General features: G+C 61.8%; 217 protein-coding genes, 2 tRNA genes and 3 riboswitches (2 of these 222 only partly in view). Of the genes, 84 read left to right on the top strand and 135 right to left on the bottom strand.

All coding sequences use genetic code 11. From position 1 onward, the window contains the following. Window positions 1–1,203 carry the 3' portion of a TIGR02302 family protein gene (locus SPHINGO391_RS24770; RefSeq protein WP_152011353.1) on the top strand. The gene continues 1,389 nt to the left of window position 1, outside the view, so 1,203 of the gene's 2,592 nt are visible here — the last part of the coding sequence; its start codon lies off the left edge, out of view; the stop codon is at window positions 1,201–1,203. 26 nt (window positions 1,204–1,229) lie between these two features. Here the strand turns inward: SPHINGO391_RS24770 and SPHINGO391_RS24765 are convergent, their stop codons facing one another. The 3 genes from SPHINGO391_RS24765 to SPHINGO391_RS24755 form a co-directional block, all read right to left on the bottom strand. Then, window positions 1,230–1,598, bottom strand: a complete 369-nt coding sequence (locus SPHINGO391_RS24765) for a response regulator (protein ID WP_152011352.1) — start codon at window positions 1,596–1,598, stop codon at window positions 1,230–1,232. 108 nt (window positions 1,599–1,706) lie between these two features. Further along, window positions 1,707–2,249 carry a hypoxanthine phosphoribosyltransferase gene (gene hpt, locus SPHINGO391_RS24760; protein ID WP_152011351.1) on the bottom strand — a complete coding sequence of 181 codons (543 nt, stop codon included), beginning with the start codon at window positions 2,247–2,249 and terminating at the stop codon, window positions 1,707–1,709. A gap of 179 nt (window positions 2,250–2,428) precedes the next feature. Continuing rightward, a complete protein-coding gene (locus SPHINGO391_RS24755; RefSeq protein WP_152011350.1) occupies window positions 2,429–3,052 on the bottom strand; it encodes a hypothetical protein in 624 nt (207 codons plus the stop codon). A 203-nt stretch (window positions 3,053–3,255) separates the two neighbouring features. Here SPHINGO391_RS24755 and ftsE point away from each other — a divergent pair, with 203 nt between their 5' ends. The 4 genes from ftsE (at window position 3,256) to SPHINGO391_RS24735 (ending at window position 6,600) form a co-directional block, all read left to right on the top strand. Continuing rightward, a complete protein-coding gene (ftsE, locus tag SPHINGO391_RS24750; RefSeq protein ID WP_152011349.1) occupies window positions 3,256–3,915 on the top strand; it encodes a cell division ATP-binding protein FtsE in 660 nt (219 codons plus the stop codon). After that, a complete protein-coding gene (locus SPHINGO391_RS24745; protein ID WP_152011348.1) occupies window positions 3,908–4,897 on the top strand; it encodes an ABC transporter permease in 990 nt (329 codons plus the stop codon). Before ftsE ends, SPHINGO391_RS24745 begins: the two co-directional genes overlap by 8 nt. A 63-nt stretch (window positions 4,898–4,960) precedes the next feature. Then, window positions 4,961–5,692, top strand: a complete 732-nt coding sequence (locus tag SPHINGO391_RS24740; protein ID WP_152011347.1) for a YdcF family protein — start codon at window positions 4,961–4,963, stop codon at window positions 5,690–5,692. Window positions 5,693–5,796: 104 nt separating this feature from the next. Further along, window positions 5,797–6,600, top strand: a complete 804-nt coding sequence (locus SPHINGO391_RS24735; protein WP_152011346.1) for a lysophospholipid acyltransferase family protein — start codon at window positions 5,797–5,799, stop codon at window positions 6,598–6,600. Between the two features lie 6 nt (window positions 6,601–6,606). Here SPHINGO391_RS24735 and SPHINGO391_RS24730 read toward each other — a convergent pair whose 3' ends face one another. Then, window positions 6,607–7,146 (bottom strand): gamma-glutamylcyclotransferase, encoded by a 540-nt coding sequence (locus tag SPHINGO391_RS24730; RefSeq protein ID WP_152011345.1) that lies wholly within the window; start codon window positions 7,144–7,146, stop codon window positions 6,607–6,609. Window positions 7,147–7,245: 99 nt separating this feature from the next. Between SPHINGO391_RS24730 and SPHINGO391_RS24725 the strand changes: the two genes are divergently transcribed. Next, window positions 7,246–8,244: a DUF2125 domain-containing protein gene (locus SPHINGO391_RS24725; RefSeq protein ID WP_193217402.1), complete on the top strand. Its 999-nt coding sequence runs from the start codon at window positions 7,246–7,248 to the stop codon at window positions 8,242–8,244. A 2-nt stretch (window positions 8,245–8,246) separates the two neighbouring features. On the opposite strand, the gene SPHINGO391_RS24720 is transcribed toward SPHINGO391_RS24725, so the two are convergent. The 3 genes from SPHINGO391_RS24720 to SPHINGO391_RS24710 all read right to left on the bottom strand — a co-directional run bounded on the left by SPHINGO391_RS24720 (window position 8,247) and on the right by SPHINGO391_RS24710 (window position 11,134). Then, a complete protein-coding gene (locus tag SPHINGO391_RS24720) occupies window positions 8,247–9,182 on the bottom strand; it encodes a prephenate/arogenate dehydrogenase family protein (protein WP_152011343.1) in 936 nt (311 codons plus the stop codon). Window positions 9,183–9,187: 5 nt separating this feature from the next. After that, entirely contained in the window at window positions 9,188–10,288 is a 1,101-nt protein-coding gene (gene hisC / locus SPHINGO391_RS24715; RefSeq protein ID WP_152011342.1) for a histidinol-phosphate transaminase, read from the bottom strand. A gap of 81 nt (window positions 10,289–10,369) precedes the next feature. Then, complete coding sequence (locus SPHINGO391_RS24710; RefSeq protein ID WP_152011341.1) at window positions 10,370–11,134, bottom strand: class I SAM-dependent methyltransferase; 765 nt, start codon at window positions 11,132–11,134, stop codon at window positions 10,370–10,372. Window positions 11,135–11,324: 190 nt separating this feature from the next. Here SPHINGO391_RS24710 and gloB point away from each other — a divergent pair, with 190 nt between their 5' ends. Both gloB and SPHINGO391_RS24700 read left to right on the top strand, forming a co-directional pair. Beyond that, on the top strand, window positions 11,325–12,095 hold the full coding sequence (gloB, locus tag SPHINGO391_RS24705) for a hydroxyacylglutathione hydrolase (protein WP_152011340.1): 771 nt from the start codon (window positions 11,325–11,327) through the stop codon (window positions 12,093–12,095). 2 nt (window positions 12,096–12,097) lie between these two features. Continuing rightward, window positions 12,098–12,568: a cupin domain-containing protein gene (locus SPHINGO391_RS24700; RefSeq protein WP_152011339.1), complete on the top strand. Its 471-nt coding sequence runs from the start codon at window positions 12,098–12,100 to the stop codon at window positions 12,566–12,568. Here SPHINGO391_RS24700 and SPHINGO391_RS24695 read toward each other — a convergent pair. From SPHINGO391_RS24695 to SPHINGO391_RS24685, 3 genes are all read right to left on the bottom strand, one after another. Continuing rightward, entirely contained in the window at window positions 12,546–13,193 is a 648-nt protein-coding gene (locus tag SPHINGO391_RS24695; protein ID WP_152011338.1) for a lysoplasmalogenase, read from the bottom strand. The genes SPHINGO391_RS24700 and SPHINGO391_RS24695 overlap by 23 nt on opposite strands. Then, window positions 13,190–14,083: a DMT family transporter gene (locus SPHINGO391_RS24690; protein WP_152011337.1), complete on the bottom strand. Its 894-nt coding sequence runs from the start codon at window positions 14,081–14,083 to the stop codon at window positions 13,190–13,192. Before SPHINGO391_RS24690 ends, SPHINGO391_RS24695 begins: the two co-directional genes overlap by 4 nt. Window positions 14,084–14,201: 118 nt before the next feature. Further along, the gene (locus tag SPHINGO391_RS24685; protein ID WP_152011336.1) at window positions 14,202–14,981 is read right to left on the bottom strand and encodes a DUF3108 domain-containing protein; all 780 of its coding nucleotides are present in this window, start codon (window positions 14,979–14,981) and stop codon (window positions 14,202–14,204) included. Between the two features lie 271 nt (window positions 14,982–15,252). On the opposite strand from SPHINGO391_RS24685, the gene rpmB reads away from it, so the two are divergent. Together rpmB and SPHINGO391_RS24675 are read left to right on the top strand one after the other, a co-directional pair. Then, entirely contained in the window at window positions 15,253–15,549 is a 297-nt protein-coding gene (rpmB, locus tag SPHINGO391_RS24680) for a 50S ribosomal protein L28 (protein ID WP_152011335.1), read from the top strand. Window positions 15,550–15,634: 85 nt separating this feature from the next. After that, entirely contained in the window at window positions 15,635–16,261 is a 627-nt protein-coding gene (locus tag SPHINGO391_RS24675) for a queuosine precursor transporter (RefSeq protein WP_152011334.1), read from the top strand. 51 nt (window positions 16,262–16,312) lie between these two features. Here SPHINGO391_RS24675 and SPHINGO391_RS24670 read toward each other — a convergent pair whose 3' ends face one another. From SPHINGO391_RS24670 to SPHINGO391_RS24655, 4 genes are all read right to left on the bottom strand, one after another. After that, complete coding sequence (locus SPHINGO391_RS24670) at window positions 16,313–17,308, bottom strand: esterase-like activity of phytase family protein (RefSeq protein WP_152011333.1); 996 nt, start codon at window positions 17,306–17,308, stop codon at window positions 16,313–16,315. A 26-nt stretch (window positions 17,309–17,334) separates the two neighbouring features. Then, window positions 17,335–19,236: a cobaltochelatase subunit CobT gene (gene cobT / locus SPHINGO391_RS24665; protein ID WP_152011332.1), complete on the bottom strand. Its 1,902-nt coding sequence runs from the start codon at window positions 19,234–19,236 to the stop codon at window positions 17,335–17,337. An 11-nt stretch (window positions 19,237–19,247) separates the two neighbouring features. Beyond that, complete coding sequence (gene cobS / locus SPHINGO391_RS24660; protein WP_152011331.1) at window positions 19,248–20,243, bottom strand: cobaltochelatase subunit CobS; 996 nt, start codon at window positions 20,241–20,243, stop codon at window positions 19,248–19,250. Between the two features lie 74 nt (window positions 20,244–20,317). Next, the gene (locus SPHINGO391_RS24655) at window positions 20,318–20,944 is read right to left on the bottom strand and encodes a J domain-containing protein (RefSeq protein ID WP_152011330.1); all 627 of its coding nucleotides are present in this window, start codon (window positions 20,942–20,944) and stop codon (window positions 20,318–20,320) included. Between the two features lie 138 nt (window positions 20,945–21,082). Here SPHINGO391_RS24655 and SPHINGO391_RS24650 point away from each other — a divergent pair, with 138 nt between their 5' ends. Next, window positions 21,083–21,385 carry a BolA family protein gene (locus SPHINGO391_RS24650; RefSeq protein ID WP_152011329.1) on the top strand — a complete coding sequence of 101 codons (303 nt, stop codon included), beginning with the start codon at window positions 21,083–21,085 and terminating at the stop codon, window positions 21,383–21,385. Window positions 21,386–21,437: 52 nt separating this feature from the next. Here SPHINGO391_RS24650 and SPHINGO391_RS24645 read toward each other — a convergent pair whose 3' ends face one another. The 3 genes from SPHINGO391_RS24645 to SPHINGO391_RS24635 are packed head-to-tail and all read right to left on the bottom strand — an operon-like array spanning window position 21,438 to window position 24,450. Then, entirely contained in the window at window positions 21,438–22,730 is a 1,293-nt protein-coding gene (locus SPHINGO391_RS24645; protein WP_193217451.1) for an HlyC/CorC family transporter, read from the bottom strand. Then, the gene (gene aroB, locus SPHINGO391_RS24640; RefSeq protein ID WP_152011327.1) at window positions 22,730–23,854 is read right to left on the bottom strand and encodes a 3-dehydroquinate synthase; all 1,125 of its coding nucleotides are present in this window, start codon (window positions 23,852–23,854) and stop codon (window positions 22,730–22,732) included. Before aroB ends, SPHINGO391_RS24645 begins: the two co-directional genes overlap by 1 nt. Continuing rightward, complete coding sequence (locus SPHINGO391_RS24635) at window positions 23,851–24,450, bottom strand: shikimate kinase (protein WP_244615355.1); 600 nt, start codon at window positions 24,448–24,450, stop codon at window positions 23,851–23,853. The genes aroB and SPHINGO391_RS24635 overlap by 4 nt, the downstream gene beginning before the upstream one ends. 147 nt (window positions 24,451–24,597) lie before the next feature. Here SPHINGO391_RS24635 and SPHINGO391_RS24630 point away from each other — a divergent pair, with 147 nt between their 5' ends. The 5 genes from SPHINGO391_RS24630 to SPHINGO391_RS24610 all read left to right on the top strand — a co-directional run bounded on the left by SPHINGO391_RS24630 (window position 24,598) and on the right by SPHINGO391_RS24610 (window position 28,536). After that, window positions 24,598–24,741 carry a histidine kinase gene (locus SPHINGO391_RS24630; protein WP_152011325.1) on the top strand — a complete coding sequence of 48 codons (144 nt, stop codon included), beginning with the start codon at window positions 24,598–24,600 and terminating at the stop codon, window positions 24,739–24,741. A 17-nt stretch (window positions 24,742–24,758) separates the two neighbouring features. Next, a complete protein-coding gene (locus SPHINGO391_RS24625) occupies window positions 24,759–25,700 on the top strand; it encodes a site-specific tyrosine recombinase XerD (protein WP_152011324.1) in 942 nt (313 codons plus the stop codon). Between the two features lie 99 nt (window positions 25,701–25,799). Next, a complete protein-coding gene (locus tag SPHINGO391_RS24620) occupies window positions 25,800–26,756 on the top strand; it encodes an acetyl-CoA carboxylase carboxyltransferase subunit alpha (protein ID WP_152011323.1) in 957 nt (318 codons plus the stop codon). A 290-nt stretch (window positions 26,757–27,046) separates the two neighbouring features. After that, the gene (locus tag SPHINGO391_RS24615; RefSeq protein WP_152011322.1) at window positions 27,047–28,288 is read left to right on the top strand and encodes a murein L,D-transpeptidase family protein; all 1,242 of its coding nucleotides are present in this window, start codon (window positions 27,047–27,049) and stop codon (window positions 28,286–28,288) included. Next, a complete protein-coding gene (locus SPHINGO391_RS24610; protein WP_152011321.1) occupies window positions 28,285–28,536 on the top strand; it encodes a sulfurtransferase TusA family protein in 252 nt (83 codons plus the stop codon). Before SPHINGO391_RS24615 ends, SPHINGO391_RS24610 begins: the two co-directional genes overlap by 4 nt. 15 nt (window positions 28,537–28,551) lie before the next feature. On the opposite strand, the gene SPHINGO391_RS24605 is transcribed toward SPHINGO391_RS24610, so the two are convergent. After that, on the bottom strand, window positions 28,552–29,700 hold the full coding sequence (locus tag SPHINGO391_RS24605) for a GTP-binding protein (RefSeq protein ID WP_152011320.1): 1,149 nt from the start codon (window positions 29,698–29,700) through the stop codon (window positions 28,552–28,554). A 19-nt stretch (window positions 29,701–29,719) separates the two neighbouring features. Next, window positions 29,720–30,913 carry a D-alanyl-D-alanine carboxypeptidase family protein gene (locus SPHINGO391_RS24600; RefSeq protein ID WP_152011319.1) on the bottom strand — a complete coding sequence of 398 codons (1,194 nt, stop codon included), beginning with the start codon at window positions 30,911–30,913 and terminating at the stop codon, window positions 29,720–29,722. A gap of 201 nt (window positions 30,914–31,114) precedes the next feature. On the opposite strand from SPHINGO391_RS24600, the gene SPHINGO391_RS24595 reads away from it, so the two are divergent. The 3 genes from SPHINGO391_RS24595 (at window position 31,115) to SPHINGO391_RS24585 (ending at window position 34,076) form a co-directional block, all read left to right on the top strand. Continuing rightward, window positions 31,115–32,281, top strand: coding sequence for a M20 aminoacylase family protein (locus SPHINGO391_RS24595; RefSeq protein ID WP_152011318.1), 1,167 nt, complete (start codon window positions 31,115–31,117; stop codon window positions 32,279–32,281). Window positions 32,282–32,398: 117 nt separating this feature from the next. Next, a tRNA-Arg gene (locus SPHINGO391_RS24590) sits at window positions 32,399–32,474 on the top strand. A 279-nt stretch (window positions 32,475–32,753) separates the two neighbouring features. Further along, window positions 32,754–34,076: an AarF/ABC1/UbiB kinase family protein gene (locus SPHINGO391_RS24585; RefSeq protein ID WP_152011317.1), complete on the top strand. Its 1,323-nt coding sequence runs from the start codon at window positions 32,754–32,756 to the stop codon at window positions 34,074–34,076. Between the two features lie 122 nt (window positions 34,077–34,198). Here the strand turns inward: SPHINGO391_RS24585 and SPHINGO391_RS24580 are convergent, their stop codons facing one another. After that, complete coding sequence (locus SPHINGO391_RS24580; protein ID WP_152011316.1) at window positions 34,199–35,419, bottom strand: MFS transporter; 1,221 nt, start codon at window positions 35,417–35,419, stop codon at window positions 34,199–34,201. 170 nt (window positions 35,420–35,589) lie between these two features. Here SPHINGO391_RS24580 and SPHINGO391_RS24575 point away from each other — a divergent pair, with 170 nt between their 5' ends. The 3 genes from SPHINGO391_RS24575 to dxr all read left to right on the top strand — a co-directional run bounded on the left by SPHINGO391_RS24575 (window position 35,590) and on the right by dxr (window position 38,630). Further along, window positions 35,590–36,351 (top strand): SapC family protein, encoded by a 762-nt coding sequence (locus SPHINGO391_RS24575; RefSeq protein ID WP_152011315.1) that lies wholly within the window; start codon window positions 35,590–35,592, stop codon window positions 36,349–36,351. A 167-nt stretch (window positions 36,352–36,518) separates the two neighbouring features. Beyond that, window positions 36,519–37,412 (top strand): NAD(P)-dependent oxidoreductase, encoded by an 894-nt coding sequence (locus SPHINGO391_RS24570; protein ID WP_152011314.1) that lies wholly within the window; start codon window positions 36,519–36,521, stop codon window positions 37,410–37,412. 30 nt (window positions 37,413–37,442) lie between these two features. After that, a complete protein-coding gene (dxr, locus tag SPHINGO391_RS24565; protein WP_152011313.1) occupies window positions 37,443–38,630 on the top strand; it encodes a 1-deoxy-D-xylulose-5-phosphate reductoisomerase in 1,188 nt (395 codons plus the stop codon). 70 nt (window positions 38,631–38,700) lie between these two features. On the opposite strand, the gene SPHINGO391_RS24560 is transcribed toward dxr, so the two are convergent. The 3 genes from SPHINGO391_RS24560 to SPHINGO391_RS24550 all read right to left on the bottom strand — a co-directional run bounded on the left by SPHINGO391_RS24560 (window position 38,701) and on the right by SPHINGO391_RS24550 (window position 42,554). Then, window positions 38,701–39,501, bottom strand: coding sequence for a xanthine dehydrogenase family protein subunit M (locus SPHINGO391_RS24560; RefSeq protein WP_152011312.1), 801 nt, complete (start codon window positions 39,499–39,501; stop codon window positions 38,701–38,703). Between the two features lie 18 nt (window positions 39,502–39,519). After that, window positions 39,520–41,868: a xanthine dehydrogenase family protein molybdopterin-binding subunit gene (locus SPHINGO391_RS24555; RefSeq protein ID WP_152011311.1), complete on the bottom strand. Its 2,349-nt coding sequence runs from the start codon at window positions 41,866–41,868 to the stop codon at window positions 39,520–39,522. A 194-nt stretch (window positions 41,869–42,062) separates the two neighbouring features. After that, on the bottom strand, window positions 42,063–42,554 hold the full coding sequence (locus SPHINGO391_RS24550; protein ID WP_152011310.1) for a (2Fe-2S)-binding protein: 492 nt from the start codon (window positions 42,552–42,554) through the stop codon (window positions 42,063–42,065). Window positions 42,555–43,076: 522 nt separating this feature from the next. On the opposite strand from SPHINGO391_RS24550, the gene SPHINGO391_RS24545 reads away from it, so the two are divergent. The 3 genes from SPHINGO391_RS24545 to SPHINGO391_RS24535 all read left to right on the top strand — a co-directional run bounded on the left by SPHINGO391_RS24545 (window position 43,077) and on the right by SPHINGO391_RS24535 (window position 46,264). After that, a complete protein-coding gene (locus tag SPHINGO391_RS24545) occupies window positions 43,077–44,126 on the top strand; it encodes a TRAP transporter substrate-binding protein (protein WP_152011309.1) in 1,050 nt (349 codons plus the stop codon). Between the two features lie 288 nt (window positions 44,127–44,414). Then, on the top strand, window positions 44,415–44,945 hold the full coding sequence (locus SPHINGO391_RS24540) for a TRAP transporter small permease (protein ID WP_152011308.1): 531 nt from the start codon (window positions 44,415–44,417) through the stop codon (window positions 44,943–44,945). Further along, window positions 44,942–46,264, top strand: coding sequence for a TRAP transporter large permease (locus tag SPHINGO391_RS24535; protein WP_152011307.1), 1,323 nt, complete (start codon window positions 44,942–44,944; stop codon window positions 46,262–46,264). Before SPHINGO391_RS24540 ends, SPHINGO391_RS24535 begins: the two co-directional genes overlap by 4 nt. A gap of 43 nt (window positions 46,265–46,307) precedes the next feature. Here the strand turns inward: SPHINGO391_RS24535 and SPHINGO391_RS24530 are convergent, their stop codons facing one another. The 4 genes from SPHINGO391_RS24530 to SPHINGO391_RS24515 are packed head-to-tail and all read right to left on the bottom strand — an operon-like array spanning window position 46,308 to window position 49,747. Further along, on the bottom strand, window positions 46,308–47,312 hold the full coding sequence (locus tag SPHINGO391_RS24530; RefSeq protein WP_152011306.1) for an Ldh family oxidoreductase: 1,005 nt from the start codon (window positions 47,310–47,312) through the stop codon (window positions 46,308–46,310). Next, the gene (locus tag SPHINGO391_RS24525) at window positions 47,309–48,241 is read right to left on the bottom strand and encodes a hydroxyacid dehydrogenase (protein WP_152011305.1); all 933 of its coding nucleotides are present in this window, start codon (window positions 48,239–48,241) and stop codon (window positions 47,309–47,311) included. The genes SPHINGO391_RS24530 and SPHINGO391_RS24525 overlap by 4 nt, the downstream gene beginning before the upstream one ends. A gap of 25 nt (window positions 48,242–48,266) precedes the next feature. After that, complete coding sequence (locus tag SPHINGO391_RS24520; RefSeq protein WP_152011304.1) at window positions 48,267–49,448, bottom strand: UxaA family hydrolase; 1,182 nt, start codon at window positions 49,446–49,448, stop codon at window positions 48,267–48,269. A gap of 11 nt (window positions 49,449–49,459) precedes the next feature. Next, window positions 49,460–49,747 carry a UxaA family hydrolase gene (locus SPHINGO391_RS24515; RefSeq protein WP_152011303.1) on the bottom strand — a complete coding sequence of 96 codons (288 nt, stop codon included), beginning with the start codon at window positions 49,745–49,747 and terminating at the stop codon, window positions 49,460–49,462. Window positions 49,748–49,852: 105 nt separating this feature from the next. Here SPHINGO391_RS24515 and SPHINGO391_RS24510 point away from each other — a divergent pair, with 105 nt between their 5' ends. After that, the gene (locus SPHINGO391_RS24510) at window positions 49,853–50,614 is read left to right on the top strand and encodes a GntR family transcriptional regulator (protein ID WP_152011302.1); all 762 of its coding nucleotides are present in this window, start codon (window positions 49,853–49,855) and stop codon (window positions 50,612–50,614) included. Window positions 50,615–50,617: 3 nt separating this feature from the next. On the opposite strand, the gene SPHINGO391_RS24505 is transcribed toward SPHINGO391_RS24510, so the two are convergent. Continuing rightward, window positions 50,618–51,703, bottom strand: coding sequence for a Gfo/Idh/MocA family oxidoreductase (locus tag SPHINGO391_RS24505; protein WP_152011301.1), 1,086 nt, complete (start codon window positions 51,701–51,703; stop codon window positions 50,618–50,620). Window positions 51,704–51,730: 27 nt separating this feature from the next. Continuing rightward, entirely contained in the window at window positions 51,731–53,119 is a 1,389-nt protein-coding gene (locus tag SPHINGO391_RS24500; protein ID WP_152011300.1) for a hypothetical protein, read from the bottom strand. Between the two features lie 46 nt (window positions 53,120–53,165). On the opposite strand from SPHINGO391_RS24500, the gene SPHINGO391_RS24495 reads away from it, so the two are divergent. After that, window positions 53,166–53,753: a histidine phosphatase family protein gene (locus SPHINGO391_RS24495; RefSeq protein WP_152011299.1), complete on the top strand. Its 588-nt coding sequence runs from the start codon at window positions 53,166–53,168 to the stop codon at window positions 53,751–53,753. 14 nt (window positions 53,754–53,767) lie between these two features. Here the strand turns inward: SPHINGO391_RS24495 and SPHINGO391_RS24490 are convergent, their stop codons facing one another. From SPHINGO391_RS24490 to SPHINGO391_RS24480, 3 genes are all read right to left on the bottom strand, one after another. Beyond that, complete coding sequence (locus SPHINGO391_RS24490) at window positions 53,768–54,802, bottom strand: tagatose 1,6-diphosphate aldolase (protein WP_152011298.1); 1,035 nt, start codon at window positions 54,800–54,802, stop codon at window positions 53,768–53,770. Beyond that, window positions 54,793–55,698, bottom strand: coding sequence for a PfkB family carbohydrate kinase (locus tag SPHINGO391_RS24485; protein WP_152011297.1), 906 nt, complete (start codon window positions 55,696–55,698; stop codon window positions 54,793–54,795). Before SPHINGO391_RS24485 ends, SPHINGO391_RS24490 begins: the two co-directional genes overlap by 10 nt. Window positions 55,699–55,833: 135 nt before the next feature. After that, window positions 55,834–57,183, bottom strand: coding sequence for a cytochrome c peroxidase (locus SPHINGO391_RS24480; protein ID WP_244615353.1), 1,350 nt, complete (start codon window positions 57,181–57,183; stop codon window positions 55,834–55,836). Window positions 57,184–57,312: 129 nt separating this feature from the next. On the opposite strand from SPHINGO391_RS24480, the gene SPHINGO391_RS24475 reads away from it, so the two are divergent. Then, on the top strand, window positions 57,313–57,810 hold the full coding sequence (locus SPHINGO391_RS24475; RefSeq protein WP_152011295.1) for a tetratricopeptide repeat protein: 498 nt from the start codon (window positions 57,313–57,315) through the stop codon (window positions 57,808–57,810). 71 nt (window positions 57,811–57,881) lie between these two features. Here the strand turns inward: SPHINGO391_RS24475 and dctP are convergent, their stop codons facing one another. The 10 genes from dctP to SPHINGO391_RS24425 all read right to left on the bottom strand — a co-directional run bounded on the left by dctP (window position 57,882) and on the right by SPHINGO391_RS24425 (window position 67,767). Then, the gene (gene dctP / locus SPHINGO391_RS24470) at window positions 57,882–58,958 is read right to left on the bottom strand and encodes a TRAP transporter substrate-binding protein DctP (RefSeq protein ID WP_152011726.1); all 1,077 of its coding nucleotides are present in this window, start codon (window positions 58,956–58,958) and stop codon (window positions 57,882–57,884) included. A 130-nt stretch (window positions 58,959–59,088) separates the two neighbouring features. Continuing rightward, window positions 59,089–60,378: a TRAP transporter large permease gene (locus SPHINGO391_RS24465; protein ID WP_152011294.1), complete on the bottom strand. Its 1,290-nt coding sequence runs from the start codon at window positions 60,376–60,378 to the stop codon at window positions 59,089–59,091. 3 nt (window positions 60,379–60,381) lie between these two features. Then, window positions 60,382–60,969 carry a TRAP transporter small permease subunit gene (locus SPHINGO391_RS24460; protein WP_244615351.1) on the bottom strand — a complete coding sequence of 196 codons (588 nt, stop codon included), beginning with the start codon at window positions 60,967–60,969 and terminating at the stop codon, window positions 60,382–60,384. A gap of 120 nt (window positions 60,970–61,089) precedes the next feature. Next, a complete protein-coding gene (locus SPHINGO391_RS24455; protein WP_152011293.1) occupies window positions 61,090–62,100 on the bottom strand; it encodes an aldose epimerase family protein in 1,011 nt (336 codons plus the stop codon). 78 nt (window positions 62,101–62,178) lie between these two features. Continuing rightward, window positions 62,179–63,363 carry a VWA domain-containing protein gene (locus SPHINGO391_RS24450; RefSeq protein WP_152011292.1) on the bottom strand — a complete coding sequence of 395 codons (1,185 nt, stop codon included), beginning with the start codon at window positions 63,361–63,363 and terminating at the stop codon, window positions 62,179–62,181. 58 nt (window positions 63,364–63,421) lie between these two features. After that, the gene (locus tag SPHINGO391_RS24445) at window positions 63,422–63,925 is read right to left on the bottom strand and encodes a hypothetical protein (protein WP_152011291.1); all 504 of its coding nucleotides are present in this window, start codon (window positions 63,923–63,925) and stop codon (window positions 63,422–63,424) included. Window positions 63,926–64,065: 140 nt separating this feature from the next. Beyond that, window positions 64,066–64,530: a GNAT family N-acetyltransferase gene (locus tag SPHINGO391_RS24440; protein WP_152011290.1), complete on the bottom strand. Its 465-nt coding sequence runs from the start codon at window positions 64,528–64,530 to the stop codon at window positions 64,066–64,068. Continuing rightward, entirely contained in the window at window positions 64,527–65,474 is a 948-nt protein-coding gene (metA, locus tag SPHINGO391_RS24435) for a homoserine O-succinyltransferase (protein ID WP_152011289.1), read from the bottom strand. Before metA ends, SPHINGO391_RS24440 begins: the two co-directional genes overlap by 4 nt. Window positions 65,475–65,532: 58 nt before the next feature. After that, window positions 65,533–65,610: riboswitch (SAM riboswitch) on the bottom strand. Between the two features lie 56 nt (window positions 65,611–65,666). After that, entirely contained in the window at window positions 65,667–66,848 is a 1,182-nt protein-coding gene (locus tag SPHINGO391_RS24430; protein ID WP_152011288.1) for a GGDEF domain-containing protein, read from the bottom strand. Between the two features lie 76 nt (window positions 66,849–66,924). Continuing rightward, window positions 66,925–67,767, bottom strand: coding sequence for a MoxR family ATPase (locus tag SPHINGO391_RS24425; protein ID WP_152011287.1), 843 nt, complete (start codon window positions 67,765–67,767; stop codon window positions 66,925–66,927). Window positions 67,768–67,960: 193 nt separating this feature from the next. Between SPHINGO391_RS24425 and SPHINGO391_RS24420 the strand changes: the two genes are divergently transcribed. Continuing rightward, window positions 67,961–68,335: a hypothetical protein gene (locus SPHINGO391_RS24420; protein WP_152011286.1), complete on the top strand. Its 375-nt coding sequence runs from the start codon at window positions 67,961–67,963 to the stop codon at window positions 68,333–68,335. Between the two features lie 69 nt (window positions 68,336–68,404). Here SPHINGO391_RS24420 and SPHINGO391_RS24415 read toward each other — a convergent pair whose 3' ends face one another. Further along, the gene (locus tag SPHINGO391_RS24415) at window positions 68,405–70,237 is read right to left on the bottom strand and encodes an ABC-F family ATP-binding cassette domain-containing protein (RefSeq protein WP_152011285.1); all 1,833 of its coding nucleotides are present in this window, start codon (window positions 70,235–70,237) and stop codon (window positions 68,405–68,407) included. A gap of 2 nt (window positions 70,238–70,239) precedes the next feature. After that, on the bottom strand, window positions 70,240–70,893 hold the full coding sequence (locus SPHINGO391_RS24410) for a thiamine diphosphokinase (RefSeq protein WP_152011284.1): 654 nt from the start codon (window positions 70,891–70,893) through the stop codon (window positions 70,240–70,242). Between the two features lie 63 nt (window positions 70,894–70,956). Further along, window positions 70,957–71,063: riboswitch (TPP riboswitch) on the top strand. A 37-nt stretch (window positions 71,064–71,100) separates the two neighbouring features. On the opposite strand from SPHINGO391_RS24410, the gene thiB reads away from it, so the two are divergent. The 4 genes from thiB (at window position 71,101) to SPHINGO391_RS24390 (ending at window position 76,123) form a co-directional block, all read left to right on the top strand. Then, window positions 71,101–72,114 (top strand): thiamine ABC transporter substrate binding subunit, encoded by a 1,014-nt coding sequence (thiB, locus tag SPHINGO391_RS24405; protein ID WP_152011283.1) that lies wholly within the window; start codon window positions 71,101–71,103, stop codon window positions 72,112–72,114. A 10-nt stretch (window positions 72,115–72,124) separates the two neighbouring features. Continuing rightward, a complete protein-coding gene (gene thiP / locus SPHINGO391_RS24400; protein WP_152011282.1) occupies window positions 72,125–73,747 on the top strand; it encodes a thiamine/thiamine pyrophosphate ABC transporter permease in 1,623 nt (540 codons plus the stop codon). Then, window positions 73,744–74,487: an ATP-binding cassette domain-containing protein gene (locus SPHINGO391_RS24395; RefSeq protein ID WP_152011281.1), complete on the top strand. Its 744-nt coding sequence runs from the start codon at window positions 73,744–73,746 to the stop codon at window positions 74,485–74,487. Before thiP ends, SPHINGO391_RS24395 begins: the two co-directional genes overlap by 4 nt. A 121-nt stretch (window positions 74,488–74,608) precedes the next feature. Continuing rightward, window positions 74,609–76,123: a M48 family metalloprotease gene (locus tag SPHINGO391_RS24390; RefSeq protein ID WP_152011280.1), complete on the top strand. Its 1,515-nt coding sequence runs from the start codon at window positions 74,609–74,611 to the stop codon at window positions 76,121–76,123. A 183-nt stretch (window positions 76,124–76,306) separates the two neighbouring features. On the opposite strand, the gene SPHINGO391_RS24385 is transcribed toward SPHINGO391_RS24390, so the two are convergent. The 8 genes from SPHINGO391_RS24385 to SPHINGO391_RS24350 form a co-directional block, all read right to left on the bottom strand. Further along, complete coding sequence (locus SPHINGO391_RS24385; protein WP_152011279.1) at window positions 76,307–77,170, bottom strand: RNA polymerase factor sigma-32; 864 nt, start codon at window positions 77,168–77,170, stop codon at window positions 76,307–76,309. A 484-nt stretch (window positions 77,171–77,654) separates the two neighbouring features. After that, the gene (locus tag SPHINGO391_RS24380) at window positions 77,655–78,224 is read right to left on the bottom strand and encodes a CarD family transcriptional regulator (protein ID WP_152011278.1); all 570 of its coding nucleotides are present in this window, start codon (window positions 78,222–78,224) and stop codon (window positions 77,655–77,657) included. Window positions 78,225–78,641: 417 nt separating this feature from the next. Beyond that, the gene (gene fdxA, locus SPHINGO391_RS24375) at window positions 78,642–78,980 is read right to left on the bottom strand and encodes a ferredoxin FdxA (RefSeq protein ID WP_152011277.1); all 339 of its coding nucleotides are present in this window, start codon (window positions 78,978–78,980) and stop codon (window positions 78,642–78,644) included. 335 nt (window positions 78,981–79,315) lie between these two features. Next, entirely contained in the window at window positions 79,316–79,705 is a 390-nt protein-coding gene (locus tag SPHINGO391_RS24370; protein WP_152011276.1) for an RNA-binding S4 domain-containing protein, read from the bottom strand. Between the two features lie 11 nt (window positions 79,706–79,716). Next, on the bottom strand, window positions 79,717–82,887 hold the full coding sequence (locus SPHINGO391_RS24365; RefSeq protein WP_152011275.1) for a helicase-related protein: 3,171 nt from the start codon (window positions 82,885–82,887) through the stop codon (window positions 79,717–79,719). An 833-nt stretch (window positions 82,888–83,720) separates the two neighbouring features. Further along, window positions 83,721–84,434, bottom strand: a complete 714-nt coding sequence (locus tag SPHINGO391_RS24360) for a glutathione S-transferase (RefSeq protein ID WP_152011274.1) — start codon at window positions 84,432–84,434, stop codon at window positions 83,721–83,723. Between the two features lie 139 nt (window positions 84,435–84,573). Continuing rightward, the gene (phbB, locus tag SPHINGO391_RS24355; protein WP_152011273.1) at window positions 84,574–85,299 is read right to left on the bottom strand and encodes an acetoacetyl-CoA reductase; all 726 of its coding nucleotides are present in this window, start codon (window positions 85,297–85,299) and stop codon (window positions 84,574–84,576) included. A 112-nt stretch (window positions 85,300–85,411) separates the two neighbouring features. Then, complete coding sequence (locus SPHINGO391_RS24350; protein WP_152011272.1) at window positions 85,412–86,587, bottom strand: acetyl-CoA C-acetyltransferase; 1,176 nt, start codon at window positions 86,585–86,587, stop codon at window positions 85,412–85,414. 245 nt (window positions 86,588–86,832) lie between these two features. Here SPHINGO391_RS24350 and phaR point away from each other — a divergent pair, with 245 nt between their 5' ends. Together phaR and SPHINGO391_RS24340 are read left to right on the top strand one after the other, a co-directional pair. After that, window positions 86,833–87,426 carry a polyhydroxyalkanoate synthesis repressor PhaR gene (gene phaR / locus SPHINGO391_RS24345; RefSeq protein WP_152011271.1) on the top strand — a complete coding sequence of 198 codons (594 nt, stop codon included), beginning with the start codon at window positions 86,833–86,835 and terminating at the stop codon, window positions 87,424–87,426. A gap of 168 nt (window positions 87,427–87,594) precedes the next feature. After that, entirely contained in the window at window positions 87,595–88,026 is a 432-nt protein-coding gene (locus SPHINGO391_RS24340; protein WP_152011270.1) for a heme-binding protein, read from the top strand. Window positions 88,027–88,086: 60 nt separating this feature from the next. Here SPHINGO391_RS24340 and SPHINGO391_RS24335 read toward each other — a convergent pair whose 3' ends face one another. The 10 genes from SPHINGO391_RS24335 to SPHINGO391_RS24290 form a co-directional block, all read right to left on the bottom strand. After that, on the bottom strand, window positions 88,087–88,491 hold the full coding sequence (locus SPHINGO391_RS24335; protein WP_152011724.1) for a hypothetical protein: 405 nt from the start codon (window positions 88,489–88,491) through the stop codon (window positions 88,087–88,089). 216 nt (window positions 88,492–88,707) lie between these two features. Next, complete coding sequence (gene pyc, locus SPHINGO391_RS24330; protein ID WP_152011269.1) at window positions 88,708–92,166, bottom strand: pyruvate carboxylase; 3,459 nt, start codon at window positions 92,164–92,166, stop codon at window positions 88,708–88,710. Between the two features lie 247 nt (window positions 92,167–92,413). Then, window positions 92,414–93,151, bottom strand: a complete 738-nt coding sequence (locus SPHINGO391_RS24325; RefSeq protein ID WP_244615349.1) for an autoinducer binding domain-containing protein — start codon at window positions 93,149–93,151, stop codon at window positions 92,414–92,416. Window positions 93,152–93,380: 229 nt separating this feature from the next. Next, window positions 93,381–94,526, bottom strand: a complete 1,146-nt coding sequence (locus SPHINGO391_RS24320) for an iron-containing alcohol dehydrogenase (protein WP_152011267.1) — start codon at window positions 94,524–94,526, stop codon at window positions 93,381–93,383. Then, window positions 94,523–95,911, bottom strand: coding sequence for an aldehyde dehydrogenase family protein (locus tag SPHINGO391_RS24315; protein ID WP_152011266.1), 1,389 nt, complete (start codon window positions 95,909–95,911; stop codon window positions 94,523–94,525). The genes SPHINGO391_RS24320 and SPHINGO391_RS24315 overlap by 4 nt, the downstream gene beginning before the upstream one ends. Before the next feature lie 75 nt (window positions 95,912–95,986). Beyond that, on the bottom strand, window positions 95,987–97,351 hold the full coding sequence (locus SPHINGO391_RS24310; RefSeq protein ID WP_152011265.1) for a glutamine synthetase family protein: 1,365 nt from the start codon (window positions 97,349–97,351) through the stop codon (window positions 95,987–95,989). Between the two features lie 112 nt (window positions 97,352–97,463). Then, window positions 97,464–98,516 carry a TRAP transporter substrate-binding protein gene (locus tag SPHINGO391_RS24305; RefSeq protein WP_193217401.1) on the bottom strand — a complete coding sequence of 351 codons (1,053 nt, stop codon included), beginning with the start codon at window positions 98,514–98,516 and terminating at the stop codon, window positions 97,464–97,466. A 43-nt stretch (window positions 98,517–98,559) separates the two neighbouring features. Continuing rightward, window positions 98,560–99,894, bottom strand: a complete 1,335-nt coding sequence (locus SPHINGO391_RS24300; RefSeq protein WP_152011264.1) for a TRAP transporter large permease subunit — start codon at window positions 99,892–99,894, stop codon at window positions 98,560–98,562. Next, the gene (locus SPHINGO391_RS24295; RefSeq protein WP_152011263.1) at window positions 99,891–100,418 is read right to left on the bottom strand and encodes a TRAP transporter small permease subunit; all 528 of its coding nucleotides are present in this window, start codon (window positions 100,416–100,418) and stop codon (window positions 99,891–99,893) included. Before SPHINGO391_RS24295 ends, SPHINGO391_RS24300 begins: the two co-directional genes overlap by 4 nt. Before the next feature lie 48 nt (window positions 100,419–100,466). Next, complete coding sequence (locus SPHINGO391_RS24290) at window positions 100,467–101,261, bottom strand: N-formylglutamate amidohydrolase (RefSeq protein ID WP_152011262.1); 795 nt, start codon at window positions 101,259–101,261, stop codon at window positions 100,467–100,469. A 127-nt stretch (window positions 101,262–101,388) separates the two neighbouring features. On the opposite strand from SPHINGO391_RS24290, the gene SPHINGO391_RS24285 reads away from it, so the two are divergent. Continuing rightward, window positions 101,389–102,234 (top strand): MurR/RpiR family transcriptional regulator, encoded by an 846-nt coding sequence (locus tag SPHINGO391_RS24285; RefSeq protein WP_152011261.1) that lies wholly within the window; start codon window positions 101,389–101,391, stop codon window positions 102,232–102,234. Between the two features lie 109 nt (window positions 102,235–102,343). After that, a complete protein-coding gene (locus SPHINGO391_RS24280) occupies window positions 102,344–102,673 on the top strand; it encodes a metalloregulator ArsR/SmtB family transcription factor (RefSeq protein WP_152011722.1) in 330 nt (109 codons plus the stop codon). A gap of 8 nt (window positions 102,674–102,681) precedes the next feature. Here SPHINGO391_RS24280 and SPHINGO391_RS24275 read toward each other — a convergent pair whose 3' ends face one another. Continuing rightward, window positions 102,682–103,479 (bottom strand): DUF2189 domain-containing protein, encoded by a 798-nt coding sequence (locus SPHINGO391_RS24275; protein WP_152011260.1) that lies wholly within the window; start codon window positions 103,477–103,479, stop codon window positions 102,682–102,684. Between the two features lie 267 nt (window positions 103,480–103,746). Between SPHINGO391_RS24275 and SPHINGO391_RS24270 the strand changes: the two genes are divergently transcribed. Together SPHINGO391_RS24270 and ispG are read left to right on the top strand one after the other, a co-directional pair. Further along, window positions 103,747–104,202 carry a TspO/MBR family protein gene (locus tag SPHINGO391_RS24270; protein WP_152011259.1) on the top strand — a complete coding sequence of 152 codons (456 nt, stop codon included), beginning with the start codon at window positions 103,747–103,749 and terminating at the stop codon, window positions 104,200–104,202. Window positions 104,203–104,352: 150 nt separating this feature from the next. Next, window positions 104,353–105,594: a flavodoxin-dependent (E)-4-hydroxy-3-methylbut-2-enyl-diphosphate synthase gene (gene ispG, locus SPHINGO391_RS24265; RefSeq protein ID WP_152011258.1), complete on the top strand. Its 1,242-nt coding sequence runs from the start codon at window positions 104,353–104,355 to the stop codon at window positions 105,592–105,594. 41 nt (window positions 105,595–105,635) lie between these two features. Here the strand turns inward: ispG and SPHINGO391_RS24260 are convergent, their stop codons facing one another. Together SPHINGO391_RS24260 and SPHINGO391_RS24255 are read right to left on the bottom strand one after the other, a co-directional pair. Beyond that, the gene (locus SPHINGO391_RS24260; RefSeq protein ID WP_152011257.1) at window positions 105,636–108,125 is read right to left on the bottom strand and encodes a response regulator; all 2,490 of its coding nucleotides are present in this window, start codon (window positions 108,123–108,125) and stop codon (window positions 105,636–105,638) included. A 112-nt stretch (window positions 108,126–108,237) separates the two neighbouring features. Then, window positions 108,238–109,155: a polyprenyl synthetase family protein gene (locus SPHINGO391_RS24255; RefSeq protein WP_152011721.1), complete on the bottom strand. Its 918-nt coding sequence runs from the start codon at window positions 109,153–109,155 to the stop codon at window positions 108,238–108,240. A 249-nt stretch (window positions 109,156–109,404) separates the two neighbouring features. Between SPHINGO391_RS24255 and mtgA the strand changes: the two genes are divergently transcribed. The 3 genes from mtgA to rpmF all read left to right on the top strand — a co-directional run bounded on the left by mtgA (window position 109,405) and on the right by rpmF (window position 111,171). Next, the gene (gene mtgA, locus SPHINGO391_RS24250) at window positions 109,405–110,082 is read left to right on the top strand and encodes a monofunctional biosynthetic peptidoglycan transglycosylase (protein ID WP_244615493.1); all 678 of its coding nucleotides are present in this window, start codon (window positions 109,405–109,407) and stop codon (window positions 110,080–110,082) included. Between the two features lie 75 nt (window positions 110,083–110,157). Then, a complete protein-coding gene (locus SPHINGO391_RS24245; protein ID WP_152011255.1) occupies window positions 110,158–110,805 on the top strand; it encodes a glutathione S-transferase family protein in 648 nt (215 codons plus the stop codon). 180 nt (window positions 110,806–110,985) lie between these two features. Next, window positions 110,986–111,171, top strand: coding sequence for a 50S ribosomal protein L32 (gene rpmF / locus SPHINGO391_RS24240; RefSeq protein WP_097106820.1), 186 nt, complete (start codon window positions 110,986–110,988; stop codon window positions 111,169–111,171). Between the two features lie 202 nt (window positions 111,172–111,373). Here the strand turns inward: rpmF and SPHINGO391_RS24235 are convergent, their stop codons facing one another. Beyond that, on the bottom strand, window positions 111,374–111,583 hold the full coding sequence (locus tag SPHINGO391_RS24235) for a cold-shock protein (RefSeq protein ID WP_152011254.1): 210 nt from the start codon (window positions 111,581–111,583) through the stop codon (window positions 111,374–111,376). A 267-nt stretch (window positions 111,584–111,850) separates the two neighbouring features. Further along, on the bottom strand, window positions 111,851–112,873 hold the full coding sequence (locus SPHINGO391_RS24230) for a fatty acid desaturase (protein ID WP_152011253.1): 1,023 nt from the start codon (window positions 112,871–112,873) through the stop codon (window positions 111,851–111,853). A 224-nt stretch (window positions 112,874–113,097) separates the two neighbouring features. Between SPHINGO391_RS24230 and SPHINGO391_RS24225 the strand changes: the two genes are divergently transcribed. After that, window positions 113,098–114,297: an MFS transporter gene (locus SPHINGO391_RS24225; RefSeq protein WP_152011252.1), complete on the top strand. Its 1,200-nt coding sequence runs from the start codon at window positions 113,098–113,100 to the stop codon at window positions 114,295–114,297. Here SPHINGO391_RS24225 and otnI read toward each other — a convergent pair. The 4 genes from otnI to SPHINGO391_RS24205 all read right to left on the bottom strand — a co-directional run bounded on the left by otnI (window position 114,294) and on the right by SPHINGO391_RS24205 (window position 119,315). Beyond that, window positions 114,294–115,070 carry a 2-oxo-tetronate isomerase gene (gene otnI, locus SPHINGO391_RS24220; RefSeq protein ID WP_152011251.1) on the bottom strand — a complete coding sequence of 259 codons (777 nt, stop codon included), beginning with the start codon at window positions 115,068–115,070 and terminating at the stop codon, window positions 114,294–114,296. The two genes, SPHINGO391_RS24225 and otnI, sit on opposite strands and share 4 nt — an antisense overlap. Window positions 115,071–115,256: 186 nt before the next feature. After that, window positions 115,257–116,189: a dihydrodipicolinate synthase family protein gene (locus SPHINGO391_RS24215; protein ID WP_152011250.1), complete on the bottom strand. Its 933-nt coding sequence runs from the start codon at window positions 116,187–116,189 to the stop codon at window positions 115,257–115,259. 218 nt (window positions 116,190–116,407) lie between these two features. After that, window positions 116,408–117,130, bottom strand: a complete 723-nt coding sequence (locus tag SPHINGO391_RS24210) for a GntR family transcriptional regulator (protein ID WP_152011249.1) — start codon at window positions 117,128–117,130, stop codon at window positions 116,408–116,410. 334 nt (window positions 117,131–117,464) lie between these two features. Beyond that, on the bottom strand, window positions 117,465–119,315 hold the full coding sequence (locus SPHINGO391_RS24205) for an EAL domain-containing protein (protein ID WP_152011248.1): 1,851 nt from the start codon (window positions 119,313–119,315) through the stop codon (window positions 117,465–117,467). 218 nt (window positions 119,316–119,533) lie between these two features. Between SPHINGO391_RS24205 and SPHINGO391_RS24200 the strand changes: the two genes are divergently transcribed. After that, window positions 119,534–120,139: a DUF938 domain-containing protein gene (locus tag SPHINGO391_RS24200; protein ID WP_152011247.1), complete on the top strand. Its 606-nt coding sequence runs from the start codon at window positions 119,534–119,536 to the stop codon at window positions 120,137–120,139. A gap of 142 nt (window positions 120,140–120,281) precedes the next feature. Here the strand turns inward: SPHINGO391_RS24200 and SPHINGO391_RS24195 are convergent, their stop codons facing one another. The 8 genes from SPHINGO391_RS24195 to SPHINGO391_RS24160 all read right to left on the bottom strand — a co-directional run bounded on the left by SPHINGO391_RS24195 (window position 120,282) and on the right by SPHINGO391_RS24160 (window position 127,152). Beyond that, on the bottom strand, window positions 120,282–120,884 hold the full coding sequence (locus SPHINGO391_RS24195) for a rhodanese-like domain-containing protein (protein WP_152011246.1): 603 nt from the start codon (window positions 120,882–120,884) through the stop codon (window positions 120,282–120,284). A 409-nt stretch (window positions 120,885–121,293) separates the two neighbouring features. Next, entirely contained in the window at window positions 121,294–121,938 is a 645-nt protein-coding gene (gene otnC, locus SPHINGO391_RS24190) for a 3-oxo-tetronate 4-phosphate decarboxylase (protein ID WP_152011245.1), read from the bottom strand. After that, window positions 121,935–123,164 carry a 3-oxo-tetronate kinase gene (otnK, locus tag SPHINGO391_RS24185; protein WP_152011244.1) on the bottom strand — a complete coding sequence of 410 codons (1,230 nt, stop codon included), beginning with the start codon at window positions 123,162–123,164 and terminating at the stop codon, window positions 121,935–121,937. The genes otnC and otnK overlap by 4 nt, the downstream gene beginning before the upstream one ends. Continuing rightward, window positions 123,161–123,955, bottom strand: a complete 795-nt coding sequence (locus tag SPHINGO391_RS24180; RefSeq protein ID WP_152011243.1) for an N-acyl homoserine lactonase family protein — start codon at window positions 123,953–123,955, stop codon at window positions 123,161–123,163. Before SPHINGO391_RS24180 ends, otnK begins: the two co-directional genes overlap by 4 nt. Beyond that, a complete protein-coding gene (locus tag SPHINGO391_RS24175; protein ID WP_152011242.1) occupies window positions 123,952–124,242 on the bottom strand; it encodes a putative quinol monooxygenase in 291 nt (96 codons plus the stop codon). Before SPHINGO391_RS24175 ends, SPHINGO391_RS24180 begins: the two co-directional genes overlap by 4 nt. A gap of 11 nt (window positions 124,243–124,253) precedes the next feature. After that, entirely contained in the window at window positions 124,254–125,537 is a 1,284-nt protein-coding gene (locus SPHINGO391_RS24170; protein WP_152011241.1) for a TRAP transporter large permease, read from the bottom strand. After that, window positions 125,534–126,082, bottom strand: coding sequence for a TRAP transporter small permease subunit (locus SPHINGO391_RS24165; RefSeq protein ID WP_152011240.1), 549 nt, complete (start codon window positions 126,080–126,082; stop codon window positions 125,534–125,536). Before SPHINGO391_RS24165 ends, SPHINGO391_RS24170 begins: the two co-directional genes overlap by 4 nt. A gap of 65 nt (window positions 126,083–126,147) precedes the next feature. Further along, window positions 126,148–127,152: a TRAP transporter substrate-binding protein gene (locus tag SPHINGO391_RS24160; protein ID WP_152011239.1), complete on the bottom strand. Its 1,005-nt coding sequence runs from the start codon at window positions 127,150–127,152 to the stop codon at window positions 126,148–126,150. Between the two features lie 126 nt (window positions 127,153–127,278). On the opposite strand from SPHINGO391_RS24160, the gene SPHINGO391_RS24155 reads away from it, so the two are divergent. The 6 genes from SPHINGO391_RS24155 to SPHINGO391_RS24130 all read left to right on the top strand — a co-directional run bounded on the left by SPHINGO391_RS24155 (window position 127,279) and on the right by SPHINGO391_RS24130 (window position 135,916). After that, window positions 127,279–128,373 (top strand): isocitrate/isopropylmalate dehydrogenase family protein, encoded by a 1,095-nt coding sequence (locus SPHINGO391_RS24155; protein WP_152011238.1) that lies wholly within the window; start codon window positions 127,279–127,281, stop codon window positions 128,371–128,373. A 2-nt stretch (window positions 128,374–128,375) separates the two neighbouring features. Beyond that, a complete protein-coding gene (locus tag SPHINGO391_RS24150) occupies window positions 128,376–129,392 on the top strand; it encodes a Gfo/Idh/MocA family oxidoreductase (RefSeq protein WP_152011237.1) in 1,017 nt (338 codons plus the stop codon). A 1-nt stretch (window position 129,393) separates the two neighbouring features. Further along, a complete protein-coding gene (locus tag SPHINGO391_RS24145) occupies window positions 129,394–130,068 on the top strand; it encodes a GntR family transcriptional regulator (RefSeq protein WP_152011236.1) in 675 nt (224 codons plus the stop codon). 758 nt (window positions 130,069–130,826) lie between these two features. Next, the gene (locus SPHINGO391_RS24140; protein ID WP_152011235.1) at window positions 130,827–131,843 is read left to right on the top strand and encodes an AIPR family protein; all 1,017 of its coding nucleotides are present in this window, start codon (window positions 130,827–130,829) and stop codon (window positions 131,841–131,843) included. 139 nt (window positions 131,844–131,982) lie between these two features. Further along, complete coding sequence (locus SPHINGO391_RS24135; protein WP_152011234.1) at window positions 131,983–134,091, top strand: DEAD/DEAH box helicase; 2,109 nt, start codon at window positions 131,983–131,985, stop codon at window positions 134,089–134,091. Window positions 134,092–134,755: 664 nt separating this feature from the next. After that, complete coding sequence (locus tag SPHINGO391_RS24130) at window positions 134,756–135,916, top strand: DUF3102 domain-containing protein (protein WP_152011233.1); 1,161 nt, start codon at window positions 134,756–134,758, stop codon at window positions 135,914–135,916. A 107-nt stretch (window positions 135,917–136,023) separates the two neighbouring features. Here the strand turns inward: SPHINGO391_RS24130 and SPHINGO391_RS24125 are convergent, their stop codons facing one another. Beyond that, window positions 136,024–137,880, bottom strand: a complete 1,857-nt coding sequence (locus tag SPHINGO391_RS24125) for a hypothetical protein (protein WP_152011232.1) — start codon at window positions 137,878–137,880, stop codon at window positions 136,024–136,026. 90 nt (window positions 137,881–137,970) lie between these two features. Then, a tRNA-Ser gene (locus tag SPHINGO391_RS24120) sits at window positions 137,971–138,060 on the bottom strand. 328 nt (window positions 138,061–138,388) lie between these two features. On the opposite strand from SPHINGO391_RS24120, the gene SPHINGO391_RS24115 reads away from it, so the two are divergent. The 16 genes from SPHINGO391_RS24115 to SPHINGO391_RS24040 all read left to right on the top strand — a co-directional run bounded on the left by SPHINGO391_RS24115 (window position 138,389) and on the right by SPHINGO391_RS24040 (window position 152,233). Continuing rightward, window positions 138,389–139,012 (top strand): 50S ribosomal protein L21, encoded by a 624-nt coding sequence (locus tag SPHINGO391_RS24115; protein WP_152011231.1) that lies wholly within the window; start codon window positions 138,389–138,391, stop codon window positions 139,010–139,012. A 78-nt stretch (window positions 139,013–139,090) separates the two neighbouring features. Continuing rightward, the gene (rpmA, locus tag SPHINGO391_RS24110; RefSeq protein ID WP_152011230.1) at window positions 139,091–139,360 is read left to right on the top strand and encodes a 50S ribosomal protein L27; all 270 of its coding nucleotides are present in this window, start codon (window positions 139,091–139,093) and stop codon (window positions 139,358–139,360) included. A 130-nt stretch (window positions 139,361–139,490) separates the two neighbouring features. Beyond that, window positions 139,491–140,180 carry a GNAT family protein gene (locus SPHINGO391_RS24105; protein WP_152011229.1) on the top strand — a complete coding sequence of 230 codons (690 nt, stop codon included), beginning with the start codon at window positions 139,491–139,493 and terminating at the stop codon, window positions 140,178–140,180. 78 nt (window positions 140,181–140,258) lie between these two features. Next, entirely contained in the window at window positions 140,259–140,786 is a 528-nt protein-coding gene (locus SPHINGO391_RS24100) for a DUF3833 family protein (protein ID WP_152011228.1), read from the top strand. 139 nt (window positions 140,787–140,925) lie between these two features. After that, window positions 140,926–141,975: a GTPase ObgE gene (gene obgE, locus SPHINGO391_RS24095; RefSeq protein WP_152011227.1), complete on the top strand. Its 1,050-nt coding sequence runs from the start codon at window positions 140,926–140,928 to the stop codon at window positions 141,973–141,975. Window positions 141,976–141,977: 2 nt separating this feature from the next. Then, on the top strand, window positions 141,978–143,099 hold the full coding sequence (gene proB / locus SPHINGO391_RS24090; protein ID WP_152011226.1) for a glutamate 5-kinase: 1,122 nt from the start codon (window positions 141,978–141,980) through the stop codon (window positions 143,097–143,099). An 83-nt stretch (window positions 143,100–143,182) separates the two neighbouring features. After that, window positions 143,183–144,466: a glutamate-5-semialdehyde dehydrogenase gene (locus SPHINGO391_RS24085; RefSeq protein ID WP_152011225.1), complete on the top strand. Its 1,284-nt coding sequence runs from the start codon at window positions 143,183–143,185 to the stop codon at window positions 144,464–144,466. A gap of 35 nt (window positions 144,467–144,501) precedes the next feature. Further along, window positions 144,502–145,107 carry a nicotinate-nucleotide adenylyltransferase gene (locus SPHINGO391_RS24080; protein WP_152011720.1) on the top strand — a complete coding sequence of 202 codons (606 nt, stop codon included), beginning with the start codon at window positions 144,502–144,504 and terminating at the stop codon, window positions 145,105–145,107. A 97-nt stretch (window positions 145,108–145,204) separates the two neighbouring features. Further along, entirely contained in the window at window positions 145,205–145,618 is a 414-nt protein-coding gene (gene rsfS / locus SPHINGO391_RS24075) for a ribosome silencing factor (protein ID WP_244615492.1), read from the top strand. 135 nt (window positions 145,619–145,753) lie between these two features. Then, a complete protein-coding gene (rlmH, locus tag SPHINGO391_RS24070; RefSeq protein WP_152011223.1) occupies window positions 145,754–146,236 on the top strand; it encodes a 23S rRNA (pseudouridine(1915)-N(3))-methyltransferase RlmH in 483 nt (160 codons plus the stop codon). 169 nt (window positions 146,237–146,405) lie between these two features. Beyond that, a complete protein-coding gene (locus SPHINGO391_RS24065; protein ID WP_193217400.1) occupies window positions 146,406–147,803 on the top strand; it encodes a peptidoglycan DD-metalloendopeptidase family protein in 1,398 nt (465 codons plus the stop codon). Next, on the top strand, window positions 147,793–149,115 hold the full coding sequence (locus tag SPHINGO391_RS24060; protein ID WP_152011221.1) for a S41 family peptidase: 1,323 nt from the start codon (window positions 147,793–147,795) through the stop codon (window positions 149,113–149,115). The genes SPHINGO391_RS24065 and SPHINGO391_RS24060 overlap by 11 nt, the downstream gene beginning before the upstream one ends. A 99-nt stretch (window positions 149,116–149,214) precedes the next feature. Then, window positions 149,215–150,462 carry a divergent polysaccharide deacetylase family protein gene (locus tag SPHINGO391_RS24055; protein ID WP_152011220.1) on the top strand — a complete coding sequence of 416 codons (1,248 nt, stop codon included), beginning with the start codon at window positions 149,215–149,217 and terminating at the stop codon, window positions 150,460–150,462. A gap of 7 nt (window positions 150,463–150,469) precedes the next feature. Beyond that, the gene (locus tag SPHINGO391_RS24050) at window positions 150,470–151,006 is read left to right on the top strand and encodes an RNA pyrophosphohydrolase (protein ID WP_152011219.1); all 537 of its coding nucleotides are present in this window, start codon (window positions 150,470–150,472) and stop codon (window positions 151,004–151,006) included. Next, window positions 151,003–151,707: an amino acid racemase gene (locus tag SPHINGO391_RS24045; protein WP_152011218.1), complete on the top strand. Its 705-nt coding sequence runs from the start codon at window positions 151,003–151,005 to the stop codon at window positions 151,705–151,707. The genes SPHINGO391_RS24050 and SPHINGO391_RS24045 overlap by 4 nt, the downstream gene beginning before the upstream one ends. After that, on the top strand, window positions 151,700–152,233 hold the full coding sequence (locus SPHINGO391_RS24040) for an N-acetyltransferase (RefSeq protein WP_193217399.1): 534 nt from the start codon (window positions 151,700–151,702) through the stop codon (window positions 152,231–152,233). Before SPHINGO391_RS24045 ends, SPHINGO391_RS24040 begins: the two co-directional genes overlap by 8 nt. 98 nt (window positions 152,234–152,331) lie before the next feature. Here the strand turns inward: SPHINGO391_RS24040 and SPHINGO391_RS24035 are convergent, their stop codons facing one another. The 8 genes from SPHINGO391_RS24035 to SPHINGO391_RS24000 all read right to left on the bottom strand — a co-directional run bounded on the left by SPHINGO391_RS24035 (window position 152,332) and on the right by SPHINGO391_RS24000 (window position 160,185). Then, window positions 152,332–152,730, bottom strand: a complete 399-nt coding sequence (locus SPHINGO391_RS24035) for a F0F1 ATP synthase subunit epsilon (protein ID WP_152011216.1) — start codon at window positions 152,728–152,730, stop codon at window positions 152,332–152,334. Between the two features lie 78 nt (window positions 152,731–152,808). Continuing rightward, window positions 152,809–154,347, bottom strand: a complete 1,539-nt coding sequence (atpD, locus tag SPHINGO391_RS24030) for a F0F1 ATP synthase subunit beta (RefSeq protein ID WP_152011215.1) — start codon at window positions 154,345–154,347, stop codon at window positions 152,809–152,811. Between the two features lie 24 nt (window positions 154,348–154,371). Beyond that, window positions 154,372–155,250: a F0F1 ATP synthase subunit gamma gene (locus SPHINGO391_RS24025; RefSeq protein ID WP_152011214.1), complete on the bottom strand. Its 879-nt coding sequence runs from the start codon at window positions 155,248–155,250 to the stop codon at window positions 154,372–154,374. 27 nt (window positions 155,251–155,277) lie between these two features. Continuing rightward, a complete protein-coding gene (atpA, locus tag SPHINGO391_RS24020) occupies window positions 155,278–156,807 on the bottom strand; it encodes a F0F1 ATP synthase subunit alpha (RefSeq protein ID WP_152011213.1) in 1,530 nt (509 codons plus the stop codon). Then, window positions 156,807–157,367, bottom strand: a complete 561-nt coding sequence (locus tag SPHINGO391_RS24015; RefSeq protein ID WP_152011212.1) for a F0F1 ATP synthase subunit delta — start codon at window positions 157,365–157,367, stop codon at window positions 156,807–156,809. The genes atpA and SPHINGO391_RS24015 overlap by 1 nt, the downstream gene beginning before the upstream one ends. 249 nt (window positions 157,368–157,616) lie before the next feature. Next, the gene (locus SPHINGO391_RS24010) at window positions 157,617–158,003 is read right to left on the bottom strand and encodes a DUF4345 family protein (protein ID WP_193217449.1); all 387 of its coding nucleotides are present in this window, start codon (window positions 158,001–158,003) and stop codon (window positions 157,617–157,619) included. A gap of 194 nt (window positions 158,004–158,197) precedes the next feature. Further along, window positions 158,198–159,136: a DMT family transporter gene (locus SPHINGO391_RS24005; protein WP_244615348.1), complete on the bottom strand. Its 939-nt coding sequence runs from the start codon at window positions 159,134–159,136 to the stop codon at window positions 158,198–158,200. A gap of 197 nt (window positions 159,137–159,333) precedes the next feature. Further along, the gene (locus SPHINGO391_RS24000; protein WP_152011210.1) at window positions 159,334–160,185 is read right to left on the bottom strand and encodes a helix-turn-helix transcriptional regulator; all 852 of its coding nucleotides are present in this window, start codon (window positions 160,183–160,185) and stop codon (window positions 159,334–159,336) included. Window positions 160,186–160,321: 136 nt separating this feature from the next. Between SPHINGO391_RS24000 and SPHINGO391_RS23995 the strand changes: the two genes are divergently transcribed. Next, on the top strand, window positions 160,322–160,525 hold the full coding sequence (locus tag SPHINGO391_RS23995; RefSeq protein WP_152011209.1) for a DUF2061 domain-containing protein: 204 nt from the start codon (window positions 160,322–160,324) through the stop codon (window positions 160,523–160,525). Between the two features lie 55 nt (window positions 160,526–160,580). Here the strand turns inward: SPHINGO391_RS23995 and SPHINGO391_RS23990 are convergent, their stop codons facing one another. Both SPHINGO391_RS23990 and SPHINGO391_RS23985 read right to left on the bottom strand, forming a co-directional pair. Continuing rightward, the gene (locus SPHINGO391_RS23990; RefSeq protein WP_152011208.1) at window positions 160,581–163,439 is read right to left on the bottom strand and encodes a hypothetical protein; all 2,859 of its coding nucleotides are present in this window, start codon (window positions 163,437–163,439) and stop codon (window positions 160,581–160,583) included. 205 nt (window positions 163,440–163,644) lie between these two features. Continuing rightward, the gene (locus SPHINGO391_RS23985) at window positions 163,645–165,849 is read right to left on the bottom strand and encodes a primosomal protein N' (protein WP_152011207.1); all 2,205 of its coding nucleotides are present in this window, start codon (window positions 165,847–165,849) and stop codon (window positions 163,645–163,647) included. 95 nt (window positions 165,850–165,944) lie between these two features. Here SPHINGO391_RS23985 and fsa point away from each other — a divergent pair, with 95 nt between their 5' ends. Further along, the gene (fsa, locus tag SPHINGO391_RS23980; protein WP_152011206.1) at window positions 165,945–166,598 is read left to right on the top strand and encodes a fructose-6-phosphate aldolase; all 654 of its coding nucleotides are present in this window, start codon (window positions 165,945–165,947) and stop codon (window positions 166,596–166,598) included. A gap of 152 nt (window positions 166,599–166,750) precedes the next feature. Here the strand turns inward: fsa and SPHINGO391_RS23975 are convergent, their stop codons facing one another. Next, on the bottom strand, window positions 166,751–167,659 hold the full coding sequence (locus SPHINGO391_RS23975) for a 1-acyl-sn-glycerol-3-phosphate acyltransferase (RefSeq protein WP_152011205.1): 909 nt from the start codon (window positions 167,657–167,659) through the stop codon (window positions 166,751–166,753). Window positions 167,660–167,856: 197 nt separating this feature from the next. Between SPHINGO391_RS23975 and SPHINGO391_RS23970 the strand changes: the two genes are divergently transcribed. The 3 genes from SPHINGO391_RS23970 (at window position 167,857) to SPHINGO391_RS23960 (ending at window position 171,195) form a co-directional block, all read left to right on the top strand. Further along, window positions 167,857–168,792: a tyrosine recombinase XerC gene (locus SPHINGO391_RS23970; protein ID WP_152011204.1), complete on the top strand. Its 936-nt coding sequence runs from the start codon at window positions 167,857–167,859 to the stop codon at window positions 168,790–168,792. A 140-nt stretch (window positions 168,793–168,932) separates the two neighbouring features. After that, complete coding sequence (locus SPHINGO391_RS23965; protein ID WP_193217398.1) at window positions 168,933–169,952, top strand: alpha/beta fold hydrolase; 1,020 nt, start codon at window positions 168,933–168,935, stop codon at window positions 169,950–169,952. A gap of 100 nt (window positions 169,953–170,052) precedes the next feature. Continuing rightward, window positions 170,053–171,195, top strand: coding sequence for a TraB/GumN family protein (locus SPHINGO391_RS23960; RefSeq protein WP_244615345.1), 1,143 nt, complete (start codon window positions 170,053–170,055; stop codon window positions 171,193–171,195). Window positions 171,196–171,225: 30 nt separating this feature from the next. Here the strand turns inward: SPHINGO391_RS23960 and SPHINGO391_RS23955 are convergent, their stop codons facing one another. After that, the gene (locus SPHINGO391_RS23955; RefSeq protein WP_152011202.1) at window positions 171,226–171,924 is read right to left on the bottom strand and encodes a helix-turn-helix transcriptional regulator; all 699 of its coding nucleotides are present in this window, start codon (window positions 171,922–171,924) and stop codon (window positions 171,226–171,228) included. A 101-nt stretch (window positions 171,925–172,025) separates the two neighbouring features. Here SPHINGO391_RS23955 and SPHINGO391_RS23950 point away from each other — a divergent pair, with 101 nt between their 5' ends. The 3 genes from SPHINGO391_RS23950 to SPHINGO391_RS23940 all read left to right on the top strand — a co-directional run bounded on the left by SPHINGO391_RS23950 (window position 172,026) and on the right by SPHINGO391_RS23940 (window position 174,372). After that, window positions 172,026–173,645, top strand: a complete 1,620-nt coding sequence (locus tag SPHINGO391_RS23950) for an FAD-dependent monooxygenase (RefSeq protein ID WP_152011201.1) — start codon at window positions 172,026–172,028, stop codon at window positions 173,643–173,645. A gap of 4 nt (window positions 173,646–173,649) precedes the next feature. Continuing rightward, window positions 173,650–173,859, top strand: a complete 210-nt coding sequence (locus SPHINGO391_RS23945; protein WP_193217397.1) for a DUF2783 domain-containing protein — start codon at window positions 173,650–173,652, stop codon at window positions 173,857–173,859. Between the two features lie 159 nt (window positions 173,860–174,018). Continuing rightward, the gene (locus SPHINGO391_RS23940) at window positions 174,019–174,372 is read left to right on the top strand and encodes a hypothetical protein (protein WP_152011200.1); all 354 of its coding nucleotides are present in this window, start codon (window positions 174,019–174,021) and stop codon (window positions 174,370–174,372) included. 133 nt (window positions 174,373–174,505) lie between these two features. Here the strand turns inward: SPHINGO391_RS23940 and SPHINGO391_RS23935 are convergent, their stop codons facing one another. The 17 genes from SPHINGO391_RS23935 to SPHINGO391_RS23855 all read right to left on the bottom strand — a co-directional run bounded on the left by SPHINGO391_RS23935 (window position 174,506) and on the right by SPHINGO391_RS23855 (window position 192,409). Continuing rightward, the gene (locus SPHINGO391_RS23935; RefSeq protein ID WP_193217396.1) at window positions 174,506–174,979 is read right to left on the bottom strand and encodes a DUF2867 domain-containing protein; all 474 of its coding nucleotides are present in this window, start codon (window positions 174,977–174,979) and stop codon (window positions 174,506–174,508) included. Between the two features lie 31 nt (window positions 174,980–175,010). After that, the gene (lpdA, locus tag SPHINGO391_RS23930) at window positions 175,011–176,417 is read right to left on the bottom strand and encodes a dihydrolipoyl dehydrogenase (protein ID WP_152011198.1); all 1,407 of its coding nucleotides are present in this window, start codon (window positions 176,415–176,417) and stop codon (window positions 175,011–175,013) included. A 22-nt stretch (window positions 176,418–176,439) separates the two neighbouring features. After that, window positions 176,440–176,955 (bottom strand): hypothetical protein, encoded by a 516-nt coding sequence (locus SPHINGO391_RS23925; protein WP_152011197.1) that lies wholly within the window; start codon window positions 176,953–176,955, stop codon window positions 176,440–176,442. 11 nt (window positions 176,956–176,966) lie between these two features. Further along, window positions 176,967–178,190, bottom strand: coding sequence for a 2-oxoglutarate dehydrogenase complex dihydrolipoyllysine-residue succinyltransferase (gene odhB, locus SPHINGO391_RS23920; protein WP_152011196.1), 1,224 nt, complete (start codon window positions 178,188–178,190; stop codon window positions 176,967–176,969). 59 nt (window positions 178,191–178,249) lie between these two features. Beyond that, the gene (locus tag SPHINGO391_RS23915; protein ID WP_152011195.1) at window positions 178,250–181,240 is read right to left on the bottom strand and encodes a 2-oxoglutarate dehydrogenase E1 component; all 2,991 of its coding nucleotides are present in this window, start codon (window positions 181,238–181,240) and stop codon (window positions 178,250–178,252) included. A gap of 64 nt (window positions 181,241–181,304) precedes the next feature. Further along, complete coding sequence (locus tag SPHINGO391_RS23910; protein ID WP_152011194.1) at window positions 181,305–181,718, bottom strand: nuclear transport factor 2 family protein; 414 nt, start codon at window positions 181,716–181,718, stop codon at window positions 181,305–181,307. A gap of 27 nt (window positions 181,719–181,745) precedes the next feature. Beyond that, the gene (gene sucD / locus SPHINGO391_RS23905; RefSeq protein ID WP_152011193.1) at window positions 181,746–182,648 is read right to left on the bottom strand and encodes a succinate--CoA ligase subunit alpha; all 903 of its coding nucleotides are present in this window, start codon (window positions 182,646–182,648) and stop codon (window positions 181,746–181,748) included. Window positions 182,649–182,652: 4 nt separating this feature from the next. After that, entirely contained in the window at window positions 182,653–183,849 is a 1,197-nt protein-coding gene (gene sucC, locus SPHINGO391_RS23900; protein WP_152011192.1) for an ADP-forming succinate--CoA ligase subunit beta, read from the bottom strand. Window positions 183,850–183,986: 137 nt separating this feature from the next. Beyond that, window positions 183,987–184,949 (bottom strand): malate dehydrogenase, encoded by a 963-nt coding sequence (mdh, locus tag SPHINGO391_RS23895; protein ID WP_152011191.1) that lies wholly within the window; start codon window positions 184,947–184,949, stop codon window positions 183,987–183,989. A gap of 164 nt (window positions 184,950–185,113) precedes the next feature. Next, the gene (zapE, locus tag SPHINGO391_RS23890) at window positions 185,114–186,292 is read right to left on the bottom strand and encodes a cell division protein ZapE (protein WP_152011190.1); all 1,179 of its coding nucleotides are present in this window, start codon (window positions 186,290–186,292) and stop codon (window positions 185,114–185,116) included. Window positions 186,293–186,329: 37 nt separating this feature from the next. Continuing rightward, entirely contained in the window at window positions 186,330–186,851 is a 522-nt protein-coding gene (locus SPHINGO391_RS23885; RefSeq protein ID WP_193217395.1) for a protease inhibitor Inh/omp19 family protein, read from the bottom strand. A 164-nt stretch (window positions 186,852–187,015) separates the two neighbouring features. Continuing rightward, the gene (locus tag SPHINGO391_RS23880) at window positions 187,016–187,459 is read right to left on the bottom strand and encodes a hypothetical protein (RefSeq protein ID WP_152011188.1); all 444 of its coding nucleotides are present in this window, start codon (window positions 187,457–187,459) and stop codon (window positions 187,016–187,018) included. A gap of 102 nt (window positions 187,460–187,561) precedes the next feature. Then, window positions 187,562–188,164: a peptide-methionine (S)-S-oxide reductase MsrA gene (msrA, locus tag SPHINGO391_RS23875; RefSeq protein ID WP_152011187.1), complete on the bottom strand. Its 603-nt coding sequence runs from the start codon at window positions 188,162–188,164 to the stop codon at window positions 187,562–187,564. Between the two features lie 117 nt (window positions 188,165–188,281). Then, entirely contained in the window at window positions 188,282–188,632 is a 351-nt protein-coding gene (locus SPHINGO391_RS23870) for a carboxymuconolactone decarboxylase family protein (RefSeq protein ID WP_152011186.1), read from the bottom strand. A 131-nt stretch (window positions 188,633–188,763) separates the two neighbouring features. After that, entirely contained in the window at window positions 188,764–190,101 is a 1,338-nt protein-coding gene (locus tag SPHINGO391_RS23865) for an MFS transporter (protein WP_152011185.1), read from the bottom strand. 92 nt (window positions 190,102–190,193) lie between these two features. Then, window positions 190,194–191,264: an aldehyde reductase gene (locus SPHINGO391_RS23860; RefSeq protein ID WP_152011184.1), complete on the bottom strand. Its 1,071-nt coding sequence runs from the start codon at window positions 191,262–191,264 to the stop codon at window positions 190,194–190,196. A gap of 245 nt (window positions 191,265–191,509) precedes the next feature. Next, on the bottom strand, window positions 191,510–192,409 hold the full coding sequence (locus SPHINGO391_RS23855; RefSeq protein ID WP_152011183.1) for a LysR family transcriptional regulator: 900 nt from the start codon (window positions 192,407–192,409) through the stop codon (window positions 191,510–191,512). A gap of 90 nt (window positions 192,410–192,499) precedes the next feature. Here SPHINGO391_RS23855 and SPHINGO391_RS23850 point away from each other — a divergent pair, with 90 nt between their 5' ends. After that, window positions 192,500–193,480, top strand: coding sequence for an NAD(P)-dependent alcohol dehydrogenase (locus SPHINGO391_RS23850; RefSeq protein ID WP_152011182.1), 981 nt, complete (start codon window positions 192,500–192,502; stop codon window positions 193,478–193,480). A 154-nt stretch (window positions 193,481–193,634) separates the two neighbouring features. Next, window positions 193,635–194,780: an aminotransferase class I/II-fold pyridoxal phosphate-dependent enzyme gene (locus SPHINGO391_RS23845; protein ID WP_152011181.1), complete on the top strand. Its 1,146-nt coding sequence runs from the start codon at window positions 193,635–193,637 to the stop codon at window positions 194,778–194,780. A 241-nt stretch (window positions 194,781–195,021) separates the two neighbouring features. Here SPHINGO391_RS23845 and SPHINGO391_RS23840 read toward each other — a convergent pair whose 3' ends face one another. From SPHINGO391_RS23840 to SPHINGO391_RS23820, 5 genes are all read right to left on the bottom strand, one after another. Continuing rightward, a complete protein-coding gene (locus SPHINGO391_RS23840; RefSeq protein WP_152011180.1) occupies window positions 195,022–195,801 on the bottom strand; it encodes a succinate dehydrogenase iron-sulfur subunit in 780 nt (259 codons plus the stop codon). 15 nt (window positions 195,802–195,816) lie between these two features. Further along, complete coding sequence (gene sdhA / locus SPHINGO391_RS23835) at window positions 195,817–197,652, bottom strand: succinate dehydrogenase flavoprotein subunit (protein ID WP_193217448.1); 1,836 nt, start codon at window positions 197,650–197,652, stop codon at window positions 195,817–195,819. 12 nt (window positions 197,653–197,664) lie between these two features. Beyond that, complete coding sequence (gene sdhD / locus SPHINGO391_RS23830) at window positions 197,665–198,054, bottom strand: succinate dehydrogenase, hydrophobic membrane anchor protein (protein WP_152011178.1); 390 nt, start codon at window positions 198,052–198,054, stop codon at window positions 197,665–197,667. Between the two features lie 13 nt (window positions 198,055–198,067). Then, on the bottom strand, window positions 198,068–198,463 hold the full coding sequence (sdhC, locus tag SPHINGO391_RS23825) for a succinate dehydrogenase, cytochrome b556 subunit (RefSeq protein WP_152011177.1): 396 nt from the start codon (window positions 198,461–198,463) through the stop codon (window positions 198,068–198,070). A 263-nt stretch (window positions 198,464–198,726) separates the two neighbouring features. Next, window positions 198,727–199,191, bottom strand: coding sequence for a GNAT family N-acetyltransferase (locus SPHINGO391_RS23820; RefSeq protein ID WP_152011176.1), 465 nt, complete (start codon window positions 199,189–199,191; stop codon window positions 198,727–198,729). 237 nt (window positions 199,192–199,428) lie between these two features. On the opposite strand from SPHINGO391_RS23820, the gene SPHINGO391_RS23815 reads away from it, so the two are divergent. After that, a complete protein-coding gene (locus SPHINGO391_RS23815; RefSeq protein WP_152011175.1) occupies window positions 199,429–199,869 on the top strand; it encodes a hypothetical protein in 441 nt (146 codons plus the stop codon). Window positions 199,870–200,116: 247 nt separating this feature from the next. Next, window positions 200,117–200,362, top strand: coding sequence for a DUF982 domain-containing protein (locus SPHINGO391_RS23810; RefSeq protein ID WP_152011174.1), 246 nt, complete (start codon window positions 200,117–200,119; stop codon window positions 200,360–200,362). Between the two features lie 132 nt (window positions 200,363–200,494). Here the strand turns inward: SPHINGO391_RS23810 and leuC are convergent, their stop codons facing one another. Further along, window positions 200,495–201,904 carry a 3-isopropylmalate dehydratase large subunit gene (gene leuC, locus SPHINGO391_RS23805; RefSeq protein ID WP_152011173.1) on the bottom strand — a complete coding sequence of 470 codons (1,410 nt, stop codon included), beginning with the start codon at window positions 201,902–201,904 and terminating at the stop codon, window positions 200,495–200,497. A 275-nt stretch (window positions 201,905–202,179) separates the two neighbouring features. Continuing rightward, the gene (locus SPHINGO391_RS23800; RefSeq protein ID WP_152011171.1) at window positions 202,180–202,716 is read right to left on the bottom strand and encodes an MgtC/SapB family protein; all 537 of its coding nucleotides are present in this window, start codon (window positions 202,714–202,716) and stop codon (window positions 202,180–202,182) included. Window positions 202,717–203,141: 425 nt separating this feature from the next. Here SPHINGO391_RS23800 and SPHINGO391_RS23795 point away from each other — a divergent pair, with 425 nt between their 5' ends. Next, window positions 203,142–204,065 (top strand): LysR substrate-binding domain-containing protein, encoded by a 924-nt coding sequence (locus tag SPHINGO391_RS23795; RefSeq protein ID WP_152011170.1) that lies wholly within the window; start codon window positions 203,142–203,144, stop codon window positions 204,063–204,065. Window positions 204,066–204,071: 6 nt separating this feature from the next. Here the strand turns inward: SPHINGO391_RS23795 and SPHINGO391_RS23790 are convergent, their stop codons facing one another. The 7 genes from SPHINGO391_RS23790 to rplS form a co-directional block, all read right to left on the bottom strand. After that, on the bottom strand, window positions 204,072–204,707 hold the full coding sequence (locus SPHINGO391_RS23790; RefSeq protein WP_152011169.1) for a class I SAM-dependent methyltransferase: 636 nt from the start codon (window positions 204,705–204,707) through the stop codon (window positions 204,072–204,074). Between the two features lie 53 nt (window positions 204,708–204,760). After that, on the bottom strand, window positions 204,761–205,621 hold the full coding sequence (locus SPHINGO391_RS23785; protein WP_152011168.1) for a hypothetical protein: 861 nt from the start codon (window positions 205,619–205,621) through the stop codon (window positions 204,761–204,763). A 180-nt stretch (window positions 205,622–205,801) separates the two neighbouring features. Further along, the gene (locus SPHINGO391_RS23780; protein ID WP_244615343.1) at window positions 205,802–206,635 is read right to left on the bottom strand and encodes an amino acid ABC transporter permease; all 834 of its coding nucleotides are present in this window, start codon (window positions 206,633–206,635) and stop codon (window positions 205,802–205,804) included. Then, a complete protein-coding gene (locus tag SPHINGO391_RS23775) occupies window positions 206,632–207,150 on the bottom strand; it encodes a GNAT family N-acetyltransferase (protein ID WP_244615342.1) in 519 nt (172 codons plus the stop codon). The genes SPHINGO391_RS23780 and SPHINGO391_RS23775 overlap by 4 nt, the downstream gene beginning before the upstream one ends. An 8-nt stretch (window positions 207,151–207,158) precedes the next feature. Continuing rightward, complete coding sequence (locus SPHINGO391_RS23770) at window positions 207,159–207,959, bottom strand: transporter substrate-binding domain-containing protein (protein WP_152011167.1); 801 nt, start codon at window positions 207,957–207,959, stop codon at window positions 207,159–207,161. Between the two features lie 976 nt (window positions 207,960–208,935). Beyond that, on the bottom strand, window positions 208,936–209,196 hold the full coding sequence (locus tag SPHINGO391_RS23765; RefSeq protein ID WP_152011166.1) for a flagellar basal body protein: 261 nt from the start codon (window positions 209,194–209,196) through the stop codon (window positions 208,936–208,938). 238 nt (window positions 209,197–209,434) lie between these two features. Next, complete coding sequence (gene rplS, locus SPHINGO391_RS23760) at window positions 209,435–210,001, bottom strand: 50S ribosomal protein L19 (protein ID WP_152011165.1); 567 nt, start codon at window positions 209,999–210,001, stop codon at window positions 209,435–209,437. Window positions 210,002–210,402: 401 nt separating this feature from the next. On the opposite strand from rplS, the gene SPHINGO391_RS23755 reads away from it, so the two are divergent. Next, on the top strand, window positions 210,403–211,146 hold the full coding sequence (locus tag SPHINGO391_RS23755; protein WP_152011164.1) for a sulfite exporter TauE/SafE family protein: 744 nt from the start codon (window positions 210,403–210,405) through the stop codon (window positions 211,144–211,146). Here SPHINGO391_RS23755 and trmD read toward each other — a convergent pair. The 5 genes from trmD to ffh all read right to left on the bottom strand — a co-directional run bounded on the left by trmD (window position 211,131) and on the right by ffh (window position 214,928). Further along, the gene (trmD, locus tag SPHINGO391_RS23750) at window positions 211,131–211,835 is read right to left on the bottom strand and encodes a tRNA (guanosine(37)-N1)-methyltransferase TrmD (RefSeq protein ID WP_152011163.1); all 705 of its coding nucleotides are present in this window, start codon (window positions 211,833–211,835) and stop codon (window positions 211,131–211,133) included. The two genes, SPHINGO391_RS23755 and trmD, sit on opposite strands and share 16 nt — an antisense overlap. After that, window positions 211,832–212,425, bottom strand: coding sequence for a ribosome maturation factor RimM (rimM, locus tag SPHINGO391_RS23745; protein WP_152011162.1), 594 nt, complete (start codon window positions 212,423–212,425; stop codon window positions 211,832–211,834). The genes trmD and rimM overlap by 4 nt, the downstream gene beginning before the upstream one ends. 100 nt (window positions 212,426–212,525) lie before the next feature. Further along, window positions 212,526–212,936 (bottom strand): 30S ribosomal protein S16, encoded by a 411-nt coding sequence (gene rpsP, locus SPHINGO391_RS23740; protein WP_152011161.1) that lies wholly within the window; start codon window positions 212,934–212,936, stop codon window positions 212,526–212,528. 81 nt (window positions 212,937–213,017) lie between these two features. Beyond that, the gene (locus tag SPHINGO391_RS23735) at window positions 213,018–213,314 is read right to left on the bottom strand and encodes a chorismate mutase (RefSeq protein ID WP_152011160.1); all 297 of its coding nucleotides are present in this window, start codon (window positions 213,312–213,314) and stop codon (window positions 213,018–213,020) included. A gap of 9 nt (window positions 213,315–213,323) precedes the next feature. Continuing rightward, window positions 213,324–214,928, bottom strand: coding sequence for a signal recognition particle protein (gene ffh, locus SPHINGO391_RS23730; protein ID WP_152011159.1), 1,605 nt, complete (start codon window positions 214,926–214,928; stop codon window positions 213,324–213,326). A gap of 446 nt (window positions 214,929–215,374) precedes the next feature. Between ffh and SPHINGO391_RS23725 the strand changes: the two genes are divergently transcribed. Next, window positions 215,375–216,010: a hemolysin III family protein gene (locus SPHINGO391_RS23725; protein ID WP_152011158.1), complete on the top strand. Its 636-nt coding sequence runs from the start codon at window positions 215,375–215,377 to the stop codon at window positions 216,008–216,010. A gap of 143 nt (window positions 216,011–216,153) precedes the next feature. On the opposite strand, the gene SPHINGO391_RS23720 is transcribed toward SPHINGO391_RS23725, so the two are convergent. From SPHINGO391_RS23720 to SPHINGO391_RS23695, 6 genes are all read right to left on the bottom strand, one after another. Next, window positions 216,154–217,920, bottom strand: a complete 1,767-nt coding sequence (locus tag SPHINGO391_RS23720) for an SLC13 family permease (protein ID WP_152011157.1) — start codon at window positions 217,918–217,920, stop codon at window positions 216,154–216,156. A 149-nt stretch (window positions 217,921–218,069) separates the two neighbouring features. Continuing rightward, entirely contained in the window at window positions 218,070–219,053 is a 984-nt protein-coding gene (locus SPHINGO391_RS23715) for an ABC transporter substrate-binding protein (RefSeq protein WP_152011156.1), read from the bottom strand. A gap of 2 nt (window positions 219,054–219,055) precedes the next feature. After that, window positions 219,056–219,805 (bottom strand): ABC transporter ATP-binding protein, encoded by a 750-nt coding sequence (locus SPHINGO391_RS23710; protein ID WP_152011155.1) that lies wholly within the window; start codon window positions 219,803–219,805, stop codon window positions 219,056–219,058. Then, window positions 219,802–220,587 (bottom strand): ABC transporter permease, encoded by a 786-nt coding sequence (locus tag SPHINGO391_RS23705; protein WP_152011715.1) that lies wholly within the window; start codon window positions 220,585–220,587, stop codon window positions 219,802–219,804. Before SPHINGO391_RS23705 ends, SPHINGO391_RS23710 begins: the two co-directional genes overlap by 4 nt. Before the next feature lie 52 nt (window positions 220,588–220,639). Further along, complete coding sequence (locus SPHINGO391_RS23700; protein WP_152011154.1) at window positions 220,640–221,248, bottom strand: YkoF family thiamine/hydroxymethylpyrimidine-binding protein; 609 nt, start codon at window positions 221,246–221,248, stop codon at window positions 220,640–220,642. Next, a riboswitch (TPP riboswitch) is annotated at window positions 221,243–221,356 on the bottom strand. Its footprint overlaps the gene before it by 6 nt. A 198-nt stretch (window positions 221,357–221,554) precedes the next feature. Next, window positions 221,555–223,207: a diguanylate cyclase gene (locus SPHINGO391_RS23695; RefSeq protein WP_152011153.1), complete on the bottom strand. Its 1,653-nt coding sequence runs from the start codon at window positions 223,205–223,207 to the stop codon at window positions 221,555–221,557. A gap of 278 nt (window positions 223,208–223,485) precedes the next feature. On the opposite strand from SPHINGO391_RS23695, the gene SPHINGO391_RS23690 reads away from it, so the two are divergent. The 3 genes from SPHINGO391_RS23690 to dapF form a co-directional block, all read left to right on the top strand. Next, window positions 223,486–224,565, top strand: a complete 1,080-nt coding sequence (locus SPHINGO391_RS23690) for an MBL fold metallo-hydrolase (RefSeq protein WP_152011152.1) — start codon at window positions 223,486–223,488, stop codon at window positions 224,563–224,565. Between the two features lie 136 nt (window positions 224,566–224,701). Next, window positions 224,702–225,121, top strand: a complete 420-nt coding sequence (locus SPHINGO391_RS23685) for a DUF4345 domain-containing protein (RefSeq protein WP_152011151.1) — start codon at window positions 224,702–224,704, stop codon at window positions 225,119–225,121. Window positions 225,122–225,187: 66 nt separating this feature from the next. After that, on the top strand, window positions 225,188–225,807 hold the 5' portion of the coding sequence (gene dapF, locus SPHINGO391_RS23680) for a diaminopimelate epimerase (RefSeq protein ID WP_152011150.1). The gene runs 259 nt beyond the window's last position; 620 of the gene's 879 nt are visible here — the first part of the coding sequence; it begins with the start codon at window positions 225,188–225,190; its stop codon lies beyond the right edge, outside the window.

The following is a 225,807-nucleotide window of genomic DNA, read 5'->3' as shown; positions in this document are numbered from 1 at the left end:
ACCATAGCTCCGGATGAAACCATCCCGAACCTCAGCCATTACCTTTTGCTGGAATCGGTCCGGGGCCGGCTCGCCTATGCCCGCTCTGATGATGAGCTGCGCGAGGCCATCGACTACATGTGGGGCGTTGCACTGCAGATCGAGGACGGCAACCTGTCGCTCGCCGAGCGCCGCTTGCGTGATGCCCAGAACGCGCTCGCCGAAGCGCTCGAAAACGGTGCCAGCGACGAAGAGATCGCCCAGCTGATGGATGAGTTGCGCGAAGCCATGCAGGAATATCTCAGTGAGCTGGCGCGCCAGAACATGAACAACCAAAATACCGAGACCCAGCAGGCGATGCCGGAAAACATGCTGCGTCAGCGTGATCTCGACAACATGCTCGACCAGATCGAGAATCTTGCCCGCTCCGGCGCCCGCGACCAGGCCCAGCAGATGCTGCAGGAACTGCAGCGGATGATGAACAATCTCCAGGCCGGCAGGCAGCAACGCCAGCAGCAGCAGGGCGGTCCGATGCGCCAGCAGATGGACAAGCTTGGCGAACTGATGCGCCAGCAGCAACAACTGATGGATGAGACCATGCGCGCCGACAGGGAGCGCCAGAGCCAGCCAGGCGAAGGCCGTGACCGCCAGCAGCAGGGACAGCAGCAACCCGGCCAGGGACAGGATCAGGGGCAAGAGGGCCAGGGCCAGCAATCGCTCGAGGACATGCTCGGCGCGCTGGGCCGCAGCCAGCAGCAGCTCCGCGACGCGCTCGGGCAGTTGCAGAGCGATCTGGAGGGCATGGGCATGCAGCCCTCAGAAGGATTTGGCGAAGCCGGCGAAGCCATGGGCGACGCCACCGGAAACCTCCAGGGTGGTGAAACAGGTCAGGCCCTCAGCGATCAGGGAAGGGCTCTGCAGGCGCTCAGGCAGGGCGCCGAGGACATGATGAACCAGATGATGCAGGCCATGGGCAACCAGCAGGGCGAAGCGGAAGGTGAGGGACCCGATCAGAACGGCAACCGCGCCGCCGATGATCGCGACCCGCTCGGCCGGCCACGTGCCACCACCGGCCCGGACTTCGGCAGCCGGGTCGAGGTACCCGACGAAATCGATATCCAGCGCGCAAGGGAAATCCTTGATGCGATCCGCAAGCGGCTGGGTGACCAGCTGTCGCCGGAACTGGAGAAGCGCTACCTGGAGCGCCTGCTCGATCTTCAATAGACCGGCAGAGGCAGTACAGCTCGGCCTCAGGCGGCCTGCGCGGTCAACGCGTCCGCCACCGCCTGGCGGATGTCCGGCAGCGAGAACGGCTTCGGAACCACATCCACGACGATCTGCATCAGCGGCTCGGCGCGCTCGCGCTGTTCGGCATAGCCCGTCATCAGCAGGATCGGCATACCGGGGCTGTGTTCGGCGGACGCAGTCGCAAGCGCGATGCCGTCCATGACCGGCATCCGGATATCGGACAACAGCAGATCAAAACTGCTCTCCATCACATGGTCCAGCGCCTCGGCTCCGTCTCCGGCTTCGACGATCTCGTGACCATCCATGACGAGCGCCCGCGCAACAAAGCGCCTGAGAGAATCTTCGTCTTCGGCGATGAGAATTCTGGCCATCATTTGCTCCCTGCTTGTCCGCGGAACCTAGGGTGCAAAACTTGCCGCAAGGTGAACGACCGGATCATTCTCCGTGTGCCGCGTCGATTCGGCGCGGAGGTCGCAGACTCAGGCGTCGCCCTTGACCACCCCGACAAAGGGCAGTTCGCGGAAGGCATAGGCCACGTCCATGCCGTAGCCGACCACAAAATAGTCCGGGCACTCGAAGCCGACATAATCGGCATCGAGGCTGCCTTCGCGGCGGGAGCGCTTGTCGAGCAGCACGGCGATATCGACATTGTTGGCGCCGCGCTCGTACATCAGGTCACGCGCAAAGCGCAGCGTCCGGCCCGATTCCAGAATGTCGTCGATCAACAGCACATCGCGCCCGCGCACATCGCTGTCGATGTCCTTGATGATCTTCACGCCCTGGCTGGTGGTGCCGCGACCGTAGCTCGACAGGGTGATGAACTCCACTTCCGGCGCGAGACCGGCATCATGCAGTGCGCGGATCAGGTCCGCGGCGAAAATGAACGAGCCCTTCAGGATCGAAATCACCAGCAGGTCCTTCTTCGGACTTTCAGCGATCTCCGCCGCCATCGCACGATTGCGCGCAGCAATCATGTCCGGAGTAAAAAGGGGTTCGATGTTTTTTCCGCGCACAACCGGCATTCGCGCTCTCCAGGAAGGGTTGGTCTGCTATCAGCGCCCACTCCTAGAGGTCTTCGCGGTCAATTGAAAGCCGTTTGAGCCCACGTTTTCGCGGCAATGCTCACCCGTCGGCGTCATCTGCCATGACAATCAGGGCGCGGGCCGCGAGCCTCCCAGACTTTGGTTGTTACTTGTCGGCCTCAACCGCCCGCCGGCCTGATCATCAGGATGGAACCTGCCCGTTCGATTCGGGCGGGCCGCGGCAAAGGGGCAGAATAGCCCTGGGCGGCAGGCTTCGACTGGTTGGCTGGTGTGGAGGACGTTACCACCGGGTCGGGCGACAGCACCACGGGCTCCCGCAACGGGGCGGGTCCCGCGTCGGTTCTTGCCGGTGGCTCTCCGGCACCGGGCTCACCGACCAGTGCGTGACCACCGGCCATCCAGAACACGGCCATCGCCATGACCGCACACACCATCACGGCAAGTGTCATCAGCGGAGACATCAGCCGGCTCGTCTTGCTGGTGCCCGGATTGCCGGCAAACACACCGAGCCGCTCGCCCGCTGCGGAGGAGCGGCCTGCGAAGTCGCGCGGAATGGGGCCATCTTCGGCCGCTGGCATTGTCATCCGGGATTTGAACACCCCGCCGTCAGTCCTTGCCGCCGGTCGCGTTGCAAACACATCGCGCGGTGCGGAAACGGTTTCGAAGCAGGCATCCTCCGCATCACGTCTGCGTACGGGGTTCAGGCCGGATCGTCGCTCCGGCATCAGCAGATCACCGGCTTCCGGTCTGAGCGGATGTGTGGCACGGTTTGAAACGCCCATGAGGCACCCCTTTTCCACCCCTGCAATGCAGAAGGCATTGAAACATCTCTTACCGATCCGTAAATGGAAATGATTAACGCTTGGCGAACGAGCCGCGTATACCAGCCGGTTCGGGGCACGGATTTAACGCCGCATTAACCATACCCGGCGACTGTGCGGCCCGGTTGCCGCTCACAAAGTCCTGCCGGGACAGGAAGGGACCTTTGATCCATTTCGAAAATGTCGGTTTGCGTTACGGTATGGGACCTGAGGTCCTGCGTGACCTGACCTTCGACATCCCCAAGAGATCCTTCCAGTTCCTGACCGGCCCGTCGGGTGCGGGAAAAACCACGTTGATGCGCCTGCTTTTCATGTCGCTCAAACCGACACGCGGACTGATTCGCATGTTCGATCGCGATATCTCCGTGATTCCCGGAGAGGAACTGCCGCTGCTGCGGCGGCGGATCGGCATCGTCTTCCAAGATTTCCGTCTACTCGATCACATGACCACCTATGAGAATGTCTCCCTGCCGCTACGGGTGCGCGGCAAGGAGGAAGCCAGCTATCGGTCCGATGTAATCGAACTGCTCAAATGGGTCGGGCTTGGGGAGCGCATCAACGTACTGCCGCCGGTTCTGTCCGGCGGCGAAAAACAGCGCGTGGCGATTGCCCGCGCCCTGATCGACCAGCCCGAGGTGCTGCTCGCAGACGAACCCACCGGCAATGTCGATCCGCCGATGGCGCAGCGGCTGCTCAACCTGTTCACCGAGCTCAACCGGCTCGGCACGGCCGTCATCATCGCCACCCATGACCTGAGCCTGATGGATCGGGTCGACGCCCGGCGCATGATCCTGTCGGAAGGACGGCTCGATATCTATGACTGAGCGCGCCGATCCCAGCGATACCCGGAAGAGAGAGAGGCTGGTCACGCTCCGGCCGATGGCGCCGATCGTGCCGCCGGTCAATGTGTCCGGCCACGCACTGATGGTGGTGATCGCCATCATGTCATTTCTCTGCGCCATGACGCTGGGAGCTGTGACCATGATCCAGGAAAAGGCTGAAGCCTGGCAGGGGGATGTCTCCCGCGAGATAACGGTGCAGATCAAGCCGGAAGATGATCTCGACATGGAAGCCGCGTTGACCGAGGTGCGGACCATCGCACTGTCCTTTCCCGGCACCTTGAGCGCGGAAATAGTCGACCGCGCCTCGACCGCGAGATTGCTCGAACCATGGCTTGGCGAAGGTTTCGACATGGACGAGCTTCCCGTACCCAGGCTGGTCATCGTCACCATTGATGAGACCGCACCACCGGATTTTGCAGCGATCCGGCAGAACCTTGCCGAGGCTGTTCCCGCCGCAACGCTGGATGATCATCGAGCCTGGGCCGATCGCCTGATTTCCATGGCGCGCATCACAGTGCTGATCGGCATCGGCATTCTGACGCTGATGTTCGCCACCACCATGCTGACCGTCATCTTCGCCACCCGTGGCGCGATGGCCGGCAACAGACACATCGTCGAAGTGCTGCATTTCGTCGGCGCCGAGACCAGTTTCATCGCCTCCGAATTCCAGAAGCGTTTCCTATTGATCGGCCTCAAGGGGGCAGCCTTTGGCGGCGGCATTGCGGCTTTGGGATTTCTGCTGCTCGGAGCCTGGCAATCCAATTCGATGGCGACGGCCCTCAATGATCAGGTGACGGCCCTTTTCGGCCGCTTCACCCTCAGCAGTGCCGGCTACTTCGGCATTATCGGCATTGTCGTGCTGATCTCGGCAATGACGGCAGTAACGACACGACTGACAGTCACACGCACGATCCGCGAAATCGATCGCCAGCGGGCTGATCCTTCGCTTGCGGAAATCGGTTAACTTGCCCGGGTTTTGCCGCAAATCCGACTGGTCCTTGCCGGAATCTCGGAGTATTCATGGGTTATGAGCGTGGAAACCGCACAACCTGATCCGGACTCGCCCGGAGCCGCCAAGACTGATGCGTTCCATCGTCTCCGGCGGGTGGGTCACCATGGCCTGCGCTTGTTCACGATCACCGCCATCGTTGGTGCCGCATTGATTGCAATGGGCTTTTTCCGCTTCACCGACTCCATAGCAGAGTTGAAGGCCACCGATACAGCCAGTGAAGTTGATGCGATCGTGGCGCTGACCGGCGGTTATCAGCGAATCGATCAGGCACTGGCATTGCTGGAGAGCGGTGTCGGCGCACGTCTGCTGATTTCGGGCGTCAATCCATCCACCAGCGGCGCGGCACTCCGCCGGGCCACCGGAACCAAGACGGCGACCTTCGCCTGCTGCGTCGATATCGGCTACGAGGCTCTCGACACCATCGGCAATGCCAATGAAACAGCCGAGTGGATCCGGCAGCGCGGCTACAGCCGTGTTCTGGTGGTCACCAACAATTACCACATGCCACGCAGCCTGCTCGAACTCTCCCAGGCAAGCCCTGACGTGACCTTCCTGGCCTATCCGGTGACCCATGCCGATCTGAAGACCGAGACATGGCTCGCCGATCCGGTCGCGCTGCGGACACTTTTCGTGGAATACGCCAAATACTCCCTGGCGCAGCTGCGCTACTGGAGCGGGGCGAAAACCTCGAGTGGCCTGCGCGCCGATGTCTATGGGCAGGCACCGGTGACCTCCAGCCTGCAGTGATTTTTCCCGCCGCGCCGGTTTTCCGCTGCCCATCAATGGTGTAACCCGGATTACAGGTTCTGCTGGCGTTTCCGGCAGCGCCCCACGCCAACCCGGAATCCATGATGATTGCCCTACGCTCCGTTCTTTTCAATATTGCGTTCTACATCAACCTGATCGCACGCATGATCCTGCTATCGCCGTACTACTTCTTGGCTGAACGCAAGAAGGCCTGGTCCGTCCCGAAGAACTGGGTTCGCGCCAATCATTGGCTGCAGGCAAGGATTGTTGGAACGACGTTCGAGATCGAAGGTCTCGAGAACATCCCCGACACCGGCTACATTTTTGCTCCCAAGCACCAGTCCTTCTGGGATGCCTACGCCTTGCTGCCTTGGCTCGACGATCCGTTCTACATCCTCAAGCGCGAGCTCATGTGGATCCCGCTGTTCGGCCAGTATGTCTCGAAGATGAAGATGATCCCGGTCAATCGCGGCGCCCGTGGCAAGGTCATGGCCGAAGTGCTGGAGCGCACGAAAGAAGAAATCCGCAACGGCCGCCAGCTCATCATTTATCCCGAAGGCACGCGCCGCGCCGCCGGCGCGCCGCCGGACTACAAATACGGCATCGCCCGGCTCTACCGTGACCTCGATGTGCCGGTGGTGCCGGTCGTCATGCATCCGGGCCTGTTCTGGCCGCGCCGCAAGTTCCTGCGCTATCCCGGCCATTTCAAGGTGCAGATCCTGCCGCCGATTCCGGCGGGCATGGATCCCGATCGATTCATGGACAGGCTGATCGAGGTCATGGAGACCGCCAGCGACAAGCTGCTGGTCGAAACCGTGGCGGCCAATCCGCAGCTACCTCTGCGTGCGGATGCACGGCGCAGGCTCAAGGAGCTCGGAGCCCTGCCCTCGGATCCCCGGCTTCAATGACAGGTTTCATTGACCCGTAAGTCGCACCGGAACCCGCAGTGCATCCGCAACCGCTTCCAGATGCTGATCGCGGATACGCAACGTCCTGAGATGATCAACCGTGTTGATAACGTAGTCCTCGTTGGGACCCGATTGTCCCACGGCGCCGGAAACCTGTGAAAGCGCATCCTTGACCGACAACGCACCTCCATATTGCGTGTGGCCGCGGTCGACAACATAGGTCAGTGCCCGAACATCCCGCCCATCATCCAGACGCACCTTGCGCGTGGTCTCAAGATACACATTGGTGACCAGTTCACGTGCCCGCAGGTAGTCTGTCACTGCGTCCCGGTCGGCGGGCCGCACCCGAAAGGCGACACCATGACAGGAGCCGCCACGATCCAGCCCCAGAACCAGTCCCGGCCGTTCCGGCGTACCGCGGTGGACAAAGGAGCGCACGCAAAGCGCCCGGTGATAGCCGAACAGCCGTGCCTGCCTTGCTTCCTCATGCGCGAAACCCGGCCGCCACATCAGCGATCCATAGCCAAACACCCAAAAATCGTCCATATCCCAGCCTAGGTTGACGGCGAAAAGCCGCTGCTACACTTCAATTCCCGCTATAACCGCCTTGTCGGTCCTTATTGCAGGCCACGCATGGAGAACGCAATGCCATCATCTGCCAACGGTCAGTCTCCGGTGTCGCGCAAGTTCGCCTGGCTGGTCGGCGCCATGGTCACCGCGGGCCTGCTCTGGACATTCGGCTGGTTCTTCTTCGCCTCCCGTATCGAGGATCAACTGCCCGCCACACTGGCGCGGATTGTCGGCCCAGGCGCCAGCGCCGACTGTGCCGAGGCCGAGGTCCGCGGCTATCCCTTCCGCGTCGGACTGTTCTGCGAAACCGTATCCTATGCAAACCCGGCGCAGAGAATAGTCGCGACCTCGGGCGCCTTTCGCTCCGCCGCCCAGTTTTACCGGCCGCAGCATGTTGTCGGCGAAATCGACGGACCGTTCATGCTGGATACGTCGGGCCTGATCCTGCGCGCTGACTGGCAATTGATGCAGGCCAGTGTCAGGGCGGTATCGAACGGACTTGACCGCGGCTCGATTGACGCCAGGAACACCAGCGTCAACATCGACGGCGCAGGGCTCACCCAGCGCTTCGCCCTTGAGGCAGACCGCGTGACAGCCCATGCACGTCAAAATGGACCCGATCTGGATATCGCTGTCTACGGCGAGAACCTGCGCAACACGCTGATCACCGGACTGGGCGCCAGGTCCGTCACATTCGAGGCAACCCTCTCGGACCAGTCGTCCCTGTTGCAGGTCCCCTTTGCTCCGCTCCGCGGCCCCTTTGAGGGGGAGCTGCATCGCGTCGCCATCGAGTTTGATGAAACATCGACGCTCGACATGGCTGGCCCGGTTCAGGTCAGTGCTGATGGACGCCTGACCGCAAATCTCGAACTGACGGTCAGCAATCTCGAGCAACTCTCGGAACTGGTAGCGAGCCTCAACCCGGAGAGTGCTCAGCTGATCAGCCGCTTCGGCCCTATGATCTCGGCGCTGGATGTCAGGCCCGGCGACGATGCCACCACCCTGCCCTTGACGATCAGGAACAACCAGGTCTCGCTCGGAATCATTCCGCTCGGCGAACTGCCTGCATTCTGAACCTATTCCGCGGCGTCGGTCTTGGGAGCGTTGCGGCCGAAGTTGGGCGCATCCGTGTCCTGCCCGGCCTCGACGATCGAACGGCGGATGCCGCGGGTTCGTGTAAACAGCTCAAACAGCTTGTCGCCGTCCCCCCACCGGATTGCCCGCTGCAGCGAAGACAGATCCTCGGAAAATCGAGCCAGCATTTCAAGGATTGCATCCTTGTTGTGCAGGCACACATCGCGCCACATCACCGGATCGGATGCGGCCAGGCGGGTAAAGTCGCGGAAGCCGGAGGCCGAGTACTTGATCACCTCGGACTTGGTCACCGCTTCCAGATCGTCCGCGGTTCCGACGATGTTGTAGGCAATGATATGCGGAAGGTGCGACACGATCGCCAGCACAAGGTCATGATGATCCGGATCCATCTCCTCGACCGTCGAGCCGCATGCTTCCCAGAACTCTGCCAGTCTTGCGATTGCCCCGGCATCGGTGCCCGCCGGCGGCGTCAGAATGCACCAGCGTCCTTCGAACAACTCGGCGAAACCCGCCTGCGGGCCGCTTTGCTCGGTACCGGCGATCGGGTGGCCGGGCACGAAATGGGCCGTGTCCGGAATGTGCGGCTGCATCTGCCGGACGACCGACGCCTTGGTCGAGCCGACGTCGGTGACGATTGCGCCTGGCTTCAGATGTGGCCCGATCTCCCGAGCCACCGCTTCCGATGCACCCACTGGAACCGAGACGATCACCAGATCGGCCTTGGCGACAGCTTCTGCATTGGAGCCGAAGTAGCTGTCACCCAGACCGAGCGCACGCGCCGCTTCAAGCGTCTCGGCACTTCGTGTGGCGATGGCGACCTCGCCGGCGAGCCCCTTGGCGCGGATCACCCGCGCCAGCGACGAGCCGATAAGCCCGATGCCGATCAGGGCGACAGTCTCGAACAGCGGTTTGGTCATGTCACTCAGGCCATAAAGCTCTTCAGCGCGTCGATCACACCGAGATTGGCTTCCTCACTTCCGATTGTCATTCTCAGCGCGTCCGGCAGGCCATAGCCCGCCACGCGCCGCAGCACATAGCCGCGCGCACCCAGATACTCGTCCGCATCCGCCGCGGTCTTGCCCGGGGTGTCGGGGAAGTGAATCAGCACGAAATTGCCGACCGAAGGTGTCACCGACAGCCCCATCGCCTCGACTGCCTCGACAACGCGGCCGAGCCAGATTTCATTGTGCTCGACGGCCCGGTCGATATGCGCCCGGTCACCGATTGCCGCCGCGCCGGCGGTGATTGCCAGGGCGTTGACATTGAACGGCCCGCGCACGCGGTTGCAGGCATCGATGATCGCTTCATGCGCATACATCCAGCCAATCCGCAAACCGGCAAGACCGTGGATTTTCGAGAACGTCCGGGTCATCACCACATTGGCGTTCGCCGAAACCAGCTCGACGCCCGCCTCGTAGTCGTTGCGCCGCACATATTCGGCATAGGCCGCATCGAGCACCAGGATCACGTGACCGGGCAGTCCGGCATGCAGGCGCCGGACTTCGCTGACCGGAAGATAGGTGCCGGTGGGATTGTTCGGGTTGGCGAGAAAGACGAGCTTGGTCCGTTCGGTCACCGCGCCGAGGATATTGTCGACATTGGCTGTCAGGTCATCGGTGTCGGGAACCGACACAGGCACCGCGCCGGCTGCCATGATCTGGATCTTGTAGACCAGGAAACCATGCTGGGTGAAAACACCCTCGTCACCCGGCGCCAGGTAGGTCTGGCACAACAGCCCGAGCAGTTCGTCCGAGCCGTTGCCGCACATGATGTTGCCAGGATTGAGACCGTAGGCACGGCTGATCGCATCGCGCAGCAGATGTGCCGAGCCGTCCGGATACAGCGCCAGGTTCGCATTCCTGGCTGCCAAGGCCTCGGCAACCTTGGGGCTCGGCCCCAGCGGCGATTCATTGGAAGACAGCTTGTAAACCTTGGCGGCGCCATGCGCGGTCTCGCGCCCCGGCACATAGGCCGCGATATCCATAACACCCGGTTTCGGGCGGGGCATGTCGGTGCTGTTCATAAAGAAGCTTCCTTGCAAGCTGAAAACCAAGGCCGAGACGGCGGAAATAGCCTCTTGCAGCGGTCTTGTCGAGAGTGTCGCTCAGACCTGAGACTTGGGCAGCTTGGCCTGTCGGTGCGAGGTACGCGAGGTTTGCGGAGAAAGTACCGGAACGAACACACGGCGCGAGGCGCGCGCCGCCACGGGCAGCCCCTGGTAGAGCCGTTTCTGTGCCTCGACGATGATCACTCCGGAGAACACCGGCCACAGTTTCCGGCCAAGGCGCTCGAAAACCCGCTGCATGCGCAGAATCACGCCCCGCCGCGAGGGCGGAAAGAACAGCGCCTCGGCGAAGGCCCCGGGCGTGAAATTGCTTTCGCGCAGAATGGTGACAAGCTGTCCGCGCGAATACGGCCGTCCGGCGCCAAATGGCGTATGCTCGAACCTTGCCCACATGCCGCGCCGGTTGGGCGCCACGATTACCAGCCGACCGCCGGGCGCCAGCACCCGCCACAGCTCCTTCAGTGTTTCGCGCGGGTTTTCGGCGAACTCGAGTGAATGCACCATCAGCACGCGGTCCATCGAGGCATCGGGCAATGGCAGCTCTTCATCGAACACAAGCACCGTCGCCGAGGGGCCGCCCGCAGGCCAGTTCACGGCACCCTGGCCTGCCGGCATGAAGGCGAAGGTGCGTTCCGCATCGGGCCGGAACCGGTCCAGGTAAGGCGCCGCATAGCCCAGGCCCATCAACCGCTCTCCCGGCATGTTGGCCCAGATCGATGAAAGCGCCATGGCCACCGAATGTTCGGCAACCATGCCGAGCCGGGAGTGATAGAACTGTCTCAGATCGACGATATCTGCGTGCATGAACCTAAACTGGGGCAGAAACGCATTGCGGGCAAGTGCCTGGAGATGGGATCGGCACCGGACATGCTCGAAACACTCTTCGGAAGAAGTTTGGCAGCGATCAAGGTCAAATGCCTGTCTGCCGGGTGACGAAGCCGATGCCGCCGGTTATGCTCCCATGGCTGATTCAACACATGCACTAGGAAAACCCATGACCAGCCTCTTGATCGAGCAATTTACCTGCAGGCAGGACAATTTCGGTGTCATCCTGCATGATCCGCTCACGGGGGAGACCGCAAGCATTGATGCACCGGACGCGTCAAGGATCACGGATCGCCTCGGCGACGGAGGCTGGAAACTCAGCCACCTCCTCATCACTCACCACCACCCCGATCATGTCGAGGGCATCCCGGCCCTTGTTGAATCCTATTCGCCCAAGGTCATCGGGCCCGAGGCGGAGGCGGGAAAGATTTCCGGGCTCACCCAGACGGTTGGCGATGGAGACTCGTTCGAATTCGCCGGCAGAACCGTCAAGGTGATTTCTACACCTGGCCATACCGCCGGCCATATCTGCTTTTACATTCCGGATGAATCGCTGCTGTTTGCCGGCGACACGCTGTTTGCACTCGGATGCGGCCGTCTGTTTGAAGGCTCACCCGAAGACATGTACGGCTCGCTTGCCCGGCTTGCCGAGCTTCCCGACGAAACCCGCGTCTATTGCGGTCATGAATACACCCAGTCGAATGCGCGCTTTGCCGTTTCGGTCGATCCTGACAACCAAACCCTTGCCAAGCGCAGCAAGGAGATCGACGAACTCCGGTCGAAAAGGCTGCCGACGCTTCCGACCACGATCGGGTTCGAAAAGCGCACCAATCCGTTCATGCGTACCGGCGATCCTGCAATCCGCAAACAGCTCGGCATGGAAAGCGCCAGTGATGTCGAGGTCTTTTCCGAACTGCGCCGGCGCAAGGACAGTTTCTGATCATGGACCCTTCACTGTCGGCCCGCGAAATCATCTCTCTTCTCGACATGCGGGAGCACCCGGAGGGGGGTTGGTATCGCGAGACGTTCCGGGACAGCGCCGGCGGCGAGCGCGGCCATTCGACGGCCATCTACTACCTGCTTGAAGGCGGCGACTGTTCGCACTGGCATCGCGTAACCGACGCGGTGGAGATCTGGCACTGGTATGGCGGCGGACCGCTCGCCCTCACCCTCTCTTCGGATGGATGCAACGCCCAATCCCACCGGCTCGGCATGAACCTGGCTTCCGGCGAGCGGCCGCAGATCGTCGTGCCGGCCAATTGCTGGCAATCCGCCGCCTCGCTTGGCGCCTGGACCCTGGTCGGCTGCACCGTGGCCCCGGGGTTTGAGTTCTCGAGCTTCGAGATGGCGCCACCCGACTGGCGGCCCTCGCCTTTCGACGGCGCGCCGCTCAGCCCAAAAGGCCGAGCGTGATCAAAAGCTGCCCTGCATAGTAGAGCACCCAGACCGCCGGGCTGGTGAACCGCCGCAACAAACTGGTATCGGCCATCAGGAATTTTTCCGATCCAAGAATAGCGTCCGACGCCATGAACAGCACCGCCCCCAGCAGCACCAGTCCGCCAAGTGTCAAGCCGCCAAGTCCCATTACGCTTATCGCCAGCACATAGGCGGCCACCGGCAAGGCAAGGGCGCCCGCCTTGCGAACCATCAGCGTTCCCATGCCGACGCCAAAGACTACCATTGCCAACAGGCCGGGCACGGACGCATCGGCAAAGCCCGGTCCGGAAACGATGAACAGCACCGCATATGCGATGTGCGCGGCCAGAAAGCTTCCCAGACCGCCCAGGAAGGCCACTTCACCCTCATGCGCAAGGAAGGCATCGCCAAGCGCCGACAGGGCCAATGCCACGATCAGCAGTGCCGGACCACCGGCATGAAATGCCAGGCCGGACAGCGCTCCCACGGCCATTGTCTTGGCGACGGTGCGCCCGAGCGCCGGGGCCTTGTTGAGCAGCAGCAGATAGACTGCGAAGCCCGCCGCCGAAAAGACCAGGAAAAGCGCGCCGCTTCCCGAAATGATTTCAGACAATCCGTTCATGCCGACAGCTTGCCCTTCATCGGTTTCCGTCCGCGCAGAAGGTCCTTTGCCGCCAGAAAGGCTCCTCCGGTGATCAGCAGGCACGCCACCGCTATACCAATGCTCGCCTTGCCATGCCCGAACAGGATCAGGATCAGCGTTGACAGCAGCGGTGCGGTGTAGCTGCCCACGCCCAGCACCTGGATATCACCCTTCTTGACGCCGTAGTCCCATGCGTAGAACGCCAGTCCGACCGGTCCGAGGCCCAACCCGATAACCGCCAGCCATTGGCTCATTGTCTCCGGCCAGACCGTGGTCTCGAGAAACAGATGACAAACCAGCGACAAAACCGCGGAAATGATGCAGAAACCGGCGATGACGTCGGTCGGAGTCGCGCCGAACCGCCGTGACATCAGCGAGTAGCCCGACCAGGTCAGGGCGCAAAGACCCGCGGCCACGTAACCGATCAGGCTGCCCCCGCCGAAACCGCCTTCTGCGCCCCTGACCAGGATCAGCGCGGTTCCCGCCAGCCCCATCAATGCCCCCACCACATGGTGCCAGCCCAACCGTTCACCCGGCAGCAGCGCCGACCCGACAACGATCAGCAGCGGCCAGAGATAGGCAATCAGGCCCGCCTCCACGGCCGGGGCATTTCTCAGCGCGGTAAAATAGAGAAAATGATAGCCGAACAGGCCGAACAGGCCGAGCGCCCAGACCTTCGCCGGTTGCCGGAAAGCCGAAAACCGTCTCGGATCCCTGAGCATGGCACCTAGCCCGATCATCGAGCCGACCAGAAAGCAGATGGCCGAAAGCTGGAAAGGCGGCATCGTGCCTGAGGCAGCGGTCAGCAATGCGAGCGCCGACCACATCAGGATCGCGGAAAAACCAACCAGCGTGGGAAGATTCTGCACTGTATGATTGTCCCGCTTCTGCCTGCCGTATCGGTCCCGAACCCCTTATCAGCGTCCCGCGCAAGGCCAATCAAGCGATCCGCCTTGCGCATGCACATCATGTCCGGTGCAAGGTGTACTAGCCGCCAAATTTCGTGGCTGCAACAATGACCTTGCCGATCTTCGTCGGCACCTTGGCGTAAACCGGCGCATAAAGGCCGACCGCATCGTTCTTGGCGAACCAGACTTCCGCGCCCTTGAGTTCTCGCAGGTATCGAATCCCTGACGAGTTCTTGCGGTAGCCGGAATTGGGTTCAAACCGCACCGAGCAGACAATGGCGTCACCCTTGAACCCCCTTGTACTGAACGGGCGTATGCTCTTTGGTGTCAGATGCAATGTCGCCCTGGCTTCGCCGTCAAAAATGGGCAAGCTGCGCGGACACACCGCCGAACCGGCCGGAAAGACGAGGCCAGAGAGCGGATCCAGAACCTTGCGCAGATCGCCTTCCAGAAGCGGCACCCAGTCGGACCCTCTGTCTTTCGGCTCGGGCTCATTGACCGTCGAGTGAACGTCGCCATTCCTGAAGGTGATCTCGGTACGGTGTTTTTTCTTGTCGCTGGTGTAGTCTACGAGAAATTTCGAGGCTTCCAGCTTGTCGCCGGTCACCTTGCCCGAGACGTTGGCGTTGCCGCGGACCTTCGAAAAAAGATCCGAAAAGGCTGAAGAGCGAAGGTCGCCCGTTATTCTGTAGGAAGTACCATCCACCTGGGTTATGAAGTTGGCGGAGGCGACCGGAAAGCCGACCAGTGAGACCTTGTAATCCGTACGAACTTGAACCGGTTCGGCCATTGCATGCTGTGGCCCGGCCATCGCAGCAGCCAGCACCAGACCCGACAGAAACATCTTAACACGTGCCATGGGGTTTCCTTTCCCTTCATCTCATGTCCGACGTTTATCGATTCCTCACCCTGAACCCAGACTGAACAGGGTATCATTTCTTCTGTGCAAAGGAAAAAACACCTTTGGCGGGGTCTGTGGGCCATGAATACCGGTTTCCGGTCATTGGCGGCTTGACGCGGCTTGCTGGTCTGACTATAGACACGCGACTTCCGATAAAGGCCTGCGGTCCTTTGGGTGAGCCTTGTTTCTGGCTCGGCCCGTCCGCTGGCGAAGAGATAATAGGTGCAAAATGTCACGCAGCTGTGAATTGACCGGCAAGGCTGTACAGTCCGGTAACAATGTCAGCCACGCCAACAACCGGACCCGTCGCCGGTTTCTGCCGAACCTGTGCAATGTTACGCTGATCTCCGATGCTCTCGGCCAGCGCTACCGTCTGCGCATTTCCGCCAACGCCCTGCGCACTGTGGAGCATCGCGGTGGCCTCGACGCATTCCTGGCTAAGGCCAAGGACGCCGAGCTTTCGATGCGCGCACGCCTGCTCAAGCGCCAGATCGCCAAGAAGCTCGAAGAAAAAGCTGCAGCCTGAATCAAGACGTAGCCTTACAGCGTGATGGCGGGCTTCTGGCCCGCCTTCGTTTTTTCCACTGGTGGCATCAACCCAGGATAAAAAAATGCGAATGATCCCTTCTGTCTTGCCGTTCATGGCCTTCATGGCCGCCATCGTCGTGGCATCGAACTTCCTGGTTCAGTTCCCGGTCGACTACAGCATCGGTGCTCTCAATCTCGCCGATCTTCTGACCTGGGGTGCCTTCACCTATCCGGTCGCGTTCCTGATCACCGACCTTGCCAATCGCCGCTTCGGCCCGGCCACGGCGCGTCTCGTGGTATTCTGCGGCTTCGTCATCGCCGTCGCCCTGTCGATCTGGCTTGCGACGCCGCGCATCGCCATCGCCTCGGGATCGGCTTTCCTGGTGGCGCAGCTTCTCGACGTTTCGGTTTTCGACCGTCTGCGCAACCGGGTCTGGTGGCTGCCTCCGCTGGTCTCGACAGTCATCGGCTCCAGCCTCGACACGCTTGTCTTCTTCGGTCTCGCTTTCTCGCAGACAGCCAACATCATCGGCGCCGGCGACGCGTTCGCCAGTGAAGCGGCTCCGCTGCTGGGTCTGTTTGCCATGGAAGCGCCGCGCTGGATCTCGTGGGCACTGGGTGACCTCGCCGTCAAGCTGATCGTCGGACTGTCGATGCTGCTGCCCTACGGCATGCTGATGCCGGTGCTGGCCCCACAGGGCCGTGCCTGACAGGCAGCAGGCCGGCTTGGCGCCTCAGGCTGGGGCGCCATACCCTGGCGGCTAGCCGTCGTCCCCGACATAGCGGAATTCAAGAACCAGGTTCCGCTGCAGGATGGAATGATTGTCATCCGAGACAAGGGTAACGAACACACCTCCATCCTCGTCCTCGCTAACATCCAGGCCTTCCATGTTGTCGATCTGGTCGCCGAAATCCGCTTCCAGAACGACCGGCCCGTCAACCAGGTTTCCCGCCCCAAGCCGGCTGGCGTCAATCCTGCGGATGCGCATGCCGATGCCTCCGGCGATCGAGAACCGCCGTTCCAGCAGCAAGAGGTCGCCATTGGGCAGGAAGTCGCCGTCCGTCACATCGTAGGGCGGGTGCCGCTTGACGAAGAACACGCCCTTCTTCGGCCCGGTCAGCACAGCGGCATAGATATCGCCATTGGCATCGAGACTTCTCTCGGAGACGACAACCACCTCTCCCGCCAGCGGCGAGGTTGCCGGCGCCACCATGATGGCCTCCAGGCCACGATTGTTGCGGAGTTCCCTCAACGGGATCTGCAGGGGCACCGTCCCGGTAGGCCTGGACCTGCCTGGCGCATCAGCTGGATAGACATCGACCCGGCTCCGCCGTTCGAAGCTGACCAGCACCTCGTCACCGCGCACCGCCAGGCCTTCGGCATCGACGCGCCACTTCTCTTCCGAAGACTCGCCGTCGGCATCCAGCATCGAAGCGACCGAGAAATCCGCAATCCCGGTCAATTCACCATTCGGCCCCCGCTCGAAGCGCCCGGCATACCAAAAGCCGGTGTCCATGACGCCCAGAAAACGCTGCCGGTCAGCCGACAACCGGATCGCCGACATCGCGCCAAGCATCGAACTCGGAGAACTCAGCTCAAGCCCGCCGATGAACTCGAAGGCTCCGAACCGGGTCTGGTCCGAACCAACCTTGAAATTGGAAATCAAACGCGAGTTTATCGGAAGGGTCTGGTCTTGCGCGGCGGACGGCAGAGCCGTCGAGATTGTCAACGCGGCAAGCACGCTTGCGACCAGCATCAGCCGCGACCTGTTTCGCAGACGGATCACGCCCGCTTGCGCCCGCGTCGGGATTGCGATCCGCCCGCTTCGTCGGCAAACAGCGCCGCCAGCTGCTCGGTCATCGCGCCGGCCAGCTCCTCCGCATCGACAATCGTCACAGCGCGCCGGTAATAGCGGGTGACATCGTGCCCGATGCCGATGGCAAGCAGTTCCACTGCGGACCGGGTCTCGATCTCCTCGATCACCGCGCGCAGGTGCCGCTCAAGATAATTGCCAGGATTGACCGACAGCGTCGAATCGTCGACCGGCGCACCGTCGGAGATCATCATCAGGATCTTGCGCTGCTCGGGCCGCCGGGCCAGCCGTGAATGGGCCCATATCAGCGCTTCACCGTCGATGTTTTCCTTGAGCAGCCCTTCGCGCATCATCAGGCCCAGATTGCGCCGCGCCCGGCGCCATGGCGCATCCGCGGACTTGTAGACGATGTGTCGCAGATCGTTGAGCCGGCCCGGTGTCGCCGGCTTGCCGCCGCTCAACCACTTCTCGCGACTCTGACCGCCCTTCCAGGCCTTGGTGGTAAAGCCGAGCAGCTCCACCTTGACACCGCACCGCTCGAGTGTGCGCGCCAGGATGTCGGCGCAGGTTGCAGCAACGGTGATCGGCCGGCCGCGCATCGAGCCGGAATTGTCGATCAGCAGCGTCACCACCGTGTCGCGGAAATTGGTGTCGCGCTCCATCTTGAATGACAGCGGCTGCATCGGATCAATGATCATCCGGGTCAGCCGGGCGCTGTCGAGATAGCCTTCCTCAAGATCGAAGTCCCAGGCCCGGTTCTGCTGCGCCATCAACCGGCGTTGAAGCCGGTTGGCGAGCCGTCCCACAACGCCCTGCAGATGCGCCAGCTGCTTGTCGAGAAACGCCCGCAGCCGGTCGAGCTCCGCCTCGTCGCAAAGTTCCTCGGCAGAGATCTCCTCGTCGAACTCCGTGGTGAAGACGTGATAGTCGATCTTCTCGTTGAGTTCGCCGAAGGGATCGCTCGACTTGCGCGTCTCGCCCGGAGTTTCGGCATCCTCGTCGCTGTCGTCGATGGTATCGTCTTCGCCGGTTTCCGCGCCGTCCATCTCGCCGGAATCCATCTGCTCGTCGGAGGTCTCGCTTTCCTCCGCCGGAGCAGCGTCCGAGCCGGCCTCTTCCTGCGAGGACTGGTCGTTGTCCTCCTCGCTGCGCGGTTGATCCTCGTCGGAAACCTCGTCCTGCTCGTCCTGCTCGCTGTCGTCGTCGCCGTAATCCTCAGCCATCTCCATGGCCGAGAGCATTTCGCGGACAACACGGGCAAAGGCCTGCTGGTCTTCGACCGATCCTTCAAGCGTCTCAAGCGCACTGCCGGCTTTGTCTTCGATGAAGTCACGCCACAGCTCGACCACCTGTCCCGCCGACTCCGGCGGTTTGCGGCCAGTCAGCTTTTCGCGGACCATCAGCGCCAGTGCTTCCTCGAGCGGCGCATCCTCGCGGCTGGAAATGCCGCTGTAATTCGCCCGCTGATACTTGTCCTCGAGCATCGAGGTGAGATTGTCGCCCACTCCCGTCATCCGCCGTGCGCCGATGGCCTCGACCCGGGCCTGTTCGACGGCATCGTAGACTGCGCGGGCATCCGGGCCCTGCGGCGCCATCCGGGCATGGACGGAATCATCGTGGCAGGCCTTGCGCAGCGCCATGGAATCGCCGAGCCCGCGGGTCACCGAGAAATCGTTCCGCGACGGCCGTTTCGGCAGATCCGGCAGCCGCGCCCGTTCCCCGGAAATTCCCGGCCGGTCGGTGCCGAAGGAAACCTCGAGCTCGTGATCGCCGGCAATGGCGCGCACGCAACCCGTCAGCGCCCGCCGGAACGGCTCGGCGTCAATGGTGCCACTTGGCTTTGCTCGGGAATTGTCGCCGCGTCCGGCCATTGCTCTACCCGTCAGGCGGTTGCGCTCAGAACGATGTTGGCAGCACTTTCCTTCAACTCGACGCCAAACGCCCGTTGATAGTGTTCAGCCACCAGCGCCCGTTCCAGCTCGTCGCATTTGTTAAGGAAGGTCAGGCGGAATGCCATCGCCACATCGCCGAAGATTTCCGCGTTTTCCGCCCAGGTGATCACTGTACGCGGGCTCATCACGGTTGAAAGATCGCCATTGATGAACGACGAACGGGTCATGTCGGCAACCCGGACCATCCGTGAAATCGTTTCGCGGCCATCGCCCTTGGCGAAACCCTTGACCTTGGAGGCTACGATATCGACCTCCTGGTCGTGCGGCAGGTAGTTCAGCGTGGTGACGATGGACCAGCGGTCCATCTGCGCCTGGTTGATCTGCTGGGTACCATGGTAGAGCCCAGTTGTATCGCCAAGGCCGACCGTGTTGGCGGTCGCAAACAGGCGGAACGCCGGGTGCGGCCGGATGACGCGGCTCTGGTCGAGCAGAGTCAGGCGGCCTGAGGATTCAAGCACCCGCTGGATCACGAACATCACGTCAGGACGGCCGGCGTCATACTCGTCGAACACCAGCGCGACATTGTGCTGATAGGCCCATGGCAGGATGCCGTCCTTGAATTCGGTGACCTGCATGCCCTCGCGAACAACGATCGCGTCCTTGCCAACCAGATCGATACGGCTGACATGGCTGTCGAGGTTGACGCGCACGCAAGGCCAGTTCAGCCGCGCCGCAACCTGCTCGATATGGGTCGATTTGCCGGTGCCGTGGTAGCCCGACACCATCACGCGGCGGTTGTGGGCAAACCCGGCCAGAATGGCGAGCGTCGTGTCACGATCGAACAGGTAATCCGGATCCAGGTCGGGCACATAGGCGTCCCGTTCCTTGTAGGCCGGAACGGTGATGTCCGAATCGATGCCAAACACTTCGCGCACATTGACGGTTGTGTCCGGCAGGTTGGTGATATCGAGGTCGATCTTGCTCATCATGTCTCCAAGGCCTGGCTCAAAAAGAGCCCGTGGGCCGTCTCTCCTGTCCGATCCTGCTTTAGACTGTTCGCTTAGCAGAAACCAGACTGCTTTAACAATTGGTAGGCCTGGATGACGGCACGAAAACGGTCTTCCGAACCGCGGTCGCCGCCATTGGCGTCGGGATGGTGTTGCTTGACCAGTTCCTTGTAGCGGGTCTTGATCTCGCTCGAAGTCGCATTCGCTGTCAGGCCCAGTGTATCGAACGCCTTTGATTCAAGCGTCTTCACCTTGCGCGCGCGAACCGGCCTGTTGGGACGGGTCTGGTTGAAAAAACCGTGTGGATCGCGCATCCGCGCCTGGGCGCCCGCCGACCCCGATTTCGCGGTCGACTGGGTCGGGCCGCTGGCCGCCGACCGGTCGACACCCATTTTCCAGGTTGGCCGGTGACCGGTCAGTGCTTCCTTCTGGTAGCGCGCGATCTCGCCGTCCGAAAGCCCCGAGAAATAGTTGTAGCCCTTGTTGTACTCGCGCGCGTGATCAACGCAGAACATGAAGTACTGCCCTTCGGCATCACGACCCACAGGGGCACGGTGCGTACCCGGCTTGCTGCATCCGTCCCACTGGCATTCAGGCGTCGTGGGCTCGGCCGGACGAGCACCCTTTCGGCGGACCCTGATGCGGTCAAAATATTTGGAATCCAGTTTCATATCGACGATTATGGTGCTCTACAGGTTTGCGAACAAGGATTGACAGGGATGATTCAAGCTGCGTACCCCGTCTCGACGTCGAATGCCACCATGCAAATCGCGACAACCGAAATTTGTGACCGCACAAGATACCCCAGGAGCAAACGCATGTCTCGCCGGAGCCGCATAGAAACCGCGCTGACCGACCGTTTTCAGCCCGAACGGCTCAAGGTGATCAATGAAAGCCATCTCCACGCCGGTCATAACCATTCCGGCAGCGATCACCACGAGGCATTTGACGGAACCGGCGAAACCCATTTCCGGATCCGCATCGTCTCCGAGGCGTTTTCCGGCATGAGCCGCATCGAGCGCCACCGGGCGGTCAACGCCTTGCTTAAGGACGAACTCGACGGCGGATTGCACGCCATGGCCGTCGAGGCCTCAGCCCCGGGCGAACCCACCCGCTGGTAGCATTGCGGGTCTTGGCCGCGCCAAATACCGAAAGACTGAAATCAGCCCCGCTCTAAGTCTTGTCCATCGGACGGATCCTCAACCGGGTGATCCGGTTGCGATCCCGTTTCATCACGATGAAGCGCTTGCCGTGGAAGGTGAAGGCCTGCTTTTCCTCGGGGATTGTCTGGGATTCGTGAATCACCAGGCCTGCCACGGTCGTCGCCTCGTCATCGGGCAATGACCAGTCAAGCGCCCGGTTGAGATCGCGAATGGGCACAGAGCCGTCAACCACGATCGAGCCGTCGGCCTCCTGGCGGACGCCCTGCACCTCGGTGTCATGCTCGTCCGCGATATCTCCGACGATTTCCTCGAGAATGTCCTCGAGCGTCACCAGCCCTTCCACTTCGCCATACTCGTCCACGACGATGGCAATATGGGCCTTGCGCCGCAGGAATGCGTTGAGCTGGTCGGGCACGCTGGTTGTGTCGGGCACGAACCACGGCTTCTGGGCAATCTTGACCACGTCCAGCCGGTTCGTTTCGCTTGGCGCGTCGGCCAGCACCCGCAACACGTCCTTGGCATGCACGATGCCGATGATGTTGTCGGTCGAGCCCCGCCAGATCGGCATTCTCGTATAGGGGCTTTCGAGCACCGCGCGGACATTGGTCTCGGGCGTCTCGTCAGCATTGAGCATTCGCATCGAGGTGCGGTGAATCATCACATCCGAGACTTCCAGCTCGCCCAGATCGAGCACGCCGCCCAGACGGTCACGGTCGGCCTTGACGACCGATCCCTCGCGATGCAGCAGGTCGACAGCGCCGCGGATCTCTTCATGCGCCGACAGCATCGATGTTTCCGACGCGAAGGTGACGCCGAACACCGCCATGATCTTGCGCACGATCCAGTTGATGAAGCTCGACAACGGACCGACCACGACAACGAAGGCCTTGACCACCGGCGCCACGAACATGGCAAAGCGGTCTGGTGTCGAGATCGCCCAGCTCTTGGGCAGCACTTCAGCGAAGATCACCAGAAGCAGCGTCATCGTCAGCGTGGCCACCGCCACACCGGAATCGCCGAATATCGATAACAGCACGCTGGTTGCCAGCGCCGAGGCCAGAATGTTGACGAGGTTGTTGCCGATCAGCAGCGCGCCGATCAGCCTGTCCTTGCGTTCGATCAGCGTGTTGACCGTGCCCGCACGTGCATCGCCACTGGTTTGCAGCGAGTGCATGCGTGCCCGCGACGCTGCCGTCAGCGCCGTTTCCGAACCGGAAAAGAAACCCGACAGTGCAATCAGGGCGAGGATCGCCATGATGGTCAGGCCATGCTCGGCCAGCGTTGAAACGATGTTATCCAGGATCATGATCCCCGTTTTTCCTCCAGGAAGCGAAACACTTCATCCGCCGGCACATCGTCGGCAACGAAAGCCTCGCCGATTCCGCGCGTCAGGATGAAGGTCAATGCACCGCGCCGGACCTTCTTGTCCTGCCCGATGTGTTTCATCAGTATATCGGTCGCCGGCAGCTCACCTTCAATATCCGCCATGTGGGTTGGCAGGCCAACCTCGCTCAAATGGCGCTGAACTCTCGCGGCATCATCCGGGCTCGCCAGGTTCATCCGCGCCGAAAACTCGTGCGCCAGCACCATGCCGATCGCCACACCCTCGCCATGCACCAGCCGCCGGCCGTCGTAATCCGTCGCCGCTTCCAGCGCGTGGCCGAAGGTGTGACCAAGATTGAGCAGCGCCCGCGCACCCGATTCCCGTTCATCCGCCGCCACCACGTCGGCCTTCGCCTGGCAACCCGTGGCGATCGCCCGGATCCGTGCCGCACCACCCGCAAACACGTCCCGCCAGTTCTGTTCCAGCCAGCCAAAAAACTCCGGCCGGTCGATCAGCCCGTATTTCGCCACCTCCGCATAGCCCGCCCTGAACTCGCGGATCGGCAAGGTATCCAGCACATCCGTGTCGGCCAGCACCAGATCCGGCTGGTGAAACACCCCGATCAGGTTCTTGCCATGCGACGCATTGATCCCGGTCTTGCCGCCAACGGAGGAATCCACCTGTGCCAGCAGGCTGGTCGGCACCTGGATGAAACTCATGCCGCGCCGGACGATCCCCGCGGCAAAACCGGAAAGGTCGCCGATCACACCGCCACCCAGCGCCACTACCGCATCGCCACGCTCGAGCCGCGCTCCGAGCACATGGTCACAAACCTTCACCAGCTCGTCGAACCGCTTGGTTTTCTCACCCGGTTCCAGCACCAGCGGCACAGCCTCGATTCCGCCCGTGGCAAGGCTTTCCATCAGGCTGTCGAGATGAGCTGCGGCGACATTGCGATCGGTGATGACGGCGCACCGGATCCCGGGTTTGCGCGCCGCGATCTCGGCACCGGCCCGCGCGATCAGCCCGGGGCCAATGACAATATCGTAGCTGCGCTCACCGAGATTGACGCGCACTGTTTCATGTGAGGTGGTCTGGGTCATTGATCGGATACCGTTTCCTGCCTGCTGTCCAGCCGTGCCAGCGCCATGACCGTTTCAGCGGCAATTATGTCCTTGTCATCATCGCGGGACTGAACCGTCACATCGGCCTTGGCATAGACCGGATAGCGCTGATCAAGCAGATCGGACAGTGTCTGCTTCGGGTTTGCAGTCTTGAGCAGCGGACGTGAATCGCGCTTCGAAACCCGTGTCCACAGCACTTCGAGATCGGCTTTCAGCCAGACCGAAAGACCGTTGGCCAGAACCATGGCGCGGGTGGTGTCGTTCATGAAAGCTCCACCCCCGGTCGACAGAACACGCGGTCCGGTCTTCAACAACCGCTTGATAACCCGCGCCTCAAGCGCCCTGAACTCCGGTTCGCCATAGGCCTCGAACAGTTCCGGGATCGTCATCCGAGACACCCGCTCGATCTCGTGGTCGGAATCGACAAAGGGAATTCCGAGCATCTGCGCCACCAACCTGCCGATGGCAGATTTGCCCGCGCCCATCAGGCCAACGAAAACCAGATTGCGGTGGCCAAGCACTCGCCGCGCCTTCTCGATATCCTGTTCCGGCGCGATAGCCTGCGGTTGCGTCAACTGTCTCCCCCGCCCTCGGGCCATTGGTATGGCCCTCTATTGGACAAGTCCGGCGGCGCGTCAAGCACAGCCGGACTTGTCGTTCAAGCTTGAAACGCCGCGCTCGCTGCCGCATAACACCTCCATCACCTGTTCGCCGGAGTGCTCATGCCTTCCCTGTTTCGGTTTCTTTTTCTCTGTGCCGTGCTCGTGGGCCTGGTCTATGGCGCCATGTTCGCCTTGATCGTCTATGTCGAACCGGTCGACCGGGAAGTCACTGTGCGCGTGCCGACCGAGAAACTCAACAACTGACAGGAACCGGTCTGCTCATGCGCGATCTCAGCGCCGCCAATGCCGAAGCATTCCTTGAAATGATGAGTGCCGAACGCGGCGCGGCCGAAAACACGCTGGAAGCCTATCGCCGCGATCTCGATGACGCCTCTGCCGTGCTCAGCTCGCTTGGAACCACGCTGGCCAGGGCACAGCCCGAAGACATCCGCGGGGTCATCGGAGATCTGGCAAGCCGGGGATTTTCGCCGGCCTCCCAGGCCCGCCGGCTTTCCGCACTGCGACAGTTCTACAAGTTTCTCCATGCCGAAGGTCTTCGCGATGACGATCCTACCGGCGTGATCGATTCCCCGCGCAAGAGCCGCGCCCTCCCGAAAATCCTCAGCATCGACGATGTCTCGAAACTGCTGGCCCAGGCGGAAACCGACATCTCCATGGCCCGCGATCCCGGGGAAGCCTTGCGGCGCATCCGCTTTCGTGCCCTGCTCGAGCTTCTCTATGCCACCGGCATGCGGGTCAGCGAACTCGTCAGCCTGCCTTTCAGGGTGCTTGCTGATGACGGGCGGTTTCTGATCATCCGCGGCAAGGGCGCCAAGGAACGCATGGTGCCGATGTCGCGGCCCGCCCGCGCGGCTCTCGACGCCTGGCTCGCGGCAATCGGCGACACCGCCGAGGATGCTGGCTTCCTGTTTCCGGCGAACTCTTCGGAAGGCTATCTCTCCCGCCAGGTCTTTGCCCGAGAGCTCAAGGAAGTTGCCGCCCGCGCCGGCATTCCTGTGGCAAAGGTCTCACCGCATGTGCTGCGCCACGCCTTTGCCAGCCATCTGCTGGCAGGTGGCGCCGATCTGCGTGCTGTCCAGGAATTGCTCGGCCATGCCGACATTTCCACCACTCAAATCTACACACACGTGCTCGATGAAAGGCTGCGGCAATTGGTCAATGAGCACCACCCCCTTGCAAAAGCCACAAAAAGTCGCGATTAAGCCCGCTCGCAGCACGCCAAAGAATGCGTGACAGACATGCCGGACTGGGCTTGACTGGTCACGGCGACGATAAATGCGATGGCCCGCGTGGAAAAATCAATGCACAACTATCTTGATTTCGAAAAACCGATCTCCGACCTGGAAGGCAAGATCCTCGAACTGAGGAAGCTTGCAAACGAGGACGAGAGCATCGACACCGGCGATGAAATCGCCCGCCTCGAAACCAGAGCCCGCGACGCCATGGCCGAGATCTACGGCAAGCTCAATCCGTGGCAGAAAACCCAGGTCGCAAGACATCCGGACAGGCCGCATTTCAAGGACTATGCCGAAGCTTTGTTCGACGAGTTCACGCCGCTGGCCGGTGACCGCAAATTTGCCGAGGATGCCGCCATCCAGGCCGGATTTGCCCGCTTCCGCGGCCAGCCTGTGGTGGTGATCGGCCAGGAGAAGGGCCACGACACCAAGACCCGCATCCGCCACAATTTCGGCTCCGCCCGCCCGGAGGGCTATCGCAAGGCGATTCGCATCATGGAGATGGCCGACCGGTTCGAGCTTCCGGTGATTACGCTTGTCGACACAGCCGGAGCCTATCCGGGCGTCGGCGCGGAAGAACGCGGTCAGGCCGAAGCCATTGCCCGTTCGACCGAGACCTGCCTCAATCTCCGCGCACCGCTTATCTCGATCATCATCGGCGAAGGCGGATCCGGGGGCGCCATTGCCATTGCCACCGGCAACCGGGTCTTCATGCTCGAACACGCGATCTACTCCGTCATCTCTCCGGAAGGAGCGGCTTCGATCCTGTGGCGCGATGCAACACGCGCCCGCGATGCGGCCACCTCGATGAAGATCACCGCTCAGGATCTGCTCGGTCTGGGCGTGATCGACAGCATCATCCCCGAGCCCGTGGGCGGCGCCCACCGCGATCCCGAAAGCGTGATCTCGCGTGCCGGTGACAAGATCTCCGCCGCCCTGGAAGAAATGGCTGGGCGTTCGGGCGATGAGCTGCGCTCGGACCGCCGCAAGAAATTCCTCGAGATCGGTCGTCATCTGGGCTAGCCGTCGCCCCATTCGGGCCACATTTACGACGCCAGTAAAGCAGACGCGTTCGAATACCGGCCTGATCTCCGGAATAAGAACGGGTGCTGGGGCGGCGTTGCTTCCGGGCACTGTGGAAAACTGGCCACTGCGGACCTGAAACAAAGGCTTGCCTGCCTGGCCGGACATGCAGCGGTAATGCTTCATGAACCATGTTGGTGATAGTATTGCGTTGGAATACCCGGGCTGGGAGAACCTTCAAGGCGACCCGAATGAACCGGAACTGGCAATTGCAAGATGCAAGAGACCCGATGAGACCTATCCGTACACTGCGCTTCCTGCCCGTCCTGCTCCTCGGCCTGTCCGGGTGCCAGGACGCGCTTGATTCTGTCGCCAACAAGGTTGAACACCCGCTGCCCGCCAAGCTCGTCAACAAGATGAAGGCGAACGACATGAGCACGCGGTCGCCGATCATGATGCGGATCTTCAAGGAAGAAGGTGTTCTCGAGGTCTGGAAACAGAAGGGCAATGGCCGCTACGACATCATTGCCTCCTATGAGATCTGCAAATGGTCGGGCAAGCTGGGACCGAAATTCAAGGAAGGCGACCGCCAGGCGCCCGAAGGCTACTACCGGATCTATCCGTACCAGATGAACCCGAATTCGAGCTATTATCTCTCGTTCAACATGGGGTTCCCGAACAGCTACGACCGCTCCCACAACCGAACCGGCTCCAACCTGATGGTGCATGGTGCGTGCTCTTCGGCCGGCTGCTACTCGATGACCGACGAGCAGGTTCTCGAGATTTACGGTTTTGCCCGCGATGCCTTCAAGGGCGGGCAGGAATACTTCATCGTCGAAGCCCTGCCATTCCGTATGACAGCGGAAAACATGGCGCGCCACCGCGACAATGAGCACTTCGAGTTCTGGAAGATGCTCAAGACCGGCTACGACAACTTCGAACTGACCAGGCGCCCGCCAAAGGTCGATGTCTGTGAACGCAGATATGTGTTCAACCAGATCCCGCAGGTCGAGAATGCCAGCTTCCAGGCGAACGCCGCCTGCCCGCCGGCAAGCATGCCGGCCACCCTGGCATCGGCTTACTACGCCTATCAGAAGACCTGGAACCAGGACTTCATCAAGGCCGTCGCCAAGTTCGACCGTGAGGAAGCCACTCAGATAGCCGCCAACGAGGCTCGTGCCGAGGCCGAAGCACGGCGCGCAGAACGCGAGGCCGAAAAGGCCGCACGCCTGGCCTCCACCGGCGGGCAGGCTCCCGCCGTTCCGGTTCTCGGCCTGTTTTCGACCGGCAATCCGCTCAAGGCGCTCGTGCCTGGTTCGGAACCCGCTGCTGCGAACGCCAATGCACAACAGGCGGCTGCGCAGGCTGCCCAGACTGAAGCCGGTGCCGGCCAGGTCGCGCCGACCGCCGCAAACGCTGATGTCCCGGTGCCCACGCCGAATCCCGAGGTCGCTCCACAGGTCGCAAATGCAGGGTCTGCTCCGGCAGCCCAGTCCGACAAGCCGTTCTGGAAAATCTGGAGCAGCAATTGAGCGGTGGCGACCATCTGGAGTTGGACCTTCGCGGACTGAAATGCCCGCTGCCCGTGCTCAAGACCCGCAGGCAGATGCGTGATCTGGCTTCCGGCGCCCGCATCCGGGTCGAAACCACGGACCCGCTGGCAGTGATCGACATCCCGCATTACTGCCGCGAGGACGGCCACCGGCTGCTCGACAGCGCCTCCGTCGATGGCGGCCACGTCTTTATCATCGAAAAGGGTGGACCTTCGCCGGCACAGTGATTGCCGGAACCGGCGTCAGCGCCGCGACGGCATGCCAGGAATGGCCAGCGGATTGTCCGTCAGCGCGTCGCGGTCCGCCCTGCCAATGCCGGGTTCGTTGGCAAAGCCCGCAAACAGTTCTTCGACAAACCCCTTCGGCATGTCCCGGGTGATCACCACCAGCCTGGTTTCCTGCGCAGCTCCCTGCGGCCAGGCGGACAGACGCACCGGCTCCGACATCAGGCTTTGCACCGCGTGCAGCACCAGCGGTCGCGACGGGTCGTCCGAGAGCTTGACGATACCCTTCATGCGCAGAAGCTTCGGTCCGTGGGCCGAACGCAGCAGATCAATGAACAGTGCCAGGGCCTCCGGGGCGATTGGCCGCTCAAATACCATCGAATCCGCCCGGATATCCCGGTCGTGCCGGTTCACGTCATGCGTATGCCCGTGATGATGGCCGCTATGGTCATGGCCGTGAGCATGATCGTCCTGGTCTGAGCTTAGCCACCGCGCCACATCGAGGCTGCGTTCGGTGGGATCGTAGGCGCCGGCATCAAACAGATCCTGCGCGGCAAGGTCGGGTTGTCCCGCGCTGACCACCCGAGCCATCGGATTGAGCGCGTCGAGCTGCGACCTGAGCTCGTCATGATTTCCAGCCAGCGCTGTTTTCGACAGCACAATCGTATCCGCCACCGCCACCTGGCGCCGCGCTTCCTCATGCTCGGCGAGCGTCGAAAGACCATTGACGGCATCCACCACCGTTACCAGCCCTTCGAGCCGGTAGGACTGGCCAAGTGCCGGATGGCCGATCACCGATTGCATCACAGGCACCGGATCGGCCAGCCCCGTGGTTTCGATCACAACCCGGGAAAACGGCCGGATCCGGCCAGTTTGCATCCGGTCCATCAGGTCGGCAAGCGTATCCACCAGCTCGCCGCGCACGGTGCAGCACAGGCATCCGTCCGACAGTTCGATAATCCCGTCGCTCGAGCTTTCCACCAGCAGATGGTCGATACCGACATCGCCGAACTCGTTGATGATCAGGGCCGCATCGGACAACCAGGGATCACCGATCAACCGGTTGAGCAGGGTCGTCTTGCCGGCTCCGAGAAAGCCGGTCAGGATCGATACGGGCACGCCCTGAGGAGCGCTCCACGCAGCTGGTGCGGATTTGTCGCCGGTCATTGGCACGGGCCCCTCGGGATCAGATTTGAGGCCGTGGAACCGGTATCGGCACGGTTGGCCTGAGCGGCGCCACGTCTGCCGGCCTGGCAGGCGCACTGAAGGCTGAGGCGGCAAACGGCTCGGCCTGGCCCGCCAGTGTGCGGCCCGGTCGCGGCACCGGAATCGGAACCCGGGAAAGCGCAACCTCGACCCCGGCGCGCGGTAGCCCGGCGGGTGCCTGCACCAGCCGCGCCTCCCGCTCCATCGGGATCAGATAGGGCGAATTGAGCACCATCTTGCCTTCGACATCCCGGCCTTCGTAGCGCGCGGCTCTTGCTTCCGCAGTGCAGATGCTGCCGGAGATATCGGCCACACGGTCCCGGCCTTCGCCATAGGGGGGCAGGTTTGCAAGGGTGGAGCTGCCCCAGGCCGTGGTCGTCAGCGCCTTGTGGAGAAGCCGGGCGGATTCCTCGGCCCGCTCTTCCTGCGACGCTGCGCCAAAGACCACGCTGACGACTGTCTTGCCATTGCGGGTCGCCGACGAGGTCTGGTTGAACCCCGATGCGCAGATGAAGCCGGTTTTCATACCGTCCGCATCCGGAAACCGGCCAACCAGAAGATTGTAATTGGTGTAGGCCTTGCCGCCATAGGAGAAGCCTTCATAGCCGAAATAATGCGCGTATTCGGGAAACTCCCGGCGCAGGGCAACCGCCAGAACCGCCATGTCGCGGACGGTCGAGTACTGACCTTCACCAGGCAATCCGTTCGGATTGATGAACCGCGACGATGTCATGCCAAGCTGACGGGCCGCCGCATTCATGTCCCGGACGAAGGCTTCCTCGGTTCCCGAAACCGCTTCGGCGATCGCAACGGCAACGTCGTTGGCGGATTTGACCATGAGGTACTTGAGCGCGGAATCCATCGTGAACCGCTCTCCCGGCTTGAAATACATCTTGCTCGCCGGTTCCTTGGCAGCAGTCACCGACATCGTCACCGGCGTTTCCATCGTCAGCTGACCGGATCTGACCGCCTTGAACACCACATAAATCGTCATCAGCTTGGTCAGCGAAGCCGGATACCAGCGCTGGAAGGCCTGGTCATGCTCGATCACCCGCCCGGACGCCACGTCGACTGCAATTTTCGGGTTGGCGAGTGCGTCACCGGAAGAAACAACGGCAACGGAAAGCACCGCCAAGACTGCGGTCAACCGGCGCGACTGTGACAATAGGCTCATTCCGGGGTTCCGATTTTGCAGTGTTTCAATTGGCTTCTCGATGCAAGTCTTCAAGTCAACGAAGCTTCTGCGACTGCTCGCGCAGCGCTTTTCACTCGTCATGATCTCCTACTTAGCCTATATGGCAGACAGATGGCAAAAGGCGACGACAGGTTTTCCCCTTTGCCCGACATCATGATCACGAAGCTATAGAGGTGAGAAATGCAGTTGGTCGACGAGGTTGTTTCAATGAAAGACGAAGTCGCCACATGGCGCCGGACGCTCCATGCCGATCCGGAACTCCTTTTCGACGTGCACAACACGGCCGCTTTCGTGGCCGACAAGCTCCGCTCGTTCGGCTGTGACGAGGTCGTCACCGGCATCGGCCAGACCGGCGTTGTCGGCATCATCCACGGCCGCCCCGGTGGCAATGGCCCGGCCATCGGTCTGCGCGCCGATATGGACGCGCTACCCATCAAAGAAATCACCGGCCTGCCCTGGGCGTCCCGCACGCCTGGAAAGATGCATGCCTGCGGTCATGATGGTCACACCGCGATGCTGCTGGGCGCTGCCCGGCACCTTGCCGCAACCCGCAATTTCACCGGCTCCGTGGCCGTGATTTTCCAGCCTGCCGAAGAAGGCGGTGGCGGTGGCCGCGAGATGGTCAACGACGGCATGATGGAGCGCTTCGGCATCACCAAGGTCTTCGGCATGCACAACCTGCCGGGCCTTCCCGTCGGCCAGTTCGCCATCCGCAAGGGGCCCATCATGGCGGCAACCGACATCTTCGACGTCACCATCAAGGGTCGCGGCGGTCATGCCGCGATGCCGCATCAGACCATCGATCCGATTGTTGCCGCATCGGCCATTGTCTCCTCGCTGCAGTCGATCGCCTCGCGCAACGCCAACCCGCTGGAATCACTGGTCGTCTCGGTGACCAAGTTCATCGGCGGCTCGGCCTACAACATCATTCCGGAAACCGTTGAACTGGCCGGCACTGTGCGCACCCTTTCACCGGAAATGCGCGACCTGGCCGAAACCCGTATAAGCGAGATCGTCCGTGGCGTCGCCGCGGCCCACGGCTGCGAAGGCTCGGTGAACTACATCCGCAACTACCCGGTCACCTTCAACCATTCCGACGAGACCGACTTTGCCGCCGATATCGCCGAGAGCATTGCCGGCGACGGAATGGTCGAACGCGAGCAGCCGCCGACCATGGGCGGCGAGGACTTCTCCTTCATGCTGGAAGCGCGTCCGGGCGCTTTCATCTTCATGGGCAATGGCGACACCGCGGGCCTGCATCACCCGGCCTATGACTTCAACGACGACGCCATCCCGGTCGGCGTGTCCTACTGGGTCCGGCTCGCAGAAAAGGCGCTTGCCGCCTGAGACTGCGCCCGGTGGACGGCCGAAAACAGCCGCCCGCCGGGCCTTTTAAAACCTCACGCCGGCGCCAGCATCCGTTGTTGATGTCGGGCCGCTGTTTCTGTATGCAGTTTACCGCGTGGTCCCGTAGCTCAGGGGATAGAGCACAGGATTCCTAATCCTGGGGTCGAAGGTTCGAATCCTTCCGGGATCACCATTTTCATCTCGTTTTCGTGGGCAACAAGCCCCTCTCCACAATCCCCTTGGACATCAAGGCGGGTTGCGCGTTGCGAACGCCTGCGCTCGCCAACCAGATTCGCAAGCCAGATTCGCAAGCTTGACCATCGCCATTGTACGGAGCTCCCCTACTTCATTCATCGTGGTTGGAAGAAAGGGACTTCGGATTCATGCAAACAGGCTGGGTATCTTCCCTTGGGTCAACCGGAACCTCTCGCGCGTGAGTGACGGGCGAGGAGGTCGAGGTCGGCCATCCCCGGTGCCGTCGCATCGTCTGGCCCGCCTTGCCGGGCTCGGCGCGCTGACCGCCGGTATCGCAACCCGGACCATGCTCGAAGGCGCGCGAAGGCTTAGCCGCGGCGAACTCCCCAAACCGTCGGATCTCCTGCTCACACCGGGCAATATCCTGCGCGTCTCCGATGAGCTCTCGCGGATGCGGGGAGCAGCGCTGAAACTCGGGCAGTTGCTCTCCATGGATGCCGGTGATTTCCTGCCAGGCGAACTTGCCGGGTTGCTGGAGCGGTTGCGTGCGGATGCGGATTTCATGCCGCCCCGGCAACTCAACTCTGTTCTCGTCAGCAATTGGGGACCGGACTGGAGAAAAAGGTTCTCGCGTTTCGAAACACGGCCCCTGGCTGCTGCGTCCATTGGTCAGGTACACCGGGCCACAACCCTTGATGGCCGCGATCTGGCCATCAAGGTGCAGTATCCCGGCGTTGCGAAAAGCATCGACAGCGATATCGCCAACGTCATCTCGCTGTTCCGGCTGAGCGGGTTCGCACCACCCGCCCCGGTGCTTGCAAGACTGGGCGCAGAAGCCCGCAAACAATTGCACGAAGAGGCGGATTATCTCCGCGAGGCTGACAACATCCGGCGCTACACTGAACAACTCGGCGGCATCGAGGGGTTCATCGTTCCTGTCGTACAGGAAGATCTGAGCACCGACAGGGTTCTGGCCATGTCATTCGTTCCCGGCCTGCCGATTGATGTCGCCACCGGGCAAAGCCAGGAGGTCCGCAACAGCATCCTCACAAGATTGGCCCGCCTCGCTCTTAATGAACTGTTTGCCTTCGGCTTCGTGCAGACCGATCCGAATTTCGCAAACTACAGTTACGACCCGGACGGCAGGACCATCGGTCTGCTCGATTTTGGCGCGGCGAAGGGGGTTTCGCCCGACATGGCAGACCTTCTCAGACAACTGCTCGCTGCCGGACTGGAAGAAAATCACGAAAGGCTCAGCGAACTGTCGGTCAGGCTGGGGCTTTACAGCGAACAGACCAGCCTCCGGCACCGGGAGCTCATTGACCAGACCATCAGGCTGGTCTTCGAGGCAGTCCTGGCCAGCCCGTCCTTTGACTTCGCAAACGACCAACTGCTGCACCGTCTTCGCGCCATGGGAACGGAGCTCGCTCTCGATCCGGGTTTTAACCAGATCCCGCCGATCGACGTGCTTTATCTGCAACGCAAGGCAGCCGGGCTCTACCTGCTGGGACGGCGATTGCGGGCGCAACTGCCGCTGCGCGATATCCTTGAGGAATATGTTCACGAACCCGTGCCGGAGCGCAGCGTTCGAAAGGACTGACAGCACGTCGCCGCGGTTCGGTTACCAGCTTCTCCACGGCCGCCACCCCCTTTGCCGCCACCCGTTTGCCGCCACACCGGGACATGAAGCAATTGCCGAGCATGGAACGGGATGGAACGCCCTCACGCCGGCACTGCATCTCCGCGTCTCGACCGCGATTTCACCAGAAGCAGCGTCATGATCGCGATGTTGAGGAAGTTCCAGGCGATCCCGTTGAGGAACGCGGCCTGGTAGGATCCGGTGAGATCGTAGATCCAGCCCGACATCCAGCCACCGAGCGCCATGCCGACAATGGTCGCCATGATGACGAAACCCACCCTCGCCCCGGCCTCTCTCGCAGGCAGATACTCCCGCACGATCAGCGCGTAGCTCGGCACGATCCCGCCCTGCGACAGGCCGAAGATCAGGCTGACGACATAGAGCGGCACAAGGGCGTCGAATGGCAGGTACAAGAACAGCGCGATGCATTGCAGCGTCGAGCCGATGAGCAGCGTCATCACCCCCCCGAGCCGGTCGGCGATCAGGCCTGACACCAGCCGCGAAACCACCCCGCCCATCAGCATCAGCGACAGCATCTCGGCACCCACCGCCGGACCGTAGCCGAGATCGGTGCAGTAGGACACGATATGCACCTGCGGCATCGACATCGCGATGCAGCATCCGATACCGGCGATCCCAAGCATCCATTGCAACGCTCTCGGCGAGAAGCGGACCGACCGCGCATTGGCAAACGACATCCTGTTGGCGTGCTCTGTCGCTGCCTCCGGAATCCGGGGCCTGAGCAGCAGCGATATCGGGATGATCAGCACCACCGGCACAATCGCCAGCACGGTATAGGCGGCACGCCATCCGTAATCGCTCAGAACGCCCGCCAAAAGCAGCGGCCATATCGCCCCTGACAGGTAATTGCCGCTCGCAGCTATCGCCACCGCAATACCGCGCCTCCGGTAGAACCAGTGCGAGATATCCGCAATCAGCGGACCGAACCCCACCGCGGTTCCGAAGCCGACGATGAACTGCATTGCCGACAGCATCAGGATCGATTGACTTACCGCGGCGAGACCGAATCCGGCGGCCATGATCACCGCAGATCCGATCAGCGCAAGTGTCACCCCGAACCGGTCGACGGCCCGCCCGATCACCAGGTTGCCCAGTGCAAAGCCGATCATGGTCAATGTATAGGGAAGCGAGGCATCAGCCCGCGCCACCCCGAACTCCGCCTGCACCGCCGGCATGATCACGATGATCGACCACATCCCGACATTGCCGAGAACGGCAATCGCCAGGGTGATGCCCAGCCTTGTCCAGGAGTAGCGGCTGTCGAGAATATCGGTCTCAGTCATGCGGGTACGTTATTGTTGAGACCGGCACTTGTATAGGCGAATTCGCGGGTTGGTTGCCGCAATGAAGGTTGCTTCCGCCATTAACGACAACGGGAGATTGTCCTTGAATCTCCGTGGCGACCGCGCAACAAATCAGGCAGCGGCGCAAGCCGGGGAACAGGAGGAAACCGATGGCCGACAGCAAAACAACCGAACAGACCGCATTGCCGATGTTCTATAATCAGCCCGAAGCCGTCAGCCTCGAGCGGCACAGCAAGAAAGGCCTGGCACAGGCCGCGGGTTTCGGCTTTGCCGCAGGTGCTATGGTCATTCCGCTGATGGCGCCTGAAATGCCTGCCGCGATGCGGTCCTATCCGATCGTGTTTTCTGGTCCCGATTTCATGCCGATGATGATCACCGGCATCAGGGACGGCGAGAACCTGTTCGTCGGAGCCAGGGGCAACTGGGCGGAGCCGCATTACGTGCCGGCCTATGTCAGGCGCTATCCCTTCATTCTCGCCGGCGACGAGACCGCCGAACGCCTTGCGCTTTGCGTCGAAAACGATCCGGAGCGCCTGGTGACGCTCAACACCAGGACCAGGAAAACCGCCAGGCCCCTGTTCGAGGATGGCGAACAAGCCGAAGCTGTGAAGAATGCCCTGTCCTTCTGCGAGCAGTACCAGGGCATGTTCATCAAGACCCGGCAGATCATGAAGCTGATCGCGGACAGCGGGCTTTTGGCAGAGCGCACAAGCAAGATCACGCTGTCGGAAGGCGAAACATTCAATCTCACCGGCTTCCACCTGATCGATGAGGCAAGGCTCCAGGCGATGAGCGATACCGACTTCATCAAGCTCCGCAAGGCCGATGCTCTCACGGTGATCTACAGCCATCTGGCGTCCATGAACAGCTGGAATTCGCTTCTGTACCAGGCCCGGCAACGGGCCGCCTGAAGGCATCTTGAGGCTGCAGTGCCCAGCACTGATCTGCGCGGCTACGAAGATCGCGGCTGATCCTTTGCCGGATTCGGGTGTTTGCCCGCATCGATTGGAAATTGCCACGCCGCTTCCGCTTCTGTACTGCTTCCTTCAACAATAGACTGTGGGTGGAGGAAGCGGACATGACGACATCGGTTGCATTGCTCGGAACCGGGCTGATGGGGTTTCCGATGGCCAGGCGCCTGCTCGCCGCGGGACATCAGCTCACCGTCTGGAACCGGGATCTGTCGAAGGCCCAACCGCTAGCCGAAGAAGGCGCTCGGTTGGCCGACAGCGCTGCCGCGGCCGTCAGCGACGCAACCCACATCATCACCATGCTGACCGACGGCATGGTGGTCGATCACGTCCTGTTCGAAACCGGTGTGGCCGAAGCGATCACATCCGGCGCCACCGTCATCGACATGAGTTCGATCCAGCCCGGCCAGGCGCGTCAACACGCCGGGCGTCTCGCCAAGCTCGGCATTTCGCACCTTGATGCCCCGGTCAGCGGCGGTACCGGTGGCGCGGAGGCCGGAACGCTGGCGATCATGGTGGGTGGAGAAACCGCGACATTCGACAAGGCGGCAGGCCTGTTCAGCGCGATGGGACGGGCCACAAGGGTCGGGCCCAGCGGCGCCGGGCAGCTCGCCAAGCTGGCCAATCAGGCCATCGTCGGCATCGCCATCGGCGCCGTTGCGGAAGCCACACTGCTGGTCTCCGAAGGCGGTGGAGATCTTGATGCATTCCGTGCGGCGCTCGCCGGCGGGTTTGCCGATTCCACCATCCTGCAGGTGCACGGACAACGGATGCAGGCAAATGACTTTGCACCCCGCGGCCGTGCATCCGTGCAGCTCAAGGACCTCAACAACGTGCTTCTCGAGGCACGTGAACTCGGCATTAAGCTGCCGTTGGTCGAGGCGATCCGCGATCGTTTTGTCCGCCTGGCCAATGATCTTGATGGCGGCAATCTCGACCATTCCGCCCTGTTCATCGAACTGCTCGATTTGAATGGCCGTCCCCCCGCACCGCGCGTTTGACCGCAAGACCCAAGCTCTCCATGGTATAGCATGATCACCAGTCCCCCGAACCCCAGGCGCCGCATCTCCATCTTTGGCGCGACAGGCTCCATAGGCCGCAACACGCTCGATATCATGAACCATCTTGGGGGGCGGGAGGCGTTTGAGGTCCCTGCCATCACCGGAATGGGCAACATCGAGCTGCTGGCCGCACAGGCACGACAGACGGGTGCCGGATTTGCAGTGACTGCTGACCCGGATCGCTATGACGATCTGAAATCCGCCCTTGCGGGATCGGGCATCGAGGCAGGCGCCGGCCCTTCCGCATTGATCGAAGCTGGCGCAAGGGACACGGACCTTTTGATCGCCGGCATCGTCGGCATCGCGGGCCTCGCCCCGACGCTGGCAGCAGCGGCCAACGGCGCCGACATCGCTCTTGCCAACAAGGAATGCCTGGTCTCCGCCGGCGATCTGTTTACTGCGGCCATCGCCCGTGGCGGCGGCAAGCTGCTGCCGGTCGACAGCGAGCACAATGCCATATTTCAGGTGCTGGAGGAGCACCAGCGCCACGCCGTCGAGCGTATCATCCTGACCGCATCTGGCGGCCCCTTCCGTGATTTCACCCGCGAACAGATGGCTGCTGTCACTCCCGAAATCGCGGCTGCCCATCCAAACTGGTCGATGGGCATCAAGATCTCCATCGACAGCGCCTCGATGTTCAACAAGGCACTCGAAATGATCGAGGCTCGGCATCTCTTCGGCATGCGGCCCGAGCAGATAGAGGTGATCGTGCATCCGCAATCGATCATCCACTCGATGGTCGGCTACAGCGACGGATCAGTGCTGGCCCAGCTCGGGGCACCCGATATGCGTCACGCCATCGGCTATGCCATTGCCCATCCGAGGCGTGCCAGTCTCCCGGTCGAAAGGCTTGATTTTGCCAAGCTGGCCCGGCTTGATTTTATCGCCCCGGACGAGGTCCGCTTTCCGGCACTCGCCCTTGCACGCACTGCCATGCAGCGCGGCGGCCTTCAGGGCGCGGTGCTGAATGGCGCCAAGGAGGCTGCGCTTGAGGCATTCATTGCCGGCCGCACCGGTTTTCTCGACATTGCCGAAATCGTGGCGTCCGTCATGGACCGGCTCGATGACGGACGCCACGCCCTGTCCATCGACGATGTCTACGCTGCGGACCAGGATGCTCGAAGGGCTGCTACTGAGTTGATGCGCAAATCAGCCTGAATACTCAGCTCATGAAAAAGGCGGGTCCGAAGACCCGCCCTGTACGCTTTTCTCACACCTCGGCACTGCCTTATCCGGCTGCCGCAACCGCCCGCTTGGCCATCACCTTGACCAGGTTGGCTCGGTAGGCCGATGAGGCGTGGATGTCCGACATCAGCTCCGAATCGTCGACGGTGACACCGTCAATCGCGCCAGCGGAAAAATCGGAGGCCAGGGCCTGCTCCATGTCGGCCTGCCGGAACACGCCGTCCGAACCCGCTCCGGTCACCGCCACCCGCACCGATCCGTCACCATGCTTGGCCACGAACACGCCGGTCATCGCGTAACGCGAGGCCGGGTTTGGGAACTTGGAATAGCCGGATTTGGAAGGAGCCTTGATCTCGACCGCCACGATCAGTTCGCCGTCTTCCAGCGCCGTGTCGAACATGCCGGTGAAGAAATCATCAGCGCCGATGGAGCGCTTGTTGGTGACGATCGTGGCATTGAGTGCCACCAGCCCCGCCGGATAGTCCGCCGCCGGGTCATTGTTGGCGATCGAGCCGCCGATCGTCCCCATGTGCCGCACATGCGGATCACCGATATGGGCGGCGAGATGGGCGAGGCCGGGGCAGGCCGATGCGATCTCCGACGATTTCGCGACTTCCGCATGGGTTGTTGCAGCCCCGATGCGGATCGAGCCGCCACTGACAGAAATGCCCTTCATGTCGGAGACGTGGCGAAGATCGACCAGGTCTGAAGGAGCGGCAAGCCGCTGTTTCATGGTTGGCAGCAGGGTCTGTCCGCCGGAGAGATACTTGGCCTCGTCATTTGACGAAGCCAGCTTGACGGCGTCCTCGACCGAGGAGGCACGGTGATAGTTGGTTGCATACATGGTGTCTGCCTCCCTTTCCTACTTTGCCGATCCGAGCGCCGCCCAGACCCGTTGCGGGGTCGCAGGCATCGTCAGGTCATTGTTGCCGATTGCATCGGTGATGGCGTTGATCAGTGCCGGTGGAGAGCCGATCGCACCGGCCTCTCCGCAGCCCTTGATGCCGAGCGGATTGGACGGGCACGCTGTTTCCGTGGTCGAGATCTGGAACGACGGCAGGTCGTCGGCACGCGGCATGGTGTAGTCCATGTAGCTCGCCGTCAGCAGCTGACCGGTTTCCGCATCGTAATGCGTGCCTTCCAGCAACGCTTGCCCGATGCCCTGCGCCACGCCACCATGGACCTGGCCTTCGACAATCATCGGATTGATGATCTTGCCGAAGTCGTCGGCCGCAACGAACTGGATGATTTCGGTCTTGCCGGTTTCCGGATCGACCTCCACTTCGCAGATGTAGCAGCCGGCCGGGAAGGTGAAGTTGGACGGATCGTAGAACGCGCCTTCCTTGAGCCCCGGCTCCATACCTTCCGGCATGTTGTGTGCGGTATAGGCGGCGAGCGCCATCTGGAACCACGGCACGCTCTTGTCGGTGCCGGCGACCTTGAGCTCGCCATTCTCGATGACGATGTCGCTTTCATCGGCTTCCAGCAGGTGCGCAGCGAGTTTCTTGGCCTTGATTTCGACCTTGTCGAGCGCCTTGACCACCGCCGACATGCCGACCGCACCGGAGCGCGAGCCGTAGGTACCCATGCCCATCTGCACCTTGTCGGTGTCACCATGGACAATGGAGACGGTGTCGATGCCAACGCCGAAGCGGTCGGCAACGAGCTGGGCAAAGGTGGTTTCATGACCCTGGCCATGGCTGTGTGATCCGGTCAGAACCTCGACCGTGCCCACCGCGTTGACCCGCACTTCCGCCGATTCCCAGAGGCCGACGCCGGCGCCGAGCGATCCCACCGCGGCTGACGGCGCGATGCCGCAGGCCTCGATGTAGCAGCTCATGCCGATGCCCCTGAGCTTGCCGCGGCTCTTAGCTTCCTCCTTGCGGGCGGCGAAACCTGCATAGTCGGAAGCGTCCATGGCCGCATTGAGCGAAGCCTCGAAATCACCCGCATCGTAGCACATGATCACCGGCGTCTGATGCGGGAACTCGCGGACGAAGTTTGTCTTGCGAAGTTCCGCCGGCGACACCCCGAGCTCACGTGCTGCAGTCTCCATTGTCCGCTCGACCAGATAGGTGGCCTCCGGGCGTCCCGCGCCGCGATAGGCGTCCACCGGAACGGTGTTGGTGTAGACCGTGCGCACATTGGCGTGAATGTTGGGGATATTGTACTGGCCCGACAGCAGCGTGGCGTAGAGATAGGTCGGAACCGAACTCGAAAACAGCGACATGTAGGCGCCGAGATTGGCGATCGTGTCGACCTTGAACCCGGTGATCCGGTTGTCGGCGTCAAATGCCATCTTCACCGTCGAGACATGGTCACGGCCATGCGCATCGGTGAGGAAGGCTTCGGTCCGGTCCGAATTCCACTTGACCGGGACACCGGTGCGCTTGGAAGCCCAGAGGCAGACGATCTCTTCGGGATAGATGTAGATCTTCGAGCCGAAACCGCCGCCGACGTCGGGCGCGATCACCCGCAGCTTGTTCTCGGGCGCCACGTTGTAGAACGCACTGAGCACCAGCCGTGCGACATGCGGGTTCTGCGAGGTGGTCCACAGCGTGTAGTGATCCTCGCCCTCGTCGTAGACACCGAGTGCCGCACGCGGCTCCATCGGGTTGGGAACCAGACGGTTGTTGATGACCTTCATTTCGGTGACATGCGCCGCCGATGCAATCGCTGCATCGGTTGCCGCACTGTCGCCAATCTCCCAGTCGAAGATCAGGTTGTTCTTTGCCTCGGGATGGAGTTGCGGGGCACCATCCTTGAGCGCCTCGATCGCGGACGTGACCACCGGCAGGGTTTCATAGTCGACAACCACAGCCTCTGCCGCATCACGTGCCTGGGCCTTGCTGTCGGCAACCACGATGGCGACTGCGTCTCCGACATAGCGGACCGTGTCCTGGGCAAGGGGACGCCATGCACCCATGTTCATCGGCGTCCCGTCCTTGGAATGTATCATCCAGCCGCAGATGATGTTTCCGATCGCGTCTTCGGCCAGCTGCGCGCCATTGAGAATACCGATCACGCCCGGCATCTTTTCAGCGGCCGAAGTGTCGATGCTCTTGATCTTGGCATGCGCGTGCGGCGAGCGGATGAAATGGGCATGCTTCATGCCCGGCACCACCATGTCGTCCGTGTACCGGCCCTTGCCGGTTATGAACCGCTTGTCTTCCTTGCGCGCCACCCGGGCGCCGATGCCTTCCATTCCCATATTCCAAACTCCTCCGGTTGGGTGATGGAGAAGAGCCGGTGCGGAACTCGTTTTCGCGTCTGGAGATCGGGATCTCAATCCGGCAACGGCAACGGAACTCTCCCTGCCGGTGCAACTTCGATCCTCAAACCCGTGACCACCTCCTGGTCATCCGCGCTGTCCGCAGCTCTTCGCCATTGCCTGTTCAGGCATCTTTATTCGGCTGCGACCTTCGTGCCGTCGCCCATCTTGGACGCGGCGTCGAGCACTGCCTTGACGATGTTGTGATAGCCGGTGCAACGGCAGATATTGCCTTCAAGCTCCTGCCGCACGGTCTTCTCGTCCAGCCGGCCGCCGTGCCGCTGGATCATGTCGACCGCCGACATGATCATTCCGGGCGTGCAGAACCCGCACTGCAGGCCGTGATGCTCACGAAATGCAGCCTGTACCGGATGCAGTTCCCCACCGGAGGCCAGGCCTTCGATCGTTACGACCTCCGAACCGTCCGCCTGGGCAGCCAGCATCGTGCAGGATTTGACCGCCTTGCCATCCACGTGCACCACGCATGCACCGCACTGAGACGTGTCGCATCCGACATGGGTACCGGTCAGCCCGAGATTTTCACGGATGAACTGGACCAGAAGAGTCCTGTCCTCACATTGGCCGGAAACGGAGCGTCCGTTCACGGTCATAGATACATTCGCCATAAAATTCCTCCCTGGGGTGTACAGTCCTCACTCACCCTGCTGGCATCATTTTCCTTTTTTGAAAAAGGATCAACAGCTAAACTGGGAATTATGTTCACCAAGGCAACAGCCAATCGTTGGGGCGAGCCGACATGATGTCCGCTTGCTACCGCCGGATTCTCCGACAATGGCGCGGATAGTGCCCGATCACGGCCTTGAAACGCTCAAATCCGGGCAAGGCGTGGGTATTTTGGTCAGGTTGCGCGTCCGATTGCCGCAAGAAAGCGGTTGCCGCAAGACAGGTTTCCATCTACAAACTGACCGGACGGTCGGTTAATTTCCGGATCGATCCCTGGGAGGCTTGTTCGAAAGACTAACACCCGCCTGTTCGGCCATGCTTCCGCAGTTGCCCGCGAAATGGCATAACTCTTTCGGAAGCACCCGGGCGGAGACCCGCTACAGGCTCTAGGCAGTTACAAAAAATGCCCCTAGTTTCCGGGGCAGCCGCGGTCCTCAATCCGCAAACCTATCTGGGAGGATAGAATGAAGAAACGCAATTTCCTGAAATCCGCTGCAGTTGCGGCACTTGCCCTTTCCGCAATGGGTGCATCGTCGATCGGTGCGGCCGCGCAGGAAGTCACCCTGCGCATGCACCAGTTCCTGCCGGCGCAGGCGAATGTTCCTGCCGGCATCCTCATCCCCTGGGCGGAAAAGATCGGCACTGAATCAGGCGGCCGCATCAAGGTCGAGGTGTTTTCAGCCATGTCGCTCGGCGGCACGCCGCCGCAGCTGATGGACCAGGCCCGTGACGGCGTTGTCGACATCGTCTGGACTCTCCCCGGCTACACCCCCGGCCGCTTCCCGAGCGTCGAGGTGTTTGAACTTCCCTTCACCATGACCAACGCCGAAGCAACGTCGCGGGCCTATTGGGACCTGTTCAAGTCGGACATGGAAGCCAGTGAGTTCAAGGGCGTCAAGATTCTCGCCACCTGGGTCCACGGCCCCGGCGTGATTCACTCCAAGGGCGATGGCGTCCGCAAGCTTGAGGACATGGAAGGCAAGAAGATGCGCGGCCCGACCCGCGTCATCAACGGTCTGCTTGCTGAACTCGGCGCCGAGCCGGTCGGCATGCCGGTCCCGGCCATTCCGGAAGCCCTGTCGAAGGGCGTGATCGACGGCACAGTGATTCCGTGGGAAGTGACGCCTGCACTTAAGGTCGCCGAACTTGTCGACACCCATACTGAGTTTGCCGGCGACACCGCGCTTTACACCGCGGCCTTCGTACTGGCCATGAACCAGGCCAAATACGACAGCATGCCCGACGATCTCAAGAAGATCCTCGACGACAACACTGGCGCTGAGTTCTCTGCCTATGCCGGCAAGACCATGGCGGGCTACGATGCCGCAGGCCGCGGCATTGCCGAAGCCACAGACAACGAGATTGTCGTGCTGGATGAAGCCGAGGTCGAACGCTGGAAGGCCATCGCCGAAACCGTGCGTGACAACTGGTTCGACGAGATGGACGCAAAGGGCATGGACGGCGAAGCTCTTTACGCCAAGGCGCAGGAACTGATTGCCAAGTACACCAAGTAAAACGCTGGGTTTTGCAATGCCGGCGGGGCCAGTCTGCGAGGACCGACCCCGCCGGAATCACATCAGGACCCTGAAAGAGGGCCATGGGGGCCAATTCCGCGGGAAGTTGCCGGATCGAATCGGACGCCGATTGGTCACCACAACAGCGCATCCAGGGTAGCCTGCGTGGACGGCCCGGCAACATCCGGTCTTTACAAGACCCGGCCGGTCCTGCACAGGCTTCTAATGGTACCCGTCAGGATATGGTCCTAGGGGCGCGTGGCCGCGGCCACGCCGGGGAGGTTTGAAATGTTTGACCGGATAGACCGGCTGATGCGGTCACTTGCTGCTTTCCTGGCCATCCTGGGCGGGTTGGTCCTGGTAATCGTCATTCTTACCACAGTCACATCGGTGGCCGGCAGAGCCCTGCTGTGGGTCGGGCTTGGGCCCATTCGCGGCGATTTCGAACTTGTCGAGCTCGGCACCGGCTTCGCCGTCTTTTCCTTCCTGCCGTGGGTTCAGATCAACCGCCAGCATGCATCGGTGGAGATCCTCACCATGCATATGGGCGATAGCGCCAACCGGCTGATCGACCTCATCGCGGATCTGCTGATGCTTGCCATCGCCGTTCTCCTCACCTGGAAGCACTGGGACGGCACGCTTGACAAGTTCGCTTATGGCGAAACCACGTTCATCATCCAGTACCCGATCTGGTGGGCCTATGCCTCGGGTCTGGTCGGCGCCTTCGGTTTTGTTCTGATAAGTTTCTGGTGTGTGATCCTCAGTGCCCGTGCGCTGTTGACCGGTCGTGGCCAGATGCATGGAGAGACGGTACATTGACCAATATCGACATTGCACTGCTCTCCTTTCCCGTTCTTCTGCTGCTGATCTTCCTGCGAATTCCGATCGGGCTTGCCATGCTGATCACGGGTATCGGTGGCAGCTATTTCATCAATGGCTCGTTCCTGATGATTTTCGCCCAGCTCAAGAACCTGACCTGGGGCACGTTTTCGAGCTATTCGCTCTCGATCATCCCGCTGTTCCTGCTGATGGGCCAGTTCGCCACCCTGGGCGGCATGTCCCAGGCGCTCTTCAAGGCGGCTGAAACCTGGATGGGACACAAGAAAGGCGGCGTCGCCATGGCTGCTGTCGGCGCCTGCGCCGGCTTCGGCGCCATCTGCGGTTCCTCGCTGGCGACGGCGGCGACGATGGGTCAGGTCGCCCTGCCCGAACTCAAGCGCTATGGCTATTCCGGCGAACTGGCGACCGGCGCACTGGCCGCCGGCGGAACGCTCGGAATCCTGATCCCGCCTTCCGTCATCCTCGTCATCTACGCCATCCTGACCGAGCAGAACATTGCAAAACTGTTTGTCGCGGCCTTCATACCCGGCATTCTCGCCGCGATCGGCTACATGATTGCCATTGCCATCTATGTCAGGCTCAAGCCCGGCTCCGCCGGTCAGCGCGAGCGCGCACCCTATTCCGAGCGCTTCCGCAGCCTGATTGCTGTCTGGCCAGTGCTTCTGGTTTTCATCGCCGTGGTCGGCGGCATCTATGGCGGCATCTTCACGCCCACCGAGGCAGCGGCGATCGGCGCCTTCGGCACCGGCCTGATCGCGCTCTTCAATGGCGGGCTGACAAGATCCTCGCTGATGAGCTCCATTCTGACGACCGCCAGCGCCACCGGCATGATCTTTCTCATCGTCTTTGGCGCCGGCGTCTACAACGCCTTCCTGGCGCTCAGCCAGTTACCGCAGACGGCTGCCGCCTATGTTGGCGACCAGGGCTTCAACCCCTGGCTTGTGATGGTTGTCGTGCTGCTCCTCTACCTGGTTTTCGGCTGCGTCATGGACTCTCTGTCGATGATCCTGCTGACCGTTCCGATTTTCTTCCCGATCATGGCGGCGCTCGATTTCGGCCTTACACCCGAGGAGTTCGCACTCTGGTTCGGCATCATCGTGCTGATTGTGGTGGAGGTTGGATTGATAACACCGCCGGTTGGCATGAACCTGTTCGTCATCAATTCGATGGCGAAGGACACGCCACTGTCGGCAACCTATCGCGGGGTGTTCCCCTTCGTCCTGACCGACATCATCCGTGTCGCCATCCTGACCATGTTCCCGGCCATAACGCTCGTCGCCGTCAGGATGCTTTACTGATCGAGGCGCATGAAGGTTCGCCGATAGTTGGCCCAGGCTCGGCTCAGACCCCGATAGCGCGGATGGCAGCCGCAAGCTCGGCATCGACCGGTATTCCGTTCTCGAGCAGATCGGCGCGGATCTGCTGCCGTCGGCGCCCGGGGAGACGTGCACCTTGCGTGCCGGCAACCATGTCGGCCATCAGCGCCATGCGTTCGGCGCCACCGGGGCCGAACGCATCCGGGTCTATCGCGATGATCGCCTGCCCGGTTCCGGGCGGATCACCCTTGTCATCAAAGAACGAGCTCGCCTGCCAGGCATAATTCGCTCCGGTCAGCCCGGCGCAGAGAAGTTCCACCATCAGCGCCAGTGCCGTGCCCTTGGCGTCCCCGAGCGGAATCATTGTTCCCGCCATTGCGGCCTTGGCGTCGGTCGTGGGCCGACCGTCCGGATCGAGCGCCCAGCCTTCCGGGATGGGCTCGCCCTTCTGCGCTGCCGCCATGATCTTGCCACGCGCCACTTTGGACAGGGAGATATCCACCACCACCGGCGCGCCATCGCTTAACGGAGCGGCAAAGGCAATCGGATCGGTGCCGAACAGCGGTCGGCGTCCACCCCAGGGCGCCATGGCCGCCGGCGCATTGGCAACCATCAGCGCCGCAACGCCGCGCTCGGCCAGCGCCTCGACGATCACGCCCGCAACACCGCAATGGTGCGAACGGCGGATTCCGGCGATGGCTATCCCCTGGCTCTTCGCAGCCTGTGGCAACCATTCGAGCGCAAGGTCCATCGCCGGATAGGCAAAACCGTTGGCGGCATCGATCGCCAGCGCACCCGGCCTTGTTTCCGTCGCGGTCGGAACGGCAAAGCCGTCAACCTTGCCCGCCTTTGCCTGGGCCGAATAGGCCTCGACGCGCCGCAGGCCATGGCCGCTCTGTCCCGCCAGTTCGGCAGCCAGCAGCGCCCGCGCCACCGACAGAGCGTTTTCCGCAGACGTCCGGCTGCGCGTCAATGCTCCACTTATCAACTCGGCGACCGCCTCCGGCGTCATCGTCAGCGTATCGCTCATGCCTTGCTCCCCAGCGCTTCAAGCACCTTGTCGGCGATCAGATGACTGACCCGCTCGTTGGATTCTCCCGTCACCCCGGCGATATGCGGGGTCAGGACCAGATTCTCCAATCCCTTGAACGTCGCCCCTGCTTCCGCGGTCAGCGGTTCGGTCTCGAAAACGTCAAGCGCGGCACCGCCGAGACGGCCGGCCTTGAGCGCTTCCGCAAGCGCGGCCTCGTCAACAATCCCGCCGCGCGCCGCATTGATCAGGATCGCATCCGGCTTCATCCGCGACAACGCTTCGTCGTTGATGATGTTGCGCGTCGCATCGGTCAACGGGGTATGCAGCGAGACCACGTCCGAGAGTTCAAGCACCGCATCAAGCGACACGTTGCGGGCAATCTGCCAACCCGGATGGTCCGCCATCAGATAGGGATCATAGGCAACGATCTGCATCCCCATCATATGCGCCCGCCAGGCCACTTCGCGGGCAATCGAGCCATAGCCGATAAGACCGATGGTCTTGCCTGCCAGTTCCCGGCCCATCATCGATTGCCTCGGCCATTCTCCCGCGACAACATCGGCGGTACGCAAAAAAGCGCTGCGCAGCAGCATCAGCGCGGATGTGATCACATATTCCGCCACCGAGAGATCATTGGCCCCGGTTGCCGGAATGACCGAAATCGAGCGCGCCTTGCAGGCCACCACGTCGATATTGTCGAGCCCGACACCCAGTCGCCCCACCACACGCAGTTTGGGACCCATACTCAAAAGCGTCTCGCGCACCTGGGTACGATTGCGCACGATCAGCGCGCGCGCCGAGGTCAGGTGATCGTGCAATGCCGCCGGATCATCCACCAGTTTCGGATCATAAAGTGTATCGTGCACACGAACGAGGCGGCCAACAGCCGCCTCGTCCATGAATTCGGTTATGACGATATCTGCCATTTCAACTCCACCTGTTTCCTCAGGTTTAAGCGGAACGGTAGAGCTTTGTCATGGAGAATTCGCGGTGACCGAGTGCCTCCGCCGCGGTGGCGCGACCGTTCGATGTGCGGATGATCATCTCGATCAGCGAATCGCCGGCCTCGTCGATGGTCATCTCGCGGGTCAGCACGCCGGTCACATCGACATCGATATGCTCGCTCATGGTCCTGAGCGTGCGCGGATTGCCCGAGATCTTGATCACCGGCACGATCGGGTTGCCGATCACGTTGCCCTGACCGGTCGGGAAGGTGTGGATCACCGCACCGCCTGCCGCCATCAGCGTCACGCATTCCGCAGCCGCCGAGGACGAATCCATGAAATAGAGCCCCTTGCCCGATGCCGGCTGCTCGGCCGGGTCGAGGATGTCGATGAATTTCGATGTCCGGCCGATCTTTTCCAGGTTGCCGAGCGCCTTCTCCTCGATGGTGGTCAGGCCACCCTCGATATTGCCCTTGGTCGGCTGGCTGTCCGACAAATCATCGGTCTGGTGGGCGAAGATGACGTCGTCCTGATAGGCCTTCCACATCTTGTACCAGCGCTCGCCAACCTCCTCGTTGATGGCGCGGGTCTTGCAGATGTGCTCGGCGCCGGTGATCTCCGAGGTCTCCCCGAAGAAGCCGTAGATGCCCTCGGGCAGCAGCTTGTCATACATGTTGCCAACCGTCGGGCAGGAACTCAGGCCTGTCGTCGTGTCGCTCTCGCCGCACTTGGTCGAGACCCAGAGTTCCGAGATCGAGCACTCCTCGCGCTGCAGCTCGGAGGCAAAATGCACATATTCCTTGGCCACCTTCGAGGCTTCCATAATCGTCTTCAGGTCGCCATTCTGCTCGATCGACAGACCGGTCACCGGCTTGCCGGTGGCAGCGATCCCGTCGACGATCTTCTTGGTCCAGCCCGGCTCGATGCCGATCACGACCACCGCCGCCACGTTTGGGTTTGCCCCGGTGCCGATGATGGTGCGGAAATGCAGATCGAGATCCTCGCCGAACTGCAGCCGGCCATAGGCATGCGGAATCGCGAGTGTGCCCTTGATATTGTTGGCCACGGCCTCGCAGGCCGCATTGGAGATGTCGTCGACCGGCAGGATGAGGACGTGGTTGCGCACGCCGACCCGGCCGTTCTCACGCCGGTAGCCTTGAAACGTCATGTTTGAGTATTTCGATGCCATGATCAGGGCTCCTACCAGCGCTTGGTTTTCAGGTTGTTGGTGTGGACGTGAGCGCCCTTCTCGACATCGGCGACGAACTTTCCGATGTCCTCGCCGTACTTGATCGCCGTATCGCCCGACTTGATGTCCTTGAGCGCGACCTTGTGGCCGATCGGCACATCGGCATTCGAGACCAGCTCGAAGCTGGAATTGTCATGCGTGACGACACACAGCATCTTGGTCCCGGCCTTCAGGCCCTCGACAACGACGACACCGACATTGTCCGCGTGGTCATGAACTAGCAAATGGGGGGTGGTCACGTTTGTCCTCCAATGTGGATAAGGTGTATTCTGGTGGCATACGACATTCAAGTCTTATATAAGACATAAGATATGGTATGAATGAAAAGTCAACCGGGGCAGAGCATGGAAAACAAAAAACAGGTGCCGGAAGCAGCAGAATCCGGAAGCGGAGAGCCAATCGGCTTCAAGCCGCTCTATGCCCAGGTTCGTGAACGACTGATGCGCCGTCTGGTCGATGGCGCCTGGCTGCCGGGCATGCTACTGCCCAGCGAAATGGAGCTGGCGCGCCAGCTCAATGTCAGCCAGGGCACTGTGCGCAAGGCGCTCGATTCGATGACGGCCGACAATCTTCTGCTGCGCCGCCAGGGCCGCGGCACCTACGTCGCCGAGCCTGAGGAAAGCCGGATCATGTTCCAGTTCTTCCGGCTTTCGCCGGACGAGGGCAGCCCGAACTTTCCGGATTCGAAAGTGCTCAGCACCGGATCCGCCAGCCCGACCAAAACCGAAAAAGAAGCGCTCGGCCTCGGTGATGCAGATGAGGTCATCCGCATCGAACGCATTCGCTCACTGTCCGGTCAGCCGATCCTGATCGAAACCATCACACTGCCGTCAAATCGTTTCCCCGACTTCGATCACCTGACAATCATCCCGAACAATGTCTACAGGCTCTATTCCGAACGCTGGGGCATCACCATCGGCAGCGCCGAGGAGCGCCTCAAGGCCATCGCCGCCAGCGCCCGTGACGCCGCAAAACTGGGCTGCGAAAATGGAGAGCCCTTGCTCCTGATCAGCCGCCTGGCCCGCGATCTGGAAAACCGTCCGGTCGAATTGCGCTGGTCGCGGTGCATCACCCGCGAAATCCATTACGCGGTCAATTTGCGCTGAATTTCAGAGGCTGATTGCCGTGCCGGTCTTGGCCGATTTTTCCGCCGCCAAGCCGATCCGCACCGCCTTCAGCCCATCCTCGAGAGAGACCTCGGGCATGCCACCGTTTCGGATCATCTCCAGGAATTTCTGATGCTGGAAGAAGGTCGATCCATGGTGATCGCCAACCGCCAGGATCGCGGCATCGACATCGACGATCTCGCGCTGTTCGCGCTTGGTCGCGCGCGGCGACAGCACGAATTCCGAATGCCGTTCCTTGCCGTCGGGCGCAAACCGGGATGGTCCCGGCACGAACGCCTCGGCCTTGGCGATGTCGCCTGTCACCGCGATCGCTTCCTGCCAGTTCGAACCTTCCGCGAACATGCAGAGATCCAGCATGGCGCGCAGGCCATTGTCGAAATCAACCACCACGAAGGCGTTGTCGAGGATGTCCGGGCGTACGCCATCATAGTCCTCGTCGCGGAAATTGACGTCCCCACTGCCTGACGCATAGACGCGGACCGGTTCGGCCTTGGCGATGAGCCGCATCAGATCGAAGAAGTGGCAGCATTTTTCCACCAGCGTGCCGCCCGTCTTGGCCTCGAAGCGGTTCCAGTCACCGACCTTCTTCAGGAACGGAAACCGGTGTTCGCGGATCGATATCATCCGCGGCACGCCGGTTTCTCCCGCGTGTACCGCCTCGATCAGCCGCGCCACCGGCGGGATGTAGCGATACTCCATCGCCACCCAGACCTGCGCCGTCCGCACCCCGGCAAGCTTCAGGATGTCCTCGCAATCCGCCAGCGTCGTGCACAAGGGCTTTTCCACCAGGATCGGAAGATCCGCGGGCAGCACATCTTTGAGAATCCGGTGATGCAGATGATTCGGAGCCGCGATCACCAGCGCGTCGCAGAGCCCCGAGCGCAGGAGGTCGGCATGATCAGTGAATTCGGCGCAATCCTTGCCCGCCATATGCGCGGCACTTGAGCGCATGCCCTCATCCGGATCGCTCACAGCGGTCACCTGCGCGCCCTCCAGCAATCCGATCGTGCGGATATGTTCCTGCCCCATCATGCCGGAGCCGATGATGCCGTATCTGATGTCTGCCATGGCAAAGCCCTGATGTTCGGAGAAACTCTAGAGGTGGATGACCGGCAGGCCGGCAGCAGCGGCAAAGCTTTCCAGCGCCCCCAGATGGTCGCCATAGGCGAGCGCCATGTGGTGCTCGAGCCCACTGTCGATGATCCGCGTGAGCACCTCCTCAGCCGGCCGATCGAACCTGACCACGCCGGAGGTGCCGGTGAAAGCCATGTCGCGCTTCAGCATCTCGCCCCGGGCGATGATCAGGCTTTGCTGCCCGCGCGCCTGGCTCAACCGGACAAAGGTGACAGGCCCCGGCTTGAGCGGAAATTCGAACAGGAGCGGCATCTTGCGGTTGGTGTGGATCGTTGCGCGGGCAACCGCGTCCGGATCCGCCATCGACATCGGCGCCTGGCCGCAATGCCAGACTACGCCGGTGTCATCGCTCGGATCCAGATCGACCAGGTCGACCAGGAATACCGGCTGGTCGCTTGCGGCCTGCAGCAGGAGCTGCGTCGCCGCGCCATAGACATCGGCCTCACAGGCGCACGGCACCCGGCCCTCGCCCAACATCGAGGCCGGACCGCAGACGGCGCCGCCATATTCGGTGAAGGTCTCCGGCCAGCAGCGGATGGCAAACGCGTCGAAACCGCCCTCGGCCTTCATTCCGTCGAGCGCCAGTTTCAGCCGCAGCGACCGGTCGAGCTCCGTCTGGTCAACCTGATCAAGGCCGGCTAGATTTGCCGATAGCTCGGTCTTGAGCCCGGTGGCCGCGGCTTCCGGCGCCGCCCGAGCCCGGTCAAACAGGTCCGCAAGCTCGAACCCGGTCACGGTCATTCCGGTCAGGTCTGCGAGACGGCCGCTGTCATAGGCACAGGTGTCAAACCCGTCCGGATGCGCGCCGATCCGGGCAATGGTCCTGCCGCGCAGACCGTCCAGCAAGGCGCCGCCATACTCTGGGTCTGCATCAGTTATCTGCGAAATCAAAGGGCAAACCATCGGCTCTTCTGTCAGCAATGCCTCGATACCTGAAGTATGGGGAGCCGCGTACCGCCACGAAAACAGCCGGTTACGCAGCCCCAGGGCATGCGAGGCAAGATTGAGCCCGCAGAACGCGTTGAGCCGCAGCCGCCCGCCCAGACGCGGCTCGGGCACCGCCCAGATCGCCAACGGTTGCGGGAACGTGTCCGCGATGCGGCATGTCAGCGCGGCATCGGTGAAGGTGACCTGCAGGATGAGGATGCGGTCCGGCTTCTCGGCCTTGATGTCCGTCATCGCCGCTTGCGTGGCATCGGCGTCCATCAGCAGTTTTTCCGGCCCGATCAGCCGGTGGCCGCTTGCCCTGAGATCGGCCATCATGCCCGCGAGCATCTCCTCGGCGAATGCCACGTCGAAGGTCGGCCGTCCGAGCGGCAGAACGCCTATGGTGAGAGTTTCACCGGACATCGACATTCCCCCTTACATCATCGGGTAAAAACACTAGATTGCAGACATGAAATTGAACCTGCGACGTTGGCCTGCGGCCCTCTTCCTCGCAATGGCAATGCTTGCCATTGCCCCTTCCACCAAGAGCACGGCCACGGAGGCCGCCTGGGCACGTTTGGCGCAGGGCGGATACACGATCCTGCTGGGCTATGCGCGCACCCCGGGCGGCGAACCGCTCCGGCCCGATCTTGGAGACTGCGAAAACCGCAAGAGCCTGACCGATCGGGGCATCCAGGAAGCCCGTCGCATCGGCATGCGGTTTGCGGCCCGTGCCGTCTCCATCTCTGCAGTCTATTCCGGGGAGTTCTGCCGGGCGCTTGAAACGGCGGAACTCGCCTTTGGAAGCTCGAATGTCGAGACCAGGGCCTATCTCAACTCGATCGTCAGCGGCGGTGATCCGGAACTCATCCCCGGCGAACTGATTGCAGCCGTTGACGACTTTTACGGCGCCGGCAATCAGCTGATGGTTACCCATCCGGTTCTGATCCGCGCCATTTCTGGAACCACGCCGCGCGAAGGCGAGGCGGTTATCATCGCGCCGGGCATCAATCCCGGCGACAAGCCGCGTGTCATCAACCGCCTGTTGCTCGACTAGGGCCAGGCCGTGCATCAGCCGAAATCGCTGTAGCTGTGGCGGAAACTCTGGTCGGCGGGTGAGAACCGCGCACCCTCGGGCCCGAACACCGGGTGCTTGTCCCAGGGCGTCGCGGATTTGTCGGTAAGTGCATTGAGATCGCGCATATAGTCGACCGAACCGGTCTCCAGCCCCTGCCGCATCGCGTCCCAGTCGGGATAAAGTCCGAACGGCTCGAGCCAGATCGCCCTTCCCGCGAGATAACCGGATGCACCGGCCCTGTAGGCATGGGCAAGAATATTGCGGAACTCGGCCTTGCCGGCGCCTGCCGACAGCATCACCCAGGGCCGCCCGGCAAGCCGTCCCATCTCGTCGAATGCCGCCTGCACGTCCGCGTCGCCACCCTCGGGAACATCCTTCGCCGCAACCGGGCTTTCCAGCTTGAACACGTCGATGCCGAACTCGGGCGCGGCGAAATCGGCCACCGATTGCAGCACGTGGTCGGTGCGCTTGCCGGTCATCTCGACATAATCGGTGGTCTGGTGCGCATCGCTCTTGAGCGGATAGACCAGCAGTTCGAACAGAAACGGAATGTCATACCGCGCACAGGCCTCGCCGATCCGCTTGGTGAAATCCTTCTGCTTCTGGCGGTTGTGTTCGGGCGCATCGGGCCGGTACCAGGCCAGCACCTTGACCGCGTCGCCGCCCATCCGCTTGATCTTGGCCACCGACCAGTCATCGATCTCGCTCGACAGCCGCCCTTCAGGCGTTTCCTCGAACACAGAATCCTCGAGTGTGACAATCAGCCCCTTTGTTGGCGAAAGCTTGCCGATCCCCTTGGGAATCGCGAAATGCGGATCCAGCAGCATCGCCGAGGATTGCCCCTGCAGGGTCTCGATCAGCAGGGTCTTGAACGCGGCCACCTCTTCCCAGGGCGCCTCGGCCACGCCATGATGTTTGGCGATCGGCCCCTTGATCGGCGGCCGCTGGTCAACGGCTGTCATCTTGAACAGTCCCCTGTCGTCGGCCATGCGGCGCATGCCCCACAATTTGCCTGCGCTCAGCTGCATAGCGGTGTCTCTTTCATGAAGGATTCGGTTTCCGCGCGTGTCGGATAGCCGGCGCGGCCATTGGTTCGGGTGCATTTGATCGCTGCAACGGCGCTGGCAAATCGGATCGCTTCGGGCGGTGACGCCCCTTCTCCGAGCAGCAAGGCGAAGGCGCCATGCCAGACGTCGCCCGCGCCCAGTGTGTCAAGTGGTGTAATGGCGAAGGCCGGCTCGGATCCGGATGCCGCACCTTGCCGCCAGAACACGCCCCTGGCGCCATCGGTCACGCAGACGAAAGATCCCGTATCCGCGGCAACATCCGCCAGCGCCTTGTCGAGGTCGTCATGCTCCGCCCAGTCGCGCAGTCCCTGCGCCGAAAAGGCGACATGGCTTGCCTGGTGCAGCGCCGCCTCCGCTTCGCGGATCGGCGCTTCTCCATCAAGCACGCCGGGCAGACCACGCTCACGCGCGGTTTGCATGAGCACTTCGGCTCCATCGGGCCAGCGTGTATCGGCCAGCGCCGCATCGAAAGTCTGCGGCAGCGCCTCCTTCAGCCACCCGGCATCCATCGGCAAGTCATGATCCCGGAAATTGACAATCTGGCGTTCGCCGGCCTGGTCGATGAACACCGACGAGAACGAGGATCGCCGTCTCTCGAAGCGGCGCACCATTGCGCAGTCGACGCCATCGGCCTCAAGTCCGGCGACAATCATGTCGGCCACCTGGTCCGAGCCGAGCCGGCTTGCCAGCATCGCATGCCCGCCAAGCCGGGCAATCGCCGCGGCGGCATTGGCGGCACCGCCCCCGCCGGTAATCTCGGCACCGTTCGCGCGGTACTTCTCCGCCAGCCGCGGCATCTCGTCGAGAAAGAAGACGAAATCCACCACTGCGACCCCGGTGGTCACGATCTTTGTCATTGCAAGCTTCTATCCCAGGCACTCTTCCGGCAGAGGCAAATCGTCCCGCCCGGAATCGACCATATCAAGTCTTATATAAGACACAAGATGGAATGCGCAGCTCCGGTGACCGTGGACCACACAAAAATCGCCGCTTCAATCCACCGGCAATCCGCTCGGGACGGCAGGCGGCCGTCCCAGCCGTCCCTTCGCGCTCCCGGTCAGGGCGTTGAGAAACGAGACCAGTTGTGAAACCTCCGCATCGGAAAGCATGACCGGCGCGATATCGACCCGCGCCTTCAGCCGCGCCCGCTCGCGGCTGTCGTCGAGTGCAATGAAATCGACCCTTTCGAACCTCGCATCCGCCGGCAGCAAGACCATATCCGGCGTCCAGGCCTCCAGTGACGCAATCGGATCGAGATGGTGCCGCACGATCCCCTCCAGCGTCGCATAGGCGCCATTGTGGCCCCATGGCCCGGTCAGCGCCACGTTGCGCAGCATCGGCGTGCGAAACCGGTAGGCGTCTTCGAGCCTGTCCGATTCGGCCATGCGCCCGACGTCACGCACATAGGGATCGAACCGCCGGGTCCGCCCTGGACCGAAATGCGGCAGCGCCAGGGCATGAAACCCCTGATCCGATAGGAGCGGCCCGGAATGGCAGCTGACGCATCCCGCCTTGCCAAAGAACAGCTCCATGCCCGCCCGCGCCGGGGGCGACATCGCAGACCCGTCGCCGGCAAGAGAACGGTCAAACGCGCTGTCCGTGCTGCGCCATTCGGAATTCATGAAATCGCCGAGCGCATTGGCGATGTGCACGATGCCCAGGTCACCCGCCGTGGCAATCGAGGCGTCCGCGCCACGAAACAGGTCGAGATAGGCGGGAATCCCCCGTACACGCTCGACCAGCAGCGGCCAGACATAATCGATCCGGTCATAGGCGGCCCCGGCTATCTTGTTCTCCTCCGGATTGCCGGCCATCTCCGTTTCCGATGTGAGCGGAAACAGCGCCTGCGCCGCCAGGATGCCCTTCAGCCCGAGTGGCAGATACTCCTCCGCCGGGGAGTTGAAGCCGTTGCCGAAAATATCGTCGACACTCAGCCGCCCGTCATGGAACAGCACGCTGATGTCGCGGGCGCCGAGATTGAACAGCGCCGGCGCATTGCGCGGCACCCGTTTCTCGATCAGGTCGGCTCCTTGTCCGGTTGTCCGCTTGGCGCCGATGCCCGTGCCGCCCTCGCCGACCCCCAGCGCCAGGCCATCCCCGGAGGCAAGATCATGGTGGTGGCAGGTGCCGCAGGAGATATTGCGGTTCCCCGACAAGATCGGATCGTAGAACAGGAGACGCCCAATCTCCGCGAGCTTCGGATCGAAATCATGAAAATCCGCGTCCGTCAGCGGCTTTGGCAGGACCTGCGCCTGGGCCGGCGGGGCAGAAAGGCTGACGCCTGCAAGTAGGCCAAGCGCTGCAACGAGCGAGCGCAGTCCGGCGATTGCTTGGTTTCTCACCTTCCAGCCTCCCGTCCGCCTTGTCCCCATGCGGGTGCTCCTCCTCCGGGCCATCGGGCCACCGCCTTGCCAGCCCGGGCGCACCGCCCTTATTCTCGGCCACCTGACTTCGCAGCGAAAGAATGACAAATGAAAGTTCCGCTTGCAAACGCCAAACACGGCCTGCTTGTTCTCGGCTTGGCCATCAGCATTGCTCTTCCAGCGAGAGCCGAGATCGAGAAGGGCCGCATGCTGATGGAAAGCCACAGGTTCGAGGAGGCCATGGCCGAGTTCCTGCCCGCCGCCCGCTCCGGCAATGCCGATGCCGAGGAACTGATCGGCGTCATGTATGCCATGGGCCTGGGCGTCGAACGCGATGACGAGCGCGCCTTCGAGTGGTACCTGCGCGCCTCCATGAAAGGGCATCCCGGCGCGCAATCCGGCATCGGCTGGTACTTCGAGGTTGGCCGCGGCACGGCCGTCGATCTGGTCCGCGCCTATCTCTGGTACGGCCTCTCGGCCATCGGCGGCGATCCGGACGCGGCGATTTCGATCGAGGACGTGGCGAGGAAGATGACACAGGAACAGATCCGCCGCGCCGAGGTGCTGATCAACGACTACCGTCCCTGGATGTACCCGTTTCGCTGAACGCCCATTCCAAAAGACAAACCGCCCGGATGTGATCCGGGCGGCTGGCATTTTTTGAAACCCGTGCAGCCTTACTGCATGTCCTTCATCGCACCGCCATCGATCATCTCGGAGGCCTTCGCGGCTTCGGCGACCAGCAGGTCATAGAAGGTGGCTCCACCCTCGACATTGGCCTTGAACCACTCGAACACCGGGGCTGCGGCTTCCTTGAACTGGGCCTTTTCTTCCATGGTCGGCACGTAGACCGCACCGCCCACTTCGGCAAACGCCTTGTAGGCGTCGATGGACTTGCGCTTCGGCGATGCGAATGTCGCCTGCTGAAGGGCCGCAAAACCGTCTACCACGACACGGCGCAGACCTTCGTCCAGCCCAATGAACCGGTCATTGTTCATGTACCACAGCGCACCCATGTAGGAATGGCCGTCAAGCGTGAGGTATTTCAGCCCGGCATCGGGGAACTTCATGCCCATGATGTCGGTGATGCCGTTCTGGGTGCCTTCGACCACACCGGTCTGGAACGAGGTGAACAGTTCCGGCCAGGGAATCGGGGTCGGCGACGCGCCCATGGCGCGAACCAGTTCCTGCGGCAGGTCTGCCACCACCGTGCGGATCTTCAACCCATCCATGTCGGCCGGCGAACGGATTTCGCGCTTGGTGTTGGCAAAGTTGCGCCATCCGCCCGTGTTGCCGATCGTCATCAGCCGGATCATGCCGCCCGAATCGGCCAGCATCTGTTCGCGCAGCGCCCGGACGAAGGTACCTTCGGTCAGCACCGCCTCGGCAATGCGGTCATCGCGCAGCAGGTAAGGCAGATCCAGAACCTGCACATAGGGGAAGATACCGGACGCGCCGCCTGAGGTGGAGATGTAGATGTCGATCGACCCGTCGGCGATGCCCTGGAGGCACTCCGCGCCGGTCGAGCACAGCTGCGTGCCGATGAACAGTTCGACCTCGATCGCGCCATTCGAGGCCTTCTCGACATAGTCCTTGAACACGATCAGACCGTCATAGTCCTCGTCGTTCTCGTTCGAGTTGGCCGTTGCACGCAGCTTGATATCGGCCGCCTGCGCCGCCGTGATCATGCCGCCGGCGAGGACCGAAAGTCCCAGCGCCGCCGCGGTCAGTGTTTTCATTGCCTGTTTCAAGATCATTGAAGAGCCTCCCGTTGATAATTGTTATGCATCACTAGTCTTATATAAGACACAAGATCGACAACATCCCTGTCCTTGTCAACCGGGCACAAGCTGTCGGAAACATCTTCCGCAAGCTTCCCGTTTCTCATCGCGCGAATCCGAACAGCTGCGGCACGAACAGCGAGATCTGCGGCACGAAGGTGATCAGGAAGATCACGATCACCTCCACCAGCAGAAACGGCAGGATAGCCTTTGCGATGGTTTCCACCCGCTCGCCCGACACGCTTGAGGTGACGAACAGCACCAGCCCCATCGGCGGCGTCGCCAGCCCGACGGTCAGATTGACGCTCATGATGATGGCGAAGTGCACCGGGTGCACGCCGAGATCGGTGAAGATCGGCCCCAGGATCGGACCCAGGATAATGATCGCCGGTCCCGCATCAAGGAACATTCCGACGATGAACAGCAGAACATTGATCAGGAACAGCAGGATGTAGGGATTGTCCGAAAGGCCAAGGATAAAATTGGCGAGGATCTCCGGCGTGTGCGACAGGCTGACCACGGTCTTGAACGCCATTGCGGCACCGACAAGCAAAAGCACCACCGACGTCGTCATCGCAGCCTTTGTCAGCACTTTTGGCAGGTCTGCCCAGCCCATGGTCTTGAGAATGAACAGCGACACGATGAAGGCATAGACTGCCGCCACCGCAGACGCCTCCGTCGGCGTGAACACGCCGCCCAGGATCCCACCGAGAATGATCACCGGGGTCAGCAGCGGGAAGAACGCCTTCAGGCTTGCCTGCCCGCGCTCCGGCCAGCTCGCCTTGCGCGCCGCAACCGGAAAATCGTGCCGCTTGGCAAGAAAGGCGACGACCATCATCAGGCCGACGCCGACCAGCACCCCGGGAACGATGCCGGCGAGAAACAGTGCAGCCACCGATTCTCCCATCACATAGGCATAGATGATCATGATCCCCGACGGTGGAATGATCGGCCCGATCACCGAGGATGCCGCGGTCACAGCCGCCGCGAATTTCCGGGTGTAGCCGTTTTTCTCCATTGCCGGGATCAGCATCGATCCCAAGGCCGAAACATCCGCAACGGCGGAGCCGGACAGGCCTGCAAACAGCATCGAGGAGAGGATGTTCACATGCGCAAGACCGCCCTTGAGATGACCGATCATCGCCTGGCTGAACTCGACGATGCGCATGGTGATGCCGCCGCGGTTCATCAGCTCGCCCGCCAGCATGAAGAACGGGATCGCCATCAGCGGAAACGAATCCATGCCCGTGAAGACGTTGCGGTAAAGCAGCGCGATGTCGCGTTCCTGTCCGTTGAGCCAGAGCAGAAACCCGGGGGCTGCCAACATGCCGAAGAACACCGGCAGGCCGATCATCAGGAAAATCAGGAACAGCGGCAGGAAGAAGAACAGCATGGCCTACTCCACCGCCACGATCACCCGGTCATGATCCTCGGGCAACTCGGCCTCCGGATCGATGAGGTGAGCAAGCGCCTTGAGACACAACTCGACATTGACAAGGGTCATAATAAACAGGCCGACAGGCAGCGACATGTACATCCATGCCAGCTTGATGCGAACAAGCCCGAGGCCGAGAAACTCAAGCGGCAGCTTCAGCGAGCTGGAATTGAACAGCCAGCCGGAGTTGACATGGTTGAGCCCGAGCCGGAATCCGTAGACAAGCACGACCAGCGACACCAGCAACAGCATCAGGCCGAGCAAGGCGCCAAGCCGCGCGGGCAACAGGTCCTTGACCATCTCAATGGAAACAAACCCGCCCCAGCGATAGGCCGTTGGTGCAATCAGCGCCGTCATCCAAAGCATCAGAAAACGTGCGCCCTCATCGGGCCATGCCAATGCATTGCCGAGGATGTAGCGGAAAACCACCTGCAGGATGATGATCAGCACCATCAGCCCCATAGCCACCCAGGCAATGTTGCGACCAGCCCTTAGAAGCAGGGTGTTCAACCCCGCCAGCGGTTTGAGCACCGCCAGAATCACCGTCATGGTCTTGGTCCTCCCCAGGGCCACCCGCCAAACCGCGTCCGCAAGTCTTATATAAGACCTTCCCTATGGGCTTCTATTTCTCGACGCCTGTCAAGACCGGAAATTCTCACCGGCTGAGTGTCAGCTCCGAATGAACACGTGCTCGGTCCGCTGCACCAGCGTCTCGCCGGGCCGAAGTACGGCGCCGGCAAAGCCGGGATGGTTGGGGCTGTCGGGCCAGCTCTGGGTTTCAAGGCAGAAGCCGGCAAAGGCCGGATAGGGTTTTCCGGTCAGCCCCGGCACCGTCGGCTTGACCTTGAACCCGGCGTAAAACTGCAAACCCGGCTCGCTTGACCGAAGCTCCATGGCAATCCCCGAACGCATCGACCGCGCCAGCGCAATGGTCCGGGCCGGCTGCCGTTCGGTCGACAGGCAGAAATTGTGGTCATAGGCCACCTGGCCGTCCGGGCCTTCACGGCGGATCGGCCGCAGTTCACGGAAATCGAAGTCCGTACCCTCCACGTCCCGGATCTCGCCGGTGGGGATCTGCTCCGCATCGACCGGCAGGTAATGATCTGCCGCGATCATCATTTCATGATCGAGGATGTCGTCGGCATCGTCGAGGGTGAAATAACTGTGATGGGCGATGTTGGCGAGCGTCGGCCGGTCGGTGACGCTGGTATAGGTGATGGCCATGCAGCCGCCAGCACGAAGCTCATAGCGGGCTTCGATCTTCATCGTGCCGGGGTAGCCCGACTGGCCATCCGGATCGACAATTGAAAAAACCGCGTGATCGCTGCCGTGGCTTTCCAGCGTCCACAACCTCTTGCCGATACCGGCACTGCCGCCGTGCAGATGGTTGATACCACGCTCGTTGCATTCGAGCTGATAGCTGACCCCGTCAAGAACAAACCGGCCGCCGGCAATCCGGTTGGCATGCCTCCCGGCGGTCTGGCCGAAATAGGGCGAGTACAGCGGATAACTGGCAAAGTCGGGGAAGCCCAGCGTCAGCGGCGGCGCGTGGCCTTCCAGCCGGAGATCCTGCAGGGTGGCGCCCCAGGTCATGATCTTCGCTGTCAGCCCGCCACCGTTTATCGTCACACGGTGCACCGTCTCACCGTCCGCAGTCTGGCCGAAAGCTTCAATCGTCATGCTGTTTCTCCCGTCAATCAGCGGCGGATGGTTTCGGAAGAAGACATGATCCTGTTTTCAGTCCGGCGCAAGACCGCATCAGCGCGTCAGTTGACGCGTCGCAGCTTCCAGTCCCGCAAGCGTCATCGGGAACATACGATCACCGAACAGATGCCGGATCAGCGCCGTCGAATGGGTATGCGGCCAATAGGCTTCCGGTGTCGGGTTGAGCCAGGCCACCTTGTGGAAATGGTTGAGCATCCGCGTCAGCCAGACCTGGCCCGGCTCCTCGTTCCAGTGCTCGACCGAGCCGCCCACCGATACCACCTCGTACGGGCTCATGGCCGCATCCCCGACGAAGATCACCCGGTAGTCCGAGCCGTAGGTGCGCAACACCTCCGCCGTCGGCAACAACTCCTGGCGCCGCCGGCGGTTGTCGCGCCAGACCCCCTCGTAGAGACAGTTGTGGAAGTAGAAATACTCCATGTGTCGGAACTCGGCCCGCGCCGCGGAAAACAGCTCCTCGACCACCTTGATGTGATCATCCATCGAGCCGCCGACATCGAAAAACATCAGAAGCTTGACCGCGTTGCGGCGCTCCGGCCGGGTCTTGACGTCAAGCCAGCCATGTTCCGCCGTCGACTGGATGGTGCCCGGAAGATCGAACTCTTCCGCCGCACCTTCGCGCACCCAGCGCCTGAGCCGCCTCAGCGCCACCTTGATGTTGCGTGTGCCGAGCTCGACCTTGTCATCAAGGTTCCTGAATTCCCGCTTGTCCCAGACCTTCACCGCCCGCCGATGACGGCTTTCGTCCTGGCCGATCCGCACGCCCTCGGGATTGTAGCCATAGGCCCCGAAAGGCGACGTGCCGGCGGTACCGATCCATTTCGACCCGCCCTGGTGCCGCTTCTGCTGCTCCTCGAGCCGTTGCTTGAGGGTTTCCATCAGCTTGTCGAAACCGCCAAGGCTCTCGATCAGCTTCTTCTCGTCTTCGCTCAGATGCTTCTCCGCCATCCGCCGGAGCCATTCCTCGGGCAGGTTGCGGGCATCGACGCCGGTTTCGCCGCCGATTGCCTCGACACCGCGGAAATAGTGCGAGAACACCTGGTCGAACCGGTCAATATGGCGCTCGTCCTTCACCAGCGCCGCCCGCGCCAGGTAATAGAAACCCTCGACATCATAGCGCGACAGCCCGGCCTCAAGCCCTTCCATCAGGGTGAGATATTCGCGCAGCGAGACCGGGACTTTAGCGGCTTTGAGCTCTAGGAAAAACGGAAGAAACATGGGCGCGACCATAGCCGCAATGCCAAGCCCTTGCCAACCGGTTTAGTGCCGATCGTCTTCAGCCGCCCTTGAGTTCCGGATTGGGAAAATAGCCTGGCCCGATGGTCAGCGGCTTGTCGGGAACGACGGTGTCGTCGATCTGGCTGGTGAAATTCTTCTCCCCGGACCAGATCAGCCGGCTGCGGGTGTGGTCGTAAAGCCGGAGCGCGACATGATAGGGCTTGCCAGCCTTGACGCCGCGCACCTGTGGAGAATGAACGCCGTAACGGACGCTGCGCGCGTGCAGCCTGGTCTCGACGGCGAGCGGCGGTCCGCCCGCCGGGTCCTCGAACTCGGCAATCAGCCAGGTCCCGACCGGTAGCGGTTTGAGCACATTGGCGACAAACCCGTAATAAACCTGCGCTTCGCGGTAGTTGTAGACAAAGCCGCCGCCGGCAATTTCCAGATACGGCTTTTCCGCCGGGTCCTCGCGCGTTGCCCATCCAGCCGCCAGCAGCAGGCAGGCGAGGCCAACGATTGCTGCGATGACTTTCTCGAATGTCCTGTCTTCCCGCACGGCCATGTCCGCCACGCCCCGATCGCTTCGCCGGTATGGGTCTGATCAGCGATCATGTTCTCACATTTCACGGAACGGATCCAGCTTGAGGCTGATCCGGCGGCTTTATCCGGAATCGCAATCCGCCACTTCGTTCCCGGTGAGGTCTACCGGCTGTACTTGATGAACGGCGTCAGCGTGGCGATGCGGTCATAGAGCTTTCGCGCGGTGGCGTTGAATTCCTGCGTCATCCAGTAGACGCTCGGGCAGCCATCGGCGTCGGCCTGCGCGTAGACCGCCTCGATCAGCGCCCGGCCAAGACCGGTACCGCGCACGTCCGGCGCGGCATACAGGTCCTGGAGATAGCAGACCGGCTCCACCTTCCAGCCGTGGCGGTGGTACATGTAGTGCACCAGCCCGGCAGGCTTGCCGTCCACCAGCGCCAGCATCCCGCGCGGCTCGTAGAACGAGGCCTCACCTGCGGCGTGGGGACCGGCGATGCGGGCCAGCGTGGTCCGGTAGACCTCCTCCGGCACACTTGATTCGTAGAATTCCAGATAAAGTGTCCACAACCGCCGCCATTCGGGCTCGTCAGCAAGCGTTATCGGCCGTATTTCAACACTCCCGCTCATGCATTCACTCCCTCTTTTCCGGCCGGCAAACGGTCTTCCCCGATCTCCTGGATGTCGAAGGGCGTGGTTTGGTAGACCTGGTTGATCCAGTTTCCGAACAGCAGGAAGGCATGGCTGCGCCAGCGGTTTTGCGGCTTGTTGTCCGGGTTGTCATCCGGAAAATAGTTTGCCGGCGGCTTGATCGGTGTCCCCGACTTCACGTCGCGGAAATATTCCTCGGCCAGCGTGCCGGAATCATATTCGATATGATTGAAGATGTAGAGCCGGTTGGCGAAAGCCTCGTGCAACAGGCACAGGCCCGTCTGCTGGCTTTCCATCAGGATCTCGAAATCCGGCGTAAGGTCCTCGCGGCGGACCTCCGTCCAGCGAGACACCGAAACCTGGAAATCGTCCGAAAATCCCGTGAGATAGGGAGAGGCAGGGTTGAGGTTGCGGTGCCGGTAGACGCCAAAGGCCTTCTCCTGTAGCGCCCGCTTCGGCACCTTGTGGAAGTGCCAGGCCGCAGCCATCGCCCCCCAGCAGACAAAAAAGCTCGAATGAACATGGGTGGTCGTCCAGTCGAGGATCTGCTCCATCTCCTGCCAATAGGTCACATCCTCGAACGGCAGCGTCTCGATCGGCGCGCCGGTGATGATGAAGCCATCGAACTTGCGGTGCTTTATCTCGTCCCAGGTGTGGTAGAAATTGATCAGGTGATCTTCCGAAGTGTTCTTGGCCACATGCGAGCCGATCCGCACCAGCGTCAGTTCGACCTGCAGCGGTGACGCCCCGATCAGCCGCGCGATCTGCGTTTCAGTGGCGATCTTGTTCGGCATCAGGTTCAACAGCCCGATATGAAGCGGACGGATATCCTGCCGCACGGCAACGGATTCATCCATGATTTGCACGCCTTCGCGCACAAGCGCATCGCGGGCGGGAAGACCATCGGGAATACGGATCGGCATGACGCTGTAAGCTCCAACAAAAAACCGGCCGCGAATGTCAACGCTACCGGTCCGGTGGGAACGCGCCCCGTCGGCCATTTAGCGAGTTGTTTAACGTGGCTGCAAGCCGGCCGGCCAAATCACCACGAAACGCAATCTAGTAAGGCTTGCAGGCAAGGTCAATCGCACGGCGATGACAAGCCGCAACGCTGATCAGACAAACCGGGCCTGTTGGGTTGCCGTTGCTGGCGAACCGGCGCGCCGCACCAGATTGCGGCCATCACTCTTGGCCTGGTACACGGCCGCGTCTACCTCTGCCAAGGCTCTCGGCAGATCGTCGCCGGGAGCAAGCTCGCAGTAGCCGAAACTCGCCGTCAGTCGAAGGCTTCCGGTGCTGGTGGCAATATGCAGCCGCTCGACCGCGCTGCGCAGGTGTATGGCCTGAAGCCGGATCGCCTCGTCATCGAGACCGGCAACCAGGATGCAGAATTCCTCGCCGCCAAGCCTGGCACAAAGGGCTGATTGTGGCGTCTCCCTTTCCAACAGCCGGGCAAACGCCTTGAGCGTACGATCTCCGACTTCATGACCGTAGCGATCATTGACGCGCTTGAAGTGATCTATATCGCAGATGATCAGGCCCGTTGGCAACGGCGCGGAGGCCGCCCTGAGTGCCTGCACCCTGGCTTCGAAGGCACGACGGTTGAGCAACCCGGTCAGCGGGTCTGTTTCCGCAAGCCGGCGCAAATGCTGCACCAGCGTCACCGAGTAACGGGCAAACAGCGCAAGCCCGATCATGATCGCGAAGATGGCATTCTCTGTCTGCATCGACGAAGCAAGTTGCGAACTCTTGAAGGCGCTGTGTGTTGTCAAATCGACGTCTGAGATCTCCACCCTGACAACCCTGCTCGCGGACAACCCCGCCTGGATCAGGAACACCGATGCCAGCACCAGATCGACCCGGTGGCTTCTCGCGCGCCAGACCAGCAGACAGCACATCAGATAGACAAAGCTCGCGAACCCGCTGACGGCAATCACCCGCACCCAGAACAACGGCCCCTGGTGGTTTGCGTAGAGTGCCGCGCCGGCAGTCAGCAACACCGCCAGGACATAGGGCGGCCATGGCACATCTTTGCCGAACAGCGAGGCCACCCCCCACAACAACAGGAAATGGCCGGCAAAAAGCGATCCCAGGATGAGCGCCTGGTAGGCTGGCTGACGGTCAGTATCGACCAGCATGACCCCAATAAAGCCGACCACCGACAAGAGATAGGCACCGGACAGGCGCAACGCAGCCTGCTGCTTGCGGTCATGCAGATAAAGCAGCAGGAATGCACCACCGCCGGACAGGAAGATTGCAGGTCCAAGCCATTCATATGACAGGGTGGCATACGGCAAGTTGATCGGCCTTTCGCGAGTGTCCGGAGCCACCCAAGCTAACAGCCAAACCTAGCCAATTAATTACCGGCAAGAACTAATTGCCGCGCTGCCTTGCCAAAAATGCCAGCCGCTCAAAAAGATGGACATCCTGCTCGTTCTTCAAGAGCGCGCCGTGCAGTTTCGGCAACGCGTTCTTGGCGTCCCCACGCAGGGCTTCCGGTGCCACGTCATCAGCAACGAGCAGCCTGATCCAGTCCAGCGCCTCGGACGTCGAGGGTTTCTTCTTCAGCCCCGCTGTCTCCCGGATCTCGTAGAACTGCGTCAGGGCCTCGCGGACCAGTGTTTGCTTGATCCCCGGATAATGCACATCGACAATCCGCTGCAGCGTCTCCATGTCGGGAAAACGGATATAGTGGAAGAAGCAGCGGCGCAGAAATGCGTCGGGCAATTCCTTCTCGTTGTTCGATGTGATGATGACGATCGGCCGCTGTCTGGCCCGGATCGTTTCGCCGGTCTCATAGACAAAGAACTCCATGCGATCGAGTTCCTGCAGCAAGTCGTTGGGAAACTCGATATCGGCCTTGTCGATCTCGTCGATCAGCAGCACCGTCTTCTTGTCGGCTGCAAAAGCTTCCCAGAGTTTTCCACGGCGAATGTAGTTGGCCACGTCGTTGACACGCTCATCACCAAGCTGGCTGTCGCGCAACCGGCTGACCGCATCGTACTCATACAGCCCCTGATGCGCCTTTGTGGTGGATTTCACCGACCATTCAATCAGCTCCAGTCCCAGCGCACTGGCGATCTGCACGGCAAGTTCGGTCTTGCCTGTGCCGGGTTCACCCTTGACCAGAAGCGGCCGCTCGAGCCGGATCGCGGCATTGACCGCAACGGTGAGATCCTTTTCCGCCACATAGGCGGACGTGCCTTCAAACTGCATACTTCCTCCATACACCGCCTGTCGGGCGGCTTGGTTCGATCGCATCTTCAACACCACACTCGGGCGCGGGACGCAACCCGTTCGCGGGAATGGCATTTCCCCGCGACGACGGTTTGCGCCAGATCAAGGCGGCGCCCGCAAGGGCGCGACAGGATGAGTCTGAACATGCCGAGAGCATCAACTGGAGAATGACATGACGCTTTACCACATCCATCTGGTCATGGCCCGCAACAAGGAATTCCCCGAAGGCAACGTCCATCGCGGCTATGACATTCATGCGCCGCTGGACCAGGAAGGCCATCTCGACAAGGCCGCCTGGGAAAAGGCGCCGTCATCTTCGACGGTGGTGCGGTTCTGGGATGGCGAGCGCTCGGAACTGGGCTATCTCGTCCATCACCCGAAAGTCGGCTGGGCATTCGATTATGACCCCGCAGATGATGACGACGATGAAACCGGTTTCAGACTGTCCAATCACGTCTTCAAGACCGGGGAATACATCTCCATCCGCGATCACGGTGCGGACGAGTTGCACACCTTCGTCATTGCCTCGGTGACAAAGGCGGATTGATTCCGCCCCGCTCTGATCAATCGGGATTTGTCGCGCCCGGGGCGAGATGCCGCGGGCGCGATTTTATATTCAGCTGCCCTCGATTTCCTCGCGCAACATCTCGAGCTCAAGCCATTCGCCTTCCATCGCCTCGATCTCGCCCTTGAGGGCGTCGTGGGTCTTGGCCCGGGCGGCAAACCCGTCCGGGTCCTTGGCAAACAGCTTGGGATCAGCCATTTCAGCCTCGATTTTCGCAAGCTTCGCCTGCGCTTCCTCGATCTTGACCGGAAGCGATTCCAGCGCAAATTTCTGCTTGTAGGACAGCTTGCGCGATGCATCGCGATTGCCTGCCTGCGGTTTCGGCGCCGGGGCCGCGCTGCCGCTTTCCTGCGCTGCGCGGGCCTTGGTCTCCCGCGCCTCCGTGCCCCGTTGTACCAGCATGTCGGAATAGCCCCCGGCATAGGCGATCCAGCGCCCGTCCGGCTCCAAAGGGTTCGCCGGCGCCAGCGTCGAGGTCACCGTACGGTCGAGAAAATCACGGTCATGGCTGATCAGGATCACCGTTCCCGGATAGGACGCGACCACCTCCTGCAGCAGATCAAGCGTTTCCATGTCGAGATCGTTCGTCGGCTCATCAAGGATCAGCAGGTTCGACGGGCGCGACAGGATCCGCGCCAGCACCAGCCTCGCCTTCTCGCCGCCGGATAGGTTGCGGATCGGGGTCCGCGCCTGCTCTGGCTGGAACAGGAAATCCTTCATGTAGCCGGTGACATGCTTGGCTTCGCCGTTGACGATCAGGCTGTCACCGCGCCCGTCGGTCAGATAATGCGCCAGCGTTTCCTCCGGATCGAGCACCTCGCGTCGCTGGTCGAGAACCGCGATGTCGAGTTTAGAACCGTGCCGCACGAAACCGGTGTCGGTCTCGAGTTCGCCGATCAGCATCTTCAGCAGCGTCGTCTTGCCTGCACCGTTGGGGCCGACAATGCCGATACAGTCGCCGCGGTTGATCCGCATCGAGAAATCGCGCACCACCGCCGGCGCGCCGTCATAGCTCTTCGAGATGCCTTCAGCCTCGATCACCAGCTTGCCCGAATCGCGCCCCTCGGCAACCTGCGCATTGATCCGCCCCTGCGGTCCCTTGTGGCCGCGGAACTCGGCGCGCATGGTCTTGAGGTCGGACAGCCGCCGCATGTTGCGCTTGCGCCGTGCCGTCACGCCGTAGCGCAGCCAGTGTTCCTCGCGCTCGATCTGGCGTCCAAGCTTGTGCTGCTCAAGCTCCTCGGCTTCCAGCACGGAATCCCGCCAGGCCTCGAAATGCGCAAATCCCCGGTCAAGCCTGAGCGACCTGCCCCGGTCAAGCCATATGGTCATTCGGCTGACGCGCTCGAGAAACCGCCGGTCATGCGAGATCACCAGAAGCGCACTGCGGCTGCGTGTCAGTTCTTCTTCCAGCCATTCGATGGTCGGAAGATCGAGATGGTTGGTCGGCTCGTCCAGAAGCAGGATATCCGGTTCCGGCGCCAGCACCCGCGCCAGCGCCGCGCGGCGGGCTTCGCCTCCGGACAGCGTCTGAGGATCGGCTTCACCATCCAGCCCCAGATGCTCCAGCAGATAGCTGACCCGGTACGGATCATCGCTTGGCCCCAGACCCGCCTCGGCATAGGCCTGGACAGTGGCAAAGCCGTCGAAATCCGGCGCCTGCGGCAGATAGCGGATGGTCGAGGACGGATGCCTGAAGATTTCGCCTGTCTGAGGTTCAACCTGTCCGGCGGCGATCTTCAGCAGGGTTGACTTGCCCGACCCGTTGCGGCCGACAAGGCAGATCCGGTCACCCGGTTCGACCTGCAGCTCGGCCCCGTCAAGCAGCGGCGTACCGCCAAAGGAAAGCCCGATATCGTCAAGTTTCAAAATGGGAGGCGCCATGCTCAGGCTCCGGAAAAGTCGTGAGGACGGGCAATGATCAGGGCCCGTCCGGAATTCAGGCTGGCCGTCAGCCGGCCCTCGGCCACATTCGAGATGGTGCGCGACGCACCGAAAGCAATGTCGGCTTCATCAAGCGGATATTTCGCACCCGAAAGCGAAAGACCCTTGAGGGCGGTAAAGGCAACGACCGAGAACAGCGAGCCGGCGGGAAGATTGAGCTCACGCGATCCCGGCAAGAGCGGAACCGCTTCCTCGGCGCCCGAGGTCAGCACGACGTCAAGACCTCGCTCTGCCAGCGTGACGGCCTGCAGCAGATGTGACAGCGCATGATCGGTGCGGGCGCCGCCAAACGAGCCGATCAGCACCAGGCGGGTCGCGCCGCGTTCGATCGCCTGTTCGATGGCCAGTTCGCCATCGGTGAAATTCTTCTCGGCCGGGAACGGCATCCGCGGCGTGGCCGCATGTGTCTCGGACAGCTCGGGCGGCGTGGAATCGAAATCCCCGACCCAGACTTCCGGCAAAAGTCCGAGGGCCTGTGCATGCCGCATGCCGCCATCGGCCGCGATCGCCCGCGCGCCTCTGGTCAGTTCCACGACACGGTCGTCAATCTCGAGCGCCCCGCCGAGCAGGATGGCAAATGTGGAATTTGAACTCATGGCGCATGCCAATAGCAGCTTTGCGCGCACTTGCCAGCGTCTGGAAGAAATTCTATGTCTTGTCTCGCTCTAACGGGGTGCCTGGCGTCTGCCGGGCTGAGAGACCTGACGGTCAACCCGAAGAACCTGATCCGGTTTGTACCGGCGGAGGGATTAGACGTGCACACCGCGCCTATTCCTGTTTTTCGAACCAAGGAGGCGCGAGCAATGCGCAAGTACCGTTTCTTCCCTGCGGCTGCCCTGGCAGCCATTCTCCCGTTCACCGCCAGCCCGGCGTTGAGCGCGGACAGGTCGCTGACCGTCTACACCTATGAGAGCTTCATTGCCGAATGGGGGCCGGGCCCGAAGATCGAGGCAGCATTCGAGGCCGAATGCGGCTGTGATCTGAAATGGGTGGGCATCGCCGATGGCGTGGCACTCCTCAACCGTCTCAAGCTCGAGGGTGAAAAGGCCGAAGCCGGCATCGTGCTCGGGCTCGATACCAATCTGGTCGCCGAAGCCAAGGCCACCGGCCTGTTCGAGGCCCACGATCTCGATACCGGTGCCGTTTCGGTTCCCGGCGATTTCAGCGACGACGTTTTCATTCCCTATGATTACGGCCATTTTGCCGTGGTCTATGACAGTGAGGCGATCAGCACCCCGCCCGCAAGTCTTAAAGAGCTTGTCGAGGGCGACCCGGAGCAAAAGATCGTCATCCAGGATCCCCGCACCTCGACCCCGGGGCTTGGTCTGCTGCTCTGGATGAAGTCTGTCTATGGCGATGATGCCGCCCAGGCCTGGGAGAAGCTTTCCGGGCGCGTACTGACCGTGACGCCGGGATGGTCGGAGGCCTATGGCCTGTTCACCTCGGGCGAAGCGCCGATGGTGCTGTCCTACACCACCTCGCCTGCCTACCACATGGTCGCCGAAGACACCGAGCGTTACCAGGCCGCTGAATTCTCCGAAGGTCACTACCTGCAGATCGAGGTCGCAGGCCTGCTCGCCAACGCGCCCGAGAAGGATCTCGCCAGGCAGTTCCTGAGCTTCATGATGACGCCCGGGTTCCAGAACGAGATCCCGACCAACAACTGGATGATGCCGGCAGCACCGGTCACCATGGACCTGCCGCAAGCCTTCGCCACGCTGGTATCGCCGGAAAGGACATTCCTCTATTCGCCGGAGGAAGTGGCCGAAAATCGCGCTGCCTGGATCGATGAATGGCTCGGCGCCATGAGCCGCTGAACCGGCTGTCATGCTGACCCGGGCCGAACACCGCACAGCGAGAACGGGTGGATGGAGCGCCCTCCTGTGTGTCGGCCTTGGGCTGGCGGCACCCGTCGCCGTGCTGATTTCACAAGGCATCGAAGCGGCTCCATCGACAGAGCAGGGTACCTACCTGTTCCGCATCACCCGGTTCACGCTGCTGCAGGCGGGTCTGTCGACCTTTCTCAGCCTCTTGCTTGCCGTACCGTTGGCCCGTTCGCTTGCCCGCCGCCCCGTCTTTCCGGGGCGGCGCTGGCTCATCAGCCTCTTTGCCGTCCCACTCGGTTTGCCGCCCTTGGTGGCCGCGCTCGGCCTGATCGAGATCTGGGGCCGTAATGGTATCGCCAACAAGGGCCTGTCCGTCCTGGGCTTCGAGACACCCTTTTCGATCTACGGACTCAGCGGTATTCTCATCGCCCACGTGTTCTTCAACCTGCCGCTTGCCGTACGGCTGATCCTGCCGGCGCTGGAACGCCTGCCAGCCGAATACTGGAAGACCGCGGCCAATCTCGGCATGAACGGTTTCTCCTTGTTCCGCCTTGTCGAATGGCCTGCCATTCGCCGTTCAGCGGCGGGTGCGGTAGGGCTGGTCTTCATGCTCTGCGCTACCTCGTTCACGCTGGTGCTGGTACTGGGCGGCGGACCGGCCGCAACCACACTGGAGGTGGCGATCTACCAGGCGCTGCGCTTTGACTTCAATCCAGGCCGCGCCGTGCTGCTTTCATTCATACAGGTCGGACTGACCCTCATCGTCATGCTCTTCCTCAGACTGTTCTCGGTTCCCACGGAAGAAGGACAGACCAGCGGCGGCCGCACCAGTCGTCCGGATGTCCGCGGTGGGCTGCATATGCTGCCCGACGCTGTCCTGATCGGCCTGGGCCTCGTTTTTGTCGCCGCGCCCATGCTTGCAGTTCTGGTGTCCGGGTTGAGTGCCAACCTGCCCCGACTTCTTGGCGACACTCTGTTCTGGCGCGCGGCGGTGACCAGCCTGTCGATCGGCATTGCCGCTGCCACCCTTTCGGTCCTGATTGCAAGTCTGCTTGTCCGTGGCCGCTATTCGGCGGGTAATCGTCCCGGATCACCGATACTCGCTGTTCTGGCGGGACTGTCAGGTGCTGCCGGCTCATTGACCCTGCTGGTGCCTCCGGTCGTCCTCGGTGCCGGCTGGTTTCTCATGTTTGGAGGCACCACCGGCCAGCTGCTGGCCCCGCTCGCAGTGATCGTGCTGGTCAATGCGCTGATGGCGCTGCCCTTTGTCATGCGGGTGATCGAACCCGCGCACCGCAACACCATGGAACGCAATGGACGTCTTGCCGTGTCCCTCGGGCTCGTCGGCCTCAACCGCCTGCGCCAGATCGACATTCCGGCCATGATGCCGGCATTGGCGACCGGCTTCGTCTTCGCGGTGGCCCTGTCACTGGGTGATCTGGGCGCGATCGCGCTCTTCGGCAGCGACCGCATCATCACCCTGCCCTGGCTGCTCTATCAGAAACTTGGTAGTTACCGGACTGCTGACGCCGCCGGCCTGGCGCTGCTTCTGGGAGGCATCACGATGGGGTTGATGGTGCTGGCCGACCGGCTGGGAAACCGCCAGCGAAGTGAGGAGCGATGACGCAAGAGCCGGCAATAGCCTTCGAAGACGTCGCCTTTGGCATTGGCGATCTCAGCGCCGCATTTTCCTTCGAACGCGCTGCCGGATCCGTCACCGCCATTCTCGGACCTTCTGGGGCAGGCAAGTCGACCCTGCTCAACCTTGCCGCCGGGTTCCTGACCCCGACTGCAGGCCGCATCGGACTCAATGGCAAGGACGTGACCCGTCTCGCGCCGTCCGAACGTGGTGTTTCCATGGTGTTCCAGGACAACAATCTGTTTGCCCATCTCGACATTCGCACCAATATCGGCCTCGGGCTCGATCCGGCGTTGCGGCTCGACAGAACCGCCTGGTCGCAGGTCGATCACGCGCTCGACCGTGTCGGCCTCGGGGGCTTCGGCAAGCGGATGCCGGCAACCCTGTCAGGCGGCGAGCAGCAACGCGTGGCGCTGGCCCGCGCTTTTGTCCGGCGCCGGCCGGTTCTCCTGCTTGACGAACCTTTCGACGGGCTCGGCCCGGGGCTTGCCGCCGACATGCTCGACCTCATGCTCGAGATCCGCGCCGAAGTCGGTGCGACCGTGCTGATGGTCACCCATGACCCCGATGAAGCCAGTGCCGCGGCTGATCAGATTCTGTTCATAGCCAGGGGCCGCATCGCTGCGGACGCACCTGCCGCGGGATTCTTCGACCGTGCAGATCTGCCCGACTTGCTTGCATATCTTGGCAACGGAGCCAAAAGACGAGGCGGCGCCACAATTTAGCCGCGAGCGTTTGGCACTGGAGAACCGGCGCAAATTGGGATAGACCAGAGCCTTAAATTCCGGCCTGTGAGATTTTCAGCTTCCGTCCCGGCATTACGATGACCAGAAAACAATCCGGACCATGGCCAAGATCGCTGCGCCCCATACAAGATTGATATCCCCGCCCCTCCGCAACCGGCTGCGCGCTGCGCTGCTCCTGTCCGGCAGCCTGCTGTTTTTGTCCGCGTGCCAGACACTGGGCGTCGACGTCTATCAACCGACAGTGGCGCCATCGGCGACGCCGCAGACCGCCGAGAAGGCAGGGGCTTCCGACCCCCGCACCCGCATCGGCGCCAACGAGCATCCGCGCATCATCGCCAGCTATGGCGGAGAATTCCGGGATGCCAAGACCGAACGGCTGGTCGCCCGCATCGTCGGTGCCCTGACGCTGGTGTCGGAGAACCCGAGCCAGGCCTATCGCATCACCGTGCTCAATTCTCCCGCGGTCAACGCCTTCGCCTTGCCGGGCGGCTATCTCTATGTCACCCGCGGTCTGCTTGCGCTTGCCAATGACGCCTCGGAAGTGGCTGCCGTCCTGTCGCATGAAATGGCCCACGTCACCGCCAATCACGGCCTCGAACGCCAGCGGCGCGAACAGGAAGTCGAACTTGCCGGACAGGTGGCCGAGGAATTGTTCGCCAATTCAATCGATGGCCGGCGCGCGGTCGCCCGCGGCAAACTCTCGCTCGCAGCCTTTTCGAGAAACCAGGAACTGCAGGCCGATGTCATCGGGGTCCGGATGCTCGGCGAAGCCGGCTACGACCCCTATGCAGCGGCACGGTTTCTTGAATCGATGAATGCCAATCAGCAGTTCAGCTCGGTCGATCCCGAGTCGGATTCAAGCCTCGACTTCCTGGCAAGTCACCCCAACGCACCCCAGCGGGTGCAGCTTGCCAAGAACCATGCCAGGGCGTTCGGGATGGAAGGTGTGGGTGACCGCGGTCGCGACTACTATCTCGAGGGCATTGATGGATTGCTGTTTGGCGACAGCCCCAATGAGGGCTATGTGCGCGGCACCGAATTCCTGCACCCGGTGCTGGGTATCAAGTTCAGGGTACCCAATGGCTTCCGCATCGACAACAATGCAGACGCGGTCCTGGCGACCGGCCCCGGGGATCTTGCGATCCGCTTTGACGGCGTGACCGACAACGGCCGTCAGTCCTTGTCCGATTACATCGCCAGCGGCTGGGTGACCGGGCTTGATCCAGCCTCGATCCGGGAAACCAGTGTCAACGGTCTGCCTGCGGCTGTTGCGCGGGCAAGGGCGGATCAGTGGGATTTCGACATCACCGTGATCCGGTTGAAGGACCGTATCTACCGGTTCCTGACCGCCGCCCCGACCGGCAGTGACAGGCTGGAGCCCACGGCCTCGGTGGTTCGCGCCGGCTTCAGCAGGATGTCCGCCATGGAGATAAGGCAGCTGCAGCCTCTGCGCATCCGCATCGTCACCATAGCCCCCGGTGACACGGTGGCTTCGCTTGCCGCCCGCATGCGGGGCGTGGAGCGCAAGGTTGAGCTTTTCAGACTGCTCAATGCGGTTGCGCCCGGAAGTTCTCTCGCGCCCGGCCAGAAGGTCAAGATTGTCACGGACCGGTGAGTGAAAGCTTCAGGCCGCAATCGGCTGCAGCCTTTTCGATCAATCATCTCCAGCTGAAAGCGAACTTATCCGACGGGCTGTCGAACCATAAGGTGGCACGTCGCAAGCGCCGCCAGCATCCTGCGACACCGTTCGGAGCGCGCAAGACCAGGCTCAAACAACGTCATCGAAAAATGGCAGGCTCTAAAGGCTGGCAATTTCCGGCGTCGAGGTCGTCAGCACGGCGCGCAGTTTCTCCAGCGCGCGATTCTCGATCTGGCGCACACGCTCCTTGGAGATACCGAGTTCCGAACCGAGTGACTCAAGCGTCGCACCGTCTTCGCTCAGCCGCCGCTCGCGGATGATCCGCAATTCCCGCGGGTTAAGTGTGTTGAGCGCATCATCGAGCCAGATATTGCGGCGTTCCTCGTCGATGATGGTCGACACCTGCTCGTCGGGCAAAGGCTCTTCGCTCTTGAGGAAATCCATCCGGTCGGAGGCGCTGCCCTCGTCACCATTCGACATCGGTGCATTGAGAGAGGAATCGGAGCCGGAAAGCCGGGCATTCATCACCTCCACATCCTTGGCGTGGACACCAAGCGTGTTTGCGATCTGCGAGTGAATGGCGCTCTCGGTGAGCGAGGGATCGTCCTGCGCCAACCGCGCCCGGAGCCGCCTCAGGTTGAAGAACAGGGCCTTCTGGGCGGAACTGGTGCCGCCACGCACGATTGACCAGTTGCGCAGCACGTAGTCCTGAATGGAAGCCCGGATCCACCAGGTTGCATAGGTCGAAAAGCGCACATCCCGGCCCGGATCGAACCGCGCCGCTGCCTCGAGCAGGCCGACATGGCCTTCCTGTATCAAGTCGCTCATTGGCAACCCGAAATTGCGGAATTTCGCCGCCATGGAAATCACCAGTCGCATGTGCGCCATTGTAATCTGGTGTAGGGCGTCCTGGTCTTTTTCGTCTTTCCAGCGAACAGCCAGGTCGTGTTCCTGCTCTCGCTCGAGGTACGGCGCTGCCATTGCGGCTCGCACCATCTGCCTGTTTGCGGAAATCGCTTTCATGACACCCTCCGGTCTTTTCGACTGATTTACTCACTCTACGCACGCGGGCGGAGAACGGATCATCACGACCGATGACATCGGCGTGATCGGGTCAAACAGGGCCGAAGCAGTCTAACCACCACTAAGGTGAAGGCAACAGCATCGAAATGGTTCCATAAACACTGAGGAAACATCAAGAGAAGTATTCGAACGAGCAGTATTCGATCCATACGCCAGGTATGGCCCGGCAAAATTCTGGCTAAGCCAGCCCCAGCCCGAGGACCGTTGCAACAGCCCCCGCCAGCAGGCATTCATAGCCACATGCAGCCTTGCCCTTGGAGATCCATACTTCACGTATGGCTTGGATTTCGCGGCAAATCCGGGGCTGGGCCAATCCTGTACGACTGGCCTGCAGACCGATCAGCTCACGCCCTATGGATGGGAAAAAAAGCCCGGGCGCGCTGGGCGGCCCGGGCTTACACTACCAGAATGTACGTTTGGAGGATTATGCAGCCTCTTCTTGCGCACCCTCTTCATCATTGGCCTTGCCACGCTTTGGGCCCTTGTTGAGATTGACCTCGATCAGGCGCACGGCCTCGGTTTCCGACATCTTGTTGACGGCACCCAGTTCACGCGCCATCCGGTCAAGCGCCGCTTCGTAAAGCTGGCGTTCGGAATAGGACTGCTCCGGCTGGTTCTCGGCGCGATAGAGATCGCGAACCACTTCCGCGATCGAAATCAGATCGCCGGAGTTGATCTTCGCATCATATTCCTGCGCACGGCGCGACCACATGGTCCGTTTCACCCGGGCGCGGCCCTGAACGACCTTCAGTGCGCGCTCGACAAAATCTGTTTCCGACAATTTGCGCATGCCGATTGTCGACGCCTTGGCGACCGGCACCTTGAGGCGCATCTTGTCCTTTTCGAAATCAATCACAAACAATTCAAGCTTGTGGCCTGCGACTTCCTGCTCTTCGATTGCAACGATCTGTCCAACGCCGTGGGCGGGATAGACGATCGATTCACCGGTCTTGAAACCCTGTCTCTGTGAAGGCTTTTTCTGCTGGGTTGTCATGCGTTTTCAAAACTCCCTGTTACGGAAACGGACACTGGGAGCCGGACATGACTTGCCCGGACCGGTCCTGCGATGGCCGGCAGGCCGATCGCACTGACAACGCTTTCAAGAGCTGGACAAGGCAAAAAGCCGCAGCCGGTCACCGCGCGGAATAAGGCAATCCGGCAGCATCGCGCTGCAAGGAAAAGACCACCGCTGTGAGGGACGTTTGCTTCCGTTTTTGCTTCTTGTTTCGCCCTGGCGGCGCCTTGAAGATGTCAGTAATAAGATATGTATCACAAAAAATGGTGTAAATCAATGATTTGCGCGAGCCCTCCCAAAGGCTGGCGCAAATCGTGCCGCGATTTGGTTAATCGTGCGGCGGTGCAACGGCCCCAACGCCGCGTTGCAGCAAAATCCTGACCGTCTCGGGCCCTGTCAGTCGCCTTCGCCGGGCTCCGGAGAGAAGTACTTCTCGAACTTGCCTTCCTGGCCGTCGAATTCCTTCGCGTCGTCCGGGGCTTCACGTTTGATTGTGATGTTCGGCCATTTGTCGGCAAATTCGGTGTTGACCTCGAGCCACTTTTCAAGCCCGGGCTCGGTGTCCGGCTTGATGGCTTCGGCGGGGCACTCGGGCTCGCACACGCCGCAATCGATGCATTCGTCAGGATGAATGACCAGCATGTTCTCGCCCTCGTAGAAACAATCCACCGGGCAGACTTCAACGCAATCCATGTATTTGCAGCGAATGCAGTTATCAGTCACCACATAGGTCATACGTCTCTCCTGAGGCTCCTAAGACGCCGCGCGTTCAATCAAACGCGCAAAAGGACGCCTTAGCACTTAAAACTGCTGCATATGCGGTTCGGCCAGATTGGCTCCTGCTGGACCACAGATACATCATTTTCAGAGCGTCACAGCGGACATCGCGCTCAAGAGAGCAAAGCCGCAGCTGTCACGATCAACGGCGGTGAGGTACCGGCTTTGACGCCGTATTGCAAGACATCAGATGCCGCCAAAGCGCCGCAGCAAGGCGCTCGCGGATAAACCTCGCTCCCCATGCGCGGGATTGGCGAATGAGCTTCTCCTCAGTGTCATAGGTCAAGACAATTTCATGCGTCATCGTCCGAATTGCGAAACTGATCTATTTTTCGCCGGTCACGCTTGGTCGGCCGGCCTGAACCGGGCTCGCGCTGCGCCGCTACCGTTTCGGCCTTGCTTGCCTCGGTCGGTTTTGGCGTCAGGTCTTCGTACAGCAGTTGCGCTTCAGGTGCCGGTCCACGGCGATGGCCACAGCCAAGGATTTTGAGCACCAGGATCCGCCGCTCAAGCGAGATGGTCAGGACATCACCCGGCTTGATCTGCGCGCTGGGCTGATCGATCTTCTCCCGGTTGACCCTGACATTGCCGCCGGAAACGAATTTTCCGGCGAGCGTTCGGGATTTCAGGATTCGGGCGAAGAACAGCCATTTGTCGATCCGCTGTCTTTCGCTCTGCTCCACCAGACCCGTGCCTATTTCTTCAGCTGGTCACGCAAGGCTGCCAGAGCTGCGAAGGGCGAATCCGGATCGATAGGCTTCTCCTTGCGCTGCGGCCGGTCGTTGCGGTTGCCACGGTTCGCATCACCGCCGTGGCCTGGCTTGTTGCCATGTCCGCCCTTGCCGCCCCGGCCGGGTCCGCCCTTGCCCTGGTGTCCCGGCTTTCCGCGGTGGCCCCGGTTGGGACGGCCCTCGCCATCGGCTGCAGCTTCGCCATCCTGCTTCTCACCGGACCGGGCGTTGCGGTTGCCACCGTCGCGACGGCCTCGGCCTTCACCGGGCGCATTGCGCGGCCCGCGCTGTCCGTCCTGACGGCCGCCGGGCCGCCACAGCAGCACCGGACGCGGCGCTTCCGCTTCTTCAGCAGTGTCAGCCTGTGCGGCATCACCTTGAGGCGCCTCGGTCTCACCGGCAGCATTTTCGGCTGCCGCCTCGGCCGGCTGGGCCGTTGGTGCGTTATCGGCCGCGGGGGATTGCGCGGCATCGGAAGCAGCTTCGGCAGCGGCGTCTTCGGAAGTTTCCGCTGAGGTCGAAGGTTCCTGGGCCGGTGCGGCGGGCTTGAGCGGGCGGTCCGCGGCAGTTCGCGAAACCACGACTTCAACCTTGGGGCCCTCGGGAGTTCCACCAGCGGTTTCCGCCTGCGCGGCCTCGAGACCGGCAAGATGAACCTGCGCCTCTTCGGCAGGAACCGCGTCCGCGCGATAACCGAGCCCCTTGAGGATTTCCTCGATGTCGTCCTGGGTGGCACCGAGAATGGAAAGCATCCCGGTCGTGGTGATGAAGCGACGGCCATCATAGGCCGCCTCAGGACGCGTCCCTTGCGTGCCCGGCTTCCACTGCAGCGCTGGCCGGATCAGATCCGCCAGCCGCTCTAGAATGTCGATGCGCACAGCGCGCTTTCCAAGAAACCGGAAGCCGGCCAGGCGATAGAACTCGCGGTCGATTTCGGGATCCGTGGCGACAGATGTGCGGCCAGCGGCCAGCAGCGGTGTCACGTCACCATAACCGGGCTTCGAAAACCCGTCATTGGCAAGCGCCCACAACAGCGTCACCAATTCGGCCGGCGCCGGCTTCAGCAAAGCCGGCATGAAGATGTGATAGGCGCCGAAGCGGATGCCGTATTTGCGCAAGGATGCGCGCGCCGACTGATCAAGGTCCTTGATCATCTCGGCCACGTCGCGGCGGAACAGGACGCCGAGGCTTTCGGCCAGCCGGAAAGCCAGTCCGCGCGCCAGTCCGTCAAGATCCTCGGCGCGGGTCAGATCGTCGAGCGGCTTGAGCACCGTGGCGATATGGTGATTGACGAACCGGTCGATGCGCGCGGCGACGAAATCCCGGGCGGTCCCGGTCAGCTGTTCGTCGGCCAGCAGGATGGTGCGCGGCTTGAGAATGTGATCGCCGCTTGCGAGCTTGGCAACGGGATCGCCCAGCCAGCGCACGGTGCCATCCGCCCCGATGGCGAAATCGGAATTGCCCGAGGCATGCAGGCGTGCTGCCCGCGCTTCGAATTCCAGCGCCAGCGCCTTCTGCGCGGCAGCCAGAACGGCCTTTGCGTCCGGCCCGTCCGCCGAGCTATCCGGCATGAACCGGAATCCGGCCAGTTGTCCTACGTGGTGACCTTCAACAAAGACATCACCGTTCACACTGATTTCAGCTTCGAGCATCGCGTTCTCTCTCAGGCGCCTCATGAGCACAGATGTCCTGCGGTCAACAAAGCGTTTCGTCAACCTTTCATGCAACGCATCGGACAAACGGTCCTCAATTTCACGCGTCTTTTCCTGCCAGTGTGTCGGATCGGCAAGCCATTCAGGTCTGTTGGAAACATAGGTCCATGTCCGGATCTGAGAGATCCGGGCCGACAATGTGTCGATTTCTCCGTCTGTGGAATCGGTGCGGCGGACCTGTTCGGCGAGGAAATCCTCGTTCACCGACCCGGTGCGGATCAGGTCCCGGTAAATCGTGGCAATCAGGTCGGCATGCTGTGCCGGAGCGATCCGCCGGTAATCCGGCAGCGAGCACACATCCCACAGGGTGGCGACCCCTTGCGGCGTGCTGGCAAGGTCGCGCACCTCGAAATCATTGACCAGGTGCTCGAGCGCGCGCTGGTCGACCGCCGGCAGAGCCCGGGTCAGTCCCTGCACTGCCGGAATCTGCTCGAGACTCGCCTGCAGCGATATCAGGCTGGAGAAATCGAGCTGCTTGGATCGCCATTGCAGGATCTTGACCGGCTCGAACACGTGGCTTTCAAGCCTTTGGACCAGATCATCGGGCAGCGGGTGAACCTGGCCTGTGACGCCAAACGTGCCGTCGCGCAGATGCCGGCCGGCACGGCCGGCGATCTGGCCGAATTCCGAGGCCGTAAGTTGCCGGTAGGAAAAACCGTCGAATTTCCGGTCCTGGGCAAAGGCAACATGATCGACATCGAGGTTGAGCCCCATGCCGATGGCGTCGGTGGCCACCAGGTAGTCGACATCGCCGTTCTGGTAGAGGTCGACCTGGGCATTACGGGTGCGCGGGCTGAGCGCCCCCAGAACAACCGCCGCTCCGCCACGCTGGCGCCGCACAAGTTCGGCGATCGCGTAGACCTCGTCGGCCGAGAACGCCACGATGGCAGACCGCCGCGGCAGCCGCGTGATCTTCTTCGAGCCTGCGTAATGCAACTCCGACAGGCGCGGACGCTCGACGATTGTGATCCCCGGCAGCAATTGCTCGAGAATGCCGCGCACCGTTGCCGATCCGAGCAGCAGCGTTTCCTCCCGGCCGCGCAATGACAGGATTCGGTCGGTAAAGACGTGGCCGCGTTCAAGATCTCCGGCAATCTGCACTTCATCGATGGCGACAAAGGCGGCATTGGTTTCCTGCGGCATCGCCTCGACGGTGCACACCGAGTAGCGCGCGCCCGGCGGCGTGATCTTTTCCTCGCCGGTGACCAGCGAGACATGGCTTAGCCCGACCTTCTCGACCATCCGCCCGTAGACCTCGCGCGCCAAGAGCCGCAGCGGCAGTCCGATAACGCCCGACGAATGCGCCGCCATCCGCTCGATGGCGAAATGCGTCTTGCCGGTATTGGTCGGTCCCAGCACGGCAGTGACGCCGCGCCCGGACAGGATCAATGGTTTCGGGGGATGGCTGGGGAAAGCGGGCATGTCGTCCGTATTCAGGTCAGGTCGCGCGTTACGTATCACATCGGAGAAGGCGAAACAGGGGCTAATCGCAAAGAACCCGAAGACTCGCAATTTAACCATTGGAACAGTCGCGGAACGAATCGGCGACGAATCAATGACTCGTCCTGATTCCGGCTTTGTTCACCCCCATATCTGCCCTGCGGGACCATCCACGACACCATATGCTGAATCGCCCTCGCAGCGATTCCGCCAAGCCGCCCCGGTTGCGTTAACCTTTCAAATCCACGCCGCTCCGCAAGGTGGCCAGTCAGCCGCTCATTTTAAGAGTTTATCAATATTTCCAAATACTTCGTTAATCAGATACCCGGTCTTTGAACGATCGGATTAACCTTCGGAACAGCGGTGGAACGAATCGGCGACGAATCATTGACCTGGCCCGGTTGGCCATTTGTTCACCACAACATATGGATTCTCGCCCACCATGCTGCCACTAGTTTTGGACAGTCGGCACCACGGTATCGACGCTGCCCAACCCGAAAATTAACCTTTGCCGTTTGCTGCGCTTGCCAAAATCACCTGTCGAATCCTTCGCTAGCCATTCTCAGTCGCTCAGATTTTATTAAACATTCCAATCACTTCATAAATGCATTTGGTGGCATTTTCCGGTTCCTGTTAACTTCCGGAACAGCGCTGGAACGAATCGGCGACGAATCAGCTTCAAGCGGGATTTCCCGGTTTGTTCACCACCAGATCTTGTGATTTGGCCCGCGTCGCCATCTATTGAGCTGCTGAAAAAGGTGAGAATGAAAGGGTTGACACCCGGTTCCGTTAACCTTTGCGGTTCCGGCCGGGACTCATCCGGTCTGCTTCCGTCGCAGGACCTCCCGCAACGATGCCTCGATCTGCCCACCACACCATGCGTCTCCGAATGCCGCGTCGCTCCGGGACCTGAGCTCAATCTGGGAATCAATCGCCGCAATCCGGTCCGTAAGCCCGGCAATCGCCGGGGCATGACGGTCCAGCACCGGCCTGAGCGCGGGCAGCTTTGCGGTCATCGTGCCCCACAATGTTGAAGTTACGAGATCAGCCAGCCCCGGGGCATCACCTCCCAGCATGAATCCGGAACTCGCCCTCACGCCGTAACGCCAGCCGGTCTCCTCGAAAATTCCCATCCAGCGATGCAGTCTCGGTAGAAAATCCGCCCACGCCGCGTCCGTCCACATCTGCGCGCCATTGTACCGGGTCATCTCGTAGAGCACGTCATTGGCGTCGCATACGACCTTGAGGCACATCGCCCGTGTCGCGGGATCGGTTCCCGTCAAGTCGTGCTTTTCGCCAAGAAAGCTCAGGATCGCCGGCATCTGGGAAACATGGATGTTGCGCTGATGGTCCGTCAGAACCGGTGGTCCCATATGCGCGATCAGCTGTTCGCCCGGCGGTGATGTTCTTTGCGCAAGCGACGCCTCATATCCGGCCTCCTCCCAGACGCAGCCGATATGGGCAAGAACGGACCGGACGAACTGACCGCGGAATTGGATGGGCCAGTAGTAGAGCGTGTAATCAGTCACTGCCGATCTCTCCTTTAACTGGGCTTGTCCCGATCCGGATCCCCGACAGCAAGAAGGCCTCAGCAGAACATTCATTCCCAAATCAAAACGCCCGGCAGTTTCCCGCCGGGCGCAAATCCTTCAGACCGGGCCATTGTGATCAGCTGAAATACTGACCGCCATTGGCCGAAATCGTCGAGCCGGTAACAAAGCCCGCATCCTCGGACGCCAGGAAAACCACACAGCGTGCGATTTCTTCGGGCTCGCCGAGACGGCCCACCGGGATCTGCGGAATGATGCGCTCTTTAAGCACAGTCTCGTCGATGGCGCGCACCATGTCGGTGCCGATATAGCCCGGGCAGATCGCATTGACGGTGATGCCGGCACGCGCGCCTTCCTGGGCCAGCGCCCGGGTGAAGCCGATGTCACCAGCCTTGGCGGCGGAATAATTGACCTGGCCTGCCTGCCCCTTCTGACCGTTGATCGAGGAGATGTTGATGACGCGGCCATATTTGCGCTCGCGCATGCCGCCCCAGACCGGGTTGGTCATGTTGAACAGGCCGGTGAGGTTGGTGTTGATCACCTCGTTCCACATCTGCGGCGTCATCTTGTGGAACATGCCATCGCGGGTGATGCCGGCATTGTTGACCAGCACCGCCACCGGACCGAGATCAGCCTCGACCTGGGCGATTCCAGCAACGCAGGCATCATAGTCGGCGACCGACCATTTATAGGTCTTGATCCCGGTCTCTGCGGTGAACTTCGCGGCCGCCTCGTCATTGCCGGCATAGTTGGCGGCGACCGTATAGCCCGCCTGCTTCAGTGCGATTGAAATTGCCGCCCCGATCCCGCGTGACCCTCCCGTCACGATTGCTACTTTACTCATGCTGCTCCTCCTCAAGGATCACTTTTGACACTCTGTTGTCCGTCTTGAGCGGACTTGATCTAACCGGCGCGCTGGCTGGCTTCGAACCAGCGCGCCTGCCTCCCCTTCAGTCTCAGCCGCGCTCGACGCAGAGCGCCACGCCCATGCCGCCGCCGATGCACAGCGTCGCAAGACCCTTCTTGGCGTCGCGGCGGGCCATTTCGAACAGCAGCGTGTTCAGGATCCGCGCACCCGATGCACCGACCGGGTGACCGATGGCAATCGCGCCGCCATTGACGTTGACGATCGCCGGATCCCAGCCCATGTCCTTGTTGACCGCACAGGCCTGCGCAGCAAACGCCTCGTTGGCTTCCACCAGGTCGAGGTCGCTGACGCTCCAGCCGGCCTTTTCCAATGCCTTGCGCGACGCCGGGATCGGGCCGGTGCCCATGATCTGCGGGTCAACGCCGGCGGTGGCCCAGGAGACGATCCGTGCCATCGGTGTGATGCCGCGCTTGGAAGCTTCGGCTTCGCTCATCAGCACGGTGGCGGCAGCGCCGTCATTGATGCCCGATGCGTTGGCGGCGGTCACGGTGCCTTCCTTGTCGAACGCCGGGCGCAGCTTGGAGATGCCCTCGATGGTCACGCCATGCTTGATGTACTCGTCTTCCTCGACGACCGTGTCACCCTTGCGACCCTTGATGGTGACTGCGGCGATCTCATCCTTGAACTTGCCGGCCTTCTGCGCAGCTTCTGCCTTGTTCTGCGAATTGACGGCAAAGGTGTCCTGCTCGTCGCGCGAAAGCTGCCACTGCTTGGCAACGTTCTCGGCGGTATTGCCCATCAGGTAGTTGTAGAAGGCGTCGGTCAGCGCATCGTGCATCATGGTGTCGACCATGTTGGCCGCACCCATCTTCACGCCGTTGCGCAAATGCATTGCGTGAGGCGCCATCGACATAGACTCCTGACCACCGGCAACGATGATGTTGGCGTCGCCCGAGCTGATCTGCTGCATGCCGAGCGCCACCGCGCGCAAGCCGGAACCGCAGAGCTGATTGAGGCCCCAGGCTGTTGCTTCCTGCGGAATACCGGCAGCCATCGCCGCCTGCCGCGCCGGGTTCTGGCCCTGGCCCGCGGAGAGAATCTGGCCGAGGATGACTTCGTCGACTTCTTGCGGCGCAACACCGGCGCGCTCAAGCGCTGCCTTGATGGCGACTGCGCCCAGATCATGGGCGGCAACGGAAGACAGAGCGCCGTTGAAAGACCCGACCGGAGTGCGGGCGGCACTGGCGATAACGATAGAACTCATGATGGATTTTCCCTGTCATGTATTGTGAAAAGCTGTTCTGAACGTGCAGGAGCTTGCAGTTCCTGTCAAATCCCCGAACACCGAATATTCCATGCAATCGGTTAAATCAGGACCATAGTCTGACGATTCCCGGTCGCTTTCACCGCATTGCACAAAGGATTTGTCTTTATCAACGGTTTTCGCCTACAGTCTGGGGCCACGAGGCGGGGATCCGGTCTGGGGAGACCATTTGAGGAGAGTGAAGAATGGCGAAGAACAGCGGCACCATCACCATCAAGAAATACGCCAATCGCCGACTCTACAATACCGGCACCAGCACCTATGTGACGCTGGATGATCTGGCGGTCATGGTCAAGAAGGGCGAGGACTTCGTTGTCCTCGACGCCAAGAGCGGCGATGACATCACCCATTCGGTTCTGACCCAGATCATCTTCGAGCAGGAATCAAAGACCGGCAACACGCTCCTGCCCGTCTCCTTCCTCCGGCAGCTCATTTCTGTCTATGGCGACCAGTTGCAGATGGTTGTGCCGAGCTATCTCGAACACTCGATGTCGGCCCTGACAGAGCAGCAGGAGCAGGTCCGCGCCCAGATCACCAAGTCCTTCGGCGACAACCCGATGGCCCGCAACATCCAGCTGCCGATCCAGCTTGTCGAGGAACAGGTCCGCCGCAACACCGAGATGTTCCAGAAGGCGATGCAGATGTTCTCGCCCTTCGCGCTGGCCCATTCCGCGCCGTCGGAGGAAGCGCCGAAAAAATCCGACACCTCGAAGGATATCGATGAGCTCAAGTCGCAGCTCAAGCAGCTTCAGGACAAGATCAACTCGATCGACAGCTGACCTTCGCAACGCCCCAGCAGTCCATCAAAGAACAAATCCGGGTTGATTGTTTCCCTCAGGGCAAAACAGCTTTCGCTATCCGCCTGTCGCAAACCGGTGGCGCGCACGCCGCGGGAACGCCTATAAGCGTGTCATCCGTTCCCGATACAGACCCGAAAGGCATTTCCCATGACCGAACTTACCCTGGCCAAGTCACTCGAGATCATCGACAGCGCGCTGGCGAAAAGCAAGGAACTCGGCCTCAAGCCGCTTGCCGTGGCCGTGCTCGATGCCGGCGGTCACCTCAAGGCCTTCCAGCGCGAGGACGGGGCATCGATGATGCGGTTCGAGATTGCCAGCGGCAAGGCCTATGGCGCGATTGCGCTTGGCGTCGGGTCGCGCTGGCTCAATGCCCAGGCCGAAACCCGGCCGCATTTCCTGGAAGGCCTCTCGGCCGTTTCCGGCGGCAAGATCGTCGCCATTCCCGGCGGCGTTCTGGTCAAGGATTCCACCGGTGCCATCATCGGTGCCGTCGGCATCACCGGTGATACGTCCGACAATGACGAGATCGCCGCGATTGCCGGTATCGAGGCCGCCGGCTTCACGCCGGACGCAGGCTGACCCCGCGCGCAACCACCAGAGCCGGTCATCTTTAGGATGATCGGCTCTGGGATTGCCGGGTTACAGCCCGATCGAGACGTCCCGGCCTGCGGACCGGATCGAGACGGAAAATCCGGCAATCACATCGATGAATGCGATCACCATCAAAATGAAGAAAACCTGGGTTGCGGCATCACGTACCAGCAGGAACTCGACCAGGAAGGCCACGAAAACGAACATCGACAGCATGTGATCGATCACAGACCAGGGTCCGGTCCGCGTTGCCTTCAGCACTTCGATGAACAGCAACACCAGCGCGACCACGATCAGCAGGTCGCCCATGCTCATCGTCCAGGTCGCACCCGACATCATCGACGTCGAAAAGATCGTCGTCTGCAGTTCGGCGATACCGCCGCCGAGCAACCCGATCATGACCAGATTGTACCCGATCAGTGGCACGATCATCAGCGGAATAGCGGCAAGCATGGAAAACCTCGGAATGTAATGAGCGACACCGGCCCTTGCGGCCAGCGCGACCATGCGAAATCCATCCGCCAAGCGCAAGCGCTTCGATCAGAACTTTATCATATTCGTGTCTTCGGCTGCCCGGCAGATCTGCCGGGCCGGTTCGGGCCCGCTGTCAGCCGCACCGTACCAACGCCGCGGCTTGCTGTTGATGGCGCCGGATGACCGGCGACAATCTCAGGCATAGACCACGAGAAGATCCTTTGCATCGATCTGGTCGCCGGTCCTGACCAGGACCTCGGCCAGCGTGCCATCGCGCTCGGCGTGGATCGCTGTTTCCATCTTCATCGCCTCGATCGACACCAGCACATCGCCGGCGGTAACGTCCTGGCCGGCGGTGACCGCAACGGTCGAAATCACCCCGGGCATGGGTGCCGCCACATGCGCGTCGTTGCCGGCTTCCGCCTTGCGCCGCGCCGCCGACCCCGATGCGCCATGCGCCCGGTCGGGCACCTTCACCCGCCTCGGCTGGCCGTTGAGTTCGAAGAACACGGTGACCATGCCCTTGTCGTCCGGCTCGCCCTGGGCGAGATTCTGGATCACCAGCGTCTTGCCCTTCTCGATCTCGACAAACAGCTCGCCGCCAACTGGGATACCGTAGAAATAGGCCGGCGTCGGCAGCATGCTGACCGGTCCATAGGTTTCCGTCGCCAGAGCAAAATCGGTGAACACCTTCGGATACATCAGGTAGGAGGCAAACTCGTTCTCGCCGATCTCGCGCTCGAGCTTGGTCTCGATTTCCTTGCGTTCGGCTTCCAGATCCGCATCCGGCAGCAGCGAGCCGGGTCGCGCGGTATAGGCTTCATCGCCCTTGAGCACCTTGCCCTGCAAAGCCTTCGGCCAGCCCGATGGCGGCTGCCCGAGATCGCCGCGCATCATCGAAACCACCGAATCGGGGAAGGAAACATCCTTGCCGGGGTTCTCCACATCCGCGACACTGAGATCCTGGCTGACCATCATCAGCGCCATATCGCCCACCACCTTGGAAGACGGCGTCACCTTGACGATATCGCCGAACATCTGGTTGGCATCGGCATAGGCCTGCGCCACTTCATGCCAGCGGGTCTCGAGTCCCAGCGAACGCGCCTGCTCCTTCAGATTGGTGAACTGGCCGCCCGGCATCTCGTGAAGATAGACTTCCGAGGCCGGTCCCTTGAGGTCGCTCTCGAACGCCGCATACTGGTTGCGCACCGCCTCCCAGTAGAACGAGATCCGGCGGATCCACTCGGTATCAAGACCAGGATCGCGCTCGTGGCCCTTGAGCGCCTCGACGATCGAGCCCAGGCACGGCTGCGAGGTGTTGCCGGAAAGCGCGTCCATGGCCGCATCGACGGCGTCAACACCGCTGTCGACCGCCGCCAGCACCGTCGCCGCCGAGATTCCCGACGTGTCATGCGTGTGGAAATGGATCGGCAGATCGGTGGCCTCGCGCAACGCCTTGAACAATTGCCGCGCCGCGGCCGGTTTCAGCAGCCCGGCCATGTCCTTGACCGCGATGATATGGGCGCCGGCCTTTTCCAGCTCTGCCGCAAGCGCGGTGTAGTACTTCAGGTCGTATTTCGGCCGGGCCGAATTGAGAATGTCGCCGGTGTAGCAGATCGTTGCTTCACACAGCTTGTTCTCCTCGCACACAGCGTCCATCGACACGCGCATGTTCTCGACCCAGTTGAGGCAGTCGAACACGCGGAACAGGTCGATCCCGCCCTGCGCCGCCTGGCGCACAAAATGCTTGACCACATTATCGGGATAATTCTTGTAGCCGACGCCATTGGCGCCGCGCAGCAGCATCTGCAACAGCAGGTTCGGCGCGCCCTGCCGCACCATTTCGAGCCGTTCCCACGGATCCTCGGTCAGGAACCGCATCGACACGTCAAAGGTCGCCCCGCCCCAGCACTCCAGCGACAGGAGGTCAGGCAGCGCCCGGGCATAGGCACCGGCGACGGCTGCAATGTCGTGTGTCCGCATCCGGGTGGCGAGAAGCGACTGGTGGCCGTCACGCATCGTCGTATCGGTCATCAGGACCCGCTTTTGCGCCCGCATCCAGTCGGCAAACCCCTTCGGCCCAAGCTGGTCGAGCCGCTGCCGGGTGCCATCGACCACCGGCATGTCGACATGCGGCACCCGCGGCGGCGCCGCATCGGCCGCCGGCAATGGGCGTCCCTTCGTCTCGGGATGGCCATTGACGGTCACGTCCGCCAGATAGGTCAGAAGCTTGGTGGCGCGGTCCTGACGCTTGACCTGCTCGAACAGTTCCGGCGTCGAATCGATGAAGCGCGTCGTGTAGGTGTTGTTGCGGAACTCCGGGTGACCGATGATCGCCTCGAGGAAGGTCAGGTTGGTGGCCACGCCACGTATGCGGAATTCCCGCAGTGCCCGGTCCATCCGGTGAATGGTTTCCTCCGGCGTCGGCGCCCAGGCCGTAACTTTCTCAAGCAGCGGATCGTAAAAGCGTGTGATCACCGCTCCCGAATAGGCCGTACCGCCATCAAGCCGGATGCCGAAGCCGGTGGCGCCGCGATAGGCGGTGATGCGGCCATAGTCCGGAATGAAATTCTGCTCCGGGTCTTCCGTGGTAATGCGGCACTGCAGTGCATGGCCGTTGAGCCGGATGTCGGCCTGCGCCGGAACGCCCGATTCCGGCGTGCCGATGACGGCGCCTTCGAGGATGTGGATCTGCGCCTTGACGATATCGATGCCGGTCACTTCCTCGGTCACCGTATGTTCGACCTGGATGCGCGGATTGACCTCGATGAAGTAGAAGGCACCGGTGTCGATATCCATCAGGTATTCGACTGTGCCCGCGCCGACATAGCCGGTGGCATTTGCGATCTTGAGCGAGTAGGCCGCCAGCTCCTGCCGCTGGGCCTCCGTCAGGTAAGGGGCGGGGGCGCGCTCGACAACCTTCTGGTTGCGGCGCTGCACCGAGCAGTCGCGCTCGAACAGATGCACGGCATTGCCATGCGTGTCGCCGAGAACCTGGCTTTCGACATGGCGCGCCCGCTCCACCAGCTTCTCGAGATAGACTTCATCCTTGCCGAACGCCGCCTTTGCCTCGCGCTTGGCTTCGGTGACTTCGCGGGCCAGGTCCTTCGGGTCGCGAATGGCACGCATGCCCCGGCCACCCCCGCCCCACGAGGCCTTCAGCATGACCGGATAGCCGATCTCGTCGGCCATTCGTGCGACTTGGTCCATGTCGTCGGGAAGCGGCTCGGTAGCTGGTACCACCGGCACTCCAATCTCGATCGCCAGGTTGCGTGCCGCCACCTTGTTGCCCAGCCGGCGCATGGTCTCCGGCCTGGGGCCGATGAAGATGATGCCGTTCTCGGCGCAGGCATCGGCGAATTCCGGGCTTTCGGACAACAGGCCATATCCCGGATGGATCGCATCCGCACCCGACAGCTTTGCAACGCGGATCACCTCGTCGATCGACAGGTAGCTTTCGATCGGACCAAGATCCCGTTCCAGGTGAGGACCACGGCCGACCTGGTAGGATTCATCCGCCTTGAAGCGGTGCAGTGCAAGCTTGTCTTCTTCCGCCCAGATCGCGACGGTTTTCATCCCCAGTTCGTTGGCGGCGCGAAACACGCGAATGGCAATTTCCGAACGGTTGGCGACAAGAATCTTGGAAATCGGCACGAAGAGGCTCCCGGGTTTGGGCAAGAAAAGCGGGGCCTCAACGAGCCCCGCCTTCAATCATTAGCGCCTGTTTTGCTGCAGTGCAAATTGGAGCCGATCATCTTTAGATGGAATTGTTTGAACGCCGGGATTTCGAGATCTGGCCAGAAGCGTGCAGCGACGCGGCGCAAGCGCCGTTAGCCTCGCGCGACGCAGTCCAGGGCGCAAAAGGCCAGGTTCAAACAATTCCAGCTAAAGATGATCGGCTCTAGGAGATGAGCCCGAGCCGGAAGGCGATCGCCACCACGTGATGGCGATTCTTGGCCTGCAATTTGTCCTGGATGCCGTTCATGTACCAGTCGACCGTGTGCGCCGAAAGGCCCAGCGTGGCGCCCATTTCGTTGGACGTCATGCCGTAGCCCAGATACTCGAGCGTTTCCATTTCACGCCGCGTCAGGGGCATTGTCACCGGTCGGCTGATCCGCTCGTGCGCATCCGGATCGAGTGCCTCGAGCAGTTCCCAGAACGCCTTTTTGGCCAGCGCATCCATCATCGCCATTTCCGACGGGGACAGCTCGACCGGACGGCCCGCGACTGTCAGGACGCCGACCAGGCCACGCCGGCCGTGGACAGGAAACGCATATCCGTCCTCAAGGCCGAAACGGCGGGCATCGGCCATCATTCGCTGCATCCGCTTGTGGTGGGGGTCTTCCTTGAAGGCTTCCATCGGCTCGCGCCAGCGATAGCCGCGCTGGCTGTGCCCCAGATAGCGGACAATCGGATCGATGGTTGCGTATTTCCGTTTCACATAGAGGTCGGGCCAGCCCTTGGGCCACTGCCCTTCGAGCATGATATCGGAAGCCGGACTCTCCGGTCCGGGTTGCCGCACCAGTGTGAAATAGTCAAATCCGAGCCGGCTGACAACATCGCGGATCCGGGCGCGAATGCTCTCTGCGCCTTCCTCTTCGTTTCGTTCAGCATCAAGAAACTGCAGAACGGCGTTCATTTCCATAATCTCCCCCAGAGGACCATATCCGGCGACTGTCGCTAAAAAATCAGTAATATTTGCCAGTAAAATCAGCTTTCAAAGCGCATTGTAATCCTAAATCTTGCAGTTGCGCCAGTATTTCTTTGCAATCTCACCACGAGGAAGCGAGTGGGTTCCGCTCCGCCACAAAAAACCGGCCCGCGCAGCAGGCGCAGGCCGGTTCGGTCAGGGTAGGGATCGTCAGGGATCAGATGCAGGCTTCGAACAGTGCCTTGGTATTCTCGGATGTCATCTCTACCGGATTGCCGCCGGCGCTCGGGTCTTCCAGCGCCATCGCCGTCATCTCGTCGATCCGGTCGCGGCCTACGCCAAGTTCGGCCAGCTTGTCCGGAACGCCGAGGTCGGCCCTCAGCTGGAGCACATAATCGTAAAACCCGTCGAAACCGCCGGAGATGCCCATATAGGCCGCAGCCCGGGCGATGCGCTCCTCGATGACGGGACGGTTCATCCTGAGCACCGGCGGCATCACCACCGCATTGGTCATGCCATGATGGGTATTGTAGACCGCACCCACCGGATGCGACAGCGCATGGATGGCGCCGAGCCCTTTCTGGAAAGCCACCGCGCCCATGGCGGCCGCACTCATCATTTCCGCGCGAGCGTCCAGGTTTGAGCCGTCAGCCACCACCAGCGGCAGGTTTTCCTTCACCAGCCGCATGCCCTCGAGCGCGATGCCCTGGCTCATCGGATGGTAGAACGGCGAGGAATAGGCTTCCAGGCAATGCGCGAACGCATCCATGCCGGTGCCGACCGTGATGATCTTCGGCATGCCGACGGTCAGTTCCGGGTCGCAGATCGTCACCGCCGGAAGCAGTTTCGGATGGAAGATGATCTTCTTGACGTGCGTCACCGAATTGGTCAGCACCCCTGCCCGGCCGACTTCCGAGCCGGTGCCCGCGGTCGTCGGCACGGCGATGATCGGCGCGATCGTGTCGGCATTGGCGCGGGTCCACCAGTCGCCGATATCCTCGAAATCCCAGACCGGACGGGTCTGCCCGGCCTGAAAAGCGATCAGCTTGCCCAGATCGAGGCCCGAGCCGCCACCGAAGGCGATGACACCGTCGTGGCCGCCAGCCTTGAACACGGCGACACCGGCCTCGAGGTTCTTCTCGTTCGGGTTCGGATCGACTTCCGCGAACATTGCCCGGCCCAGGCCTGCGGCTTCCAGAAGATCAAGCGCATTGACCGTGATCGGCAGCGAGGCAAGCCCCCGGTCGGTGACCAGAAGCGGCTTCTTCATGCCTGCGGCCGCGCAGGCCTCGGCAAGTTCGGAAATGCGGCCAGCCCCGAAACGGATGGCTGTCGGATAGGACCAGTTGGCGCGCGGGCTCATGCGGATTTCTTTCTCAGATGGTAGGATTTGGGGCGGGTGAGATTGTGGAAGCCGATTTCCGACAGCGATCCGCCGCGGCCGGTGGCCTTGCAGCCGGTCCAGCACAGCGCCGGGTCGAGATAATCCGCCCGGTTCATGAACACAGTGCCGGTCTCGATCTCGGCGCCGATGCGCGCTGCCCGCTCGGCGTCATTGGTCCACAGCGAGGCAGTCAGGCCGAACTGGCAATCATTCATCAGCGCAAGTGCCTGCTCGTCACTGTCGACCGGCATGATCCCGACAACGGGTCCGAAGCTTTCATCACGCATCACCCGCATGTCGTGGGTCACGTCGACCAGCACCTGTGGCATCAGGTAGGCGCCGCCGTCATCGGCCGGAAACAGCTTCGGATCGATCAGCCCGCGCGCGCCTTGCGCAATGGCCTCCGCCGTCTGTGCCCGGACTTCCTGCGCGAAGCGCACATTGGCCATCGGCCCGATGGTCGTCTCCTTGTCGAGCGGATTGCCGAGCTTGAGGCCCGATGAGACCCAGGCCGCAGCCTTCTCGACAAAGGCATCATAGAGCGGGCGGGCGACGTAGAGCCGTTCGATGCCGCAGCAGCACTGCCCGGCATTGAACATGGCACCGTCCATCAGCACGTCGACGGCCCAGTCGAGATCGGCGTCTTCCATCACGTAGCCGGGATCCTTGCCGCCGAGCTCAAGGCCCATGCCGGTGAAGGTACCGGCCGCGGCCCGCTCGATCGCCTTGCCGCCACCGACCGAGCCGGTGAAATTGATGAAATCGAAGCTGCCGGACGAAATCAGCTTCTCCGACCCCTGATGGTCGAGGAACAGATTGATGAACACGTCCTCCGGCACACCCGCCTCATGGAAGGCGCGGACCATGCGTTCGCCCACCAGCAGGGTCTGTGTCGCATGCTTGAGCACCACCGTGTTTCCGGCGATCAGCGCCGGAGCAACGGTGTTGATCGCTGTCATGTAGGGGTAGTTCCAGGGCGCGATGACGAAGACCACACCATGCGCCTCGCGCACGATCCGGCGTTCGAACTGGGCCGAGTTCTCGATCTCGATCGGCGCCAGCGCCCGCGCGGCAATTTCGGCCATGTAGTTTGTGCGCTCGTTGACGCCGCCGAACTCGCCGCCATAGCGCACGGGCCGGCCCATCATCCAGGCCAGTTCCGGCACCACTTCGTCTTGCATTTCTTGGAGCCGGGCGACGCCCGCCCGGACCAGCGCGATGCGCTCTTCAAGCGAACGTCGGGCCCAGTCCTTCTGCGCCTTGCGCGACCGGGCGACGGCGGCTGCCGCATCATCCACGCCCATGACCGGGCGCTCGGCATAGACCGACCCGTCAACCGGCGATATCAGTTTCAAACTGCTCATTGCTTGGTCTCCCTCAGGCGGCCTTCCCGTGTCTGGGCAGTGCCGGCCATCATACATGTCTGTTGTGTCTGCCGGTCAGGCGCGCTCGAAACCGCGGGCAATTTCCCAGTCGGTTACGGCCTTGTCGAATTCTTCCTGTTCCCACTCCGCGCAGCGCACATAGTGGTCAACCACGGCATCGCCCAGGGCCTCCCGCAGCATTTGCGAGTTCCGCAAGGTTTCCGTCGATGCCCGCAAGGTCGAGGGGATGTGCTTGGCGTTCGCATTTTCGTAGATGTCACCAGCCGTCGGCGGCGCCAGTTCGAGCTTGTTCTCGATACCCTTGATTCCAGCCGCCAGCAGCGCCGCCTGGGCAAGATAGGGGTTCATGTCCGAGCCGCCGATGCGGCATTCGACACGCACCGCCTTGGTGCCCTCGCCGCACAGGCGGAAACCGGCGGTGCGGTTGTCGACCGACCAGACCGCGCGGGTTGGCGCAAAGGTGCCCTTCATGAAACGCTTGTAGCTGTTCACATAGGGCGCCAGGAACCAGGTGTAATCCGAGGCGTACTCGATCAGACCCGCCATGAAGTGGCGCATCAGCTCGGACATGCCGTACTCGCCGTTCCCGTCGCGGAACGCGGGCTCCTTGCCGCTCCACAGCGACATATGCACATGCGACGACGAGCCCACCTTGTTTGCGTTCCACTTCGGCAGGAAGGTGACCGAACGGCCATTGGCCCAGGCAATTTCCTTGACCGCGTGCTTGGCAATGGTGTGATGGTCGGCGCAATCGAGCGCTTCCGAGTAACGGATGTTGAGCTCTTCCTGGCCGGTCTCGGCTTCGCCCTTCGAGTTTTCGATCGGAATGCCGGCGGCAAACAGATGGTTGCGCACCGGGCGCATGATGCTCTCTTCCTTGGTCGTCTGCAGGATGTGGTAATCCTCGTTATAGGCGCTGATCGGGGTCAGCTCGCGGTAGCCCGAGCGGGCGAGATCGCGAAAACTCTGCTCGAACAGGAAGAACTCGAGCTCTGTCGCCATCATCGCCTCGTAGCCCAGTTCCTTCAGCCGGGCGATCTGCACTTTCAGGATCTGCCGCGGCGATTGCGGCACCGGCTTGTGGGTATTGTGATCAAGAAGGTCGCACAGCACCATCGCCGTGCCTTCCAGCCACGGCACCCGCCGCAGGGTGGAAAGGTCGGGCTGCATCACGTAGTCGCCATAACCCGCCTGCCAGCTGGTCGTCGCATAGCCGTTCGGCGTCGCCATTTCGAGGTCCGTCGCCAGCATGTAGTTGCAGCAATGGGTTTCCTTGTGGCTCGACTCGATGAAGTTCTGCACATGAAAACGCTTGCCCATCAGGCGGCCCTGCATGTCGACACAGCACACCAGCACGGTGTCGATATCGCCGGAGCCTGCGGCAGATTTCAGCTCATCGAAGGTAAGGTTTCCAGCCATGTGATCTGATCCTGGTAAGCGGCCCCCGGGGGCCGGGATTTCGTGATGCGCTGTAGCGGCAATCCGCCCCCCGGCGCAAGCCGGGAGGCGGCGATTTCAAAGGTCGGCGCAATCAGCTTTCGCCGTAGGGGAATCCAGCGGCATTGATGACGCTGTTGTATTCCTTGAAGATCGAGATGACCTTTGCCTTGGTTTCGCTTTCCGCGGCAATCTCGTCCCAGAACACCTTGGCGGCGTCTTCGACCTGTTTCCAGTCGGAGGCCGGAACCGAGCGCAACTGCAGCTTGTCGCCGGTGGCGCGCAGCTTGGCTTCGCCGCCCCAGTACCACTGGTTGCGGAACGTGTGGGTCGCTTCCATGCAGGAAATGTAGAGCGCCTTGAGGTGTTCCGGCAGCGCGTTCCACTTCTCCTCGTTGGCGAACCAGGAACCGATCCAGGCGCCGGAGATGTTGTTGGTCAGGAAGTAGTCGGTCACATCGGCCCAGCCGACCGTGTAGTCCTCGGTGATGCCCGACCACGACATGCCGTCGAGTTCGCCGGTCTGCACCGCAACTTCGGCGTCCTCGTAGGGAATCGACACCGGCACCACACCGAACTGGGTGAGGAAGCGGCCGGCGGTCGGGAAGGTGTAGAGCTTCAGACCGTCGAGGTCGGCAACGCTGGTGATTTCCTTCTTGGTGTTGAAGTTGCACGGATCCTGGCCTGCGGCCGAGAGCCAGACAACGCCGGTACCCGAATAGGCTTCACGCCAGATGTCGGCCAGGCCGTATTGCTGGAACAACACCGGCACGTCGAGGATCGAGCGGGTTGCGAACGGGAAGTAGCCGCCGAACAGGCCTACTTCGACAGGCGAAGCCATCGAATCGTCATCGGAATGGACCGCGTCGATGGTGCCCGCCTGCATGGCGCGGAACAACTCGCCAGTCGGCACGATCTGGTCTGCGAAGAACAGCTCGATCACCATTTCGCCGTTCGCCGCCTTGTTGAAGGCGTCGACGAAGGGCTGGGTCACGTACTGGCCCAGCGTTGCGCCGGCGTAGGTCTGCATGCGCCAGCGGATTGGCTCCTGCGCAATCGCCGGCGGTGCGGCGAGCGCTGTTCCGGCTGCCGCACCGGCGGCAACGCCGGCCTTGGTCAGAAATTGACGCCTCTTGATATTGCTCATGCTGTTCTCCTTTTTGGTTTCGTCTTCTTCGGATGTGCTCACTTCAGCCCTGGAGTTTGCCCCGGAATTGCTCGGGCAACCACAGTGCGATTTCCGGGTACATCATCACGATCACCAATGTGAGCAGCATGACCGCGACGAAGGGAATGACGGACACATAGATATGGCGCAGCTTGATCTCCGGCGGCGCCATGGCCCGCATCAGGAACAGGTTGTAGCCGAACGGCGGCGTCATGTAGGCGATCTGGCAGGTGATGGTGTAGAGCACACCGTACCAGACCAGATCGAAGCCGAGGATCTTGACCAGAGGCACGTAGAGCGGCGCCACGATCACCAGCATTGCCGTGTCGTCAAGGAATGTCCCCATCAGCAGGAAGCTGAGCTGCATCAGGATCAGCACGTGCCAGGGCTCGAGACCGAGCTGGCCGAGGAAGAAATTCTCGATCGCGCGCACGGCACCCAGACCGTCGAACACGGCGCCGAAACAAAGTGCGGCGAGAATGATCCACATGAACATGCAGGAGATGCCGAGCGTCTTGCGCATGACGTTCTCCATCACCTCCCGGGACAGCCGTCCCTTGATGAAGGCAGCGGCCATCGAGGCCAGCGCGCCCACGGCCGAGCTTTCCACCAGGCTGGTGTAGCCCATCAGGAACAGCCCGTTCATCAGGAAGAAGATCATGAACGGCAGGAAGCCGGCGCGCAGCAGGCTGATCCGCTCCTTCCAGGTGATCGCGTCGCGCTCGGCCTTCGGCAGCGGCGGCCCCAGATGCGGTTGCAACTGGCAGCGGATGGCGATGTAGAGAATGAACAGCCCGGCCATCAGCAGACCCGGAAACACCCCGGCAAGCCACAGCTGGCTCACCGGCTGCCGTGCGATCATGCCGTAAAGCACCAGCACCACCGAGGGCGGAATCAGGATCCCCAGCGAGGATCCGCCCTGGATCACCCCGGTGATCATCACCTTGTCGTAGTTGCGCCTGAGCAACTCAGGCAGCGCGATGGTCGCGCCGATGGCCATGCCAGCCACCGACAGGCCGTTCATGGCAGAGATCACCACCATCAGGAAGATCGTGCCGATCGCAAGACCGCCCGGAACCGGGCCGAACCAGACATGGAACATCCTGTAGAGATCATCCGCGATCCGGCTTTCCGACAGCATGTAGCCCATGAAGATGAACATCGGCAGCGTCAGCAGCGGATACCATTTCATCAGCTTGATCGACTGCGTAAACGCGATCTCGACACCGCCGGTGCCCCACAGCGGCAGTGCCGCGATCACCGCGACGGCACCGATGACGCCGAACACACGCTGTCCGGTCAGGAGCAGCGCCATCATCGAGGCGAACATGAACAGCGCGATAAGTTCGTAGCTCACAGGCCGGCCTCGCTTGCATGGTTTACGCTGACACCGCGCAGGAACAGAATGTCACGGAAGAGCTCGGCCACGGTCTGCAGCAGCATGAGCAGAATGCCGATGACGGCAATGAGCTTGACCGGCCACATGTAGGGCCGCCAGACCGAATGCGCCCGCTCGCCCCACTCGATGGCATAGGTCGTGCTTGAGATGCCGCCATAGAGCAGGACGCAGAGATAGAAGATCAGGAACAGCACCGTGACGGAATCGATCGCCGCCTTTCGGCGTGGAGACCACATGCCGTAGATCAGGTCCATCCGCACGTGATCGCCCATCTGCATCGAATAGGCGCCGCCAAGCAGGTAGTAACCGACCATGATGAACTGGGCGAATTCGAGCGTCCAAAGCGCCGGCGATCCGGCATACTTCGTCACCGACGACCAGAACAAGACGCCCATCAGCGCAAAGATCAGATACATCGCAAAGCGCCCGACACGCCTGTTGAAGGTATCGACGATCCGGATATAGCGTTCCATGAAACCCATTATCGTCCGGCCCCCGGGCAACGCCTTTTCTCCACCGGAATGGCGCACTCACGCATGAAGATGTCCCCCTTCTTTTTTCAGCCGTTCCACTGAAACGGCGAGAAGCTCGGCGATATGCCCGGCCCATTGCTGCTGGCCGGCATTATCGGAAATGAGATCATTGCGGATCTCGAGCATGACGTTGGCAATTTCTCGGGTCAATCCATGACGCTTGAGCGTATGGGTCACGCCGTCCGCAGGCCCATAGGGATAGTTCCGGCTGACCTTTTCAAGCTTCATCGACGCGGCTGCCTCAAGCATCGCATCGGCGAGCCGGCGGTCTTCATCGTGCAGTATTCCCAAAAACCCTTCGCGCGGCCTGCCAAAATAGACCGGCGTGAACGAGTGCACCGTGACAAGAACGACTGAACGCCCCTGCGCCAGCCGCGCGTCGATCAGTGCGTCAATGGCCTGATGAAACGGATGGTACAGTGCCCTGGCCCGGCGCGCCTTGTCCTCGGCGCTGAGCCCGGCATTGCCCGGGATCTCGTAGATCTCGCTTTGCTCGGGATAGGCGCCGGGAGATTCCGGCGGGCGGTTGCAATCATAGGCAAGCCGTGAAAACCGCTGCAGGACAAGCGCGGCATCAAGGCGCTCCGACACCAGCTCCGCCACGCGCTCGGCGCCGATGTCCCAGGCGATGTGGCTTTCCAGCGCTGCGCCATCGAGCCCCAGGGTGCCGAGCGACTTCGGCATGGTTTTCGACGCATGCTCGCAGATCAGCACAACGTCGCTTGCCCCGCCGGGACGCAGCACGGCAAAGGCAGGCCCCTCTGATGGTTCGATCAGCGTTTCGTCGTGCATTCGGTAACGGGTCCCCGGCTGCCATGGGCGGCAAATTTCCTATTCGTAACATTGATTAGGATTGCTCTTCCTTTGTCAATCCTGTAATTTTTATTACATATTTCGGAGTTCTGGAACGGGGATCGACATGGCCATTCGCGAACAGGTTCAGACAGCACTGGGAACCCTGCCCGGCGCCGAGAAGAAAATCGCCCACGCCTTCCTTGCCAATTATCCCAGCATCGGCCTGTCAACGATCGCCGAGCTTGCAGCACTTGCCGGCACCAGTGCCCCGACGGTGCTGCGCTTTGTCGCCCGTCTGGGTTTCGAGTCCTATCCCGAGTTCCAGCGGGTGTTGCGCAACGATGTGCAGGCGCAGCTGATGTCGCCGCTCGAACGCGCCCGCACCACCGGGCCCGACATCGACAATCCGGCGCTCAAGGCCAGTTTTGCCGGCATTACGGCCAATCTTGCAGCCACACTGCGGGCAGTACCCGAAAGCGAGTTCGAGGCCGCCTGCGACTTGCTCTCGGATCACAAGTCCGCCTGTTACTTTCTGGGTGGCCGGTTCACCGATACCATCGCCGCCTACATGGCCGCGCATCTGCAGATCATCCGTCCGAATGTCAGGCATTTTGACGGGCAGACATCGACCTGGCGCGACCAACTGCTCGATGTGCGCCCCGGCGATGTCGCCGTCCTGTTCGATATCCGCCGTTACCAGTCCGACCTGGTCCGTCTGGGAGAACTTCTCGTCGAGCGCAAGGCCCGCATCCTGCTGATCACCGATCCCTGGCTGTCGCCGATTGCGCGCTCGGCGCGTGTGGTACTGCCCTGCGTGGTCGACGCCAACCGCACCTGGGATTCGAGCATCACCCTGATGGCGGTCGCAGAAGCGCTCATCGACCGGGTCTCCCGCGCCCAGTCAGAAGCCGCGCGCGCCCGCATGCAGGCGCTCGAAGACATCCACTGGAACAACCTCCCAGGCCGGTGATGTTATCATTCATGCCTGCGCGGGCATGCCTGCGCGGGAACCGTCAGACCGGACGGCGGGCGACGTGAGCAAGCTTGCGCAAACCGGCGCTATCCACTACCCATCGAACATGGATCAGCAAACCGCATTGGACGCCTTTTCGGCCCTCAGTCAGGAAACAAGACTCGCCGTTTTCCGGCTGCTCGTATCCGCCGGTCCTGAAGGCATGACCTCGGGCGAGATCGGCGAAAGCCTGAATGTCCGCCAGAACACCATGTCGACCAATCTCGGCATTCTGCTCAAGGCCGGACTGGTGCGGCGCGAACGCGACGGACGCAATGTCCGCTATCATGCCGATCACACAGGCATCAGCGGTCTTCTCGGTTTTCTGCTGGAAGACTGCTGCGGCGGCAACCCCGACCTCTGCCAGCCCATCATCCGCCAGCTGTCCTGCAACTGATTACGCGGTCAGGGCGAAGACGTCGCCCGCCGGTACAGGTGCCAGGTGGCATGCCCCATCACCGGCAGCACCAAGAGCAGCCCGGCAAACACCGGGACGAGTGCCACCAAGGTGCACACGCCGACGATGAAACCGAAGCCCAGCATCGGCAGTGGATTCTTCACCACGGTCGCGATGCTTGTGATCATGGCCGTGACGAAATCGACTTCCCGCTCGGCCAGCATCGGCAGCGCGATCACTGTCGTAGAAAACAGCACCGTCGCCAGGAACGCCCCGACAAGCGTGCCGACCATCAGGAATCCCCAGCCTTCCGGCGTCGACAACACGATATCGACAAACCGGTCCCAGCTGGAAAACGACTTGAAGCCAAGAAACAGCGCCAGCAGCAGGCGAACCTGGTAGACCCAGATCCAGAAGATGAACATCACCACGAAGGCCATCCAGCCAAGCTGCCGCTCGCGCTGGTAGAAGACCTGCGCCAGGACGCCCTTTGCGGTGATCGGCTCACCCATCCTGCGCCGGCGGCTGACTTCGTAGAGTCCCACCGCGACAAACGGGCCAAGCAGCGGAAATCCGATGGCCAGCGGGATGATCATCCATGGCGATCCGATGCGCGTCAGAAACGCCAGGATCAACAGGCCGCCGGCCATGTAGATCGCCCCGAAAAAAAGGCCGTAGCCCGGATGCGCCTTGAAGTCGTTCCAGCCGTCTTTCAGGCTCTCGCGCACATCATCCAGCGAGAGTTCCCTGATATGCGGCGCGCCGGCCGGATTGTCTCGAACCAGTTCCCCTGTCTTGTTGGGCATGATGTCCTCCCTCATTCCCCCTCAAACCAATGTGCAATTGTGCCCAACCACGCATGCTTCGACAATGATCCTGATCAACAAAGCGGGATATCCCGATCGAGGATAGGAATTCCGCCGTACCGGTATCGGCAGCACATGGCGCATTCCCACGCTAGGTGGCCGTCCGGTCTGGTAAAATCGTGGGAAAACACTACTTATGGTGGGCACGCCGCGATCCCGGTTCTGCCTTCTGCCTGCGATCGTCGAGAGCCAGACCGGGAGTATGACATGTCCGCCATCATCATTGCAGTGCTGGTTCTTGCCACCGCGTCGACCGGCGCCCTGTTCAAGCCGGGAGAATGGTATCAGGAACTGCGGCGCCCCAGCTGGACGCCGCCCAACTGGGCCTTCCCCGTTGTCTGGAGCATACTTTATCTGGCAATCGGCTTTGCCGGCTGGCTGGTGTGGGAAGCGCAGGGCATGGGGCTCGCAATCGCCTTGTGGCTTGCCCAACTGGTCTTCAATGCCGCCTGGTCATGGCTGTTCTTCGGACGCAAGCGGATGGATCTGGCGTTCGTGGATGTCTGCCTCCTGTTCCTGACCATCGTTGCCTTCATTCTCGCTGCCGCTCAGGTTTCGCAAACAGCCGCCCTGCTGTTCCTGCCCTACGCGGCCTGGGTCGCGACAGCGGCAACTCTCAACCGTGCCGTCTGGCGCCTCAATCCCGATGCCGCCCCGGCCTGAAGCCACGGAAAGATATCGTCACGGATGAGGTCTCCGTTGGCTCTGCCTGTAAAGGTTCCAGCCATCAAACCGCTTCCATTTCACACTCCCGCGTTTTAGGAAGTGAGCACACCGGAGGCCCGGCCTTCCCAGATCGCAACCGAGGCAAGCATGACCAGTTCCCCCTTCGTTGTCCCGCAGGCCCGCCGCGGCAGTGTCGCAGTCGACGTCGGCGGCGTTATCGTGGGTGGTGGTGCACCCGTGGTGGTGCAGTCGATGACCAACACCGACACCGCCGATATCGACGCCACCGTTGCCCAGGTCGCAGCCCTGCACCGCGCCGGCTCTGAGATCGTCCGGATCACCGTCGACCGCGACGAGAGCGCTGCCGCGGTCCCGAAGATCCGCGAGCGCCTCGAACGGCTCGGTCTCGATGTGCCGCTGGTTGGCGATTTCCATTACATTGGCCATACCTTGCTCGCCAACCACCCTGCCTGTGCCGAAGCGCTGGCGAAGTACCGGATCAACCCGGGCAATGTCGGCTTCAAGGACAAGAAGGACCGGCAGTTCATCGAAATCATCGAAATGGCCATCCGCTACGACAAGCCGGTCCGCATCGGCGTCAACTGGGGCTCACTCGACCAGGTCCTGCTGACGCGGCTGATGGACGAGAACGCCGCCAACGGTTCGCCGCTGAGCGCCCGCGATGTCACCCGTGAAGCGATTATCCAGTCGGCGCTGCATTCGGCGGCTCTGGCCGAGGAAACCGGCCTGCACCGCAATCGCATCATTCTCTCCGCCAAGGTCAGCCAGGTGCAGGACCTGATCGCGGTCTATTCCGAACTGGCGCGCCGCTCCGACCATGCGCTTCATCTGGGCCTCACCGAGGCCGGCATGGGTTCGAAGGGCATCGTCGCCTCCTCCGCGGCAATGGGCATCGTCCTGCAGGCGGGCATCGGCGACACCGTCCGTGTCTCGCTGACGCCGGAGCCAGGAGGCGACCGGACCCGCGAAGTCATCGTCGCCCAGGAACTGCTGCAGGTCATGGGCTTCCGGCAGTTTGTGCCGGTGGTCGCCGCCTGCCCCGGCTGCGGCCGCACCACCTCCACCGTGTTCCAGCAACTGGCGCGCACCATCGAGGATGATCTCAGACGCAACATGCCGCTCTGGCGTGACAAATATCCGGGAGTCGAAGGACTTCAGGTCGCCGTCATGGGCTGCATCGTCAATGGACCCGGCGAATCCAAGCATGCCGACATCGGCATCTCGCTTCCCGGGACGGGAGAGAGCCCCGCCGCACCGGTCTTCATCGATGGCAAGAAGGCCGCAACCCTGCGCGGCCCGAAGATAGCCGATGATTTCCAGGCCATGGTCGCCGATTACATCGAGAAGCGCTTCGGCGCGTCCGCCTGACAGTATCCGCGGGACGGACTTGCCGGTCGCACCGGCGGCATTCAGGCGGAACGCGCCCTGTTCTGATCGCAGGGAAGCCAGCGCTCGATCATTGCACCGAGTTTTTCCGGCGAGATCGGCTTGGACAGGTAATCATCCATTCCGGCGGCAAGGCACCGGTCCTCATCGCCCTTGAGCGAATGCGCGGTGACGGCAATGATCGGTGTCGGGACCAGACCCTGGCTGCTCTCGATCTCGCGGATGGCCTGGGTCGCTTCCAGCCCGTTCATCTCGGGCATGGATACATCCATCAGCACGATTGTCGGCCTCAGGTCGCCCCACATCCTGACCGCTTCACGCCCGTTGACAGCAAGATTATGCGTCAGTCCCAACCCGTCCAGTGTCTGCTGGAACACGATCTGGTTGATCGGATTGTCTTCCGCCACGAGGACCAGCGGTTCGCTCCGCTCCGCATCAACCGGCCTGACCTCGACGACCGGCTCAAGTGGCTCGACCACATCTGGCGCTGGCTGCTGCAGGACCGGTTCCGGGGTGGGTCTCGCCATCGGTGCAGAAGCCTCGGCATTGACCTTGGAGCTCTGCAATGCCGTCTCGACAGTGGTCCGCAATTGCGCGGTCCGGACCGGCTTGGTCAGTTGCGCGAAGATATCGAGATGATTGAGCGCTGCGAGCTGGTCCGCCTGGTCGACCGAGGACAGCACAAGGATCGGTGTATCGGCAATCTCCGGTTCGGCGCGGATGGCGCTGGCCACTTCGGCGCCGGACATGCCCGGCATCTGGAAATCCAGAACCACGAGATCGATGCCGATCCCCAGCTTCGAGCGCGCATGCCGCAACAGGTCGAGGCCGATCTCCCCGCCTTCCACGGCCACGCAGTCAAATCCCCAGTCACGGATCTGCTCGGTCAGGATCATCCGGTTGATGGCATTGTCGTCAATCACCAGGACGCGGCGACCGGATGAAGGCTGGGAAACCGGCTCGGCGGCAAGGCTGCTCTTCGCATCCACATCCATCTCGATGACGAAACTGAAGGTGGACCCGACCCCCACTTCGCTCTCGAGCTCTATCTTGCCGCCCATCATCTCCACCAGCCGGGTGGCGATTGCCAGACCAAGCCCGGTGCCTTCATGCTTGCGGGTCGAGGACCCGTCGACCTGGCTGAATTTTTCGAAGATGGTGGCCTGCTTGTCGGCAGGGATTCCCATCCCCGTGTCACGCACGGCAATGGAGATCGCCAGCCGCTCGGCAGCGTCGACCGGTGCAACCTTTTCCCAGTTGATCTCGACCATGACGTGGCCCTGATCCGTGAACTTGACGGCGTTGCCGACCAGGTTGGTCAGGATCTGCCTGATCCGCCCCGGATCGCCGATCAGCTTGTCCGGCAGACCAGGCGCAATCCGGACCACCAGTTCGATGTCCTTTTCCACCACCCGCGCCGACATCAGCGTCGCCACATCCTCGGTTGTATCGACGAGGTTGAAAGGCTTAGGATTGAGCGTCATCTGGCCGGCATCGATCTTGGAGAAATCGAGAATGTCGTTGATGATTTCGAGCAACGCATTGCCGGACTTGAGGATGACATCCGTGAAGGTGCGCTGTCGCGTATCGAGTTCCGTGCGCGTCAGCAGCTCGGCCATTCCCAGAACCCCGTTCATGGGCGTTCGTATCTCGTGGCTCATCGTCGCAAGGAACTCGGATTTCGCCCGGTCGCCCATCTGCGCCTTGGTCAGTGCCGCATCGATCTCGCGGGTCTTGTCCTGCAGCCGCTTGATCATCTGGCGGATGATGATGTCGATGGGAACGAAGACACCCAGACCAGTCACGAGGAGCACGCCGATGGTGGCCAGGAGATACCTCTGCAGCAGCGCGCCCTGCGCCAGCGATTGCATTGCGAGGTAGTCACGGAACTCTTCCTGCACGAACAGGTTGGATGGTTGAATCACCTCTTTGAACATCGCCGAGATTTCGCGGCCCGCCCAGTACATGTCCTTTTTGGTCTTGGCAGCGTCCAGCCGTTTGGCCCCGAGCATCTGCCGGTGATTGAGAAACGGGTCCTCGTTGGTCATGTAGCGCGAATGTGACTGGATCTTGCGGGTCAGGTCACCAGGAAGTTCGTTCCACTTGTCATTGAGATGCTTGATTTCCCAGCGGGCCCGTTCGAAACGGAACCGCAAGCTCGACAGGGCGGAAACGATGTCGGGATCGACGGGAAGCTTTTCCCGGATCTGGCGTTTTTCCGCAAGCGAGAGACCATCCAGCCGAATGTCGACATCCGCCTGGTGATCCACATAGGTCTGCGCGAGCCGTTCGGTTCGGTCGGCTATGGCGCGCAGGGCGTGATCAACTTCCGCAAGCTCGGTCGAGACCGATCCGACCTGCTGGATCAACCGGTTGCGCTCACGTTGCTCAAGAAAGAAGAACGTGCAGATCACGGCGATCGCCGTCAGCGCGGCGATGTAGCCAATTCTCAGCGTGATCACCGATCGCCGCGCGACAGCGGTTTCATCCTGTTCTTTGCGTTTGTCAGTCATGTCTCTGGCAACATCCGTTTGACCGGATATTGCCGCGAGATCGTTAATTAAAAACCTACAGGCGAGCACTTCCTTGAGGTTTAGACCGGCGCGAGTTCCCCCGACACAGGGATCAGCTCTCCCGTCTGGCGATGAAACGTGCAGCCTGCCGCAATGTCTCGGCTTCTGGTCCAAACGGCTCAAGCAGGGCTGCCGCTTCCTCCACCAGCCCGTCAAGCCTTTGCCGCGCGGCGGCAACGCCATGCAGCGAAACCAGCGTTCCCTTGCCCCGTCCGGCGTCCTTGCCCGCAGCCTTGCCAAGGGTCGCCGTATCGGAGGTCACATCGAGCAGGTCGTCGGCCAGCTGAAACGCCAGTCCGACGATCTCTCCGAACCTGGTCATCCGGGCCAGTGTTTCGTCATCGGCCCGCGCGGCAAGAGCACCTGCGGCACAGGCATAACGCAGAAGCGCGCCGGTCTTCATCGCCTGCAGCCTCACGATGCCCGCCTCGTCCGGCGTCACCCTCTCCGCATCCAGGTCGAGCGCCTGGCCTCCGACCATGCCGCCGATACCGGCCGCCCGCGCCAGCTGGTTGACCAGCTGCAAACGGGCCTCCGCCGGCAGCGCAGTCTCCGGCGACGACAGGATGTCGAATGCCAGTGTGAGCAGTGCATCCCCGGCGAGAATCGCCGTTGCCTCGTCAAAGGCGACATGCACCGTCGGCTGACCGCGTCTGAGATCGTCGTCATCCATCGATGGCAGGTCATCGTGAATGAGCGAGTAGCAGTGAATGCACTCGAGTGCTGCAGCAACGCGCATGGCAGCGGGTTCGGGCGCACCGAGAAGACGTGAAGTCTCGACAACCAGGAACGGCCGCAACCGTTTTCCACCGTTGAGAACGCCATGCCGCATCGCCGCAAGCAGGTGAGCCGGACGGGCGATTTCTCCGTCGAGCAGGGTATCTGACAGCAGCGCTTCAAGCGTTGCCGCCACCTTTTGCGCCGTGGTTTCAAGCCGCGCGGCGAAGCTATGGGTCGAATCCGGGTTCATCGCGATCTCATGCCATGCGGTGATGCGGGCGGCAACGGTTTGTTTGACGCTTTCTCCCTTGGTGACAGTCAGCGGCTTCTCGCAGATCCGGGCTGCACCGGTCTGGTCTTGAGCCGGCAAGATCGCTATGCACGCAAGGCAGACTTCCCGGACACGGTCTTGCGCAAACAGGAAAACCAGGTGGCCAGACAGAAAACCAGCCCGACCTCGAGGTCGCCGCAAAAACCGGGCAAGCCGCCACGCCGCTCGCTGCTGCGGCGGCTGCTGCTGTGGTGCCTTGCCCTTGTTCTTTTGCTGCTGTTGCTGCCCTACCTGCTGATCCCGCTCTACAAGCTGCCGGAGATCCGTCCGGTCTCCACGCTGATGCTCGCCGAAACCCTTTCCGGCCGCGCCTATGAACGCCAATGGGTCGGTTTCGATGACATCGCCCCGGTTCTGGTGCAATCGGTGATGATGTCGGAAGACGGCCAGTACTGCGCCCATTCCGGCGTCGACTGGGAGGCGCTCAATCTCGTCATTGACGATGCTCTGGAGGGCGAGGTCACCCGCGGCGCCAGTACCATTCCGATGCAGACGGCAAAGAACCTGTTCCTGCCTTCCACCCGGTCGGTTCTGCGCAAGGCACTGGAGATTCCGATCGCGATGTGGATGGACGTTGTCTGGTCAAAACGACGGCTGATGGAGATCTATCTCAACATCGCCGAATGGGCGCCGGGCATCTACGGCATCGAGGCGGCCTCACAGGCCTATTTCGGTGTCCCGGCGGCAAAGCTCTCGGCCCGACAGGCGGCATTGCTTGCGGTCACCCTGCCCAATCCGATCAAGCGCAACGCCGCCAACCCGTCGCGCGGCATGACCCGGCTGGCCGGCGTCATCGAGAAGCGCGCCAGCCAGTCCGGAGCCTACATCAAATGCCTTTATGATTGAGTTCAATCGAATTGGCTTTTCCGGCCGTTTTGTGCGTGCCAGATATTGGCAGCCAATCAGCACAAGGTACCCGACATGACCGACCCGGTTCTCTACATCGGCAACAAGAACTATTCATCCTGGTCCTTTCGCCCTTGGATCGGAATGCGCACCGCCGGCATCGCCTTCGAGGAGAAGCTGGTGCCGTTCGACATGGGCGCCGGCAATCCGGCGTTCAAGGCGTTCTCGCCGACCGGCAAGGTGCCGGTTCTCGTCGATGGCGATGCAACCATCTGGGAATCGCTCGCCATTCTCGATCATGTCGCCCGCAAACATCCTCAAACCGGGCTCTGGCCGGAAAACCACAACGACCGCAGCAAGGCGATGGCGATGAGCTCCGAAATGGTGTCGTCCTTCTCCGCCCTTCGCTCGGCCTGCCCGATGAACATGCGCCGCGAGCGCAAGCCGATCGAAACCACCCCTGCCATCCTGTCCGACGTGGCCCGCATCCAGGCGCTGTGGAGCGGCTGCCTTGAGAACAGCGGCGGCCCGTTTCTGTTCGGCGCGTTTTCGATTGCCGACGCCATGTTCGCTCCGGTGGTCAATCGTCTCGATGTCTACGCCTTCGAGACCGGGCCGGTCGTGACGGACTACATGGCGCGGATGAAGGCGCTGACGGCCTGGCGCGAGTGGGAAGCCGCGGGCCGGTCGGAGCCCTGGGTCGTCGCAGAGGACGAAGCATGAGGCTCTTGCCTCGGTGAGCAGCGATGGCATGGCCGAGCGTGAGTCAAAAAAACACGCGCACCGCTGGTCAAACCTGCAAATGCCATGTATAAGCCCGGCAAATTTCCGAAATCGGCATGTGTCAGTTTCGGCCCTTGGGTCGACCTTTGGACATGCCTGTACGCTCAATAGGAGTTTATAATGGCTGTTCCGAAGCGAAAAACCACCCCGTCCAAGCGCGGCATGCGCCGTTCCGCTGACGCCCTCAAGGCCCCGACCTATGTCGAGGACAAGAATTCCGGCGAACTGCGCCGCCCGCACCACATCGACCTGAAGACAGGCATGTACCGCGGCCGTCAGGTTCTGACGCCGAAGGAAAGCGCATAAGCTTTCTCAAAGCTTTGATGGCTTGAAAGCCGGTCCTCGCGGGCCGGCTTTTTTTCGTTTGCCCGGCGGCTTGCGAGCCCCCGCCTGGGGAGACCCGCCTCACCAACAAGGGCCTGAAACGCAAAACGCCCGGGAACCGAAGTTCCCGGGCGAATTCAACTCAGAGCGACCAGCCTAGCCAGCCTGTCTCTGGAATGGCTTTTCAGGCAGCTTCGATGGTCGAAACTGCAGTCTTGCCTGTGCGGCGGTCTTCGGCGGTGTCGAAGGAAACCTTCTGGCCTTCGGCCAGACCGCGCATGCCAGCACGCTCAAGTGCAGTTGCATGGACGAAAACGTCCTTGCTGCCGTCGTCAGGTGCGATGAAGCCGAAGCCCTTTTGATCATTGTAGAATTTAACGGTACCGGTTTTCATGGGGGAAGTCCTTTATGTCCATGAATGTAATTTCCGGCGCAAGCGCTCTTCAAAGCGCTCGGCGCAGGCGTTCGTCATCGAGTTTAAGTGAAGTGTTGAGCGTGTCTCCGCCTCGGGCGGTGAGCGACCAAGTCGTCCGGTCCAAAAATCGATAGGCAGTTCATACACTGGTTTTCGCTTCAACACAAGCAAAAGCGCGATCACCGCCCGAGCAGGCCGCAGATCCCGGCCCGCCAGCATGATCCTGCCTCGCAATACCGGTCCCGATCAGGCCGCAACAGCCATACCTGCGACCCGATCACGCACCGCGCGGAACGGCACCAGCTGCCGCCGCTCCTCGTCCCACAGCGCCAGCGGCACGCAACGCAGGCTCTGCCAGAATGTCAGCCGGCCGATCTCGGCCAGTTCCGGAAAATCCTTGAGAACCTGCGGCAGACGATAGAATGGAATCCGGCTCGACAGGTGGTGTACATGGTGAATGCCGATATTGCCCGTCATCCACATCAGCGGCTTGGGGAGATCATAGAATGAACTGCCGTGCAGGGCGGCATATTCGCGTTCCCACTCCGGCGCATGATCCCAATGGGTCGGATCGAACTGGTGCTGCACATAGAACATCCAGACACCGATCGAGGCGCCGATCAGCATGATTGGCAGGTGGATGATCAGGAATGCCTTGAAACCGACAAGCAGACCAAGCGCGACCCACATCACCACGATCGCAAGGTTGGTCGCCATCACGCTCTTCCAGGACATGATCCCGTCCTTCAGCGCGGTGACTGGCAGACGGTGCTGCAGCATGAATATGAAGGCCGGTCCCAGTCCGAACATGACCAGCGGATGCCGGTAAAGCCGGTATTTCCAGCGCCCGGCATTCGACAGGGCCAGGTATTCCTGAACGGTCAGCGTATCGATATCGCCGATGCCGCGCCGCTCGAGATTGCCCGAACCGGCATGATGGATTGCATGCGAACGCCGCCAGTAGTCATAAGGGGTCAGCGTGATCACGCCGAGGACCCGTCCGACCCGGTCATTCCATTTCGCGGTGGTGAACATCGAGCCGTGACCGCAGTCATGCTGGATGATGAACAGGCGCACCATGAGAAAGGCTGCCGGGATCGCCAGCGCCAGGGTCAGAAGGATGCTGTAGGAGAGGGCAAACCACATCAGCGCCCAGACAGAAACCAGAAGTCCGAAGGTCAGCACCGTCTCGAATGCGCTCCGCCCGTCACTCGGCAACCTGTAGGGTTGCAGACGCCGCACCCACTCCCGCGCTGATCCTGTCACCATCCGTAATTCTCCCGAAATTGTTCCTCGTCTGCCGGATATTATTGACTGCACCGGCACATAGTTGCGGGGGCCATACCACGCCGCTTCGTCAAACGGCATCTTTTTCTCGGACAATCACCAACTCACGATGTGTCACATCGTCACTGCAAGTGTTACCAGTGGCCGGATTTACGTGGCGACCAAAGCGGCCTAGGAAATTTAAATCGATTGAACCGGAGTCCTGAATGTCGACCTCCAGCCTTGTTGCGCCACCGATGCTGTCTCCGCAGCGTCTGGCCGTCTCGCTCATGTTCCTGGCCAATGGCTTCGTGGTCGGCAGCTGGGCTCCCAAGATTCCCGAATTTGCCGCACGTCTGCAACTCGACGAAAGCGAACTCGGCCTGATGATCATGTGTTTCGGTATCGGCTCGCTTTGCGCCATGCCCGCTGTCGGCGCCATGATCTCCAGAGAAGGCTCACGCCGGTTGATGCTTCTGGTGGCGTCGGCGACGGTCCCCTGCCTGCTGCTCGTCACCTTGGCGCCTTCAATCTGGACCGCTGCGCTCGCACTGTTCCTGATGGGCGGTATGATCGGCGGCATGGATGTCGCCATGAATGCCAATGCGGTGGAGGTGGAGAAACGCCAGGGACGGGCCATCATGTCTTCCTGTCACGGCTTCTGGAGCCTTGGCGGCGTCGCCGGTGCCGCCCTTGGCGGCGTTCTGATCGAACTCTACGGGGTTCAGCTTCACGCCGTCATAGCCTGCCTGCTGACAGCCGCGGCATTGGCGATTGCCTGGCCCCGGGCTCTCGCCGATCCCCCGCACCGAGAAGTGCCGGGGACGGAAGGTTCCCTCGTAACGGCTCCCCGGCCAGGCCTGTTTGCGGCCGGCGCCACGGTCTGGCTGACCGGCATCATCTGCCTGATCGTGATGACGCCGGAAGGCGCCATTCTCGACTGGGGTGCGCTCTACCTGCGTCAGGAACTCGGTGCTGACCCGGCTCTGTCGGGCCTCGCCTTTGGCGCCTTCTCCGCTGCCATGGCGCTGATGCGGTTTCTCGGCGATCTGGTGCGGGACCGCTTTGGCGCGGTCAGGACCTTCAGGGTGTCAGCGGTTCTGGCCATGATCGGCCTCACCATGGCCGGCCTGGCGCAAACGCCCCAGATGGCGATCCTTGGCTTCGCGATTGCCGGACTGGGCTTTGCCAACACCGTGCCGATCGCCTTTTCGGCCGCCGGCAACCTGCCGGGACTGCCACAGGGACTGGCAATCTCCGTGGTCACCTTCATGGGTTACTCGGGCATACTGTTTGCGCCCTCGGTGATCGGCTTTATCGCCGAGCACACCGGTTTTGCGGCGATCTACCTGGCGCTTCCGGTGTTCGTGATCATGCCGCTGGTCTTCTCCGGCCTGATGCGGCATGCCGACCGCCAGAAAGCCTAGCCGCCGCGCAGCGCAGCCAGCCAGCCGAGCCCGTCGACGGTACCGGCCCTTGGCCGGTATTCACAGCCGACAAATCCCGCGTACCCAAGCTCGTCCAGGGCCTTGAGAATCCGGAGATCGTCGAGTTCACCGGATCCCGGCTCGTTGCGGGCGGGCACCGAGGCGATCTGAACATGTCCGATCACCGGCATCAGCGATTTGAGCCCGGTCAGCACGTCGCCACGCAGGATCTGCCGGTGATAGATGTCGAATTGCAGTTTCACGCCGGGGTGGCCGAGAGTGTCGATCAATTCTGCGGCGCGCTCGAAATCATCAAGGAAATAGCTCGGCATGTCGCGCCCGTTGATCGGTTCGATCATGATCGTCACGCCCTGTTTCGCAGCTGCATCGGCGGCAAAGGCAAGCTGCTCCCGGTAGCAGGCTTGGTGCACCGGGTCTGCCGCATCGGCAATCCCGGCCATCATGTGCAGCCGCGGAGTTCCGATGACAGCTGCATAGTCGAGCGCCGTGCGCACCGACTGGCGAAACTCGGCCTTGCGCCCGGGCAGGGCCGCAAGCCCCCTCTCGCCCGCTTCCCACCTGCCCGGCCAAAGATTGAAAAGCACCTGTTCAACGCCCGCCACGCGGCACCATTCGGCAATATCCCCGGCCAGATAATCGTAGGGAAACAGGAACTCCACCGCATCGAACCCCGCATCCGCCGCCGCCCGGAACCGCTCGGGAAACGCATGTTCGGTGAACATCATCGACAAATTGGCGGCAAAACGCGGCATCGGCAGCTCTCACGGAATCACGGATCTTGCCGCGTGTTACGTGTCCAGCGCGGCAGCACATGTTTCGCCGGAACCGCCCCTCGACACAAGTGTGCAAGAGAAAACCGCCGGATCAGGCTGCGATCCGGCGGTTTGAATGTCGGCAGGAATTGTCAACGGCGCCGAAACGGCTACCGGCCGGGCCCTTCAGACGTTCCAGTTGGCATACCAGCTCTTGAACAGCTGATACTGGGTCTCAGCATATTGCCGCTGCGAATCCGTCAGCGCGTCGGTTTCGTTGAAGTGCAGGGTGTATTCGGTGTCGCCATTGAGCACCATCAGGTGCTTGTAATAGAGAACCAGGTCCGCGCCCTCGTCAAACGAGGACAGCACGCCCAGCGCCTCCTCCAGTTCCTTGGCCTGCACCCGTGCATTGGCGTCGCCGGTTGCTGCCTTCTTGCACAGATCGACCAGGTGCAGGACTTCGCGCGGCAACGCATTGCCGATGCCGGTGATCGCACCGGTGGCGCCGCAATTGACGAAGCCGTGATAGACATTGGTGTCGACGCCGACCATCAGCGTGACGCTGTCATCCGCCGAGGTGATGTTCTCGGCCGCGTAGCGCAGGTCCGCCGCACCGCCAAACTCCTTGAAGCCGATCAGGTTGGGATGGTCCTTCCTGAGCGCGAAGAACAGCTCGGCACGGGTCGCAAAACCGTAATAGGGGCTATTGTAGATCACCGCAGGCAGCTCGGGCGCCGCCGACAGGATCGCCCGGAAATGCGCCGACTGGGCCCCCGCCGAACTGCCGCGCGACAGCACCCGCGGGATAACCATCAGCCCTTTCGCGCCAACTTTCGCGGCATGCGCCGCATGCGCCACTGCCAAGGCACTGTTGATCGCGCCGGTGCCGACCACGGTCGGAATGCCCGCGGCGACAAGCCGTTCGACGCCTTCCATGCGCTGCGCGTCGGTCAAGAGTGGCCAGTCGCCCATCGACCCGCAATAGACCACCGCCGACATGCCGGCGGCGATCAGTTCCTTGCCCTTGCGCACCAGCGCGTCGAAATCCGGCGTCCGGTCAGCCTTGCAGGGTGTCATCAGGGCCGGCATGCAGCCGGTGAAGATCGAGTTGTCCATCATGTGTTTCCTTTGATTTCAATGAACCCGCATCCGAGGCTTGAGGTCTGGTGTCCCCCCGGAACGTCGGCGACCCATGCGGCTGAGATCTGGCCACAAGCCGTTACGACCGATGATATCGTATTGTATATTCATTGTCGACAATTGATGTTGCCGGACACCAAGGCGCATTGCGATCAAGACCGGCGCATGAACACATCAGCGATGTCCTGTCGGGTTCAGAGGCTTATGTCGGCGTTCAGCCGGCGGTCCTCGGTGATGTAGGTCTGGATCTGCCGGACGATCTGCTGTGCATGCGCTTGGGCGATCCGGTCGGCCGCCTCGATATCCTGCCGGTCGATCGCCGCGATCATGTCCTCGTGCTCCTGCAGGTAGACCCGCGGCAAGGCATCATTGTGCGACGAGTAATAGAGCCGCAACAGCCGGCGGCCTTCGTCCAGCAGCCGGCTGAAAAGATCGGTGTAGTAGCGGTTGCGTCCCGCCTGCGCGATCCGCACATGGAAATTGCGGTTGACTTCGATCATCGCTGGCACATCGCGCGCCTCGACGGCCAGCGTATAACCCCGCTGCAATTCACGGATCGCTTCCAGGTCATCTTGCGTCCGGCTTGCCGCTGCCAGCCGCGTCGTCACCCGGTACATCAGCGACAACGCGTCGAAGAACTGCGACAGGTTGGGAAAATCGATCGGCGCGACAATGGTGAACCTGTTGGGCAGGGTCACTACCAGCCCTTCACCGGCGAGCTTGACCATCGCCTCGCGCACGGGGGTCCGGGAAATACCGAACCGCTCGGCGAGCTTGACCTCGTCAACCGGGCTGCCTGGCTCCAGTGTCAGGTTGAGGATCTCGTGCCTGAGCGTCTCGTAGACCGCACCGACACCCTGACCGCGCTTGCGCTTTGCATCGGGAAGCTGCACCGGACCCGGTTCGTCAAGGCTCATCTCTCACTCCAGTTTCCCGCCCTGCCAGTTCCCCGCCCGGCCAGTTTCCATCCGCCAGGCTGCCCGGACAGAATTTGACGACTCACGACAATTCAGGATAGCGGCCGGACGACATATCTACGGACAACGGCATGGAGGGTCAATTATTCCGCAAAGCCGCCCCATCCACCACAGGACCCCGCCATTTCTCTTCACGAAACCGGCTCATGCGCCAAATCCTCAAACAACAGAGACTATTGTACGACATCAAACCATATTCGCAGACAGGGTTGCCCTGGCCGGCACAGCCAGGCAGCCGGGTATGAAAACGGAGAAGCTGAGACCGGCAAACCCGTCAGGCAGTAGTGCGCAGCTTCGCCTCACCATTCACCGCCCTGGATTTTCCGCCATCGACTGATCGCAGCAGGGTTGCGATCGTCTCGCCATCGACGGGACGGAAGTAATGATAACCCTGAGCCAGAGGACAGCCGATCTCGAGCAGCCGCTCCGCCTGTTCGGCGGTTTCGATCCCTTCGGCGATGATGCCGACTTGCATCTTCCGCGCCATGCTGATCAGGGCCTCGACAATGGCTCCACAGGCCATGTCCGTGAGCAGGCTGTCGACAAAGGACTTGTCGATCTTGATGTAGTCGACCGGAAAATCCTTCAAATGACTGAGCGAGGCAAAGCCGGTGCCGAAGTCATCCAGCGCAACCTGCAGGCCCAGCGCTCTCAGACGCGCCACCTGGCTCGCCACGCTCTGGTCCATGAGCACATTCTCTGTCACTTCGATCTGGAGATAGGACAGTGGGACACCGTGCCTCCGGAAGGCCGCCTGCAGACGCTCCTCGAGATCGCCGCGCTGAAAATCAACCGTTGAAAGGTTGAGCGCCACATGGCGCAGTCCAAGCCCTTCGTCGATCCAGCCACGCATCGCGCTGGCAATCTGTTCCAGCATGCAGCTGGCCAGGCGAAACGCATTCTTGGAATCGGTCAGCCCCATGGAAAAGGCGCCGGCGCTGATGATCTCTCCCTCATCGGTGCGGATCCGGGCAAGCGCCTCCACCCCGACGATCTTGGCGCGGCGGATACAGATCACCGGCTGGAAATGGGCAAAGACCCGGTTCTCATCCAGCGCCTTGCCCAGCAGTGCGGTCTGTTCGGTGCGGCACTGGATTGCGGTGCGCAATCCTGGGTGAAAGTGGATGTATCCGCCTCGGGCGGTGCTCTTCGCGTGATAAAGCGCCAGATCGGCATTCTGACGCAGCTCGTTGGCGCTGATGCCATCCATCTTGCTCACAACCCCGCCAATGGTGACTTGCGGCACGATCGTGTTGCCATCACATTCGCAGGCGGGCTCCATCCGGTCCAGCAGACGCTGCGCGAGCATGGCAAGGTGGTCGGCATCGTCACAGCGGGGACAAATCACGGCAAACTCGTCTCCACCAAGCCGGTAGACGCTGACGCCGGGGCCCAGACTGGCAAGCCGGCGCGCAATCTCGCGGATCAGGGCATCCCCCACGGAATGCCCCATGCTGTCATTGACCTGCTTGAGATTGTCCATGTCGAGCAGGAGCAGGCCGAACCGGCGCTGCTGAACGCTCATGGTTTGAGTAAGCTCCTGGTCAAAAGCGTAACGGTTGGACAGGCCGGTGAGCTGATCGTGATAGGCCAGGTGCTGCAGCTTGCTGCTGACTTCTGCCCGTTCCATGGCGATTGAGCAGAGATGGACACAGGTGTCGACCAGCTGGCGCTCCATGTCGGTCGGCCCGCGCGGTTCGCTGTAGTAGAATGCAAAGGTGCCAACCACTCGGCCCTCGGGTGATTTGATAGGGCTGGACCAGCAGGCCTTCAGTCCCAGCGGAAGCACAAGATCAGTGAAGCCGTTCCAGCGGCAATCAGTCTCGATATCGATGGCTTCGACCGGAACACCGAGATAGGCAGCCGTGCCGCAGGATCCGACCTCCGGCCCGATGGCAATGCCATCAATCGCCTCACCATAGGATTGGGGCAGGCTTGGCCCGGCAACCGGATGGATCAGACCTTCGCTGTCGACCGCTGCGATCGTGCAGATCGCACCCGGCGCAAGAGTCTCGGCACGCCGGCACAATACATCAGCAACACTGCCGAAGTCCGTGCCCGTGGCAACGGCCTCCAGTATCTCGTTCTGCAATGCAGACAATTCGAAGCTAAGTCCGGGTTGCATGAGCTGTTCCTTTGCTTACACCTCGACACAAAAGCAAAAGCTAATGTGGATTCTCTTTACACGAACCCAGATTGCGCATTTTCGAGCCAATCTCCCGCGGAAGGTTGCATGGTGGTTAACAGATGTTTACACCATTGGCGCGAGAAAATCGGCCGTGCAACACGCCGCTCCTTGCAAGCAGGCAATGGCTGCATATAGACTCCCGTTGAGGTACACACATGTCAGAAGACCTGAGGCTTTCCAGCCCTTCCGCCCTGCGCAATCGCGGCCCGATCACCGAAGTGTTGCGCAATATCCTGCCTGAAAGCGGAACTGTTCTGGAGATTGCCAGCGGCTCCGGCGAACACGTCACCTCTTTTGCAGCCTCGTTTCCCGCACTGACCTGGCAGCCCTCAGACCTCTCGGTGCAAGCACGCACATCCATATCGCAATGGATTGAAGCGGAAGCGTTGGCCAATGTTCTGCCGCCACTCGATCTGGATGCTGCGAGCGGCACCTGGCCGGTTGACCATGCTGATGCGATCATCGCCATCAACATGATCCACATCAGCCCCTGGCGGACAACTGAAGGGTTGCTGAAGGGAGCAGGCAGATGTTTGCCTTTAGGCGGCCTGCTCTTTCTCTACGGCCCCTTCCGGCGTGAAGGGCACCCTTTCGCCCAAAGCAATATCGATTTCGACACGAGCCTGCGCGCCCGCGATCCCGCCTGGGGGATTCGCAGGCTGGAAGACGTGGCGAACCTCGCCGGACAGTCTGGCCTGATCCTGACCTCGGTCATCGAGATGCCCGCAAACAATCTCTCGGTCGTCTTCCGGCGGCAATAGAGCCACCGCCAGAAGGATTGTGTCGTACCGGTTCATGTCGCGTTAGAGCGTGCAGCGGCTTTGCGACAATCACTTGCAGAGAATAGAGGCAAGCGCGCGCCTGAAACCGGTGCCAAATGAGACGCTTGGCGAGTGATGCGCTCTAGGTGCCCTCGCCGGTAACGCTCAGGCCCAGCACCCGCCAGCTCTGCATGCCGCCGCGATAGTAGAAGATGCGCTCGGCCGGATAGCCTGCAGCTATCATGGCGCGGATCGCGGTCGGAGACTGGCCACACCACAACCCGTTGCAGAACAGCGCCACCCGTTTGGCATTTTCACAGTCCCAGCCATCGAAATCCGGTTCGCAGCCAAGCTGGCTCAACCGGTCACCCGTCTCGGTGTAGGGCAGATTGATAGCGCCCGGAATCGACCCGCCGCGGAACCAGTCGACCGTGCGGCTGTCGACGACGATCGCCTCCGGATCCTTGAGCATGTCGATCAGTTCGACCTCTCCGATCGTCGTCACCCCTTCCGCCGGCGAGATCGGCTGGATGCAGAACGGCGGACACGCCCGCGAAGTGCGGGCAAACTCACCGGTGATTTCGTGCTCCTGATCCTGGATCCGGCGTATCTCCACCGGCCCTTCTTCGGTCTCCACGGTGACGCTCTGCATCTCCGACGTGATCCCGACCTTTAGCTCCTCGGCTGCCACCGACCCGCCAAGCGCCATCAGTGCAAAGCCAATAACGGTGAAATATCTGATCATGTGATCCTCCCTTGAAAGGACAACACATAGCAGGTTCTTTATATGATAGTGAAGACCATCAGGAGCCCTGTGGGGTCTCGTGCCCCACAGATTGAGAGCCTTGGCGACCGGAAACACGTGGTCCGGTCAGTTCACTCGCGGATACATCTGCGGCAGAGAGAAGCGGATATTGACGCAGACCATGCCGAACGAGGTCGTTGAAACGCCTTGGATCACGGAAGGCGCTTTATTGCATCGCTCACCAAGCACCTGCTCCTCTGTCTTCACTGAACGGCTGATATAGTGCCAGTTCGGTCATCCGGGACGACTGTAGCTCTTCCTGAAACCAGGCATTGCTGATGCCTGCGCGGAAGACCAATTTCAGAGGTCTGAACGTCTGCAATTCTTGCCCGGTTGCTGGTCAGAAAACCTACCAGCTGACGTCGAACCTTTCGGCGAGATCCGATACCTGTGTTTGCGTCAGCAATGTCGGTGAAAGACCTCGGCACAAAAGGGTTAGTTTTGCCGCTTCCTCCAACTCTTCCATCGCATAGACGGCCGCGTCGAGATCCTTGCCGCAGACCACCGGCCCATGATTGGCGAGAAGCACCGCGGATCGCTTGCCAAGCAGGCCTCTAACGGCGTCACCCATGGCCGGATCGCCCGGCATGAAATAGGGCAGCAGCTTGACCCGGCCGAGCTTCATCACGCTGTAGGCGGTGATCGGCGGGATCACATTGTCCGGGTCGGTTTCCGGCAGCACCGAAAGAACCACAGAGTGGCAGGAATGCAGATGCACCACGGCGCCCGCGCCATGCCGGGTTTCGTAAAAAGCGCTGTGCAGCGGAATTTCCTTGGTCGGCGCGTCGCCGCTGACCAACTGGCCCGACGTATCTATGAGACTGATGCGCCCCGGATCGATGAACCCCATGCTTGATCCGGTCGGCGTCACCAGCAGCCGGCCATCCGACAGGCGCACCGAGATGTTGCCGGAAGAGCCGTTGGTCAGGCCGCGATCGAACATCGATTTTGCCCAGCGGGCGATCCCGTCACGTGCCGTGGTTTCCTCGCTCATTGATCCCCCGCAAGCCTTGACATTGCCGTTGTGAAAAAATCCTTGTCACCGAAATTGCCGGATTTCAGCGCAATCGCCAGCGCCCGGTCGTCGACCCGCAGAGCCGGAACACCGGCGGCAAGCCGGCCCCCGACGCCCAGTGTCCCGGCCCCGATGCCCTTGACGACGGCCCCGGAGGTTTCGCCCCCGGCGGAGACAATGCGCGCGATCCCGCGACCCACCAGTTCCGCGGCGAGGTCATGGAACAGAAGCTCGATCCGCTCTGCCACAACCTCGCGGCCATACCGCTCCTGCGCAGCCTTGACGGCTTCGGGATCAGCCGACGAATAGACCAGCGGTGCGTCATGCGACTGGGCCATGACCCAGTCGGCGGCGCTTTGCGCAGTGTGGGTGCCGTTCATGACATCGTCGGCGGTCAATTCGAGCGACGGGGCGAGGTCTCTGTAAGTGCTGATTTGCGCCCGTGTGGCCAGCGAACAGGACCCCGACAGCACAACGCCCTTCCCGGCAACTCCGGCCCAGGACGGCGAGCCCGGTTGGAAACCGAAATTCAGCGGCAGACCCAGCGCGATGCCGGAGCCGCCGCAGAGCAGTTTGCGCCCCTTTGCAGCGGTGCCGATCGTATGGAGATCCTCATCCTGAATGGCGTCGACAATGAACATCGCTCTCAGCGCCGTAAGCGCATCGGACACTTGCTTGGCTCCCTTGGCCACTGTCCGGACTGATAAATGCGCCACTGGCCAGCCGGTCTGCCGTCCAAGCACCCGCCTCAGGTCCGGATCGGTCATCGGTGTGAGCGGATGGTTCTGCATGCCGCTCTCACTGAGCAGCGTGTCCCCGACGAACAGATGCCCCTGGTAGACACTCCTCCCATTTTCCGGAAAGGCCGGGCAGACAATCACCGACGTTTCGCCCAGACGCTCGGCCAGGGCTTCAAGCACCGGGCCGATATTGCCCGCTTCGGTGGAATCGAAGGTCGAGCAGACCTTGAAGACGATTTGTCCCGCACCCTGGTCCGTCAGCCAGTCGCAGGCCTTCAGCGATTGCTCGACCGCCTCAGCCACCGGCGCGGTGCGGGATTTGAGAGAGATCACGGCCGCATCGCAGTCTGGACACTCCTGTTCCGGTATCCCGGCCAGCAAAAGCGTTTTCATCCCGGCTTCGGCGAGCGTCAGGGCAATGTCCGACGCCCCGGTGAAATCGTCGGCGATAACACCGATCTTCACAGCGTGAACTCCCTTGCAGGACCGCGGTCGAGCCTGACGGCATAGTCCGGCCCCGCACGCTCGAACAGGTTCATCACCAGCGGGTCATGGCCCGGAATGAGCAGGCTGCGATGGCTGGCCAGCGCCTGTATCCGGTCAAACCCCTCCAGCATGTTCTGCAGATCGACCACGATCGGAAACGGTTTACGGGCAAACACGTTTTCATAATAATGCGCAGCATCCGATGCCAGGCAGAGCCATCCGGATGTGGTTCGCACCCGCACCGCCTGCAGCCCGCGCGAATGCCCGCCGATGCAATGCACCGTGACGCCCTCGGCAACTTCACCGTCGCCATCGTGAAACACCACCCGCCCCGAATAGACCCGCTTGACCGCCTCGCAGACATGATCGGCTGAAAACGGCATCCGCAGCGTGTCATGGCACATGCACGGCCCGGTGGCGTAGGCCATTTCGGCGGCCTGCAGATGAATGGTGGCATTGGGAAACTGGCTGAGACCACCGGCATGATCATAGTGCAGATGGGTGACGATCAGGGTGGTGATGTCTTCAGGCCCGAGGCCGATGCCGCCCAGCGCAGCCGCCGGTTCGCGGATGATCGGTCGATCCCGGCGCCGGGCCTCGGCTTCATCGTAACCGGTGTCGACCAGAATGACCTGATCACCGGATTTCAGCACCCAGATGAAATAATCCATCTCATGCGGCTGGTCGTGGTTGTCGTCGAAGATGAAGCTGTCCTTGCGCGTCCGGCTGTTCCGGTCGGCATATTTCAGCGCATAGACTTCCCAGTTCATTGATGCACCGTGGCAAAGGTCCGCACGTCCTTGTCTTCGATCATCGCCCCGACCGCACTGTCGAACCGCTTGTAGTGCGGCGTCTGGCGGTGCGCATCAAAACCGGCGAGACCGGAATAGACTTCGTAGAGAAACACGGTGCCGGGTTGGTCTGCGTCGGTGCAGACGTCGAACTGATGGCACTCGGGTTCATCCGCCACCGAGGCACGCGCGTTCTCCAGCATCAGCGGCATGAACCGGTCCATCTGGCCAGCCTTGATCTTGAACGTCACGACAACAGCAAACATGATTACCTCACTTAGCGGAAAAGATGGACCATCGTCATGGAGACCGCGGGAACGTAGGTGACCAGCAGCAGCGCACAGATGGCGGCGAAATACAGCATGCCCATTCTGCGGGCGATGGAAAGCACCCCGACACCTGATATTCGCGAGGCGACATAGAGCGTGGCACCCACGGGCGGCGTAAACAGACCAACGGCGACATTGCAGGTCATGATCACTCCGAGGTGCACAGGATCAATCCCGAAGGCCTGCGCGGTTGGCAGGAACAGCGGCGCGGTCAGCAGGATGGCCGGCACCGGATCGAGCACCAGACCGAGAACCAGCAACACCAGATTGACCAGGATCAGAAACACCCAGGGGCTCGAGGACAGGTCCTGGACAAAACCGACCAGCACCTGCGGCATCTGCTCGAGCGTAATCAGCCAGCCCAGAACCGTTGTCGCGCCAATCACCACCATCACCGTGGCGCTGGTCACGAACGCATCGATCATCAGTTGCGGCAGACCCCTGATCCGGAAATCGCGGTAGATGAAGATCGTCACCACCAGCCCGTAGACAACGGCCAGGGCGGCCGCTTCGGTGGGCGTTACCCAGCCGCTGAAGATGCCGCCAAGAATGAGGATCGGCATGAACAGCGCCGGCGCGGTACCAACAAAGGAGCTCCACAATTCAGCCCGCGTGGTGGTGCGCCCCCCGGGATCGCAGCCGGTGGACTTGCCGACATAATAACAGACCGCCATGAAAGCCACGCCGAACATGATCCCCGGAACCATGCCGGCGAGAAACAGATCGGCGACGGAAACATTGCCGACAAAGCCATAGATCAGCATCGGGATCGAGGGCGGAATGATGATTCCGATGGTGCCCGCGGCAGCCACGAGGCCGGCGGCAAACGCCTTGTTGTAACCTTCTCTGGCCATGTTCTTGATCATCACCGAGCCGATGGCCGCACTGTCAGCGATGGCCGATCCGGAAATGCCGCCGAAGATCATCGAGGCGCCGACCACGACCATGCCCAGCCCGCCCGGCATGAAGCCGAAGGCTGCCCGGGCGAAGCCGATAATGCGCAGGCCCACGCCGCCGCGGCTCATCAGTTCGCCGGCAACGATGAACAGTGGAATGGCAAGGAAATGATTGGGCTCAACCCCGCCAATGAAATTGAGGTAAAGCGCCTGCAGCGGATAGCCCAGATCAAAAACAAGGATCGGCAGCACGGCGGTTAGCAGGATCGCCCAGACCAGCGGCATACCCAGAAACACGGTGATCAGAAACACCGCAACGACAAACAGCAGGATCACAGCACGGCTCCCGTGTCGGCGCCATCGACATGATGCGCAATCGGCGGATCCTGGCGATCGGGCGGCGAGCGCCAGTCATGCACCATATTGAACAGATGGAAGATCAGCGACAGCGCGATGCCAACCGGCATCGAGGCATAGAGAAAGCCGACCGGCCAATACAGCACCGTTGTCCGCTGCGCCCAGGTGTGACTTGAGATCGAGTAGCCTTCGAAAATCAGGCTCGCCATCATCACCAGCACCACGATGTTGATCGCGGCCAAGAGAAAACGATGCGCGCCTTGCGGCACAAACAGCTCGACAATTTCAGTCACGCGCATGTGCGCGCCGCGAGCAATCGCTGCCGCGCATCCGAGAAATGTCGTCCAGAGCAGAAGGAACGCTGTCACTTCCAGCGACCAGGCCAGATCGAACCCTGCAGCGCCTCTGAGTGTTGCATTGACGAAAACAAGTGTCACGATCGACAGCCCGCCAAGTACGAGGGTCATGTCGATCAGACTGGAGAGAAGACGCAGCGGAAGCGGATAGATTGCCCTGTAGTCCATGCCAAATTCCCGGAGAAAGGATCAGGACCCGAAGGCCCTGATACAGGTTGCAGACAGAACGAAACCTATTTCGCCGGCATCATCTCGCGGATTTTGGCAGCATCGGCCAGAACCTTGTCAACGGCCTCCGCGCCATAGACATCCCGCGCCTTGTCATAGACCGATGCGACAGCATCGCGGAACGGTCCGATTTCAGGTGTTGAAACCTTGGCGCCGGCAGCTGTCATTTCTTCAAGCTGCGCATTGACCGAGTTCTTGACCAGATCGCGGCTGAACGCGGAAGAATCGGCGGCCGCCTTTCTGAAGGCTTCCTTGTCTGCATCCGAGAAGCTCTGCCAGGTCTTTTCAGACACAGTCAAAGGCAGCGGGCTGTAAACATGACGCGTCAGGGTGATGTAGGGCGCAACCTCGTAGAAGCGGAGCGACTTGATGGTGTCGACCGGGTTTTCCTGACCGTCGACCGTACCCTGCTGAATAGCGAGATATACATCGGTGATCGGCATCACCACGGTCTGGAAGCCGACGGCTTCCATGGTCCAGCGGATCATGTCGTTCGGAAACACGCGCATCTTTTTGCCGACCGCATCCGCGGGTGATGTCAGCGGGTCCTTGGTGGTGTAGCTGCGGAAACCGGCTTCCCAGGTCGACAGCACCCGGAAACCGACTTCCGGCAGCTTGGCGAATTCACCCTTGAGCCATTCGGAATTGTCATAGAACTCCCAGCCCTGCTCATAGGTATCAACCAGGAACGGCATTGCGGTGAGGTTCAGCGAGGTCAGGTGCGTGGCGTAGGAACCCGTCGCCGAAACCGTGAAATCAACACCACCGAGCTGCAGCTGCTCGATGGCCTTCGGGTCATTGGCGAGTTGGCCAGCGGGGAAGATACGGACTTCATACCGGCCTTCCGTGTACTCCTTGACCTTCTCGGCAAAAACCTCTGCCGCCGCCTGGCGGGACCCGCCGGGATTGTCGGTGTGGCTGAACTTCAGCACCGTTTGAGCGAGCGCTGATGTGGCGAACCCACCCATCAATGCGGTGGTGACGGCCAGCGTCTTGATCAGAGTATTCATGTTTTCCTCCCAGGCAAAAAACCGTGTTGCAATTATTTAACGTATACATTAAAAAATTCATTGTCAAATTCGTTTTGCAGCCAGATCCGGTGCCACAGTTACCGGTTCATCATTCAGGGGAAATTCATGGTCCAATCATTCGAAATCGCGGTTTTCGAAGGCGACGGGATCGGGCCGGAAATCACAGCGCCGACCATCCGCATCCTGGAAGCCCTGACAAACGGGCAGGATGATTACCAGCTTGCATTCACCATGGCCCCGGCCGGTGCCGCCCTCTACGCCGCAACCGGTGAAGCGCTGCCGTCCGCCTCGATGGAAACGGCTCGTCGTGCCGACGCCATCCTGCTTGCAGCCATGGGGCTGCCCTCCGTCCGCTACAAGGACGGGACCGAGATCTCGCCACAACTGGATCTGAGAATCGAGCTCGACCTTTTTGCGGGCGTGCGCCCGGTTCGGGTGGTTCCAGGCCAACCTACCCCGCTCAAGCTATCGGGCGGCCAGACGATCGACTTCGTGCTGATACGGGAAAGCACCGAAGGCCTGTTTCACTCCAAGGGCAAGGGAGAAGTGACAAGGGACGAGGCGCGCGAAACGCTTCTGATCACGCGCAAGACCAGCGAAAAGCTGTTCCGCTTTGCCTTCGACTATGCACAGCAGCGCATGGCCCTGGGTACCGGCAAGGGCCGTGTGACCTGCGTCGACAAGGCCAACGTGTTTCGCGCATTCGCCTTTTTCCGCGAGATCTTCGATGGCGTTGCCAAGGACTATTCACAACTGACGGCCGACCACGCCTATGTCGATGCCACCGCGCTGTGGATGGTCGAAAAGCCGTGGCTGTTCGATGTATTGGTCACGGAGAACATGTTCGGCGACATCTTGTCGGATCTCGGAGCCGGGATCATGGGCGGGCTGGGTTTGGCTCCCTCAGCCGATATCGGGCATAAGCATGCTGTGTTTCAGCCGTGCCATGGCTCCGCACCGGATATTGCCGGCAAGGGCCTGGCCAATCCGTTCGCGATGATCCTGTCAGCCGCCATGATGCTTGACTGGCTGGGCACAAAGCACAACATCGAGCAGATGATTTCCGATGGAGCTTTATTGCGCGACGCCGTTTACAAGGTGGTCGCTAATGGGAGCGTTCTTACGCGCGACCTTGGCGGAACCAGCAGCACGGAAACCGCCGCTGATGCGGTTCTGGAAGAAATCACAGCAAAGGCGTGATCGTGGAAAAAACCTTGCGGGTCGCCTGTCTGGGCGCGGGATATTTCAGCCAGTTTCACTTCGACGCCTGGGAACGGATTGAAGAGGTGGAACTGGTCGGCATTGCCGACCGGAACATCGACAAGGCCCGGCCGTCTGGCCATCCGGCGTTCATCAATCTCGAACAGATGCTCGAAGCGACGTCTCCCGATCTTCTCGATATCATCGTACCGCCTCACACCCATCTGGACACGATCAGGGTTGCGCTTGATCATGGCGTCAAGGCCATCATCTGCCAGAAACCGTTCTGCGCCTCCCTTGCGGAAGCCAGGACTGCTGTCTCTCTTGCTGCGAAAGCGGGGGTTCCGCTGATCGTGCACGAAAACTTCCGTTTCCAGCCCTGGTACCGGGAGATGGCCCGCTCCCTTGCCGCCGGCGACATCGGTGATGTCCATCAATTGACCTTTCGCTTGCGCACAGGCGACGGCCAGGGTCCCGAAGCCTATCTCTCTCGCCAGCCCTATTTTCAGAAGATGGAACGCTTTCTCGTCCACGAAACCGCGGTGCACTGGATCGACACTTTCCGGTTTCTGCTCGGGGACATCCGGGCAGTCTATGCCGATCTGAGAAAGATGAACCCGGTGATCGCGGGTGAGGATGCCGGTTACATCATTTTCGATTTCGATCACGGCGTCCGGGCCATCTTCGACGGCAACCGGCATCTCGATCATGCAGCCGAGAACACCCGCACCACTCTGGGAGAGGCAATTCTGGAAGGCACCACCGGAACGATCACCCTGTCCGGCAACGGCGCCTTGCATCTCCGGCCTTTCGGCAAGAATGCAACCCGGACCCTGCAGGAGCCAATCGCATGGCGCGGCTTTGCCGGCGATTGCGTGTTTGCGCTTCAGCGTCATGTCGTCGATGGTCTGCTGGAAGGGCGACCATTCGAAAATACTGCAGCCGATTATCTTCGTGTTATAGAGATCGAGGAAGCGATCTACCGGTCAGCAAGCGAGGGTCGGAAAGAAGGGGTCTAGAGTGTCCGTCGAAGCAAAGTCAAAGTCTCACAGCATTCGGGCGGTGGATGCACTCAGAGCGTTGATTTTTGCGGGCGAACTGCCTCCTGGATCGGATCATCTTGAAAGCGAACTGGCGGAAAAACTGGGTATGTCGAGAACACCGGTCCGGGAGGCCACACTTGTTCTCGAATCGCAAGGACTGCTCGAAGTCCGTCCGCGCAAGGGCGTCCGGATATCGGCCCTTTCCGCCGATGACATGCGTGAAATCTACGAGGTGCTGACCGAACTTGAGAGCCTCGCCGCATCGCTTGCCGCCGACGCCCATTATTCCGAACAGGAATTGTCCCGGCTCAAATCGGCCACACTCGAAATGGAAGCCAGTGTCGCGGCCAATGACCGTGAAGGCTGGGCTCGCGCCGACGCCGCCTTCCACGACGAACTCGTCCGTCTGGGCGGCAACAAGAGGATCCAGACCATCGTTTCCAACTTCAACGACCAGGTCCGGCGAGCGAGAGCCCTCACGCTGCACATGCGGCCGATGCCTAAGAAATCCAACGAGGACCACCGCGCGCTCTACGAAGCCATAGCCAAGGGTGATTCCACGGCTGCACGGAAGATCCACTGGCGGCACAGGACCGAAGCAAAAGACATGCTGATAAATCTGTTGAACCAGCACGGGCTTCGCCGGGTCTGAACTGGCACTTGCTGCGAAGGCGAGCAAAGGCCGCAGTGACTAAAATTCGCGAGACGGTCCCGACCGGGAAGACGGCTGAATATCGGTCATCGGTTGTGGCCGAGAACTTGGCTCCATTCTCGAGAATATGGACGCGTGCCGCATGCGGCGGCAAACGCACAAGCGCTGCCCTTTTCTGTGAGCGCGGCGTCTTTCGCGCCACATGATAATGTCCGCCCCAATGCGTTGTGTACCGCCTTTGTGCACCAAAACAGCAGTTGCGAATCCCTGAAACTCAACAAGTTGAGTGTTTTCAATGTCTTCAGGGGCAAATGGCGGAGAGGGTGGGATTCTCCCTCAAAGTCCCTATTAGATTGACAATATTGGCTGAATTGAGCCTAGACGCGCTTTCAACGATACATTGAACGGTACCCCGGATGATACCCGATCGCAAGAGAACGGGTGAACATACTCCCCTCACGAAGCGGAAATAGTTTCCGCATTTCAGTTCAGCGAGATTGAGCATCTGTTTAGATGGCAGGTATATGGATTGGGGTGGGAGCGACCTTCCGCTTGGAGTGGTCCCGGTCAGCGTCCATGCCAGCAAAAATGCGTTTCAAATCCGGCGGAAGTTCAAGAGTGAAAACGCGAGTGTTCGAAACTTTTGGTGAAGTTCGGCTATATTATTTAAGTTGATATTGGAGTTCATTTGCAATCATTTGCATATCCATTGCATACAGAGAGTCGTCGATCTTTTGGATCATTTGGGTGGGCTTAACGTGAACGAATTAAACGAGTTTAACGCGGAACTTACCGAAGAAATCCGTAGTGAATCTTTGCAAAGCGGGATGTCCGAGGCTGACACATTTTTTGAGAGAATGGCCAGCCTTCTTGAGGCTGAGGGGGAGATCGTAACCGCAGATAGGGCCACCTATGCAGGGAGCAATTCTGGCAAGACCGTCCGAATTGACGGAATTGGAGGAGATCCAAAGGAAGCGGAAGGTGTCCTCAGCGTTATAGTATGTGATTTTTATGCTCAACCCGAACCCCTCAAGATAAACGCCCAGGACGCCAAGAAGGCTTTCGGACACCTCATCAATTTTGTGGCTGGCTCGCGGAGGCCAGAGTTCCGCGCTGACCTAATTCCTGCAAGTGTCGAGGCTGGAGTGGCTCAATTGATTGCCTCATCATGGTCATCAGTCAGCAAGATCAAATTAATTCTAATAACCAACGCGGTATATAGTGCCCGTACCGACGCGGTCGTAGCCGGGAAAATTGACGAAAAACCAGTCACCTACAATATCTGGGACCTGTCTCGCTTCCACCGCTACGAGACGTCAGGGCAGACTCGTGAAAAAATCGTGGTCAATTTTCGCGATGATTTTGGAACAGCAATTCCTGCACTTTCAGCGTCGAGTAGTGGTGATCAATTGGACAGCTATCTTATGGTTGTGCGCGGCTCGCAACTGGCGGATATCTATGAGAAATGGGGTGCCAGGCTTTTGGAGTCAAATGTCCGAAGTTTCCTGCAGGCGCGGGGCGGTGTTAATAGGGGAATCCGGGATACGATCAAAGACGAACCCGCGATGTTCTTTAGCTACAATAACGGTCTTTCAGCCACCGCGGACAGCGTTGAGGTCGACAAGTCCACAGGCGGTCTGGAGATTGTCTCCGCCACAAACCTACAGATCGTTAATGGAGGACAAACTTGTCAACGGCGGAGTAAAACCCGGCCAGGCGGCGGCGCAAAAATCGGCCACTCTTTGTGCGCGCATGAGGCTGCCGCGAGGGCGTAGCCCGAGTGGGGGTCTCATGCGCGCGCGGCGATTTCCGGAGTCCACGGTGTAGATCCCCAAGCCCTCCTGCATTCGTCGCAGAAGGAAAATAGGTGGCCGGATTTTACTCCGCCCGCGGCCGGACTATTCCGCCGCTACCATGGCCGACTTTTGCACCGCCGCTCTCACGCCCACCTCAGCCGGCAAATCGTTTGTGTTCTTGGCGTATATTGAACAGCTCAAGCGAGCGCGTCCGAACGCTAACCTAGTCTATCTCGTGCCGAGCCGCGCCCTGATCAGCCAGGTTGCCACGGATTTGCGCACCGCAAGCGTCGACAAGGCGTTCGATGTCACTACGGTGCCTATACCGGCAGCGCCGACTGTCTTAGGCACACCGATCTATGTCCTCACGCCAGAACGGCTCCAAGTGTTGTTTCATACGGCTCCTGACCTCAGCTTCGACGTGGCGATCGTCGATGAGGCGCATCTTATCGGCGAGGGCTCCCGGGGAGTGGTCTTGCATTCAGTCTTGCAGGACCTGCAACGGCGTCACCCCAACATGCAGTTCCTATTCTCGTCCCCGCAAGTTCGAGAACCGGCTATCTTCGGCACGGTGGTCGGCCGCGAGAGCATAAGGGTTGTTAAGACTAAAGACTCCCCCGTCGCCCAGAACATTATCCTGCTGAACCGGAGAGCGGGCGAAGATAAGAAGATCGATATGCTGCTATGGCGGGACGGCGAGAAGACCCCGCTCGCGGAGATCGATGCCGCGATCCCGATCTACAATTCCCATGATGGGCTCGTGTATCTGAGTTGGGCTCTTGGAAAGGCCTCGCAAAGTCTCGTTTACGCTGTCGGTCCTGCCGCATGCGAGGATATCGCTTTCAAGATCAAAGAACTGACGCAAGATCCGGCGGTTTCTGAAGTGGTGCCTTCCTCCAGACCCGGTGAGCTATCTGTACTGGTTCGCAAGAAGCTGACTGCCTTTGCGAAAGAGGCAGTCCATCCGAGCTACGTGCTTGCTGAAACCGTGGAGGCCGGCGTCGGCTTCCACTACGGCCGTATCCCTCCGCTGCTGAGGAACGCGGTTGAGAGTGCCTTTGCTGACGGGCATCTGGACTTCATCGTCTGCACAAGCACCCTGCTGCAGGGCGTCAATCTGCCCGCGCGTAACGTGTTCATGCAGAACCCCCATAAGGGGGAAATGAACCCGATCGAACCCGTCGATTTCTGGAACCTTGCGGGACGTGCCGGTCGCCTTGGCAGGGACTTCCAAGGGAACGTATTTCTCGTCGATTACGATGAGTGGGAATCGAGTCCGCTCTCCGGGCCGAAGGATGAGCCCATCAAGCCGTCGCTTGAGGTCACCCTGACCGAAACGTCGGCTGAGCTGCTGGAATATATAGCGGCGGCGGATCGCCCATCGGGCGAGTCTTCTCATCTGGAAGCCGTTTTCTCAAAACTCCTGCGCGACCGTCGGCAAGGGCAGCTTGACGACACCCTTGACCACCTCAGCGGATTGTCGCCGCAGACACGGGCAAGCATCACCTCCGCTCTGGCGATCGCTGACAACCAGATCAGTTTGAACGTGGAAACGCTGGCGGCCAGCCCGCAGATTTCCGGATACCGGCAGCAAGAACTGTACGATTACATGATCGCGAAGATCGGGAAAAAGGGCCCCGAGTATCTGATCCCGCTGCATCCGAGCACAGGGTGGAAGGAAGCGCTCGACAAGCTGCGACCGGTTTTTGCCCGCGTGCACAAATATCTTGAGCTGAAGAGCGGCCGGCATCATCTGTACTGGGCTCCTTTGGCTCTTCGCTGGATGCGCGGTGAGCCGCTGCCGATGATCATTGAGGGGGCGATCAAATACTACAAGAGCCAAGGAAAGAACCGGTCCAGCCGGACGGTCATCCGAGAGGTGCTAACAGATGTGGAAAGCAGCCTACGGTTCAAATACGTGAACATGCTTGGCTGCTACGGAGCTGTGCTGAAAGAGGCCTTGATCGCAACCGGACACGTTTCTTACGTTGCGAAAATACCGGCGCTGCCACTGTATCTGGAGCTTGGGGCAGCATCGCAAACGATGATCCAGTTTATCAGTCTCGGCCTCTCTCGCCACACGGCGTACATCCTGTCCGGCCTGACGATCAACAGAGATATGGATCTAGGATCAGCGCGGCGGTTTCTCTCCCGCCTGACACCTGAGACAGCAGGACTATCGCCTTACGTGGCTGAAGAACTTAGACGAGTGCTTCAAAACGTCTGAGCATGAAAGTGGACGAAGCGGGAACTGTTCAGGGATGCGAGTTAGTATGCCAGTCGCGGTGCAGGTTGCCGCTGGCAAAAAGTAGGGTCCGATTCCGGCGTCATTTCGTTCGCAACCTGTTAGTCGGCTCCCGGCCCCATTCCAGTCATTGGCATGGACGCACTAAAGGCTGATTCCCGACATCCCGAGCCTTTTGATCCACCCACAATGCAACGCTGTTTTCGGGTAACAATCTTGGGAAGCCCAAACCGGGCTGTATGGCCGCTGCACCGCATTGATAAGTAGGTCAAATAGTCTGCCTGCGCCGCAACCTCCAAAAGGCCACCCTTCAGGACCGCGCCTTGCCCAGCACCAGCGTAAAGTTGGCGAAGGGGCAATCGGCCTCCCCAACAGAGGGTCGAGTCGAAGGATGAAAGGCTCCATTGTTTGAGTAGTGCATTCGCGACGCCTTTTGCACTGATTTGTGATGAACATTACATCTGCAAATTTCAGCAACCAAAAATTGTGAAAATAATTTTCTAGGCTAATAAAAGCCTTACATTGCCGCTCTGGAAAGTATTGTTTCTGCTTATATTCAAAAAAATCGATTTGCTACAACCTAATATATTAAACTATAATATTCATATCTACAATATTGTAGTGGTAATCGAAAATGGATTAAGCCATGTCTTCTATAGACCGAAAAGTACAGCGCACAGCCGCGGCCAAGCAGACCAAGAAAACACGTGCGGAAAACAACGCCGTCACGAAAAAGAAGGCGCGCGCAACGCGGGCACCAAAGGAAAATGACGAGCCGATTTCGCCAGAAGCCGAAGCGCGTCTGTCTGAACTCGTCAAGCGAATCGTCTCATTGCATCGCAGGTCAACCGGACAGGTTTTTGAACTCGGTGAATGCCTTGCCGAGGCAAAAACTGTCCAGCCAGAGAAACGCTTTGGCCGCTGGCTGAAAGAAAATTTCCGCTATAGCGTCCGTTCAGCCTGGAATTTCATCTCGGTTCACGAACGGCTTTCTCATCACCGCGAACGACTTGAACAACATGCCATCGGTTCGACCGCGCTCATCGCACTAGCGAAAGGTGAGCCGGATCAGATTGAGGACGTCATCAAGCAATTTGACGAAGGCAAGAGCCTCAAACCTCAAGAAATCAAGGCGCTAGTCGGCGGCAAGAATGATGAAGCTGAAGAGCAGATCGATACGAGACAGCTGGGCGGCAAGGCAGGGCTACAAAAGATGGCCGCTGCCAAACTCAAATCCGACATGGAGGAGTTTCATCGGCTTGCAGCCTTGGTCCTCGAAGAGCTTGAGGAAGCCATATCCCGGGTTACCGCGGGAAAACGGATCATCTTGCGATCACTTGCTACTGGAGTAGAGCTCCGAGCGCGGCATGCATCGGACCTCTTCAAAGACATTGCCGCGCCACTTCGTCCTGTTGAGCATCTTCCGCGTGGCAATCTTAGCCATGCGAAGATTGGCGATCAGACCGGCTGGGGAGCCGTCCAGGACAGCCTCTATCGTTTGGGCGGTGTTGGCTCATGGCCTCCCCGCGATGAAATGGAAAAATGGGTGATCGAATTAGCGCACCCGGCACTACGTTTCGCAGTCCATGGCGAACCCTATGTTGCAAGTGCAAAACTGCCCGCAGCTCCCGTCTTAGAGGTCGCAAAAGTAGACAGCGACGTCACAAAAAATGATCAGACTACGGTCGAGAAGGAAGAGGACGCTGATGAGACACCGCCGAGCGTGTCAGACGCCGAATTGGATTCAACACTCAACAGCCTTATGGCGGCCAACAAAGCACCCGCTGAAGCACACATGTCGCGATAACAGGGGGGGCACGAGTTCGGCGGTTGCGCTACTCAAGCCCTTATCCAAACATCTACCAAAGCCCCGCTTATCCGCAGCGGGGCTTTGGCTTTCTGGTCAGAAGCTTTCTATCTGTCTTTGGCCTGTCGCCGTGTTTTTGCAAGCTGATCAAAATCGAGGCCCCGGAACATCGAGAAATCAATCTTAGGATTGAGCGGCATGTTGGCAAACATCTCGGCTTCGGACTCAGTCAGCGTTTTCCAACCATATTTGTTGTGATCATCGCCGCCGAGCGCATGCCCGGCCTGCATCCGCCGTTCCCGTTCGCCGATCTCCTTGTCCTTACGAGCTTCCGTAATGTAATCGCCGCGTAGGGAATGGAACCGTTCACCCGGCGAGTCCTTAATGCCCGCCTTGTCGTAGAGCCGTCGCATATAAGTCGACGCGGATTTTGCGGGGTCATCGAGTTTCATGAGCTGAGGAAACAGGAACTGGTCGCCTTGTTTTTGAGCCCATTCGACATAGCCGATCTCAACCAGGTAATTATGAAGAACAAAATACCGGCCGCTTTCCGTCGTTTTGATCGGTCGTCGGACCCACTTGCCACCGATCATTGTAATTGCCGCGACCTCTGCTACCCAGATTCCGCCGAACTTATCCGTGATGTCGGTCCCGATCAGATGGGTAAGCAAGCCCAAACGGCGGCTGGTCAGCAACCCGAGCAGAGGCAACATGACATCATCGATGTAAGGCGATTGAACACATGTCTGGAAGAGCTGCGTCAACTTCTTTGCTGATATCGGCTCCGCGGAAATCGCATCCCGAGCGTCCTTGGGGTATTTGAGTGCCACGTTTTTGACTGGATTGTCGAAGGCATGTTGCGCAGCTGCATAGCTGAACACGGGCTTGATGACTCCCATATATCCATTCTGCAGCGTGTTCTTGGCAATCCGCCCCTTGCTGAACTCTCGGTTGCTTTCGATAACTTCTCTTGCTGTAAGGTGTGAAGGCCGCTCCTTCTCTCTCGGGGGCCAGAACTGCATGAGATTGATGAACGCCTGAAGATCGGTTGGTGTGTAACAATCGATAGGGTGATCACCGATCAGTTCAACAAAGAGATTCAGACGCATCTCGGCAGTCTTGATGTCTTTGCTGGCCGTTCCCATGGCCTTGACCCGTTGCGCGAGATACTGACTTGCAGCTGTGCTGAACAACGGTTTGTCGGACGATCCACGTTCCACATATCGCCGATCCTTGTCGGCCTCTGTTTCCACATTGGCACTGACCAACCCGGCCCTCGCACTGATCTTGCCTTTCGAAGGCGAGCCGCTTTCGGGTGATGGCGTCAAAAGAGATGCGGGATCGTCCTTGGCTCTCTCGACCAATCGCTTGGCCAGCAATTCGGCATTATCGCCGAGTGCCTTGTTGTAATCTTCACCGGCATCCTTGCGAGCCTTCTCTTGCGCGATCCGCACAAGCCCTCGCATCATCGCGAAGTTGTTTTCCTCTTCGGCAGTTGGCGGAGGAGGAGGTTTGCTGATGTCATAGAGAGCGGATTTGAGGCCCATCGTCACGGCCTGCCACGCCCTGGTGCCCTTGGCGTCCTCATCGATACCATCGACGTCGCCACCAAGCATGTCTTCCATCAGTGGCCAGAACCCACTCTCGTCATCGTTCGCTTTCGACATGGCAAGCTCGATCCGTTCAAATTTTTCACGTGCGATCGCGGCCAGCTTGTCGGCGATCTTGCGGGCTTCCGGTTTCGGTATGACGCCCAGGCCAATCCGGATGGGACGCTTGACGTCGCCAGCGATCGTTTTGGGCAGTCGCATCTGAAACATATAGGCCGAACCTGTTTTGATCAGGTAAAGACCGGGCGAGGAGCGAGGGCGGCCTTTTGGGGCCTCCTTCGCGGAAATAATTTCCGCATTTTGGGATGATACCCCCGACGATACAGGCAACGATACAATTCGAGTTTCTGACATTGGCAAAAGCCCTTGTTTTGGGCGGCCAGATTCAAAAAAACCTTATCTATCAAAAACTTGGGAACTGCCGTTTTGAGTGCCCGGAGGGGCTGGCGGAGAGGGTGGGATTCGAACCCACGGTGGAGTTGCCCCCACGCCGCATTTCGAGTGCGGTACTTTCGACCACTCAGCCACCTCTCCGCGTCTTTGGTCGGCGCAGCATCACTGCGCGGGCGCTTCCATAACCTCGCAGCGCCTGTTGCACAAGAGGGAAGTTTGCCTGTCTGCTGCCAAACCGGGCCGAACCGCCAATTTGGCTTGACTCAAGACCCCGTCTCACGTATCTCGCGACCCGAATGCGGCGTGGGGCTTCCTGCGCCGTTGGCCTTTGTCTGGGCAAACCGCAGAAGCGGATCCCTGGCAGGCTTCACCCGGCAGTGTCCCCCGCTGGACCCGGCCGATCCGTTCCGACTGGCAAAAAGACGGCCCGCCGCAAGGTGAGAGCCGGACGAACACGAAAGGACAAAAGATGTTCGCAGTCATTAAAACCGGTGGCAAGCAGTACCGCGTCGCCGCCAATGACGTTCTGACGATCGAAAAGCTCGAGGGCGCCGCTGGCGACACCGTCGAGTTCAACGAAATCCTCATGGTCGGCGAAGGCGCCGGCGCAACCGTTGGCGCACCTTTCGTCGAAGGCGCCATGGTCGTTGCCGAAGTTGTCGAGCAGGGCCGCGCCCGCAAGGTCATCGCCTTCAAGAAGCGCCGCCGGCAGAACTCCAAGCGCATTCGCGGTCACCGTCAGCACCAGACCGTCGTCAAGATCACCGACATCCTGACCGGTGGCGCCAAGCCGTCGAAGAAGGCTGCCGCCAAGAAGGAAGCTGCACCCAAGGCAGAAGCTCCGGCAAAGACCGAAGCCGCCGCAACCGCAGCACCCCTGTTCACCGCGCCGGCTGGCGAGCCCGACAATCTGACCAAGATCAAGGGCATCGGCCCGGTCGCAGCCGGTCAGCTCAACGAGCAGGGCATCACCACCTTTGCCCAGGTTGCCGCTCTGAGCGACGCCGACATCACCCGCATCGACGAAGCCATGCCGTTCAGCGCCGACCAGATCTCGGACTGGCGCGAGCAGGCCAAGGCTCTCGCGAAGTAATCAACCGCCCGTTCGGGCCCTGGCGGCCAAAAGCCGCAAACAGACAATCGCCCTTGAGGGCGGAACAGGAGCAGACCCATGGCACACAAAAAAGCTGGCGGTTCCACGCGCAACGGTCGCGATTCGAACTCCAAGCGTCTCGGCGTGAAGAAGTTCGGCGGCGAAGCTGTCATTGCAGGCAACATCATCATTCGTCAGCGCGGAACCAAATGGCATCCGGGCACCGGCGTCGGCATTGGCAAGGATCACACCATTTTTGCCGTGCAGCCGGGCAATGTTGACTTTCGCAAGACAGCCAACGGCCGAACCTTTGTGTCCGTTGTGGCGAAAGCCGAAGCAGCGGAATAAGCCGGATCGCATTTTGCAAGCCGGTGTCTCATTGACCCGGCCTTTGCAGGCACCTCCGGAACACCGGACGAAAAAAGGGGAGATGGGACGCCATCTCCCCTTTTTCTTTGTCCAGAACCGGAGAACGACCATGAGACAGGATACACCCAGCAGCCCCAGCGTCAGCGCGCGGGCACCCAGAGACAACCTCAGTGACTGTACGAGCGCGAGCGACACGGAAAGCTTCGAACGGACCGCGTCAAGCTATGACTGCCCCGTTCTGTTGACCGAACACCTCGTCCTGCGCGCCCCCCACGCCGAGGACATCGACGCCATTGCCATTCTCGCCGACAATCCGGCCATCGCCACCATGGTATCGCGCATTCCGCACCCCTATACCCACGCGGACGCCGAAACCTTTGTGCGAGCCTCCGCCAAACGCGGGAATGGCAATTGCGTCTATGCCATCACCGAAGCGGAAACCGGCAAGTTGCTCGGTTGCTGTTCGCTGGAGACCGCGGCGGACGGCAAGGCGCTCGAACTGGGCTACTGGGTCGGAGAACCTTTTTGGGGCCGGGGCATCGCCACGCAAGCCGTGCACGCGCTGGTCGACATGGCCTTCCGCACCCGCGAGATCGAGCATATCGATGCCCGCTGCCGGGTCATCAACCCTGCTTCCCGCCGGGTGCTGCAGAAAAGCGGCTTCCAGTTCCAGGGGACCGGAATGATCAACGTTCTGGCCATCAACGCCAGCGCCGCGGTTGAATGGTTCCGGCTCGACCGCAAGACCTGGGTCTCGCTGATCAGCTGGTCGAACGAGAGCCGGACCAGGACCCGGTAGCTCGAAAACCTTGCTGCCCGACCAATCCGGCTTGCACGGGGTGGCGTAGAAGGATCATGACACCGAAAGGATTTCGCCATGACCCTTCTGCGCCCTCTTGCTCTCCTGCTGTTTGCAGCCTTCACGTCTGCGCCCGCCTATGCCGCCGATCTCAGGCTTGAGGATTTCTTCAAGGGCAAGACCTATGCCTATGGCTCGTTTGGCGCCATCAACGGCACCAGCCGCAGCTTCCGCGTCGATCTGACCGGCCATGTGCGCGGCAAGGTTCTCACCCTGCGCGAGGATTTCCGCTACGACGACGGCGAGCGCGACACCAAGACCTGGGTCTTCACCCGCACCGGGCCGAACACCTATTCCGGCACCCGCGAAGACGTGCTGGGCGAAACCACCGTCCGCCTGTCGGGCAACACCGCCCGCTTCACCTACCGGGTAGATCTCAATCCCGGCGGCAAGCCCAACATCGTCCGCTTCCACGACAAGCTCGTGCTGAAGGACGACGGCACCCTGCGCAACACCGCGCTGGTGACCAAGTTCCTGCTGCCGGTCGCCAGGGTACGGGTCAATTTCGCGCCGACGCTTGCAGGCGCACAGGCCATCAAACCCTGACGGATAGTGGCCCGAGCCTTCACCACCTGCCGCAATAGGCTTTGACCTCGCGCCTCCGGGCGTTTATCGATGCGCCCAAAGCCGGAGGCTCACGCCGCTCCGGCTGCCTCGCGTTGAAAGCCCGGATCGGTAAAGCCAGATGAAATTCCTCGACGAAACCAAGGTCTATATCCGCTCCGGCGACGGTGGCGCCGGCAGCGTCTCGTTCCGGCGCGAGAAATACATCGAGTTCGGCGGTCCTGATGGCGGCGATGGCGGCCGTGGCGGCGATGTCTGGGTGGAAGCCGTCGACGGCCTCAACACCCTGATCGACTACCGCTTCCAGCAGCATTTCAAGGCCAAGACCGGCGGCCACGGCATGGGCCGCAACCGCACCGGAGCGGGCGGCGACAGCGTCACTCTGAAAGTGCCCGCCGGCACCCAGATCTTCGAGGAAGACAACGAGACACTTGTTTGCGACCTGACCGAGATCGGCCAGCGCTACCGCCTCGCCGTCGGCGGCAATGGCGGTTTCGGCAATGCCCATTTCAAGTCCGCCACCAACCAGGCTCCGCGCCACGCCAATCCCGGACTCGAAGGCCAGGAGAAAACCATCTGGCTCAGGCTCAAGCTGATCGCCGATGCGGGCCTGGTCGGCCTGCCCAATGCAGGCAAATCGACCTTTCTTGCCTCCGTCACACGGGCGCGTCCGAAGATCGCCAATTATCCCTTCACCACGCTGCACCCGAATCTCGGTGTCGCCACCATCGATGGCCGCGAATTCGTGCTCGCCGACATTCCCGGCCTGATCGAGGGCGCCCATGAGGGTGTCGGCATCGGCGACCGGTTCCTCGGCCATGTCGAGCGCACCCGCGTGCTTTTGCATCTGGTCTCCGCGCTGGAGGAAGATGTCGCCAAGGCCTACAAGACCGTCCGCCATGAACTTGAAGCCTACGGCCACGGCATTTCCGACAAGCCCGAGGTGGTGGCGCTGAGCCAGGTCGACGTGGTCGACGCAAAGGAGCGCGCCAACAAGGTCCGGGCGCTGAAGAAGGCCGCAGGCCGCGCGCCCTACGAAATCTCCGCCATCACCAGCGAAGGCATGACCGGTGTGCTCCGCGAACTGCGCGATGTCATCGTTGGCGCCAAGGCGGAGGATGACGCTGCAGAGGCCGGCAAGACCACCGGCAAGGGCGATACGAAAGACTGAAGATGGCAGGCAATCGCAAACCCGTTGCCGCGCACAAGCGCATTGTCATCAAGATCGGCTCGGCGCTGCTGGTCGACCGCGCCAGCGGCTTGAAGGCTGCCTGGCTCGAATCCCTCTGTGCCGATGTCGCTGAACTGAAGCAGTCCGGTGCTGAGGTCCTGGTGGTCTCTTCCGGTGCCATCGCCATGGGCCGCACCGTGCTTGGCCTGCCCCCTGGACCGCTGCGGCTCGAGGAAAGCCAGGCCGCCGCAGCCGTCGGCCAGATCGCGCTGGCCCGCGCCTGGTCCTCTAGCCTCTCGACCCACGGCATTGTCGCCGGGCAGATCCTGCTGACGCTGGGCGACACCGAGGAGCGGCGGCGCTATCTCAATGCGCGCGCCACCATGGCCGAGCTGATGCGCCATGGCGCAGTTCCGATCATCAACGAGAACGACACGGTGGCCACCAGCGAAATCCGCTATGGCGACAATGACCGGCTCGCCGCCCGCGTCGCCACCATGGCCGGAGCCGACCTCTTGGTGCTGATGTCCGACATCGACGGGCTGTACACCGCCCCGCCGCATCTCGATCCCGACGCCCGCTTTCTTGAAACCATCGACGCGATCACGCCGGAGATCGAGGCCATGGCGGGTGACGCAGGCTCCGAGCTGTCGCGCGGCGGCATGAAGACCAAGATCGACGCCGGCAAGATTGCCACCGGCGCCGGCTGCGCCATGATCATCGCCTCGGGCAAGACCGATCACCCGCTGTCGGCCATCGACAAGGGCGCCAGATCGAGCTGGTTCCAGCCCTCCGGCACACCGCAGTCGGCGCGCAAGGTCTGGATCGCCGGACAGCTCGAGCCGGCAGGCAGGCTGAGCATCGATGCCGGCGCCGAAAGGGCGCTGCGCTCCGGCAAGAGCCTGCTGCCGGCGGGCGTCCGCTCCGTCAGCGGCGACTTCCACCGCGGTGACCCGGTCGCCGTGTGCGATGCGTCCGGGCGCGAGATTGCCCGTGGTCTCAGTGCCTATGACGCCGACGAGGCGCGCCGCATCGCCGGACGAAAGTCGACCGAGATCGAGGCCGTCCTCGGCTATGCCGGCCGCGCCGCCATGATCCACCGCGACGACATGGTGATCGGCTGAACCGGCCCGGATCCTGTCGCGTCTTTACGCCGCCACCCCGATTGCGTAAGAAACCTGCCTGATTGCACGCCGGGAGGAGCACCATGCTCGACAAGACCGTGAGCCAAGCCGACATCTCTGCACTGATGGCCGACATCGGCCGCCGCGCCAGGGCTGCCGCGCGACCGCTTTCGATTGCCCGGACGGATCAGAAGAACGCCGCGCTCAACGCCATGGCTGACGCGATTTCCGCACGCCGCCAGACAATTCTTGACGCCAATGCGCTTGATGTCGAAGCCGCGCTCGCAAGCGATATGGCGGCTTCCTTTGTCGATCGGCTGAAACTCGATGACAGCCGCATTGCCGGCATGGTGGAAGGCATCCGCGCCATTGCCGCCCTGCCCGATCCCGTCGGGGATGTCATTGCCGCCTGGGAGCGCCCCAACGGGCTCAATATCGAGCGTGTCCGCACCCCGCTTGGCGTCATCGGCGTGATCTATGAAAGCCGCCCCAACGTCACCGCCGACGCCGGCGCCCTGTGCCTCAAGGCCGGAAATGCCGTCATCCTGCGCGGCGGATCGGACTCGTTCCATTCCTCCCGCGCCATCCATGCCTGCCTGGTCGAGGGTCTGGAAAGCGCCGGCCTGCCCGCCGACGCCATCCAGATGATCCCGGTCAGCGACCGCGCCGCCGTCGGCGAACTGCTGACGGGTCTGGGTGGCACGGTCGATGTCATCGTGCCGCGTGGCGGCAAGAGCCTCGTCGCCCGCGTCCAGGCCGACGCCCGGGTGCCGGTCTTCGCCCATCTCGAGGGCCTGTGCCATATCTATGTCGACAAGTCCGCCGATCCGGCCATGGCCCGCGCTATCGTGGTCAACGCCAAGATGCGCCGCACCGGCATTTGCGGGGCCGCCGAAACCCTGCTGCTCGACAGCGCCATGGACCGTGCGCTTGCAGCCGACATCCTGGCCGATCTCGCTGCTGTGGGCTGCGAAGTACACGGAGACAATGCGGTCATCAACCTGATGCCCGCCGCCACCCCGGCGACCGAGGACGACTGGCGCACCGAATATCTCGATGCCATCATCGCAGCGCGGTTTGTCGACGGCATTGATGGCGCCATCGACCATATTGCTCAGTGGTCATCCAGCCACACCGAAGCCATCATTGCCGAGGATCCGGCCGTGGTCGAGCGCTTCTTCACCGAAGTGGATTCCGCCATCCTGCTGCACAACGCCTCGACCCAGTTCGCCGATGGCGGCGAGTTCGGCATGGGCGCGGAAATCGGCATCGCCACCGGCAAGATGCATGCCCGCGGGCCCGTCGGCGTCGAGCAACTGACCTCGTTCAAGTACCGCGTGCGCGGCACGGGCCAGATCCGGCCTTGAACGGAAAACCCGCCAGGGTCCCATCCTACCTGAAGATGCCGCATGTCGAGCCGGGCATGAGCGTCGGCCTGTTCGGCGGGTCGTTCAATCCGCCGCACCAAGGCCACGAACTGGTGGCCGAAATCGCGCTGCGCCGTCTCGGCCTTGATCAGCTGTGGTGGATGGTGACGCCCGGAAATCCGCTGAAGAATCACGACGATCTGGCGAGCCTCGACGAACGCGTGGCGCTCAGCCGGCGGATGGCGCCTGGTCCGCGGGTCAAGGTCACCGCCTTCGAGGCTGCTTACAAGCTGCATTACACCGCCCAGACGCTGGCCTTCGTCAAGGCCCGCAATCCCGGCATCAACTTTGTCTGGATCATGGGTGCGGACAATCTCAGGCACTTCCACAAGTGGCAGAACTGGCGCGGCATTGCCCGCACCTTCCCGATCGCGGTCATCGACAGGCCCGGCTCCACGCTGGCCTATCTGTCCTCGAAGATGGCCAAGACTTTCAGCCACGCCCGCATCGATGAAGACGACGCGGCGATCCTGCCCTTTCTCAGGGCCCCTGCCTGGACCTTCATCCATGGTCCGCGTTCGTCGCTGTCTTCCAGCGCCATCCGCAATGAGCGCGCCACGAATAAGACCGCTGCATCTTGAAAAACCTCTCTGTCCGTGACTATCTTCATGGTGCGTTGCACGCGCGTTGAAGCGCGCAACGGTTGTTGGACTGTTCAGGACAAGGAAAGGAACCACTCTGAGAACAGAACACGCGAAGGGAAACGCCGAAGGCGGTTTCTCGAAAGCAACGGGAAGCGGCGAGCAGGCCGCTCTGCGTCAGCTTGAACTGGTCCGCGACAGCTTGGCGGACTCCAAGGCAGAAGACATCGTAGCCATCGACATTGCAGGCAAATCGGCGCTGGGCGACCACATGGTCGTGGCCTCCGGCCGGTCGAGCCGTCATGTCGCATCGATCTGCGATCGCCTGATCAGCGACCTGAAGGATGCCGGTTTCGGCAATCCGCGGGTTGAGGGTCTTGCGACCGGCGATTGGGTGCTCATCGATGCTGGCGATGTCATCATTCATGTTTTCCGCCCCGAAATCAGGGAATTCTACAACATCGAGAAGATGTGGCAGACCCCCGAGATCGAAGACGGAAAGCTGCACTGACCGGTAGCGACTGAACGGCCACCGAGGCCTTCATGACTGCTGGTCCCGACGATCAGGTTTGCGCCGCCCGGGTCATGCGTGACAGGGCGGCAGCAGGGTATGTTGCGCTGATCCGGAAACAGAAACACGGTTGCCATGCGCATCACCCTCTTTGCCGTCGGACGGCTCAAGGCAGGCCCCGAAAGCGAGCTTGCCAGCCGCTATCTGGATCGCTTCGCCAAATCCGGCGGCGCGCTCGGTCTCGATTTCGCCCGGACTATCGAGGTGGCCGAAAGCCGCGCCTCCACAGCCGAGCAGCGCAAGCGCGAGGAAGCGGCACAGCTGACCCGCGCCATGCCCGAAGGCGCGGCGCTGATTCTTCTCGATGAGCGCGGCAAGACACCCGATTCGCCCGGCTTTGCCGCCACGCTGGCAAGGCTGCGCGACGACGGTCGGCGCGACCTGGTCATCGCCATCGGCGGCGCCGACGGCCTCGACCAGGATCTGCATGCCAAGGCTGACGCCGTCATCTGCTTCGGCCGCATGACCTGGCCGCACCAGCTGGTCCGCATCATGGCCGCGGAGCAGCTCTACCGCGCGGCAACGATCCTCTCGGGTCATCCCTATCACCGAGCATGACCGCCGGATGATATCGGCGAACAGCCGGCTTCCACCGCGGCATCAATGGCTCTCAAAGAATTGATCCGCCGCGGCATCATGGTTCATGGAGCCTTAACGCGGAATTCGCTAGAGTGACACAATGCGCAGCCCCCGATCCGCACACACAACGCCCGGCACAGCATACCCTGTGCGATGGCTTGGCGTGTCGGTGATCCCGTTGCTGCGCAATTCCTTCGTGCTCGGACTGGCCGCCTTCATGCTGTTGGCGCAATCTGCGCTGATCCCCGCGCGAGCCACCGACGCCAACGAACCCGAATCCTCAAGCGTCGCGTCCGATCTCGAACAGGAACAGGAAGCCAGCCGGCTGGAACTTCGATCCGTCGCGGACGAGGCGGAACTGGCGGCCAAGGCCCTCGCGGCCCTGGAAGGCGATATCGCGGCTCTTCGGGCCGACCAGCAGGAGCTTGATCGCAAGATTGCCGAAACGGCGGCCCGGAGGACGGATCTGGACCAGCGAATCACAGCCGGCGAACAATCCATGACCGGCCTGTCCGAGCGGCAGGAATCGGTACGGCTGTCGCTTCTGTCACGCCGTTCCGTACTGGCCGAAGTGCTCGCGGCTTTGCAGCGCATCGGCCGCGATCCGCCACCGGCGCTGCTGGTCAGCCCCGAGGATGCGCTCTCATCGGTCAGGAGCGCCATCCTGCTCGGCGCTGTGGTTCCCGAGATCCGTGCCGAGACCGCCGCCCTGGCAGCCGACCTGAAAGAACTGGCCACGCTGCGCCAGGCCATTGCCAGCGAGCGGGTCTCGCTTGCCGCAGCGCTTGAACAGAACGCCGCCGAGGAGCAGCGTCTTGCCAACCTCGCCGCGGAAAAGGCTGCCCTGCAGCAAGAAAGCCAGCGCCGGCTGGACCGCGAGCGCCAGCGGGCCGAAGCGCTTTCAGTGCGCTCAAGCGAGCTCGAATCGGTCATCGCCTCGCTGGCCGAGGAAATCGTCTCGCTCAGGGAAGCTGCCGAAGCCGCCCGCAAGGCCGAGGAAGAGCGGCAGCGGCAGCTCGCCGAACGGCTCGAGCGCGCCCGTGCCTTCGCCGCCGTCGCCGTGCCCGACAAAAACCGCATTATGCCCGCATATCAGTTCTCGAAATTGTCGGGCACGCTGTCGCATCCGGTGAAGGGAGAGACCGTGCGTCACTTTGGTGCGGATGACGGCACCGGCCACACCCTTGCGGGTGAGGTTCTCGCCACCGATCAGGGCGCGACCGTACACGCCCCGGCCGATGGCTGGATCGCCTATGCCGGCCCGTTCCGCAGCTACGGCCAGGTGGTTATCATCGATACCGGAGAAAACCACCACGTGGTTTTGGCCGGAATGGAACAAATCAAGGTCGCAGCCGGGCGTTTCGTGGTTTCCGGCGAGCCCGTGGCCACCATGGGACAGACGAGATTTGCAGGTTCTGCGGCTTTGTCGCTGGCATCGGAGCGTCCAACGCTCTACATTGAAATCAGGAAAGACGGTCAACCGGTCGATCCACGGTTGTGGTGGAACGACGATATGTCTTCAAGAAAGGCAAGCAATGATACGTAAGGTGACACTATTGGCAGTAGGCGCTCTGATGGGCGCAACCGCCGTGAGCGCGATCAACTCCTATGGCGGTTCCGCCAACGCGGCAGGAACCGAAACCTATCGTCAGCTCGCCATTTTCGGCAATGTCTTCGAGCGGGTCCGCGCCCAGTATGTGACCCCGCCGGAGGAAGACAAGCTGATAGAGAAGGCCATCGACGGCATGCTCACGTCGCTTGATCCGCACTCGAGCTACCTCAACCAGGAAGCCGCGGATGACATGCGGACCCAGACCCGCGGCGAATTCGGCGGACTGGGCATCGAGGTCACCATGGAGGATGAGCTGGTCAAGGTCATCACCCCGATCGACGAGACGCCTGCCGCCCGTGCCGGGGTTCTTGCCGGTGACTTCATCTCCGAAATCGACGGCGAGCCGGTTCGCGGCCTCTCGCTCGGCGAGGCGGTGGACAAGATGCGCGGCCCGGTCAACACCTCGATCGAACTGACCGTTCTGCGCGAAGGTGCCGACCAGCCGATCAAGATCAAGGTTGTCCGCGACATCATCGCCGTCAAGGCAGTCCGCTACCGCGTCGAGGACGATCTCGGCTATCTCCGGGTGATCTCGTTCACCGAGAAGACCTATGACGATCTCTCCGATGCAATCGAGAAGATCTCCGACGAGATCGGCGAGGACAAGCTCAAGGGCTTCGTGCTCGACCTGCGCCTCAATCCGGGCGGTCTGCTCGACCAGGCGATCAGCGTGTCCGACGCCTTCCTTGATCGCGGCGAGATTGTCTCGACCCGCGGCCGCAATCCCGAAGAAACCCGGCGGTTCAACTCACGTCCTGGGGATCTTACAGGCGGCAAGCCGGTCATCGTCCTGATCAACGGCGGTTCGGCTTCGGCTTCCGAGATCGTCGCCGGCGCGCTGCAGGATCACCGGCGCGCGACCGTTCTGGGAACCCGGTCCTTCGGCAAGGGCTCCGTGCAGACGATCATACCGCTCGATGCCAAGACCGCGCTCAGGCTGACCACGGCGCTCTATTACACGCCGTCGGGAACCTCGATCCAGGGCACCGGCATCAAGCCCGACATCCGTGTCGAGGAGCCGGTTCCCGAGGAACTGCGTGGCCGTGTGAAACCATCCGGCGAGAGCGCGCTGCGTGGCCATATCCAGGGCGAGAACGAGGACGAGGAAGGCTCCGGCTCGATCGCCTATGTTCCGCCGGATCCGAAGGATGACGTTCAGCTGGGCTACGCAATGGACCTTCTGCGCGGCGTCAAGACCGATCCGGCCTTCCCGCCCAATCCGGATCAGGCGTCGATCAAGAACTGACGATCCCGTTTTTCCGCCGCCCCGTTTGCAAAGCTTCGGCTTGCATGCGGGGCGGCGGACTGATTCAATCAGGCCTCATCGGGATTCGGACCAAACATCGTGGACGACAAGATCCATCAACCGCTGGGGCAGAACCGCAAACCAGGGAGCAACCGGGCTGCACGCTCTGGCCATTCCTGGGCCAGTCTGCTGCTCGTCTCAGTCGCCATCTGTGCCGTCATCGGCACTGCCGGGTGGATGGCATTGTCAGGCGGCCGCATCGAGGGTGGCAATACCGTCGTCATGCTTGAACAGCCCGAACCGGCCACGACCGCGGACCCCGCGGGGAGCACGGACGGGCAACCGCCAGCGCCCGGCGCTTCCGGCACGCCGGTCACGACGCCCCGGACCGATGGCGGGCTCAACAGCCTGCACGGACGGTCGGGCGCCGAAATCTCGACAACGCTTGGCGAAAACGGTGAGGAGATCAACAAGATCACTCCGGTCAAACGGCCGGACAACCGGCCCGTCCTGCTCAATCCTCCCGGAAGGGTGGGGCAGAACCCGCGCCTGGCTCATCTGCCTGACCCGATGGTGACCGAAGAAACAGCCATGGGGCCACTACCGGTGCGCGGCGCCGATGGTGAGCGCGCCTTCGATATCTATGCACGGCCGTGGTCGGGAGCGCGCGGGACCCGCGTGGTGATCGTCGTCGGAGGGCTGGGTCTCAGCCAGACCGGTACGCAATACGCCATCAAGACGCTGCCTGAAGAGATCACGCTTGCTTTCGCCGCCAATGGCAACAGCCTGCAGCGCTGGATGCAGGAAGCCCGCCGCCAGGGCCACGAGATCCTGCTCCAGGTTCCGTTCGAGCCCTATGATTATCCCGCAAACGATCCCGGCGCCGGCACCCTTACGGTCGAGGCCGGCGCTGACGCCAACCTGGCAGATCTGCACACTGCCATGTCCCGCATCACCAACTACACAGGCATCACCAATTTCATGGGCGGCCGGTTTCTGGCCGAACCTGATGCGCTCGAGCCTGTCATGCGCGATCTCGCCGAACGCGGCATCATGTTCCTGGATGACGGCACGTCGGCCCGCTCGCTGACCGATCAGTTCGCAAAAACACTTGGCATTCCCTTCGCCGCATCCGACTTGGTACTCGACGTCACCCAGGAGCGCGGCTACATTCTTTCCCGGCTCGATGATCTGGAGCGGATAGCCAGACGCAACGGGACCGCCATCGCAGTCGCCTCGGCCTTTGAAGTTAGTGTCGATGCGATCGCAACCTGGGCAGAAGAGGCCAAGGCCCGGGGCATTGAAATTGTTTCGGCTTCGGCCGCCGCCGACGACCCCGAGAGGTAGGCATTCCATGGCGAGCAGTACCCAGCGCAACAAGCATCCGGACAGCCTGCCCTACCGCCTCTGTGTTGGCATCATGGTGCTCAACAGTGAGGGTCTTGTCTGGGCCGGGCGCCGCATCGCCGAAGGCAACACCGAGTATGACGGTTCGCCCCAGCTGTGGCAAATGCCCCAGGGCGGTATCGACGAAGACGAGATCCCGCAACAGGCAGCCCTGCGGGAGCTCTACGAGGAAACCGGGATGAAATCGGTCGAGTTGCTCGCCGAGGCCCCCGACTGGATCGATTACGATCTCCCGGACCATCTCATCGGCATAGGACTCAAGGGAAAATTCCGGGGCCAGCGCCAGCGCTGGTTTGCCATGCGCTTCAGTGGTGATGAATCAGAGATTCGCATCAACCCGCCACCGGGCGGCCACCTGGCGGAATTCGATGCCTGGGCATGGAAGCCCATGCACGACCTTCCGGGCCTGATCGTTCCCTTCAAGCGCAAGGCCTATGATCAGGTGGTTGGCGCCTTCTCTCAACTGGCGGGAATCCGGTCATGAAACTGATCGGGGTGCTGGGCGGACTTGGTTGGGAAGCCACATCCCGGTATTACCGGATGATCAACGAATACACGCAGAAGCAATTGGGCGAACAGCACACGGCCCGCATCCTGTTGCACACGGTCGATCACGCCGCAATCAAGTACCACAATGGCAGGGGCGATCTGAAAAAGGTCGTGGCGCTGCTGTCGGAAGCGGCCCGGAGTCTGAAGGACGGAGGGGCGGATTTCATCATCATTGCCAACAATGCCATGCATGAGTTTGCCGCCCAGATCGAGGAAGCGTCCGGCATAGATCTTCTGCACATATCCGACCCGACCGGTCAGGAAATCCGCGATGCCGGCTATTCCAGGGTTGCCCTGCTGGGGACGCGTGCCACGATGGAGGGGGATTTCTATTCCGACCGTGTCCTGAGCATCTCCGGCGCCGGGGTGATCACGCCGGACCTGCACGACCGGATCGAAATCAACCGGATCATCTACGACGAGCTGTCACGCGGCGTGCTTCGCTGCGGCGCCAGCAATTTTCTCGAGGGCATGATTGAAACCCTCCGCCGCCGTGGTGCCGAGGCCATCGTGCTGGGCTGTTCCGAACTGACGGCAGCTGTAACGCCCGACCGTGACAACGTCCGGATCTATGACACGACACGTCTCCACGCAAAGGCCGCGGCAAAGCGCGCACTGGAAGTCAGCTATGCCTGAACGGAAATGCATAGCCGGCAAAGTGGTCAATCGGTCAGCCATCGCTGGCGATTTCCCGGCCATTGCGCAGCTCGAAACCCTCAGCGATGTCCCGGATGGTTCCGGCCTGTCCGAAGCCCTGATTGCACTGCCCGCCGACACGCTTTCCTTCGTCGCCGAACTTGATGGAAACATCCTCGGCCACACCGTGCTGACAGCTGTTGCCGGGCCGGACCGGGCGCTTGCGCTGGCTCCGCTGGTCATCCTGCCCGCCTACCGGAACATGCAGATCGGCACCGGGTTGGTCCGCCACGCGTTGAACCAGGCCCGCGCACAAGGCTGGCAGTCGGTCTTCGTCTATGGTCAGCCGGATTACTATTGCCGATTCGGGTTCAAGTCACAGCTTGCAGACGGCGCGGACAGCCCCCTGCAGGGCCAGCGTTTCCTCGCCCTGGAGCTGAGCAAGGATGCGCTTTTCGGTTGGTCCGGCCCGGTGGCCTACCCGGAGCCTTATCTCAAGCGCATGAAATCAAAGGCGCGAAACTGAGTTTTCTCATCCCGACACAGCCATAAATCATCTGAAAAACAAAAGGCGGCCCGCAGGCCGCCTGGATGAGTATCCGACTAAAACACCGTCGCTGCTGATCAGATTGCCGCTTCCAGCGTTGTCAGATGGTCGAGATATTCCTGCGCCTTCTGCCGGACCGCATCGCTGGATGCATCCGCCACGTCTTCACGTGCGTCCTGGATCCGCTTGCCAAGGTCGTCGCGGTCGATATCGGTCACGGCAACGGCAGACTCGGCCAGCAGGGTGCAGCCTTCAGGCAGAATGTCGACAAAGCCGCCGAAGACCACGAAGCGATCGCTTTTCCCGTCAGAGGTAACAACCGTCACCACACCAGGCTTGATCGTGGTCATGGTCGGAGCATGATGCGCCATCACCGTCATTTCGCCGTCGGTGCCGGGAATGACGACTTCGGACACGGTCGCCGACAAGAGCAGCCGTTCCGGGGATACGAGTTCAAAATTGAAGCTGTCAGCCATGACGTTCACTTTATCGCAGTGCTGTTCGGATGCGCCGCGCAGGCTGGCCGGAGCCGGCCTGCGCGGGCAATTTCATGATTAGGCGACTTCGGCGGCCAGGCGCTGGGCCTTTTCGACGGCCTCTTCGATGGTGCCGACCATGTAGAATGCCGGCTCCGGAAGATGGTCGTAATCGCCGTTCACCAGGCCCTTGAAGCCCTTGATGGTGTCAGCGAGGTCAACCAGCTTGCCCGGCGAACCGGTGAACACTTCAGCCACGAAGAACGGCTGCGACAGGAAGCGTTCGACCTTGCGGGCGCGGGCCACGGTGACCTTGTCCTCTTCCGACAGCTCGTCCATGCCGAGAATGGCGATGATGTCCTGAAGCGACTTGTACCGCTGCAGAATTTCCTGGACTTCACGGGCAACCTCGTAATGCTCTTCACCGATGATCAACGGATCAAGCATACGCGAGTTGGAGTCGAGCGGGTCAACCGCCGGGTAGATGCCCTTTTCAGCGATCGAACGGTTCAACACCGTCGTTGCATCAAGGTGGGCAAAGGTCGACGCAGGCGCCGGGTCGGTCAAGTCATCGGCCGGCACGTAAACGGCCTGCACCGAGGTGATCGAACCCTTGTTGGTCGTCGTGATCCGCTCCTGCATCGCACCCATGTCGGTGCTCAAGGTCGGCTGATAGCCCACAGCAGACGGAATACGACCGAGAAGCGCCGACATTTCCGAACCGGCCTGGGTAAAGCGGAAGATGTTGTCAACGAAGAACAACACGTCCTGACCTTCGTCGCGGAACTGTTCGGCAATTGTCAGGCCGGTCAGCGCAACACGGGCACGCGCACCTGGAGGCTCGTTCATCTGACCGAACACGAGGGCGCACTTGGAGCCTTCGCCGCCGCCTTCCTTGTTCACGCCGGATTCGATCATCTCGTGATAGAGATCGTTGCCTTCGCGGGTACGTTCACCAACACCGGCAAACACCGAATAACCGCCGTGGGCTTTCGCGATGTTGTTGATCAGTTCCTGAATGAGAACCGTCTTGCCAACGCCGGCGCCGCCGAACAGGCCGATCTTTCCGCCACGTGCATAAGGAGCCAGCAGGTCGACAACCTTGATGCCGGTGACCAGAATTTCTGCTTCAGTCGACTGTTCGCTGAATTCCGGAGCCTCCTGGTGAATGGAGCGGCGTGCCTTTGTCTTGACCGGACCGGCGTCATCCACCGGCTCGCCGATCACGTTCAGGATGCGGCCGAGGGTTTCCGCGCCGACCGGCACCGAGATCGAATCGCCGGTGTCGACAACCTTCTGGCCGCGAACCAGACCTTCGGTCGAGTCCATGGCGATGGTGCGAACCGTGTTTTCACCCAGGTGCTGCGCCACTTCCAACACCAGGCGGTTGCCCATGTTGTCGGTTTCGAGCGCGTTCAGGATGGTCGGCAGCGCGCCTTCATCGAACGTCACGTCAACAACCGCACCGATGACCTGCGTCACGCGGCCGACTGCACCGGACTTGGCTGCAGCGCTTTTGACTGCGCTCGCCTTTGTCGCTGCTGCTGCGGGCTTCTTAGCCGCTGCGGGTTTTTTTGCCGCTGCGGGCTTGGTTGCCGGGGTAGCTGCCTTAGCCATGTATCTTACCCTCTTCCGTGTACCTTAGAGCGCTTCCGCGCCCGAAATGATTTCAATGAGTTCCTTGGTGATCTGCGCCTGCCGCTGACGGTTGTAGCTCATCGACAGCTTGTCGATCATCTCGCCAGCATTGCGGGTTGCGTTGTCCATAGCGGACATTTTCGCGCCCATCTCACCTGCAACATTCTCAAGCAGCGCCCTGAAGATCTGCACCTTGATCGAACGCGGCAGCAAATCCTCGAGGATTTCCTCTGCGCTCGGTTCGTAGTCATAGATCGCCGATGCGCTTGCGTCCGCATCAGCCGTTCCTGCCGAAGCGGGGATCAGCTGTTGCGCTGTCGGGACCTGGCTGATCACCGACTTGAACTCCGAGTAGAACAGGGTGCAGACGTCAAAGCCGCCCTGATCGAACAAGCCCATGACCTTTTCCGCGACCGTTTCGGCCTGGGCAAAGCTCATCTGCTTGACGTCACGGAAATCCACGCGCTCGATGATCATCGATGCGTATTCCCGGCGAAGGATGTCGTAGCCCTTCTTGCCGACGCAGAGGATCTTGACGGTCTTGCCATCAGCCACAAGCCGGCGCACATGATCGCGCGCAAACCGCGCAATCTGGCTGTTGAAGCCACCGCACATACCACGCTCGGCGGTGCAGACAACCAACAGATGCGTGTCGTCCTTGCCGGTGCCGGTCATCAGCTGCGGTGCATCGTCACCGCTGCCGACTGCCTCGGCGATGTTCGACATCACTGCCGCCATTCGCTGCGAATAGGGCCGTGCGGCCTCGGCCGCCTCCTGCGCACGCCGAAGCTTCGCCGCGGCGACCATCTGCATCGCCTTGGTGATCTTCTGCGTCGCCTTGACGGAGGCGATCCGGTTTTTCAGATCCTTGAGTGAAGGCATCCGTTATCCGTCCTCGGTCTGTTGCCGTTAGGCAAAGGTTTTGGCGAAAGCGTCGATAGCCGACTTCAGCTGAGACTTGGTATCGTCGCTGATAGCCTTCTCCTTGCGGATGGTCTCCAGCACGTCCTTGCCTTCGCTGCGCATGTAAGCCAGCAGGCCCTGCTCGAACTTGCCGACCTGGCGGACGGCGATCTTGTCGAGATAGCCATTCACGCCGGCAAAGATCACGGCAACCTGTTCTTCCGTCTTCAGCGGCGAGAACTGCGGCTGCTTGAGCAGCTCGGTCAGGCGCGCACCGCGGTTGAGAAGGCGCTGGGTCGCTGCATCGAGGTCGGAACCGAACTGCGCGAACGCAGCCATTTCACGATACTGGGCAAGCTCGCCCTTGATCGAACCGGCAACCTGCTTCATCGCCTTGATCTGTGCCGACGATCCCACGCGGGACACCGACAGACCGACGTTCACGGCCGGGCGGATACCCTGGAAGAACAGATCGGTTTCAAGGAAGATCTGACCGTCGGTGATCGAGATCACGTTGGTCGGGATGTAGGCCGACACGTCGTTGGCCTGGGTTTCGATCACCGGCAGAGCGGTCAACGAACCCGAACCATTGTCTTCGTTCAGCTTCGCAGCGCGCTCAAGCAGGCGCGAGTGAAGGTAGAAAACGTCGCCGGGATAAGCTTCACGGCCCGGAGGACGGCGAAGCAGCAGCGACATCTGGCGATAGGCAACGGCCTGCTTGGACAGATCGTCATAGGCGATCAGGGCATGCTTGCCGCTGTCGCGGAAATATTCGCCCATGGCGCAACCGGCGAACGGAGCCAGGAACTGCATCGGGGCCGGATCGGATGCCGTCGCAGCAATCACGATCGAGTACTTCATCGCGCCGCGATCCTCGAGGATCTTGACGAACTGGGCAACCGTCGAACGCTTCTGGCCGACAGCCACGTAAACGCAGAACAGCTTTTCAGCTTCCGGGCCGTTTTCATGGATCGGCTTCTGGTTCAGGAAAGTGTCGAGAATGATCGCGGTCTTGCCGGTCTGGCGGTCACCAATGATCAGCTCGCGCTGGCCACGGCCGACCGGGATCAGCGCATCGATGGCCTTGAGGCCGGTCGACATCGGCTCATGCACCGACTTGCGGGGCATGATGCCCGGAGCCTTGACGTCCACGCGGGCGCGGGTCTTGGACTTGATCGGGCCCTTGCCGTCGATCGGGTTGCCGAGCGCGTCAACGACGCGGCCCAGCAGTTCCGGACCAACCGGAACGTCCACGATGGCGCCGGTCCGCTTGACGATGTCGCCTTCCTTGATGTCCCGGTCGGAACCGAAAATCACGACGCCGACATTGTCGGCTTCAAGGTTGAGCGCCATGCCGCGAATTCCGCCGGGGAATTCGACCATTTCACCAGCCTGGACATTGTCGAGGCCGTAAACGCGGGCAATACCGTCACCGACGGACAGAACCTGACCAACTTCGGAAACTTCGGCTTCCTTGCCGAAATTCTTGATTTGATCCTTGAGAATTGCGGAAATTTCCGCGGCGCGGATATCCATCAGCCAACCTCTTTCAGTGCATGCTTAAGGGTGGAAAGTTTAGTGCGAAGCGATGTGTCGACCTGACGCGAGCCGATCTTGACGATCAGACCACCCAGCAGCGACGCATCGACTGTGACGTCGAGCGTCACTGTTTTCCCAGTCACGCTTGCGAGCGCGGCCTTGAGTTCTTTTTCCTGAGCCGCGGACAGCGCATGCGCTGTCTTCACGTCGGCGGTCACTTCGCCGCGCTCGCGCGCAACGGTCTCGTGATAGGACTGGATGATCGCAGGCACGGCGAAAAGCCGGCGGTTGCGGGCAACGACCTTGAGGAAGTTGCCGACCAGGCCGGAAATACCTGCCTTGTCGATCAGCGCCAGGATCGAGCGCGACTGGTCTTCGGCCGAAAAAACGGGGCTGTTGACGAGGCGCTGCAGGTCAGCGCTGCCGTCGATCATGGCCTGAAAACGGTTCAGATCCTTGGCTACGGCGTCAATCGACTTGGCGTCTGCCGCCAGCTCGTAAAGCGAGGAAGCATACCGTTCGGCGACACCGGATATTTGATGGGAGTTATCTGCCACGGGCGGGATTGTCTCTCATTGCCATCCAAACACCTGCGCTTGACCGAAAGCCGGAAAGGCAAGCCTCTGAATTTGTTACGGTAAATTTCGGAGAACCCAAGCTCGAAAGTTCGTTTTTCCCGAAATGCGCGGTCCGTCTAGCATAGAGCGCGGGGAGTCGCAACACGCCGGGTGCGGCATAACGCACCTGCTTTAGGATGAGACCGCTTCCTGATGCGCCCGCAATGCGCTTGAATCGACCGCGCCGGGTCAGATCCATCCCAGCCCGTAGAGCAGCGGCGCCGCCGCCAGCAGGATTTCGATCACCACGGACGCCAGGTTGAAAAAGGTCACGCCCCGGTCCGACATCATCGAGATGATCCGGCCGAAAGCCGTGAACGCCCAGCCGGCCCCGATGGCCAGGTAGATCAGCGGCTGGGCAAACAGCATGGCACAGAGACCCACGCCGAGATAGAACCCGGCCATCGTGGCCCGCGCTTCCGACACCGCTTCGGGATGATCGGGCAGGGTCTGCAGCCTGAGGATCCTGAGCGACAGCCGCGGCGCGAACAGCAGCATCAGGCCGAAAAGGATGGTCACCAGCGCCGAAGACCAGGCCAGCCACTCGCCCTGCGTCATCGGCCAATAGAATTCGATCATTCCCGCATCTCCGTTTCCTCTCCGGCTGCCTCGTGACCTGTCAGCCCTTGAGCATCCGGCAAATCGCCGCCCCGTCGCGTCAGAGCCTTACCACGGCGTGAGCGCCCGCCAAAGTCCTGCCACGTGCTCCCGGGCTCCTGGCGGGGCTTCCGGCAAACCGCCCGGCGCGCAGCCTTCAACTGCCCCGCGGGTCAGCCGCCTGCCGCCGCCTTGCGCTCGGCGCGGGCGATCTGCCGCTCCCGGTTCATGATGTAGATGCCGCTGATACAGATGATCGACGCGCCGAGGATGGTCCAGCCGTCGGGCACGTCGCCAAACACGAAATAGCCGAGCGCCGTCATCCACAGAAGCTGGCTATAGACGAACGGTGCCACCTTCGACGCACTGGCCCGCCGGCTGGCCTTGACCAGCAGCGCGTGCCCGCCGAGCCCCATCACCCCGAGACTGGCAAGCAGCACCCAGTCGAACAGCGACGACGGCATCTGACCGTAGATGAGCGCCGGGGGCGCCATCAGCACCGTCGCGAAGATCGAGGAATAGAACACCAGGCTCGCCTGGCTTTCCTGCATCGCCAGGTTCCGGGTCAGGATCGAGTAGAGCGAATAGGTGACAGTCGCCAGAATCGACCAGATGATCGACAGCGAGAACACGTCGGTGCCCGGCCGCACCACGATCAGCACGCCGACGAAGCCGACCATGATCGCCGCCCAGCGACGCGGGCCCGCCCATTCGCCCAGCAGCGGCCCGGCCATCGCCGTCACCAGCATCGGCACGGAAAGAAAGATGCTGATGGTCTGCGCCAGCTGCAACTCGCGCAACGCCAGGAAGTTGAACAGCGTCGTTGCCGGCAACAGAAGCCCGCGCAGGATCTGCAAAGGCGCGTTCTTCATCCGGTACATGTCGGCCCGGCGCCAGCCCTGGAAGGCGACGAGCGATATCACCGTGTGGCTCAGGAACCGGCACCAGACCACGAAAATCGCCGCATAGCCGGCGGTGACCAGGTACTTGGCGCCGGTGTCGAGCACGGCGAAACACATGAAGGTACAAAGCGCCAACAGCATCGCCACCGGCGGCATGGCCTCGCGGTCGACATCGTGCCGCGCCGGGCGGTGATTGGGTATGGGATCCAAGGTGAAGCTTTTCCTGATGTAACCGAACCGTCCCGGAACCGGGGCCGAACAAGACCTGAAGCGGGGAGCGGCAGGCCGGGCAGATGCTCGCGCCACACTGTCCGGGCCGCGCTGCACCCCAGACATGCACCGCAACCACGCGCCTGTCAAAGCCTCTCGCCCGCTTCCGCTCAATCGACGCCGCGGCAGCCGCGGCCTTACCGGCCGGCTTCCCCGAACATCTCGCGGATGATCCGGCCGGCATTGCGCGCCTCGAACTCCGATTCGCGCACCAGCGCATCGAAATGCTCTGTCAGCGCGGCGATCTGGCGGCTGTCGCGGTAGACCAGGTAGAACTGCCCGACATAGACCGCCGCCAGGAGCCGCCCGAAGATCGACACTGGCGCCGAAAACACCTTCTTCGCGTCGTAGAAATACAGCCTCAGCGACGGGTAGAGCCGCTCGCACCGCTCCGCCATGAAGTCGATCTGCGCGGCGCGGACATCCGCATCGAGACCCTGCCAGTAGCCCTCGCCGCGCGCCAGCGAGCGGATCTTGTCGATCGAGACGCAGATCTCGTAATCCGAGCCAGGCGCCCGGAGCCAGTCGGAGGTCTCGCGCATCGCGCCGCGCGCCTGTTCCGGCGTCTTGTCGAGAAAGGCGGCATATTCCCATTCGAGCACCGCCTCGGTCTTGAGGATATCTGGAAGCGTCGCCGGCACGTGGCGGATCTTGTGGCCCGCCGCCTCCTGGTGCCAGGCGATGATCTGCTCGTCCGCCGGCGTCCGCTGCGCAGTTGCCATCCGGAAATTCGCCGACAGCACTTCCGCCGCCGGTTCCGGTCGGTCCGAAAGGCCGAGCAGCCAGTCGGCGCTCACCCCCAGCGCGCTGGCGCATTCCGCCGCCAGATGCGCGTTTGGCAACCGTACCTCGTCGCCCGAAAGCAATTGCGCGATCGTCGACCGGTCCACCCCCGCCGCCCGCGCCAGCGCGCTGCGGCTCATGCCCGTCAGCGCCAGCCGGGCGGCCAGACGGGTGCGGAACAGCTCTGCGCGATCGTTTTTGTGCATCGCCGAGTTTTCACACATCTGATGATATTTATCAACATTCGTGTGTTTTTGCAGCGAAGATACCAAATTCCGGCAGGCGTACAAACCGCCTAGAAATCCCGCATCGCATCACCAGCACAGGGAGCCGCCGCAGACCATGGAATCGAAACTCAGGACCATCGCCAAAGCCATCACCTGGCAAGCCCTCGGCCTCGCCGTCACCGGCGCGCTGGCCTGGTTCCACACCGGCAACATGGCCACCGCCCTGAGCTTCGCCCTCTCCACGGCGGCAAGCGGGCTGGCGTTTTTTGTCGTGCATGAGCGGCTGTGGGCGCGGGTGCGGTGGGGGATTGATCGCTGAAGGGGCATGGGAGCGGCATGATATCCCCAAGATTCATTTTTGCTCCACTCTCCCATTATCCAGACTTTAGACCTGAGCCCAGCTCCTCTGCCGGGTACAGAAAACAGCTGTAGTCAACATCGTCTTCATGTGGTCTGCCAAACTGAACTTTACCCTTTGCCAATGACCAATAGGCAAGGTGTAGTTCGTCTACCCTGCTATCCGGAGAGACCCCCTGCTTTGCCCAATGGATGCGAAGGAACGTGAAGGTTAAATCAGAATACTCGGAGTCATCAAAAAACATCGCTGACGCAGCATACGAAGTGGCAGCCAATACAGCACCTAAAATTAACAATAAAAACGGATTCGAACTCAATAATGTCGATTCCTTCGCGCCAATCAGATCATAAACCCCAATAAATCCAGCTACAAATAGTGAAAATATCCAAATAATCGCCATAGGAGCTGCGCTTGCTACCAGCTTCGAAGGAAGCCGCTCGAATTTTTGCATTGCAAACTCGCGCTCCTCACTATCGATACCATCCTTGTCGGCGGCACCTACAAAAGCATAAGCTGCTTGCTTAGAAATTGGACGCATCACACGATAAAAAGCAATCAATTGGATTATTGAAATACGTAATATATATCGCCTCATAGGCGGAATAATTTGGTTAATATTAGTTCCAATGCACTCGGCCAAGTACGAAATTGAATTAGGTTCGGAATCAAGTCTCAATACAACTTTGGTCTCGTTGGATGATTTTTCCAACAAACGTGATGCTATTAGCTGAGCAGGACTCGTTTTAATCGCTACACCTTTAGCAATTAGAAACTCAAAGAATTGCTTGTGCGGGAACCTTAGATTGGTCGCGCCTCCTGCTGCATCAGGAACCAAAAGGCCAGCACTGCAAATTTCTGCAGCGATGAACTCCACCCGCTCTGCAGGACTTTCATCTGCAAACCTCTTTTCAAACTCAATTAAACCCTCAGATATTGTTGGCGATACACCGACTGATTTTGATGTTGAAATGAGGGTCTCGTAAACTTCTCGAACTAATTCTGTTATATCTGAACGAGCAATGGTGTTTTTCGCTTTCAAGCCAGACATTTTCCAAGCAACGCAGATTGTAAGGAGCTCTCGCACCTGTTTAGGCAAAATAAGATACCGCGAACCCGATGGAGCATCATGCTTAATTCGGTCTCGCTCAAGTTCTGCTTCTTTGCGCGAGAAAACAGCTTGAATGTACTTTTCGATAAGAACTGCCCCTGTGAGGGGTGCCCCGCCCTCTTGCAGATAGTGGATATCATTCCAGATGGTTGCCACAACGGGCAACATCGAGGGCCGAGAAAGAATTTCTAAGAAGTCTGGGTTTGTTTTGATTGCGTCTTCAATTCCTTCTCTCACCACTTTTTCGTAATTTCGACACGCGCTAATAATCTGATTGGGGTCTAGTTTTCTTAGTCTCCAGATGGACGTAAAGGCATCCCCGCCTAGCTTTCTAGATTCTTGGTTGCGCAAAGTCCGATTGGCTTCTTCCTGATCCAGAAAAAAGTTTGGTCGCCCTGTGAAAATAATTTTTGTGCCCGGGTAAGCGAACCGCCACAAAGCGTTAAAGTGCTGATGTCTGTAGAATGCTCGCCCTGCGTTTCTAAGCTCATCGAAACCTTCAAAAATGACGACGGCATCGCCCGCCTTGATAAGGTTCAGTACCTGCTGGGGTAACAAACGATACCTTGCACACCAAGGGGATAAAAACCCCAGCGGATCGGTTTCAGAAGGACTCTGCCCTCTCAATTCGATTAGAAGAGGCACACGTTCACCAATCACTCCCGACTCGACAAATCTCTTTGCCCAGTCGTAGCAGAGCTTGAGAAGAGCCGTGCTTTTGCCTTGCCCATACTCTCCAGTTAACGCAACGTGTTCACCGGATTGTTCGGCGAGCCAGGCAGTCAACTTTTTTGATAGGTCCTCCGGTAGATTTTCCTTGGCGGCAGTATCCACTTGGAGATCAACATAGGAACCTCCAAGCGTAGCGGACGTCCCACCTATGCGAGTTTTTTCAAATGTATCGATGATCGATCTTGCGTAGTTGAAAAGATCGAGTCCTTTCAGGATCAGATCTCGGGACGAAAACAGAGTAATGCTCTTTCCTGAGGCTTCTATGTCACCTGGCGTGGCTTCATAAGGTCCAGCGGACATATGAACTGCAAAAATCCTAAACTCGTCCAATTCGCCAAATTTTTTACCCAAATTATTAAGTCTGCTCTCCATCTCTGGCTTGGAAGGTCGAGAATCGCAGATAAAAACAATGATGGGTTGGGTGTCCTCCGGCCGAAGGCCCAAAATCTCACCAACCCAATGTTTGCCGTCATCGCGCCAACCATCATCTGGAATGCGGATCTCACTAATTGCCGAAACAAGCATGTCTCTTAGAAGGTCTTTTGTCGGAATTGGTAGCGGTGGCTCCGATATTTTGTCTTTCCAGTTGGCCACTGCATCGCTTGCCAAAGGATCCGTTTGGCTCCGGATAAGGTGTCTCAATTGTTCGAGCGTCAGAGCCGCGATGCTGTTCTCGAGGTGTTTTTCTGCGAGATCAACCTCAGATACTCGCGGCGGGGCATCCCAAGATTTGACTGTAGTAACGCCGAAGCGGTAAATCATAATCATCGCTGCGATTGTCAGAGGTAGCACCAAGATTGAAGGTACACCGTTCTCTATAGGGCCAAAGCCCAAAGCTACGGAGACCTTAGACGCAATCGAAACAGGCAGGCTTGAAGACATAGCGGAAAGTCCAGCCAACAAGCATGTGAACATTGTTGATACGACAGTCAGCGCAAATCGCCCTTTTGATGCTCGCATGCGCCAACGCATCCAAAAAAAGAGCAATACAGAGCAGAGAAAGATGAATGCAGACACATAAAAAAGAGCAAGCATGCGAATAAGACCGATTATTTTCGAGTAACTCTGTCGATTCTCACGACTGGGTTAAGATAATTTTCCAAAAGAATTCAATATTAATTACCTAAATGCGGCTCCATGACAAGTTTGGCAAAATGAATCGCACGCATTTTCGATGTGCACCTAATGCATCAGAAATTCGTATAGCTGCGGAGCAATAAACAAACTCCCCTCTCACCCCTCACAAGAAACTCTGCGGATCTATATCCACCTGCACCTGCACCGAGCCGCGCGGCTTTGGCCCCTGGCCGAGCATCGCGCGCACAAACCCCTGCATGTCCTTGCCCCGTTCGCCATGCACCAGCAGCCGGAAGCGGTAGCGGCCACGGATCAGGGCCAGCGGGGCTTCCGCCGGGCCCAGCACCATGATGCCGGGCGCGGCAGGCGCCGCGGCGCGCAAGCCCCGCGCGTGGGTCTCGGCCTCGGGCCGTGTGGCGGCCGAGACGATCACCGAGGCGAGGCGGCCGAAGGGGGGGAGCATCGCCCGGTTGCGCTCGTCGGTCTCGCGTTCGTAGAACGCCTCCGGCTCGCCCGAGGCCAGCGCCTGCATCACCGGGTGCTGCGGCTGGTAGGTCTGGATCAGGCCCAGGCTCTTGCGCCCCGAGCGCCCGGCCCGGCCGGTCACCTGCGACAGGAGCTGATAGGTCCTCTCGGCGGCGCGCGGGTCGCCGTTCGACAGCCCCAGGTCGGCGTCGACCACGCCCACCAGCGTCATCAGCGGGAAATTGTGCCCCTTGGCCACCAGCTGCGTGCCGATGACGATATCCGCCTCGCCCTTGGCGATCGCCTCGAGCTCGATCCTCAGCCGCCGCGTGCCGCCCGCCATATCAGACGACAGCACGATGACGCGCGCATCGGGGAAATGCTTGTCGGCTTCCTCGGCGATCCGCTCGATCCCCGGCCCGCAGGGCGTCAGGTGGTCGAGCGCGCCGCAGGACGGGCAGGCCTGCGGCGTGGGTTCATTGTGGCCGCAATGATGGCACTGCAGCTGGCCTCGGAACCGGTGCTCGACCAGCCAGCTCGAACAGTCCGGGCACTCGAAGCGGTGGCCGCATACCCGGCACAGCGTCAAGGGCGCATAGCCACGCCGGTTGAGAAACAGCAGCGACTGTTCCTTGCGTTCCAGCGTCTCGGCCATGGCTTTCAGCAAGAGCGGCGACAGGAACCCGCCGCGCGCCGGCGGAGAACGCCTGAGATCGACGAGTTTGAGGTCCGGCAGCCCGGCATCGGCATACCGGCCCGGCAGCAAAAGGTGGCTGTAGCGGCCCTGCTGCGCGTTGACCCGGCTTTCGATCGACGGCGTCGCCGACGCCAGCACCACCGGAATTCGGGCGAGCCTGGCGCGGACCACCGCCATGTCGCGGGCGTTGTAGAACACCCGGTCTTCCTGCTTGTAGGCCGGGTCGTGCTCCTCGTCGACGATGATCAGCCCGAGATCATGAAACGGCAGGAACAGCGCCGAGCGCGCGCCCGCCACCACGCTGACGCGGCCCTCGGTCACCTGCCGCCACACCTTCTCGCGCATCCTCGGCGCCAGTTCCGAATGCCATTCCGCCGGCCGCGCGCCGAAACGGTCGTGAAACCGGTCGAGAAACTGGGCCGTTAGAGAGATCTCCGGCAGCAGGATCAGCACCTGCCGTCCGGCCCGCACGGCTTCCGCGATCGCCTCGAAATAGACCTCGGTCTTGCCCGAGCCGGTGACCCCGTCAAGCAGCGTCACCCCGAACCCGCTTTTTGCAACCGTTGCCCTGAGCGCGTCCGCGGCCTCCGCCTGACCGTCCTCCAGCAGCGCCGGCTGATAATCGGGATCGGGCTGAGGCACCACCGGCGGCGGCGGCAGCTTCACCGGCTCGAACACCCCTTGCGCGAAAAGCCCGTCGATCACGCTCGGCGTCACGCCTGCCGCATGCGCCAGCCCGCTCTTGCTCCAGGCCAGCCCGTCGCCCGCCTGCTCAAGCACCCGTTCGCGCGCCGCCGTCAGCCGTTCCGGCCGTGTATCGGTGAGCCGCAGCGCATCGATCATCGGTTCGGGATCGAAGGCGGCCGGCGCCCGCAGCGCCATCCGCGCCACCAGTCCCGGCGGCGACAGCGTGTAGGCCGACACCCAGTCGATGAAGCGGCGCATCGGCTCGTTGACCGGCGGGCAGTCGAACACCTGGGTGATCTCGCGCAGTCTGTCCGGATTGACCTGGTCGGCCTCCCCGTCCCAGACGATCCCGGCCACCAGCCGCGGCCCCAGCGGCACCTGCACGATCTGCCCCGGCCCGGCGTCCACCCCCTCCGGCAGCGCATAGGAATAGGCGCGCTCCGCCGGCATCGGGATGAGCACGGGAACAACCTTGCGGGGGAACAGCCCGCCTTCAATTTGTCGCGAATCTTTGGCCATGTGGCGTGACCTTGCCCCCGCTTTGGGCTAAAGGGAACCCGGAATTGTTAAGAGCGCCCCGGACAATCCCGGCTGGCGCAGCTTGGGAGTGTGAAATGAAATTCTTTGTCGACACAGCCGACGTGAACGAGATCCGGGAACTCAACGATTTGGGCCTGATCGACGGCGTCACCACCAACCCTTCGCTGATCATGAAATCCGGCCGCGACATCCGCGAAGTCACCAAGGAGATCTGCTCAATTGTCGACGGTCCGGTCTCCGCCGAGGTCGCCGCCACCGAATATGACGCGATGATGAAGGAAGCGGCCGTGCTGGCCAAGATCGCCGACAACATCTGCATCAAGCTGCCGCTGACGCTCGACGGCCTGAAGGCCTGCCGTGCATTGACCTCCGACGGCCACATGACCAATGTGACGCTGTGCTTCTCGGCCAACCAGGCGCTGCTCGCCGCCAAGGCTGGCGCGTCCTTCATTTCGCCCTTCATCGGCCGCCTCGACGACATGGGCATCGACGGCATGGACCTGATCCGCGAAATCCGCCAGATCTACGACAATTACGGCTTCGAAACCGAAATCCTCGCCGCCTCGATCCGCACCGTGGGTCACGTCAAGGAAGCCGCCCTGATCGGCGCCGATGTCGCAACCATCCCCGCCTCGACCATCAAGGCGCTGGTCAAGCATCCGCTCACCGACAAGGGCCTCGACGCGTTTCTGGCCGACTGGAAGAAGACCGGCCAGACCATCGCCTGATCCGGCTGGCCGGATCACGTTCCATGAAATGAAGCTGAAGCGGCCCGGTCACCCCGGGCCGTTTTGTCATTCCGGGTCAAGGCAAGCAGTCAGGCCGGGGCCGTCACGTGCTGTGAGAAAGCGTTGGTGAAACGTCTCGAGCGCCTTGCGGCTCAGGCCGCCTGGCTCCAGCCCTTCGGGGCCGGCTCGAAGGCCCGGTCCGCGTCTTTCGCAAGCCCGTGCACGGTGTGATACTCGAGCGCCCGGACCGCTTCCGCGGGGTCGCCATCGAGCGCGTCGGGCATGATCGGTTCTCCGACCGTGAAGCGGAACGTGTGGTGCTTCTTGTTGAGCAGCTCGTGAAACACGGTCATGTCGCGCAATTCGGTCGAATGTTTCGACAGCCAGTAGAACAGGCCGGAATTGCGCGCCGAGATATTGACCGGCACCACCGGCAATTCATGCCGCTTGGCCAGCGTCACCGCCGACAGCTTCCATGGGCGTTCCGTCAGCCTGCCCTCGTGCCAGAAGGCGATGCGGCCTGACGGAAACAGCACCGTGGCCTTTCCATCCTGCACCGCGCGGTTGGTCAGCTGCAGGGTTTCGCGGGTCTTGTCGCGGCTTTTGTAGTCGTCGCGCCACTCGACCGGGATGATGATTTCGTTGAAGCGCGGGCTGACCCGCACCGCGTCGCGGTTGGCGAAAATCATCATGTCGGGGCGATGGCGGCTCAGGAAATCATACATCGCCACGCCGTCGGCGATGCCGGTGGGGTGGTTGGCAACCAGCAGGAAGCCGCCTTTTTTCGGGATCCGCTCCTGGCCGCGCGACTGGATGTCGAGCTTCAGAATGTCGCTGAGGTGGCGAAACGCCTCGTGACCGGACATGGTGCCGATGGCGTCGGCCATGCGCACTGCGGCGCCGTACTTCAGCGTCGCATAGAGAAACGGCCGCATCACCGGCCAGGCCGGGTGCGCCACCAGACGGCCGCCGCGCTCGGCGATCAGCCGGTCGATGATATGGCCGGGGCGGCCATGGGCCAACACCTGCAACCGGTCTGAAATCTCAGCCACATACGCCATGGATTCGACTCTCTTTCGTCCGCCTGACAAAACCTATGGCAACCAATTATGATGCCATGATGACATCAGTCCGCCGGATCCGTTTACCCCCCGCTAAGCCCACTATGCAATAGTTGGCGCCAAGTTTGGCCGCAGGTGTGGCCGCCCGGTCGCACCACGGAGCGTTCCGGTAGGCCGTTGCAAATCACGGATCCATCATGAACCAGCCTCTCGTCATTGCCGCTCCCGACGTCATTGCCGAACAGCAGCACTGGCTCAACCAGCTGACCGATGAGCGGCGCCTGTCGCCCAAGACCGCCGACGCCTATGAACGCGACCTGCGCCAGTTTCTGGGGTTTCTGACCACGCATCTCGGCGGTCCCCCACGGATCGCCGACCTCGCCGATCTGCGCCCGCTCGACCTGCGCGCCTTCATGGCCGAACGGCGGCGCGGTGGTGCCGGCGCAAGAACGCTGGGACGCGGACTTGCCGGGATCCGGTCGTTCCTGCGCCATCTCGAACGCAAGGGCATGGCCAATGCAGCCGGCGCTTCGGCCACACGCGCGCCGCGCCAGCCCAAGTCGCTGCCCAAGCCCCTGAGCGCGCGCGATGCCCTGCGCGTGGTCGACACCGACCTCCAGATGTCGGACGAACCCTGGATCGCCGCCCGCTCGAGCGCCGTTCTGACCCTGCTCTATGGCTGTGGCCTGCGCATTTCCGAGGCGCTGTCACTGACGGCGAATGACCTGCCGCGCGACGGCGAAACACTGAGGATCACCGGCAAGGGCGGCAAGACCCGCATCGTGCCGCTGCTGGCTGTGGCCAGACAAGCCATCGCCGAATACCGCAGGCTCTGCCCCTATTCGCCCGGTCCCGATCAGCCGATGTTCCGCGGCGCACGCGGCGGTCCGCTGCAGCCGGCCATCGTGCAGAAGGAAATGCGGCGCCTGCGCTCGGCGCTCGACCTGCCCGAGACCGCCACCCCGCATGCGCTCAGACACTCCTTCGCCACCCACCTTCTGGCTGGCGGCGGCGATCTCCGAACCATCCAGGAACTGCTCGGCCACGCCAGCCTGTCGACCACCCAGGTCTACACCGGCATTGATGCCAGCCGGCTCATAGACATCTACGACCGGGCCCACCCCCGCGCCTGAGCCAAACAGCCGGCCCGAACAGCTAGCCCGAACACCTGAACGGGCACAAATTTCCAGCCGCCCCTTGCATCAGGCGGCAGTTCCGGTCGAAACCGTGCATGGTTCCTTTCGATCAACCGTCAGCAAGCAGCGATAAAGCCATGTCCGTCTCCGATATTCTCCCCATCGTTCTCCGCATCGCGGTGATCTCCGTCATCATCTATTTCCTGATCGCCTTCGGGCTGATCCTGTCCCAGGGTGCCTCAGACAAGATTGCCGGCGAAACCATCGATTTTTCCGGCCAGACGGCGGGCGCAAGGCCCGAACCCGCGCCCTTGCAGACCTATCAGGCGCGCGACGGCGCCACGCTCGGCTATCGCCACTACGGCAGCGGAAACGCCGATACGCCGCTCGTCATCTTCATCCACGGATCGGGCTGGCATGGCGGCGCCTATGACGGGCTTGCACGGTCCATCGCCGGGAAGGCCGGCGTCGAGGTTGCCCTGCCGGACCTGCGCGGCCATGGCCCCGACCCGCAAACCCGCGGCGACATTGCCCATGTCGGCCAGTTCGAGGAAGACATCGCCGATCTCGCGGCGCTGCTGCGCAAACCCGGCCAGCCACTGGTGCTTGGCGGCCATTCGAGCGGCGGCGGACTGGTCGTCCGCTTTGCCGGCGGAGACCACCGCTCCACGCTCGACGGCGCGGTGCTGCTGGCGCCGTTTCTCAAGTACAACGCCCCCACCACGCGCCCTAATTCCGGCGGCTGGGCCCGGCCGCTGACCCGCCGCATCATCGGTCTGTCGATGCTTAATGCCGTGGGAATCACCGCGCTCAACGGCCTGACCGCGATACAGTTCAACTTCCCCGCCGAGGTGCTGAACGGCCCCGAGGGCGGCACTGCCACCACGAGCTACAGCTACCGCCTCAACACCGCCTATGCACCGCGCAACGATTATCTCGCCGACATTGCCACGCTGCCGCCCTTCCTGCTGATTGCCGGCGCAGACGATGAATCCTTCGTTGCCTCGGGCTATGAGCCGCTGATGAAAACCGTCAACCCGGACGGCCGCTACCGGTTGCTTGACGGGCAATCCCATCTCGGCGTGATCGACGATGAGCGCACCGCGGAATTGATCGCCGGATTCCTTGGCGATTTGCCCGGCGCGCGCCGGCCGTAAGCCGGGCCCCGGACCGGCAGACGCGGGCGATTAACGTCCGGTTTACCAAGGACGGAAGTTCACAGCGGGTTAACCGGATTGTCAGCCCGCGGACGGTAAGATGACGGGTCAGATCCAGAAGGAACGGCCTGCCATGCATCACCAGCACGTCCTGTCCAGCATAAGGACCACCTGCGCGCGATTTCCAAACCTGGTCTTCGCCGTCGCGGTATCCTTGCCGTTCGCCCTGCTGATCCTGCTTGCGCTCGGCCTTGTCTGGGGCACCGGCCAGGCCCGCGCTGAAGACACAGCGTCCTGCGCCGGCACCAGCCTGGTCGAACAGCTCGCCCTGTCGGATCCGGAGAAGCTTGCCGCCGCCCGCGCCGAGGCCGCCGCCATTCCCAATGGCAGCGGGCTGTTGTGGAAGGTCGAGAAGCCCGGCCTCACCCCCTCCTTCCTGTTCGGAACCATGCATGTCACAGATCCGCGCGTGACCGAGATGCCCGAGGCTGCGCGCGCAGCCTTCGACCAGGCCGGAACCGTGGTGATCGAGACCATAGAGATCCTTGATCCGGCCAAGGCCCAGGCCGCATTGCTGACCAGGCCCGAACTCACCATGTTCACCGATGGAACCACCCTGACCTCGCTCCTCAACGAGGAGGAGACCGAGATCATCAGTGCCGAACTGTCGCGCCGCGGCATTCCGATCGCGCTGGTCTCGCGGATGAAGCCTTGGATGATCGCCGGCCTGGTTGCCCTGCCGGCCTGCGAGATGGCACGCAAGGCCGAAGGCGTCGAGTTTCTCGACATCAAGATCGCCACCACCGCCCGGGACCGGGGCAAGCAGCTGCTCGGCCTCGAAAGCATCGGCGAGCAGATGCAGGCCATGGCCGACCTGCCGATCGAGTTCCACATCCGCGGCCTGGTCGAGACAATCAAGCTGGCTGATCTGATGCCCGACATCATGGCGACCATGACCGGTCTCTACCTGGAGGGCGAGATCGCGCAGATCATGCCGGTGGTTCTGGCTGCCGGACCTGAGGAACTCGAAGATGACGCCAGCGGCTACGCCGCCTTCGAGGAGCGCATCGTTCGCATGCGCAACCACGTAATGGCCGAGCGCGCCGCCCCGATCCTCGACGCCGGCAACGCCTTCATCGCTGTCGGCGCGTTGCACCTGCCAGGCAAGGAAGGCCTGGTGGCGCTCTTGCAGGACGCGGGCTTCACGGTGACGGCGATTCCGGCGAACTCCGGAAGTCTGTAAAGAGGAGCGGCTCCGGCAGCCGTTTCAGCTTCACCCCTTGCGGCAAAGGGCAAAAAGATCGCCCCGCGACGAGATCCCGAGCTTGCCATAGGCACGGCGCCGGTAGGTCACAATCGTGGCCGGGGACAGGCCCAGTTCGCCGGCGATCATCTCCGCCTTCTTGCCACCGAGAACACCCAGGCAGATCTGCCGTTCACGCTCGCTCAGAGCCGCAAGACAGGCGGGATAGCCGGCCGGCGGGTGGCTCTCGTGATGATTGAGCAGGAGCCGGGCAATCAGCGAGAGCAATGCCTCGTCCGGTTTCGGCGCACCCGCTTCGCCATCATAGAAATTGACCATCATCCGCCGTGACGAACCCGCCGCCAGCACGGTGGTCTTGCCTGACAGGCCGGGCTCACTGAAAAAGATATCGAAATAGTCGGGCGGCATCTTTGCAACGATGTCGTCCATACGCCGCACATGCGTCTGGCCTAGCGGCAGCCGCATCAGTTCAGGCAACAGCGGATCCATGCGGAACCAGCCATCCATGTAGCGTCCAGCCAAAACCTCGCCCGTTCTCACCCGTTCATAGTTGCGCGACAAGAGACAGGTCACAGCGTCACCGGTCATTTCGAACACCATCAGCTGGCGCACACCCGTCCATCCGGCCAGATCGACAATGCACGCGGCAAAACCATCGCTGCCACTGGCCGCAGCGCAGTCCTCGATCAGGCGATAAACGCTCGTCACTCATCACCTCCCTTTGTCCGCGCTGTCCTCTCCCAAGGGGGACATACAAGACGACCTCCGCGGAGTAAATTGGCGGCTGGAGACTGCTACGGAGGAAACCCATGAGGCCTGCCGGTCGAGACGAAACGGATTCGCTCTACTTCACCTATCCGCATTTCAACGAGCCCCGCGGCGAGGCAAGGGCGCATCTGACCGATGCCGTTCCGGTGGTCATCGTCGGCGCCGGACCGGTCGGAATGGTGGCTGCACTCAGCCTGGCTCGCGAGGGCGTGCGCTCGGTGCTTGTTGAAGCCAGGTCAAGCTTCAACGACGGCAGCCGGGCCATCTGCATTGCCCGCCAGAGCTTCCACATCCTTCAAAGCCTCGGCGCACTCGAACCGTTCCTCGCCAAGGCGCTTGGCTGGACCACGGGACGCAGTTTCTATCGCGGCAAGCAGATACTCGAATTTACCATGCCGGACGGACCATCGGAAAAATTCAGGCCGATGTACAATCTCCAGCAGCAATACATCGAAGCGTACCTCTATCAGGCCATTGCCGCCAATCCGCTGATCGAGACCAGGTGGCAAAGCGAGGTGATCGCCATGCACTCCGGTCCGGCCGGCGTAGACCTGACCATACGCGACCCCGAGGCGACCTACGCCCTGAAAGCTGACTGGCTGCTCGCGGCCGACGGCGCCCGCAGCCCGGTCCGCCGCATGCTCGGCCTGAAACTGCGCGGCGAAAACTATGAGGGCCGCTACGTCATCGCCGACATCCGGATGCAGCACGACTATCCGACCATCCGCCGTGCCCTGTTCGACCCCGCGTGCCGGCCCGGCGGAACCGTGCTGATCCACAAGCAGCCCGACGATATATGGCGCATCGACTACCAGCTGGCCAGCGGCGAAAGCGAGACCGAAGCGCTCAGGGAAGATACGGTCCGCAAGAGTGTGGCGCTGGTGCTCGAGGACATCGGCTACAGCGGCAGCTGGGATCTCGAATGGTGGAGCATCTACTCCGCCAACACGCTGGCGCTCGACGAGTACCGCCACGGGCGCGTGGTCTTCATCGGCGACAGCGCCCACATCGTCCCGATTTTCGGCGTCCGGGGTCTCAACAACGGCATCGCCGACGCCCACAACATCGGCTGGAAACTCGGCCGCGTGCTCAATGGCCGCGCAGGCGAGGACCTGCTCGACAGCTACACGCCCGAGCGGCGCGGCGCCACGCTCGACGTGTTCGCCAACGCCACAAAGAGCGCCCGGTTCATGACGCCGCCGAGCCATGGCTGGCAGATCATGCGCGACGCGGCCCTTGGTCTGGCGCTCGAGCATCCGTTTGCGGGCGAGCTCGCCAATCCCCGGCAGATGATGCCTTTCACCTATGCCGGCAGCAGTCCGGCCGTGCTGCCCGACGATCCGGGCTTTGCGGGCGGAGCCGCCCCGGGTGCGGCCATGCCCGATGCGGCGCTTACAGACGGATTCCTGTCCGACCGGATCGGCAGCGGCTACACGCTCGTCTGTTTTGACGAGGAACTCTCGGACGAGGTCTCCCGGCTGCCCGACGCGCCGGAAGTGGTTTGCCTTGATTTTCCCGGCGACGCATCGCGGATGCTGGGCGCCAATGCCAGTTCCGCCTATCTGGTCCGCCCGGACCTGCACATTGCCGCCCGCTGGCTCGACGCATCGGCCGGCAGGATCGCGGACGCCATGAAGACGCTGAGTTTCAGGAAGGACTGACGCCATGCTGCAGCAGGATATTGAAGCCGTCTACGAGGAACTGGCGACCGGAATTGATGTTGCCGGAAGCGCGGATGCGGAAATCTTCCTTGCCCAGGTCTGTCTCCTGCTGGCGCGGGAACTGGGCGACCGGGATCGGGTGCTCGAACTCATCCGCCAGGCCATGCGTCTTCACGGGGAAGACCCGGCCGCCGGCCCGGCACCGGTCCGGTAACGGCAGCAGGACCCGCGCAGGGTCTCCGCATGGCGTGAGGCCGCCAGCTACACGCACGGTGCCGCACGGTTACAAACCGTGACCGGCAGCAGGGTCTGTCGCCGGAACCTATCTCCCGATCCGGACGTTTCTACCACGTGACACGAAAGGAGATGTCCAATGGTCGATTACACCCCGCATAACCGCCCCAGCGAGCAAGGTCGTCGTCCCTACGAGCATGTTCGCGACCCCGCCGTCGTGAAGACAGGCAACACTGGCGTGATGGCCGCAGTCGTGCTGTTCGTTCTTCTCGCAGTTGCCGCCTTTGTCTTCTGGACGGCCGACGACTACGAGGCAGTGAACACAACCGTTCCGGCTGCGGAATCCGGCGCTCAGATCAACGAACAGGCCACACCGGCTGAAAATCCGGCCCGCCCCGTTCCCGCACCCGATGCACCCATGATCGCACCGGATGCCGCGGCTCCGGCAGCCCCCGACACCACGGCTTCCCCGGCGCCCGCCACCAACGGCTAAGCCGCAGGCGTTCCATTGCGCCAGTTGCCTCCTCCCCCACCGTAATGGAAACGCAGAAACCGCCCGGTCCCCCACCGGGCGGTTTCACCATGGTCGTGTGGTGGATAAGCCCGGGCCTCGCTGGCCGATCGCTTCAGTCCGAAACCCGCGACAGCGTAGTCTTCACGATCAGCTTGTGAAAAGGCATGATCGCCGCAAGGTAGACGCGGCCGAGCATGTTGTGGCGCTTGACCAGCGTCATCATCCGCACCGCGGTTTGACTGTCCGGCAGGGATTGCGTTTCCACAACGATGCGGAAATCGAGGTGCCGGTCGTCAAACCCCAGAATGCATTGCTCCGGCGAGTTGTGGATGATCGGAAAGATCCCGACGCGCGTGCCTCCCTGCGAGGCTTTGTCCGGGTCACCCTTCAGTCCGAACGGCTTGACCATGAGATTGCGCAACGCCATCAGCCCGCCAACCCATCGCGGCATCCTTTCGAACGCGCGACGCGCAGCCGCCTCAGCCAGAAGCGCCGGATCAGCGCTCAGCGTCTCGAAACAGTCACCCCAGTCCGCACCCGGAAACGCCGGCTGCGGCAGGGAAACGGGGATCTCACGGGACTTCATCAAACCGGCCGCCGGGTTTCCGGTCGAGGCTCTAGATATGGATCGGTTTGAAGAAGGTCGCGAGCGCTGCTTCCTTGACCGCTTCCGACATTGTCGGGTGCGCATGGCAGGTGCGGCCGAGGTCCTCGGACGATCCGCCGAATTCCATCAGAACGGCGGCTTCATGGATCATGTCGCCGGCGCCGAAGCCGATGATGTGGACGCCCAGCACCCGGTCGGTTTCCGCATCCGCCAGCACCTTGACGAAACCGTCCGGCGTTTCCATCGCCCGCGCCCGGCCATTGGCCGAGAACGGGAACTTGCCGGACTTGTACTTGACGCCTTCGGTCTTGAGCTCTTCCTCGGTCTTGCCGACGGAGGCCACTTCCGGCTGCGTGTAGACCACGCCCGGGATCACGTCGTAATTCACGTGACCGGCCTGGCCGGCCATGATCTCGGCCAGCGCCACGCCTTCGTCCTCGGCCTTGTGCGCCAGCATCGGGCCGGCGATGACGTCACCGATGGCATACACGCCGGGCACGTTGGTCTGGTAGTGATGGTCGGTGCGCACCCGTCCGCGCTCGTCGAGCACCACGCCTGCATCTTCAAGTCCCAGGCCCTCGGTGAACGGCTTGCGGCCGGTGGCGATCAGCACGATGTCGGCATCGATGGTCTCGGTGTCACCGCGCTTGACCGGCTCGAAGGAAACTTTTGCGCCCTTCTCGGCTTTCTCCACGCCTGTCACCTTGGCGCCGAGCTTGAACTCCATGCCCTGCTTGGCAAGGATGCGCTGGAACTGCTTCGAAACTTCGCCATCCATGCCACCGAGGATCTTGTCGAGATACTCGACCACGGTCACCTTGGCGCCGAGCCGGCCCCAGACCGAGCCCATTTCCAGCCCGATGACACCGCCGCCGACGACGACGATATGTTCCGGCACCTTGTCGAGCGCGATCGCGCCCGTCGAGGACACGATCACCTTCTCGTCGATATCGACCTTCACGCCGGGAATGCCAGCGACATCGGAACCGGTCGCGATCACGATATTCTTGGCTTCGAGTTCCTGGGGCTTGCCGTCGTCGCCGGTCACCGACACCTTGCCTTCACCCAGCACCTTGCCGTGGCCGATGAAGCTGTCGATCTTGTTCTTCTTGAACAGGAAGGCGACGCCCTCGACATTCGATTTAACCGTGGCGTCCTTGTGCGCCATCATCTTCTCGAGATTGAGCTTCGGCTTGCCGATCTCGACCCCGAGGCTCTCCATGCCGTGATTGGCGTGGGCATAGACCTCAGACGCATGCAGAAGCGCCTTTGACGGAATGCAGCCGATGTTCAGGCAGGTGCCGCCGAAGGTCGCACGCTTCTCGATCACGGCAACCTTGAGGCCAAGCTGCGCCGCCTTGATGGCGCAGACATAGCCGCCAGGTCCGGAACCGATGATGATGACGTCGTAGCTCATGGTCTTGTCCTTATGATCGAATTCATTCCTGGCAGGCCTTCAGCCGAAACACATCGCCGGGAAGCGTTGTTATCCGTTCGGCCTGCCACGCTTGTGACTGCATCACCGCCGCGCCGAAATCGGGCAGCAGCAACCGGTCGCCCGCCGTCCGCATGGCCTCTCGCGCCGGCAGCCAGTCCACCGCGCCCTCGACACCGATGGTGTAGACCGGTCCTTCCCAGACCGTGCAGGCGGCAATCTCGGCACCGGTTGCATCGCCTTGCGGGCAGTCATGCATGATCACGCCCCAGGGCCGGTCCGGCTCGCCCGCCATCATCACCACGCCGTCCATCGTCACGCCGCTCTCGGCGAAACTCAGGCGGAACCGGTGCTGCATGCCGTCGACATCTCTCAACGGGCCGGCAAAGGCGATCTCTGCGCCGGTCTGCGCTTCATCATAGACCGCCAGCGCCTGCGGACAGGCCGCATCGGCCGGTGATCCGCCTGCGGCCATCATCATGGCCGCAAGCGTCAGTGCTGGAAGGCGGGCCGAAGCCATCATCCTGCTCCTTAAAGGTCGAGAACCAGACGTTCCGGATCTTCCAGGCTGTCCTTGACGCGAACCAGGAAGGTCACGGCTTCCTTGCCGTCGACAATCCGGTGGTCATAGGAAAGCGCCAGGTACATCATCGGCCGGATCACCACCTGGCCGCCGATTGCCATCGGACGCTCCTGGATCTTGTGCATGCCGAGAATGCCCGACTGCGGCGAATTCAGGATCGGCGAGGACATCAACGAACCGTAGACACCGCCGTTGGAGATGGTGAAGGTGCCGCCCTGCATGTCGGCCATCGACAATTCGCCATCGCGCGCCGCCCGTCCAAGACGGCCGATTTCCTTCTCGATGTCGGCAATGCCCATCTGGTCGGCATCCCGCACCACCGGCACCACCAGGCCCTTGTCGGTGCCCACCGCCACGCCAACATGGCAGTAGTTCTTGTAGATGATTTCGGTGCCGTCGATCTCGGCATTGACCGCCGGGATTTCCTTGAGCGCATGGGTCACCGCCTTGGTGAAGAAGCCCATGAAGCCGAGCTTGACGCCGTGCTTCTTCTCGAACAGGTCCTTGTAGCGCGAGCGCAGATCCATCACCGCGCTCATGTCCACCTCGTTGTAGGTGGTCAGCATGGCGGCTGTGTTCTGGGCTTCCTTCAGACGCCGGGCGATGGTCTGGCGCAGGCGGGTCATCTTCACCCGCTCCTCGCGCGGTGCATCGTCCTCCGAAGAGGCCGGACGCGCCGCTGCCGGTGCGGCAGCAGGAGCCGAGCCCTTGCCGATGGCGTCAAGCACGTCGCCCTTGAGCACCTGCCCGCGTTTTCCCGAACCCGAAACATCACCGGCATCGATCTTGTTCTCGGCCATCAGCTTCTGGGCCGACGGAGCCGCAGGCATGTCCGAACCGCCCTTGGCCGGAGCGGCAGGCGCTTCAGCCTTGGCGGCCGGTGCTTCGCTTTTCGCCTCGGTCTTGGTCTCCGCCTTGGCCGGCGCCGCACCCTCGCCCTCGGCGATATGTGCGAGCAGCGCATTGACTTCGACCGTCTCGCCGTCCTTGGCGAGAATTTCGCTCAGGGTTCCCGAGACCGGCGAGGGAACCTCGATCGAGACCTTGTCGGTTTCCAGTTCCACCAGCGGCTCGTCCACCTTCACGGTATCGCCCACCTTCTTGAGCCAGGTGCCGATGGTGGCTTCGCTGACGGATTCACCAAGGGTCGGGACGCGAACTTCAGTAGCCATGATATTTGTTTCCGTTCTTTTTCAGTCAGTCAGACAGTTGTTTGGCAACGCGTACGGCATCAGCCGCCCAGCGCATCCTCAAGGAAGGCTTCAAGTTGTGCAAGGTGCCGCGACATCAGGCCGGTCGCCGTCGAGGCCGAAGCCGGGCGGCCGGTGTAGCGGACACGCTGGAACTTGGCATCGATATGCGCCAGCACCCATTCCAGATAGGGATCGATGAACGACCACGCACCCATGTTCTTGGGCTCTTCCTGGCACCAGACCATCTCGGCATTGCGGAAGCGGCTGAGCTCGTTGATCAGGGCCTTGGCCGGGAACGGGTAGAGCTGTTCGAGCCTGAGCAGGTAGATGTCGTTGACGCCGCGCTTCTCGCGCTCTTCGTACAGATCGAAATAGACCTTGCCCGAGCACATCACGACGCGGCGGATCTTGTTGTCCTTGACCAGCTTGATCGGTTCGTTCTTGAGCACTTCGGCATCGTCCCACAGCAACCGGTGGAACGAGGTGTCGCCCGACATTTCCGCCAGCGTCGAGACGGCCCGCTTGTGGCGCAGCAGCGATTTCGGCGTCATCATGATCAGCGGCTTGCGGAAGTCGCGTTTCATCTGGCGCCTGAGGATGTGGAAATAATTCGACGGCGTGGTGCAGTTGGCGACCTGCATGTTGTCTTCCGCACACATCTGCAGGAAGCGCTCGAGACGGGCCGAGGAGTGTTCCGGACCCTGGCCCTCGTAGCCATGCGGCAGCAGGCAGACGAGGCCGGACATGCGAAGCCACTTGCGCTCGCCCGACGAGATGAACTGGTCGAACAGCACCTGCGCGCCATTGGCGAAATCGCCGAACTGGGCTTCCCACAGCGTCAGCGCGTTTGGCCGCGCCAGCGAGTAGCCATATTCGAACCCGAGAACCGCCTCTTCCGACAGCATCGAGTTGATCACTTCATAGCGTGCCTGGTTGGGCGCCACATTGGCGAGCGGAATGTAGCGTTCCTCGGTTTCCTGGTCGTAGAGAACCGAATGCCGCTGCGAGAACGTGCCGCGCTCGACATCCTGACCCGACAGGCGGATCTTGATGCCTTCCTGGACCAGAGAGCCGAAAGCCAGGGCTTCACCCATGGCCCAGTCGATACCCTCGCCGCTCTCGATCATCTTGGCCCGGTTGTCCATGAAGCGCTGGATGGTGCGGTGAGCCTTGAAGTCCGCGGGCACTTCCGACAGCTTCTTGCCCAGTTCACGCAATTGCTTGAGTGGCAGCCCGGTCTTGCCGCGGCGCTGCTCATCCTGGTTGTCGGCGGTGCGGAGCCCGGACCACTGGCCGTCGAGCCAGTCGGCCTTGTTCGGCTTGTAGCTCTGCCCGATGTCGAATTCGCCTTCCAGATGGGCGCGCCAGTCGGCTTTCATCTTCTCCAGCTCGCCCTCGGTGATCACACCTTCCTCGATCAGCCGGCGCCCGTAGATCGTCACCACCGTCTCGTGACTGCGGATCTGCTTGTACATCTTCGGCTGGGTGAACGCAGGCTCGTCACCCTCGTTGTGGCCGAAGCGGCGGTAGCAGAACATGTCGATGACCACCGGCTTGTGGAACTTCATCCGGAACTCGGTCGCCACCTTGGCGGCATAGACCACGGCTTCCGGATCATCGCCATTGACGTGGAAGATCGGCGCCTCGATCATCTTTGCCACATCAGACGGATAGGGCGACGAGCGCGAGAATCCCGGATTGGTGGTGAAGCCGATCTGGTTGTTGATGATGAAATGCACGGTGCCGGCCACCCGGTGGCCGCGCAAGCCCGACAGGCCGAGAATTTCCGCCACCACGCCCTGGCCGGCAAACGCCGCATCGCCGTGGAGAAGCAGCGGCATCACCTTGACCCGTTCCCTCAGCGGAATGATGTCGCCTTCGAATTCGGTGGCGATCATGTCCTGCTTGGCGCGCGCCTTGCCCATCACCACCGGGTTGACGATTTCCAGATGCGACGGGTTGGCGGTCAGCGACATGTGCACCTTGTTGCCGTCGAACTCGCGGTCCGAAGAAGCGCCAAGGTGGTACTTCACATCGCCCGAACCCTCGACCTCGTCGGGCTTGAACGAACCGCCCTTGAACTCGTGGAAGACCGCCCGGTGCGGCTTCGACATCACCTGGGTGAGCACGTTGAGACGGCCGCGGTGCGCCATGCCGAAGACGATTTCCTTCAGCCCCATGTTGCCGCCGCGCTTGATGATCTGCTCGAGCGCCGGAATCAGCGATTCGCCGCCATCAAGACCGAACCGCTTGGTGCCCTTGTACTTGACGTCGATGAACTGTTCGAAGCCTTCGGCCTCGATCAGCTTCTGCAGGATCGCCTTCTTGCCCATTTCGGTGAAGTCGACGCCCTTGTCCGGACCCTCGATGCGCTCCTGGATCCAGGACTTCTCTTCCGGGTTGGAAATGTGCATGAACTCGACGCCCAGCGTCGAGCAATAGGTCCGCTTGAGGATATCGAGCATCTCGCGGATGGTCGCGTATTCGAGCCCCAGCACGTGATCGATGAAGATCGGGCGGTCGTAGTCGGCCTCGGTAAAGCCATAGGCTTCCGGCGACAGCTCGTTGTAGTCGTCGTCAGGCTGCTGGGCCAGGCCCAGCGGATCGAGATTGGCGTGCAGGTGGCCGCGCATGCGGAAGGCGCGGATCATCATGATGGCGCGGACGGAATCGCGCGTCGCCTGTTCCGCCACTGCCGGATCCAGCGACTGTCCGGCCTGCTTGGCCTTGCCCTTGAGCTTGTCGGACACGGCCTTTTCGACCGCGCCCCAGTTGCCGTCAAGCGCCGAGACCAGCTCGCCGTTGGCCTGCACCGGCCAGTTGGCCTGCTTCCAGGATGCGCCTGCAGCGGACTTGCGGATCTGCTCCGGATCGTCCTTCAGATCGGCGAAGAAGGCGTGCCACTCGGCGGGCACGCTGCCAGGATCGTCCTGGAACCGCGCATACATGTCCTCGATGTAGTGGGCGTTGCCGCCATACAGGAACGAGGTCTGCGCCATGATGTCGTTGGCTTCGTCGTTGCGTGCCATGGATCTCACCTTGTTTCCGGGCCTTCTCCGGCCCTATCCCTAGACTGTCAGGCTTGCGCGGCACTCACGCCGCGGCAAGCTTACCCAACCCGATCCCCAGCGCCGCCGTGTCGGTGAAGACCTGGTACCGGACGATCTTGCCGTCGTGTAATGTGAACATGTTGACTGTTTCGGTGCGCACCTTGCGCCCCGTCGCCTTGACCGTCCATTCGCCCCTGAGCACCGTCACCACGGTGTCGCCGGCAACATGGACCGCAAGCGGTTCGACCATGTCGATCACCAGGTGATCGCCCACGGTCGCCACGAAACTCTCAAAGCCGTCGAAACCGGCCCAGTCCCCGGCCCAGGGCAAAAGCCCTTCCGGCGCCGGGTAATGCACCTCGATCTCGTCGGAAACGACGCCGCGCAGGGCCTCTCTGTCGCCCGCTTTCAGCGCGGCGTAGTAGCGGTCCAGCGTTTCGCGCACGGCGTCGCTCATTGGTCCAGCCTTTGTCTGTCCCCGGGATTATCCCTTGAGGACTTCAACCAGTGTCTTGCCAAGACGCGCAGGCGACGGCGAGACGCGGATGCCCGCGGCTTCCATGGCCTTGATCTTGTCTTCGGCGCCGCCCTTGCCGCCCGAGATCACCGCGCCGGCATGGCCCATGGTGCGTCCGGGAGGTGCCGTACGGCCGGCGATGAAGCCTGCCATCGGCTTCTTGCGGCCCTTCTTGGCCTGCTCGATCAGCCACTCGGCTGCATCTTCCTCGGCCGAACCACCGATTTCGCCGATCATGATGATCGATTCGGTTTCCGGATCGTCGAGATACAGATCGAGAATGTCGATGAACTCGGTGCCCTTGACCGGGTCGCCGCCGATGCCGACAGCGCTCGACTGGCCGAGACCTTCATTGGTGGTCTGGAACACCGCCTCATAGGTCAGCGTGCCCGAGCGCGACAGGATGCCCACCGAGCCCTTCTTGAAGATGTTGCCCGGCATGATGCCGATCTTGCACTCGTCCGGCGTCATCACGCCGGGGCAGTTCGGACCGATCAGCCGCGACTTCGACTTGTCGAGCACCGCCTTGGCGCGGATCATGTCGGCCACCGGAATGCCTTCGGTGATGCAGACGATCAGTTCGATCTCGGCCTCGATGGCTTCGATGATCGCAGCCGCGGCACCTGCCGGCGGCACGTAGATCACCGAGGCGTTGGCGCCGGTCTGGGCCTTGCCCTCGGCAACGGAAGCGAAGATCGGCAGCTTCTCGCCGCCCGAGCCTTCCCAGGTGGAACCGCCCTTTTTCGGGTGGATACCGCCAACCATCTGCGTGCCGTGATAGGCCAGCGCCTGCTCGGTATGGAAGGTGCCGGTCTTGCCGGTCAGCCCCTGAACCAGGACCTTGGTGTCTTTGTTGATCAGAATGGACATGGTCTCAGGATCCCTTCACCGCATTGACGATCTTCTGGGCTGCGTCGTCGAGATCGTCGGCCGCGATCACGTCGAGGCCGCTTTCGTTGATGATCTTCTTGCCGAGCGCCACGTTGGTGCCTTCGAGGCGAACCACCAGCGGAACCTTGAGGCCGACTTCCTTGACCGCCGCGACCACGCCCTCGGCGATCACGTCGCATTTCATGATGCCGCCGAAGATGTTGACCAGAATGCCCTTCACGGCCGGATCGGCGGTGATGATCTTGAACGCCGCGGTGACCTTTTCCTTGGTCGCGCCGCCGCCGACATCGAGGAAGTTCGCCGGCTCCTGGCCGTAGAGCTTGATGATGTCCATCGTCGCCATGGCGAGGCCTGCGCCGTTGACCATGCAGCCGATATTGCCGTCGAGCGCGACATAGGCGAGGTCGTATTTCGACGCCTCGATTTCCTTCTCGTCCTCTTCGGTCAGGTCGCGCAGCTCGACGATGTCCTCATGGCGGAACAGCGCGTTGTTGTCGAACGACACCTTGGCGTCGAGGACGCGCAGGCGGCCGTTCTTCATCACGATCAGCGGGTTGATCTCGAGCAGCGCCATGTCCTTTTCGACAAACGCCTTGTAGAGGATCGGGAACAGCTTCTCGCCGTCCTTGGCAGCCTCGCCGGAAAGTTCCAGCGCGCCGTTGAGCTTGGCGAGATCAGCAGCCGTAACGCCGGCTTCCGGATCGATCGCCACGGTGATGATCTTCTCAGGGGTCTTTTCAGCAACCGCCTCGATGTCCATGCCGCCTTCGGTGGAAACCACGAAGGCCACCTGGCCGACGGTGCGGTCCACCAGGATCGAGAGATAGAGTTCGCGCTCGATGTCGGCGCCGTCTTCGATGTAGAGACGGTTGACCACCTTGCCGGCGTCGCCTGTCTGCTTGGTCACCAGCGTGTTGCCGAGCATTTCCTTGGCATGCGCCTTGGCTTCGTCGATCGAGAAAGCGAGCCGCACACCGCCCTTGGCGTCGGCTCCGAGTTCCTTGAACTTGCCCTTGCCGCGTCCGCCGGCATGGATCTGGCTCTTGACCACGTAAAGCGGGCCGGGCAGCGATTTTGCAGCAGCTTCCGCCTCGTCGGCCGAGAAGATGGCGACCCCTTCGGCCACCGGCGCGCCGTAACCCTTGAGAAGGGCTTTGGCCTGGTATTCATGGATGTTCATGGGAACTCCTGGATTGAGTGAACGGTCGAGAGCATCTTGACGTTTCGTTAAGCCTGATAACGCTCTAACCCGATGTTCTTACGCAAGTCTGAACGGAAAGCCGGTTTCTCGGCTTCCCGTTCGATCTGAGGACCCGATTACTTCAGATTCGGGGCGATCGCGATGCAGGCTTCGCAGAGGCCTGCGACCGATTCCACCGACTTGTCGAAAGCCTTCTGCTCGGTCTTGTTCAGCTCGATCTCGATGACGCGCTCGATGCCGCCTTCGCCGATGACGCAGGGCACACCGACATACATGTCCTTGACGCCGTACTGGCCCGACAGGTGCGCGGCGCATGGCAGAACCCGCTTCTTGTCCTTGAGGTAGCTCTCGGCCATCTCGATCGCCGATGCGGCCGGCGCGTAATAGGCCGAACCGGTCTTCAGCAGCTTGACGATCTCGGCGCCGCCGTCACGGGTGCGCTGGATGATTTCCTCGAGCTTTTCCTTTGAGGTCCAGCCCATCTTGATCAGGTCCGGCAGCGGGATGCCGGCAACCGTCGAGTAGCGCGCCAGGGGAACCATGGTGTCGCCGTGGCCGCCAAGCACGAAGGCGGTGACGTCTTCGACAGAGACATTGAATTCTTCGGCGAGGAAATGCCGGAAGCGGCCCGAGTCGAGCACGCCGGCCATGCCGACGACCTTGTTCTTCGGCAGACCCGAGAATTTCTGCAATGCCCAGACCATCGCGTCGAGCGGGTTGGTGATGCAGATGACGAATGCGTTGGGAGCATATTTCTTGATGCCCGCACCGACTTGTTCCATCACCTTGAGGTTGATGCCGAGCAGGTCGTCGCGGCTCATGCCCGGCTTGCGGGCGACGCCGGCGGTGACGATGCAGATGTCGGCGCCTTCGATGGCGGAGTAGTCATTTGCGCCGGACATGCGGGCGTTGAAGCCTTCCACCGGTCCGGACTGGGCGATGTCGAGCGCCTTGCCCTGCGGCGTGCCCTCGGCAATGTCGAACAGGACGACGTCGCCCAGTTCCTTCAGGGCGGCCAGGTGGGCGAGCGTGCCGCCGATCATTCCCGAACCAATCAAAGCAATTTTATTACGCGCCATGTCGAAACTCTCCGCAGGTCGTTGTGGTTTGGAACCTGCCTCACGCCCGGCCCCGATTTTCGCCCAATCGCATAGACCGAATGCCTCCAACTGGCAACTCAAACTTTCGATATGAGTATTTTCAATCGGTTAGGTTCTAAAACTCTTACGTAAACGTAAATATTTCAGGAGCGGCCGGATGTCGTTTCCACCTGATTTGCCAGGCTCGCCTCCAGATAGGCTTCGCTCTGCATCTCGTTGAGGCGCGATGCGGTCCGCGCAAATTCGAAGCTTTCGGTCCCGGTCTTGCCGGTATAGAGCCCGTCCGGCTCTGCCGCGGCCGAGATGAACAGCCGGTTCTTGCGGTCATAAAGCGTGTCGATCAGGGTGATGAAGCGCTTGGCCGCATTGCGGCTGGCTTCCGCCATCACCGGCACGCGGTCGACAAACACGGTGTGATAATTCTTGGAAATCGCAGCGTAGTCATTGGCCCCCAGCGGCACCTCGCACAACTCCTTGAAGGAAAACCGCGCCGCGCCCGCGCCGGCATCGGGAACGGTCACGTCCCGGCCCTGGACCCGGACCGTATCGGGCGCAGTCTGCTTGCCCGCCGTCACCCGCTTCCACGCCATATCCATGGCCGCGTCGCCCTCGCCCTCGCTCTGGTCAAGCCGGTGATAGACCGGCATCCGGGTGGTGGTTTCCATCCGGTAGTCCGTACGCGCGTCGAGATTGACGATGTCGACATTGTCCTTGAGCAGGCCGATGAACGGCACGAACAGCTGCCGGTTCAGCCCGTCACGGTAGAGATTGTCCGGCTCGACATTCGATGTCGCCACCAGCACGCAGCCGCGGCTGAACAATTGCTCGAACAGCCGTGACAGCAGCATGGCGTCGGCGATGTCGGTCACGGAAAACTCGTCGAAGCACAGCACCCAGGCCTCATCGATCAGCTGGCTTGCCACCGGCGGCACCGGATCGGTTTCCTTGGTCTCGCCGTTCTTGAGTTTCTGCCGGTGGGCATGGATGCGCGCATGCGCATCCGCCATGAAATCGAGAAAATGCGCCCGCCGCTTGCGCTTGGCCGGTACCAGCTCGAAGAACATGTCCATCAGCATGGTCTTGCCGCGGCCGACCGAGCCATGGACGTAGAGACCGCGCGGCGGCACGTTGGAATTCCGCTTGCGCCCGAACATCCAGCCCAGCGCGCTCGACTTGGTCGCAAGCCGCTTGGTCGAAACCTCCCCCAGCAGGGTGTCCAGCCGTTCGGCCAGCGCCACCTGCGCTGGATCAGCGGAAAACTCGCCACTGGCCACGCGGGCCGCATAGGCGCTCGCAACGGTGTCGTGTCTCTTCCAGCTCATGAGGCAGCATCTATCGCGTCAGGCTGCGGCCCCGATCTCAACGGGAAAGGGAAATCGGCTGACCGGTCGAGGTCGAGCCGTCATAGCGCTCATTGGCCGACTGGTAGAGACGGCCGATCTGGTTGCCGCTCGAATCGGCGAGAATGACCTGCTTGCCCTGCACGTCCCAGGCGGCGATCGCCGCCGCATTGCCCACGCAGCCGCGCGAGGCGGCGCGGTATCCGCCGGTCCACTTGGTCAGCGACAGGAACACGTCGCAGCTGGTACCGCCGCTTGTCGCCGACCAGCGGCCGATCAGCGCTTCGCGGGTCAGTTCCGGCGCATTGGCTTCCGCAACCTGTGGCGACAGGGTCTGTTCCGGCGCGGTTGGCGCTGCGGGAAACTCGCCGGGCTGCGGCGTCATCGGCGGCGCCAGCTGGCCGGATTGGACACCGCCCACCGGTGCCGGCATCAGCGGCGCCGGCTGCGGCTGGGTGTTCAGACCACCGAAGGATGTCCGCTGGCATCCGCCAAGAACTGCGGCGACCGCAACTGCGACCAGCAAGGTGTGCATCTTCATAGACAAGCTCCGGTTGGGCGAGGCATCTGCTTCGCTGTTCGTCCCATTAAAGCGCATAAAATGTCCATAGCATGGAAATTGCAAGGCAAACCGGCCGCTGGAACATATTAGCTGGACGATAATCCAATGTTATTGACGCCAATACACCAGTCGAACCTTAATTGTCACCCGCGTATTTGTGTAGATGGAACCCAGACATAGCCTTCCGGATCGACGATGAAGCACTCCCGCAATCCGTGCGGCTTGTCGAGGCTGCCCGCCAGCACATGGTCGCCGCGCTCTCGCGCCCGGGCTTCCGCCTTGTCCGGATCGAGGCCATAGACCCGGATCTCGATCCCGGCGCCGCGGGTTTCGGAGCCGGCCACGATGCCCGACATCGGATGGTGCGAGTAGCTGTGATCGGCATGCAGCATGAACACCGAACCGCACAGCTCGATCGCTGCAAAATCCTCGTCGCTGTCAAGCACCATGGCGCCAAGGCAATCGCGGCAGAAAGCGAGTTCGGCCGCCATGTCGCGAACCAGCAGGTTGACGCCGATGCCGCGCGGCAGCGAGCGTCCGAAATCGTCCGCCGGCATCCACGGCTCCTTGCTGCGCTTCATGGTCATTGCTTTCTCCCCGTGCCGGCATCTGCCGCTATCCGGGATGAATTGGCAAGGCACCGCGGATGTCAATGCCCGGCCTGATCGGCCGCCGGCTGCCGGATCGGGCTACTTGCCCAGGCCCAGATGCGCCTCGTCGCCCCAAAGCGCCTTGATTTCCTGGTCGCGGCCGCAGGCGCGGCGGTAGTAATTGTAGCGCACCGGGCTCTTCTGATAGAAATTCTGATGGTAGTCTTCCGCGGGCCAGAACTTTGCCTGCGGCTCGATTGCCGTGACCACCGGCTGGCCAAGCGTCTTCTCGGCCTCGGCGCGGGCGGCTTCGGCAAGTTCTGCCTGCTCGTCATTGAGCGTGTAGACCGCGGTCGAGTAGCTGAAACCCCGGTCGCAGAACTGGCCGCCCTCATCGGTCGGATTGATCGTCCGGAAGAAGATCTTCAGCAGCTCGGCATAGCTCACCACCGCCGGATCGTACTTGATTTCGACGGCTTCCCGGTCGCCATTGGCAACATGGGTCTTGTAGGTCGGGTTGTCGGCCTTGCCGCCGATATAGCCGGAGATTGTTTCTGACACGCCCTTGACCTGATCGAAATCCGATTCGACGCACCAAAAACAGCCGCCCGCGAAGATCGCCGTTCCGGTCTCCTCCGCACGCGCGGGTGCGGCGGTCAGGGCCGCGGCGAACAGGGCGGATGAGAGCAGAAGTCTGAACATGGGGATCTCCTTTATTGCCGTTCAACCTAGACCCGAAGACAGCGAAGACAACTCACGCTTCCGCACAAAGCCGTGAAGCCGCAGCTCCCGCCCGCTACACCGCTCAACCGGCGCCGCTCACCCGACGCCGCTCACCATGTCGAACACGTCCAGAGCCTCGGCGCCATAGATCATCGAAGGCCCGCCACCCATGTAGACCGCAACGCCGATGGTCTCGACAATTTCCGCGCGGGTGGCGCCGTACTGGTGTGCCGCCTTGGCGTGAAACGCCAGGCAGCCGTCGCAGCGCGCAGTAATCCCGATCGCCAGCGCGATCAGTTCCTTGGTCTTGGAATCGAGAACGCCCGGCGCAATCGCCGATTGCGCCAGCTGGCCAAAGCCCTTCGACTGGTCCGGCATCGCCTTGCGCAGCGTCGCCATCCGGTGATTGGTCTGATCGATGAATGCATTCCAGTTGGTCTCGGCCATGCCCGCGCCCCCGTTGTTCGGATTACCCGACCACAGCTAGCAGTCCGCACGGCACGGGGATTTGATCGCAATCAAACCGGAGCAGCAATCAGCCGCCACGGCCTCGCGCCCTTCCCATCAGGGCGGTGTGTCTAGCAGTGTGTCGGCCAGACACGGTGTTCGTCATCAATCACGAAGACATGCCGGTGCCGCCTGCCGCTGGCCGGATGATCGCGCAGATGCGGATGGTCCTGCGGCAGGTCCCGGTGCTCGTGCTCGATCACCCGCGCATCATCCGCCGGCCAGGCCCTCAGCGCCAGCAGCCAGCCGCCCATGCCGATTGCGCCCAGCACCGCCATTGTTTCCGGCAGGCCAAGCGCGCTTCCGGCCCATCCCGCGATCGGGTAGGTGATCAGCCAGCACAGATGCGACAGGGTGAATTGCGCGGCAAACAGCGCCGGCCGGTCTTCGGCATGGGCGGAATTGCGCAGCAACCGGCCCGAAGGCGTCAGGATGGATGCATAGTACAGGCCGCTCAGCCCCCAGACGGCGAGCAGCATCGCCCAATCCGGCAGCCCTTGCATCACCTGGTAGCCCGCATGCGCCAGGGTCAGCGCGGCCAGAAGCAACCCGGCCGCCAGCATCACCTTGCGGTCGGAAACCTGTTCCAGCAGCCGGGGCAGCGCCAGGGCTGCAAGCATGGATCCACCACCGAAGGCGGCCAGCGCCCCGGCCACCGCGCCATCGCCCATCCCGTAGCCGCCGCGAACCAGCACGACGGTATTGACCAGCACGAAGGCGCCGCTTGCCGCCGCGGTCAGATTGAGCGCCAGCAGACCCCGCAGCCGTGGCGTGGCAACATATATATTTATGCCTTTGGTAAGCCGATCCCGAAACGGCCTCAGCTGTTTCTCTGGTCCCGCGGGCGGGATCGCCGCGGCAAGAACCAGGAGCGCAGACCCGGCGAAACCGATCACCGTACCGCCGAACAGCCAGTGGTAGCTGATGAAGGCAAGCAGCAATCCCGCCAGCGCCGGGCTCAGCAGGTTTTCCAGATCATAGGCCAGCCGCGACAGCGACAAGGCCCTGGTGTAGTCGCGCTCGTCGGTCAGCACATCGGGAATGACCGCCTGGAAGGCCGGCGTGAACGTGGCCGAAGCCGCCTGCAGCACGAACACCAGCACATAGATCTGCCAGACCGCATCGATGAACGGCAGCGTAAGAGCCACTGCGGCGCGGACCATATCGGCACCGATGAGCACCCTTTTGCGCGGCCACCGCCCGGCGAGCGCATTGGCGAGCGGCGCCAGCCCGACATAGGCCACCATCTTGATGGCAAACACCGTGCCGAGCACCGGACCGGCATCCTCGCCTGCAAGATCATAGGCCAGAAGCCCCAGCGCCACGGTCAGCATCCCGGTGCCGATCAGCGCCACCACCTGGGCCGTAAACAGCCGGCCATAGGCCGGGTGCCTGAGAAGCTCGATCATGGGATCACGCTAGCAAACCGCAGGCCTTGGGCGATAGGGCGCCAGAGTGTTTAGAGCACGATATCTCTGCGGGATCGTCCGATTTGAACAGTCTAGCCCTTCTTCAACACGCCCGTATCTATCAGCTGCTGAAACATTTCCGCCGCCGCGTCGCTGACCGGATGGTACTCGATGCCGAGTCCGCGCTTCGACTTGGAATTGTCCGCCCGCCAGGGGTATCCCATATTGTCGGATATCATCTGACGCGACAGCTGCTTGCTGACCATCGGGCCGATCAGCCAGAGCAGCCACTTCGGCAGCTCGCGGGTCGGGAATGGCCAGTCATCGCCAAAATGCTGCCGCAGCATCTGACCCAGTTCGAGAAACGATACGGTCTGCGCCGAGGCGATGTGGCGGCCCCTTGCATCGGCCAGAAAACCGGCACGCAAATGCGCTTCCGCCACGTCGCGCACATCCACCATGCCGATTTCCATCGGCGGTGCGCCAGCCTTCAGGGTGCCGTCGCCGAACTGCTTGAGAATGGTGTGGGATTCCGACGTCGAGTTGCCTGAAATGGTCTTGCCGATGACCAGCGACGGATTGATCGTCACCAGCCGCCAGCGGCTTTGCGCATCGGCAATTGCCCAGGCCGCCTTTTCCGCCTCCACCTTGGAGTAGGAATAGGGCTGCCGATCGAGCGACGAGGTGGTGTTCCAGGTTTCTTCCGTCAGCACCTTGCCCGGCGCCTTTTGAACGTCCTTGTTGTCGCCATAGATCGCAGCACAGGAGCTGGTGACCACCACGCGCTGAACACTTGGCGTGCGATTGGCGGTTTCAAGCACATTGCGGGTTCCGTTCACAGCCGGATCAACCAGGTCACGCTGCGGATCATCGAAATTGCTGGTGAACGGAGACGCCGTATGGAACACCACCGCGCAGCCTTCCATGGCCGGCCCGTAGCTCCCGTCATCGAGCAGATCCGCTTCGAAAAGCTTCAATTCGCCCGGCAACTCCGCTGCCATCCTGTCAAGATGTGCGGTCTTTTCGGCATTGGAAGGCTCACGCACAGGGGCATGCACGGTGAGCCCCTCCTCAAGCAGCCGTCGCACCAGCCACCCTGCGACAAAGCCGGTGGCGCCGGTCACCATCACGGGATGGTCTGTCGGATAAACGTGCTCGGTCATGGGGAGCCTTTCAAAAATTGCTCGACACGGGATCAGCCAGGCCGATCGCATGTCTGTCCTTCATCCTCCCCAATGCACTGTGCATTACAATGGTTCCGGACAACAGCCATTGTTGGTATGTTTTGGTGTTTCGGTCTGTCGCCACTGCACAACAGCTACGTGTTCTCGCAACATTGCACATGCTGCGCCTCCAGGCCTGGGGCTGCAAAGGATGCGCAATCAACCGGCCGCATCGCGCTTCGTTTTCATCCTTCGTAAGGACGCGCCAGGGCTTCAGCCATCAGGTCGAACACCAGCCGCACACGCCGGCTGGTGTGGACCTCACGGTGGGTCACCAGCCAGACGGGGAAGACGAGCGGCTCAAGCCCGGGCAACACCTGCACCACGCCCGGTTCCGCATCGCCGATATCGGCGGCCATGACGCCGATGCCGAGCCCCTGCTTGACGTGGCTCCACTGCACCAGGTGGCTTTCCGAGATCAGGGGAAAATTCTTCTGTGTCAGCGTCAGCCCGAACCGGGTCATCGCCGCGATGAACTCGCCCGACCGGTTGAAGCCGATGAACTCCGCCGTCGTGAAGTCCTCGGGTGCCGATGGATTGCCGAGGCTCTCGAGATAAGAGGGCGTCGCATAGATCCGGCCATGGATGTCGCGGATCTTGCGCGCCACCAGGTTGGGCTGGGTCGGCCGGTAGTTGCGGATTGCGATATCGGCCTCGCGCCGCCTCAGGTCGCTCTCGGTATTGGTGGCGACGATCTCGACATCGATGCCCGGCGCCGCCTGCCTGAGCTGTCGGATGATCGGCGGCAGGCGGAATGCCGCGTCCGTCTCGCTGGCGCTGATCGACACCGTGCCCTCGATCGCCTGCGCCCTGCCCGAGGCCGACAGCGACATAAGCGCCGCAGCCTCGCCCATGGCGCGCACGTGATCCATCAGCTCGAGCCCGCTCGGCGTCAGCGTCAGTCCGCGCCCGACCCGCTCGAACAGCGCCACGCCGAGCTCCCGTTCGAGCGCCGTCACCTGGCGGCCGAGCGTCGGCTGCGCCATTCCCAGCGCCCGCGCGGCAGCCGACAGCGAGCCCTCCTCCGCGGTCACCAGGAATGCCCGGGCCCGGTTCCAGTCGAAATTGACAGATCTCCAATCCATGCGAAAATGCATATCATATCGGCATAACTGGTCAATTTATTCTGCGCTTGCGCATGGCTATATGCGGACCGGAAACTGGAGAACAGACCGATGAAAGCCATTGCCTATTCCAACTATGGACCGCCAGACGTGCTCAAGCCCGTCGACCTGCCCAAGCCCGCTCCGAAACCCGGTGAAGTCCTGGTCCGGATCCGCGCCACCAGCGTCACCGCGGGCGACTACCGCGCCCGCAGCCTCGACATGCCCCCGGGTTTCGGCCTGGTCGGCCGCCTGGTGTTCGGGCCTTTCCGGCCGCGCCGCCAGGTTCTTGGGGCCGAGTTTTCCGGCGTGGTCGAGGCGGTCGGTAGCGACGTCACCCGTTTTGCCCCGGGCGACCGGGTCTTTGCCTATCCCGGCGCCGGCTTCGGCGGCTATGCCGAATACGCGGTGATCGCCGAAACCGCGGCGATTGCACTTATGCCCGCCGATCTCGTTTTCGATGAGGCCGCGGCGATCCCCTTCGGCGGCGCAACGGCGCTCAATTTCCTGCGCGACAAGGCCGGCATCAAACCCGACGACCGCGTGCTGATCATCGGCGCCTCCGGGACCGTCGGCAGCGCCGCCGTGCAAGTCGCAAAAGCCTTTGGCGCTCATGTCACCGCAACGGCATCGGCTGGCAAGCTCGACATGCTGCATGATCTCGGCGCCGATGAAGTGATCGACCACTCACGTGAGAACCCCGCCGCTGCCCAGAGCGCCTACGACATCATTCTCGACACCAGCGGCACCGCGACATACCCGAAGTATGGATCATCTCTCAAGCCCGGCGGCCGGCTGCTGCTGGTCTCCGCCAACCTGTGGCAACACATCGGCACGCTGTTTGCCCGCAAGAGCGGCGGCCGCAAGGCCTCCGGCGGCTATGCCCCCGAACGCGCCGAGGACCTGCATTTTCTCGCTGATCTTGCAGCCAGGGGAGGGTTCAAACCCCATATCGACAATCGCTTTCCGCTGGCCGAGGCCGCCCAGGCGCACCGCTACTACGAGAACCCGGCCCGGAAGGGCCACGTTGTCATCACCATTGATCCGGCCTGACTCCCGGAGGCGACCAGGCCACCTCCTGCCGGTCAGGCCGGAGGTCCAAACAGGCCGTTGAAATTCATCGCCGGACTGCATAGACACGGAGGCTTGAATGGGCGCACCGGCGTCCCGAAATCTGGCCGCGCGGCCAGGGAAAGACCGAGTTCACATGAGCCTCCCCAACGACCTCAAAGCCTCCACCATCGCGGCCCAGGCCGGCGGCGTCATCGACATGCCCTCGGGCGGTGTCGTGCCGCCGGTGCAGCCGTCCACCACCTTCGTCCGCGACGAGGATTACGCGCTGGTCAATCCCGACAACATCTATTCGCGCGACAATTCCGACATCGTCCGCATCACCGAAAATGTGCTGGCGCGGCTGGAGAACGCGGAAGAAGCGCTGCTGTTCCCCTCCGGCATGGCCGCCATCGCCGCGCTGTTCCGCACCCTGCCCAACGGCGCCACGGTTGTGGTGCAGTCGGGCATCTACTGGGGCACCACCAAATGGTTGCGCGATTTTTCCGCCCGCCGCCAGATTACCCTGCACGAGGTCGACGCGTCTGATGCGCCGGCACTCGAACAGGCCTGCGCCACCCACACCCCGGCCCTCGTGTTCATCGAGACCCCGTCCAACCCGTGGCTCAAATCAGTCGACATCGCCCATGCGGCAGAATGCGCCCACAAGGCGGGCGGCCTGCTGGCGGTCGATTCCACCGCCGCCACGCCGGTACTGCAGCGGCCGCTGGGACACGGCGCCGACATCGTCATGCATTCGGCCACCAAGGGCATTAACGGCCATTCCGACGTGCTCGCAGGCGTGCTCGCCACCGCAGCACCCGCCGCGAAGGTCTGGACCGACATCAAGGCCGACCGCCATGATGCCGGCGCCGTCATCGGCCCGTTCGAGGCCTGGCTCCTGCTCCGCGGCATGCGCACCCTGCCATTGCGCGTCGAGCGGATGAGCGTCAATGCGCTCAAGATCGCCAGCTGGCTCAAGGCCCATCCAAAGGTGACGGATGTCTTCTATCCCGGCCTTGCAAGCCATCCCGGCCACAAGGTTGCGGCCCGCCAGATGCAAGGCGGCTACGGCTGCCTGTTCTCATTCCTGGTTCAGGGCGGCGCGCCCGAGGCGCTCGCGGTGGTCGGCAAGCTCAAGCTGTTTCACCGCGCGACCTCGCTGGGCGGCGTCGAAAGCCTCGTCGAACACCGCCACACGATCGAGCCGCACACCGGCATCCCCGAAAGCCTGATCCGCGTCTCGGTCGGCATCGAGGACGCCGACGACCTGATCGCGGACCTGAGCCAGGCGCTCGGCTGAAATCGAAACTCGGCGGCTCCCCAATCTCCCCCCTTGCGGGGGAGATGTCGGCATAGCCGACAGAGGGGGGTGAGGCTCACTTTGCTTCGAAAAGCCGGCGGATGCCGAGACATCGCCCCCCTCTGTCACTTCGTGACATCTCCCCCGCAAGGGGGGAGATCGGGAGACGCGAGCCTCAGTTACAATCGGACACAAAAAGGGGCGCCTGAACGCCCCATTTCACTAGAATGTCTTGCCGGTCCTACACCCGGCGCTCGACCATCATCTTCTTGATCTCGGCAATCGCCTTGGCCGGGTTGAGGCCCTTGGGGCAGGTCTGCGCGCAGTTCATGATGGTGTGGCAGCGGTAGAGCCGGAACGGATCCTCGAGATCATCCAGCCGCTCGCCGGTGGCTTCGTCTCTCGAGTCGATCAGCCAGCGATAGGCCTGAAGCAAGACCGCGGGACCGAGATAGCGGTCGCCGTTCCACCAGTAGCTCGGGCACGAGGTCGAGCAGCAGGCGCACAGGATGCACTCGTAGAGACCATCGAGCTTGGCCCGGTCCTCGTGGCTCTGCTTCCATTCCTTGGCCGGTGTTGGCGACACCGTTTTGAGCCACGGCTCGATCGAGCGGTGCTGGGCGTAGAAATTGGTCAGATCCGGCACCAGGTCCTTGACCACCGGCAGATGCGGCAGCGGATAGACCTTCACCGCCCCGTCGATCTCGTCGAGACCCTTGGTGCAGGCGAGCGTGTTGGTGCCGTCGATGTTCATCGCACAGGAACCGCAGATGCCTTCGCGGCAGGACCGGCGCAGCGTCAGCGTCGCGTCGATCTTGTTCTTGATCCACAACAGGCCGTCGAGCACCATCGGACCGCAATCATCGGTGTCGATATGGAACGTGTCGATGCGCGGGTTCTCCGCATCATCCGGCGACCAGCGGTAGATCTTGAATTCGCGCGTGTTCTTGGCGCCTTCAGGCTTCGGCCAGACCTTGCCCGGCTTCGGCTGCGAATTCTTCGGGAGTGTGAGTTCAACCATTGTCTCTGTTCCCTCTTAGTACACGCGGGCCTTGGGCGCGATCTTGGCGAGATCGATGCCTTCGGCAATCAGCTCGGTGTGGACGGGACGGTAGTCGAGCCTGACCGCGCCCTTCTCGTCGACCCAGGACAGCGTGTGCTTGCGCCAGTTCTCGTCGTCGCGGCCGCCCATCGGACCATCCTTGTAGTCCTCGCGGGCATGCGCGCCACGGCTTTCCTTGCGCGCCTCGGCCGAGACCACGGTGGTGATCGCATTGGCCATCAGATTGTCGAGCTCGAGCGTTTCCATCAGGTCCGAATTCCAGATCAGCGACCGGTCGGTGACCTTCACGTCGGACAGCTCGCCCCAGATCTCGCCCATCCGCTTGCAACCGGATTCGAGCGATTCCTGGGTGCGGAACACGGCGGCGTCTTCCTGCATGGTGCGCTGCATCTTCTCGCGCAGCTCGGCCGTCGGCGTCGAGCCCGAAGCATGGCGCACGCCGTCGAAGCGGGTCATGATCTTCTCGAACGAAGCCTCGTTGACCGCAGGGATCGCCGAAGTCCGGTCGATCACTTCGCCGGCGCGGATCGCCGCTGCGCGGCCGAAGACCACCAGGTCGATCAGCGAGTTGGAGCCCAGACGGTTGGCGCCGTGCACCGAGGCGCAACCGGCCTCGCCGACGGCCATCAGGCCCGGGGTGACCCGGTCCGGCTGGTCCGTGGTCGGGTTCAGCACCTCGCCCCAGTAGTTGGTCGGGATGCCACCCATGTTGTAGTGCACCGTCGGCAGCACCGGGATCGGTTCGCGGGTCACGTCGACGCCGGCAAAGATCTTGGCACTTTCCGAAATCCCCGGAAGCCGCTCGTGCAGCACCGCGGGATCAAGGTGATCGAGGTGCAGGAAGATATGATCCTTGGCCTTGCCGACGCCGCGGCCCTCGCGGATTTCCAGCGTCATGCAGCGCGACACCACGTCGCGCGAGGCCAGGTCCTTGGCCGACGGCGCATAGCGCTCCATGAAGCGCTCGCCCTCGGAATTGACCAGGTAGCCGCCTTCGCCGCGCGCACCCTCGGTGATCAGGCAGCCTGCGCCGTAGATCCCTGTCGGGTGGAACTGCACGAACTCCATGTCCTGCAGCGGCAGGCCAGCGCGCGCGATCATGCCGCCGCCGTCGCCGGTGCAGGTATGCGCCGAAGTGGCCGAGAAATAGGCGCGGCCGTAGCCGCCGGTGGCCAGCACCACCATCTTCGCCGAGAAGCGGTGAATGGTACCGTCATCAAGGTTCCAGGCGACAACACCGGTGCAGCGGCCGTCCTCTTCCATCAGCAGGTCGACGGCGAAATACTCGATGAAGAACTCGGCATTGTTCTTCAGCGACTGGCCGTAAAGCGTGTGCAGGATGGCATGGCCGGTGCGGTCAGCCGCCGCACAGGTGCGCTGCACCGGGGGGCCTTCGCCGTAATTCTGCATGTGACCGCCGAACGGCCGCTGGTAGATCCGGCCATCCTCGGTGCGCGAGAACGGCACGCCGTAATGCTCAAGCTCATAAACCGCCTTCGGCGCTTCCATGGTCAGGTACTGCATGGCATCGACATCGCCGAGCCAGTCCGAGCCCTTGACGGTGTCATACATGTGCCACTGCCACGAATCGGGCGTCATGTTGGTCAGCGAGGCGGCGATGCCGCCCTGCGCCGCAACCGTATGCGACCGGGTCGGAAACACCTTTGAGATGCAGGCGGTGCGGAAGCCCTGTTCGGCCATGCCCAGGGTGGCGCGCAGTCCGGCGCCGCCGGCGCCCACCACGACCACGTCATAGGCGTGATCGACAATCGAATAGGCGCGTCCGCCAATGTTGACGCTCGACGTCATTACCATGATCTGTCAGCCTCCGAAGCCGAGTTTGAGAACCGCGAACAGCGAAACGGCGCCGACCGCGATCGAAAAGAATGTGTTGAGGATCAACAGGCTCACCTTCATGCCCTCGGCATGGATATAGTCCTCGATGATGACTTGCATACCGAGCTTCATGTGAATGATGCCGGAAATCACCACCAGGCCCATCAGAACCGCCACCAGCGGGTTGGACAGCGCGCCGGCCACCACCGCATAGGGCTCGCCATTATAGGCGATGATGAAGAAGATGAAGAACAGCAGCAGCGGCACGTTGGCCACCGCCGTCAGCCGCTGCCGCCAGAAATGGTCGGTGCCTTCCTTGGCCGAGCCGAGCCCGCGGACTTTCGAGAGAGGCGTACGCATCTTGTTGGTATCCATATCCCTCTTGCTCCTAGAAACGGGCTGCGTAGCCGGCGATCCAGACCAGGATCGTCAGTGTGATCGAACCCGCGAGTGTCGCCCAGGCCATCTTGGTCGAGGTCGCCGGATCAAAGCCGCGGCCGGTGTCCCAGATGAAATGGCGGATGCCGCCCAGCATGTGATGCAGCAGCGCCCAGGTGTAGCCGAACAGCACCAGCCGTCCGAGGATCGAGCCGAAGATCCCGTTGACCCAGTCGAAATAGGCTTCACCCGAAGCCGCAGCCACCAGCCACCAGGCCACCAGCAGCGTGCCGGCGTAAAGCGCCATGCCGGTGAAGCGGTGGACGATGGACATCACCATGGTCGGAATTTGTTTGTAGATGCTCAGGTGCGGCGACAATGGCCGGTTCTGCGTCACATTGGTCATCGGGACCTTGTCCTTTTTTCCCTCAAGAAACCCATCCGCTTCTCCGCAAGGTGATCGGCGGCAGGTTTGCGGAGGTTTTAGTGCGTTATGTGCACCGCGTCAAAGCCCGGTTTGCCATCGGTAGCGCGCCTTTCGTCGAAAGCGAAACGGGCTTTCGCCTTCCATAGCGCTTCAAACGATTCAAAATGCTTAACGGCGGCCACAAGCCACCGCTTCGCCGCCCGGGAGAGCTTCAAGGGCGCAGGTGGCGTTGCGAAAAACAATCAGCGTGAATGGTCGAATCGCAGTTCCCAGCTCGAAAAATCCGCCTTGGTGGCAAGTTTTTCATAGAGCTTGCGGCCTTCTTCCGGCTGCCGCGGGGCATTGAGGATGATTCGCGACCAGCCGCGCGCGTCGCTCTCCTCGGCCAGCATGTCGATCATCGCCTGGGCGATACCCATCTTGCGGTGCAGGTGGCTCACATAGAGATGATCGACCTGGCCGCAGCGCATGCCGGTCACCGGATCCGGAAGGTCGTAGAAGATCACGAAACCGACCAGTTCGCCATCGAGCCGCGCCCCGAAGATCTGGGCGACGCGGTCCTGCAGCAGCGTTTCGGCGTAGTAATCGTCCGGACGGCGCGGCGCACCGCGCTTGAGCGACTGGACATAGGCAGCCAGCAGCGGCGAGAAATGATGCGCGTCATTAAGGCGCAGCAGCGAAATGTCGATGTTCTTGGGCGTACTCATGGCCGGCATGTTTGGTTCAAAGCCGCTTCACGGTCAAGCCTGTAGAAAGTCGCATCGCAGCAGAAATACGCCCGGACCGGAACCGGAGGCGCGTTTTAACGTTAACCGGCGATAGCCACCCCGCCGTCCGTGACTCGCTGCCAAGCCTGGTGCACAATGAAGCCGGATTTGTCTGCGAAGAACAGAGCCGCGCAGCCCGAGCTTAAGCGCAACCCGACCTTCAGGAAGGATACCGCCATGACCGCCACGCTTTTTTCGCACGCCCCGGGCCGCAGGGCTGCCCTGGCAGCCCTTGCGTTGCTGGCAGGCTTCGGTATGGGAATTGGCAGTTCTGCCCTCGCAAGTGACCTGAAGCCGCCATCGGGCAAGTCCAGGCTGCTCAATGACAGCGACATCACCATTGTCATCATCGATGACAATGACCGCCGTTCGTCTTCGCGCAGCGGCGGCTCGAGCCGCTCGGAACCGGCACCGGTGCGCGCGCCGTCCGGCAAGGTCAGCCGCGAAGAGGACGACGTTACAATCCGTTTCAGGCGTGACCGCAGCACGGCAACCGGCACCGGCAGCACCGTCACCACCACCGGCACCAGCACCGGAAACCCCGGCCCGAAGATCATCATCGTCGACCGCAACAGCAATGGCTGCGACGGTGGCGGGGTCTGCGTCATCCGGCCCTGAAGTTCGGCAGGCGCGCCCTGGAGTGATCCCGCGCCACGGGCGGTACGGGCGACCGCGTGCCTGGCGCATTGCTGGACCGGAAGGACTCGTTTCGGCCGGGTTTTAGCGAATTCTGTCCCGCTACGGGACATGTCAGCGGCCGTCTGGATAGCCGCGAAACCGCATCCTAACCATGCTTTCGGGTTCAGCGTGACCGCCGTTCGCAATAGGCAGACACTGTCTCCATCAAGCCGAAGGAGGAAGTCACATGCAATCGACATCCTGGAATACGCCGCTCACCATTGATGATCCCGAAACGGGGCTCCACAAGACGGTGAAATCCGCCCGGCAGGCGAAGATCCTGCTCCACCGGAACTGGCCGGACACCCATGGCAGCCGCTACCACGTTGCCGAGCAGGCCTGCGAAGAAGTGATCAGCGGCAAGGCGCCGCCGCGCAAGGCCCGCCATGCCCTCATCGCCGCAGCCATCGAGGCGCACCTGCATGTAAGCTGATGCAACCGGCGGGACCATGGCGACCGCAACGACCGGATGATGAAGGCCTGAATCGAAAGAACCCGCCGGTCACCCGGCGGGTTCTTTTGTCAGCTTGATTCCCGGGCCGGTATCACGCAGCCCGCAAAAACCCTATTTCCACTCGCGGATATCGACAAAGTGCCCGGCAACCGCCGCAGCCGCTGCCATCGCGGGCGAGACCAGGTGGGTGCGGCCCTTGAAACCCTGGCGGCCTTCGAAGTTGCGGTTCGAGGTCGAGGCGCAGCGTTCGCCGGGCTTGAGCCGGTCGTCATTCATCGCCAGGCACATCGAGCAGCCAGGCTCGCGCCAGTCAAAGCCCGCCGCCTTGAAGATGACGTCGAGGCCTTCGGCTTCCGCCTGTTCCTTGACCAGGCCCGAGCCTGGAACGATCATCGCGTCGACATTGGCGTTGACGGTCTTGCCTTCGACCACCTTGGCCGCGGCGCGCAGATCCTCGATGCGGCCATTGGTGCACGAGCCGATGAACACCCGGTCGATCTTGATGTCGGTGATCGGGGTGCCGGGCTTGAGCCCCATGTAGTCGAGCGCGCGCCATTTCGAGGTGCGCTTGGCCTCGTCCTTGATGTCGTCAGGGTTCGGCACCACGCCGGTGACCGAGATCACGTCCTCGGGCGACGAGCCCCAGGAGACGATCGGCGGCAACGAGGCGGCGTCGAGCCGGACGATCTTGTCGTAATGCGCGCCCTCGTCCGACGGCAGCGTCTTCCAGTACTCGACAGCCATATCCCAGGCCTTGCCCTTGGGCGAGCGAGGACGGTCCTTGAAATAGGCATAGGTCTTCTCGTCGGGCGCGATCAGGCCGGCCCGCGCTCCGCCTTCGATCGTCATGTTGCAGACCGTCATGCGGCCTTCCATCGACAGCGCGCGGATCGCCTCGCCAGCGAACTCGATGACGTAGCCGGTGCCGCCGGCGGTGCCGATCTCGCCGATGATGGCGAGGATGATGTCCTTGGCTGTGACGCCCTCGGGCAGCTCGCCATTGACCTCGACCAGCATGTTCTTGGCTTTTTTCTGGATCAGCGTCTGGGTGGCGAGAACGTGTTCGACCTCGGAGGTGCCGATGCCGTGAGCCAGCGCACCGAAAGCGCCGTGGGTCGAGGTATGGCTGTCGCCGCAGACGATCGTGGTGCCGGGCAGTGTGAAGCCCTGCTCCGGGCCGACGATGTGGACGATGCCCTGCCGCTTGTCGTTCTCGTTGAGATATTCAACGCCGAAATCAGCCGCGTTGGTGGCCAGCGCCTCGACCTGGATGCGGCTTTCCTCGTTCTTGATGCCGAGCGCCCGGTCCGGCGAGGTCGGCACGTTGTGGTCGACGACGGCCAGCGTCTTTTCCGGCGCGCGAACCTTGCGGTGTGCGGTCCTGAGGCCTTCGAAGGCCTGAGGGCTGGTGACTTCGTGAACCAGGTGACGGTCGATATAGAGCAGGCAGGTGCCGTCCTCTTGCTGATCGACCAGGTGGTCGTCCCAGATCTTGTCATAGAGTGTGCGCGGTGCGGTCATGGTGGTGGTCCGTGTAAATGATGAAAGAGCATGGATCTGAAGTCCGCCAGCGGGATGGCGGCAGCAACGCAGGCCTCAGGCGCCGAGGCTGGACAGCGCCCCGGAAATGCGCGCGAAGAACCGCGCCGGCAGGCGCTTGTGATCCTGCAGCACAAAGACTTGAGGCGCGAGACATCTGAATTTCGATCCCATGCCCCGGCTCATACCAATTTTTGGGCAGACCGGCAATCATATATGAGCTTGCAGCAATAGAGGCTCCTGCCGGCCAGGCCGCTTCAGCCGTCGTCACCGGAATCGCCGGACTGTTTGATCGACTGCTCGACCGACTGCTCACTCGGTTTTGGCATCACCCGGGTTTCGAGCCGGCGCACCAGCGCCAGGACCAAGCCGCCCAGCAGGCAGGACAACAGCGCCACCGGCCACAGGCCGAGCCCTGCCGAAAGCCCGCAGGCGCCCGCCAGCCACATTCCGGCCCCGGTGGTCAGCCCCTGAACCTTGCCGCGCCGCATCAGGATCGAGCCCGCGGCCAGAAACGCTACCCCGGCGGTAATCGCCTCGACCAGCCGCAGCGGATCGGTGCGGATCTGATCGTCGGAGAAAGCGGGCATGGCGATGATTTCCAGTGCGATGACGGCAAACACCGCAGCGGCCAGCGCGATCATCATGTGGGTGCGCAGCCCCGCCGGCCGTTCGGCGATCTCGCGCTCGAAACCAAGCACGCCGCCCAGGCCGGTGGCCAGAAGCAACCGCACGGCAATCACCTGCCAGGGCAGGCTTGTCGACAACGAGAATTCCTCGATCAGGCCAATCATGCCGGGGTAACGCCGCAGACCGCCGGCTGGTTCCGGCCGCAAGTTCGGCGCAAACGGCTCAGGCCAAGGGCTGGCCGCGCTCCAGCAGTTTCCGGTAATGGGCCGTCCGACGGTCTTGCAAGTCCATTCGGTCAGTGTACCCGATGTCCCGCTTGAGCCGTTCATCCAGCTCGTCGGCAGCCATCACCCTGCGGCCGGGCAGCAGACATGCGAGAAGCCGGCCCGCTCTACGGGCTGCAAGGCACAATGGTTTTGCTGGCCCGCAAAGCCGCGCGAACCGGCCCTGCGAAGCGCGATCATGACCGCTCATCGCTCTTTCCTTTTTGTAGGGTGTGGTCTTTTGATGTGTTCCGGAGATAGGGTGACGCACGAAAGCTTGAAATTCCAACGGAATTCCTGTCTGAGCCCATAGAGAGAACTTATCGATGAAACTATCGAGGAAGGTCCCGCTCAACGCGCTGCGGGTGTTTGAAGCGGTGGCCCGCCATGGCGGGTTTTCCCGCGCCGCCGAAGAACTGGGCATGACCCAGACTGCGGTGAGCTACCAGATCAAGTTGCTGGAGGAGCACATTGGCGAACAGCTGTTCCTTCGGCAACCGCGCCGGATTGTCAACACCGAGACCGCCGAGCGCATGCTGCCAAGCGTCAGCAAGGGCTTCGAGCATCTTGGCGACGCCATGCTGGCCGCCGTCCAGCCATCCAGCCAGACACTGGAAATCCACTCCTCGCCGACCTTTGCCTCGCACTGGCTGGCCCGCAATCTCGGCAGCTTCCAGCTTGCCTGGCCCGGAACAGCCGTGCGGCTGTTGCGTGTGAGCAAGATCACCGATTTCAACCGCGATCCCGCCGATATCTCCATCCGCTGGGGCGTCGGCCCCTGGCCGGAGCAGGAGTGCCATTTGCTCGGCCGGTTTTCCTTTGCCCCGATGCTAAGCCCCGCACTGGCGGCAAGCGCCGGCGGGATAACCGAACCCAGACACCTGTTGCGCCTGCCGATCATCGGCGCCCAGCAGGACTCCTGGCAAACCTGGTTTGCCAGCGCCGGTCTTGAGCCGCCCGACCTGTCGGTCCACAAGCGGCACAATTACATCGAGCAGGACCTGTGCGCCAACGCGGCGCTGGCCGGCCAAGGCGTCGCCATGCTCAATCACATCTATTTCGCTGAAGAACTCGCTTCCGGGCGGCTGATCGCACCCTTCAACCATCACTGCAGCGATGATATCGGCATCTGGCTGGTGCACCCGGCAAGCCGGCGCAACAATCCGAAGATCAAGGCGTTCCGGGAATGGATCCTGGCCGCGGTTTCAGCCGACATGCAGCGGACCGAGCCCGCATCACCCGTATCCTGAGGCCGGTCAGGCCAGCACCTCGAACACGTGAGCACTGACCAGAACGTCCGGTTCATCCAGTGCGAAGGCCCGGAACGGCGGGCTCTGTTCCAGCCGCCGCCAGATCCCGCGTCCGCTCAGATCCTCGATTGTGGAGCCAAATCCGCCACTGTGGAAAATCGTGTCCCGCACCGTGAAGATCGCGATGCCGCCAGGACGGGTGATGCGGCAGAGTTCCTCAAGGCTTGAGGCCGGCGCATGGCCCTCGGTGAAGACGCCGGTGGAGAAGAACGCGGCGAAATGATTGTCCTGCCAGGGCAGCACCTCGCCGAGCGTGGCGCGCTTCAGATCGTCATAGGCGTTACGCGACCCGGCCACCTTGAGCATCTCTTCGGAGAAATCGAGACCGGCGATCCGGTCGTAGCCAAGCGAGGCAAGGTAGGGGCCCGACAGTCCGGTGCCGCAACCGGCATCAAGCAGCGGCCCGGCGTCGGGCCGGACGTAACGCGAAACCCAGGCCAGCACCTGGAACGGCAGGCAGTAACCGGCGGCCAGGGTGTCGCGGTCGTAGGCGGCGGCCCAGGCGGCGTAGGCAGCGGCCAGCTCGTCCGGTGATCTGGCGGCATAGACCTGTTCGAGTTCCCGATTGCTGCGGTGAGCCATGATTGTCTCCTACCTGGCCAGAGTTGAATGCCGCCTCCCGCCGTTGGCAGAATTCACTCGTCGAATCTGCGGCCGGGGCGGAACATCGGCTTTTCCCGATTGTCGCCATTCTTGTCGATCAGGTCGATGAGCACCAGTGCACTGGTGCGGCGAAGCCTGCCCGAGCTGTCAAGCGCAAGCGCATAGGAGAGCACAAGAAAGGCGACAAGATTAATGACCGTCCCCAGCGGCACGACCAGGTCGGGCCTGACGCCGCCCGGCGGAAGCCCGGCAAACACCTCGCCATCTGCAACCGAGAGCGGGAAGAACAGAAGATCCCTGATGTCCTGCGCCACGGCGACCGGAAGCCCGAGATTGGGCGACAGCGACAGCAGCAGATCCGAACAGACCCACACACAGCTGCCGACATAGATCACGCCGATCGGGATGCTGCCATAGAGCCGGGTTCGCGCAATCGAACCGGCAAATCCGGGTGTGTACTCCACCTGGAAGCACAACAGCACGCCCAGCGTCATCAGCGGCATCAGCTCAAACAGGCTCCAGCGCGGGAAGAACAGAAACAATGACCCGATGTTAACGCCCCACAGATTGCCGAGCATGAACAGCGAGGGCAGATACGGCATCAGCAAGGCCAGCGGAAACAGCGTCCACAGCCGCGAGCCGACCGCCAGGCCACGCCCGTAAAATGCCATTGCCCCGACGACAGAAGCGGCAATCAGCAGGCCGGGCTGAAGCCAAAGGCCGAAAACCGCCGCCATCGCCCCGCAAGTCCCGCCGCTGATGCAGCCCTGTCCGGCAATCACCGGGACCACGAACCACAGGGCCTGACCGAAAAACACCGTCCCCAGCGCGAGCAGGCTGACGAACAGGATAAACCAGCCTGTGAAGCTTCTGGCGGTAAGTCTGGAAGGCACGGATCGATCCCCGGGTTGCACTGGCCGCAACCTGCAAGGGTCAGACTAACAAAACCCTAAATTGAACATGGAAATTCGCAGAAATTCGATGTTTATCAATTGATTGCCCGAATTTCCACCGAGATGTAGGGGGTTTTGGCACCGCCTTGTCTGCAGCGGATTTCAACCTCGGGTATCTGGCTAGTCCCGCCCGCCAGAGCGTTCCTCATCGGCACGCCTCAGACGCTTTTCCAGCGCGCGCAACGCCAGCGACAAGCCGACCGTGAGCAGCAGGTAGACATAGGCGACGATCGAATAGGTTTCGAAGAACCGGAACGAGCCCGAGGCATAGACCTTGCCCATCTGCGTCAGGTCCGCAACGCCAAGCACCGAGACCAGCGACGAATCCTTGATCATGGCGATGAAATCATTGCCGAGCGGCGGCAGAATGGTGCGGATCGCCTGCGGCAGCACGATGAAGCGGAAGCGCTGCAGCGGGTTGAGCCCCAGCGCCTTCGCCGCCTCGATCTGGCCTGTCTCCACCGACAGGATACCGGCGCGGAACACCTCCGAGATGAAGGCGGAATAGCCGATGGTCAGCGCGATGATCGCCCGCCACAGAAGCGACACATCGCGCACCAGCATCGGCTCGAACAGACCCGCCTCGATCAGCGGCGTCATCAGGACGTTCCAGGCGACGACGAAGCCCGGCGCGCCGACAAAGGCGATGTAGAACAACAGCACCAGGATCGGGATGCCGCGGATGATCTCGACATAGAACCGCGCGATCTGCCTGAGCACCAGGTATCGCGACAGCCCCATCACCGCCAGCAGCAGCCCGAAGCCGGTGGCGAGCGCAAAGCCGACGAGGGTGACGAAGATGGTGATCCAGACGCCCCTGGAGACGATGGTGAAGATCTGGCTGTAGAGATCGTTGATCGCAATCTGGATGGCGAGAAACAGCGCGATGGCGCCGGCGGCCAGGAGCCACCAGGGGAAGTCCGGTTTATCGTCCTGCTTCGATGCCACTGTCACGGGTGAGAGCTTTCCACCGGTGCGCCGGCCGGCGCCGGGCGCATGAACATCTGCTCCCGCACCCCGCCGCGCCACTGGTCGTCCTCGCTCTCGGAACTGAGGATGAAGCCGTGGCGTTCATACAATGCCCGCGCCGCCTCAAGTCCGGCAAAGGTGGTGAGCCAGACCGGGCCCGCCGCCACTCGGTCCGCATGCTCAATGGCCCGGGCCATCAGCTGCTTGCCGAGCCCGCTGCCGCGTTCGCTGCCGGCGACCACGAACCATCTGAGATGCGCGCCGTCCGGCCCGCCGCCGGTCACGTCCATGCTGATCGAGCCGGCGAGTGCATCGCCGCGCCAAGCGGTCAGGAACAGATCGCGCGCCGGATCCATCCGGGCGAGGAATTCCGCGAGTTCCGCCGCGACCTTGGTCTCGAACGCCCGCCCGAAACCCCACTGAGCTGCATAATAGTCCATATGCAGGCCGAGAACGCCGCCAAGCGCCCCCGGCCTGTATCCGTCAAGAACGATCGGCACGATCGCTCTCAGCCGCCAAGCTTGTAGTCGAGGAACCACTTTGTGTTGAGGGCGTCGATTGTGCCGTCGGCTTTCATCGCTGCAATCGCCGCGTTGACCGGGCTGACGAGCTCGGAGCCCTTGGGGAAGATGAAGCCGAAATCGTCGGTGCCGAGCGGCCCGCCGACGAGTTTGAGGCCGCCGTCGGACGCCTCGACATAGCCCTTGCCGGCCACGCCGTCGGTGAGCACCATGTCGACATCGCCGGTCTTCAGCGCCTGCACGGTGGCGCCGAAGGTTTCCATCAGCTTGATGCGCGGGTTCTGCTCATTGCCGTCCAGCACGTCATAGACGGCGACATAGAACGGCGTGGTGCCGGGCTGCGCGCCCACGAGACCGCCCTCGAACGCCGCGAAGGAAGCCGCATCGCTGAACCTCTCCTCGTCGCCGCGCACCAACATGAACATTTCAGACCTCATGTAGGGATCGGAGAAGTCGACCTTCTCCTTGCGGTCTTCCTTGATCGAGATGCCGGTCATGCCGATCTCGTACTGGCCGTCGGAAACCGACTGGATCATCGCATCCCAGGAGGTGTTCTGGTACTCGACGGTGAAATTCAGCCGTTTGGCGATCTCGTTCATCGCGTCATATTCCCAGCCGATCTGCTCACCGGTCTTCGGATCGATGAACTGCAGCGGCGGATAGGCGTTTTCGGTGACCACCACGACGGTCTGGCCGCCGAGATCGGGCAGGCCCTCGGCCTGCGATGCGGCTATACCCAGGCCGATGAAGGCGGCCGCCGCGGCCACGGTGAACTTGGCAAATGACATGACACTCTCCCTGATGAGGTCTCGGGACTGATTTCCGGGCGCATCGCCTGTCGGCGCGTAGCGCTTGGCCCGCACTTTGCAATGCGGCTCGATGGGCCGCAAGGGGGAGCGTGCAGCAAGCAGAAACCCTCCGCGCGCCGCGACGCGAGGAGTTTTGGAAGGGACAGTCCGGAGGGCCGCGCGCAGGCTGTGCCGTTCGGAAAAGGTTTGGTGTGCATGCCCCGCTTTCGCGGTAGCATGCGGGGTGGCGCAGATTGCGCGCGGGCCCGAATATCGCCGGATGGTGTCCGCATCCGACAGGCAGTTGCGTGCCGCTTGTTCGCCGCCCGGACACGGGCAGCCTTGAGCGACGGGTGGCATCGTCCGGCACGGGTTGGGCCTTGCGTTTATGATCCGGGAACGCCAGGGCGGCTGACACTGCGCCGGACGCCCTTCCCGCATCCGCAAGACGGCCCGCCACAGGCCCGTTTCCACCCTCACCCTGACAGCCGGCCGGCGCTGGCCGGCACAAGGGGCAAAGGTTTCTCCGGTGGCTGGCTTGGCCGATCCTCCCGTTGGGCATCCCGTTGGAGATCCCGTTCAGGCTGATCCTGCTGCCAGCGGAACCCGCCGGTGCACCGCCTCCTCCTTCGTCCTGCCGCACGTTACGGCAGCCACCCGGAGGCCTTCCTCCCGCCTGGACCGCAACGTTCGCGATCCATCCGGTGACGGGAGCGGCATCAGTGTGACACGGGATCTGGAGGGTGTGAAAGAAATGGGGTTGAGAGCGAGGCGTGCACCTTCTCCCTCTGGGTGGGGGAGAATGCGAATTTCAGCATCTTGGCTTCAGCCAAGTGCTGGAAATTCCAAGAGAGGGGCTCGGTTTCGGAGACGGGACCACCCCCTCACCTGAAAAATCTACGACTTGGCGCTCTCGCGCCAAGACCGTGATTTTTCTTCCTCTCCCACAAGGGGAGAGGCAGAAACTCCACCAGCCTCAATCCCGCTTGATGCTCATCAGCACGTCCCAGAGGTCGGCGCCGGTTTCGAACACGAGGGCGTTGGCCCCAAAGCCGGTTTCTGCCTGCTTGAGGGTGAGAAGCTCGTTGGCGAGGCTGATCTCGGCGTCGGTTTCGGCTGCAGCATCGGTTGTGGCACCCGGACCGGAATTGGCGATATTGCCGGCAACGGTGGCCAGGCGGTTCTGCTCGGTGCGCATGCCCGAGAGCGCCATGTTCATCATCGAAGAAATCGTCATCCGGACCCTGCCCCGTGCAAATGCGCGTTCACGTGAGCGCCGAGTGTCGCCGATCCGGCTTAGCAGAGGATTAACCCGGTCGTGCGGTTTTGAACGGTTTGCCGCAATTCCGGTCTGCCGGAGCGACAGGCCGGAATCGGCACGGCAATGAAGTCCGGGCCCGGAACGCAAAAAAGCGCCGGTTTCCCGGCGCTTTTTCAACCGACCCCGAAAGATCGTCAAATCATGATGGAGCGGCTTATTCGCTCTTGGCTTCTTCGGCCGGCGCTGCAGCTTCAGCGGCTGCGGCTTCGTCGGCTGCTGCCTTTGCGGCTGCGGCTTCAGCGGCCTCTGCTGCTGCCTTTTCGGCGGCCAGGGCCTCTGCTGCTGCGATCTTCTCGGCCTCGATGCGTGCCTTCTCCTCGGCCAGCGCCTGGCGCTCGGCTTCGTTGAGCTTGCGGGCGCGGGTGCCGGTGTTCTCGACGATACGGGCCGACTTACCGCGACGGTCGCGCATGTAGTAGAGCTTGGCGCGACGCACCTTGCCGCGGCGGACGACTTCAACGGCCTCGACCAGCGGCGAGTAGATCGGGAACACGCGTTCCACGCCTTCGCCGTAGGAGATCTTGCGAACGGTGAAGTTCTCGTTCAGGCCGGAGCCAGAGCGGGCGATGCAGACGCCTTCGAAAGCCTGCAGACGGGTCCGCTTTCCTTCCGTCACGCGCACCTGGACGCGCAGGGTGTCACCGGCGGAGAAATCGGGAAACTTGCGGGAAGCTTCAATCTTGGCGGCCTGTTCGGCCTCCAGCTGGGCAATAATGTTCATGGTCCTTGACCTTTCGTTCTTCTCAAACGGTCAGAGCGCTCTCATCTCGCCATCTTGGCATGTCCCGTTTTCGGGATCATCCTCGAGGCTATGCCGGTGAAGGCAGGAGCGGGTTCACCATTCATTGTTTGGCAGGCGCCGCTGTTGACGCGGCTGTCGGACTTTGCCGATCGCCGGGGCAGATACACCATCGCCGCGGTTTTGTCACGCCCTGCGCCGTGAATTTGTTCACCCCGGTCCGCGCGCGGCACAAGCGGGATATGCCGGGGCGGCTTGCCGATCGGGGCTCCACGGCGAAATCCGCCGCCTGACGAGTGGTGGCGAGGCGCCTGTGGCACACTTGAACCCTCCGCGCCCAGATGCTCTAAGCAGCTTTTCGACTTCAGGCAATCCGGCGCACCATGTCCCTTTTCGATATCGTCCTTCTGTTCAGTGCCGGCTTTTTGTCGAGCGTGGTCAACGCCATTGCCGGCGGCGGTACCTTTCTGACCTTTGGCGCCATGACGCTGGCCGGGGTTCCGCCGATCATGGCCAACGCCACCTCCTCCGTGACCCAGTTTCCGGGCTACGTCACCTCTGCCCTGGCTTACCGCACCGAGATCCGCGAGGCCGGGCGCGAGGTCTGGGTGATCGCAGGACTGTCGATGGTCGGCAGCCTCGTCGGCGCGCTGATCCTGGTGTCGATGTCCAACCCGTCGTTCCGCTCTCTGGTGCCGTGGCTGCTGCTCGCCGCCACCATCATCTTTGCCGCCGGCCCCTATCTGCGGCCGAAATCGCTGCATGCCGAACAGCCCATCACCAGGCTCGGCATGGTCGGGCAGTTCCTCACCTCGATCTATGGCGGGTTCTTTGGCGCCGGCATGGGCATCATGATGCTGGCCGTGCTCGGGCTGACCAAGGGCGGCGACTACCACAAGCTCAACGCTCTGAAGAACGTCACCGCGGTGGTCATCGCCTTCGTTGCGCTCCTGGTGTTTTCCGGTGGCGGTGTGGTGGCCTGGCTGCCGGCCTTGATCATGATCCCGGCAGGCGCGCTTGGCGGCTATGCCGGTGTCTGGGCCGCACGGCGCGTGCCGCAATCAATCATTCGCGCCCTCGTGGTCGGCGTCGGCCTGCTGCTGAGCTGGTATTACTTCGCCAGCTGATCTTTCCGGTCCTCAAGAAGATCGGGGCGCCGTTCACGCGTCAGCCTGAGTGATTCCGCCTCGCGCCATTCGTCCACGGCCCTGTGATTGCCCGAGGTCAGCACGGCGGGGATTTCGCGGTTTTCAAACACCTGCGGCCGTGTGTAGTGCGGATGCTCCAGCAGCCCGGTCTCGAAGCTTTCATGGGTGCCTGAGGCGGCATTGCCCATGACCCCGGGCAGCACCCGGATCACCGCATCGAGCAGGATCAGTGCCGCCGGCTCGCCGCCCGAAAGCACATAGTCGCCAATCGAGACTTCTTCGAGATTGCGCGCCTCGATCACCCGCTGGTCGACACCCTCGAACCGGCCGCAGACGATCACCGCGCCGGGACCGTCCGCCAGTTCGCGCACCCGGGCCTGGGTCAGCGGCTTGCCCCGCGGGCTCATCAGCAGCCGCGGCCGCACGTCACCCTCCGGACTGACCGCATCGATGGCCCGCGCCAGCACATCGGGCCTCAATACCATGCCGGCGCCGCCACCGGCCGGCGTGTCATCGACATTTCGGTGCCTGCCGGTGGCATGGTCGCGAATATTGACCGCTTCGATCTCCGCATCGCCGCGCTCGATGGCCCGGCCGGCCAGCGACAGACCGAGATGCCCCGGAAACATCTCCGGGTAGAGCGTCAGGATGGTTGCGCGAAAGCTCATTCCGGCCTGTCTTCATCCGGAAGGTCTTCGGGGTCCGCGTCGCCGTTGTCTTCCTGGCCGTCATCCTCGCCGGTGTCGATCAGGCCCGCCGCCAGCGGATCGACCAGGATCCGGCCAGCTTCAAGATCGACCGTCGGCACGGCAGCCAGCGTGAACGGGATCACCACCGGCTTCCGGCCCTCGTCGCGCAGTTCGAGAAGATCACCGCCGCCGAAATCCAGCACGCCCGACACCGTGCCCCAGAACCGACCTTCCGCGTCCCAGGCTTCCAGCCCCTCGAGATCGGCATGGAAATATTCGCCCTCCTCCAGCTCCTCGTCATCGAGGCTGGAGCGGTCGATGAACAGCTCGAGGCCCTTGAGCGCTTCGGCGGCATTGCGGTCATTGATGCCGCGGAAGCGCACCACGACAACGGTCTTGGCAAAGCGGTGATCGAGGACCTCGAACCGGCGGCCGTCCGCGGTGTAGAGCGCGCCGTATTCGGCAATCGCCATCGGATCCTCGGTGAACGGCTTGACCCGCACCTCGCCGCGAAGGCCCTGCGCCGCGCCAACGATGCCGATGAGAATGGGGTGCTCAAGCTTGGTCATGGACATCTCCGGGGTGGGCAACGCGAAACGGGCGGCATCAAGCCGCCCGCACTATAGCGCAAAACGCCCATCCGTCAGGATGGGCGAGACGCTGTCGCAATTATTCCGCAGCTGCTTCTTCTGCAGGTGCTTCGGCCGGTGCAGCAGCGGCTTCGGCGGCAGCAGCGGCTGCATCCTCTTCCTTCTGCTTCTTCTCGGCGGCGCGTTCCTGCGCCTTCTTGCCGGGCTTGGCCTTGTTCGGGTTGTTGCGGGCATCGCGGGTCATCATGCCGGCTTCAGCCATGAAACGGGCGACGCGGTCGGTCGGCAGCGCGCCGTTGTCGAGCCAATGCTGGATGCGCTCCTGGTTGAGGCTGACGCGGGTCGCGTCGTCCTTGGCCAGCATCGGGTTCCAGTAGCCCAGACGCTCGATGAAGCGACCGTCGCGCGGGCTGCGCACGTCGGCAACGACAACATGGTAGTAAGGACGCTTCTTGGAGCCGCCACGGGCCAGACGAATTTTCAGTGCCATTTTCTTTTCCTTTGAGTAAGCAGACTTGTTGGCTGTTGGGTTGAAACTCTTCGGACGCTGTTCAGCGCCAGATTGGTGAAATCATTTCGAAGCTGCCTGCTTGTGATGCTGGATGACTTCGCGAATGACGAATTCGAGAAATTTTTCGGCGAAATCCGGATCGAGATCGGCGGATTTCGCCAGATCGCGCAGCCGGGCAACCTGCTCGGCCTCGCGATTCGGGTCGGATGGCGGCAGGTCGGCCGAGGCCTTCAGAGCGCCGACGGCCTTGGTCACCCGGAACCGCTCGGCCAGGATATGGATCAGCGCCGCGTCGAAATTGTCGATCGAACGGCGGAATTCCTTCAGCTGCGCCATGGCTTCACTACTGGTGCTCATGTGCCGCCCTCACTTCTTCTTCGGCAGGCCGGGAAGGCCGCCTCCGCCAAGACCGGGCAGCTTCGGGCCGCCCAGACCGGGCAATCCGCCAGGAAGACCCCCAGGCATTCCGCCCGGCAGGCCGCCCATTCCCGGGGCCTTGCCGAGGCCGGCGGCTTCCGCCTGCTTCTGCAACGCCTCGAGCTGCTTCGGGTCCATCTTCGACAGATCCGGCATGCCGCCCATTCCACCCATGCCGCCGGCCATTCCACCGGGAAGCCCCATCTTGGAAGCAAGCCCGCCCATGGCCGCGCGCATCATGCCGCCGCCCTTGCCCTTGCCACCCATGGCCTTCATCATGTCGGCCATCTGCCGGTGCATCTTGAGAAGCTTGTTGATGGCGGCCGCATCGGTGCCGGAACCGGCGGCGATGCGCTTCTTGCGTGAATGCTTGAGCAGGTCGGGATTGGCGCGCTCGGCCTTGGTCATCGAGCCGATGATGGCGAGCTGGCGGGCGAAGGTCTTGTCGTCCATGCCGGCCGCCGACATCTGGTCCTTCATCTTGCCCATGCCCGGCATCATGCCCATGATCCCGCCCATGCCGCCGAGCTTCTGCATCTGCCCGAGCTGATCGGCCAGATCGTTGAGATCGAACTTGCCGGTCTTCATCCGGGCGGCCATCGCCTGGGCCTTCTCGGCGTCGAAATTCTCCGCCGCCTTCTCGACCAGCGAAACAATGTCGCCCATGCCGAGGATCCGGTCGGCGACGCGGCGGGGATGGAATTCCTCCAGCGCGTCCATCTTCTCGCCGGTACCGATCAGCTTGATCGGCTTGCCAGTGACCGCCCGCATCGACAGCGCCGCACCGCCGCGGCCGTCACCGTCCATGCGGGTCAGCACCAGTCCGGAAATGCCGACGCGCTCGTCGAAATTGCGCGCCAGGTTGACCGCGTCCTGACCGGTCAGCGCATCGGCCACCAGCAGGATCTCGTGCGGGCTAGCGCGCTTCTTGATCTCGGCCATCTCCGCCATCAGCGGTTCGTCGATATGCGTGCGGCCGGCGGTGTCGAGGATGACCACGTCGTGGCCGCCGAGTTTCGCCGCCTGCACCGCGCGCGCAGCAATGTCGGTGGGCGACTGGCCGGCGATGATCGGCAGCGTGGCGACCCCGGTCTGCTCGCCGAGCTGGCGGAGCTGCTCCTGTGCCGCCGGACGGCGCGTGTCGAGCGACGCCATCATGACCTTCTTCCGGTCACGCTTCTCGAGCCGGGCCGCGATCTTGGCCGAGGTCGTGGTCTTGCCCGAGCCCTGCAGGCCGACCATCATGATGACGACGGGGGCAGCCGCATTGAGGTCGATCGCAACGCCTTCTTCACCAAGCAGCGCCACAAGCTCGTCATGGACCAGCTTGACCACCATCTGGCCGGGCTTGATCGACTTTACGATCTCGGCGCCGACGGCCTTCTCGCGCACCCGGTCGGTAAAGCCCCGGACAACTTCCAGCGCCACGTCGGCCTCCAAGAGCGCGCGGCGAACCTCGCGCATGGCTTCCGACACATCCTTCTCCGACAGGGCGCCGCGCCCGGTCAGGTTGTTGAGGATGGAGCCAAGCCGGTCCTGGAGATTTTCAAACATTGCGTCGTCCTGTGGTTGCTGGGGTCTCCAGCCAATATGGGACGGGCATTACGCAAAGCCAAACGACACCCGAGGGCGCATCGCGCTGTCGGGTGTTGACCTCCGGTGCTCAGGCGTTTCGCTTGACCGTTCAAACCGGTACGGTTTGAAGAAAGGATTCAAGCGACCATCAGAAACATCCCGGTCGGCGGCTCGGAGTCATGCTCGTCGCAGATTTGAGCGCGATAAACAGGAAAAGCGTGGCGGAGTCAAGGTTGGGGGCTCTTTGGGGCCGACAACGCACTCCGGACAAAGGTTTCGAGAATCATTGTGTCAATCGCCTGGCCACCGCGGCAACCGTTTCCCTACCGGACATAAAAAGCGGCAATATGTCTCTCGGTACCTCCTTATTCCTGAAAGAATGTGCTGCTATCGTCCATTCACTCGCCAAGAAATGAAAGCAAGACATGTATCCCAGCTACACCAGATCAGAACGCGTTGCCGACGGCAGCATGCATGCCATCGGCGTCACCGGGGCGCTGCTTGGTGCGATCCTGTTGCTCGTCTGGGCGGCACCGGTCGCCTCGCCCTGGGAGATCACGGCAATCTCGGTCTATGCGATCACGCTGATAGGCACCTTCACGGCCTCGGCGTTTTATCACATGACCCCGTGGGAAAACCTCCGGCCTGCCTTGCGGCGCATCGATCATGCGGCGATCTACCTGAAGATCGCCGGCACCTACACGCCGCTGGTGGTCATGATCGGTTCGGGCCTCGCCTACGCCGTGCTGGGCATTATCTGGGCCCTGGCGGTGATCGGAATGGTGCTCAAGCTGGTCTTCTGGAGCACTCCCGGCCAGTTTGGCCCCGCGCTCTACCTGATCATGGGCTGGATGAGCGTCGTGCTGTTCTGGTCGTCATGGTCGGACCTGCCCATTGGCTACATCATAGCCGGCGGGCTGCTCTACACCGTCGGCGTGGTCTTCTATGCAGCGAAGAGGATGAAGTTCTCGAACGCCATCTGGCATGGCTTTGTCATCGCCGCCTCGGCCTGTTTCTTCGTGGCCATCACGGTTGCGACGACCCAGCAGGCCGCGGTGTAACGGTCTCATTCCGTCCGGATGCGGACCGGAAACCTCAAGACAGGCTGCAACGCTGGCCGCCTGTGCCGCCGGCGGTGCTTCCGGGTTTCATTGCATCCGTCGTGGCAGCGCTTGTTCTCCTTCATGCGCGGGGCAATGCCCCTCTAGAACGGCCAGACCCACGCGATCATCGGCACCGCGACGACGATCACGATCACCTCGAGCATCAGCCCCATGCGCCAGTAGTCGCCGAAGCGGTAGTTGCCGGGACCCATGATGATGGTGTTGTTCTTGTGGCCGATGGGGGTGAGGAAGGCGCAGGACGCGGCCACCGCCACGCCCATCAGGAACGGGTCCGGGCTGGCGCCGATGGAGTTGGCGACGCTCACCCCGATCGGCGCGGCGATCAGCGCGGTCGCGACATTGTTGAGAAAATCCGACAGCGTCATGGTGATGATCATCAGCACCATCAGCACGCCCCAGGCCGGCAGATTTTCGGTCAGATTGACGATCTGACCGGCGATCAGTTCGCTTCCGCCGGTCTCTTCCAGCGCACCGGCAACCGGAATGAGGCAGGCCAGAAGCACGATCACCTTCCATTCGATCAACGCGTAGAAATCGCGGCCGCTGATGATGCCGAGAAGCAGGTAGGCAACAACGCAAAGCCCGAGCGAGATCGCCAGTGAGGTGATCCCCATAACCGACAGGGCGATGGCGGCGGCGAAGATACTGATCGCCAGAAACGCCTTGGTCCGCTGCATCACCTCGAGCCGGCGGTTTTCGAGCGGCAGCACGCCGAGCCACTGGCTGGCGGCGGCGATATTCTTGTCGGGCCCGATCAGCAGCAACAGGTCGCCTGCCTTGATCGGCAAGTGACCGACCCTTTCGCGAAATCGCCTGCCCTGCCGCGACAGGCCGAGCAGCGTCACCCCGTGCCGCTGGATCAGCCGCAGCCCCAGCATGGTGCGCCCGACGACGGAAGATTCTTCCGGCACGATGGCCTCGACCAGGCTCAGCGACTTGCCCATCAGCCCGCCCTGGTCTTCCGTGCCGATGACATCGAGTTCGGCCGCACCCATGAAGGCCTCGATCTGCTTGGGATCTCCCTCCAGCACCAGGAAATCGCCTTCGCGGATCTCGCGGGCCTGGGAAAAGCCGGGCAGGCGCTTGCCCTGGCGCGCCAGCCCCAGGATGCTCACATCATTGTCGTCGGCGACCGGATAGAGTTCGCCCACCGACTGGCCGATCGATTTGGACCCTTCCTTGACGCGGGCTTCGGCGACGTAGAGACCGGCGTCCCCCTCGAGCGAAATCGTGTCCGCCCGCTCCGGGATCAGCCGCCAGCCAAGGAAGGCCACATAGGCGATGCCGGCGGTGGCAACCGCGATGCCGACGGGGGCGAAATCGAACATCGAATAGGGCGCACCCAGGACATCCTGGCGGTACTGGGCGATGACAATGTTGGGCGGCGTGCCGATCAGGGTGATCATGCCGCCAAGGATGGTGCCGAAGGACAGGGGCATCAGCGTCAGCGACACAGCCCGCTTGGCCTTGCGCGCGGCATCCATGTCGAGCGACATCAGCAGCGCCAGCGCCGCGACATTGTTGATGATCGCCGACAGCACCGCACCCACCACCGCCATGATGCCGATATGCACCGGAAGCGCCCGGTCGGGCCGGGTGACATAGCGGGCGATCATTTCAACGGCGCCGGAATTCATCAGCCCGCGCGAGACGATCAGCACGAGCGCGATGATGACCACCGCCGGATGACCAAAGCCGTGAAACGCATCCTCGGGCGCAATCAGCCCTGCCATCACGGTGACCATGAGCGCAACGAAAGCAACCAGATCGTAGCGGAAACGCCCCCAGACCAGGAGCCCGAACAGGACGACGAGAATTCCAAAAAGCATGATCTGGTCGGTCGTCATGGACTGTGCCTCTCCGCGGAATGAACGGACAACGGTTTTGAGGCCTTGGGGTTGCATAGCCACGTAGGGCGGTCAACTTTTTCCTGTCTGGTGGCATGCGCTGCCCGGAACGGTGAACGCGGGTCCGGGCAGCACTTGAGCCGCTGTTTCTATTGCGCCAGATACTGGTTGGTGTACCAGCCCGCAACATCCGGCATCTCCTTGTGCACGTCGCCATTGGCGTCACGCAGGATGCCGGCCTCAAACAGGAACCCGGTGATGCCGGTGATCAGTTCGGGATCGATCAGACCGACGGGCTCGCCCGGATCACGCAGATACCCGCCTTCGACAAGCGCTGCCATCGAGGCATGCACCAGCTCCGGATTGGAGAGCATGCCGGCGGTTTCAGAAACCAGGATATCGGCTGCCTCGGCCGGATTTTCCGCGGCGAAGGCGTAACCGCGCTGCGCAGCCTCGACGAAGGCGCTCGCGGTCTCTCCGTTCTTCGCAAGCCAAGTGGAATTGCCGCCCAGAAAGGTCGTGTGCTGGTCCGGTACGCCATAGTCGGAATAGTTGAACCAGCGTTGCGGGCGGTTGAGCAGGACCGAATTGACCCCCTCCCAGGTACTCACTTCCAGGGTGAAATCGACCGAACCATTGGCCAGCGCCTCGTAGGCCGAGGTCCCGAGCGTCACCGTGTCGAAACTGCCCTCGCCGCCGTCATGGCGGATGATCGAGGAGATCAGCGCATTTTCCCAGGCGCTGCCAAAGCCGGCATAGGTGAGGCCATCGAGATCGGCGGGGCGCTTTATGTCCTCGCGGTCGCCATTGAACACCAGCCGCCCGGTCTCGTGCTGTACAACCGCCATCACTGCCGTCATGTCGGCCCCCATGGAACGCTGGCTGTGAAAACCGACGGCGCTCAGGATGCCGAACTGGGCCACGCCGGTGGCAACCAGCGTGCCCGACGAAGTGTCGGTGTAGGGCAGGATCTCGACATCGAGGCCTGCGTCGGCGAACCAGCCCTTGGCCTGGGCCACATAAAGCCCGACATGGTTGGTGTTGGGCGTCCAGTCGAGCGCCACGGTGAGTTTTTCGGCTGCTTGCACGGGAACGGCAACAATCAGCGCAAGGGCTGTGAGAAGATGTTTCATGATCAGTCTCCGGTTTCGGTGAGAAGCGTGTCGAGAAGTTCGGCCTCGAGGCGGATGGCCCGGGGCGAAAGCGGGGCGCCGAGGCGCGGACGGCGGTCCGGCACCTCGAATTCGGCGATGATGCGGGCGGGACGGGGCGAGAGCACGTAGATCCGGTCCGACAGCGCCACTGCCTCGCGCACATCGTGGGTGACCAGAACCGTGGTCCAGTGCGCGTGCTGCCAGCGGCTCTCCAGCCAGCGCTGCATCTCCGTGCGGGTCAACGCATCGAGCGCCCCGAAAGGCTCGTCGAGCAATTGCACCGGCCGGTCCTGGACAATGGTGCGCATCAGCGCCGCGCGCTGACGCATGCCGCCCGAAAGCTGAGCCGGGTAATGACGTTCAAAGCCATCCAGTCCGAAGGTTGCAAACAGCGGCTGCACCTTTGCCCGCGCCTCGGCGCGGCCCAGACCCTGGACCTCGAGCCCGAGGATGACGTTGTCGATGATCCGCCGCCACGGCATCAGCGCGTCGCGCTGCGGCATGAAGGCAAAGGCTTGCGGGCTTTGATCAAGCGGTGCGCCGCCGACCCGGATCTCGCCGCGATCAGGCCTGAGCGCCCCAGTCAGAAGCCGCAACAGGCTCGACTTGCCGCAGCCCGAAGGGCCGAGTATCGAGACGAACTCGCCTTGAGCAACATGCATCGATACACTATCGAGCACAGGCATGCCGCCAAGCGAGAGACCGATCTTGCTCAGTTCGAGCGCGCTCATCGCCCCGCCCCCGCCTGCCGCCATCCGAGCACGATCCATTGCATCAGCGCCGTCGCCCCGAACAGGGCAAGCGTCAGGGCCGAGCTGATCACCACGGCGGCAAGCATCAGGTCCGGCCGGAAGCTGTTCTTGGCGTTGAGAATGACGATGCCGAGCCCGGCGCGGGCGCCGACATATTCGGCAAAGATCGCCGCCACCACCGCATAGGTGATCGAGATCCGCAAGCCGGCAAAGAAGTAGGGCATCGCCGAGGGAAACCGGGCGCGGCGGAAGATGCCTACCCGGGACGCGCCCATCGAACCGAGCAGCGCCTCGATCTCGGGTTCGGTCGAGTCGTAACCGTCGACCAGCGCGATCAGCATCGGGAAAAAGGTGACAAGCGCCACCAGCAGGATCTTCGGCGTCAGCCCGAAGCCGAACCACAACACCACCAGCGGCGCGATCGCCACCAGCGGCAGGGTCTGGCTGATCACGAACACCGGAAACAGCGCCCGCCTCAGCCGAGGAACGAAATCGATCAGCACCGAGAGCGTAAAGGCAAGCGTGAGCGAGAAGGCAAAACCCGTCAGCGTCGCCTGCAGCGTCGGCAGCGTGTTGGCCCACAACAGCTCGCGATTGGCGGCGATCTGGCCGATCACCCGCGACGGCGCCGGCAGAACCAGCGCCGAAATGCCCGAAACACGGACGTAGATTTCCCACGCCGTAAGTGCCGCCGCGACACTGAGAATGGCAGGCAGGCCCTGGCGGATCTGGGTTGAAGCGGTGCGAATGAGGGACGGCATGCAGCCACCAGGCCGCGCCGCCGGCGCGCCGGACGATGAACCTGTCATGGAATCAGCCGATGGACGGGCTGTTGGCGGAAACCGTCAGATCGATGGTCACGTGACCGGCGGGCGGCCCGAACCGGCAGAAGGCTTCCTGCAGGGTGGCAAACACCGGCCCCGAATCACCGATCAGCCGGGTGCAGAAATTCTTCGACCGGTCAAAACTGCCGCTCGATTTCAGAAAATCGATGCAGCCCATGATTTCGGCCATGTGGTCGCCCGCGCCCATCACGTAAAGCGAAAACTGCGCCCGGGCGGTCTCGCCGGTCTGCGGCGCGTCGCCAAGCGCGGCAAGTGCCGCCGCCTGCCGCGAGCCGAGCGGCTCGGACGGATTAGCGAGCGCATTGGTCTGGCAGATCGGATCGTCGGGTTCGCCCGGACAGCCACGCGACAGCGTCGCCCTGAGCACCACGTGATGCCGGCTGGCAGCGGCCGCCACGTAAAGGTCGCGCAGCGCCGGAAACAGCACCTCCGGCGGCCCGACAACCAATGTGGAGATATCGTCGGTCTCGATCCTGAGACGATCGCGATACGGATCAAGCGCCGAAAGCGACGACAGGATGACATCCACGAACCCGTCGGTCATGGGGTAAAGGGATACTTGCGCGCCTGCGAACATCTTGGTTCCTCCTTGCTACGCTGGCATTATCCAGATCAGCTTCGAGGGTCCGTGGGCTTGGCGCCCGCATCTCAGCCGCGGCTCTACGCGGCACCCCTGTGGTGAGGCGTATTCAACAGGCTTTACATGCAAATGCAAGTGCTTTCGTTCGCCGCCGCGACAGATTTTTCTGCCGCGTTCGCAACGGCATTGCCAGCGCTGCGGTTTCATTCAGGGCTGCGGGTTGGAGCAAGATTGCCGTGTCAACGAACGGATGAAAGAGCCACCGCCGACATCGTGGGCGACCCGGCGTGCGGCAACACCGCCTTACAGGCTGGCCCTGCCCCGGCGTGCGCGGCGGTCGCCCGCTTTGCCGCTTTCGGCAGGCCCTTCGCCAGCTATGCCGTCAAGATGCTCGCCCCAGACGATATCCGTGTTGCGTCCGGAGATCTTGGCCCGGTAAAGTGCGACGTCGGCTGCTTTTGTGCACTCCGTCAGCGACGTTCCGGCCTGGGGAGCAAGTGCAATGCCGGCCGAGAAGGACAACGCGACGCCCTTCAGTTCCACAATGCTGTGGGTGGCAAGTTCGTGCCGCCACCTGGCACATCGTTCGAGCGCCTGGTCGCGGCTCGTGCCCGGCAGCACGACGAGGAATTCCTCGCCGCCATGACGGAACGCCATTTCCGAGCCGTGCAGGCTGTCGCTGAGGATGCTTGCGAAACTCGACAGGACCTTGTCTCCGACATCGTGCCCGTACCGGTCATTGACCTGCTTGAAGTAATCGAGATCCAGGACGATCAGCGATACCGGCGCCTCCTCGCTCGCGCTGGATATAACGGGCGGGATGACGGTGCTGGCGTGACGCCGATTGTAAAGGCCGGTCAGGTGATCGTGAAAGGCCTGCTGTTCGAGCTGTTCCTGCAGGCGCAGGTTTTCCTCAAGCCGCAGCTTCAGCGCCTGCCCGGCATCCGCGAGGCTTTTCTGCGCGGCTTCGCGCACTGTGACGTCGCGCAACACAACCATGACGCTGCCTTGCCGGCCCCAGCGCTCCAGCGGCTGCGCAGATACCTCGAAAATCGTCTCCATTGCCTCGAAATGGATGATCGGCTTCGTCGATTCGGCCTGGGTATCTCTTGCGATAAAGGCCATCAGCGGGTGGGAAGGCGGAAGCTTCGTCCCCACGGTTTCGGCACTGAACCCTGTCAGCTTTTCTGCCGCGGGATTGGTCTCGAGAACCAGACCGCTTGGATCAAGCACAATGATCGGATCGCGCAGAATAGAGAAAATGATGTCCCGGGCAATCGGCGGTGCAATGAACAGCTTTCCGCGATGTTGCGCGAAGAGCACGGCCATCACCGTCGCGCTGAAGGCGAAGGGCGTCGGATCGTCATCGAACAGCCGGAACTCGAACAGCACGAAAGCCGCGTTGCATCCCCACGGTACGCATGTTGCGATCAGGAGCGCCACCATTTGACGCCTGTGCAGACGAGCGGCGCGCTTCAATTGGGAAATCGACATCAGGCAGGCAAGCAGCATGCACAGATACATCCCCCCCAACAGCGCGTAGAACAGCCATCCGTGCGAGAAGCTCGGCCGTTCTTCGTTGATGACGCCGGTATAGATCCAGTGATGATAGCCATCCGTCAGGGCGGCCAAACCGGCGAGCGCGCTGATCACAAGCATGATCGTGATTGGCAGGCGCCTGGTGACCTGGCTGAAGCCTGCATGGTCGAGAAATCCTGCCGACCAGAACAGCGGTGTCGCGACGATACCGAACCAGGCCAGCCTGCTGAACAGGATCTTGTCCGACAGCTCCTCACTGTTGAGGCGGAGCACGACCATGGCGATCCACCAGACCGATGCCACGGCTGCCAGCCCGAAGGCCACTCGCCCCGGTGCTTGCGGCGATCTGATGATTCGCCCGACCACGAGGATCGCGAGCAACGCGATCACAAGCAGGATCGGGGTCGAAAAGCTCATTGTCAGTCCTTCAGGCAATCAGGCAGCGCGGGCTCACTGCGCGCTGTCCATTTACTTCTGATCCAGTCATAACCGCGTTTTCCTAATGAAGCTTTGCCATGAGCCGAAATATCTCGCGGGCCATCAGATCTGGCCCGGCCAAGAACTGCATTTCTGCAAAAGGGCCAGAGATTGCAGCGAGCCTGCTGCAACCGTACGGCAGTCGGTGGCAGCGCAACCCTCTTATCCCGCAACCCTCTTCTCTTGAACCCTTCCGCCGCCCCACCATATCTCCCACCATGAAACGTCGCTCCTTTCTCAAATTTTCAGCACTCGCGGCCCTTTTCGGGGTTGGCGCATCAGGGACCGCCATGGCTGTCGCACGCAATTCCAATCCCTATCATTCCGGTCCGCTCAGCGATCATTTCGACGGGGTGCGGTTCTTCAACCCTGACGGCGCGGAGCCCAAGGGGTTTTCCGATCTGTTGAAATGGAAATTCGGCGGCAACCAGGCAAGCTGGCCCAGATCCGTCAAGAGCCCGTTCGCGCCAGCCCGCCCGGAGCCGCGCGTGGAAGGCGACCGGTTGCGCATCACCATGGTCGGCCATGCCACCATGCTGATCCAGACCGCCGGGCTCAACATCCTTACCGATCCGGTCTGGTCGGACCGCGCCAGCCCGCTCTCCTTTGCCGGGCCGAAGCGCGTCACCGCACCCGGCATCGCCTTCGAGGACCTGCCAGACATCGATCTGGTGCTGCTCAGCCACAACCACTACGACCACCTCGACCTGGTAACCCTGGCGCGGCTGAGACTGGCGCACAATCCGCTGGTCATCACGCCCCTTGGCAATGACGCCATCATCAAGTCGCACGTTCCCACCATGCGGGTGATGACGGGCGATTGGGGCCAGTCGATCAAGTCAGGCCCGGCGACGGTGCATTTCGAACCGTGCCATCACTGGTCGGCGCGCGGCGTCAACGACCGCTCGATGGCGCTCTGGGCGGCCTTCGTGCTCGAAACCCCGGGCGGCAAGATCCTGCATATAGGCGACACCGGCTTCGACAACGGCCGGCCTTACAGGAATGCCCGCGAGCGCCATGGCAGCTTCCGCGCCGCGATCCTGCCGGTCGGCGCCTACGAGCCGCGCTGGTTCATGAAGGACCAGCACCAGAACCCGGACGAGGCAATCGATGGTTTCCTGCTGTCGGGCGCCGAATTTGCGCTTGGCCATCACTGGGGCACGTTCCAGCTCACCGACGAGGGCCGCGACGCGCCCGCCGAGGTGCTGCAGGCCAGGCTCGCCGAGAAAGGCGTTTCCAGGGACCGCTTCCGGCCGCTGCATGTCGGCGAAGCCTGGGAACATCCGCTGACCGCCTGACCGGCAATTCGGCATGCCTGATCCGCAAGACAGTTGGACAGGCACGCAACAACGTGTATGCATCGCCCACGCCGGTTCCTCTCAAACGGCGATACCGCACATCCCGTCTCGTCAATTCTGCTAGGAACACTTTGCCATGGCTCTCAGACTGGTTCTCATGCTGGCTGGTGCCATCATCATCTATCTCGGCCTTGATCTCGGTCTGGGCGGAATGCGCACCCTGGGCTGGCAGGGTTCGACCGATTTCATCACCGTCACCGACCCCGCGCGGTTTGCCGTGCAGGACAATCACGCCCGCTTTGTTGGCGGTGTCTGGCTTGGCGTCGGACTTGTGCTGCTCGCCGGCTCCTTCGCTGTCGCCCATTTCCGCACCGCGTTGATCGCCATGTGCGCGCTGGTTTTCGTCGGCGGGTTGATGCGGATTGCCTCCGGCGATACCGATACCATTCTCGCCATGCAGGTGCTGCCGTCGCTGCTGGCCGAACTGGTGCTTTTCCCTGCCCTCGGCTTTTGGCTTTTCAGGACGCAACCCGGAACCCGCGCCGACGCCCGATAGGCGCCGGCACTGGTAATCACGCGGCTTTTCAGCCATATAGAGCCCGAGCAACAACGGGTGCACGCGATGGGATCGATGGTTCCTTTTGCCAAGATGAACGGACTGGGCAACGACATTGTCGTCATCGACATGCGTGGCAGAACTGATGCCGTGACCGCAGAGGCCGCCATTGCGCTGGCAAGCGGCGACCGCACCGGTTTCGACCAGATCATGGCAATCCACGACACCGATATCGACGGCGTGGATTACCGCATCGACATTCTCAACCGCGACGGCTCCCGCTCCCAGGCCTGCGGCAACGGCACACGATGCGTTGTCCAGGCGCTCGCCTCGGAAACCGGACGCAAGAGTTTCACCTTCAAGACGCTTGCCGGCATCCTGACCGCCGAAGAGCATGAAGACGGGCTGATTTCGGTCGACATGGGCGTGCCCGAATTCCGTTGGGACCGGATCCCGCTGGCCGAAGAGTTTTATGACACCACCCGCATCGAGTTGCAGGTCGGACCGATCGACGACCCGGTGCTGCATTCGCCTTCGGTGATGTCGATCGGCAACCCGCACGCCATCTTCTGGGTCAAGGAGGACGTCTGGTCCTATGATCTCGAGCGCTTCGGGCCTCTGCTGGAAAATCACCCGATCTTTCCCGAACGCGCCAATATCTCGATTGCCCGGGTCCTGAATGACCA

Origin of the sequence: Hoeflea sp. EC-HK425, from assembly GCF_902498795.1 — a bacterium.
Classification (GTDB): domain Bacteria; phylum Pseudomonadota; class Alphaproteobacteria; order Rhizobiales; family Rhizobiaceae; genus Hoeflea; species Hoeflea alexandrii.
Note: the sequence above shows the minus strand (reverse complement) of the source record. Positions and strands in the feature narration are given on the sequence as shown.

Coding starts and splice junctions, on each gene's coding strand:
- SPHINGO391_RS24485 (WP_152011297.1), bottom strand. CDS start 55,698: ATGACAAAGATCGTGACCACCGGGGTCGCAGTGGTGGATTTCGTCTTC.
- SPHINGO391_RS24630 (WP_152011325.1), top strand. CDS start 24,598: ATGCCTTCCCTGTTTCGGTTTCTTTTTCTCTGTGCCGTGCTCGTGGGC.
- SPHINGO391_RS24210 (WP_152011249.1), bottom strand. CDS start 117,130: ATGAGCCTTGACGAACCGGGTCCGGTGCAGCTTCCCGATGCAAAGCGC.
- SPHINGO391_RS24695 (WP_152011338.1), bottom strand. CDS start 13,193: ATGAACGGATTGTCTGAAATCATTTCGGGAAGCGGCGCGCTTTTCCTG.
- phaR (WP_152011271.1), top strand. CDS start 86,833: ATGGCGAAGAACAGCGGCACCATCACCATCAAGAAATACGCCAATCGC.
- SPHINGO391_RS24510 (WP_152011302.1), top strand. CDS start 49,853: ATGGAAAACAAAAAACAGGTGCCGGAAGCAGCAGAATCCGGAAGCGGA.
- SPHINGO391_RS23915 (WP_152011195.1), bottom strand. CDS start 181,240: ATGGCACGCAACGACGAAGCCAACGACATCATGGCGCAGACCTCGTTC.
- SPHINGO391_RS24520 (WP_152011304.1), bottom strand. CDS start 49,448: ATGGCATCGAAATACTCAAACATGACGTTTCAAGGCTACCGGCGTGAG.
- SPHINGO391_RS24650 (WP_152011329.1), top strand. CDS start 21,083: ATGTCTCGCCGGAGCCGCATAGAAACCGCGCTGACCGACCGTTTTCAG.
- SPHINGO391_RS23765 (WP_152011166.1), bottom strand. CDS start 209,196: ATGACGATTTCTTCGATGATGAACATGGCGCTCTCGGGCATGCGCACC.
- rlmH (WP_152011223.1), top strand. CDS start 145,754: ATGCGCATCACCCTCTTTGCCGTCGGACGGCTCAAGGCAGGCCCCGAA.
- SPHINGO391_RS24765 (WP_152011352.1), bottom strand. CDS start 1,598: ATGGCCAGAATTCTCATCGCCGAAGACGAAGATTCTCTCAGGCGCTTT.
- SPHINGO391_RS24305 (WP_193217401.1), bottom strand. CDS start 98,516: ATGAGCAATATCAAGAGGCGTCAATTTCTGACCAAGGCCGGCGTTGCC.
- sdhA (WP_193217448.1), bottom strand. CDS start 197,652: ATGACGTCGAGCGTCAACATTGGCGGACGCGCCTATTCGATTGTCGAT.
- SPHINGO391_RS24295 (WP_152011263.1), bottom strand. CDS start 100,418: ATGGGTTTCATGGAACGCTATATCCGGATCGTCGATACCTTCAACAGG.
- SPHINGO391_RS24675 (WP_152011334.1), top strand. CDS start 15,635: ATGCGAATGATCCCTTCTGTCTTGCCGTTCATGGCCTTCATGGCCGCC.
- SPHINGO391_RS24450 (WP_152011292.1), bottom strand. CDS start 63,363: ATGTTTCTTCCGTTTTTCCTAGAGCTCAAAGCCGCTAAAGTCCCGGTC.
- SPHINGO391_RS24410 (WP_152011284.1), bottom strand. CDS start 70,893: ATGAGTTCAAATTCCACATTTGCCATCCTGCTCGGCGGGGCGCTCGAG.
- SPHINGO391_RS24245 (WP_152011255.1), top strand. CDS start 110,158: ATGACCGACCCGGTTCTCTACATCGGCAACAAGAACTATTCATCCTGG.
- SPHINGO391_RS24040 (WP_193217399.1), top strand. CDS start 151,700: ATGCCTGAACGGAAATGCATAGCCGGCAAAGTGGTCAATCGGTCAGCC.
- SPHINGO391_RS23950 (WP_152011201.1), top strand. CDS start 172,026: ATGAGGCCTGCCGGTCGAGACGAAACGGATTCGCTCTACTTCACCTAT.
- SPHINGO391_RS23725 (WP_152011158.1), top strand. CDS start 215,375: ATGTATCCCAGCTACACCAGATCAGAACGCGTTGCCGACGGCAGCATG.
- SPHINGO391_RS24195 (WP_152011246.1), bottom strand. CDS start 120,884: ATGATCAGATATTTCACCGTTATTGGCTTTGCACTGATGGCGCTTGGC.
- sdhD (WP_152011178.1), bottom strand. CDS start 198,054: ATGGATACCAACAAGATGCGTACGCCTCTCTCGAAAGTCCGCGGGCTC.
- sdhC (WP_152011177.1), bottom strand. CDS start 198,463: ATGACCAATGTGACGCAGAACCGGCCATTGTCGCCGCACCTGAGCATC.
- SPHINGO391_RS24175 (WP_152011242.1), bottom strand. CDS start 124,242: ATGTTTGCTGTTGTCGTGACGTTCAAGATCAAGGCTGGCCAGATGGAC.
- SPHINGO391_RS24320 (WP_152011267.1), bottom strand. CDS start 94,526: ATGAGCCCGCGCGCCAACTGGTCCTATCCGACAGCCATCCGTTTCGGG.
- msrA (WP_152011187.1), bottom strand. CDS start 188,164: ATGTTCAGACTTCTGCTCTCATCCGCCCTGTTCGCCGCGGCCCTGACC.
- dxr (WP_152011313.1), top strand. CDS start 37,443: ATGATCACCAGTCCCCCGAACCCCAGGCGCCGCATCTCCATCTTTGGC.
- SPHINGO391_RS24280 (WP_152011722.1), top strand. CDS start 102,344: ATGGATCAGCAAACCGCATTGGACGCCTTTTCGGCCCTCAGTCAGGAA.
- SPHINGO391_RS24115 (WP_152011231.1), top strand. CDS start 138,389: ATGTTCGCAGTCATTAAAACCGGTGGCAAGCAGTACCGCGTCGCCGCC.
- SPHINGO391_RS24205 (WP_152011248.1), bottom strand. CDS start 119,315: ATGCAACCCGGACTTAGCTTCGAATTGTCTGCATTGCAGAACGAGATA.
- SPHINGO391_RS24310 (WP_152011265.1), bottom strand. CDS start 97,351: ATGGCTGGAAACCTTACCTTCGATGAGCTGAAATCTGCCGCAGGCTCC.
- SPHINGO391_RS24160 (WP_152011239.1), bottom strand. CDS start 127,152: ATGAATACTCTGATCAAGACGCTGGCCGTCACCACCGCATTGATGGGT.
- SPHINGO391_RS24475 (WP_152011295.1), top strand. CDS start 57,313: ATGAAAGTTCCGCTTGCAAACGCCAAACACGGCCTGCTTGTTCTCGGC.
- SPHINGO391_RS24540 (WP_152011308.1), top strand. CDS start 44,415: ATGTTTGACCGGATAGACCGGCTGATGCGGTCACTTGCTGCTTTCCTG.
- SPHINGO391_RS24745 (WP_152011348.1), top strand. CDS start 3,908: ATGACTGAGCGCGCCGATCCCAGCGATACCCGGAAGAGAGAGAGGCTG.
- SPHINGO391_RS24135 (WP_152011234.1), top strand. CDS start 131,983: ATGGCCGACTTTTGCACCGCCGCTCTCACGCCCACCTCAGCCGGCAAA.
- SPHINGO391_RS24365 (WP_152011275.1), bottom strand. CDS start 82,887: ATGCCCGCTTTCCCCAGCCATCCCCCGAAACCATTGATCCTGTCCGGG.
- SPHINGO391_RS23735 (WP_152011160.1), bottom strand. CDS start 213,314: ATGAGCACCAGTAGTGAAGCCATGGCGCAGCTGAAGGAATTCCGCCGT.
- SPHINGO391_RS24605 (WP_152011320.1), bottom strand. CDS start 29,700: ATGACCGGCGACAAATCCGCACCAGCTGCGTGGAGCGCTCCTCAGGGC.
- SPHINGO391_RS24050 (WP_152011219.1), top strand. CDS start 150,470: ATGGCGAGCAGTACCCAGCGCAACAAGCATCCGGACAGCCTGCCCTAC.
- ispG (WP_152011258.1), top strand. CDS start 104,353: ATGACCAGTTCCCCCTTCGTTGTCCCGCAGGCCCGCCGCGGCAGTGTC.
- SPHINGO391_RS23755 (WP_152011164.1), top strand. CDS start 210,403: ATGTCCCTTTTCGATATCGTCCTTCTGTTCAGTGCCGGCTTTTTGTCG.
- SPHINGO391_RS24465 (WP_152011294.1), bottom strand. CDS start 60,378: ATGCTGTTCTTCTTCCTGCCGCTGTTCCTGATTTTCCTGATGATCGGC.
- gloB (WP_152011340.1), top strand. CDS start 11,325: ATGACCAGCCTCTTGATCGAGCAATTTACCTGCAGGCAGGACAATTTC.
- SPHINGO391_RS23690 (WP_152011152.1), top strand. CDS start 223,486: ATGAAACGTCGCTCCTTTCTCAAATTTTCAGCACTCGCGGCCCTTTTC.
- SPHINGO391_RS24700 (WP_152011339.1), top strand. CDS start 12,098: ATGGACCCTTCACTGTCGGCCCGCGAAATCATCTCTCTTCTCGACATG.
- SPHINGO391_RS23795 (WP_152011170.1), top strand. CDS start 203,142: ATGAAACTATCGAGGAAGGTCCCGCTCAACGCGCTGCGGGTGTTTGAA.
- SPHINGO391_RS24255 (WP_152011721.1), bottom strand. CDS start 109,155: ATGAACCCGGATTCGACCCATAGCTTCGCCGCGCGGCTTGAAACCACG.
- SPHINGO391_RS23945 (WP_193217397.1), top strand. CDS start 173,650: ATGCTGCAGCAGGATATTGAAGCCGTCTACGAGGAACTGGCGACCGGA.
- SPHINGO391_RS24235 (WP_152011254.1), bottom strand. CDS start 111,583: ATGAAAACCGGTACCGTTAAATTCTACAATGATCAAAAGGGCTTCGGC.
- cobS (WP_152011331.1), bottom strand. CDS start 20,243: ATGAGCAAGATCGACCTCGATATCACCAACCTGCCGGACACAACCGTC.
- SPHINGO391_RS24710 (WP_152011341.1), bottom strand. CDS start 11,134: ATGCACGCAGATATCGTCGATCTGAGACAGTTCTATCACTCCCGGCTC.
- SPHINGO391_RS23710 (WP_152011155.1), bottom strand. CDS start 219,805: ATGAGCGCGCTCGAACTGAGCAAGATCGGTCTCTCGCTTGGCGGCATG.
- SPHINGO391_RS24530 (WP_152011306.1), bottom strand. CDS start 47,312: ATGAGCGATACGCTGACGATGACGCCGGAGGCGGTCGCCGAGTTGATA.
- SPHINGO391_RS24730 (WP_152011345.1), bottom strand. CDS start 7,146: ATGGACGATTTTTGGGTGTTTGGCTATGGATCGCTGATGTGGCGGCCG.
- SPHINGO391_RS24575 (WP_152011315.1), top strand. CDS start 35,590: ATGGCCGACAGCAAAACAACCGAACAGACCGCATTGCCGATGTTCTAT.
- rpsP (WP_152011161.1), bottom strand. CDS start 212,936: ATGGCACTGAAAATTCGTCTGGCCCGTGGCGGCTCCAAGAAGCGTCCT.
- SPHINGO391_RS24035 (WP_152011216.1), bottom strand. CDS start 152,730: ATGGCTGACAGCTTCAATTTTGAACTCGTATCCCCGGAACGGCTGCTC.
- SPHINGO391_RS24080 (WP_152011720.1), top strand. CDS start 144,502: ATGCCGCATGTCGAGCCGGGCATGAGCGTCGGCCTGTTCGGCGGGTCG.
- SPHINGO391_RS24755 (WP_152011350.1), bottom strand. CDS start 3,052: ATGGGCGTTTCAAACCGTGCCACACATCCGCTCAGACCGGAAGCCGGT.
- SPHINGO391_RS24560 (WP_152011312.1), bottom strand. CDS start 39,501: ATGTATGCAACCAACTATCACCGTGCCTCCTCGGTCGAGGACGCCGTC.
- SPHINGO391_RS24060 (WP_152011221.1), top strand. CDS start 147,793: ATGATACGTAAGGTGACACTATTGGCAGTAGGCGCTCTGATGGGCGCA.
- sucD (WP_152011193.1), bottom strand. CDS start 182,648: ATGTCCATTCTGATCAACAAAGACACCAAGGTCCTGGTTCAGGGGCTG.
- trmD (WP_152011163.1), bottom strand. CDS start 211,835: ATGAGCTTTCGCGCAACCATCCTGACGCTCTACCCGGAGATGTTTCCG.
- SPHINGO391_RS24440 (WP_152011290.1), bottom strand. CDS start 64,530: ATGAGCGGGAGTGTTGAAATACGGCCGATAACGCTTGCTGACGAGCCC.
- aroB (WP_152011327.1), bottom strand. CDS start 23,854: ATGACCCAGACCACCTCACATGAAACAGTGCGCGTCAATCTCGGTGAG.
- SPHINGO391_RS24415 (WP_152011285.1), bottom strand. CDS start 70,237: ATGGCGCCTCCCATTTTGAAACTTGACGATATCGGGCTTTCCTTTGGC.
- SPHINGO391_RS24580 (WP_152011316.1), bottom strand. CDS start 35,419: ATGACTGAGACCGATATTCTCGACAGCCGCTACTCCTGGACAAGGCTG.
- rpmF (WP_097106820.1), top strand. CDS start 110,986: ATGGCTGTTCCGAAGCGAAAAACCACCCCGTCCAAGCGCGGCATGCGC.
- SPHINGO391_RS24225 (WP_152011252.1), top strand. CDS start 113,098: ATGTCGACCTCCAGCCTTGTTGCGCCACCGATGCTGTCTCCGCAGCGT.
- SPHINGO391_RS24380 (WP_152011278.1), bottom strand. CDS start 78,224: ATGACAACCCAGCAGAAAAAGCCTTCACAGAGACAGGGTTTCAAGACC.
- odhB (WP_152011196.1), bottom strand. CDS start 178,190: ATGGCTACTGAAGTTCGCGTCCCGACCCTTGGTGAATCCGTCAGCGAA.
- ffh (WP_152011159.1), bottom strand. CDS start 214,928: ATGTTTGAAAATCTCCAGGACCGGCTTGGCTCCATCCTCAACAACCTG.
- SPHINGO391_RS24315 (WP_152011266.1), bottom strand. CDS start 95,911: ATGAGCAGTTTGAAACTGATATCGCCGGTTGACGGGTCGGTCTATGCC.
- SPHINGO391_RS24165 (WP_152011240.1), bottom strand. CDS start 126,082: ATGGACTACAGGGCAATCTATCCGCTTCCGCTGCGTCTTCTCTCCAGT.
- SPHINGO391_RS24420 (WP_152011286.1), top strand. CDS start 67,961: ATGACGCTTTACCACATCCATCTGGTCATGGCCCGCAACAAGGAATTC.
- SPHINGO391_RS23935 (WP_193217396.1), bottom strand. CDS start 174,979: ATGAAGTCCCGTGAGATCCCCGTTTCCCTGCCGCAGCCGGCGTTTCCG.
- SPHINGO391_RS24350 (WP_152011272.1), bottom strand. CDS start 86,587: ATGAGTTCTATCGTTATCGCCAGTGCCGCCCGCACTCCGGTCGGGTCT.
- SPHINGO391_RS23845 (WP_152011181.1), top strand. CDS start 193,635: ATGAGCCTCCCCAACGACCTCAAAGCCTCCACCATCGCGGCCCAGGCC.
- SPHINGO391_RS24600 (WP_152011319.1), bottom strand. CDS start 30,913: ATGAGCCTATTGTCACAGTCGCGCCGGTTGACCGCAGTCTTGGCGGTG.
- SPHINGO391_RS24445 (WP_152011291.1), bottom strand. CDS start 63,925: ATGGCCGTGCGGGAAGACAGGACATTCGAGAAAGTCATCGCAGCAATC.
- SPHINGO391_RS23695 (WP_152011153.1), bottom strand. CDS start 223,207: ATGAGCTTTTCGACCCCGATCCTGCTTGTGATCGCGTTGCTCGCGATC.
- SPHINGO391_RS23720 (WP_152011157.1), bottom strand. CDS start 217,920: ATGACGACCGACCAGATCATGCTTTTTGGAATTCTCGTCGTCCTGTTC.
- rpmA (WP_152011230.1), top strand. CDS start 139,091: ATGGCACACAAAAAAGCTGGCGGTTCCACGCGCAACGGTCGCGATTCG.
- fdxA (WP_152011277.1), bottom strand. CDS start 78,980: ATGACCTATGTGGTGACTGATAACTGCATTCGCTGCAAATACATGGAT.
- SPHINGO391_RS24025 (WP_152011214.1), bottom strand. CDS start 155,250: ATGCCTTCACTCAAGGATCTGAAAAACCGGATCGCCTCCGTCAAGGCG.
- otnI (WP_152011251.1), bottom strand. CDS start 115,070: ATGCCGCGTTTTGCCGCCAATTTGTCGATGATGTTCACCGAACATGCG.
- SPHINGO391_RS24735 (WP_152011346.1), top strand. CDS start 5,797: ATGATTGCCCTACGCTCCGTTCTTTTCAATATTGCGTTCTACATCAAC.
- SPHINGO391_RS24230 (WP_152011253.1), bottom strand. CDS start 112,873: ATGGTGACAGGATCAGCGCGGGAGTGGGTGCGGCGTCTGCAACCCTAC.
- SPHINGO391_RS23810 (WP_152011174.1), top strand. CDS start 200,117: ATGCAATCGACATCCTGGAATACGCCGCTCACCATTGATGATCCCGAA.
- lpdA (WP_152011198.1), bottom strand. CDS start 176,417: ATGAGCTACGACGTCATCATCATCGGTTCCGGACCTGGCGGCTATGTC.
- SPHINGO391_RS24260 (WP_152011257.1), bottom strand. CDS start 108,125: ATGACTGACAAACGCAAAGAACAGGATGAAACCGCTGTCGCGCGGCGA.
- SPHINGO391_RS23865 (WP_152011185.1), bottom strand. CDS start 190,101: ATGATCGAGCTTCTCAGGCACCCGGCCTATGGCCGGCTGTTTACGGCC.
- SPHINGO391_RS24275 (WP_152011260.1), bottom strand. CDS start 103,479: ATGCCCAACAAGACAGGGGAACTGGTTCGAGACAATCCGGCCGGCGCG.
- mdh (WP_152011191.1), bottom strand. CDS start 184,949: ATGGCGCGTAATAAAATTGCTTTGATTGGTTCGGGAATGATCGGCGGC.
- rplS (WP_152011165.1), bottom strand. CDS start 210,001: ATGAACATTATTGCCCAGCTGGAGGCCGAACAGGCCGCCAAGATTGAA.
- cobT (WP_152011332.1), bottom strand. CDS start 19,236: ATGGCCGGACGCGGCGACAATTCCCGAGCAAAGCCAAGTGGCACCATT.
- SPHINGO391_RS24340 (WP_152011270.1), top strand. CDS start 87,595: ATGACCGAACTTACCCTGGCCAAGTCACTCGAGATCATCGACAGCGCG.
- SPHINGO391_RS23800 (WP_152011171.1), bottom strand. CDS start 202,716: ATGATTGGCCTGATCGAGGAATTCTCGTTGTCGACAAGCCTGCCCTGG.
- SPHINGO391_RS24460 (WP_244615351.1), bottom strand. CDS start 60,969: ATGACGGTGATTCTGGCGGTGCTCAAACCGCTGGCGGGGTTGAACACC.
- atpD (WP_152011215.1), bottom strand. CDS start 154,347: ATGGCTAAGGCAGCTACCCCGGCAACCAAGCCCGCAGCGGCAAAAAAA.
- fsa (WP_152011206.1), top strand. CDS start 165,945: ATGAAATTCTTTGTCGACACAGCCGACGTGAACGAGATCCGGGAACTC.
- thiP (WP_152011282.1), top strand. CDS start 72,125: ATGCTGACCCGGGCCGAACACCGCACAGCGAGAACGGGTGGATGGAGC.
- SPHINGO391_RS24045 (WP_152011218.1), top strand. CDS start 151,003: ATGAAACTGATCGGGGTGCTGGGCGGACTTGGTTGGGAAGCCACATCC.
- SPHINGO391_RS24000 (WP_152011210.1), bottom strand. CDS start 160,185: ATGCACAAAAACGATCGCGCAGAGCTGTTCCGCACCCGTCTGGCCGCC.
- SPHINGO391_RS24625 (WP_152011324.1), top strand. CDS start 24,759: ATGCGCGATCTCAGCGCCGCCAATGCCGAAGCATTCCTTGAAATGATG.
- SPHINGO391_RS24490 (WP_152011298.1), bottom strand. CDS start 54,802: ATGCAGCTGAGCGCAGGCAAATTGTGGGGCATGCGCCGCATGGCCGAC.
- SPHINGO391_RS24500 (WP_152011300.1), bottom strand. CDS start 53,119: ATGTCCGGTGAAACTCTCACCATAGGCGTTCTGCCGCTCGGACGGCCG.
- SPHINGO391_RS23705 (WP_152011715.1), bottom strand. CDS start 220,587: ATGCCGTCCCTCATTCGCACCGCTTCAACCCAGATCCGCCAGGGCCTG.
- SPHINGO391_RS24505 (WP_152011301.1), bottom strand. CDS start 51,703: ATGGCAGACATCAGATACGGCATCATCGGCTCCGGCATGATGGGGCAG.
- SPHINGO391_RS24740 (WP_152011347.1), top strand. CDS start 4,961: ATGAGCGTGGAAACCGCACAACCTGATCCGGACTCGCCCGGAGCCGCC.
- SPHINGO391_RS23970 (WP_152011204.1), top strand. CDS start 167,857: ATGAACCAGCCTCTCGTCATTGCCGCTCCCGACGTCATTGCCGAACAG.
- SPHINGO391_RS24545 (WP_152011309.1), top strand. CDS start 43,077: ATGAAGAAACGCAATTTCCTGAAATCCGCTGCAGTTGCGGCACTTGCC.
- proB (WP_152011226.1), top strand. CDS start 141,978: ATGGCAGGCAATCGCAAACCCGTTGCCGCGCACAAGCGCATTGTCATC.
- SPHINGO391_RS23925 (WP_152011197.1), bottom strand. CDS start 176,955: ATGGCTTCGGCCCGCCTTCCAGCACTGACGCTTGCGGCCATGATGATG.
- SPHINGO391_RS23985 (WP_152011207.1), bottom strand. CDS start 165,849: ATGGCCAAAGATTCGCGACAAATTGAAGGCGGGCTGTTCCCCCGCAAG.
- SPHINGO391_RS23975 (WP_152011205.1), bottom strand. CDS start 167,659: ATGGCGTATGTGGCTGAGATTTCAGACCGGTTGCAGGTGTTGGCCCAT.
- SPHINGO391_RS23880 (WP_152011188.1), bottom strand. CDS start 187,459: ATGACCATGAAGCGCAGCAAGGAGCCGTGGATGCCGGCGGACGATTTC.
- SPHINGO391_RS24725 (WP_193217402.1), top strand. CDS start 7,246: ATGCCATCATCTGCCAACGGTCAGTCTCCGGTGTCGCGCAAGTTCGCC.
- SPHINGO391_RS24425 (WP_152011287.1), bottom strand. CDS start 67,767: ATGCAGTTTGAAGGCACGTCCGCCTATGTGGCGGAAAAGGATCTCACC.
- rimM (WP_152011162.1), bottom strand. CDS start 212,425: ATGACCAAGCTTGAGCACCCCATTCTCATCGGCATCGTTGGCGCGGCG.
- SPHINGO391_RS23965 (WP_193217398.1), top strand. CDS start 168,933: ATGTCCGTCTCCGATATTCTCCCCATCGTTCTCCGCATCGCGGTGATC.
- SPHINGO391_RS24325 (WP_244615349.1), bottom strand. CDS start 93,151: ATGAACGCCGTTCTGCAGTTTCTTGATGCTGAACGAAACGAAGAGGAA.
- thiB (WP_152011283.1), top strand. CDS start 71,101: ATGCGCAAGTACCGTTTCTTCCCTGCGGCTGCCCTGGCAGCCATTCTC.
- SPHINGO391_RS24395 (WP_152011281.1), top strand. CDS start 73,744: ATGACGCAAGAGCCGGCAATAGCCTTCGAAGACGTCGCCTTTGGCATT.
- SPHINGO391_RS23855 (WP_152011183.1), bottom strand. CDS start 192,409: ATGGATTGGAGATCTGTCAATTTCGACTGGAACCGGGCCCGGGCATTC.
- SPHINGO391_RS23850 (WP_152011182.1), top strand. CDS start 192,500: ATGAAAGCCATTGCCTATTCCAACTATGGACCGCCAGACGTGCTCAAG.
- SPHINGO391_RS23960 (WP_244615345.1), top strand. CDS start 170,053: ATGACGGGTCAGATCCAGAAGGAACGGCCTGCCATGCATCACCAGCAC.
- SPHINGO391_RS24335 (WP_152011724.1), bottom strand. CDS start 88,491: ATGCTTGCCGCTATTCCGCTGATGATCGTGCCACTGATCGGGTACAAT.
- SPHINGO391_RS24270 (WP_152011259.1), top strand. CDS start 103,747: ATGTCCGCCATCATCATTGCAGTGCTGGTTCTTGCCACCGCGTCGACC.
- otnC (WP_152011245.1), bottom strand. CDS start 121,938: ATGAGCGAGGAAACCACGGCACGTGACGGGATCGCCCGCTGGGCAAAA.
- SPHINGO391_RS24455 (WP_152011293.1), bottom strand. CDS start 62,100: ATGACGATTGAAGCTTTCGGCCAGACTGCGGACGGTGAGACGGTGCAC.
- SPHINGO391_RS24215 (WP_152011250.1), bottom strand. CDS start 116,189: ATGGACAACTCGATCTTCACCGGCTGCATGCCGGCCCTGATGACACCC.
- SPHINGO391_RS23815 (WP_152011175.1), top strand. CDS start 199,429: ATGACCGCCACGCTTTTTTCGCACGCCCCGGGCCGCAGGGCTGCCCTG.
- SPHINGO391_RS24285 (WP_152011261.1), top strand. CDS start 101,389: ATGGCCATTCGCGAACAGGTTCAGACAGCACTGGGAACCCTGCCCGGC.
- SPHINGO391_RS24595 (WP_152011318.1), top strand. CDS start 31,115: ATGCAGTTGGTCGACGAGGTTGTTTCAATGAAAGACGAAGTCGCCACA.
- SPHINGO391_RS24720 (WP_152011343.1), bottom strand. CDS start 9,182: ATGACCAAACCGCTGTTCGAGACTGTCGCCCTGATCGGCATCGGGCTT.
- rpmB (WP_152011335.1), top strand. CDS start 15,253: ATGTCACGCAGCTGTGAATTGACCGGCAAGGCTGTACAGTCCGGTAAC.
- SPHINGO391_RS23790 (WP_152011169.1), bottom strand. CDS start 204,707: ATGGCTCACCGCAGCAATCGGGAACTCGAACAGGTCTATGCCGCCAGA.
- SPHINGO391_RS24085 (WP_152011225.1), top strand. CDS start 143,183: ATGCTCGACAAGACCGTGAGCCAAGCCGACATCTCTGCACTGATGGCC.
- SPHINGO391_RS24100 (WP_152011228.1), top strand. CDS start 140,259: ATGACCCTTCTGCGCCCTCTTGCTCTCCTGCTGTTTGCAGCCTTCACG.
- SPHINGO391_RS23715 (WP_152011156.1), bottom strand. CDS start 219,053: ATGAAACATCTTCTCACAGCCCTTGCGCTGATTGTTGCCGTTCCCGTG.
- phbB (WP_152011273.1), bottom strand. CDS start 85,299: ATGAGTAAAGTAGCAATCGTGACGGGAGGGTCACGCGGGATCGGGGCG.
- SPHINGO391_RS24525 (WP_152011305.1), bottom strand. CDS start 48,241: ATGGCAGATATCGTCATAACCGAATTCATGGACGAGGCGGCTGTTGGC.
- SPHINGO391_RS23885 (WP_193217395.1), bottom strand. CDS start 186,851: ATGAAGATGCACACCTTGCTGGTCGCAGTTGCGGTCGCCGCAGTTCTT.
- SPHINGO391_RS23700 (WP_152011154.1), bottom strand. CDS start 221,248: ATGTTCGCAGGCGCGCAAGTATCCCTTTACCCCATGACCGACGGGTTC.
- SPHINGO391_RS24130 (WP_152011233.1), top strand. CDS start 134,756: ATGTCTTCTATAGACCGAAAAGTACAGCGCACAGCCGCGGCCAAGCAG.
- SPHINGO391_RS23940 (WP_152011200.1), top strand. CDS start 174,019: ATGGTCGATTACACCCCGCATAACCGCCCCAGCGAGCAAGGTCGTCGT.
- SPHINGO391_RS24180 (WP_152011243.1), bottom strand. CDS start 123,955: ATGAACTGGGAAGTCTATGCGCTGAAATATGCCGACCGGAACAGCCGG.
- SPHINGO391_RS23870 (WP_152011186.1), bottom strand. CDS start 188,632: ATGGCCGAGACCAACTGGAATGCATTCATCGATCAGACCAATCACCGG.
- SPHINGO391_RS24200 (WP_152011247.1), top strand. CDS start 119,534: ATGTCAGAAGACCTGAGGCTTTCCAGCCCTTCCGCCCTGCGCAATCGC.
- SPHINGO391_RS24290 (WP_152011262.1), bottom strand. CDS start 101,261: ATGCACGACGAAACGCTGATCGAACCATCAGAGGGGCCTGCCTTTGCC.
- leuC (WP_152011173.1), bottom strand. CDS start 201,904: ATGACCGCACCGCGCACACTCTATGACAAGATCTGGGACGACCACCTG.
- SPHINGO391_RS24385 (WP_152011279.1), bottom strand. CDS start 77,170: ATGAAAGCGATTTCCGCAAACAGGCAGATGGTGCGAGCCGCAATGGCA.
- SPHINGO391_RS24685 (WP_152011336.1), bottom strand. CDS start 14,981: ATGGCACGTGTTAAGATGTTTCTGTCGGGTCTGGTGCTGGCTGCTGCG.
- SPHINGO391_RS23770 (WP_152011167.1), bottom strand. CDS start 207,959: ATGTCATTTGCCAAGTTCACCGTGGCCGCGGCGGCCGCCTTCATCGGC.
- SPHINGO391_RS23990 (WP_152011208.1), bottom strand. CDS start 163,439: ATGCTTGCTCTTTTTTATGTGTCTGCATTCATCTTTCTCTGCTCTGTA.
- SPHINGO391_RS24615 (WP_152011322.1), top strand. CDS start 27,047: ATGAGACCTATCCGTACACTGCGCTTCCTGCCCGTCCTGCTCCTCGGC.
- metA (WP_152011289.1), bottom strand. CDS start 65,474: ATGCCGATCCGTATTCCCGATGGTCTTCCCGCCCGCGATGCGCTTGTG.
- SPHINGO391_RS24390 (WP_152011280.1), top strand. CDS start 74,609: ATGGCCAAGATCGCTGCGCCCCATACAAGATTGATATCCCCGCCCCTC.
- SPHINGO391_RS23910 (WP_152011194.1), bottom strand. CDS start 181,718: ATGAGCGACGCCGTGCGCGAAACGCTGGACCGCTACTACGCCGCGCTG.
- hpt (WP_152011351.1), bottom strand. CDS start 2,249: ATGCCGGTTGTGCGCGGAAAAAACATCGAACCCCTTTTTACTCCGGAC.
- SPHINGO391_RS23820 (WP_152011176.1), bottom strand. CDS start 199,191: ATGAGTACGCCCAAGAACATCGACATTTCGCTGCTGCGCCTTAATGAC.
- obgE (WP_152011227.1), top strand. CDS start 140,926: ATGAAATTCCTCGACGAAACCAAGGTCTATATCCGCTCCGGCGACGGT.
- SPHINGO391_RS23995 (WP_152011209.1), top strand. CDS start 160,322: ATGGAATCGAAACTCAGGACCATCGCCAAAGCCATCACCTGGCAAGCC.
- atpA (WP_152011213.1), bottom strand. CDS start 156,807: ATGGATATCCGCGCCGCGGAAATTTCCGCAATTCTCAAGGATCAAATC.
- zapE (WP_152011190.1), bottom strand. CDS start 186,292: ATGAGCTGGAAGAGACACGACACCGTTGCGAGCGCCTATGCGGCCCGC.
- SPHINGO391_RS24495 (WP_152011299.1), top strand. CDS start 53,166: ATGAAATTGAACCTGCGACGTTGGCCTGCGGCCCTCTTCCTCGCAATG.
- SPHINGO391_RS24125 (WP_152011232.1), bottom strand. CDS start 137,880: ATGTCAGAAACTCGAATTGTATCGTTGCCTGTATCGTCGGGGGTATCA.
- SPHINGO391_RS24555 (WP_152011311.1), bottom strand. CDS start 41,868: ATGGGAATGGAAGGCATCGGCGCCCGGGTGGCGCGCAAGGAAGACAAG.
- SPHINGO391_RS24570 (WP_152011314.1), top strand. CDS start 36,519: ATGACGACATCGGTTGCATTGCTCGGAACCGGGCTGATGGGGTTTCCG.
- SPHINGO391_RS24670 (WP_152011333.1), bottom strand. CDS start 17,308: ATGCTGGTCGCAAGCGTGCTTGCCGCGTTGACAATCTCGACGGCTCTG.
- SPHINGO391_RS23685 (WP_152011151.1), top strand. CDS start 224,702: ATGGCTCTCAGACTGGTTCTCATGCTGGCTGGTGCCATCATCATCTAT.
- SPHINGO391_RS23840 (WP_152011180.1), bottom strand. CDS start 195,801: ATGGTTGAACTCACACTCCCGAAGAATTCGCAGCCGAAGCCGGGCAAG.
- SPHINGO391_RS24155 (WP_152011238.1), top strand. CDS start 127,279: ATGGTCCAATCATTCGAAATCGCGGTTTTCGAAGGCGACGGGATCGGG.
- SPHINGO391_RS23860 (WP_152011184.1), bottom strand. CDS start 191,264: ATGACCGAGCACGTTTATCCGACAGACCATCCCGTGATGGTGACCGGC.
- sucC (WP_152011192.1), bottom strand. CDS start 183,849: ATGAACATCCATGAATACCAGGCCAAAGCCCTTCTCAAGGGTTACGGC.
- hisC (WP_152011342.1), bottom strand. CDS start 10,288: ATGAACAGCACCGACATGCCCCGCCCGAAACCGGGTGTTATGGATATC.
- SPHINGO391_RS24105 (WP_152011229.1), top strand. CDS start 139,491: ATGAGACAGGATACACCCAGCAGCCCCAGCGTCAGCGCGCGGGCACCC.
- SPHINGO391_RS24550 (WP_152011310.1), bottom strand. CDS start 42,554: ATGGCGAATGTATCTATGACCGTGAACGGACGCTCCGTTTCCGGCCAA.
- SPHINGO391_RS24620 (WP_152011323.1), top strand. CDS start 25,800: ATGCACAACTATCTTGATTTCGAAAAACCGATCTCCGACCTGGAAGGC.